Annotated in this window: 205 protein-coding genes, 1 tRNA gene, 4 pseudogenes and 3 riboswitches; of the genes and pseudogenes, 170 read left to right on the forward strand and 40 right to left on the reverse strand. The window is 30.2% G+C overall.

Annotated features, from left to right (window positions below):
* The first annotated feature begins 123 nt into the window (after window positions 1-123).
* Complete coding sequence (locus ACX6CF_RS00005; RefSeq protein WP_458783234.1) at window positions 124-837, forward strand: nuclease-related domain-containing protein; 714 nt, start codon at window positions 124-126, stop codon at window positions 835-837.
* A gap of 83 nt (window positions 838-920) precedes the next feature.
* Here the strand turns inward: ACX6CF_RS00005 and ACX6CF_RS00010 are convergent, their stop codons facing one another.
* Window positions 921-2,198, reverse strand: coding sequence for a zinc dependent phospholipase C family protein (locus tag ACX6CF_RS00010; protein WP_458783235.1), 1,278 nt, complete (start codon window positions 2,196-2,198; stop codon window positions 921-923).
* A gap of 284 nt (window positions 2,199-2,482) precedes the next feature.
* On the opposite strand from ACX6CF_RS00010, the gene ACX6CF_RS00015 reads away from it, so the two are divergent.
* The 18 genes from ACX6CF_RS00015 (at window position 2,483) to radA (ending at window position 20,877) form a co-directional block, all read left to right on the forward strand.
* Window positions 2,483-2,941, forward strand: coding sequence for a GyrI-like domain-containing protein (locus tag ACX6CF_RS00015; protein WP_458783236.1), 459 nt, complete (start codon window positions 2,483-2,485; stop codon window positions 2,939-2,941).
* Between the two features lie 266 nt (window positions 2,942-3,207).
* Entirely contained in the window at window positions 3,208-4,224 is a 1,017-nt protein-coding gene (locus tag ACX6CF_RS00020; protein WP_458783237.1) for a LacI family DNA-binding transcriptional regulator, read from the forward strand.
* A gap of 120 nt (window positions 4,225-4,344) precedes the next feature.
* A complete protein-coding gene (rbsD, locus tag ACX6CF_RS00025) occupies window positions 4,345-4,797 on the forward strand; it encodes a D-ribose pyranase (protein ID WP_458783238.1) in 453 nt (150 codons plus the stop codon).
* Between the two features lie 109 nt (window positions 4,798-4,906).
* On the forward strand, window positions 4,907-5,734 hold the full coding sequence (locus ACX6CF_RS00030; protein ID WP_458783239.1) for a BtpA/SgcQ family protein: 828 nt from the start codon (window positions 4,907-4,909) through the stop codon (window positions 5,732-5,734).
* 34 nt (window positions 5,735-5,768) lie between these two features.
* Window positions 5,769-6,698, forward strand: coding sequence for a ribokinase (rbsK, locus tag ACX6CF_RS00035; RefSeq protein ID WP_458783240.1), 930 nt, complete (start codon window positions 5,769-5,771; stop codon window positions 6,696-6,698).
* A 38-nt stretch (window positions 6,699-6,736) separates the two neighbouring features.
* Window positions 6,737-8,236 carry a sugar ABC transporter ATP-binding protein gene (locus ACX6CF_RS00040; RefSeq protein WP_458783241.1) on the forward strand — a complete coding sequence of 500 codons (1,500 nt, stop codon included), beginning with the start codon at window positions 6,737-6,739 and terminating at the stop codon, window positions 8,234-8,236.
* A 4-nt stretch (window positions 8,237-8,240) separates the two neighbouring features.
* Window positions 8,241-9,212 carry an ABC transporter permease gene (locus ACX6CF_RS00045; protein WP_458783242.1) on the forward strand — a complete coding sequence of 324 codons (972 nt, stop codon included), beginning with the start codon at window positions 8,241-8,243 and terminating at the stop codon, window positions 9,210-9,212.
* 129 nt (window positions 9,213-9,341) lie between these two features.
* Window positions 9,342-10,313, forward strand: a complete 972-nt coding sequence (locus ACX6CF_RS00050; RefSeq protein ID WP_458783243.1) for a substrate-binding domain-containing protein — start codon at window positions 9,342-9,344, stop codon at window positions 10,311-10,313.
* A 113-nt stretch (window positions 10,314-10,426) separates the two neighbouring features.
* A riboswitch (TPP riboswitch) is annotated at window positions 10,427-10,540 on the forward strand.
* A 49-nt stretch (window positions 10,541-10,589) separates the two neighbouring features.
* The gene (gene thiT, locus ACX6CF_RS00055; protein ID WP_458783244.1) at window positions 10,590-11,261 is read left to right on the forward strand and encodes an energy-coupled thiamine transporter ThiT; all 672 of its coding nucleotides are present in this window, start codon (window positions 10,590-10,592) and stop codon (window positions 11,259-11,261) included.
* A 138-nt stretch (window positions 11,262-11,399) separates the two neighbouring features.
* Window positions 11,400-11,648: a hypothetical protein gene (locus ACX6CF_RS00060; RefSeq protein WP_458783245.1), complete on the forward strand. Its 249-nt coding sequence runs from the start codon at window positions 11,400-11,402 to the stop codon at window positions 11,646-11,648.
* A 213-nt stretch (window positions 11,649-11,861) separates the two neighbouring features.
* Entirely contained in the window at window positions 11,862-12,554 is a 693-nt protein-coding gene (locus ACX6CF_RS00065; RefSeq protein ID WP_458783246.1) for a cytochrome c biogenesis CcdA family protein, read from the forward strand.
* Between the two features lie 79 nt (window positions 12,555-12,633).
* Window positions 12,634-13,398, forward strand: a complete 765-nt coding sequence (locus tag ACX6CF_RS00070) for a TlpA disulfide reductase family protein (protein ID WP_458783247.1) — start codon at window positions 12,634-12,636, stop codon at window positions 13,396-13,398.
* Between the two features lie 146 nt (window positions 13,399-13,544).
* Window positions 13,545-14,057 carry a UvrB/UvrC motif-containing protein gene (locus ACX6CF_RS00075; RefSeq protein WP_458783248.1) on the forward strand — a complete coding sequence of 171 codons (513 nt, stop codon included), beginning with the start codon at window positions 13,545-13,547 and terminating at the stop codon, window positions 14,055-14,057.
* Window positions 14,051-15,091: a protein arginine kinase gene (locus ACX6CF_RS00080; RefSeq protein WP_458783249.1), complete on the forward strand. Its 1,041-nt coding sequence runs from the start codon at window positions 14,051-14,053 to the stop codon at window positions 15,089-15,091. Before ACX6CF_RS00075 ends, ACX6CF_RS00080 begins: the two co-directional genes overlap by 7 nt.
* Before the next feature lie 30 nt (window positions 15,092-15,121).
* On the forward strand, window positions 15,122-17,551 hold the full coding sequence (locus tag ACX6CF_RS00085) for an ATP-dependent Clp protease ATP-binding subunit (protein WP_458783250.1): 2,430 nt from the start codon (window positions 15,122-15,124) through the stop codon (window positions 17,549-17,551).
* Between the two features lie 188 nt (window positions 17,552-17,739).
* Window positions 17,740-18,153 (forward strand): endosialidase, encoded by a 414-nt coding sequence (locus tag ACX6CF_RS00090; protein ID WP_458783251.1) that lies wholly within the window; start codon window positions 17,740-17,742, stop codon window positions 18,151-18,153.
* A 185-nt stretch (window positions 18,154-18,338) separates the two neighbouring features.
* Window positions 18,339-19,289, forward strand: a complete 951-nt coding sequence (locus ACX6CF_RS00095) for an MraY family glycosyltransferase (protein ID WP_458783252.1) — start codon at window positions 18,339-18,341, stop codon at window positions 19,287-19,289.
* Window positions 19,290-19,518: 229 nt separating this feature from the next.
* The gene (gene radA / locus ACX6CF_RS00100; protein WP_458783253.1) at window positions 19,519-20,877 is read left to right on the forward strand and encodes a DNA repair protein RadA; all 1,359 of its coding nucleotides are present in this window, start codon (window positions 19,519-19,521) and stop codon (window positions 20,875-20,877) included.
* A 265-nt stretch (window positions 20,878-21,142) separates the two neighbouring features.
* Here the strand turns inward: radA and ACX6CF_RS00105 are convergent, their stop codons facing one another.
* Window positions 21,143-21,553 carry a DUF1573 domain-containing protein gene (locus ACX6CF_RS00105; protein WP_113674269.1) on the reverse strand — a complete coding sequence of 137 codons (411 nt, stop codon included), beginning with the start codon at window positions 21,551-21,553 and terminating at the stop codon, window positions 21,143-21,145.
* 225 nt (window positions 21,554-21,778) lie between these two features.
* A complete protein-coding gene (locus ACX6CF_RS00110) occupies window positions 21,779-23,533 on the reverse strand; it encodes a M3 family oligoendopeptidase (RefSeq protein ID WP_458783254.1) in 1,755 nt (584 codons plus the stop codon).
* 232 nt (window positions 23,534-23,765) lie between these two features.
* On the opposite strand from ACX6CF_RS00110, the gene ACX6CF_RS00115 reads away from it, so the two are divergent.
* The 8 genes from ACX6CF_RS00115 (at window position 23,766) to ACX6CF_RS00150 (ending at window position 33,925) form a co-directional block, all read left to right on the forward strand.
* Window positions 23,766-24,605, forward strand: a complete 840-nt coding sequence (locus ACX6CF_RS00115) for a hypothetical protein (protein ID WP_458783255.1) — start codon at window positions 23,766-23,768, stop codon at window positions 24,603-24,605.
* Window positions 24,606-24,875: 270 nt separating this feature from the next.
* The gene (locus ACX6CF_RS00120) at window positions 24,876-26,195 is read left to right on the forward strand and encodes an ABC transporter substrate-binding protein (protein WP_458783256.1); all 1,320 of its coding nucleotides are present in this window, start codon (window positions 24,876-24,878) and stop codon (window positions 26,193-26,195) included.
* A 60-nt stretch (window positions 26,196-26,255) separates the two neighbouring features.
* Window positions 26,256-27,137 carry a carbohydrate ABC transporter permease gene (locus tag ACX6CF_RS00125; protein WP_458783257.1) on the forward strand — a complete coding sequence of 294 codons (882 nt, stop codon included), beginning with the start codon at window positions 26,256-26,258 and terminating at the stop codon, window positions 27,135-27,137.
* Between the two features lies 1 nt (window position 27,138).
* On the forward strand, window positions 27,139-27,984 hold the full coding sequence (locus tag ACX6CF_RS00130; protein ID WP_458783258.1) for a carbohydrate ABC transporter permease: 846 nt from the start codon (window positions 27,139-27,141) through the stop codon (window positions 27,982-27,984).
* Between the two features lie 13 nt (window positions 27,985-27,997).
* Window positions 27,998-29,146, forward strand: a complete 1,149-nt coding sequence (locus tag ACX6CF_RS00135) for an amidohydrolase (RefSeq protein WP_458783259.1) — start codon at window positions 27,998-28,000, stop codon at window positions 29,144-29,146.
* 118 nt (window positions 29,147-29,264) lie between these two features.
* Window positions 29,265-31,037 carry a sensor histidine kinase gene (locus ACX6CF_RS00140; protein WP_458783260.1) on the forward strand — a complete coding sequence of 591 codons (1,773 nt, stop codon included), beginning with the start codon at window positions 29,265-29,267 and terminating at the stop codon, window positions 31,035-31,037.
* Between the two features lie 17 nt (window positions 31,038-31,054).
* Complete coding sequence (locus tag ACX6CF_RS00145; protein ID WP_458783261.1) at window positions 31,055-32,656, forward strand: response regulator transcription factor; 1,602 nt, start codon at window positions 31,055-31,057, stop codon at window positions 32,654-32,656.
* An 87-nt stretch (window positions 32,657-32,743) separates the two neighbouring features.
* A complete protein-coding gene (locus ACX6CF_RS00150) occupies window positions 32,744-33,925 on the forward strand; it encodes a MalY/PatB family protein (protein WP_458783262.1) in 1,182 nt (393 codons plus the stop codon).
* A 220-nt stretch (window positions 33,926-34,145) separates the two neighbouring features.
* Here the strand turns inward: ACX6CF_RS00150 and ACX6CF_RS00155 are convergent, their stop codons facing one another.
* A complete protein-coding gene (locus tag ACX6CF_RS00155; protein ID WP_458783263.1) occupies window positions 34,146-35,027 on the reverse strand; it encodes a LysR family transcriptional regulator in 882 nt (293 codons plus the stop codon).
* Window positions 35,028-35,128: 101 nt separating this feature from the next.
* On the opposite strand from ACX6CF_RS00155, the gene ACX6CF_RS00160 reads away from it, so the two are divergent.
* The 6 genes from ACX6CF_RS00160 to ACX6CF_RS00185 all read left to right on the forward strand — a co-directional run bounded on the left by ACX6CF_RS00160 (window position 35,129) and on the right by ACX6CF_RS00185 (window position 47,058).
* Window positions 35,129-38,899, forward strand: coding sequence for a phosphoribosylformylglycinamidine synthase (locus ACX6CF_RS00160; protein ID WP_458783264.1), 3,771 nt, complete (start codon window positions 35,129-35,131; stop codon window positions 38,897-38,899).
* A 286-nt stretch (window positions 38,900-39,185) separates the two neighbouring features.
* Entirely contained in the window at window positions 39,186-40,790 is a 1,605-nt protein-coding gene (locus ACX6CF_RS00165; protein WP_458783265.1) for a PLAT/LH2 domain-containing protein, read from the forward strand.
* Between the two features lie 649 nt (window positions 40,791-41,439).
* Window positions 41,440-41,565 carry a hypothetical protein gene (locus tag ACX6CF_RS00170; RefSeq protein ID WP_458783266.1) on the forward strand — a complete coding sequence of 42 codons (126 nt, stop codon included), beginning with the start codon at window positions 41,440-41,442 and terminating at the stop codon, window positions 41,563-41,565.
* Complete coding sequence (locus ACX6CF_RS00175; RefSeq protein ID WP_458783267.1) at window positions 41,562-43,544, forward strand: TerB N-terminal domain-containing protein; 1,983 nt, start codon at window positions 41,562-41,564, stop codon at window positions 43,542-43,544. Before ACX6CF_RS00170 ends, ACX6CF_RS00175 begins: the two co-directional genes overlap by 4 nt.
* A gap of 11 nt (window positions 43,545-43,555) precedes the next feature.
* On the forward strand, window positions 43,556-44,890 hold the full coding sequence (locus ACX6CF_RS00180; protein ID WP_458783268.1) for an ATP-binding protein: 1,335 nt from the start codon (window positions 43,556-43,558) through the stop codon (window positions 44,888-44,890).
* A complete protein-coding gene (locus tag ACX6CF_RS00185; RefSeq protein ID WP_458783269.1) occupies window positions 44,887-47,058 on the forward strand; it encodes a DEAD/DEAH box helicase in 2,172 nt (723 codons plus the stop codon). Before ACX6CF_RS00180 ends, ACX6CF_RS00185 begins: the two co-directional genes overlap by 4 nt.
* Before the next feature lie 205 nt (window positions 47,059-47,263).
* Here the strand turns inward: ACX6CF_RS00185 and ACX6CF_RS00190 are convergent, their stop codons facing one another.
* On the reverse strand, window positions 47,264-47,875 hold the full coding sequence (locus ACX6CF_RS00190) for a sugar O-acetyltransferase (RefSeq protein ID WP_458783270.1): 612 nt from the start codon (window positions 47,873-47,875) through the stop codon (window positions 47,264-47,266).
* 102 nt (window positions 47,876-47,977) lie between these two features.
* Here ACX6CF_RS00190 and ACX6CF_RS00195 point away from each other — a divergent pair, with 102 nt between their 5' ends.
* The 6 genes and pseudogenes from ACX6CF_RS00195 to ACX6CF_RS00220 all read left to right on the forward strand — a co-directional run.
* A complete protein-coding gene (locus ACX6CF_RS00195; protein WP_458783271.1) occupies window positions 47,978-48,667 on the forward strand; it encodes a response regulator transcription factor in 690 nt (229 codons plus the stop codon).
* Complete coding sequence (locus tag ACX6CF_RS00200; RefSeq protein WP_458783272.1) at window positions 48,664-49,734, forward strand: sensor histidine kinase; 1,071 nt, start codon at window positions 48,664-48,666, stop codon at window positions 49,732-49,734. Before ACX6CF_RS00195 ends, ACX6CF_RS00200 begins: the two co-directional genes overlap by 4 nt.
* A 119-nt stretch (window positions 49,735-49,853) precedes the next feature.
* A complete protein-coding gene (locus ACX6CF_RS00205; RefSeq protein ID WP_458783273.1) occupies window positions 49,854-50,522 on the forward strand; it encodes an ABC transporter ATP-binding protein in 669 nt (222 codons plus the stop codon).
* 4 nt (window positions 50,523-50,526) lie between these two features.
* Window positions 50,527-52,899: an ABC transporter permease gene (locus ACX6CF_RS00210; RefSeq protein WP_458783274.1), complete on the forward strand. Its 2,373-nt coding sequence runs from the start codon at window positions 50,527-50,529 to the stop codon at window positions 52,897-52,899.
* Window positions 52,900-53,312: 413 nt separating this feature from the next.
* Window positions 53,313-53,654, forward strand: a pseudogene (locus ACX6CF_RS00215) (P-II family nitrogen regulator); the annotation flags it as partial.
* Window positions 53,655-53,686: 32 nt separating this feature from the next.
* A pseudogene (locus tag ACX6CF_RS00220) lies at window positions 53,687-54,904 on the forward strand (ammonium transporter); the annotation flags it as partial.
* Between the two features lie 119 nt (window positions 54,905-55,023).
* Here the strand turns inward: ACX6CF_RS00220 and ACX6CF_RS00225 are convergent.
* Genes ACX6CF_RS00225 through ACX6CF_RS00235 form a run of 3 tightly spaced genes read right to left on the reverse strand, consistent with a single transcriptional unit; the run spans window position 55,024 to window position 57,936 of the window.
* Window positions 55,024-55,839, reverse strand: a complete 816-nt coding sequence (locus ACX6CF_RS00225; protein ID WP_458783275.1) for an ABC transporter ATP-binding protein — start codon at window positions 55,837-55,839, stop codon at window positions 55,024-55,026.
* The gene (locus tag ACX6CF_RS00230; protein WP_458783276.1) at window positions 55,826-56,836 is read right to left on the reverse strand and encodes a FecCD family ABC transporter permease; all 1,011 of its coding nucleotides are present in this window, start codon (window positions 56,834-56,836) and stop codon (window positions 55,826-55,828) included. Before ACX6CF_RS00230 ends, ACX6CF_RS00225 begins: the two co-directional genes overlap by 14 nt.
* Window positions 56,836-57,936: an ABC transporter substrate-binding protein gene (locus tag ACX6CF_RS00235; RefSeq protein WP_458783277.1), complete on the reverse strand. Its 1,101-nt coding sequence runs from the start codon at window positions 57,934-57,936 to the stop codon at window positions 56,836-56,838. Before ACX6CF_RS00235 ends, ACX6CF_RS00230 begins: the two co-directional genes overlap by 1 nt.
* Before the next feature lie 190 nt (window positions 57,937-58,126).
* A riboswitch (cobalamin riboswitch) is annotated at window positions 58,127-58,333 on the reverse strand.
* Between the two features lie 129 nt (window positions 58,334-58,462).
* Window positions 58,463-58,610, forward strand: a riboswitch (cobalamin riboswitch).
* 135 nt (window positions 58,611-58,745) lie between these two features.
* Between ACX6CF_RS00235 and ACX6CF_RS00240 the strand changes: the two genes are divergently transcribed.
* From ACX6CF_RS00240 to ACX6CF_RS00305, 14 genes are all read left to right on the forward strand, one after another.
* Complete coding sequence (locus tag ACX6CF_RS00240; RefSeq protein ID WP_458783278.1) at window positions 58,746-59,525, forward strand: sirohydrochlorin cobaltochelatase; 780 nt, start codon at window positions 58,746-58,748, stop codon at window positions 59,523-59,525.
* Window positions 59,522-60,895, forward strand: a complete 1,374-nt coding sequence (locus ACX6CF_RS00245) for a cobyrinate a,c-diamide synthase (protein ID WP_458783279.1) — start codon at window positions 59,522-59,524, stop codon at window positions 60,893-60,895. Before ACX6CF_RS00240 ends, ACX6CF_RS00245 begins: the two co-directional genes overlap by 4 nt.
* 3 nt (window positions 60,896-60,898) lie before the next feature.
* Window positions 60,899-61,543: a precorrin-8X methylmutase gene (locus ACX6CF_RS00250; protein ID WP_458783280.1), complete on the forward strand. Its 645-nt coding sequence runs from the start codon at window positions 60,899-60,901 to the stop codon at window positions 61,541-61,543.
* Window positions 61,530-62,651: a cobalt-precorrin-5B (C(1))-methyltransferase CbiD gene (gene cbiD, locus ACX6CF_RS00255; RefSeq protein ID WP_458783281.1), complete on the forward strand. Its 1,122-nt coding sequence runs from the start codon at window positions 61,530-61,532 to the stop codon at window positions 62,649-62,651. The genes ACX6CF_RS00250 and cbiD overlap by 14 nt, the downstream gene beginning before the upstream one ends.
* Window positions 62,644-63,267 (forward strand): precorrin-6y C5,15-methyltransferase (decarboxylating) subunit CbiE, encoded by a 624-nt coding sequence (cbiE, locus tag ACX6CF_RS00260; protein WP_458783282.1) that lies wholly within the window; start codon window positions 62,644-62,646, stop codon window positions 63,265-63,267. The genes cbiD and cbiE overlap by 8 nt, the downstream gene beginning before the upstream one ends.
* Entirely contained in the window at window positions 63,257-63,838 is a 582-nt protein-coding gene (cbiT, locus tag ACX6CF_RS00265; protein WP_458783283.1) for a precorrin-6Y C5,15-methyltransferase (decarboxylating) subunit CbiT, read from the forward strand. The genes cbiE and cbiT overlap by 11 nt, the downstream gene beginning before the upstream one ends.
* A gap of 97 nt (window positions 63,839-63,935) precedes the next feature.
* Window positions 63,936-64,703 carry a precorrin-4 C(11)-methyltransferase gene (gene cobM, locus ACX6CF_RS00270; RefSeq protein WP_458783284.1) on the forward strand — a complete coding sequence of 256 codons (768 nt, stop codon included), beginning with the start codon at window positions 63,936-63,938 and terminating at the stop codon, window positions 64,701-64,703.
* A gap of 1 nt (window position 64,704) precedes the next feature.
* Window positions 64,705-65,445: a precorrin-3B C(17)-methyltransferase gene (gene cobJ, locus ACX6CF_RS00275; RefSeq protein WP_458783285.1), complete on the forward strand. Its 741-nt coding sequence runs from the start codon at window positions 64,705-64,707 to the stop codon at window positions 65,443-65,445.
* Window positions 65,442-66,212 carry a precorrin-6A reductase gene (gene cobK, locus ACX6CF_RS00280; protein WP_458783286.1) on the forward strand — a complete coding sequence of 257 codons (771 nt, stop codon included), beginning with the start codon at window positions 65,442-65,444 and terminating at the stop codon, window positions 66,210-66,212. The genes cobJ and cobK overlap by 4 nt, the downstream gene beginning before the upstream one ends.
* Before the next feature lie 74 nt (window positions 66,213-66,286).
* Window positions 66,287-67,333, forward strand: coding sequence for a cobalt-precorrin 5A hydrolase (cbiG, locus tag ACX6CF_RS00285; RefSeq protein WP_458783287.1), 1,047 nt, complete (start codon window positions 66,287-66,289; stop codon window positions 67,331-67,333).
* A complete protein-coding gene (locus ACX6CF_RS00290; protein ID WP_458783288.1) occupies window positions 67,333-67,875 on the forward strand; it encodes a cob(I)yrinic acid a,c-diamide adenosyltransferase in 543 nt (180 codons plus the stop codon). The genes cbiG and ACX6CF_RS00290 overlap by 1 nt, the downstream gene beginning before the upstream one ends.
* A gap of 162 nt (window positions 67,876-68,037) precedes the next feature.
* Window positions 68,038-68,649 (forward strand): class I SAM-dependent methyltransferase, encoded by a 612-nt coding sequence (locus ACX6CF_RS00295; protein ID WP_458783289.1) that lies wholly within the window; start codon window positions 68,038-68,040, stop codon window positions 68,647-68,649.
* 331 nt (window positions 68,650-68,980) lie between these two features.
* The gene (locus ACX6CF_RS00300) at window positions 68,981-71,470 is read left to right on the forward strand and encodes an outer membrane protein assembly factor BamB family protein (protein ID WP_458783290.1); all 2,490 of its coding nucleotides are present in this window, start codon (window positions 68,981-68,983) and stop codon (window positions 71,468-71,470) included.
* A 14-nt stretch (window positions 71,471-71,484) separates the two neighbouring features.
* Entirely contained in the window at window positions 71,485-72,690 is a 1,206-nt protein-coding gene (locus tag ACX6CF_RS00305; protein WP_458783291.1) for a vWA domain-containing protein, read from the forward strand.
* Between the two features lie 70 nt (window positions 72,691-72,760).
* Here the strand turns inward: ACX6CF_RS00305 and ACX6CF_RS00310 are convergent, their stop codons facing one another.
* The 4 genes from ACX6CF_RS00310 to ACX6CF_RS00325 all read right to left on the reverse strand — a co-directional run bounded on the left by ACX6CF_RS00310 (window position 72,761) and on the right by ACX6CF_RS00325 (window position 76,841).
* On the reverse strand, window positions 72,761-73,888 hold the full coding sequence (locus ACX6CF_RS00310; protein ID WP_458783292.1) for a DHHW family protein: 1,128 nt from the start codon (window positions 73,886-73,888) through the stop codon (window positions 72,761-72,763).
* A 12-nt stretch (window positions 73,889-73,900) separates the two neighbouring features.
* Window positions 73,901-75,307 (reverse strand): MBOAT family O-acyltransferase, encoded by a 1,407-nt coding sequence (locus ACX6CF_RS00315; protein ID WP_458783293.1) that lies wholly within the window; start codon window positions 75,305-75,307, stop codon window positions 73,901-73,903.
* A gap of 66 nt (window positions 75,308-75,373) precedes the next feature.
* Window positions 75,374-75,835 (reverse strand): DUF4358 domain-containing protein, encoded by a 462-nt coding sequence (locus ACX6CF_RS00320; RefSeq protein WP_458783294.1) that lies wholly within the window; start codon window positions 75,833-75,835, stop codon window positions 75,374-75,376.
* A gap of 22 nt (window positions 75,836-75,857) precedes the next feature.
* Window positions 75,858-76,841, reverse strand: a complete 984-nt coding sequence (locus tag ACX6CF_RS00325) for a GDSL-type esterase/lipase family protein (RefSeq protein ID WP_458783295.1) — start codon at window positions 76,839-76,841, stop codon at window positions 75,858-75,860.
* A gap of 685 nt (window positions 76,842-77,526) precedes the next feature.
* On the opposite strand from ACX6CF_RS00325, the gene ACX6CF_RS00330 reads away from it, so the two are divergent.
* Window positions 77,527-78,588, forward strand: a complete 1,062-nt coding sequence (locus ACX6CF_RS00330; RefSeq protein ID WP_458783296.1) for a copper amine oxidase N-terminal domain-containing protein — start codon at window positions 77,527-77,529, stop codon at window positions 78,586-78,588.
* 53 nt (window positions 78,589-78,641) lie between these two features.
* Window positions 78,642-79,256 (forward strand): hypothetical protein, encoded by a 615-nt coding sequence (locus tag ACX6CF_RS00335; RefSeq protein WP_458783297.1) that lies wholly within the window; start codon window positions 78,642-78,644, stop codon window positions 79,254-79,256.
* 78 nt (window positions 79,257-79,334) lie between these two features.
* Here ACX6CF_RS00335 and ACX6CF_RS00340 read toward each other — a convergent pair whose 3' ends face one another.
* The gene (locus tag ACX6CF_RS00340; protein WP_458783298.1) at window positions 79,335-79,505 is read right to left on the reverse strand and encodes a hypothetical protein; all 171 of its coding nucleotides are present in this window, start codon (window positions 79,503-79,505) and stop codon (window positions 79,335-79,337) included.
* A 233-nt stretch (window positions 79,506-79,738) separates the two neighbouring features.
* Window positions 79,739-80,528, reverse strand: a pseudogene (locus ACX6CF_RS00345) (DUF4846 domain-containing protein).
* Between the two features lie 246 nt (window positions 80,529-80,774).
* On the opposite strand from ACX6CF_RS00345, the gene ACX6CF_RS00350 reads away from it, so the two are divergent.
* From ACX6CF_RS00350 to ACX6CF_RS00365, 4 genes are all read left to right on the forward strand, one after another.
* On the forward strand, window positions 80,775-81,044 hold the full coding sequence (locus ACX6CF_RS00350; protein ID WP_458783299.1) for a hypothetical protein: 270 nt from the start codon (window positions 80,775-80,777) through the stop codon (window positions 81,042-81,044).
* Window positions 81,045-81,075: 31 nt separating this feature from the next.
* On the forward strand, window positions 81,076-81,795 hold the full coding sequence (locus tag ACX6CF_RS00355) for a nucleotidyltransferase domain-containing protein (RefSeq protein ID WP_458783300.1): 720 nt from the start codon (window positions 81,076-81,078) through the stop codon (window positions 81,793-81,795).
* Between the two features lie 188 nt (window positions 81,796-81,983).
* Complete coding sequence (locus ACX6CF_RS00360; RefSeq protein ID WP_458783301.1) at window positions 81,984-83,555, forward strand: hypothetical protein; 1,572 nt, start codon at window positions 81,984-81,986, stop codon at window positions 83,553-83,555.
* A gap of 70 nt (window positions 83,556-83,625) precedes the next feature.
* The gene (locus tag ACX6CF_RS00365) at window positions 83,626-83,976 is read left to right on the forward strand and encodes a hypothetical protein (protein ID WP_458783302.1); all 351 of its coding nucleotides are present in this window, start codon (window positions 83,626-83,628) and stop codon (window positions 83,974-83,976) included.
* A 162-nt stretch (window positions 83,977-84,138) separates the two neighbouring features.
* Here the strand turns inward: ACX6CF_RS00365 and ACX6CF_RS00370 are convergent, their stop codons facing one another.
* Window positions 84,139-84,591 (reverse strand): helix-turn-helix domain-containing protein, encoded by a 453-nt coding sequence (locus ACX6CF_RS00370; protein WP_458783303.1) that lies wholly within the window; start codon window positions 84,589-84,591, stop codon window positions 84,139-84,141.
* Between the two features lie 14 nt (window positions 84,592-84,605).
* Here ACX6CF_RS00370 and ACX6CF_RS00375 point away from each other — a divergent pair, with 14 nt between their 5' ends.
* From ACX6CF_RS00375 to ACX6CF_RS00480, 22 genes and pseudogenes are all read left to right on the forward strand, one after another.
* Window positions 84,606-84,794, forward strand: a complete 189-nt coding sequence (locus tag ACX6CF_RS00375; RefSeq protein WP_458783304.1) for a hypothetical protein — start codon at window positions 84,606-84,608, stop codon at window positions 84,792-84,794.
* Entirely contained in the window at window positions 84,785-85,138 is a 354-nt protein-coding gene (locus ACX6CF_RS00380) for a DUF6075 family protein (protein ID WP_458783305.1), read from the forward strand. Before ACX6CF_RS00375 ends, ACX6CF_RS00380 begins: the two co-directional genes overlap by 10 nt.
* A 149-nt stretch (window positions 85,139-85,287) precedes the next feature.
* The gene (locus ACX6CF_RS00385) at window positions 85,288-85,935 is read left to right on the forward strand and encodes a TetR/AcrR family transcriptional regulator (protein WP_458783306.1); all 648 of its coding nucleotides are present in this window, start codon (window positions 85,288-85,290) and stop codon (window positions 85,933-85,935) included.
* The gene (locus tag ACX6CF_RS00390; RefSeq protein ID WP_458783307.1) at window positions 85,925-86,803 is read left to right on the forward strand and encodes an EFR1 family ferrodoxin; all 879 of its coding nucleotides are present in this window, start codon (window positions 85,925-85,927) and stop codon (window positions 86,801-86,803) included. Before ACX6CF_RS00385 ends, ACX6CF_RS00390 begins: the two co-directional genes overlap by 11 nt.
* Before the next feature lie 10 nt (window positions 86,804-86,813).
* Window positions 86,814-87,197, forward strand: coding sequence for a hypothetical protein (locus ACX6CF_RS00395; protein WP_458783308.1), 384 nt, complete (start codon window positions 86,814-86,816; stop codon window positions 87,195-87,197).
* A 384-nt stretch (window positions 87,198-87,581) separates the two neighbouring features.
* Entirely contained in the window at window positions 87,582-88,625 is a 1,044-nt protein-coding gene (locus ACX6CF_RS00400) for a GNAT family N-acetyltransferase (protein WP_458783309.1), read from the forward strand.
* A 323-nt stretch (window positions 88,626-88,948) separates the two neighbouring features.
* The gene (locus tag ACX6CF_RS00405; RefSeq protein ID WP_458783310.1) at window positions 88,949-89,701 is read left to right on the forward strand and encodes a hypothetical protein; all 753 of its coding nucleotides are present in this window, start codon (window positions 88,949-88,951) and stop codon (window positions 89,699-89,701) included.
* Window positions 89,702-90,037: 336 nt separating this feature from the next.
* Entirely contained in the window at window positions 90,038-90,724 is a 687-nt protein-coding gene (locus ACX6CF_RS00410; RefSeq protein WP_458783311.1) for a response regulator transcription factor, read from the forward strand.
* A gap of 18 nt (window positions 90,725-90,742) precedes the next feature.
* Window positions 90,743-92,107 carry a sensor histidine kinase gene (locus ACX6CF_RS00415; RefSeq protein ID WP_458783312.1) on the forward strand — a complete coding sequence of 455 codons (1,365 nt, stop codon included), beginning with the start codon at window positions 90,743-90,745 and terminating at the stop codon, window positions 92,105-92,107.
* Between the two features lie 23 nt (window positions 92,108-92,130).
* Window positions 92,131-92,616 carry a peptide-methionine (S)-S-oxide reductase gene (locus tag ACX6CF_RS00420; protein ID WP_458783313.1) on the forward strand — a complete coding sequence of 162 codons (486 nt, stop codon included), beginning with the start codon at window positions 92,131-92,133 and terminating at the stop codon, window positions 92,614-92,616.
* Window positions 92,617-92,971: 355 nt separating this feature from the next.
* Window positions 92,972-94,990 carry a hypothetical protein gene (locus tag ACX6CF_RS00425; RefSeq protein WP_458783314.1) on the forward strand — a complete coding sequence of 673 codons (2,019 nt, stop codon included), beginning with the start codon at window positions 92,972-92,974 and terminating at the stop codon, window positions 94,988-94,990.
* Window positions 94,980-95,321: a hypothetical protein gene (locus ACX6CF_RS00430; RefSeq protein WP_458783315.1), complete on the forward strand. Its 342-nt coding sequence runs from the start codon at window positions 94,980-94,982 to the stop codon at window positions 95,319-95,321. Before ACX6CF_RS00425 ends, ACX6CF_RS00430 begins: the two co-directional genes overlap by 11 nt.
* A 357-nt stretch (window positions 95,322-95,678) precedes the next feature.
* Entirely contained in the window at window positions 95,679-95,948 is a 270-nt protein-coding gene (locus ACX6CF_RS00435) for a hypothetical protein (RefSeq protein WP_458783316.1), read from the forward strand.
* Window positions 95,949-95,958: 10 nt separating this feature from the next.
* Window positions 95,959-96,222 carry a hypothetical protein gene (locus tag ACX6CF_RS00440; RefSeq protein ID WP_458783317.1) on the forward strand — a complete coding sequence of 88 codons (264 nt, stop codon included), beginning with the start codon at window positions 95,959-95,961 and terminating at the stop codon, window positions 96,220-96,222.
* A gap of 380 nt (window positions 96,223-96,602) precedes the next feature.
* Window positions 96,603-96,923, forward strand: a pseudogene (locus tag ACX6CF_RS00445) (DUF6075 family protein); the annotation flags it as partial.
* A 392-nt stretch (window positions 96,924-97,315) separates the two neighbouring features.
* Window positions 97,316-98,680 (forward strand): ABC-three component system protein, encoded by a 1,365-nt coding sequence (locus ACX6CF_RS00450; RefSeq protein ID WP_458783318.1) that lies wholly within the window; start codon window positions 97,316-97,318, stop codon window positions 98,678-98,680.
* Between the two features lie 5 nt (window positions 98,681-98,685).
* A complete protein-coding gene (locus ACX6CF_RS00455) occupies window positions 98,686-99,411 on the forward strand; it encodes an ABC-three component system middle component 1 (RefSeq protein ID WP_458783319.1) in 726 nt (241 codons plus the stop codon).
* A complete protein-coding gene (locus ACX6CF_RS00460) occupies window positions 99,412-102,042 on the forward strand; it encodes an AAA family ATPase (RefSeq protein ID WP_458783320.1) in 2,631 nt (876 codons plus the stop codon).
* A 513-nt stretch (window positions 102,043-102,555) separates the two neighbouring features.
* On the forward strand, window positions 102,556-102,879 hold the full coding sequence (locus ACX6CF_RS00465) for a hypothetical protein (protein WP_458783321.1): 324 nt from the start codon (window positions 102,556-102,558) through the stop codon (window positions 102,877-102,879).
* A gap of 104 nt (window positions 102,880-102,983) precedes the next feature.
* Window positions 102,984-103,391 carry a hypothetical protein gene (locus tag ACX6CF_RS00470; protein ID WP_458783322.1) on the forward strand — a complete coding sequence of 136 codons (408 nt, stop codon included), beginning with the start codon at window positions 102,984-102,986 and terminating at the stop codon, window positions 103,389-103,391.
* 380 nt (window positions 103,392-103,771) lie between these two features.
* Window positions 103,772-104,473 carry a hypothetical protein gene (locus ACX6CF_RS00475; RefSeq protein ID WP_458783323.1) on the forward strand — a complete coding sequence of 234 codons (702 nt, stop codon included), beginning with the start codon at window positions 103,772-103,774 and terminating at the stop codon, window positions 104,471-104,473.
* Between the two features lie 193 nt (window positions 104,474-104,666).
* Window positions 104,667-105,104 (forward strand): DUF3788 domain-containing protein, encoded by a 438-nt coding sequence (locus ACX6CF_RS00480; protein ID WP_458783324.1) that lies wholly within the window; start codon window positions 104,667-104,669, stop codon window positions 105,102-105,104.
* A gap of 50 nt (window positions 105,105-105,154) precedes the next feature.
* Here the strand turns inward: ACX6CF_RS00480 and ACX6CF_RS00485 are convergent, their stop codons facing one another.
* On the reverse strand, window positions 105,155-105,370 hold the full coding sequence (locus ACX6CF_RS00485) for a helix-turn-helix transcriptional regulator (RefSeq protein ID WP_458783325.1): 216 nt from the start codon (window positions 105,368-105,370) through the stop codon (window positions 105,155-105,157).
* 245 nt (window positions 105,371-105,615) lie between these two features.
* Between ACX6CF_RS00485 and ACX6CF_RS00490 the strand changes: the two genes are divergently transcribed.
* The gene (locus tag ACX6CF_RS00490) at window positions 105,616-105,783 is read left to right on the forward strand and encodes a hypothetical protein (protein WP_458783326.1); all 168 of its coding nucleotides are present in this window, start codon (window positions 105,616-105,618) and stop codon (window positions 105,781-105,783) included.
* 121 nt (window positions 105,784-105,904) lie between these two features.
* Window positions 105,905-106,192: a hypothetical protein gene (locus ACX6CF_RS00495; RefSeq protein ID WP_458783327.1), complete on the forward strand. Its 288-nt coding sequence runs from the start codon at window positions 105,905-105,907 to the stop codon at window positions 106,190-106,192.
* A gap of 77 nt (window positions 106,193-106,269) precedes the next feature.
* Here ACX6CF_RS00495 and ACX6CF_RS00500 read toward each other — a convergent pair whose 3' ends face one another.
* Complete coding sequence (locus ACX6CF_RS00500; protein WP_458783328.1) at window positions 106,270-106,920, reverse strand: hypothetical protein; 651 nt, start codon at window positions 106,918-106,920, stop codon at window positions 106,270-106,272.
* Between the two features lie 373 nt (window positions 106,921-107,293).
* Between ACX6CF_RS00500 and ACX6CF_RS00505 the strand changes: the two genes are divergently transcribed.
* The 6 genes from ACX6CF_RS00505 to ACX6CF_RS00530 all read left to right on the forward strand — a co-directional run bounded on the left by ACX6CF_RS00505 (window position 107,294) and on the right by ACX6CF_RS00530 (window position 113,852).
* A complete protein-coding gene (locus ACX6CF_RS00505) occupies window positions 107,294-108,895 on the forward strand; it encodes an extracellular solute-binding protein (protein ID WP_458783329.1) in 1,602 nt (533 codons plus the stop codon).
* A gap of 69 nt (window positions 108,896-108,964) precedes the next feature.
* A complete protein-coding gene (locus ACX6CF_RS00510; protein WP_458783330.1) occupies window positions 108,965-109,921 on the forward strand; it encodes an ABC transporter permease in 957 nt (318 codons plus the stop codon).
* A 10-nt stretch (window positions 109,922-109,931) separates the two neighbouring features.
* Complete coding sequence (locus ACX6CF_RS00515; RefSeq protein WP_458783331.1) at window positions 109,932-110,801, forward strand: carbohydrate ABC transporter permease; 870 nt, start codon at window positions 109,932-109,934, stop codon at window positions 110,799-110,801.
* Between the two features lie 13 nt (window positions 110,802-110,814).
* Window positions 110,815-111,729 (forward strand): N-acetylmuramic acid 6-phosphate etherase, encoded by a 915-nt coding sequence (murQ, locus tag ACX6CF_RS00520; RefSeq protein WP_458783332.1) that lies wholly within the window; start codon window positions 110,815-110,817, stop codon window positions 111,727-111,729.
* 31 nt (window positions 111,730-111,760) lie between these two features.
* Window positions 111,761-113,305: a beta-N-acetylhexosaminidase gene (nagZ, locus tag ACX6CF_RS00525; protein WP_458783333.1), complete on the forward strand. Its 1,545-nt coding sequence runs from the start codon at window positions 111,761-111,763 to the stop codon at window positions 113,303-113,305.
* A 52-nt stretch (window positions 113,306-113,357) separates the two neighbouring features.
* Window positions 113,358-113,852 (forward strand): GNAT family N-acetyltransferase, encoded by a 495-nt coding sequence (locus ACX6CF_RS00530; RefSeq protein WP_458783334.1) that lies wholly within the window; start codon window positions 113,358-113,360, stop codon window positions 113,850-113,852.
* A gap of 288 nt (window positions 113,853-114,140) precedes the next feature.
* Here ACX6CF_RS00530 and ACX6CF_RS00535 read toward each other — a convergent pair whose 3' ends face one another.
* Window positions 114,141-114,797, reverse strand: coding sequence for a transglycosylase domain-containing protein (locus tag ACX6CF_RS00535; RefSeq protein ID WP_458783335.1), 657 nt, complete (start codon window positions 114,795-114,797; stop codon window positions 114,141-114,143).
* A 147-nt stretch (window positions 114,798-114,944) separates the two neighbouring features.
* A complete protein-coding gene (gene pepT, locus ACX6CF_RS00540) occupies window positions 114,945-116,168 on the reverse strand; it encodes a peptidase T (protein WP_458783336.1) in 1,224 nt (407 codons plus the stop codon).
* A 488-nt stretch (window positions 116,169-116,656) separates the two neighbouring features.
* Between pepT and ACX6CF_RS00545 the strand changes: the two genes are divergently transcribed.
* Window positions 116,657-119,539 carry an endo-beta-N-acetylglucosaminidase gene (locus ACX6CF_RS00545; RefSeq protein WP_458783337.1) on the forward strand — a complete coding sequence of 961 codons (2,883 nt, stop codon included), beginning with the start codon at window positions 116,657-116,659 and terminating at the stop codon, window positions 119,537-119,539.
* 403 nt (window positions 119,540-119,942) lie between these two features.
* Window positions 119,943-120,605, forward strand: a complete 663-nt coding sequence (locus tag ACX6CF_RS00550; RefSeq protein WP_458783338.1) for a TraX family protein — start codon at window positions 119,943-119,945, stop codon at window positions 120,603-120,605.
* On the opposite strand, the gene ACX6CF_RS00555 is transcribed toward ACX6CF_RS00550, so the two are convergent.
* Entirely contained in the window at window positions 120,606-120,785 is a 180-nt protein-coding gene (locus ACX6CF_RS00555; RefSeq protein ID WP_458783339.1) for a hypothetical protein, read from the reverse strand. It abuts the gene before it with no gap.
* A 278-nt stretch (window positions 120,786-121,063) separates the two neighbouring features.
* Here ACX6CF_RS00555 and ACX6CF_RS00560 point away from each other — a divergent pair, with 278 nt between their 5' ends.
* The 15 genes from ACX6CF_RS00560 to ACX6CF_RS00630 all read left to right on the forward strand — a co-directional run bounded on the left by ACX6CF_RS00560 (window position 121,064) and on the right by ACX6CF_RS00630 (window position 139,780).
* Window positions 121,064-122,410: an N-acetylneuraminate synthase family protein gene (locus ACX6CF_RS00560; RefSeq protein ID WP_458783340.1), complete on the forward strand. Its 1,347-nt coding sequence runs from the start codon at window positions 121,064-121,066 to the stop codon at window positions 122,408-122,410.
* An 11-nt stretch (window positions 122,411-122,421) separates the two neighbouring features.
* Window positions 122,422-123,981 carry a cytidylyltransferase domain-containing protein gene (locus ACX6CF_RS00565; protein WP_458783341.1) on the forward strand — a complete coding sequence of 520 codons (1,560 nt, stop codon included), beginning with the start codon at window positions 122,422-122,424 and terminating at the stop codon, window positions 123,979-123,981.
* A 31-nt stretch (window positions 123,982-124,012) separates the two neighbouring features.
* Complete coding sequence (locus ACX6CF_RS00570; protein ID WP_458783342.1) at window positions 124,013-125,659, forward strand: thiamine pyrophosphate-binding protein; 1,647 nt, start codon at window positions 124,013-124,015, stop codon at window positions 125,657-125,659.
* 19 nt (window positions 125,660-125,678) lie between these two features.
* Window positions 125,679-126,485: a beta-keto acid cleavage family enzyme gene (locus tag ACX6CF_RS00575; RefSeq protein WP_458783343.1), complete on the forward strand. Its 807-nt coding sequence runs from the start codon at window positions 125,679-125,681 to the stop codon at window positions 126,483-126,485.
* Window positions 126,482-127,654, forward strand: a complete 1,173-nt coding sequence (locus ACX6CF_RS00580) for an MFS transporter (protein WP_458783344.1) — start codon at window positions 126,482-126,484, stop codon at window positions 127,652-127,654. Before ACX6CF_RS00575 ends, ACX6CF_RS00580 begins: the two co-directional genes overlap by 4 nt.
* Window positions 127,655-127,672: 18 nt before the next feature.
* Window positions 127,673-130,726, forward strand: coding sequence for a non-ribosomal peptide synthetase (locus ACX6CF_RS00585; protein WP_458783345.1), 3,054 nt, complete (start codon window positions 127,673-127,675; stop codon window positions 130,724-130,726).
* Between the two features lie 43 nt (window positions 130,727-130,769).
* Window positions 130,770-132,554 carry a Gfo/Idh/MocA family protein gene (locus ACX6CF_RS00590; RefSeq protein ID WP_458783346.1) on the forward strand — a complete coding sequence of 595 codons (1,785 nt, stop codon included), beginning with the start codon at window positions 130,770-130,772 and terminating at the stop codon, window positions 132,552-132,554.
* Window positions 132,547-133,596, forward strand: coding sequence for a pyridoxal phosphate-dependent aminotransferase (locus tag ACX6CF_RS00595; RefSeq protein WP_458783347.1), 1,050 nt, complete (start codon window positions 132,547-132,549; stop codon window positions 133,594-133,596). The genes ACX6CF_RS00590 and ACX6CF_RS00595 overlap by 8 nt, the downstream gene beginning before the upstream one ends.
* Window position 133,597: 1 nt before the next feature.
* The gene (locus ACX6CF_RS00600; protein WP_458783348.1) at window positions 133,598-134,290 is read left to right on the forward strand and encodes a D-sedoheptulose-7-phosphate isomerase; all 693 of its coding nucleotides are present in this window, start codon (window positions 133,598-133,600) and stop codon (window positions 134,288-134,290) included.
* Window positions 134,291-134,295: 5 nt separating this feature from the next.
* Complete coding sequence (locus ACX6CF_RS00605; RefSeq protein WP_458783349.1) at window positions 134,296-135,432, forward strand: radical SAM/SPASM domain-containing protein; 1,137 nt, start codon at window positions 134,296-134,298, stop codon at window positions 135,430-135,432.
* Between the two features lie 3 nt (window positions 135,433-135,435).
* A complete protein-coding gene (locus tag ACX6CF_RS00610; protein ID WP_458783350.1) occupies window positions 135,436-136,668 on the forward strand; it encodes a hypothetical protein in 1,233 nt (410 codons plus the stop codon).
* A gap of 4 nt (window positions 136,669-136,672) precedes the next feature.
* Complete coding sequence (locus ACX6CF_RS00615) at window positions 136,673-137,317, forward strand: hypothetical protein (protein ID WP_458783351.1); 645 nt, start codon at window positions 136,673-136,675, stop codon at window positions 137,315-137,317.
* A 19-nt stretch (window positions 137,318-137,336) separates the two neighbouring features.
* A complete protein-coding gene (locus ACX6CF_RS00620) occupies window positions 137,337-138,170 on the forward strand; it encodes an SDR family oxidoreductase (RefSeq protein ID WP_458783352.1) in 834 nt (277 codons plus the stop codon).
* 117 nt (window positions 138,171-138,287) lie between these two features.
* A complete protein-coding gene (locus tag ACX6CF_RS00625; protein ID WP_458783353.1) occupies window positions 138,288-138,944 on the forward strand; it encodes a TraX family protein in 657 nt (218 codons plus the stop codon).
* Window positions 138,945-139,033: 89 nt separating this feature from the next.
* On the forward strand, window positions 139,034-139,780 hold the full coding sequence (locus tag ACX6CF_RS00630) for a TspO/MBR family protein (protein WP_458783354.1): 747 nt from the start codon (window positions 139,034-139,036) through the stop codon (window positions 139,778-139,780).
* 178 nt (window positions 139,781-139,958) lie between these two features.
* Here the strand turns inward: ACX6CF_RS00630 and queC are convergent, their stop codons facing one another.
* The 8 genes from queC to ACX6CF_RS00670 form a co-directional block, all read right to left on the reverse strand.
* A complete protein-coding gene (gene queC, locus ACX6CF_RS00635) occupies window positions 139,959-140,621 on the reverse strand; it encodes a 7-cyano-7-deazaguanine synthase QueC (RefSeq protein WP_458783441.1) in 663 nt (220 codons plus the stop codon).
* 24 nt (window positions 140,622-140,645) lie between these two features.
* The gene (gene folE, locus ACX6CF_RS00640) at window positions 140,646-141,233 is read right to left on the reverse strand and encodes a GTP cyclohydrolase I FolE (protein ID WP_458783355.1); all 588 of its coding nucleotides are present in this window, start codon (window positions 141,231-141,233) and stop codon (window positions 140,646-140,648) included.
* Between the two features lie 6 nt (window positions 141,234-141,239).
* Window positions 141,240-141,908 (reverse strand): putative 7-carboxy-7-deazaguanine synthase QueE, encoded by a 669-nt coding sequence (gene queE / locus ACX6CF_RS00645; RefSeq protein WP_458783356.1) that lies wholly within the window; start codon window positions 141,906-141,908, stop codon window positions 141,240-141,242.
* A gap of 3 nt (window positions 141,909-141,911) precedes the next feature.
* A complete protein-coding gene (gene queD, locus ACX6CF_RS00650) occupies window positions 141,912-142,343 on the reverse strand; it encodes a 6-carboxytetrahydropterin synthase QueD (protein ID WP_458783357.1) in 432 nt (143 codons plus the stop codon).
* Between the two features lie 25 nt (window positions 142,344-142,368).
* Entirely contained in the window at window positions 142,369-143,127 is a 759-nt protein-coding gene (locus ACX6CF_RS00655) for an acyl-CoA dehydratase activase (protein WP_458783358.1), read from the reverse strand.
* Window positions 143,124-144,128, reverse strand: coding sequence for a 2-hydroxyacyl-CoA dehydratase family protein (locus ACX6CF_RS00660; protein ID WP_458783359.1), 1,005 nt, complete (start codon window positions 144,126-144,128; stop codon window positions 143,124-143,126). Before ACX6CF_RS00660 ends, ACX6CF_RS00655 begins: the two co-directional genes overlap by 4 nt.
* 248 nt (window positions 144,129-144,376) lie before the next feature.
* Entirely contained in the window at window positions 144,377-145,102 is a 726-nt protein-coding gene (locus tag ACX6CF_RS00665) for an ion channel (protein WP_458783360.1), read from the reverse strand.
* Window positions 145,103-145,315: 213 nt separating this feature from the next.
* Entirely contained in the window at window positions 145,316-145,495 is a 180-nt protein-coding gene (locus ACX6CF_RS00670; protein ID WP_458783361.1) for a hypothetical protein, read from the reverse strand.
* 442 nt (window positions 145,496-145,937) lie between these two features.
* Between ACX6CF_RS00670 and trpS the strand changes: the two genes are divergently transcribed.
* The 5 genes from trpS to ACX6CF_RS00695 all read left to right on the forward strand — a co-directional run bounded on the left by trpS (window position 145,938) and on the right by ACX6CF_RS00695 (window position 150,824).
* The gene (gene trpS, locus ACX6CF_RS00675; protein WP_458783362.1) at window positions 145,938-146,951 is read left to right on the forward strand and encodes a tryptophan--tRNA ligase; all 1,014 of its coding nucleotides are present in this window, start codon (window positions 145,938-145,940) and stop codon (window positions 146,949-146,951) included.
* A gap of 192 nt (window positions 146,952-147,143) precedes the next feature.
* Window positions 147,144-147,485, forward strand: coding sequence for a hypothetical protein (locus ACX6CF_RS00680; RefSeq protein ID WP_458783363.1), 342 nt, complete (start codon window positions 147,144-147,146; stop codon window positions 147,483-147,485).
* A gap of 72 nt (window positions 147,486-147,557) precedes the next feature.
* Window positions 147,558-148,583 (forward strand): CotS family spore coat protein, encoded by a 1,026-nt coding sequence (locus ACX6CF_RS00685; protein ID WP_458783364.1) that lies wholly within the window; start codon window positions 147,558-147,560, stop codon window positions 148,581-148,583.
* A 27-nt stretch (window positions 148,584-148,610) separates the two neighbouring features.
* Window positions 148,611-149,624, forward strand: a complete 1,014-nt coding sequence (locus tag ACX6CF_RS00690) for a CotS family spore coat protein (RefSeq protein ID WP_458783365.1) — start codon at window positions 148,611-148,613, stop codon at window positions 149,622-149,624.
* 30 nt (window positions 149,625-149,654) lie between these two features.
* Entirely contained in the window at window positions 149,655-150,824 is a 1,170-nt protein-coding gene (locus tag ACX6CF_RS00695; RefSeq protein WP_458783366.1) for a glycosyltransferase family 4 protein, read from the forward strand.
* Window positions 150,825-151,070: 246 nt separating this feature from the next.
* On the opposite strand, the gene ACX6CF_RS00700 is transcribed toward ACX6CF_RS00695, so the two are convergent.
* The 3 genes from ACX6CF_RS00700 to ACX6CF_RS00710 form a co-directional block, all read right to left on the reverse strand.
* Entirely contained in the window at window positions 151,071-152,384 is a 1,314-nt protein-coding gene (locus ACX6CF_RS00700) for a UDP-glucose dehydrogenase family protein (RefSeq protein ID WP_458783367.1), read from the reverse strand.
* A 192-nt stretch (window positions 152,385-152,576) separates the two neighbouring features.
* Entirely contained in the window at window positions 152,577-153,287 is a 711-nt protein-coding gene (locus tag ACX6CF_RS00705; RefSeq protein WP_458783368.1) for a hypothetical protein, read from the reverse strand.
* A gap of 159 nt (window positions 153,288-153,446) precedes the next feature.
* The gene (locus tag ACX6CF_RS00710; protein WP_458783369.1) at window positions 153,447-154,550 is read right to left on the reverse strand and encodes an AI-2E family transporter; all 1,104 of its coding nucleotides are present in this window, start codon (window positions 154,548-154,550) and stop codon (window positions 153,447-153,449) included.
* Window positions 154,551-154,847: 297 nt separating this feature from the next.
* Between ACX6CF_RS00710 and ACX6CF_RS00715 the strand changes: the two genes are divergently transcribed.
* Window positions 154,848-157,343, forward strand: a complete 2,496-nt coding sequence (locus ACX6CF_RS00715) for a DsrE/DsrF/DrsH-like family protein (protein ID WP_458783370.1) — start codon at window positions 154,848-154,850, stop codon at window positions 157,341-157,343.
* A gap of 189 nt (window positions 157,344-157,532) precedes the next feature.
* Window positions 157,533-158,249 carry a methyltransferase domain-containing protein gene (locus ACX6CF_RS00720; protein WP_458783371.1) on the forward strand — a complete coding sequence of 239 codons (717 nt, stop codon included), beginning with the start codon at window positions 157,533-157,535 and terminating at the stop codon, window positions 158,247-158,249.
* A gap of 73 nt (window positions 158,250-158,322) precedes the next feature.
* Here the strand turns inward: ACX6CF_RS00720 and ACX6CF_RS00725 are convergent, their stop codons facing one another.
* Entirely contained in the window at window positions 158,323-159,183 is an 861-nt protein-coding gene (locus ACX6CF_RS00725) for a nitroreductase family protein (protein WP_458783372.1), read from the reverse strand.
* A 106-nt stretch (window positions 159,184-159,289) separates the two neighbouring features.
* Here ACX6CF_RS00725 and ACX6CF_RS00730 point away from each other — a divergent pair, with 106 nt between their 5' ends.
* The 4 genes from ACX6CF_RS00730 (at window position 159,290) to selA (ending at window position 162,663) form a co-directional block, all read left to right on the forward strand.
* Window positions 159,290-159,607: a thioredoxin family protein gene (locus tag ACX6CF_RS00730; protein ID WP_458783373.1), complete on the forward strand. Its 318-nt coding sequence runs from the start codon at window positions 159,290-159,292 to the stop codon at window positions 159,605-159,607.
* 322 nt (window positions 159,608-159,929) lie between these two features.
* Window positions 159,930-160,026: transfer RNA gene (locus tag ACX6CF_RS00735), tRNA-Sec, on the forward strand.
* 66 nt (window positions 160,027-160,092) lie between these two features.
* On the forward strand, window positions 160,093-161,154 hold the full coding sequence (gene selD / locus ACX6CF_RS00740; protein ID WP_458783374.1) for a selenide, water dikinase SelD: 1,062 nt from the start codon (window positions 160,093-160,095) through the stop codon (window positions 161,152-161,154).
* Between the two features lie 108 nt (window positions 161,155-161,262).
* Window positions 161,263-162,663, forward strand: coding sequence for an L-seryl-tRNA(Sec) selenium transferase (selA, locus tag ACX6CF_RS00745; protein WP_458783442.1), 1,401 nt, complete (start codon window positions 161,263-161,265; stop codon window positions 162,661-162,663).
* Window positions 162,664-162,794: 131 nt separating this feature from the next.
* Here selA and ACX6CF_RS00750 read toward each other — a convergent pair whose 3' ends face one another.
* Window positions 162,795-163,535: an L-2-amino-thiazoline-4-carboxylic acid hydrolase gene (locus tag ACX6CF_RS00750; protein ID WP_458783375.1), complete on the reverse strand. Its 741-nt coding sequence runs from the start codon at window positions 163,533-163,535 to the stop codon at window positions 162,795-162,797.
* A gap of 321 nt (window positions 163,536-163,856) precedes the next feature.
* Here ACX6CF_RS00750 and selB point away from each other — a divergent pair, with 321 nt between their 5' ends.
* The 5 genes from selB (at window position 163,857) to ACX6CF_RS00775 (ending at window position 169,782) form a co-directional block, all read left to right on the forward strand.
* The gene (gene selB / locus ACX6CF_RS00755; RefSeq protein ID WP_458783376.1) at window positions 163,857-165,743 is read left to right on the forward strand and encodes a selenocysteine-specific translation elongation factor; all 1,887 of its coding nucleotides are present in this window, start codon (window positions 163,857-163,859) and stop codon (window positions 165,741-165,743) included.
* Window positions 165,744-166,299: 556 nt separating this feature from the next.
* On the forward strand, window positions 166,300-166,716 hold the full coding sequence (locus tag ACX6CF_RS00760) for a MaoC family dehydratase (protein WP_458783377.1): 417 nt from the start codon (window positions 166,300-166,302) through the stop codon (window positions 166,714-166,716).
* A 92-nt stretch (window positions 166,717-166,808) separates the two neighbouring features.
* Window positions 166,809-167,948 (forward strand): acyl-CoA dehydrogenase, encoded by a 1,140-nt coding sequence (locus ACX6CF_RS00765; protein WP_458783378.1) that lies wholly within the window; start codon window positions 166,809-166,811, stop codon window positions 167,946-167,948.
* Window positions 167,949-167,961: 13 nt separating this feature from the next.
* Window positions 167,962-168,747, forward strand: coding sequence for an electron transfer flavoprotein subunit beta (locus tag ACX6CF_RS00770; protein WP_458783379.1), 786 nt, complete (start codon window positions 167,962-167,964; stop codon window positions 168,745-168,747).
* A gap of 24 nt (window positions 168,748-168,771) precedes the next feature.
* Complete coding sequence (locus ACX6CF_RS00775; protein WP_458783380.1) at window positions 168,772-169,782, forward strand: electron transfer flavoprotein subunit alpha/FixB family protein; 1,011 nt, start codon at window positions 168,772-168,774, stop codon at window positions 169,780-169,782.
* Between the two features lie 121 nt (window positions 169,783-169,903).
* Here the strand turns inward: ACX6CF_RS00775 and ACX6CF_RS00780 are convergent, their stop codons facing one another.
* On the reverse strand, window positions 169,904-171,652 hold the full coding sequence (locus ACX6CF_RS00780) for a histidine kinase (RefSeq protein ID WP_458783381.1): 1,749 nt from the start codon (window positions 171,650-171,652) through the stop codon (window positions 169,904-169,906).
* Between the two features lie 207 nt (window positions 171,653-171,859).
* On the opposite strand from ACX6CF_RS00780, the gene ACX6CF_RS00785 reads away from it, so the two are divergent.
* From ACX6CF_RS00785 to ACX6CF_RS00870, 18 genes are all read left to right on the forward strand, one after another.
* On the forward strand, window positions 171,860-173,452 hold the full coding sequence (locus ACX6CF_RS00785) for a response regulator transcription factor (RefSeq protein WP_458783382.1): 1,593 nt from the start codon (window positions 171,860-171,862) through the stop codon (window positions 173,450-173,452).
* Between the two features lie 436 nt (window positions 173,453-173,888).
* Window positions 173,889-175,331: an ABC transporter substrate-binding protein gene (locus tag ACX6CF_RS00790; RefSeq protein ID WP_458783383.1), complete on the forward strand. Its 1,443-nt coding sequence runs from the start codon at window positions 173,889-173,891 to the stop codon at window positions 175,329-175,331.
* Between the two features lie 61 nt (window positions 175,332-175,392).
* Entirely contained in the window at window positions 175,393-176,319 is a 927-nt protein-coding gene (locus ACX6CF_RS00795) for a carbohydrate ABC transporter permease (RefSeq protein ID WP_458783384.1), read from the forward strand.
* Between the two features lie 12 nt (window positions 176,320-176,331).
* Complete coding sequence (locus tag ACX6CF_RS00800; protein WP_458783385.1) at window positions 176,332-177,159, forward strand: carbohydrate ABC transporter permease; 828 nt, start codon at window positions 176,332-176,334, stop codon at window positions 177,157-177,159.
* 12 nt (window positions 177,160-177,171) lie between these two features.
* A complete protein-coding gene (locus ACX6CF_RS00805; protein ID WP_458783386.1) occupies window positions 177,172-178,311 on the forward strand; it encodes an ABC transporter ATP-binding protein in 1,140 nt (379 codons plus the stop codon).
* Window positions 178,311-179,420 carry an ABC transporter ATP-binding protein gene (locus tag ACX6CF_RS00810; RefSeq protein WP_458783387.1) on the forward strand — a complete coding sequence of 370 codons (1,110 nt, stop codon included), beginning with the start codon at window positions 178,311-178,313 and terminating at the stop codon, window positions 179,418-179,420. The genes ACX6CF_RS00805 and ACX6CF_RS00810 overlap by 1 nt, the downstream gene beginning before the upstream one ends.
* A 21-nt stretch (window positions 179,421-179,441) precedes the next feature.
* On the forward strand, window positions 179,442-180,518 hold the full coding sequence (locus ACX6CF_RS00815; RefSeq protein WP_458783388.1) for an alcohol dehydrogenase catalytic domain-containing protein: 1,077 nt from the start codon (window positions 179,442-179,444) through the stop codon (window positions 180,516-180,518).
* A 52-nt stretch (window positions 180,519-180,570) separates the two neighbouring features.
* A complete protein-coding gene (rpiB, locus tag ACX6CF_RS00820; protein WP_458783389.1) occupies window positions 180,571-181,029 on the forward strand; it encodes a ribose 5-phosphate isomerase B in 459 nt (152 codons plus the stop codon).
* A gap of 57 nt (window positions 181,030-181,086) precedes the next feature.
* Window positions 181,087-182,094, forward strand: a complete 1,008-nt coding sequence (locus ACX6CF_RS00825; protein WP_458783390.1) for a dihydroxyacetone kinase subunit DhaK — start codon at window positions 181,087-181,089, stop codon at window positions 182,092-182,094.
* Window positions 182,095-182,124: 30 nt separating this feature from the next.
* Entirely contained in the window at window positions 182,125-182,772 is a 648-nt protein-coding gene (gene dhaL / locus ACX6CF_RS00830; RefSeq protein WP_458783391.1) for a dihydroxyacetone kinase subunit DhaL, read from the forward strand.
* A gap of 30 nt (window positions 182,773-182,802) precedes the next feature.
* Complete coding sequence (locus ACX6CF_RS00835; protein ID WP_458783392.1) at window positions 182,803-184,023, forward strand: 6-phosphofructokinase; 1,221 nt, start codon at window positions 182,803-182,805, stop codon at window positions 184,021-184,023.
* 470 nt (window positions 184,024-184,493) lie between these two features.
* Window positions 184,494-184,829 (forward strand): sulfurtransferase-like selenium metabolism protein YedF, encoded by a 336-nt coding sequence (gene yedF, locus ACX6CF_RS00840; RefSeq protein WP_458783393.1) that lies wholly within the window; start codon window positions 184,494-184,496, stop codon window positions 184,827-184,829.
* Between the two features lie 21 nt (window positions 184,830-184,850).
* Entirely contained in the window at window positions 184,851-185,801 is a 951-nt protein-coding gene (arcC, locus tag ACX6CF_RS00845; RefSeq protein WP_458783394.1) for a carbamate kinase, read from the forward strand.
* Window positions 185,802-185,945: 144 nt separating this feature from the next.
* Window positions 185,946-186,470 (forward strand): peptidylprolyl isomerase, encoded by a 525-nt coding sequence (locus ACX6CF_RS00850; RefSeq protein ID WP_458783395.1) that lies wholly within the window; start codon window positions 185,946-185,948, stop codon window positions 186,468-186,470.
* A 185-nt stretch (window positions 186,471-186,655) separates the two neighbouring features.
* The gene (locus ACX6CF_RS00855) at window positions 186,656-187,393 is read left to right on the forward strand and encodes a hypothetical protein (RefSeq protein ID WP_458783396.1); all 738 of its coding nucleotides are present in this window, start codon (window positions 186,656-186,658) and stop codon (window positions 187,391-187,393) included.
* 149 nt (window positions 187,394-187,542) lie between these two features.
* Window positions 187,543-187,896 carry a PadR family transcriptional regulator gene (locus ACX6CF_RS00860; RefSeq protein ID WP_458783397.1) on the forward strand — a complete coding sequence of 118 codons (354 nt, stop codon included), beginning with the start codon at window positions 187,543-187,545 and terminating at the stop codon, window positions 187,894-187,896.
* The gene (locus ACX6CF_RS00865) at window positions 187,889-188,716 is read left to right on the forward strand and encodes a hypothetical protein (RefSeq protein WP_458783398.1); all 828 of its coding nucleotides are present in this window, start codon (window positions 187,889-187,891) and stop codon (window positions 188,714-188,716) included. The genes ACX6CF_RS00860 and ACX6CF_RS00865 overlap by 8 nt, the downstream gene beginning before the upstream one ends.
* Before the next feature lie 142 nt (window positions 188,717-188,858).
* Complete coding sequence (locus tag ACX6CF_RS00870; RefSeq protein ID WP_458783399.1) at window positions 188,859-190,379, forward strand: extracellular solute-binding protein; 1,521 nt, start codon at window positions 188,859-188,861, stop codon at window positions 190,377-190,379.
* A 121-nt stretch (window positions 190,380-190,500) separates the two neighbouring features.
* On the opposite strand, the gene ACX6CF_RS00875 is transcribed toward ACX6CF_RS00870, so the two are convergent.
* Both ACX6CF_RS00875 and ACX6CF_RS00880 read right to left on the reverse strand, forming a co-directional pair.
* Window positions 190,501-191,454: a hypothetical protein gene (locus tag ACX6CF_RS00875; RefSeq protein ID WP_458783400.1), complete on the reverse strand. Its 954-nt coding sequence runs from the start codon at window positions 191,452-191,454 to the stop codon at window positions 190,501-190,503.
* Between the two features lie 493 nt (window positions 191,455-191,947).
* On the reverse strand, window positions 191,948-193,240 hold the full coding sequence (locus ACX6CF_RS00880; RefSeq protein ID WP_458783401.1) for an MFS transporter: 1,293 nt from the start codon (window positions 193,238-193,240) through the stop codon (window positions 191,948-191,950).
* Window positions 193,241-193,433: 193 nt separating this feature from the next.
* On the opposite strand from ACX6CF_RS00880, the gene ACX6CF_RS00885 reads away from it, so the two are divergent.
* From ACX6CF_RS00885 to ACX6CF_RS00900, 4 genes are all read left to right on the forward strand, one after another.
* The gene (locus ACX6CF_RS00885; RefSeq protein WP_458783402.1) at window positions 193,434-194,189 is read left to right on the forward strand and encodes a PIG-L deacetylase family protein; all 756 of its coding nucleotides are present in this window, start codon (window positions 193,434-193,436) and stop codon (window positions 194,187-194,189) included.
* Between the two features lie 183 nt (window positions 194,190-194,372).
* A complete protein-coding gene (locus ACX6CF_RS00890) occupies window positions 194,373-195,329 on the forward strand; it encodes an AAA family ATPase (protein WP_458783403.1) in 957 nt (318 codons plus the stop codon).
* Entirely contained in the window at window positions 195,316-196,515 is a 1,200-nt protein-coding gene (locus ACX6CF_RS00895) for a DUF58 domain-containing protein (protein ID WP_458783404.1), read from the forward strand. The genes ACX6CF_RS00890 and ACX6CF_RS00895 overlap by 14 nt, the downstream gene beginning before the upstream one ends.
* 17 nt (window positions 196,516-196,532) lie before the next feature.
* Complete coding sequence (locus ACX6CF_RS00900) at window positions 196,533-198,902, forward strand: transglutaminase-like domain-containing protein (RefSeq protein ID WP_458783405.1); 2,370 nt, start codon at window positions 196,533-196,535, stop codon at window positions 198,900-198,902.
* A gap of 284 nt (window positions 198,903-199,186) precedes the next feature.
* Here ACX6CF_RS00900 and ACX6CF_RS00905 read toward each other — a convergent pair whose 3' ends face one another.
* On the reverse strand, window positions 199,187-199,822 hold the full coding sequence (locus ACX6CF_RS00905) for a hypothetical protein (protein WP_458783406.1): 636 nt from the start codon (window positions 199,820-199,822) through the stop codon (window positions 199,187-199,189).
* Window positions 199,823-200,003: 181 nt separating this feature from the next.
* Here ACX6CF_RS00905 and ACX6CF_RS00910 point away from each other — a divergent pair, with 181 nt between their 5' ends.
* From ACX6CF_RS00910 to ACX6CF_RS00925, 4 genes are all read left to right on the forward strand, one after another.
* Window positions 200,004-200,345 carry a hypothetical protein gene (locus tag ACX6CF_RS00910; RefSeq protein ID WP_458783407.1) on the forward strand — a complete coding sequence of 114 codons (342 nt, stop codon included), beginning with the start codon at window positions 200,004-200,006 and terminating at the stop codon, window positions 200,343-200,345.
* 388 nt (window positions 200,346-200,733) lie between these two features.
* Window positions 200,734-201,270 carry an RNA polymerase sigma factor gene (locus ACX6CF_RS00915; protein WP_458783408.1) on the forward strand — a complete coding sequence of 179 codons (537 nt, stop codon included), beginning with the start codon at window positions 200,734-200,736 and terminating at the stop codon, window positions 201,268-201,270.
* The gene (locus ACX6CF_RS00920; RefSeq protein WP_458783409.1) at window positions 201,263-201,562 is read left to right on the forward strand and encodes a hypothetical protein; all 300 of its coding nucleotides are present in this window, start codon (window positions 201,263-201,265) and stop codon (window positions 201,560-201,562) included. The genes ACX6CF_RS00915 and ACX6CF_RS00920 overlap by 8 nt, the downstream gene beginning before the upstream one ends.
* Before the next feature lie 33 nt (window positions 201,563-201,595).
* Window positions 201,596-203,878: a hypothetical protein gene (locus ACX6CF_RS00925; RefSeq protein ID WP_458783410.1), complete on the forward strand. Its 2,283-nt coding sequence runs from the start codon at window positions 201,596-201,598 to the stop codon at window positions 203,876-203,878.
* Between the two features lie 13 nt (window positions 203,879-203,891).
* Here ACX6CF_RS00925 and ACX6CF_RS00930 read toward each other — a convergent pair whose 3' ends face one another.
* A complete protein-coding gene (locus ACX6CF_RS00930) occupies window positions 203,892-204,563 on the reverse strand; it encodes a Crp/Fnr family transcriptional regulator (RefSeq protein ID WP_458783411.1) in 672 nt (223 codons plus the stop codon).
* Between the two features lie 161 nt (window positions 204,564-204,724).
* The gene (locus tag ACX6CF_RS00935; protein WP_458783412.1) at window positions 204,725-205,471 is read right to left on the reverse strand and encodes a DUF2087 domain-containing protein; all 747 of its coding nucleotides are present in this window, start codon (window positions 205,469-205,471) and stop codon (window positions 204,725-204,727) included.
* Between the two features lie 242 nt (window positions 205,472-205,713).
* Here ACX6CF_RS00935 and sigI point away from each other — a divergent pair, with 242 nt between their 5' ends.
* The 9 genes from sigI (at window position 205,714) to ACX6CF_RS00980 (ending at window position 213,911) form a co-directional block, all read left to right on the forward strand.
* On the forward strand, window positions 205,714-206,403 hold the full coding sequence (gene sigI, locus ACX6CF_RS00940; RefSeq protein ID WP_458783413.1) for an RNA polymerase sigma-I factor: 690 nt from the start codon (window positions 205,714-205,716) through the stop codon (window positions 206,401-206,403).
* Window positions 206,404-206,414: 11 nt separating this feature from the next.
* Window positions 206,415-207,488, forward strand: a complete 1,074-nt coding sequence (locus ACX6CF_RS00945) for an anti-sigma factor domain-containing protein (RefSeq protein WP_458783414.1) — start codon at window positions 206,415-206,417, stop codon at window positions 207,486-207,488.
* A gap of 86 nt (window positions 207,489-207,574) precedes the next feature.
* Window positions 207,575-209,281: an S-layer homology domain-containing protein gene (locus tag ACX6CF_RS00950; protein WP_458783415.1), complete on the forward strand. Its 1,707-nt coding sequence runs from the start codon at window positions 207,575-207,577 to the stop codon at window positions 209,279-209,281.
* 310 nt (window positions 209,282-209,591) lie between these two features.
* On the forward strand, window positions 209,592-210,476 hold the full coding sequence (locus ACX6CF_RS00955; protein ID WP_458783416.1) for an ABC transporter ATP-binding protein: 885 nt from the start codon (window positions 209,592-209,594) through the stop codon (window positions 210,474-210,476).
* A 3-nt stretch (window positions 210,477-210,479) separates the two neighbouring features.
* Entirely contained in the window at window positions 210,480-211,277 is a 798-nt protein-coding gene (locus tag ACX6CF_RS00960) for an ABC transporter permease subunit (RefSeq protein ID WP_458783417.1), read from the forward strand.
* Window positions 211,278-211,311: 34 nt separating this feature from the next.
* Window positions 211,312-212,106, forward strand: coding sequence for an ABC transporter permease subunit (locus tag ACX6CF_RS00965; protein ID WP_458783418.1), 795 nt, complete (start codon window positions 211,312-211,314; stop codon window positions 212,104-212,106).
* 13 nt (window positions 212,107-212,119) lie between these two features.
* Window positions 212,120-212,494: a CoA-binding protein gene (locus tag ACX6CF_RS00970; protein WP_458783419.1), complete on the forward strand. Its 375-nt coding sequence runs from the start codon at window positions 212,120-212,122 to the stop codon at window positions 212,492-212,494.
* A gap of 199 nt (window positions 212,495-212,693) precedes the next feature.
* On the forward strand, window positions 212,694-213,176 hold the full coding sequence (locus ACX6CF_RS00975; RefSeq protein WP_458783420.1) for an LURP-one-related/scramblase family protein: 483 nt from the start codon (window positions 212,694-212,696) through the stop codon (window positions 213,174-213,176).
* 99 nt (window positions 213,177-213,275) lie between these two features.
* Entirely contained in the window at window positions 213,276-213,911 is a 636-nt protein-coding gene (locus tag ACX6CF_RS00980) for a CatA-like O-acetyltransferase (protein WP_458783421.1), read from the forward strand.
* 109 nt (window positions 213,912-214,020) lie between these two features.
* Here ACX6CF_RS00980 and ACX6CF_RS00985 read toward each other — a convergent pair whose 3' ends face one another.
* Window positions 214,021-214,161: a hypothetical protein gene (locus ACX6CF_RS00985; protein WP_458783422.1), complete on the reverse strand. Its 141-nt coding sequence runs from the start codon at window positions 214,159-214,161 to the stop codon at window positions 214,021-214,023.
* A 272-nt stretch (window positions 214,162-214,433) separates the two neighbouring features.
* On the opposite strand from ACX6CF_RS00985, the gene ACX6CF_RS00990 reads away from it, so the two are divergent.
* The 13 genes from ACX6CF_RS00990 to ACX6CF_RS01050 all read left to right on the forward strand — a co-directional run bounded on the left by ACX6CF_RS00990 (window position 214,434) and on the right by ACX6CF_RS01050 (window position 230,624).
* Window positions 214,434-215,174: a flavodoxin family protein gene (locus ACX6CF_RS00990; protein ID WP_458783423.1), complete on the forward strand. Its 741-nt coding sequence runs from the start codon at window positions 214,434-214,436 to the stop codon at window positions 215,172-215,174.
* Window positions 215,175-215,287: 113 nt separating this feature from the next.
* Window positions 215,288-215,917, forward strand: a complete 630-nt coding sequence (locus tag ACX6CF_RS00995; protein WP_458783424.1) for a TetR/AcrR family transcriptional regulator — start codon at window positions 215,288-215,290, stop codon at window positions 215,915-215,917.
* 127 nt (window positions 215,918-216,044) lie between these two features.
* Window positions 216,045-216,908, forward strand: a complete 864-nt coding sequence (locus tag ACX6CF_RS01000; RefSeq protein ID WP_458783425.1) for an efflux RND transporter periplasmic adaptor subunit — start codon at window positions 216,045-216,047, stop codon at window positions 216,906-216,908.
* 3 nt (window positions 216,909-216,911) lie between these two features.
* Entirely contained in the window at window positions 216,912-219,974 is a 3,063-nt protein-coding gene (locus ACX6CF_RS01005) for an efflux RND transporter permease subunit (protein ID WP_458783426.1), read from the forward strand.
* Window positions 219,955-220,761 (forward strand): sugar phosphate isomerase/epimerase family protein, encoded by an 807-nt coding sequence (locus ACX6CF_RS01010; protein WP_458783427.1) that lies wholly within the window; start codon window positions 219,955-219,957, stop codon window positions 220,759-220,761. The genes ACX6CF_RS01005 and ACX6CF_RS01010 overlap by 20 nt, the downstream gene beginning before the upstream one ends.
* A gap of 200 nt (window positions 220,762-220,961) precedes the next feature.
* Window positions 220,962-221,537 carry a hypothetical protein gene (locus ACX6CF_RS01015; RefSeq protein ID WP_458783428.1) on the forward strand — a complete coding sequence of 192 codons (576 nt, stop codon included), beginning with the start codon at window positions 220,962-220,964 and terminating at the stop codon, window positions 221,535-221,537.
* A 382-nt stretch (window positions 221,538-221,919) separates the two neighbouring features.
* Window positions 221,920-222,771 carry a YitT family protein gene (locus tag ACX6CF_RS01020; protein ID WP_458783429.1) on the forward strand — a complete coding sequence of 284 codons (852 nt, stop codon included), beginning with the start codon at window positions 221,920-221,922 and terminating at the stop codon, window positions 222,769-222,771.
* A gap of 212 nt (window positions 222,772-222,983) precedes the next feature.
* Complete coding sequence (locus ACX6CF_RS01025; RefSeq protein ID WP_458783430.1) at window positions 222,984-223,979, forward strand: LacI family DNA-binding transcriptional regulator; 996 nt, start codon at window positions 222,984-222,986, stop codon at window positions 223,977-223,979.
* 47 nt (window positions 223,980-224,026) lie between these two features.
* Entirely contained in the window at window positions 224,027-224,824 is a 798-nt protein-coding gene (locus tag ACX6CF_RS01030) for a sugar phosphate isomerase/epimerase family protein (RefSeq protein WP_458783431.1), read from the forward strand.
* 76 nt (window positions 224,825-224,900) lie between these two features.
* Window positions 224,901-226,286 carry an ABC transporter substrate-binding protein gene (locus ACX6CF_RS01035; RefSeq protein WP_458783432.1) on the forward strand — a complete coding sequence of 462 codons (1,386 nt, stop codon included), beginning with the start codon at window positions 224,901-224,903 and terminating at the stop codon, window positions 226,284-226,286.
* 26 nt (window positions 226,287-226,312) lie between these two features.
* Complete coding sequence (locus tag ACX6CF_RS01040; protein WP_458783433.1) at window positions 226,313-227,179, forward strand: carbohydrate ABC transporter permease; 867 nt, start codon at window positions 226,313-226,315, stop codon at window positions 227,177-227,179.
* The gene (locus ACX6CF_RS01045) at window positions 227,179-228,021 is read left to right on the forward strand and encodes a carbohydrate ABC transporter permease (protein ID WP_458783434.1); all 843 of its coding nucleotides are present in this window, start codon (window positions 227,179-227,181) and stop codon (window positions 228,019-228,021) included. The genes ACX6CF_RS01040 and ACX6CF_RS01045 overlap by 1 nt, the downstream gene beginning before the upstream one ends.
* A gap of 203 nt (window positions 228,022-228,224) precedes the next feature.
* Entirely contained in the window at window positions 228,225-230,624 is a 2,400-nt protein-coding gene (locus ACX6CF_RS01050) for a hypothetical protein (RefSeq protein WP_458783435.1), read from the forward strand.
* The last annotated feature ends 62 nt before the right edge of the window (window positions 230,625-230,686 follow it).

The following is a 230,686-nucleotide window of genomic DNA, read 5'->3' on the forward strand; positions in this document are numbered from 1 at the left end:
TGGCGAAAGCCAAGTTTTTTAAAATCCTTCTATTAATTGTGATAAAATGATATAATATAAACTGGTAAAAATAAATATTTATTCATTTACGTGTTTTATTCAATTGAGAAAGGATTGGAAATAGTGGCACAGATTGTAAACAAATCAAATCACCTTAGAAAAGAAATACTATTAGAATATCTCAAAATAATTATTTGTAGTATAGCAGCAATTATTTGTGTAATATTAGCTTTTTATACATATGGATTTGCATTGATAGCTACACTTATATTATTCATATACGTTAAAAAAATGAAAACTAACATTGATATTATAAAATCAGGTCTCGAGGGAGAAAAAGAAGTATTGAAATTATTATCTGATCTACCAAAAAGGTATAAGGTGATTTCAGATATATTGATAAAAGGTAAGAACACATCAAGTCAAATTGATTATGTAATTGTTGGTTCTAATGGAATATTTATTGTAGAAGCTAAGAATATAAAAGGAACCATAAGTGGTAATGGAAACTCTAAATACCTTACACAGGTAAAAATCGGAAAAGGTGGTAAAGAATATAGAAGAGAATTATACAACCCGACTCTACAGGTAAAAGGGCATGTATTAGGACTGACTAAATTTCTTAAAAGGAATAATATTAATAGTAATGTTCATGGAATAGTTTACTTTTCCAATGAAGAATCTAAAATTAATTTTAAATCAAATAATATTGTAGTATTATCTAAGAGTAAGAATGACTTATTGAAGTATATTAAAAATTATAAAAAAGATGGGGTCAAAATAACTCCAAATGAACAAATAAGAATTACTAAATTAATAAAAAAAGAAGTTATGTGATATATTCTAATTAGTCATAAGCTAAGCCGGTAGGCTTAGCTTATGCTATATTAAAACTTATTTTAGAACATGATTAGTTGATTCTAATTAGGTTCAGCATCTAGATCCATTTTGCTCCAATCAATGCTGGCTTTCCAAGTAGAATTATCTTCATCAATCCATGTCTTTATATCATTATTATAGGCTGTATGACCATTAATGTTAATATCTAAATTTTCTACATACCAGTCACCGCCTATACTACCATACTTTTCTTCTTTTCTAAGATAAATATTACTTATGTTATTAGGATGGATATCAGTACCATTATAAAGGTAATATTCATCCTTATCATCAGCTTCAAAATCATTGTAACCTTCTTTAGCTAATAACCATTCTTTTGTTTTTCCATCATTAGTCTCTATACCAAAGTATATATCATCATCAGTACCAGCCCATTCGTTGTGAAGGAAACCTCTTTTTTCTGTACCTGTATGTACTGTAACAGTTAATGCGCTGATAGGGTTATTATCAATACCCACATCAAGATTCCAGCGATCACTAAAGCCACTATAATCACCTTGTTCTGCATTGGTTAAAAGATTAACAGCATGATCACGAGCACTCGAAAATGATTTATCTAATCTTTCCTTTCTATTATTTACTGAAAGAAAATCTATAGCTTCATCATAGTCTTTATAAGTATAACCTACACCTGTTTTAAAACCTGTAAGAAGTGTATAACACCAAGTCTTTTCTTCAGTAATTGTAGGTGATGAACCATAAATATCTTGTGCAACTTCATTAAATGAAGTAAAAGGGATATCTGATACATCACTGAAACAATCAGAGATACCATCAGAGTAATTTGATATATCTAAACCACCTTTATTTACCCATAAATATGATTCAGCTGCTGATTCTAAATTAATATGTAATTCACGACCAGCAGGATTATCCAAATAAATTCCAGCTTCTGGGTCTATGAATATTCCATGGCATGCATAATCGCCAGTTACGTGAGTAATCCATCCGGCTACAAATGCTATTCTTTTCATATCCTTAGATTCAAGAGCGTCTTGTAATTGTTTCTTAGCGAAACTTCCAACTTTAAAATAATGAAAACGATCAGACCAAGGTGAATATCCAAGAGCTTGTCTTGGTTGGATTAATGGGAGATCAGGTCCATTTGATCCCCAAGTTGCTATTAATGGGTATTCCTCCAAAGCATTTCTGATTAAGCTGTTTTCAGGTAGTTTTTTTGTAGTCTCTTTCATTAAAATATAATGTGAAGCAGGTTGATAAGCTAACACATTTTTGGGGAAAAGCATAAGTACTAGTACTAATGCTAAACAACTAGTAAAAATTTTTCTTATTTTCATAATAATCCTCCTTTATTTATTAAATGCAGAATATAGTATACAATAATTGCAGTGAAAAAAATGTAGAAATAAGGACTGTAATATATAGAAATATTTGACAGAGTTATATAATAATATGCATTTTTCGATATTTTATATTAAAATAAGATGAAATACCAAATAAAATGCATAATATTTAAAAATATTATTTTGTAGAAATTCTATATATAAGACATACTGATGTCATATTATACCTGTTATACTGAACATAGTTCTATAAAAAATATTAATATGAGGTGAAAGATATGAAATATGAATTAGTTACTCTAGAAAAGAAAGTAGTTGTAGGAAAGTCTATTAGAACTACAAATGAAGATGGAAAATCAATGAAAGATATAGGAACAATGTGGCAAAAATTTATTGGTGAAGGAATATTTGAATCTATTAAACATAAAGTTGATGGAAAAGGTATTGGATTATATACAGATTATGAAGGAGACTGTACAGCACCTTATACATTTATGTGTTGCTGTGAAGTAAAATCAACTGATGATACTGGTAATCTTGATGTGAAGACAATCAGTGCAGGAAAGTACGCTAAGTTTACTGTTAAAGGTGATATGATTCAAGCTGTAGGAGAAGCTTGGAGTAAAATATGGAATATGGATTTGGATAGAAAGTATGATGCTGATTTTGAATTATATCATAATGATTCGGAAGATATGAATAACCAGACTATAGATATATTCATATCATTGAACTAAACATCTATACACGCATTACAATAAGTTTCATATACAGACAAACTTCAAGTTAAATATTGCCTCTAATATCACATTATTGTATTAGAGGCATGATAAATACTTACTGATGTGAGTTCAATAAATAGATGAAGGAGTCTCCTTTAGCATAATTATACAAAAAATGTTGACAAACGTTATTTTATTTGTTAAAATAAACGTAGTTAAACGAATAACTGAGTTTTTATCAGATTCTAAAGAAGTTATTTTTTCAGAAAGAGGTTCATGAAATGTCTATTAAAGTTCCTAGTGTAAAAGATGTAGCAAAATTAGCAGGAGTTTCAGTTGCAACTGTTTCAAATGTAATTTCTGAACAAAAATATGTTAGCCCAGAATTAACTGTTAGAGTTAATAATGCTATAAAACAATTAAATTATAGACCTAGTAAAATTGCAAGAAGTTTAAAAGGTATGAAAACATATCAGATAGGACTTATGATACCAGATATTACCAACCCATATTTTGCAGAGCTTGCTAGAGGAGCTGAAAGCGTTGCCTTGAAGAAAGGATATCAAGTATTATTGTGTAATACTGATGGAGATTCAGCAAGAGAAGAAAAAGCACGAATTGCTTTTGAGGAAAATAGGGTTGATGGTATTATTAATGTGGCACCAAGAATGAAAACAGAGGAATTATTAGCTTTTGAGCATATTCCCACAGTAATAGTTGATAGACCATTGTCTGTAGAACAATCAAAATTCGGTGTAGTATTTGCCGATAACAGTGAAGGAGCTTGTCAATTAGCTAAACACCTATTTGAAAAAGGTCATAGAAGATTTGCGTGTTTAACAGCTCCATATGATGATATTCCAAGTGTTAAACATAGAATTAATGGATTTAAGAAATACTTAATTGAAAATGGAATAAATGATGAAGATATCTTGTTTTTAAATGGTAAGTTAAGATACAAAAGTGGGTATGAATTAATGAATGAACTAATAAAAATTAAAAATAGACCAACAGCGGTATTTGCTTGTAGTGATATAATGGCTTGGGGCGCACTAGAAGCTGCGAAAAAAGCACATTTAAATATTCCTAAGGATATTGCAATTGCTGGATTTGATAATATATATTACTCAGAGATATTAGATCCAACACTTACAACAGTAAATCAGCCCAAAAGTGAAACTGGAGAGATTGCTATGCAAATGCTCTTGGATAGACTAAACAAATCAAATATTAAGAAAATTATTAGAACACACAGTGTTATCTTAGATACAGAATTAATTATTAGAGAATCAACTTGATATTCTTATAAAATTTAATGCCGAGTTAAACGATTAAATGAAGTGATTAAGTATTTGATGTTCTTGAAGTTTTGAAACCTTCAAGAACTGCTAAATAAATATTATAAGGAGGTAATTTATATGAAAACACATGGTATTTTGCAAAATGATTTGGCAAGAATGGTAGCAAGAATGGGGCACGCTGATTTATTAGTAATTACTGATAGGGGATTTCCATTCCCAAGTCATGAAAGAACTGAATGTATTGATATATCAATAGGAAGGGATATACCTAAAGTTACAGATGTATTAAAAACTATTTTAGAAGAACTAGAAATTGAAAAAGTAATAATTGCCAACGAAACAAAAACTATTTGCCCAGAAGAATATAAAAAAATTCAAGAAATATTAGGGGAAAAGAAAAATAAAGGTAATGATATAATTGAAGAAAACATACCACATATGGAATTTAAAGATTTGGTATTAAATGGTGCTTTAGAAGGTAAGGAAGGTAAAAAAGTAGCTGTATTTGTAAAGACAGGCGAATTTACTCCTTATTGTAATATTATTCTTCAATCCGGAGTGGATTTTTAGAAAAACACAGTTAAACGATTAAATGAAATCGATACATAATATAAATATGTAAGAAAGGTGGTGAAAGCACACGAATGTAGAATTGACTAAATACATTCATGTGTATAATATGAGAGATTTAAAAGTATTAGAAGAGCTATTTCCAAAGAAAAATCCGATTATAGGAATGGTACATTTAAGATCTTTACCAGGGGCGCCTTTATATGACCCTGTAAACATGAATATGAATAGAATTATTAGTATAGCAGTCGAAGAAGCAAAGAAATTAGAAAATGCTGGAGTTGATGGATTACAAATAGAAAATATATGGGACTATCCTTATCTGAAAGGTAGTGAAATTGGTCATGAAACAATCGCCACAATGTCAGTAATAGCCGCTAAGATAAAAGATTCAGTATCTATACCAATAGGAATTAATTGTCACCTGAATGGTGGTATGGAAGCAATGGCTATAGCTTGTGCATGTAATGCAAAATGGATTAGAGTATTCGAATATGTAAATGCGTATGTGTCTCGTGGAGGATTCTTAGAAGCAATAGGAGCCAAATTAAGTAGGTATCGTAGTAATCTTTCAGCAGAAAATGTTAAATTATTTTGTGATGTAAATGTTAAACATGGTAGCCACTTCATTATTTCCGATAGATCAATTACAGAACAAGCTCTTGATGCTCAGATAGATGGAGCAGAAGCACTTATTGTAACAGGTTTTGAAACAGGTCAAGCACCTACACCAAACAAAGTTAAAGAATTTGCAGAGAGTATAAATGTTCCTGTACTTATTGGTAGTGGAGTTACTAAAGAAAATGTAGGAGAGTTAATGAAATATTCTGATGGAATGATTGTTGGTAGCTATTTTAAGAATAATAATAATTGGAAAAATGATATTGATGTAAATCAAGTAAAAGAATTTGTAAAAGAAGTAGAAAAAAATAGGTAGTGTACTTGTGCACAGGGGGAAGGAGAAGTGCAAAATGAATAGTTATCAGTTTAATGGCGAAATACTATGCATGGGTAGTATTAACATGGACTTGGTTATGTATATGAATCAAATGCCTATTCCAGGAGAAACAATAGTGACTGATAATTTTGAAATGTTTCCAGGAGGAAAAGGTGGTAATCAATCTGTCGCAGCATCTTTATTAGGAGGAAATGTTAAATTTTTTGGTATGCTTGGTGATGATGAATTCAGCAAACAATTAAAGATTTCAATGAAAAAAAATAAGGTTACAACTTCTAGTATATTAACAAGAGAAAACATGACTGCTGGGATTGCTATGATTCGTGTTGATGAAAAAGGAGAGAATTCTATTTCATTTACACCTGGTGCCAATACAAAACTAACTAAGCAAGACATTTATATGCATGAAGAATTATTCACAGAAGGTTCAATACTACTAATTACAATGGAAATTAATCCTGAAATAGTATATGAAGCAATACGTGTTGCTAAAAAAAATAATATGTATATAATACTTGATCCAGCTCCTGCACCTAGAGAAAAAATTCCTGAAGATATACCGTTCTTGATTGATATTATTAAACCTAATGAAACAGAAGCTTCTTGGATTACAGGAATACAAGTAACTGATGATGATTCTGCTAAGAAAGCTATTGAAAAAATGGTTGGCATGGGGTTTGAAAATCCTATAATTACTCAAGGTTCAAAAGGGGCATTTGCCTACATAGATAATAACATTATTAAAATAGTACCTATTAAAGTAAATATGATAGATTCTACTGCCGCAGGAGATGTGTTTTCAGGTGCTTTAGCTGCTTCTTTAGCCAATGGAGGTGACTATAAGAAGTCTCTAGAATTTGCTAAAAAAGCTGCTGCAATAAGTACTACAATCAAGGGAGCTCAATCATCTATACCAACAATAGAGCAGGTGAGTAATAACTAGTGTATCAAATAAATTAAGTTTACTTAGAGGTGTGGCATATGGCACAAAAAATATTGGAACTTAAAAATATCAAAAAAAGTTTTGGGGGAGTAAAAGCTTTAAAAGGAGTTGATTTAACAATACAACAAGGAGAGGTACATGCTCTATTAGGAGAAAATGGAGCAGGTAAATCTACACTTATTAAAATTCTTACTGGGGTATTACAAAGAGATGAAGGAGATATCATACTTCTAGACAAAAAAACAGAGATTAATAGTCCTATACATGCAAGAACAAAAGGGATTGCAGCTATATATCAAGAACTAAGTTTAGTAGATAGTTTAAGTGTTGCAGAAAATATATTTTTAGGACATGAACCTACAATGAATTTTTTGGGTTGGAATGATAAAAAAACTTTATTAAAAGATACTACCTCTTATCTTGAATCTTTTAACATTAAGATAGATCCAAAAACGAAGGTTAAAGATCTGGGTATGGGGCAGAAAAGGATAATTGAAATAGTAAAAGCACTTTGTATTGACGCTAAATTACTTCTTCTTGATGAACCAACAACAGGTATGACTAGAATAGAGATTGAAACATTATTCAAGATAATGGAAGATATGAAAAGAAGAAATATTACAATGATATACATATCTCACATTATGGAAGAAATAGAAAGAGTTTGTGATCGAGTATCTGTACTTAGAGATGGTATCAATGCAGCTACATATAAAATGGGCGAAGTAGATATGAATACATTAATTAAAACAATGATTGGAAGAGAAGTTAAGGATGAATTTCCTCTAAGGATAGGTAGAGCTAAAGATGAAGTCGTATTAGAAGTTGAAGACTATATGTCAACTAGAATGAATAAGCCAATCAGTTTTAGATTAAACAAAGGTGAAATACTTGGAATAACTGGAATCATTGGGGCTGGAAAGAGTGAATTAGGTCATGCGTTATTTGGAGCTGATAAATGTATTTCAGGTAAAATTAGATTACAAGGTAAAAACACAACCTTTAAATCACCAAAAGATGTTAAAAACAAAGGAATAGTTTTGATACCAGAGGATAGAAAAACGCAAGGATTATTCTTAGAACATTCTGTTTTGAATAATGCGATTGTTGGGTATGTAGAAAAAATGAATTCTAATAAGTTCTTATTATCTAGAAAAAAATTGAAAAACACAGCTGTCGATATTCTAAAGAAAATGGATGTAAAACCTCTGAAATTAAGATTAAGAATAAAAAATTTGTCAGGAGGGAATCAACAAAAAGTTGTAATCAGCAAATGGCTGTTAGGTAATCCGAAAATCATAATAATGGATGAACCTACTAGAGGAATTGATATTGGTACAAAAGTTGAAATCTATAAATTAATACATCAATTAGCTGATGATGGAATGAGTATTATTCTTTTGTCGTCTGAATTTAATGAGATACGTGGATTGTGTGATAGGGTTATTGTACTCCACGATGGAGAAATAATGGATGAAATGTTAGCAAAAGAGGCTACTATTGAAAGAATACTTATGAAAGCATTAGGAGGAAAATAAAGTCATGAAAGAAAATTTGTCTAATGGGAAAAAAGGTATAAATATAGCTGCTATTGCTAAAAAATTATTGAAAGATGAGTTAGGATTAGTAGTTATATTAGTTTTACTTATTACAATTTTTCAGATGCAATCTAATCATTTCTTGGTAACAAAGAATTTACTTAATATAACTCGTCAAATTTCAATTAACTTAATTGTAGCGGTTGGAATGACTTGCGTAATACTTATAGGTGAAATAGATTTATCAGTTGGTTCCATGGCAGCATTGGTAGGAGTAATTTCCGCTTATGTAATTAATGCTACAGGCTCTATCTTTCTTGGGGTGATTGCTGGGTTATTGATGGGAGCTACTATGGGTCTGATAAATGGTTTGTTGACTGTGTATGGGAAAATACAATCATTTATTGTAACACTTGCCATGATGCAAATAACCCGAGGATTAGCCTTGCTTATCACTAATGGTAAACCGATTTCTAATCTAAAAGAAAAATTTGATTATTTTGGTGCAGGATATGTAGGGGTCATTCCAGTTTCAAGTTTAATAGCAATAGGAATATTTTTAATAGCTTTTATGTTTTTAAATAAAACAAAACACGGTATTTATATTAAATCTATAGGTGCAAGCAGGGAAGCAGCCAAGTTATCAGCTATTAATGTTAAATTATACAGAGTTCTCACTTTTGTAGTTTCTGGTTTGATGGCCGCTGTTGGAGGCATAATTGTAACATCAAGACTTTTATCTGCTCAGCCTACTGCAAGTGATGGATTAGAAATGAATGTTATAGCAGCTGTTATTTTAGGTGGTTCATCACTTAATGGAGGTATTGGTACAATAGTTGGAACTTTACTTGGTGCTGTGATAATCGGCGTTATCAATAATGGAATGAATTTAATGGGTGTTTCAGCATTTTTCCAACAAATAATAAGAGGTTTAATTATTTTAATAGCGGTTTTAGTAAAAAGCAAAGAGAAATAAAAAAGTTTAATAACAATATTACATATGAAGAAACTAAAAAACAGGAACTTGTGAAACAAGTAATAATTTAATATAAATCAAAGCGAGTATTGTAAATCAGTACTTAGCTAAAAGAGGAGGATTTAAATTATGAAAAAAGTATTAGTTTTTATGATGTGTATTTTATTATCCATGAGTTTTGGAGGTTGTGCAAAAAAAGAAACAAAAGAACCAGAGACAAAAGCCCCAGCAGTTAAAGATGCGGAGACAAAAGATCCAGTAGTTAAGGAAGAAAGTTACACAATAGGTTTTGCAGTATCTACTTTGGCAAACCCGTTCTTTGTTACTATGAAAGAAGGAGGAGAATCTAAAGCGAAAGAATTAGGTATGGATATTATAACTCTAGATGCACAAGATTCTTCAGAAACACAAGTATCACAAGTAGAAGATTTAATTGCTAGAGATGTAGACGTAATAATTATTAATCCAGTGGATTCGGATGCAATAGGTGTGGCTGTAAAAGAAGCAAATAAAGCAAATATTCCTGTAATTACTGTTACAAGACCTTCCAATAGTGGTGAAGTAATACAACATCTTGATATTGATAATGCAGAAGCAGGTAAATTAGCAGCAGAAGAAGTTGTTAAAGTACTGGATGGTAAAGGTCAAATAGCTATTTTAGAGGGAATTGCAGGTGCTCCATCAGCAATAGATAGGCAAAAAGGTTTTGAAGATGTAATTAATGAAAATCCAGATATTAAAATAGTCACTAGTCTAACAGCTAATTATTCAAGAGAAGAAGGAGCGGCTGTAATGGAAGATATTCTTCAAGCTAATCCAGAATTAGATGCTGTTTATGCACATAATGATGAAATGGCACTTGGAGCAGTTAGAACTATAAAAGCTGCTAATAGATTAGATGAAATAAAAGTATTTGGTATTGACGCAACTGATGATGCTCTTGTAGCAATTGAAAAAGATGAAATGTCAGCAACAGTAAAACAACAACCTGATTTACAAATGGCAAAAGCAGTTGAAGCGGCAATGAAGGTAGCTAATGGAGAAGAAGTAGAAGAAAAAGTTATCATACCATTATTGTTGGTGAATAAAGATAATCTATAATATTAATTAATTAACTCTATATCGTGATGAGAAAGTAAAGTTCATCACGGTATAGGGTTTTTTAGGTTACCCTTGACAAATATATGAAACAGTAGTACATTATGTGTGAAATAAATATTAGCTAGGGGAGCCAATGGCTGAGAAAGTACATTAGTACATGACAATTATACTGACCCTTATAACCTGATACGGACAATGCCGTCGAAGGGAAGCAGCAAGTGCAGTTTTCATTTGCTTTCAGTCAATTATCTTCCTAACTATAAGGAGGATTTTATTATGTTTCAAGATTTTTTAGATGCAATTTCAAGTGGAAAATTGCAGGATATTGTTACTACCACTTTGGGACAAATTATAATTGTAGTAGTTGCACTACTTCTATTAACAATTGTCGTTTCTGTGGGTAGTAAATCCAAAACTATGAAAACAAAAGAATTAGTCTATTCAGCTATCGCAATAGCTATTGCTGTTGTATTATCACAGCTAAAAATACTTAGACTTCCACAAGGTGGTTCAATTACACCATTTAGTATGCTGTTCATAGTACTTATCGGATATTGGTTTGGTACAACTCAAGGTGTAATCTGTGGTATTACATATGGATTATTACAACTGATAATTAATCCGTGGGTAGTTCACCCTGTTCAATTATTATTAGATTATCCAATTGCATTTGGGGCACTTGGTCTATCAGGACTATTTAGAAAATCACAAAATGGACTGATAAAAGGATTATTCATTGGAGCTTTCGGCAGATTCATATGCCACTTCTTGACAGGAGTCATATTCTTTGCTAGTTATGCGGCTGAAGTTAATATGGATCCAACATTATATTCCATGGCATATAATATTTCTTATATAGCTGTTGAAGTATTTTTGACAGTGATATTACTATTCTTACCGCCAGTTGATGATGCTATCAAGCAATTAAAGAAATCAGCAATTTCTTAGGATAAGTTTAGGATAATAATATAATAATAACATACACTAAACGGAGATAGGTAAAGCTATCTCTATTTTTTATACTTATATAGATTTTCCACCATATAGTAGTTTTACTAAAAATAAATAATAGAAAGGAATAACAATATGAAAAAGATAGGTTCTACTGATAATGAAGGTAATACTGATTTTAACGATCTTGATGGTGTACCAGAAGGAATAATCGAAAAAAAACCAGAACACCAAAATACTAGCAAAGCACATCCTTATATGGGTAATTTGACTTCTCACGAGATTGGTATGATGGCTAAGTCGGGAGCACTGGATGGTGATATGTTCAAAAGAATGATATCAAATGTTGAGCAAGATACAGAAGATGGTCCAACATTGCCTTGATTAGTAGGGGTGTTATGAAGCAATCCTTATAAGTTGAATAGAACTAAATAATTGCTGGCTCTATAGCAATTATTTAGTTTGGATTATATATTAATTAATAATATTAAAAAAGTATGAATTTATTTATTTTAATATAGTAATATAATGATATTGATGATAATATATATATCAAAAGAAGTATAATAAGTATACTTGAGGTTTGGAGGAAAGAATATGGGAAATGAATTAACTTTTTGGGTAGCAATATTTAATGGATTTCTATCTTTTTTTACACCTTGTGTATTACCATTATTACCATTGTATTTTAGTTATCTTGCAGGAACTACAATCACAGACTTAGAAAAGAATAAGAATATCAGAAAGATAATGATAATTAATTCAATAGCTTTTGTATTAGGACTTTCTATACTTAATATAACTCTTGGATTTGGAGCCAAAGTTATTAATAATACCCTTGTGACATATCAAGAATATATAAGAAAAACAGGAGGGGTATTGATAATAATATTTGGACTTTACTTTATAGGAGTATTTAAAATAAAGCTATTCAATAAGGAAAAGAAATATCAATATAAAAATTATAGTCCTAATTTTATAAAATCCCTATTACTTGGAATTACATTCAGTTTTGGCTGGACACCATGTAATGGACCTATTATTGGAACAATACTCTTTTTAGCTAGTTTTGAGAAAAATTATCTGAAAGCAGGAGGAATGATGCTTGTATACTCCATTGGATTCGCAATTCCATTTTTAATATCTGCTATTCTATTAGGTAAGTTCATTAATAACTACAAAAAAATATACAAATACTTTGATAAGATAAAATTGGTTGCAGGAGTATTGATGATTATAATGGGAATAATGTTATTCACTAATACACTGTCATTACTGGTTGTGAAATAAAAATGTATAAGTGTTTTATAAAAGTGAAGAATTATAAAGTAATATAAACTAGAAATTATTATAAAATGAGGTGATTCTATTGAAATTCAATAATAAAAGAAATATTATATTTATCTTAGTCATATTACTTATTCTAATGACTGGTTGTAGTAAAGAAAGAGATAATATTGACGGTAATGATACTAATAATATAGAGTCTGAACTAGATAAAGGAAATGATTTGAAAGATAATACAGTAGACGATAAAGATACAGATGGAGAAATAGCTGTTGGCGATAAAGAAACAGGCGAAGACAATAATATTATAGATGAAGATACTGATACAGATGAAGAGCAGGATACTGAGGAAAATGATAAAGACATGGTTGAGGAGCAGGTACCAGAGGGTGATAAAGAAACTGGAGAGGATAATGAAGATGAGAAAACAATCACAGCGCCTGATTTTACTTTAAGTGATGGAAAAGGGAACAATTATACTTTATCAGATTATAAAGGTGAATTAGTGTTTGTTAATTTCTTTACTACTTGGTGCGGTTACTGTAAAGACGAAATGCCTGATTTTCAAAAGATACATGAAAAATATAAAGATGATGATGTAGCGATAATAGCAGTAGATGTGCAACACGATGCAAGTGAAAAGCCAATAGATGAAGTAATTAAGTGGGCAGATAATCTAGGTGTAACATTCCCAGTAGTATTTGATGAAGATGGTACTGCTACAGATAATTATTATATTAATGGTTACCCAACCACATATGTCATCAGTAAAGAAGGAGATGTCATTGGGTACGTTAATGCTATGGACGAACAAGATATGGAAAAATTGATTAATATGTACAAATAATATATAAAACAAATTGATGTAAAAATATGTCCTATTCTATAATGATTATGATATAATATTATATGTATTTAGTATTGGTAAATAATGTATTTCATTAGAGGATATGCTTAGTATATAATATTATTTTAATAAAGAGGGAATGAACAATGTTATGTGAAAGATGTCATAAAGAGCCTGCAACTGTATATTTGAATAAAATAATCAACGGAAAAAAACAAGAGATACATTTGTGCAGTAAATGTGCCATGGAGGTAAAAGAACTTTATCCTCAGAATGATATATCTTTTGAGAGTTTCCTTAGTAGTCTTTTAGATATCAATAAAAATATCAATGCTAAAAATTATAACAAAGAAGACGTTATAAGATGTGAAAAATGTGGTATGACTTACAATGAATTCAGGAAAAAAGGAAAATTCGGTTGTAGTCAATGTTATAAAACATTTTCTGGTTTGCTTAGCCCTGTAATTAAAAGAGTTCATGGAAGTAATGTTCATGTTGGTAAAGTACCAAAAAGAACAGGTGGAAAAATAATTTTAGGGAAACAAATAAAATCTTTAGAAAATAAGTTGAAAGAAGCTGTTGTCAAGGAAGAATATGAAGATGCCGCTAAGTTTCGAGATGCTATAAGAGCATTGAAGAAGGAGGGTGGCATATGTTAAAATGGTTTGAAAAGAGTTCTGGTGGTACTGATGATGTAGTAATATCCAGTAGAGTAAGGTTGGCTAGGAACATTGAAAAGTATAACTTCCCTAGTAAGATATCAGAAGAAGATGCAGGAAAAATTATTGATGAAGTAAAAGAAGCAGTATTGAATGTTCATGACGACAATAATTATTTCCATGCTATCAATATGAAGGAATTATCTTCTCTAGAAAAGATAGCGATGGTTGAACGTCATGTCATCAGCCCTAATTTTGTGCGGACATCTATACCTACTGGTCTTATATTATCACAAGATGAAAGTATAAGTATCATGGTTAATGAAGAAGACCACCTTCGTATTCAATCTATAACCAATGGACTTGATTTAGAAAAAGCATTAGAGAATGCTTATATAATTGATGACTTATTAGAAGAAAAGATAACTTATGCATACGATGAAAATATAGGCTATCTAACATCTTGTCCTACTAATGTCGGAACAGGACTTAGGGCATCATATATGATACATGTACCAGCCCTTGAAACTACTGGAAAGTTACAATTCATTCTAGATGCTATAGGAAAATTCGGTATAACTGTGAGAGGCATATATGGTGAAGGGTCCAAAGCTAGAGGAAGCGTGTTTCAGATATCCAATCAGATTACACTAGGTCACTCCGAACATGAAATCATTGATAATCTTACGAGTTTGACAAAACAGATTGTAGAACAAGAACGAGCTCTCAGAAATAAATTATTAAATGAAAAAAGATTACAATTTGAAGATGCAGTATTTCGTTCATATGGGACTTTAGCACATGCAAGGATAATTACGTCCAAAGAAGCTATGACATTATTATCCGATATAAAACTAGGATATGAACTAGGAATATTGAAGTCTGATCTTAAGAATCCTATAAATATATATGGACTTATGACTTGTATTCAACCAGCCAATCTTCAAAAAAAGATAAATAAGGAATTAAAAATAGATGAAAGAGATATAGAAAGAGCAACTTATATAAGAAATAATTTGCCAAAGATAATATAAATTATTACAAGAAAGGATTTGAGTTAACTTATGATGGGTAGATTTACTGGACGTGCTCAAGAGGCTATAAGTTTGTCAAGACAAATAGCTAAAGAATTAGGTCACGGTTATGTTGGAACAGAGCACATCCTCTTGGGTCTAATAAAAGAAGGTAAGGGAGTTGCCGGTACGATATTAAACAGTCAAGGTATAACAGAAGATGTTATATTAGAAAAAATAAGGAAAATAGGAATAATCGGTAATATTTCAACTGCAGACGTAGAGGATTTTACACCTAGAGCCAAAAGAGTTCTCGAGACAAGTCTTCGTGAAGCTGTTAATATGAAAACGACAATGATAGGAACTGAACATATTCTATTAGCATTATTAAAAGAATCTGATTGTATTGCTGTGAAATTAATCAGTAGTTCAGGTGTGACAGTTCAGAAATTATATCAACTTATATTAAAAAATCTTGGAGAGTCACCAATTAATAAAGAAGCTAATTCTTCTCAGGCTGATAAAAAATCTACTACACCAGTATTAGATCAATTCAGTAGAGATTTGACTAATATGTCTAGAGATGGCGAATTTGATCCAATAATAGGTCGAGATAGAGAAATCGAGAGAGTAATTCAGATACTCAGTAGAAGAACTAAAAATAACCCATGTCTTATTGGGGAGCCTGGTGTCGGTAAAACAGCTATAGCAGAAGGACTAGCCCAGAAAATATCAAATGGTAATATACCAGAAACCTTGAAAGATAAAAGAGTTGTTGCTCTAGATTTATCATCAATGGTTGCTGGTTCAAAATACAGAGGAGAATTTGAAGAAAGAATCAAAAAAGCTTTGAAAGAGATAAAAGAAGCAGGAAATGTTTTATTATTCATTGATGAAATTCATACAATAGTGGGAGCAGGAGCAGCTGAAGGAGCTATTGATGCATCAAATATTTTAAAACCTTCTCTAGCTAGAGGAGAAATACAGCTTATAGGGGCTACTACCCTTGACGAATATAGAAAGTATATTGAGAAAGATTCTGCCTTGGAGAGAAGGTTTCAGCCAGTAAAAGTTGAAGAACCTTCTGAAGATGAATCCATTGATATACTTAGAGGTCTAAAAGATATGTATGAGGCTCATCATAAAGTTCATATAAAAGATGAAGCGGTTATAGCTGCGGTTAAATTATCCAATCGTTATATCACAGACCGATACTTACCAGATAAAGCTATAGACTTAATAGATGAGGCCGCTTCAAAAGTAAGATTAAGTACTTTTACAGCACCTCCTGACATTAAAGAACTAGAAAGAGAATTAGAAGAACTTGAGAAAGATAAAGAAATAGCTATTAAGACAGAAGAATATGAAAAAGCAGGAGTAATCAAAAGAAAGCAAAATGAGATAAAAGAAAAACTGAATGCTTCCAAACTAGAATGGGAATCCAAGAATTCCAGGGCTAATCAAATCGTGGATGAAGAAGAGATTGCTGATATAGTTTCAAGTTGGACAGGTATACCTGTCAAGAAACTCACAGAAGAAGAAGGTGAAAGACTTAAAAATCTTGAAGACTACCTTCATAAAAGAGTTGTTGGACAAGATGAAGCAGTTACAGCTATCTCAAAAGCTATCAGGCGTGGAAGAGTAGGTCTGAAAGATCCAAAAAGACCTATAGGATCATTCTTGTTCTTAGGTCCAACAGGTGTAGGTAAAACTGAGCTTACAAAAGCTTTAGCGGAAGCACTATTCGGAGATGAAAGTGCTCTAATAAGAGTTGATATGTCTGAATATATGGAAAAACACAGTGTTTCCAAGTTGATAGGTTCACCTCCAGGATATGTAGGTTATGATGAAGGTGGTCAAGTAAGTGAAAAGATTAGAAGAAAACCATATTCAGTAATATTATTTGATGAAGTTGAAAAAGCTCATCCAGAAGTATTTAATATATTATTACAAGTTCTAGATGATGGACATATAACAGATTCACAGGGAAGAAAAGTTGATTTTAAGAATACAGTTATCATAATGACATCCAACGTTGGAGCAAGAAACATAGTTTCACCTGTTAAATTAGGTTTCATTTCAGAAGTAGATGAAAAGAAAAATTATGAAAACATGCGTAAAAATGTTATGGACGAAGTAAAAAGACTATTTAGACCAGAATTTCTTAATAGAATAGATGAACTTATAGTTTTCCATTCATTGACAAAAGAAAATATTCGTGAGATAGTAGGTATTATGATTAATCAAGTTGCAATAAGACTTAATAATAATGTTGGTATTGAACTTGAAGTAACAGAAAGTGCAAAAGACTACTTAGCAAAAGAAGGATTTGACGAAGCCTATGGTGCAAGGCCTTTAAGAAGGGCTATACAGTCAAAAGTGGAAGACAAGTTAGCAGAAGAATTATTAGATAATAAAATTAAATATGGGGATAAAGTAATTGTAGATATAAAAGATGGAGAATTACATTTTACTGTATAAAATAATTTCCATGTTAATTTTGATGTTGCTATGTTATAATATATGAAAGCAAATTAGCTTGAATATTATTAGTAATATATGTTAATTTAGGGATAAATAGGGAAAAATTAATTTTTCTCTAGTATTTAAGGATAAAATAATATATAATGTATGTATTCAACTTTTTACGACAATATAGGAGGGTAAATATGGCTGGTATTCAAGAAATAATCAGGGTAGAAGATGATAACACACTAAGTTTTGGAAATCATCTAATGGATGAAAAGAAAAAGGTAATTAATTTCGAAGTTGATGGACATATATATAAAGTTAAAACTTATGATGAAATAACAAGATTAGAAAAAAATGGAAGACTTCTTTTTGAATCTGTACCAGGAACTACGGTTCATAATTTTTCTGTTAGTGATAAAATAATTGATTTCAAAGTTGAAGGAACAGAAGATGCACAGATTACTTTAGAATTAGAAGCAGACCAAGAATATAGAATTTATATTAACCAAATACAAGTTGGTAAGATGAAATCCAACTTAGCTGGAAAAGTAAGTTTTAGTGTTGATTTTTCTAGTTGTGAAATGCAAAGTGTAACAATAAAAAAAGCATAAAATGTGGGACAGCTTAACGGCTGTCCTTTTTTATATTGTAGGAATATACTACTTTTTAAACATATGAAATAGAAGGCGTAGCCTCTTTTGTTTTAAAGGGAATAATAAGATGGATAAATTGGTATATTCTTGTAATAATAATTATTTTATGATATCATTTTGTTATTCAAATGAGGAGGATAACCATGAATTACTTAATAGCTTTTTTAATAGCTTTTATAATTGTGTATCTATTAATTCCACAACTAAAGAAATTTGCAATAAGAATTGATTTTGTTGATAAACCAACATCTAGAAAAATCCACAAAGAACCTGTTCCTGGTTTAGCAGGAGTAGGAATCTTTTTAGGTTTTATGGTAACTTATTTATTCTTATTCGGAGGAATAAATCGCAAATCAATAGCTTTACTTATTGGTTCATTAATGATCTTATCCATTGGTATCATTGATGATTGGTTTAAAACCAAGAGAAAAGAATTTCCTGCGTTACCGAAACTAATTATTCAAATGGGTGCAGCTATTGTTGCTTATCAATCGGGTATGATTTTTTATGGTTTCACTAATCCAATAACACATGAATATGTTTTATTACCTGTGATACTACAGTTTATATTAACGGTTACATGGATTTTTGGGGTTACAACAGTAATTAATTTCATTGATGGATTAGACGGTTTAGCTGGTGGTATTTCAGCTATATCTGCCGTAACATTATTTATTGTTGCATTAGCTAAAGGTCAGGTGAATTCAGCCATGATGGCCATTATATTAACTGGTGTACTCATAGGATATTTGAGATATAATAAGCAGCCTGCACAAATATATATGGGTGATGCAGGTGCGACTTTCATAGGATATATATTAGGAGTCATTGCACTGGATGGGGCATTCAAGCAAGCAACTGTTTTATCCTTATTAATACCAATTCTTGCTTTGGGTGTACCCATATTTGATAATATCTTTGTTGTGATAAAACGCTTTTTAGAAGGAAAAGCTGTATATAAAGCTGATAGAAGTCAAGTTCATTATAGACTATTGTCAGCAGGATTAAATCAAAAACAAGTAGTCACATTTCTATGTTTAGTTAATTTTTGCATGGGTTTGGTTTCAATCATTATTTTGTTGTTACAGGTTTAATAATATCAGTAGCAAATAATTTAATTAGGTATTAGAGAAACTTAAGGGGTTATGATAGCCCCTATTTCTATTGCCAAAAATTCCTAATTCCACATTATTCTATTGAAAAGAAACATATGTTCTCTTGGATTGAGTTGTGCTATAATATGGTTATGTGAATATTATCTATCTTGAAAGATAGCATTAAAATATATAATTATAAGTAAAAGATAAGACTAGGGAGGATATTATGGCAAAGCAGAAAAATGTATTTGTATGTCAAGAATGTGGTAATGAATCAGCAAAATGGATGGGACAATGTCCGGCATGTAAACAGTGGAATACACTTATTGAAGAAGTGAAAATAAAAACAAAGAATGTACATACCAATAACGATATTGACATCAAAAATAAGCCTAAGAAACTTTCATGTATAGAAATGAATGAAGAAAGAAGATTATCAACTAAGATTGGTGAATTAGACCGTGTACTGGGCGGAGGAATAGTTAGAGGTTCACTGACGCTTGTAGGTGGAGACCCTGGTATCGGTAAATCTACATTGTTGTTACAAATGTGTCAGTATCTATGTGGACAAGATATAGATGTATTATATATATCAGGAGAAGAATCCTTACAACAGATTAAAATGAGGGGCGATAGGTTAGAAGTTAATGGAGAAAGATTAACTCTATATACAGAAACCAATCTCTCATATTGCGTAAAAGCTATCAAGGAATTACAACCAAGAGTAGTTATTGTTGATTCCATTCAAACCATTTATAGTGATGACATAACCTCAGCTGCTGGAAGTGTCAGTCAAGTTAGAGAGGTTACTTCTGCTTTGATGAAAATTGCTAAAGGACTTGGAATATCCATGTTTATTGTTGGACATGTTACCAAAGATGGTGCAATCGCTGGACCACGTGTACTAGAACATATGGTTGATACAGTATTATATTTTGAAGGAGTCAGAAGTGCTTCTTACAGAGTGCTTAGAGCTGTCAAGAATAGATTCGGTTCTACTAACGAAATAGGCGTATTTGAGATGAGAGACAAAGGATTAAGAGAAGTGACAAATCCTTCTGAATATATGTTAACTGGTAGACCACTTAATAGCCCAGGTTCTATAGTAACTTGTTGTATGGAGGGAACTAGACCTATGTTAGTTGAAGTACAGGCATTAATGAGTCCCACTAATTTCGGAATGCCTAGAAGAACTGCAACTGGAACAGACTATAACAGAGTAGTACTCCTTATGGCAGTTTTGGAAAAAAAGATTGGTATGCAATTAGCTAGTTATGATAGCTATGTTAATATTGCTGGTGGACTGAAAATAACAGAACCCAGTCTTGATCTAGGTATTGTATGTGCCATAGCATCAAGTTTCAAAAATATCCCTGTAGACTCTAAGACAGTTATTATAGGAGAAGTTGGTCTTACTGGAGAAGTAAGAGGTATTACGATGGCAGAAAAAAGAATAATAGAATCCAAGAAACTAGGATTCAAAAAATGTATTATCTCAAAGGCAAATGCTGATAACTTAAAGATTGATGGCATAGAGATATTAGGTGTTGATAACGTAGCTCAGGCATTAAATTATATATTTTAGATATATGTGTAGATAAAAAAATATGTAATAGCCAAAAGTTTGGCTAATCAGAAGAAAAAGTGTTTTGTGAATACGACCAACAACTTAAAAGCAAAATAGTATATGTATATGTGGAGTAGTGAGGCACGGACGCCGAACCCAGTAGTTTGCTCAGGACGAGCAATCTGCTGGCGAAACATATACATATACTATTTTGCAAAACAACGGTCAGAACAAAACATTTTTTCTGACTCACCTGCAAAATATTTAAATCACTTATATAGTTCTATTCAATATTAAATTTCCCAAGTAGATTTACTTTGTTCATTTCTTGTAAAAGTATATCATTAAGATTAAGGTCAAAAGAGTTGCTTATACAAGCAAGATGGTAAAGACAGCTTCCAATATCATTCTCAATTCTATCTCTACAGTCTTCGCATAGTGTGCCAGTGATATGATGAGGATCAAGAATTTTAATCATATCTAAGTTAATATCATCATTATAAGAATAGAGCTTATTATTGGCATTTATTTCAATACAACCACAATAAGTACAAGCTCTGATAATATTTTTATTAAGCTTAGCAGCAACTTCTTGTAATTTAGCTAATTGGTCAAGTATGTTTTTATTAAAATAGTCATTTTCTTTTACTGTACATTGAAATTTTTCTGTTATTGTATGATTTAGATTAGACACAAGATCACCCCGTTTAACATTATAATAATATATTACCATATATTTACATTATATAAAAGAGCTTATTTATAAAATTTTGAGAAAATTAAAAAAGAATTCCGTCAATACGCGATAATTGTCTGAAATTGACGATTTAACTGCATTGATAATAGGATTTCATAATAATAAAAAAGAATCATTGAATTATTTATACATTCAATGATTCTCCATATGATATATATTTTTTTATAATGCTAAGAATTTATCAATATCTTTTTTTACTATTTCTAAAGAACTTCTCCAGAAATCTACATCATGAGAATCGATATCCATTATAGCTAATACGTCTTTAACATCATTCTTACCTGTTGCTTCAAGAAGTTTGTCGTATTTAGGTAAGAAATCATTACCCATTTCAAGATATTTAGCATATAATCCTTTTGCAAATAGTAAACCAAAAGCATAAGGGAAGTTATAGAAGTTAGCATCAAAATAATAATAGTGAGGCTTACAATTCCACATATATGGATGTAATACATCATGGTCAAGTCCATCACCATACGCTTCTTTTTGAGCCTTTAACATTATTTCTTTTAGTTCATCAACTGATAATGATGCATCTTTTCTATTTTCGAATAATGCTGATTCAAATAAATAACGACTATAAATATCAACTATTGTTTGATTAGAACCCATAATGTCAGTTTCCAAGATAACAAGTGCTTCTTCATCTGTTGCATTCTTAAGAGCTGCATTCATAACTATTGTTTCGCAGAAGATAGAAGCAGTCTCAGCTATTGGCATTGGATAATCACTATTCAAGCCTGATTCATCTTTCAAGCAATCACCATGATAACCATGTCCAAGTTCATGAGCTAATGTAGTAACATCATTAAGACTTCCAGAGAAGTTAGCCATGATTCTACTTTCTTTTATGCAATGAAGGTTACTGCAATAAGCTCCACCTATTTTACCTTCTCTAGGTTCTGCATCAATCCATCTATTTTCAAATGCATTGTCAGCGAAATTTCCTAGTTTGTTGCTGAAGGAACTGAAGTTTTTAACAATAAAATCTCTTGCTTCTTCAAATGTATATGACATATCAACTTCTCCTACTGGAGCGAATAAGTCATAGAATGGAAGAGAACCTTCATGTCCAAGCATCGTAGCTTTTTTTCTAAGATATTTATGGAAATGAGGTAAGTACTCCTTGATAGCAGTCATCATAGCATCTAGAGTTTCTTTATCCATTCTTGCACCAACAAGTGTCATATCAAGAGGTGAGTCGTAACCTCTTTTTTTAGCTATAGTGACAACTTCTCCTTTGATAGCATTAAGGCAAGCTGCTGAAGATTGATCAATTTTCTCATAAGCTTTTAACTCAGCTTCATAAGCTTTTTTCCTTTTTTCAGCTGATGAATCATAAGCATAATTCCTGATAACTGTCAAAGGTAATTTTTCACCATCATAATCAACTAATAATGATGATGTAACAGTATCTTGTAATTTAGCCCAAGCATTGGAACCTGTATTTTGCATCTCAGCTATTAATTGCTCTTCTGCATCACTTAATAAATATTTGGATAATCTCTTATTGCTTTTGATAATGAATTCATGTTCGATTAACATATCAGATGAAGCAATTATCTCATCAAGATTATCTAATTCACTAATCCATTTTTGAAACTTAACATCAATAATAGTAATTTTAGGTAGATAACTCTCTACTCTTTCCATTTGTTTTAGAGCTGTTACATTTTTAGTATCAACGCTATAAATTAAATAACCATAATCATATAATCTGCTTATATAATTTTCTATTAGATTTTTATTCTCTAGAAATTTTTCAAGCTTATCTTTAGCATTAGTAGTAGCTGTAAAATTAGTATTTACAAAATCAGTAGTATCTTTTATAAGTTTATCTACAAGCTGAAAGTCATTTTTTAGTTCATCACACTCGAATGAAGTATAAAGTTTGTCCAGATTCCATTTCATATTCATTTTTGTTACCTCCTAGATATTAAAATTCGCGTTAGAAATACTATGTATTGGTTTAGTGACAATCATACTCATCTAACAATCTTAATTCTAACATATATTTTCTTTTTTGTTATAAGAATTTGGAAAATTATACAATTATTTTTATGTTATATAATTTTTTTATTGATAGGTAAACAAGCCTCTAGTATAATAACAATAGAACGATTAATAATAAGAGTAGGAGGAACAATATATGCCATGGTGTCCAAAATGTAAATGTGAATATGAAGAAGGTGTCAAACTATGTGCTGATTGTAAAATTGAATTAGTTGATAGCTTAGAAGATATTATTGAATGGAAACCATTAATAAAGACAACTGAGGAAGACCAAGCTAACCAAGTAAAAGAATATCTAGAATATAGCGGCATCAAAAATGTGAAATACGAAAAAGTTGAAGACGAAGAGGTAGAGGAAGAAAATCAATATTACTATGCTATTTTCGTCACTGAAAAAGAACTAGATGAATCAATCAAATTCCTAAAAGGTTATATGATTTCAAAATCACAAGAGGAAAGAGAACAAGAAGACGAAGATGAAGAAGAAGAAGAAATAACTAATGAGTACGAAACAGAGAACTATAACGACGATACGGCATTAAAGGACTTAAAATCAAGTGTTTATACATTTGGAGTAATCGGTATGGCTCTCGTAGTAGTAAGTATACTTTCTTTTTTAGAAATACTAGTTATCAACTTTAGCAACAAATACTTATTTTCTGGATTATTATTAGCAATAGGAATTGCATTTATCATAGTTGCGATAAGCAGTGCTAAAAGAATCAACAATGAATCCAGTAAAATAACTAATAGAGATAGTGATATCAATAAAATATTAGAATGGTTCGGAAACAACTACAATATCAACGATTTTGCAGACAAATATCAACTGAATCTTGAGGACTTGGATGAAGGAGCTATCTATTATATGGTAATGGATAAACTAAAATCAATTATCGGTAATCGATTTGTAGAAATGGATAAAAAGATTGTTAACACTGCATCTGAAATTATATATGAAAAAATGAATGCTTAATTTTAATAGAATATGGACCTGATTTTTGGAATATTATAGATTTGAATATTTTTTCTAAATACTACTTATGCTTTTAGGATATTTTATTATCATAGAAATAAGGTAATAATATTACTATAAAATGTAATTATATTACAGAACTAAAGTATGAAATTTTTATTACTTCTATTTCAGTAATGATTTTACTAGTAAATAATACACAAAATACATTTCTTTTAGAGCGAATTTTATATAAAATATATGTATACTAAATCTAGGAGGTAATGTTTTATGTTGAAAATCATTAAGAAAAGCATAACTATTCTATGCATAATGACCATGCTAATAAGTTTGGTGGGATGTGGTGGAAAAGAAGTTAAAGAAGAAAAAAAATCTCAATCAAATGGAGAAAATGTTGCGAAAAAAGAAGAGGTCAAGGTAATAAAGATTTGGCATATTTTTGGTGGGGATAATGATCCTAATAAACCTGCTGTAGAAAAAGTTATTAAAAAGGCAGAAGAAAAATTTAATGTTAAAATTGAAGTTGATACAGCAGAAAATCAATCATATAAAACTAAAATCAAGGCTGCAATAGCTGCTGAACAAATGCCAGATATTTTCTATACGTGGGGACATGGTTTTATTAAACCTTTTGTATCTTCTGATAAACTTTTACAACTAGATGAATATTTAACTGATGAGTATAAATCCCATCTGAATTCAGAGTCATTAACAGGATTTCAGTTTGATGGACAAACATATGCACTTACAACTGATCAATCAGTAGCATGTATGTTTTATAATAAAGAATTGTTTGACAAATATTCTATTGAAATTCCAGAAACTTATGAGGAGTTAATAGCGGCAATTAAGAAGTTCAAAGAAAATGGTGTCACTCCATTAACTGTAGGAGGTAAGGAATCTTGGACAATTGCTATGTATCAAGATTTATTAGCTTTACGTGCAGTAGGTGGTAAAGCAATTAAGAAAACAATGAATAAAGAAACTAATTTTGATGATCCAGGGTATTTAAGAGCTGCTGAAGCTATTAAAGAACTTGTTGATTTAGGTGCTTTCACAGAAGGGTCAGTAGGAATTTCTCGTGAAGAAGCTGAAGTTCCATTTTTTGAGGGTAAAACTCCAATGTATTTAAATGGAAGTTGGACTGCAGCACGTGTTTATAAGGATACATCTAAGGTAAAAGATAAAATTGTAGTAGCACCTTTTCCAGTGTTTGCAGATGGTAAAGCAAGTGCAAATGATTATACTGGAGGACCAGATACAGGTTTTGCTGTAAGTAAAAATACTAAGGATCCACAATTGACAGCAGAGATAGCTCAATATATTGCATACGAAGTTGCAATTGCGAAATATTTGATTGGAAGTTCAATTTTGCCATATACAAATGTTGAAGTAGATGATTCAGGTGTGAATTCTTTATTGACAGATATATATAATATGACAAAAAATGCAAGTAGTTATACTATCTGGTGGGATAACCTTATGGAAGGAAAAGATGCAACAGTATACTTAAACAAGCTTCAAGAACTCTTTGTTGGTCAAATTACGCCAGAACAATATATTAAAGAACTCAATAAGTTAAACGAGTGAAATTTTCCACTTCATTAAATTGAAGTGGAAAATTCAATTAATATAAAGGAGGAATTAATTTTGGACCGAGTTCTTTCAAATAAAAAGGCAATTTGTTTTTTTATACTACCTGCATTGTTGTTTTTTATATTTATTATAATTATACCAATATTTATGTCAGCATCTTACAGTATCAATGAATGGGATGGAATCGGAGATAAAATATTTATTGGATTTGAAAACTATAAAGAATTATTTTTAGAAAATAGTGATGGATTTTGGAAAGCAGTTAAAAACTCTCTTATTTTTGCAGCGGGTTCTGTTTTTATTCAATTACCAATTGCTATGATCTTAGCACTAATCCTTGCTTCAGGAGTTAAACACGAACGTTTTTATGTGAGTGTGTATTTTATGCCTGTCTTAATTTCAACTGTTGTAATTGGACAACTTTGGATGAAAATATATAATCCGGAATATGGATTATTGAATAGTACACTCCGTTTACTGAATCTTGATGGATTAACAAGGAATTGGTTAGGGGACATGGGTATAGTTATGATCTCAGTCATTGTACCAGTACTATGGCAGTATATTGGCTATCATATGTTGTTGATGTATGCGGCAATAAAATCTATCCCTACTGAGATATTTGAAGCTGCCAAGATAGATGGGGCAAATGCAGTACAACAAGCAATAAGAATTACTATCCCATTAATGAAACCAATTATCAAGGTATGTGTTACTTTTGCGGTGGTAGGTTCATTAAAGAATTTTGACTTAGTATATGTTATGACTGGTGGTGGACCAGCTGGAGCTAGTCAATTACCCAGTACTTTGATGGTAGAGACTATTTTTTCTAGGAACATGTATGGCTATGGTAGTTCAATGGCTATTTTTATCATTATTGAGTGTTTTGTGTTTGCTTTTATCATTCGTAAATCATTTAAAGAAGGGAGTTATTAATATGTATATACAAACGCTTCCTAGGAAAAAAAATTATTCGATCATTATAAAAATAATATTAGCTATTTGGGCAGTAGTGCAGATTTTTCCTATTTATTGGCTAATAACATTTTCTTTAAAGAATAATGTGGAGATATTTGAAGGTAATATGATTGGACTACCTAACATATGGAGATTTGAAAATTATAAATATGCATTTATGGGAGGTAATCTTTCTAGATATTTATTGAATAGTATTATAGTTACAGGTGTAACAATTCTTTTTGTTTCAATGTTTTCTTTAATGGCATCATATGCATTGGTAAGAATGAAGTGGAAATTAAGAAAGTTTATGATAACATTTTTCTTGATGGGGCTTACGATTCCGATACATGCTGCATTATTACCTGTTTTTATCATACTACGTAATGCTCATTTGTTGAATTCTTATTGGGCATTGATTATTCCTTATACGGCATTTGCTATTCCAATGGCAATATTGATTAATTCGGGATTTGTTTCGGCGCTCCCAGTTGAATTAGAAGAGGCTGCATGTATAGATGGTTGTACTATCTATGGAACATTTTTCAAAATCATTTTACCACTTATGCGTCCTTCTATTGCTACTATTGCTATTTTCACATTTTTACAATCATGGAACGAATTGATGTATGCGGTAGTATTCATTAGCGATGCAAAATATAAGACATTAACTGTTGGGATACAATCTCTTGTAGGGCAATACACTACGGATTGGGGGCCTATCGGTGCAGGTCTAGTTGTTGCAACTCTACCAGTGATTATTATATATTTAATACTGAATAAACAAGTCCAGTCCAGTTTGATTGCAGGATCAGTAAAAGGTTAAAGGAGATGTAATAATGAGTGATTTATCTTTTGAACTTGGAAGATATGTAACAGAACTTAGACGTTATTTTCATCAACATCCAGAATTGAGTTTAAATGAATTTAATACTAGTAGAAGGATTATTCAAGAATTAGAATCCATGGGAGTACCTTACTATACTGTTTGTAAGACAGGAGTTATTGCAACTATAAAAGGCAAACAGGGAAAAACTGTAGCTTTGCGAGCAGATATGGATGCACTTCCAATAGAAGAAAAAAATGATGTTGATTATAGGTCTGAAACACATGGTATAATGCATGCATGTGGACATGATGCTCATACAGCTATGTTACTTGGCGCAGTAAAAATTCTTAATGAAAAAAAAGTAGATATAAATGGTTGTATAAAAGTGATTTTTCAGCCTGCTGAAGAAACAGGTGAAGCCACTGAAGAAATAATTGCAAGTGGTATTTTAGACAAAGTGGATTCTATATTTGCTATGCATGTAGTCACTGATCTTCCAACAGGAAAAATATCAATCGAAAGTGGTCCACGTATGGCAGGTGTTGATGATTTTACTATAACCATAACTGGAAGTGGAGGACATGGAGCATTACCTCATTTGGGGACTGATGCACTTTTGGTAGGGGCTAATCTTGTAGTCAATATCCAGGAAATTGTATCTCGTGAAATCAATCCTTTAGACTCAGTAGTCATAACTATAGGGACATTCAATTCTGGAGTCAAAGCAAATATTTTAGCTTCGGAGGCTATTTTATCTGGTAACCTGAGATATTTTAATTCTGAAATCAAAGACTATTTTAAGGAAGCATTATTTAGGATTTCTACACATACGACACAGATGTATAATACAACAGTAAATATTAACTATGCAAAATCTCTATTACCTGTAATAAATGATATATATTGTAGTAAAATAGCTGAGAAAGCAGTTTTGAAGATTGCAGGAGAACAAGGGCTAAGTATAAAACCCAAAATGACAGCATCAGAAGATTTTTCACGTTACTTAGAAAAAGTTCCAGGAGTCTTTGCCTTTTTGGGTGTTTGTGATGGAACTTCAAAAACATCTTACCCACTTCATCATGAAAGTTTTCAAATTGATGAAAAAGCATTAGAACTTGGTAGTAAGTTATATGCACAATATGCATTAGAATTCTTATAGAAAGATATCAATTGAAATAGCTAATTATGTATTTTTTGATTTTCGAATACACATAATATAATTTTAGAATTCATTAGAAAAATAATACTATAGATTATCTTGAATTGGAGTTGATTATATGCATAATAAAAATCTAACAGATGAACTATGCATAAAATTCAAAATAATAAAAAGATTTATTTTTGATAAAAAAATATCTCAAAAAATAGCTATAGTATATATATTATTTGTAATGTCTAGTGTTATTTTTACTTATTTATTATATGATTATGTATTGCGAACATATTCAGAAACAAGTCAAAGCAATTCATCCAAACAAACATTGATATCTGTAAAAACTAATCTTACTGATATGATTGATACTGCTAATAATAATTATGATCTGTTACTCAAGTTTGGAATAATTGATATTATCAAAAAACCTATAACATTTGATAAACTAAAAATATATGATAATTTTCTATTTACTTTGGTGGATACCTATAATAACTTAGATGCAATTTATATAACTGATTTTGATGAGTTTTTTTATGGAATAGATAAAAAAGGTAAAAAAAAATTAACTATCAATTCTATAAAACAAGCACCATGGTATGAAGAAATGATTAATACAAAAGGTAAATACAATCTATATTATAATGCAGGTAACATATTTGAACAAACATATCAATCTAATTTTATTTCATCCATTAGAATAATAAATGATTTAGAAACCCAAGAACCTATTGGTCTTGCTATATTAAATATTCCAATTGACTCTATAAATAAATTATTTGATACTGTTTTCAGATCTAATGATACTTATGTAGAATTATATGATCAGTACAATAGTCTAATGATTCAGTCTGAAAATGTAGATACTAGATCGTATACAAATTCAATCTTAGAAAATATTAATGAGAATCAATTATATTATAGTGAAATACAAGATAATAAATTAATAGTAGGTTTCTATATATCTGACTATAACTGGAAAATAGTTGCAGAATTTCCTGTTAAAAGAATAGAATATTTATCAGATTCTTTAATAACTATATCATTATTGGTTTTATTGGTTAATGCACTATTGATGTTATTGAGTTTTTTCTTTATTTCTAAGTCGATTTCAAATCCTATTTATCAATTAATTCATGTAATGAAAGAGATGAAAAATGGTGATTTTAAAACTATTCAAGTAGACTATTATAATAGTGAAGTTGGGGTATTACAAAAAAACTATAATTTAATGATTAATGAAATCCAAATGTTAATTATTAAATTGGTTAAGGAACAGAAGATTAAACGTAAAGCAGAGCTAAGTGTATTGCAGGAACAAATTAAACCTCATTTTTTATATAATACTCTTGATGCAATCGGATATATGGCTCTAACTGAAAAACCACAACAGGTTTATGATGCTATAGAAACTTTAGGCAGTTTTTATAGAGGGAGTTTAAGCAGCGGTGGTCAAGTGATTACTGTAGAGCAAGAAATCCAGATTGTAAAAGATTATATTAGCCTTCTTCATTTGAGATATGAATCTCTGTTTGAGGTATGTTATGAAATTGCTGAAGAAGTTCTTTCATATAAAGTTTTAAAACTAATTATTCAGCCGCTGATTGAAAATGCAATATATCATGGTATTAAACCTATGGGAAAACTTGGTAAAATCAGATTCTCTGTTATAAAACAAAAAAATCATATTTGTTTTATGGTTGAGGATAATGGTGTAGGAATAGAGAGTGATACACTTATTAAGTTAAAGAATGCTAAATTAAATGATAGATTAGGCTTTGGTTTAATAGGAACAATTGAAAGAATTAATATTTTTTATGGAAATAAGGCAATAATTGATATCAATAGTGAAAAGAATAACGGAACGGTTATAAAGATTAGTGTGCCATTAGTTTGAATAATGTAGGTGAGAATATGAATAGTGAACTACTTAGAGTCATGTTTGTAGATGATGAAAAAAAAACCAGAAAATTATTAGCGATATGTATTGATTGGACTTCCTTAGGATATGAAGTTACACAAGATGCCGCCAGTGCTAATGAAGCATTGGAATTAATTAGTACAGAAAAGCCAGATGTTATTATTACTGATATCGAAATGCCATTTATAAATGGACTCGATTTTGCACAAATAGTAAGGGTTGAATATCCAAATATTAAAGTATTGGTATTAACGGCCCATAATGCATTCGATTATGCACAGAAAGGTGTAGATATTGGAATTTCTGGTTTTTTATTAAAACCCATAAAAAGGGATAAAATAATTCAGGTGATGAGTAATATAAGATATACTATACTCGAAGAAAAAAAACAGATTAATGAATATATAAATCTTAAAAATAAATTAAAAGATAATTGGGACTATATTGTCCAAAGTTTTTTGAATGATATGATGATAAATTCTTATTCAAAAGACGAGTTATGTAACAAATTTAACTATTATAAGTTACCTCTAGATATTGATGGAGGATATTTTAATATTATCTTATTAGCGTTTGATTTAATATCTGATGTTGAGGATAATGTTTTAATGACGATTAAAATTCATGATTCAATAAAAACAATTACAGATGATATACCTGGAGTCATAACTTTTTTAGATATTCATCAAAATATTGTTGTTTTGAGTGGCAACAGAAAGATAAATCTGTATTCATATGATTCATATTTTACAACAATGATTTATCAAAAATTTAATATTACTATAAATACTGGAATAGGAAAGCCTGTAGAAGAATTATTCGATATTAGAATGTCTTATAAATATGCTTATAAAATGTTACAAATTGAGAAATTCAGTCAAGATAAAGTTTTGAATATAAACTATAATTCTGAGAGTGAATATACTCATTTTAGTGATATCATACATGATATTGAAGATAATCTTTCATTATATCTTAAAATACCAATAAAGGAAAAAGTGATAGATCAAATTAACACTATATTTAATATTATACAAGATAATTTCACGATTTCGTTTTCTAACATCATCGTAATTGCAGTATCTATTATAAATGTGATGTTAAATACAATTTCAGAAATGGGAATCAGCTTTAATGAAATATATGCAACAGATAGTTTACCATATAAACATATCTTAAAATTAAAAGATATAGAAAGTGTAAAAAACTATATATTGAATTTTGCAGAATATACTACACAGAAGATAGAAAAGTTCAATCAGAGTGCAAGTAATAAATTGATTAATAATATTCTAGAGTATATTAATGATAATATTTCGGATTGTACTTTATCATGTAAAAGAATTTCGGAAATATTCTATGTTAATTCATCTTATTTAAGTAGGATGTTCAAAACCATAGTGGGAAATACATTTAGTGATTATTTGAAAGATATAAGAATAGAAAAGGCAAAAAAATTCTTAACAGGAACTAATCTTAAGATTTATGAGATCGCTGAACAGATCGGTATTAATGACCCTAATTATTTTTCCAAGTATTTTAAAAAACATACTAACTATACACCTGCACAGTATAAAAAAGAATTTACTAATTAGGTAGATTAACTTAATCGAAATAGGAATTACTTCGTGAAAATTGCGAAGTTCTAGTAAAGAGAACAAGACAAGAAAGGAGCAAATAAAATGTCTGTATTTTCATATGATTTTGATAAAATTATTGATAGAAGTAATACTAATTGTGCAAAATGGGATACTATGGCTAAAAAATATGATAGAAAAGATTTAATTCATTTAGGGGTAGCCGATATGGATTTTATGTCCCCTAAGCCAATAATTGACGCATTTACACAAGTGATAAAACACGGGATATTTGGATATACAGATTTGAATGACTCTTATTATACTAGTATTCAAAGTTGGATTGAAAAATATAATAGTGTAAATATATCAAAAGAATGGATTGTTTTTTGTTCCAGAATTAATATTGCCGCTGGAATTTGTGTCAATAGTCTTACTAAGCCTAATGATAAAATAATAATTAATACACCTGCGTATTCACCTTTATATAATGCTGTTATTGATAATGAACGTAGTATTGTTGAAAGTCCGTTGATTTATGAGGATAATCACTTTTGTATTGATTTTATGCAATTGGAAACCATTATAGATGAAAGAACAAAAATGTTTATTTTATGTAGCCCTCACAATCCTACGGGAAGAGTTTGGTCAAAAGAAGAACTTGAACAATTATCTGCATTTTGTATAAAACACAATATTTATTTATTTGTAGATGAAATACATTCTAATTTGTTAGCTGAGAATATGACCCATACGAGTATGTTGCAGATAAAAGGTGATATTCAAGATTATTTGATATGTGCTAATTCTATAACAAAAACATTTAATGTACCAGGAATAATTATTTCTCATATGATTATTCCAAATGCAAAACTTCGTACAAGAATAAGTGATGATATTAATCGAATTGGTATACATAATCCTAATATTTTTTCTGTTGCAGCTGTAGAAGCTGGATATAATTATTGTGATGATTGGTTAAAAGAAGTTTGTTCCTATATTGATAATAATGACAGAATGGTACGTTCATATATATCTAAACATATGCCCGAATTTAAAGTAATGCCAAGGGAAGGCACCTACCTTCTATGGATTAATTATAAAAATCTTAATATATCTGAAAATCAACTTGAAAAATGGTTTATTGAAGAAGCAAAAGTAGAAGTTTATATGGGTTCTCTTTTTGGTAAAGATGGCAAAGGTTTTTTCAGAATTAATATAGCCACTTCACGCCTATTATTAGAAAAAGCACTTAAGAGAATGGAAAATGTATATTCTAATTTTTAGACAAACTTATATTCAAACTATTACACAATATCCTATAAATATCATCACAATGTAAGTCTGATTCAACTGAAAATTATTATATACATAATAAAATCTTCCATAAGGTCCGAAGGGTATAAGGTAATAGAATAACGCAGACCGATCGCTTCTCAGAGTAAGGCAAGTTATTCTATTACCTTATACCCTGACCCTTTAGCACGATAATACCCCCCCCTCTACTCTAAACAATAAAATCAATAAACTTCTTAGCCGCAATGGACAACGGAATATTTTTCTTACTGACTATTCCAAGACTTCTCTCACTCAAGATTTCCTTAGTCTTTATAGCAAAAACATCCTTCAAAAGTTTCTCATCTATACAATAATCAGGTACCAAAGAAATCCCAAGATTGATCTTAGCCAACTCCACAAGCAAATCAATACTAGTAAGCTCTATCTCAGGAGATAAAACAAGTCCCTTAGACTCAAAAACCCCATAGATATACTGACTAGTTGTAGTATTTTTCTCTAACATCAATAAAGGATGTTTCAGCAATTCTTTCAATGAGATAATTTTATTGGTAAGCTCTATAAAATCATTTCCTGCAATAAAAACATCATTGAATTTATAAAATTCCCTAACCACCAAAGAACTACCAAGATTTTTATTAGGAAGATTAGTAACAATAAAATCCACACTTCCTTGTTTTAACAAATCCACACATTTGATTGATGTTCTATTAGTAACCTGTAGATGTATATTAGGATAGGCGGAATGAAATTTCTTGAAATAAGGTAGAAGTATATATTTACAAATAGTATCACTAGCACCTATATGAATTTTTCCTTGATTAAGACTCCTTGTTTCCAGTATGTTATTTTCCCCATTATGAATTAAGTTAATTGCTGGCTCAATATGTTGTAATAGAAGACTGCCTTCATGAGTAAGAGTCACTCTCTTGGTATTACGATTAAATAAGGTTGTGTTAAGATTCTTTTCTAGAGTTTTAATAGACTGACTAACTGCTGATTGAGAAATAAAGAGCTTAGTAGATGCCTCTGAAAAACTTAAGGTAGTAGCTACATGATAAAAAACTTTGTAAAGCTCCAGATTAATATTCATTTATTAGATCTCCTTATAAGTGGTATTAGTATTATTAATTTTACTTAATAATCATAGCATGGTATTATTATAATGTAAATAGAAAACCTTAGGAGGTTATTATGAATACAATTAGAAGAGTTTTTGTTGAGAAAAAAGTTGGTTGTAATACAGAAGCAAAACATTTACTTAATGATCTTAGAAACAATTTGTCTTTAGATAGTTTAAATAATGTAAGAATAGTAAATCGCTATGATGTAGCACATATAACAGATGAAGCTTATAAGAGTGCCCTCAATACTATATTTTCTGAGCCACAAGTAGATATTTTATCCGAAGAGGTAATGACTATTAATGACGAAGAAACAGCGTTTGCAGTAGAATATTTACCTGGACAATATGACCAAAGGGCAGATCAAGCTGATAGCTGTATCAAAATATTGAATGCAGATGTTAGTCCTATTGTCAGAGTAGCTAAAATTATTGTTTTGAAAGGTAAACTAAGCGAAAAAGATCTAACAAGGATTAAAAAATATTGTATTAATCCAGTTGATTCTAGAGAAGCTATGCTGGATAAACCAGAAACCCTAGATCTAGAATTTGATATTCCTAGCACAGTTCCTTATATAGATGGTTTTATCTCAAAGAATCAGGATCAGATTAAAGAGTTGTGGAAAGAATTAGGACTTGCTATGAGTACCCATGACTTATTATTTACTAGGGAGTATTTTTCTAACGTAGAAAGAAGAGACCCGACCATTACGGAAATTAGAGTGTTAGACACTTATTGGTCAGATCATTGTAGACATACAACATTTTCAACAGCTATCCAAGAGGTTACTTTTGAGGATGGAAAATATAATAAACCTGTAGAGTTGACATATAAAAAATATTTAGAAGATAGAAAAGCAGTGTTAGGGGATAAAGCAGATAAAAAAGATATATGCCTTATGGACATCGCATTGCTAGCAATGAAAAAGTTAAGAGCAGATGGCCTCTTAGATGATCTAGAAGTATCAGAGGAAATTAATGCTTGTAGTATTGTGGTAGATGTAGATGTAGACGGTAAAGATGAAGAATGGTTGGTTATGTTCAAAAATGAAACTCATAACCATCCAACAGAGATTGAACCATTTGGTGGAGCGGCAACTTGTCTTGGTGGAGCAATCAGAGACCCATTGTCAGGACGTTCATATGTTTACCAAGCTATGCGGGTTACTGGTTCAGCAGATCCAAGAACTTCACTTGATAAAACATTACCCGGGAAATTATCACAGAAAAAAATAGCAACTGAAAGTTCTCATGGTTATAGTTCTTACGGTAATCAAATAGGACTTGCAACAGGTAAGGTTCATGAAATATATCATCCTAATTATGTTGCGAAACACATGGAAATAGGTGCTGTCATTGCGGCAACTCCAAGAGAAAATGTAATAAGAGAAACTTCTGATGAAGGTGATATAATAATATTATTAGGTGGAAGAACTGGTAGAGATGGATGCGGTGGAGCAACAGGTTCATCAAAAGAACATACAGAAGATTCTATTCATACATGTGGTGCTGAAGTTCAAAAAGGAAATCCACCAACTGAAAGAAAGATTCAACGTTTGTTTAGAGATAAAAAAGTAAGTAATATGATAAAAAAATGTAATGATTTTGGGGCAGGTGGAGTATCAGTAGCCATAGGCGAACTAGCAGATGGTCTTATCATTGATCTTGATAAAGTTCCTAAAAAATATGCAGGACTTGATGGAACAGAACTTTCCATATCCGAGTCACAAGAAAGAATGGCAGTTGTTGTAGATAAGAATGACGTTGATAAATTCATTGCTTGTGCTAACAAAGAAAACTTGGAGGCAGTTGTTGTAGCTCATGTAACAAAAGAAAAGAAATTAGTAATGAAATGGAATGGAAATAATATTGTTGATATAAGCAGAAAATTTTTGGATACCAATGGAGCAACGGCAACTACAGATATACATGTTTTATCACCAATGGAAGAAAAAAATTATTTTAACGAAGCACAAGATACTGATGTCAGTATTAAAGAAAAATGGTTGGGTATAATGGGAGACATCAATATTGCATCTCAAAAGGGATTAGCAGAGAAATTTGACGGTTCTATTGGAGCTTGTAGTGTATTTATGCCTTATGGTGGTAAATACCAATTAACTCCAACTGAAACAATGGTGGCTAAGATACCACTATTAGAAGGAGATACTTCTACAGGAACTGCAATGAGTTATGGTTATAATCCATACCTTATGTCATGGAGTCCATATCATGGAGCTGTATATTCTATAGTAGAATCAATAGCTAAGATTGTTGCTACAGGTGGAGATTACAAGAAAATCAGATTCACTTTTCAAGAATATTTCAAACGTCTTGGTAAAGATTCCAGTAGATGGGGAGAGCCTTTTAGTGCATTACTTGGAGCTTACCATGTTCAAGAGATATTGAGTCTACCTTCAATAGGAGGTAAGGACAGTATGTCAGGAACTTTTAATGATATAGATGTTCCGCCTACTCTAGTATCTTTTGCTGTAGATGTGGTTGATGTCAATAAAGTAATATCACCAGAACTTAAAAAAACAGATAGTAACCTGATATATATACCATTATCAAGAGATTCATATGATCTACCTGATTTTGAAGAGCTTAAGAAAAATTATTCCAAGATACATGAACTTATTACAGATGGTCAAATATTATCAGCTCATACAGTTGGGTATGGTGGATTAGTAGAAGCGATATCCAAGATGGCTATGGGTAATAAAATCGGAGCTCATATTAAAGATTCTATTATCACACAAAAGCTATATTCAAGAGAGTATGGTAGTATCTTAATAGAAATTGATGGTAACATACAATATAACGACATACTAGATGAACTTAATTATATTCATATAGGTAATACTACAGCAGAGACAGCTATTAGATATAAAAATGAAGTAATTGATATTGATGAGGTAATTGATACTTGGACAAATACATTAGAAGGTGTATATCCAACTAAAACAAAAGAAACTAATGATGTAATAGATAAGTTATATAAAGAAGATAAAATATATATATGCAAAAATAAAGTGGCTAGGCCAAAAGTATTTATACCTGTATTTCCTGGAACCAATTGTGAATATGATTCAGCAAAAGCATTTGAACAAGCAGGTGCAGATGTAGATATGTTCGTATTCAAGAATCTAACTTCAAAAGATATAAAGGATTCTATCAAGGTAATGGCGGACAAGATTAATAACAGTCAAATGGTTATGATTCCTGGTGGTTTTAGTGCCGGAGATGAACCAGAGGGTTCAGGAAAATTCATTGCAACTGTATTTAGAAATGAATATATCAAGAGTGCTGTACTTGAATTATTACAAAATAGAGATGGACTTATGCTTGGTATATGTAACGGCTTCCAATCACTTATCAAGCTTGGACTTGTACCATATGGAGATATAAGGGAATTAACTAATGATGACCCAACTCTTACTTATAATACAATTGGTAGACATATATCTTGTATGGTCAATACTAAGATTATATCTAATAAATCACCTTGGTTAAGCAATGTAAATGTTGGTGATGTACATGCTATACCTGTATCACATGGTGAAGGTAGATTCATAGTAAACGAGACAATAGCTAACAAACTATTTGATAACGGTCAAGTAGCTACGCAATATGTAGATTTTGATGGTAATCCATCTATGGATATTAGATTTAATCCTAATGGTTCATTATATGCTATTGAAGGTATAACCAGTCCAGATGGTAGAGTGCTTGGAAAAATGGGACATTCGGAACGTATTGGAACCAATGTTTCTAACAATATCATTGGTAAAAAAGATCAATTGATATTTAAATCTGGGGTAGAGTATTTTACTAAGTAAAGTGTAGAGATTTTATTATATAGATAGATGTGTAAAACATCAAATAAGCCTTCTTGTTAATAATTAGAATATATTAACAAGAAGGCTTTATTTTTGGCAAGGATTATAAAAAATAGTGCTTTGACTAACAAATGCAAATATATAAATAATATCTCTGTGCGTATAAAATTAATTCATTACATATATTTAACATAAATTTATCATTTAATAAATTGATATATACCTCTAATTAATGTATAATTATAGAAAATATACAAAATAATGTAAAATTAATGGAGGTTAGATTATGAAAAATATTTTGAAAAAAGTAAGTATTTTCACAATTACAGTTGCCTTGATGCTAGAATTAATATCAACATCAGTTTTTGGATGGGCTGGTGAACTTGATCAAGATCCAAACACACATACTTTGTTAGTAACTCAAGCTTTACAAATATTAGAAAATGACTTATGTGCAGATGACAGAAATAATAGTGAATTCATGGATGTAATTAATAAATTAAAAGCATCTATAGAAGAGTTTAAACGTGGTGCTATTATGCCAGATTTTGATGACAAAAATTTCTCATTATATCAAGATCATTTCTATAATCCTTATACTAAAACAAACTTTACTGATTCTAATGAAGGAGAGCTTGCTTTTCTCGATTTTGTATATCAAACAGCTGAATATCGTTCTAAAGAGTACATAGGATGGGCATTACAATATTGGAAAAGTGGAGATTATAATAGGGCAATATATACTCTAGGAAATGCAACACATTATTTTGCAGATCTATGCAATCCTCATCATGCGTCAAATGCTATTGGTGGTACTCAAGAGCATATTACCAAACATAGTACATTTGAAACATATGTAGAAAATACTAAAAATCAATATACTATAACTACATTAGGTGGTAATACTAGTACATTTAAATATTCAGATACACTACAAGATGAATATTTACCAGATTTTATAACCAAGGAATGTGATGTTAGAGCAAAAATTGGATATGAACAATACCATAATTATTTCGTAGCTGATGATGAATCTACTTGGAATGGTGTGGCGGATATAACAATGAAAAGTACTCAAAGAGGAATAGCTAGAGTTTTATATCGATTTGCAAAAGAGATTGCAAACCCTTCTTCTGTATGTAGTAATACTTATGATAGCAATATTACCCTTGATGTTCGTGTTAAAACAAAAGATGGTTCAATATCTGATGCTTATGGAACTGATAATGATGTATACTTTGGCGTAGAATTAAAAAATGGTAGAATGCATGAATGGAAATTAGATAAATCAGGATACAATGATCATGAAAAAGGTGATAATGATACATATGTTGTTACGTTAGAGAAATCCGCTGGCTCTGAAATAAGAAAAGCATGGATAAGAAAACAAAGAGGTTGGGAAGCAGGAACTGCTGAAGATAATTGGTATCCTGTAGAAGTTGAGATAACAAGCAGCGATAGTCAATGTCATTTCTTGAAACCTCTGAATAGTTGGTTTATAGGTAATACAGCTGTTGATATAGTTGTTTCTGATTGCAATTATATTTCGGACAAGGTTGATGTTCGTATAAAAACCAAAGATGGTAGTCTATTTGATTCTTATGGGACAGATAGTGATGTATATTTTGGGGTGCAGTTAAGTGATGGTACAACCCATGAAAGTATGTTAGACAAATCAGGTTACAATGATTTTGAAAAAGGTGATGACGATTGGTATAGGGTAGAATATTCCAGATTACCTAATGCTGTAATTACAAAAGTATGGTTAAAAAAAGTTGGCAGTGATGATTGGTATCCAGAGAATATCACAATAACCAAGGATGATTTTAGCTTCAACGCTGATATAAATCAGTGGTTTTATGATAATACCTTAAAAGAATGGGAATTATAGGTTATGGAAAAAAATTATATTAACAGCATCCACATAGGGATATTTTATACCTGAGGTTAAATATGCGTTATATTGGCAAACAGTGAAAATCACTGTTTGCCTTTTGTCGTTTTAGGCTTTATACTCTAAGATCTCAAATCTTAAATACATACGATTGTAAGTTATATGGAATTCTTTTAAGAACTTATATTCTTCAACAGATTTATTGAATTTTAATTTTGTTACAAGCCACCGATTGTTTTTCTTCTTTTTGCCATTCTTTGTTTACATTATGATTAAAAAATGTAGTGATATTGAATTTCATTATTATCAAATCTAATTCCACCCATCTTGTAATCTTGCATTGCCTTTGATACAGCAGCAACGAAAGTCTTAAATTATTTTTAGATAGGTTGTTTTGTGTTTTGTTATATTATATGTTAATAAGAAGTAAAGTAATTTTATACATAATAACAATTTTATCACCAAATTATTTGTAATAAGTCAAATATTATATTGAAAAAAAAATTATTTAGAGTATAATGATGGTAATGATTCATAGAGGTGCTTAAATGTCTATAAGTTATAAAAAACTTTGGAAGCTTCTCATTGATTGTGAAATGAAGAAAAAAATCTTTGTTCATTAGCAGGTATTAGTACTTCTTCTCTTATGAAACTTAGAAAAGGAGATAACGTTAAAACTGATATTATTGTGAAGATATGTACAACGTTTCAGTGCGTTATCTATAATATTTTGGAAATTGTGCTTGCTAAAAAGAAGGAGGAAATACAATGAATAAGATTACGAATAAATTGCCCGGTAAAGGAATACGAATTCTATCTTTTATCCCGGTTTTTAACTGTTTTGCACTTATATATATTGGAGCTGTTAATTCCAATACAGTAAATATGCTATGCGGGGCAGGCTATTTTGTCATTTCTATAGCTATCCCTAATGCATCTGTTTTTTTTTGGATAGCGTGTATAATTCACTATTCAATAGCCTACAGAGGAGTGAAAAAGCAGATGATGAATTCCACAACGATACCTATTCCTTTCACAAACACAGTTACATATAGTAAGCCCGTCAAAAGTGAGCAACAGTTTTCTGACATAACGCTGTCAGGCGTAGAAGAGTGCACACAATCAATACCTACTCGTTTATCAGGTGATTCTCCATCAGTATCGATTTCTTTTTCATATGAATTATCCCGAGATAAATTCTTTACAAACATGAAAAATTATGAAAATAAGTCTGGTACAGTAGTTCCTTTTGAGCCATTTATGACATATTGGCCAACTTATGGAAGCATGACTAAAGGTCAGAAAAATTGGTACTTCTACTGGCGAACAGAAGCAAGAAGCAGAAATTATGTTGATACAGACCTCTCTTATATATTCATATATATTTATGAGCTTTTAAGTGGAGTAGGGTGGAAGACGCCACAAGAGGGATATGACAAACTAATAGAACTTTGGAAAGCTTATCAGCAACGTTTTCCAAAATTAGATGGATATCTACATAGCTGGACTTTCGATTTTGCAAACTTACATAACTTAGAATATACAAAAACATTAAAATGCAATTCTTTGCGATTGACTGCATCACCTAAAACAGATTTACTGATTGATCAATTTAGTTCTGATGTACCACTTAAATTACCCTTTGATTTAATAGATGCATTGTGTGATTATTCGTTGGTGGGTAGTAAATTTTACAAGGATGGAAACCAACCCCTCATACAAGAAGCAATTCCTCGTGTTGTCGCATTGGCGGATGCTGTAATGAGAAAACAAAAGAACAAAGGTATTTTAGATACTTATGTTTCCAGTCATACTAAAAAACAGGAATACTACACATTTACTAGTGCACTTTGTCCACAAGCAAATAAGAAGATTACTATTTCGGTTAAAGCATATTCATCTAGCCAAAGGTTGCGTTGTTACATAAACGAGTTAGTGAGATATGGGGAAAATACTTTGCGTGCACTCAAAGGGTATAGAGGGCGTTTGCGTGGTGTAACGTTAGATGAAGAAATTGCAAAAATTGTAGAATCATTTTTAAAAAATCAATATAGAAGATCTAACCCAGCTCAAAAAGAAACCCCTAAAGAGACTTCGGTAGAGCTGGATTTCGCAAGCATTGATATTTTGCGTCAGCAGTCTGACGCAGTACGCTCTGCTTTGAAGGTAGAACAAGTGGAGCAAACAGCTAAAAAAGAGCTGCTTACAGATGTAGCGGAGGTGACGGCAATTTATGTTGCACTTTCATCAGTAAGCAGAACATTTCTTAATCGTTTACAAAAAACATCTTGGAAAAGTGAAAAAGACATTAATTATAAAACAGCAATTGTAGAAATTAACAGATTGGCTGAATTTTATTTAGGTTGCAATTTATTGGTGGTTGAAGATGATAATATAATTGCTGAAGATGACTATCAAGATGAACTTGATTATATTTATAAAAACCCTCCACAAATTGCAAGTGTTGAGGGAAGTAAAACTGATTTTAATGTAGTCGTTTTGTCTGAAAGTTTGCAAGAATTAATTAAACTACTTGTACCTGAGCAACGTAAGGTGTTGTATGCAATTGTTGTTCAAGAAAATCCTGAGCAAGAGTTGGAACGTATAGCCGAAGAAATGATGACAATGCCGCAAATCTTACTTGATGATATCAATAATACCGCTATGCAGATATTGGGTGACATTATCATTAATCCACAGTTACAAGTAATAGATGAGTACATAACAGAATTAAAAAATTCTACAATATAGGAGGACGTATAATGGCAGCAACAATTAGTCGCCGTGAATCTGGCGCATTGATTAATTCCTTAACAGCTGGCGTTGTTCCAAGAATCGGGCTTCGTCATATTGCAGTAGGAAGACAGAATGAAGTAAACGCATTTTTACATGATTTAAGTACAATTGAAGACGGTGGTGCATCTTTTCGTCTGATATCAGGTCAATATGGTAGCGGTAAAAGTTTTTTATTGCAGATGATTCGCAACAATGCTATGGAACGAAGTTTTGTAGTGGCAGATGCAGACTTATCTCCTGAGCGTAGGCTTACTGGAACAAAGGGACAAGGTCTTGCCACTTATCGTGAACTAATGCAACATTTGTCCACTCTTACACGTCCTGAGGGAGGGGCTTTAGAATCCATTTTACAAAAATGGATTAGCACTTTACAAACATCTGTAGCAAAAGAATATGGATATAGTCCTGGTGATCCAGCAATTATTGATGCTGTGAGTGAACGTATCGCAGACGTTATGGCAGAACTATCAGAAATGGCTTTCGGCTTTGCATTTGGAACAGTAATTGATGCCTATTGGCGGGGGATGAAAACAAGGGATGATATTTTAAAACAGTCTGCTTTGCGTTGGTTACGAGGAGAGTTTTCTACCAAAACAGAAGCAAGAAAAAATCTCTCTGTAGACTGCATTATTGACGACCAAAGTTGGTATGAGTTCTTGAAGCTGTTTGCCTTATTTGTAAATAAAGCAAGCTTTAAGGGTCTGCTAATTTTCTTAGACGAAGGAGTAAATCTTTATAAAATTTCCCACAAACAAGCTAGAAATAGTAATTACGAAAAAATACTTACCATATTTAATGATACAATGCAAGGTAAGGCACAATATATTGGCGTATTTTTGAGTGGTACTCCTCAGTTTATATATGATGAACGTCGAGGTTTGTTTAACTATGAAGCTTTGCAATCCCGTCTTGCAGATAACCGCTTTGGTGTGCAAGGTTTCGTAGATTATACAAGTCCGGTAATAAAGCTAAAACAGCTTTCGCCTGAAGAAATCTATTTGCTTATGGAAAGACTTTGTGAACTACACAGCAATCATTACAACTACACTTGTACTCTTGGTACAGGCGAATTAACTGCATTTCTCAATAAAGTGGCGTCAAGGTTGGGTGCAGACCAGTTACTTACTCCTCGAGAGATTACCCGAGACTTCTTAGGACTGTTGAATATTCTACATCAAAATATGGATATAACTTTTGATTATTTGATAAATGAGCAAGATTTTACAGTCAAAAGTGCTGAAACAGATCCCGAACAGGTTAATGATGAGCCAAATGACCTGTTTGCTGAGTTTGACATATGAGTAGGTCGGCTTTTGAGCGCTATGCACCATTTATACAAAAGTACATATATCGGAAAAATTGGACTGATTTGCGTGAGGTACAGGTAGAGGCCTGTGAAGCTATTTTGGATACGGATTATCATATAATTGTTGCCTCTGGAACAGCTTCAGGGAAAACGGAAGCTACTTTCTTCCCAATCCTTACTGCATTGAAACATAACCCGTCTGATACCATAGGAGTTATGTATATAGGGCCACTAAAAGCGTTAATTAATGACCAGTTTGAACGTCTGAATGGATTGCTGGAGGATAGCCATATTCCGGTTTGGCCATGGCACGGCGATATTTCTCAGTCCATTAAAAAACGTGCTATCAAAGAAGCACAAGGTGTGTTGCAAATTACACCAGAATCTTTGGAGGCATTACTAATGCGACATCCAGGGGATGCAGTTCGCCTGTTTTCAGATCTTCAATTCATTGTAATTGATGAAATTCATGCTCTGATGGGTACAGATCGAGGACTACAAGTAATGTGCCTGATTTCTCGATTAGAGAAGATGACTAGATGCAATCCAAGAAGAATTGGCCTTTCAGCAACGCTAAACGACTATACTCTTGCATTGGAGTTTATATCGGCTGGTAGTAAAAGAAAAGCAATTCCTGTAGGAATACAAGTACATAAAAGAACAATTTCTTTATGTTCAGAGAGCTTTGTGCTACCAGAGGATGAGGTAAAGGCGCAGGAAATATTGGCAGATTACAACAAATTTATTTACGAGAATTGCCACAACAAAAAATGTTTGATATTCACCAATAGCAGAGCTGGAGCTGAAAAAGTAATTGCTGACATGAAAGATATTGCAAGCAAGAGACAAGAGCGAGATGTGTTTTATGTTCATCACGGGAGTGTTTCAGCAGCACTTCGTCATGAAGCGGAAACAGCGCTCAGAGATAACAAAGGACCTACGGTAGCTGCAGCTACCCTAACCCTTGAGCTTGGTATTGACATCGGCGATTTGGATTTTACCATACAGATGGGGGCACCCTATTCATGTGCCAGCTTTGTACAGCGTTTAGGACGTTCTGGTAGGCGTACTGGAACGTCACAGATGATGTTTGTAGACTTGTTTGAGGAGTCGTATAAAACCCCTTTTGACAGCATCCCTTGGAACTTGTTACGTTCAATAGCAATTATTCAGCTATATCTTGAAGAACGATGGGTAGAGCCGTTTTTGTTTAAGCCAAAACCTTTTAGTTTACTTGCCCATCAAACCCTAAGCACACTTATGACCTATGGTGAACTTTCTCCAGTAGATTTGGCTAGAAATATCTTGACCTTACAGGCTTTTTCTAAAGTAACTCAAGAGGAATATCGCCTGCTGTTGCAAAATATGCTGGCTAAGGATTATTTACAGAGAATGGAATCAGGTGGAATTATTTTAGGAATGAAGGGAGAAAGAATTGCCAATTATTATTCATTTTATGCAGTTTTCCAAGACGAGCAAGCTTACCATGTACATAGTCAGAATGGAGAGGTAGGAACACTGGACAGTTGTCCCGTTGTTGAAGAAGTTTTTGTATTGGCTGGACGTAGCTGGAAGGTGCAATCGGTTGACGATGAACGCAAGATTATTTATGTTCAATTGGTAAAAAACAATCGTATTCCTACTTGGAGTGGTACTGGTGGTCACATTCATGAAAAAGTTATTAAACGAATGAAAGATGCTTTGATGGAAGAAGCAATCTATCCTTATCTTCAATCTGGCGCTATACAATTATTGTCCAAGGCACGTCAATTTGTTAGGGAGACAGGGATGCTAAATGTGGATATTATTCCCTGTGGAGAGCGGTCTTTTTATTTTTGTCCATGGACAGGAACTAAAGAACTTTCAACTATTAAAAATATGCTTCAATATGGATTAAAAGATAAACTAAAAATTTATTCAGTTTTTGGGAGCAAGCATTATCTTCAAATTACAAGCGATTTAACTAAAAGCGACTTCGTGAAGATTTTGCAGAGCATCAAATTGGATATACATAATCCTGATTTGGTATTACCTGAGGAACAGATTCCAAAGATAGACAAATATGATGTAATGGTACCTGATTTGCTTTTGAGAAAAGCAACTTTATATAATCAGTTTGATGTGCCAAGTGCAGAAAACGTTATCAAAGGTTTGTCATTTTAATTAGATAAACAATTCTAACGAAAATTATACTTTTAATTTCGCTGTAAGCGAAAATACTACAGCCTCTATATAGAAAATCCCTGAGATTGTTTTAGCTCAGGGATTTTTGACCATATTCAATTTGCTTTTCTTAATTTGTCCTTATAGGATTTTCCTTTGTGTTACTTTTTTTGTTTTGCCTTAATAAACGTACATCATAATTTTTCTATTTGTAATCATCAACGTCAAAAACTCTATCTTTATAATAGTATTTACGGTCAGATTCTGTTATTTCACGAATTACTTTACAAGGGTTTCCTACTGCAATCATGTTATCTGGAATATCTTTTGTAACAACACTGCCAGAACCGATTACTACGTTGTTGCCGATATTTACACCAGGATTTATAACTACGTTGCCACCAATCCAGACGTTATCTCCAATAGTTACCCCTATACCATATTCATAGCCAGAATTACGAGAATCTGGGTGAATGGGATGTCCTGCGGTATAGACAGCTACATTAGGAGCGAACATTACATTCTTACCAATTTTTATTTTACCAACATCCAGCATTATACAATTATAATTGGCAAAAAAGTTTTCGCCTACTTCAATATTTTTACCATAATCACAACGAAAGGGTTGTTCAATAAAAACGTTTTCTCCTGATTTTCCAAGTATGCTTTTAATAATATCTTTCATCTCTTCTGTTTTATCTGGAGATAAATTATTATATGAGTAGATTTTTTTCTTGTTTTCCATTCTTTCTTCTTCTAAACCATCTAACCATGCTTTATATGGTAGTTCAGCCAGCATTCTTTCTTTTTGAGTCATTCAATTCACCTCTATTAATATAATTATTCTATTTAAACTTTTTTCAGTATATCATATTAAGGTCCTTAATTCTATGTTAAAATGTTGTGGGAGGAGATTGAATTGAAAAAAATAATGTTAGTGGAAGATGATAATTCTTTAGCTTATGGAATACATATTGCCTTAAAATCCAATAACTATAACGTTATAATAAGTAAAACTATATCTGATGGAAAGAAAATGGTTTCAAATGAATTATTTGATTTAGTTATATTGGATATAGATTTACCAGATGGTTCAGGATATGAGCTATGTAAGTTTATACGAAATAGAAGTGATGTGCCGATAATATTTCTTACTGGTTTAAACGAAGAAATTAATGTAGTCACAGGTCTTGATATGGGAGCAGATGATTATATTACAAAACCTTTCAAATTAAGTGTTTTAATCTCCAGAATGAATGCTATTTTTAGAAGGATTGATAAGAAATCTTATACTAGATTCATATCTGGTGATATTCAATTTTATCTGAATGAAGCTAGATTAACTAAGAATAATGAAGATATCTCTATATCCATCACAGAATACAAATTATTAAAGCTGCTTATGGAAAATGCTCTAACTATTATTACAAAAGAACAGATTCTAAGTAACGTATGGGATGTCAATGAAAACTATGTAGATGAAAATACTATTGCAGTCAATATAAAACGTATACGATCCAAGATTGAAGAAGATAGAACTAAACCAAAATACATTAAGACCATAAGAGGTTTGGGTTATACATGGGATTTAAGGTGTGATAAGCGATGAAAAGTTTTTTGAGTGATAATAATATAAAAAAATATATATTGGATTTAATAGGAGTCTATACAGTTATTATTTTATTAATTGCTGGGATAGATATCCTTAATGTCTATAAGGAATTTGAAGTCCTGAATACATACAAATATGTAATAGTTAAATTCTTAGTTCTTTTATTAATCATAATGAGTTCCCTGATTGGATACAAAATTATTAAGTACATATATGATAGATTAAACAGTATTGACAAGAATATAACTCTAGCCATGAATGGTAATTACAATAGTGACAAGGATAAATATAATGTACCAAAATATAGTGAGGGAACATTATATAGAATTGATTATCAGCTAGATAAGTTAATAAGTAAATCATACAATAATAATGAAAATCTGATAGATGAAAAAAAGAAATTAAATATGTTGGTAACAGAGATTACCCATCAATTGAAAACTCCTGTTGCTGCCATAAAATTATTTAATTCACTTCTAGATAAGGATAACATTGAAGATACAGAAAAATACAATATAATATCTAAAATGAATGACGAGATAAATAGAGTTCAATGGTTCGTTAGTTCTCTAACGGAAATATCCAAATTAGAAACAGGTCTAATCCAATTGGACATAAAAGAAAACGATATTAACAAAACAATTACACATGCTGTCAATTCAATATATATATCAGCAAGACAGAAAAATATTGAAATCAGTATGAGAAAAAATAGTAATAAATATTTTTATTATGATTCAAAATGGACAAAAGAAGCCATAGTTAATATTCTGGACAATGCTGTGAAATATACTGATATGAATGGAACTATTACTATTGAATGTGTGAATACGGTAATGAGTAATAAAATAAGAATAACAGATACAGGCAGAGGGATTAATGAAGAAGATATACCTTTTATATTTGACCGATTCTATAAATGTAATAAAACTGGGTTGGATGAAGGTATTGGCGTGGGATTATATCTAGCAAAAGAAATAATGAAGAGCCAAGATGGTAGCATAAAAGTTTATTCCAAGATAGGTAGTGGAACTACATTTGAGTTAATATTCTACAATGATTAATATGACAGTTTTGTCATAATACTTGTAAGTGAACTGACAGAATACCACTGTATAATAAAATCTAAGTAAAAATACTTTTAACAGTAAAACTAAAAAGAAAATAGGAGGTATTTTTTTAAATGCTTAAAACAAAACAACTGAAAAAATATTTTACCGGAAAAGAATATACAGTAAAAGCTGTTGATGACATCAATCTAGTTGTTGATAAAGGGGAATTTGTTGCAATAGTTGGTGCGTCTGGTTCAGGTAAAACAACGCTTCTTAATCTTATAGGAGGTCTTGAACAGCCTACAGAAGGTAAAGTTCTAATTGATAACACAGATATATTTAATTTGAATGAAACCAAGAGGACTATTTTTCGAAGAAGAAAAATAGGATTCGTTTTTCAGAGTTATAATCTTATACCTATTATTAACGCATGGGACAATATTATATTACCAATCGAATTAGATGGTAGAGAAGTTGATGAAAAATACATAACCGATTTAATGAAAACACTGAAAATATATGACCGTAGGGAACATCTGCCCAATGCTTTGTCAGGAGGTCAAAAGCAGAGGGTAGCAATAGCAAGAGCACTAGCATCCAATCCGTCTATCATCTTGGCTGATGAACCTACAGGGAATCTTGATTCAGAAAATAGTGAAGAAGTGTTGCATTTACTCAAAAAAACAGTAAAGTTATATAATCAGACATTACTATTAATAACACATGATGAAAAAATAGATCAAGAAGCTGATAGAATAGTCAAACTAAAGGATGGAAAAATCGTAGAGGAGAGAAGGTGATAATATGAGATGCATTAAAAAATTATCAAAAGCATATTTATCATCATCAAAACTACGGAGAAGATTAGTTATATGGTCTATAGTATTATCGACTATTCTAGTATTATCAATCGGTAATTTATATGTTGGACGTATTATAAGGAATACCATGCATTATGAAGAGAAGATGGCTACATATGACGGATATTTTACTAATGTGACCCAGAGACAAATAGACGAAGTCAAGGATAATGAAAATGTAATTAATTATTCGTTGAAAACAGTATTGACTAAAATAGCTGATTTCAATAATAGAAGATTTTATTTGGAAAATGCTGATGCAGAGTATATGGATAGGTTTGATTATAAGATCGAAGAAGGGGCATATCCTAACAGAGAAAATGAAATAGCACTAACAAGAAGTGTTATAGAAGGGCAAGACTTTATCATAGGAGACCACATTACTCTTAATCTAATAAATAATGATAAATCAGTAGAATCAAAAGAATTCATTTTAACGGGAATAGTGAATGACAGAGTCTATGACAAAAATAAAAATACAGGTTTTATAAGTAAAGAATATATAGATAATGTAAATCAGGATGAAGTAGCTAGTGTTATATTTGCTTCTGTAAAGAAAACATTTGATAAAACTACTCTATTTAATGAAATCGCTAAAACATCAGGTATAGATAAAGAAAATGTAAGGTATAGATATGGTATGCAAAATTCAATTGAATATATCTTAGTTGTTTTATTGGTTGTTATACTAAGCATTATTACCATAAGTAATATTTTTTCTTATGCATTAATTGAAAGGGTCAATACAATAGGGTTATTAAAAGCTGTTGGTATGACTAACAAACAATTACGAAAGTTATTCACAAAAGAGGGGATTTATTATTATATAAATGGTGCATTCATTGGTATTGTCATAGGTACCTTATTTAATAGTTTTAGTCTTAACAGTCAATATAAAAGCTCTTATGAAGACAAACTTACTTTTATTGAATATATTAAAACATATGTTTCAATAGCTTTTAGGGATAATCTATACTTAAGTCTATTAGTAATTACATTACTGCTAGAAGCAGTGGGGGTTTGGTTAGCATTGAAACTACCTAGTAGGAAAGTTAAAAAGATGTCAATAGTTGATTCGATTCATTTTATTGATAAGATAAAGATAAAAAGAATCAAAATGAAAAAAAGAAAATTTAAGGAACCTGCTTTAAAACTAGCTTATGTCAATCTTAATAACAATCGTTTTAAAACAGTCTTGTCAGTTCTAACTATCAGTATTAATGTTGTTCTGTTTTTATATTTTACTCATTTCTTTTCTTATGCTTATTCAGACCTTATGGTAACAAGAGGTTTGGTAGGAGATATACAAATATCAGGCATAGATTATGATGATATGTTATATATTGATGGAATTGAAGGTATAGAAAGTAAGAATATAGAAGTTAAAGGAATTGCTAAGACGCCTGTTGAAGAAATAGAAATTGATAAGAATTATACAGAAAAAATTGAGGAATTACAGAAATATAAAAATAATAATGAGGATGCGGATATTAATCTATATAGTTACAATGATAATATGTTGGAATGTAGATATAAGTTTATGAAGACACCATATACTCTTGAAGAATTGAAGACTATGAAAAATTGGTGTATTGTTTTTGATGTATTCGATGAATATGATTATGGTATAGGAGATACTTTTATTATCAATAATCAAGAGATTAAAGTAGTAGGAGAAATAAGTTTATATCATTACACTAAATACATTACTCCACCATTGTTAGTTAGTAAACAGTTTGTTGATAGTAACTTTACTGAAGAAGAATTGGATTATTCTCGAGTTGGCTTGAATATTGAAGAGAATAGATATGATAAGGTTAAGCATAAAATAGTAGAAAAATTTCAATATGACGAAGAGGTTTACATAACTTATGTTGATAAGGAATTAAGAAAATTATATCAAAATAAAGCAAATGCTTTTGTAATGATTAACGCATTTATTGGTATGATAGCTATGATAAGTTTATGTATGTTAGTTAATATCATGTATACATCTATCGTAAATAGGAAAAGGGAATTCGGTATGTTAAGAGCTATTGGAATGACTAAGAAACAATTTAATAAATATCTTGTTTTTGAAGGTAATATATTAATATCTTTTATTACTATAATAAGTATTCCAGCAGGATATTTTATAACAAAATTGTCTTTTGATAATTTTGTAAGCATTCCTGAAAATAGTGAATTTATATTTGAATTTCCTTATTGGTGTTTAATAATAATCCCTGTATACTATATTATTATTAGGCTGATAATTAAAATGAGTTTGAAACGCATGGATAAAGAAAGTGTAGTTGATTTAATAAGATGTATTTAACTAACTATCAAAGAATACATAACGGGACAAGAATTTAACATAATATTATGTTAAATGAATGAGCGGCAGTGATGAAAACCATAAAAACTATAAAAATATATTTATGGGAACTATAATAACGATAAATACATACATATAAATAAATTAAATGAAGGACACTAAATAAAAAGTTGCATAAATCCATAAAAATGTGTTGACATATTTTCAAATTCGTATATAATGAATATATAAATATTGAACAGAAGTTACATGATAATCTTTTATTAATAAACACCTATTAAATACAATGATGTATTTTATTTTGTAGACAATGTGGTCTATATACTCTATCAAGAGTATGTAGGCTTTTTTCGTGTTTTAAAAAAGATTAGCGTAACCTATGTTCTACTAAAAGAAGGAGGTTAATAATGAGTAAAATAACCAAAATCGATATTATTACTCGCCCGAGTAAAGTAGAGGAATTAAAAGAAGCATTCAATGAAATAGGTATTACGGGTATGACATTTTCACATGTATTAGGATGTGGGCAGCAAAAAGGTAAAACAAAATATTATAGAGGAAATGAATATAGCATTGATTTACTACCAAAATCAAAAATAGAAGTAGTGGTTTGCGAAGTTCCAGTAGAAGTAGTTGTTGAAACAGCGCAAGAGGTACTTAGAACAGGTGAAATAGGAGACGGTAAGATCTTTATATATCCAGTAGAAAATGTAATCAAGGTTCGTACTGGAGAAGAAGGTGTAGAAGCTTTATAAAGTTAATATAAAAAAATAGGAGTGAAATTATTATGGAAGAAATCAAGTTTATATTAGATAACATGTGGATTTTAATAGCTACAACATTAGTATTTTTTATGCAAGCAGGATTTGCAATGGTTGAAACAGGTTTTACAAGAGCTAAAAATGCGGGAAACATAATAATGAAGAATTTAATGGACTTTGCAATTGGTTCAATAATGTTTTGGGTAATTGGATATGGATTGATGTACGGAAAATCGATAGGAGGATTAATTGGAACTCCTGATTTACTATTTCTTAATAATACTGATTATACAGCGCTTATATTTCAAACAGTTTTTTGTGCTACTGCGGCTACCATAGTATCAGGCGCAATGGCAGAAAGAACCAAGTTTATATCCTACTTGATATATAGTTTCTTCATATCAGTAATAATATATCCAGTAGCTGGACATTGGATATGGGGTGGAGGATGGTTGAGTCAACTTGGCTTCCACGATTTTGCAGGTTCAACTGTTGTTCACTCAGTTGGAGGATGGTGTGCCTTAGTAGGAGCTTCTATTCTTGGACCACGTATAGGGAAGTATACAAAAGATGGAAAATCAAAAGCTATACCAGGACATAGTTTGACACTAGGGGCATTAGGGGTATTCATACTTTGGTTTGGATGGTTTGGTTTTAACCCAGGTTCTCAGTTGGCAGCTTCGTCTGGAGCAGATATAGCATCAATATCAAAAATATTCGTTACAACAAACTTAGCAGCGGCAATTTCTGCTATTGTTACAATGATAGTTACATGGGTTAGATACAAAAAGCCAGATGTTTCAATGACCTTAAATGGTGCATTAGCAGGACTTGTTGCAATTACTGCTGGATGTGCAGTGGTTACTCCTGTGGGAGCTGTCATGATAGGTATTATTTCAGGTGTGACCATAATATTTGGTATAGAATTTATTGATAAAATATTGAAAATAGATGATCCAGTTGGAGCTATTGGTGTACATGGAATATCTGGAGCATTGGGAACTATCTGTGTTGGTTTATTCTCAGCAGATGCAGAAGTAGGATTAGGTCTATTCTATGGTGGAGGTTTTAGACAATTAGGTGTTCAGGCATTAGGAGTAATCACCGTAGCAGCTTGGGTAATAGCAATAGCATTTATCATCTTCAAAGCAGTTGATTTGACTATAGGATTAAGAGTAAATAAAAGAGAAGAGAACATAGGATTAGATATAGAAGAACATGGTATTGAGAGTTATGCTGATTTTGAGATAAAAGTGATGTAATATGTTAATATATCTATTAAGCAAGAAGGGACTGCCGTATAAAAATATTATAGGCTTTAGGAAGAGTGATTTTGTATGGCTAGAGTACAGCCCCTTCTGCTTTAACCAGATATATTTTTAAGAGGATTTTTCTTATATTTATTAGTATTCATCATAGGAATGAAGAATGGGCAATCATTATAATCATCCATTAATATTCTAACATCAAGGTTAAAAACATCATGTAAGATTTCCTTAGTAATTATACTCTTAGGATCACCTTGCTTATATATGTCTCCATCCTTGATGACAATTATTTTATCAGAATATCTAGCAGCTTGATTCAGGTCATGTAGAACCATGACAATAGTTAACTTCATTGTATGATTAAGCTTTCTAACCAATTCCAATACTTCAAATTGATGACTGATATCAAGATATGTTGTGGGTTCATCCAATAGAAGAATATTGGGTTTTTGACATAGTGCCATAGCAATCCATGCCCTTTGACGTTCTCCACCAGATAGAGTGGTAACTTGTCTATCTTTTAGATGTTCCATTTTAGTCAGCTCTATTGCCCAGTTAATAATATCAATGTCTTCTTTATGAAGTTTGGCAGTCCAATCAAGATGTGGATATCTTCCATAACTAACTAGGTCAAAGACTGTAAAATCATCAGGTGCAGTAGGAGATTGAGGTAATATGGACATTTCTTTTGCTAATAACTTAGTATCCATCTGAAAAATTGAATTCCCATTAAGGTATACATCACCATATTTAGGTTTTAGATTTCTTGATAATGCTTTTAATAGGGTTGATTTGCCGCAACCATTTGTACCTATCAAGGTATTTATGGAACCTTTTTTTATGTTCAAGGAAAGGTTATCGATTATATTGTTTTTGCCATAATTAATTGTCACTGAATTAGTTCTTAACACGATTTTTCAAGCCGCCTCTCAATAGGAATATAAAAAATGGTGCGCCAAGCATTGACATAACAATACCTACAGGTATTTCTACAGGGTCCATAACTATTCTTGCGATTGTATCACAAAACATCATCAAAGATGCTCCCAGTAAAGCACTTGCAGGAAATAGATATCTATAGTCAGAACCGATTATAAGTCTTGTTATATGAGGTACAATCAATCCAACAAATCCTAACAATCCAACATTACTTGCTGAGCTGGCTGCTAGTAGTGAAGCTAAAGCAATAAAAATTTTTCTTACTCTCTCAATTTTCAGTCCTAGTCCTGTGGCTATTTCGTCACCAAGCATTAATATATTCAATTTCTTAGATAATAAGAAAGCTACAATTAATCCAAATAGTGCATAAGGCCATAATGCATAGAAATCTTTCCAAGTCTTAGCGGCTAAACTACCTACCATAAAACCTAATGCATTTTGCACTCTGTCAGGATAGAAGATTAGGATTGTATTAATCCAAGCTCCTAAAAATGATGATACAGCAATACCTGCTAATATCATTCTAAGTGGCTTAATACCATTCTTCCAAGAAAGTATGTATATTAACATAGTAGTAAATAATGCAAAAGCAAAAGCAATTGGTGTAACAAGATAATCATAATCAGGAAAGACAACTAGGATGAAAACAGCACCTAATCCCGCTCCAGAAGAAACACCAATAGTATTAGGTGAAGCTAGGGGGTTTCTCATTACCCCCTGTAACATGCCTCCAGCCAAAGACAAACATATACCAACAGTTCCAGCTACAAGTGACCTTGGAACTCTTACTTTCCATATAATATTTCTATTGACTCCTGTTTCATCAATAAATATAGCTTTTAATATTTCTGGAACTGATATCTTAAAAGCACCTAAACTAATACTAAAAAGAAATGATATGAAAGTAACAATTAGCAAAATGATTAGTATGGTAATCTTATAAGAATGTCTGTTTTTTAATTCGTTCATTATTTAAATACCTGAGGATATAATATTTTAGCTAAATATTCAAATGCTTCAGGATATTTTGCATTTGGTTTGTAATGGAATAATTCTGGTGGAAGATAATGTACATTACCTTCTTTTATTGCTGTAAGTGTAGCCCATGCTTCATTTGATTCTAAGTCATCTTTTATACGAGTCTTAACTTTTTCAAGATCCCCCATAGGAACAACTAATATTACATCAGGGTCTTTTTCAAGGATTTTTTCCAAACTAAAATCTACTTTTGAACTATTTTCAACTGGTGAATCAGTAATAATATTGTTAGCTCCAAGCATTTCTAACATATTTCCTACTAGACCTGTAGAAAGTTCTGCTTTTACATATTTTGAAGAACCAAATAAAATAAATACATTAGGCTGTTCTTCTTTTTTTGCTTTTTCACAGATTTTATTTACATTTTCCTGTAGAGCTTTTACTTCTGAATCATAAATATCATCTCTACCAGTAATCTTTGTAAATAATCTTAATGTATCATTAAATCTACTGTAAGGATTATTACTAACATCAACATATGCATATTCTATGTTATTGCTTTTTAGTATATCTTCCATTTCTACGTGTTGGCTTCTAGTTGAGCTTAAGATAACTAAGTCAGGTTCTAGAGATAATATTTTTTCAACACTAGGTGCGTTTACTTTTCCCACTTGTTCAATATCCTTAGCAGCTTCTGGAACATTAGTTTTACCACTTACTCTAGCAATGGCTTCTCCACCTGCTAGATACCAGATATCTAGAATAGAATTCATAAGAACAACAACTTTTTTTGGATTCTTAGTAATTGTTTGTTCATCACCTAATGGGTTCAAATATGTAATAGTTGTATCAGTATCTTCGACTATGAATTCGGGTAATGCCTGTGAATCTTCAGTTGCAGAATCTTTTTCTGAATCATCACTAGATGTAGCTGTATCTTTTTCAACATCTTTATCTTCATCAGTAGTTTTCTCAGTGTTATCTGGAGTAACAGTAGTTTTTGATGAATCCTGCTGTTTAGAACATCCACTAAATGAAGTAACGGTCAAAATAAAGATTAATAAAATGGCGATACGTTTCATGTTTTTCATTATTAAAGTCCTCCTAGAAATTCTTTTATTAAGGTATCATTGAATTTTAATCTAATAGTCTTTTAAGGAGTGATATAAATAAAAAAACCTACAACTAATCGTTGTAAGTTATATTAACAAATTAAATAAGTTTATCATATGTAAAATTATTAATTAATTAATGTAATCGTATCTTCTCACCCGAAGTTAGTTACATGGATTATTAAAGGCAGGTTTCCTGACTCGTAGTTCAATTTACTCTCTTAATCTTCCCAGTTTCCCAGTGATATATCTAAGATTTCATCCCTACTTACAGTAGCGGGGGCTGTAGAGGATTCACACCTCATTCCCTATTATCTTATAATGGTAAATTTTGTTGGTTTAACATTATAAAAGCACCTTCAAAGAACTATTAAATTTTAAAGAAATAGTATCATAGTTTTATGGTAATGTCAATGTGATATGGATAGCATTACATTATTAATGTTTCATTGACATAGGGCTTTATATGATTTATTATAAGATTAAATTAATTAACGATTAAATAGAAATATATATGTTTGAGGATAATTCTTATTAATTCTCAAAGGGAATCAGGTTAGAATCCTGAACGGTCACGCCACTGTGTAAATAATTTCCTTTTATATTAAGGAAGTTATTATAGTCAGAGTACCTATTTTAATCCTAATACACTTACGTATTATTTTGCGTAAAAACTTTGCGAGGGACAGAGGGTGTAACTATTTATTATTCATTAATAAATAATGTATATCATACTCTTATCTCGTTGTAGGTAAGAGTTTTTTATTATATATAAGGAGGCAGTTATTATGGAAAAGAAAAAAGCGATATTAGTTGTAAGTTTTGGAAGTAGTTATGAAAGTGCAAGAAGAGAACAGATAGAACCTATAGAAAAATTGATAGAGACTACATACACTGATTATAAGGTAGTACGTGCATTTACATCTAACATAATAATAAGAAAGTTAAAAGAAAAAAATATATTAATAGATACACCAAAGGAAGCATTAAAACGATTGATTGAAGAAGGTTTTGAACACATCATTGTACAACCAACCCATATAATACCAGGTTTTGAGTATGATAAGATAAAAACAATAGTTAATATAATGAATCATAATAAAAATGTACATATTACTCTTTCATGCCCTTTGCTATATCATAAAAATGATTATAAAGAAGTTATAGAAGCATTGAAAACTTATATCCCTAGTGTAGATACTAATGAAGCTGTTGTATTGCTAGGGCATGGTACTGAACATTATGCTAATACAAGCTATTATTATTTACAATATCTTCTAGAAAATGAACAGTTACCAATATTGATAGGAACTATAGAAGATGGAATTGAATCAATTATCAAGAGATTGAAAAAAGGAAAATACAGTAAAGCAGTTCTTATGCCATTTTTGGTAGTTGCAGGAGATCATGCCCACAATGATATGGCAGGAGACGAAGAAGATTCATGGAAAAATGTACTAATTGCTAATGATATAGAAGTTAGAACAATAACTAAAGGATTAGGTGGTAACCAAGCAATTAGAAAAATTTATCTTAATCACCTAAAGGAAGCAGTGAATAATCAATGATGACGGAAAAACCTAGATTAATTATATCAGCTCCAAATAGCGGAACGGGTAAAACGACTCTTACAATAGCGTTAATGGCCGCATTATGTAAAAGAGGATTAAAAGTACAACCATATAAAGTAGGACCTGATTACATAGACACGGGATTCCATGAAAGTGTAACTGGTAGACCCAGTATTAACATAGATGGATGGCTTTTGAAAGACCAGATGAACAGATATCTATTTGATAAATATAATCAAGATGCAGACATAAGTATCATTGAAGGTGTCATGGGATTATATGATGGTTATGGCAGTGAGCCTATGATTGGTAGTACAGCGCATATATCCAAGATACTGAAATCCCCTGTTATATTGGTGATGAATGTAAAGGGAATGTCAACCAGTGCTGCGGCAATAGTTCATGGAATGAAAACTTTTAGAGATATCTCGATAAAAGGCGTAATAATTAATCTTCCCATGTCAGAAAGACATTATGAAATATTAAAAGAAACTATTGAAATCAATACGGATGTTCCAGTAATAGGATATCTACCAAAACTAGATGAAGTGAAACTGGAAAGCAGACATCTAGGACTTATTCAAAGTAGTGAAATAAGGGATATGAATGCAAAGATTCATAAACTCGCAGATACTATCACTGATACTGTAGATATTGATAAGTTGATTGAGATAGCTGGGAATGCAGAACCATTAGAAGAGCCTGATAGAGTTAAAACCAATAATCAATTTGATGTACATATTGCTGTAGCAAAAGATAAAGCATTCTCATTTCATTACAATGAAAATATAGAAATATTAATAGAATTAGGAGCTCATATTCATTACTTTAGTCCTCTACGAGATAAATCATTACCTGATAAATGTGATGGGATATATCTAGCAGGTGGTTACCCTGAAGTATTTGCCAAGGAACTGTCAAATAATACTAGTCTGATGGAAGATATTAGGAAAAAAGCCGATGAAGATATTCCTATATATGCAGAGTGCGGAGGGTATATGTATCTTCATGAGACTATTACCAATCTGGAAAATGAAACATATGAAATGGTTGGAATATATAAGGGTGGAGCATATATGAAAAAAAGACTCCAGAATTTTGGGTATGTTTCGGTAAAAGCAGATAAGGATACTCCTATATTCAATGAGAATACAGTATTCAGAGCACATGAATTTCACAGGTCAATAGTAGATAGAACTAAGGAACCTACATATATAACAGGATCAAAAAGAGATAAAACATGGCAGTGTGGGAAGTTATATAAAAACGTATATGGGATGTATCCACATATCTATTTCCCAGCTGAACTTAATATACCAGAAAAATTTCTTAAGACAGCGTTAACAATAAAAGACAAAAGGAGATAAGTAATGCATGATTTCATAGCTAATCCAAGAAAAATAGAAGAAGAAAGTTTTAGGATCATATATGAGAGTATGAAAAATACAGATCTTGCACCATTAAGATTGAGTATTATGCAAAGAGTTATTCATACTACTACAGATTTCATTTATGAAGATATATTATTATTCAAAGAACAAGTAGAAAATATTATATTAGACGCTTTTGAAAAAGGGTGTACAATCATTACTGATACACAGATGATAAAAGCGGGTATCAGCAAAAAGCTTACAGAGCAATTAGGTATAAAAATAGAATGTCTAGTAGGTTCAGAAGAAGCTTATAAGATTTCAAAAGAACAAGGTATCACACGGTCAATGGCAGCAGTTGACTTAGCGCTTAAGATACCAGGAGATAAAGTATTTGCTGTAGGTAATGCTCCAACTGCATTATTTCGTCTTATAGATCAAAATAATAAAAATAAAGTTGATACGGTAAAAGCAGTAATTGGTGTGCCGGTAGGATTTGTTGGAGCAGCCGAATCTAAAGATGCTCTATGGGATGAAGATATTCCATCTATAATAACAAAAGGAAGAAAAGGTGGAAGTACTATTGTAGTAGCAATAATTAACGCTGTATTAAGAGAAGCGGTGAAAAAAGTTGTCAAACAGTAGATATGTTTACAAAGGGTGCAAAAAATTAAGGACAGGCTATACAACAGGTTCTTGTGCTGCAGCTGCAACGAAAGCGGCTGCTTATATGCTTAAAAATCAAACTTTCGTAAAATCAGTTAAGATTGATACACCAAAAGGATGGGAATTAAATCTTGATGTACATAGATGCGAATATGATGATAAAAAAGCATCATGCTGTATAATAAAAGATTCTGGTGATGATCCAGACATCACTAATGGTGTTGAAGTATTCGCAGAAGTAATTTTAAGGGAAGATGATAAGATCAATATAACTGGAGGTAAGGGAGTCGGCAGAGTTACCAAAGAAGGTTTACAGATACCAGTTAATCACTATGCAATTAATCCTACACCTCTTAGAATGATAAGAGAATCAATAGGTTCTATTTTTGAAGAAAATATTGGAGTTGATGTTATTATCAGTATTCCTAAGGGAGAAGAATTAGCTAAGAAAACATTCAATCCCAAATTAGGAATTATTGGAGGCTTATCTGTACTTGGAACAACAGGTATAGTAGAACCTATGTCAGAAGATGCTTTAAAAGAGACCATAGCCCTTGAATTGAAGATAGCTCACAAGAAAAACAATAAATATGTAATATTAGTTCCAGGTAATATTGGAGAGAAACTATTTATCAAGTACTCAGGTATAAAAAACATCTCTATCGTCAAGATGAGTAATTATCTAGGTTTTGCACTAGAGAAATGTGCACAGCTAGGTTTTGGAAAAATATTAATTGCAGGTCATATTGGAAAATTAATTAAACCAGCTGGGGGTATATATTATACTCACAATAGAGTCAGTTCTACAAGATTGGAAATATTGGCTGCCTACTTAGGTATTATGGGGATGAAGCAAGAAGGTCTAATAAGTATAATGAATTGTACAACTACTGATGAAGCGGCTAAGATTATTAAGAAGACAGGTATGGAAGAAGTTTTTACAGTATTAGCTAACAAAGCAGCTACTAATTGTGAAGGGTATATTTATGATAATTTAGATATAGGTATACTATATTTTAACATGACGGAGCTATTAGCGATAAGTGATAAAGTTCAATCTATTATAGGAGAGATTAAGCATGAATAAAATAGATGTGGTTGGTATTGGTCCTGGGAATAGAGATTATATTCTTCCCATAGCTTATAGAAGCATTGAACAATGTGATGTAATAGTTGGAGGAAAGAGAAATCTAGAGATTTTTGCTTCCTATAATAAAGAAGTATATACATATAATTCTAATCTTCAAGGTATGTGTGATTATATAATAGATAACAAGAATAAGAAAAAGATAGCTGTCATTGTTTCAGGTGATACAGGATTCTACAGTTTGTTAGATTATCTACAGAATAAGATAGGTAAGGAATATATTAATGTAATACCAGGAATAAGTTCTTATCAATATCTATTTAGCAGAATAGGAAAGAGTTATAAGGACTATGGATTATATAGTTTGCATGGAAGAGAAATCAAATGGATGAATATTCTAAAAGATAGGAAAGGTATATTTTTGTTAACTGACAAGAAAAATTCTCCAAGTTGTATTGCTGGACAATTAATAGATGCAGGAGTTAGAAATGTTACAATGATTGTGGGAGAGAATCTTTCATATGATGATGAAAAGATTACTATTGATATTCCAGAGAATATTATGAAACAGGAATTTTCAGTGTTGAGTGTGGTGGTGATTGAAAATGAAGAATAATAAAAAGTATATGTTTGGTATTCCAGATGAAGAATTCATTAGAGATAAAGTACCAATGACAAAATCAGAGGTAAGAGCCATAACTGTATCAAAGCTCAGACTTAATTCTACATCTCATGTTCTGGATATTGGTTGTGGTACAGGCAGTATAACTGTTGAGTGTGGTTTGATATGTAGTGAAGGTGAAGTTACTGCTATTGATCAAAAAACAGAAGCTGTCAAGTTGACAGAGAAGAATGTTAAGAAATTTGGACTTGAGAATGCCCAGATAGTTGAAGGATCAGCACCAAAGGATATACCTAGGAAATATTATGACAGTATTTTTCTAGGAGGTGGGAGCAGGAAGATTGATGATATTATTGATTTTGTTCTGGACCATCTTAAGTCAGGTGGAACTTTTGTTGCTAATACTATATTGTTAGATAGTACATATAAGATTCTTAGAGCTTTAGAGGATAGATTTATAGATATTGATGTTGCATTGGTTCAGGTGGCAAAAGGGCATCGATTAGGTGGATGGATGATGAAAGCTAATAATCCGATTTATGTTATTTCGGCTAAGTTGCCGTAGGTGAGTATATATATACTCACCTACTCGGATACTGCAAATATTAGTAATATAAATAAGAAGAATAAATTAAATAAATAAAAATAAAGGAGTATGCATTATGATTTTATTCGTAGGAGCAGGACCAGGAGATGTTGAGTTAATTACGGTTAAGGGGATGAAGGCTTTACAAGAGGCTGATTGTGTTATATATGCAGGCTCTTTGGTGAATCCTAAGTTGATTGATACTTATTGTAAGGAAGACGTTATTATTCATAATAGTGCCAAGATGGATTTGGATGAGGTTATCCAAGTAATGGTAGAGATGGAAAAGGACAATAAGAAGGTTGTTAGACTGCATACAGGTGACCCATCCATATATGGAGCTATTAGAGAGCAGATGGATAGATTGATTGAACATAAGATTGAGTTTGATGTGATACCAGGGGTTAGTTCTTTTGTGGCTGCGGCTTCTAGATTAAAAGAGGAATTCACATTGCCAGATGTTTCCCAGACGATTATTATCACTAGATTACCAGGCAGAACGGGTCATGGTGAAGGTGGACAGTTGGAAGAGTTGGCTAAGCATAGGGCTTCAATGGCTATATTTTTATCAGTTCAATCAATTGGTGAAGTAATAGGGAAATTAAGAAAGAGTTATGATGCAAAAACTCCTGTTGCAGTAGTCTATAAAGCTACTTGGGATGATGAAAAAATAGTTAGAGGAACTCTTGAAGATATTGAGAAGAAGGTTGAAGAAGCATCTATTACTAGATTTGCTCAGATTCTAATTGGTGATTTTATGTCAGATAAATATTCACTATCAAAGCTATACGATAAAGGTTTTAGTCATATGTATAGATCAGCAACCAGTAGTGAGGAGAGATAAGATGAAAGGGCAGATTTTTGTTATTGGTATTGGACCGGGACAATTAGAGAATATGACAGTAAAGGCAGTAGAAGTTATTAAGTCCTGTGATGTTATTGCAGGATATAAAGTATATGTAGAACAAGTAAAAGATCTGTTAGATGATAAAAAAGTCATAAGCAAAGGTATGGGTAAAGAAATTGACCGTTGTGAAATGGCTATAGAAGAGGCGGTGCAAGGTAAGACCGTAGGTATAGTTTGTAGTGGTGATGGTGGATTATACGGTATGGCTGGATTATTAATAGAGCTTGTACATATTAAAAGACTGGAAAATGATATAGATGTGGAAGTAGTATCTGGTGTGACAGCGGCTATATCTTGTGGAGCATTACTGGGAGCGCCTATTGTAGAAGATTTTTGTACAATAAGTCTTAGTGATTACATGACACCTTATGAAAAAATATTAAAAAGGGTTGAGCTAGCATCAAAAGCAGATTTTGTCATAGCACTATATAATCCTAGAAGTTCCAAGAGACAAGAGTATCTAGATGAAGCATTAAGTATTATAAGAAAAGAGAGAGACGATAATACCCCAGTTGGTATTGTAAGAATGGCTTATAGAGAAGAACAAGAGATTACTAGAACTGATTTAGCCCATATTAATACAAAAGAAGTAGATATGTTCTGTACTATTATCATCGGTAATAAGCAGACAAAATGGATAAACGAATTTATGGTTACATCAAGAGGGTATAATATATGATTCTGATCTTAGGTGGAACAAGTGATAGTATTATGATTGCAAATATGATTATGAGATTTTCAGATAATCTAATTTTAAGTACGGCTACTGAATACGGAAAAGAAGTTGCAAGTAAAAGATTTGATGGTACTATTATCCATGGTAAAATGGATGATGTTAAATTAAGTAAATACTGTATGGATAGAGGTATAAGGATGGTTATTGATGCAACTCACCCATATGCTAAACAAGTATCAGAGAATGCAATAAAAACATGTAAAGATATAAATATTGAATATATTCGCTATGAGCGACCTTTAATAGAAAAAGATGAAGAAAAATATATTTATTGCTATTCTTACGAAGAAGCAGGAAAGATTATTGATGGATTACAAGGCAATGCATTGATAACTACTGGAAGTAAAGATATTGAACATATCTTACACGAGATTAAAGATAAATACAGAGCATATATAAGAGTGTTACCACAATCTGGTAATTTAGAAAGATTAGAAAGACTTTATGTATTGCCTGACCAGATTATTGCTATGAAAGGACCTTTTTCAAAAGAACTGAATGTAGCAATAATGAATAGTATTGATTGCAAAATAATGGTGACAAAAGAAAGCGGCAGTAGGGGCATGATACAAGAAAAACTCCAAGCGGCAGATGAATGCAATGTAAAAGTAATTGTCATAGGTAGACCTAAAATAGATTATCCAAAAGTATTTTCTGTTACGGATGACATGATTGAATATATTAAAGAAAAAGCCTATGGAAATAAATAAACTGAAGTAATTATAATAATTCCTGATAATAGATATAGTAACTGATGATTCTTTATAAGAAAGGTGGTAATATATTGAAGGTTGCATTAATAACACTTACTCATGGTGGTTTACAACTTGCAGAGAAGTTAAGGAAATATAATTCACAGATAGATGTTTTTACCCATAGAAAAAGCCAGTATGACTATGTGAAACTCATTGAATTACCACTAAGAAATAATATCAAACAATTGATGGATGACTATGATATGTTAGTATTCATCATGGCAACAGGTATAGTAGTTAGACTAATAGCACCGTACATAAAACACAAATCCATAGACCCAGGGGTTATTGTTATAGATGAACAAGGGGATTATGTTATCAGCCTTCTATCAGGGCATCTTGGAGGTGCTAATGAATATACTAGAAAACTTGCGGAGTTTTTACAAGCTCATCCTGTAATAACAACAGCTTCTGACGTCAATAATACCATGGCTGTTGATATATTAGCTATGAAATTAAATTGTTATATTGACGATTTTGAAGATGCCAAGATTGTAACATCTCATATTGTTAATGGAGATAATATCGGTATAATCAGTAACAGAGATATTAATATGGATTTACCAAATCAATTTATAACAATACACAATGATAAGATCATTCAAAGTATAGACAAGTATAATATAAAAGGTCTGATAGTTATAGATTCCAATAAGATTCTGGTAAACATTCCAATAGCGTATCTTCATAAAAAAGACATTATACTTGGCATAGGGTGTAAAAGAGGTAAAACAAGAGATGAGATTACTAAGGAATTGATGCCACTACTTCATAAAAAAGATATTAATATTAACCGTATATCTAGAATATCAACTGTAGAAGTTAAGAAAGATGAAATTGGTATAATTGAATTAGCAAGAACCCTAAAAATCCCTATGGACATTATATCCCTTGACAGTATAAGAGAAATTCAGAATCTATTTGACGGATCAGATTTTGTAGAGAAAACAATTGGAGTTACATGTGTTAGTGAACCTTGTGGATATCTATCTTCTAATCAAGGTGAATGTATTTTAAATAAAGTGAAAGCTAATGGTATAACTATATCATTATGGAAGGATAAGGAGGAAATATAATGAGCATTAATCAAAAGGGTGTTGTACTGTGTTATACAGGTAATGGAAAAGGTAAAAGTACTGCTTCGTTCGGCTTGGCAATCCGTTCAGTAGGTCATGGTAAGAAAGTATGCATTATTCAATTTATAAAATCACCAGATATAATGATAGGTGAACGAGAAGTATTTAATAAACTAGGCGTTGAAATGTACCAAATGGGTAAAGGGTTCACTAATATCAAAGACATTGATGAACATAAAAAAGGTATTGAAGAAGCATGGATATTAGCAAAAGAAAAAATCAACAGTGGAGAATATGACCTTGTTGTCTTGGATGAAATAAATAATGTATTTGCTATTACTAGATTCCCTATAGAAGATGTTTTATCGGTAGAAGATTGTATTGATGTATTAGGAAATCGACCTGATAGAACTAATGTTGTAATAACAGGAAGAAATGCACCACAAAAACTAATGGATGCTGTAGATTTAGTTACAGTTTGTGAGGAAAGAAAACATTATTATAATGAAGGCAGAAAAGCTGCAAAAGGAATAGAATTTTAGTCATTATTTAACTTATAAGATTCATATAGAGTAAAACTTTCCATATATATTATACCATAAAATCAAATTTATTTATAGTCTACCAATTTATGGTTTAATGATATATCATTATATAGCAAGGGAATAATAATATAATTATATCAGAAAAATGGAGGATTCTATATGTTTATATGTAAACAAACACAGTTATACAGATTTTTGAACCATTGTAATGACTTGGATATGGAAAAAAGTGTTTTGGATTGTGGAGCTGGAGGAAATTATCCGCCCTTAGCCATATTTTTAGAGTGTGGTTACAAGACATATGGAATTGAATATAGTGATTCCCAGATTAAGAAGGCAGAAAGTTTTTCAAGAGAACATGATATCAATCTTAATATTACTAAAGGGGATATTAGAGAACTTCCTTTTGGTGATAATTCCATCAGCTATATTTATTCCTATAATACTATTTTTCATTTGAATAAAAAGGATATCGCAAAAGGTATATCAGAAATAAAAAGAGTACTAAAACCAGGTGGTATCTGTTTTGTCAACTTCCTTTCAATAAATGATGGTGAGTATGGAAAAGGAATTGAAATTGGAGAGGGAGAATTTTTACAAGGTGAAGGCAATGGAGAAGTAATACATACATACTATGAAATTGATGAAGGGGATATACACTTCAAAGACATGAACATTCTGGTTAAAGAAAACAGGATCTTAGAGAGAATATACCAAGGTGAAAAAATAAAGCAAGGATTCATAGATTATATAGTTCAAAAGAACATATAGATAGTTCTAGAATGAAGCTGTTTTGTAATACATTTTTTATGGCATATAAAAGATTATTATAAAACAGTCTTTTTATTAGTTGAGTACCTTTTTGAAATATAGACAAATTAAAGTTAAAAAAATCTTAAAATTTAGTTCGAAAGTTAAAAAATATGGATTATTATGATATAATTAATTATTAATATTATTCAATATTTTTATCGCAATTCCAATGATTCCAATATTCTACCTAATCTACACTTAAAAAAGACCCTTTTATTGACAGTATGAAGATATTATTTATATCTGTAAAGTTAGTGATAATACAATAAAAATTATAAGGAGGAATATGATGAAAGAACGTCATGAAATACGCAAGAATGAACAAGTTACTGTTGGACGTTTCTTTAGTTTTAAAACTTTACTAAAAGATGATAAAAGGATTGATTTGTCAAGATCGTATGGAGCTGAGAGGTCAAGTGAAAAGTTTCTTTCAGCAGGTTATAGTTGTAAACTAACCTCAGGTAGCATAGTAGCATCGGGAAGACTAAACACCATTGAATTTGATATACCTAAGTCCTATTGTAATAATGTGCTAGTATTCTTTAGTTTATATGCCAATGAAATACCAAATAGTAATAATTTTGTAGTAGGTATTGAATTTGATGGACAACCAGCACTGATTCAGTTAGTTGATTTAACTGAATGTGATAAATGGCTAAATCAAAAATCAGCTAGTTTTCCTATTCCAACAGGAGCAGAGAAAGCTAGGATTTTCCTAGAATTACCTCCAGTATATCGGGCAAGTAACAGTGCTTATATTGATAATCTAGGTATTTATTTTGACGAACCTTATGTAGACAAACCCAAGCAATATGCCATATTCTCAGATACTGATGGAGCGATAACTGCTCATAACATAGAAAATGGAGAAGAGGATTGGACCTTCAAAACAGATAATGGATTTTTAACATCAAAACCAGTTGTAGTAGATAAGGTTGTTTATTTTGGTGATGGAAATACTACATGCTGTTTATATGCACTCTATGCAGATTCGGGAAAAGTCAAATGGAAATATACAATGGAAGGTAGTATAGATGCAACGCCTGAAGTATTTGATTCAAAAGTATATATCTCAACATCAAAAGGATTTCTATTTGCAATAGATAAGGAAACAGGCAAAAAAATTGAATCTTATGATATATTACATTTACAATCTACTAAGGCTATGAAAATATATTCTAATGTTCTATCAGATAATATTATCTATCTAACAAGTGATAAAGGTTTTTATGCTTTTGATATTGTAACAAAAAAAGTAATCTCAAGTTTTGACTTGAATTATCCAGTAAAAGGAGTTCCGGCTGTACTTAATTATGTTGCTTACTATGGCGATGTTGAAGGTTCAATCTATGCTATGGATATTATAAATAACCAATGCCGATGGAGAAAAACTTTTGATATGCCAATCCATTCATCACCACAGATATATGGGAACTATCTTTTAGTAGGATGTGACAATGGTTCTCTATACGTATTAAGATTAGAAGATGGAGAAGTAGAAAGTGAATGCTCTATCAAGGGGCATCCCGTAAGAAGTTATACAATTGCCAGTGACCAATTATATGTAGCATTCAACAATATTGATGCAGATATTTATGCATTCAATATAAGAAAAGATATGCCTTCGTCTATGCTGGATAAAGATATGACTAATCATACAGGGATTGAATTCAAATCAAAAGATGGAACTAACCCATTTGAATTTTCTTGGAAATATAATGTTACTAATGGTGTAGAAAGAGATCCTATGATCATAGGAAATCGAGTATGTTTTGCCGCTAGTGATGGATTCTGTTACTGTCTTGATAAAGATGATGGAAGTATCATATGGAAGGATATTGTTACCACACCAAATTTTACAAGTCCAGTACTCGCTCCATTAAATAAGCACCTATGTGTGTCACGACGATATGACCAGTATTGTTATCTTATGTCTCATAATTCCTTTGCCTACTTTTTAGATGGTTGGTGGCTTGGAAATCAAGAACTTACATTGACAGAGCAGCTTGATTATGGAGTTAGGGGTTTGATGCTTGATATATACAAAGAAAAGATAAATGGTGTAGATCAGATTGTAATGTATCATGGAACTAAATGGTCTAGTTACAGCTGGTTGTTTCTTGAAGATGCAATGCGTGAAATTGGCATTTGGTTAAAAAATAATCCTTCAGAAGTTGTAACAATCCAATTTGAGAATAGAGTATTTGATCCTAAGTTAGTTGATAAGGCTTTTAATGATTCAGGAGTATGTAAAATGATATTCTATGCAGATAAAGTCAACACAGGACCATCAGGTCATTCATGGGAACCGGTACTCAAAAAAGGTTGGCCAAGTATAGGATGGATGGTTGAAAACAACAAACGTCTTGTAGTTTTTGCAGAGAAAAAAGGTGATGGGCTACCATATGTATGGGATTATACTGTAGAGACAAAATATGGTGAAGATAGTCTTAAGGGTAATTATGATGAAAGAGATGAATCTGCTGGTATTCCATTAAGTAAGAATCGTTCTCTATATACAGTAAATAGTTTTCCAACACTCTGGTACTTGAATATTCCTAAGTTACGTACATATAAATCTATTAACAGCTTTAACACTCTTATAGCAAGATGTAATACATGTAAATTCAATCCTAGATTTTTTAAAGATGAGAAATTAGGATGGGAACATCACTTACCCAACTTTTTAGCTGTGGATTTTGTAACACGAGGTGCAGATGGAGGACCACTTAGAGCAGTAGAGGAAATAAATAAATATTGGGAAGAAAAGATTAAATAATTAGGAGGAATTTTATGTCTAGTGTAAGTATAGCGTCACTTATTGATCAATCATATACTATGAAAAGTTATAATTATCTTGAACCTGCTAAGACAGATGCAGCAACTTTTATTACAATTATGAAAGAAGCAGATCAAATTGGGGTTGTAGCTTTTTCTACAAGGAGTAGAGTATTATATCCACTGTCAACTATACAATCAGACCATAAAACCATATACGATGCCATAAATGAAATAAAGAAGATACAACCACTTAATATGACTAATATAAAAGAAGCTATATCTCAAGGTCATGACATGCTTAATAATGCAGGAAACCCTAATAGAGCTATGATACTTTTATCAGATGGGTTGTGGAATGAAGGAGGAAATCCCCTTATAGGATTACCTGCAGATATTCCTATCTATACAATTGCTCTAGGAGATAGGGGGCAATGTGACTTTTTACAGGAAGTAGCAAGAAAAACTAATGGACAGTACCATTTTAGCCCGGATGCATTTGAACTTGCTGAGATTTATAATCAGATAGCGGACGATGCAAATGTAGCTACGACAGCGATAAATCAAAAACAACAAATAGATTCATATAGATTCACAACATTGCCTTTATATGTTCCAAGTGGTTCTGATCATGTAAGTCTTGCTGTAAATTGGCTTGATGAATCAGTTACTTATACAACAGGTTCACCAGGAGAAAATCAAATCAATATATTATTAAGAGACCCGGATGGACAAAAAATAGTAATGCCTCCTACTTTTATAGGAAATGGTTTCGTTACATTTCATCTCCATGATCCAAAACCAGGTCAATGGACTACAGGATGTTGGTGTGGAAATATGAAGCAAAATGTTTTTAAAGGAACTGTGGGTGCTTTTGAACCTAATAGTAGTATTACACTTAACTGTAAAGTGGCAAATACAGATATGAATTGTGGAGATTACCTAGATATAAATACCGCTTTGGAAAGTAGTAAAGATGAAATTGGTAATGTGATAATAAAAACAACTTTGGAATCACCAGTTAATTCAAAAGATGTTAATGTATTTGCTCGTAAACAAGATCCTGTACATGCTCAATATTCAAAAAAAGGTATAGAGCATGAACCAATGAAACTTGATATATCAGGTAACCATACTATCAGAGTTGATGTAGAAGGAACTATTTTAAGCAGTAATACAAAATTCACAAGAACAAGGAGATTAAGTGTTAATGTGAAGTAAGACCTAATAAAATAAAGTACCTATAGGATATGAAATTACATAATGTCTGCCTATAGGTACTTTTGTATTACTATTGTAGTTTCCTGAATACAGTATCATCAGAAAAACTCATTATACCGTATAGAAATAAAACGTCTGTGATGTCATTTTCTTCTATGTACTCATCTATATCACCATTGAAATATCTCAAATCAATCATACATATTTTCTCAAATTGATCCATGATTAATGGAACGAAACAATTAGCATAGGAATCTTTGATTACAAGTAAGTTCTTGTTACTCGCTTTTTCGTGGATAATCTTTAATTCTGCGTGATTTCCTCCAAAAAAAACTTGATATTGGTCTTTTTCATCTAGCTTATCATAGTTGAAAACACTGTCACCAGTTGTTTTTGAGAAATTATAATAAACTGTGTATGGATTTTGCTGCTTACTTTTTAATATATTTATATTGTCATAAATACCATCCAAAAGGATTTTTGAATAAAGGGTTCCTCTAAATGATGTAGTGACATCCTCATTATTCCAGGATTCATAAGGTTCATATTCTTTCCCATTACTATTACAATAATCAACATATGCATAATATGCGCCAAGACTTGTCCAGTGATGGTCTGTTTTATAATATATATATTCATTACTATGATTGCTAAGGGTTTTGGTAATATTAATATATTTGCATGATGTTATCGTATCATTGATATCATCAAAAACTTTCTGCTGGTCAAATTGAGGTGCATTTAATGGTAGTTTACCTTTCATAATCAATCCAGAAGTTGGGACTACCATTAAGTTGATATTTAAGTCATTGTATTTTTCGGAGAAAGAATTAATGATTTCAATATTCTTATTTAATTGAGTGTAGTTAAAATCTTTGTCCAAGTGTTTTTCTATAAGGTAGTTATCTTTTCCTAGATAAACACCATTGATGTCTTTTCTAGGAAGTAATTGTTCTATGTTTGATTTTGCAACAATCCATTTTTCTCGCATAATGAATTGATCATCTATGTATTTTTCAATATCCTTGGTATATTTTCCAGACAACAATTTTTCAACTGAAAACTTTGGGCTGGTACTAAGATACCTATTTTCGTTCTCAGAAAATTTCTTGTCAGGTGTGATTACATTAGCAATCATTATGCCAAAGATTATAATTATAAAAATTATTCCAAGTATAGCATTATGTATTGATTTCACTAAAATCCCTCCCTAAAATCTAAAATATAAGAATGGATTATATGATGTACCTATTAAAAAGGAGATAGATACTATGAATACAGTTATATAGCATATATTTTTAACGGTATATATTAATCCTTCATGTCCGAAACTCATTAACTTGGTATTTATTATGGTTTGCAATCTAGTTGATGCTCCAATACATATGATTATCAAGAATATATTTGTACCAAACAAGTAAAGGGTCTGGTTATCTATTACAGGTACATTACACAGTCCAAACATGGTCTGCAAATATATCTTCAACGTTGAAGTGTCATCAATAGCAAAAATGACCCAACTTATAACTACTAAAAAGAGAGTGTAGAAATGTTGTATAAAATTAGGTAATCTCTTAAGCCATTTCATAAAGAACAACTTTTCTAGAATTAGTAGAATACCAAAATACATTCCCCAAAAAACAAAATTCCAATTAGCGCCATGCCATAGTCCAGTCAATGCCCAGACAATCAACATATTCGTAATTAGTTTTTTCTTTCCTTCTTTACTTCCACCAAGGGGAATATACACATACTCTTTGAACCAAGTTCCAAGAGAGATATGCCATCTTCTCCAAAATTCAGTTATGCTTTTAGAGATATATGGTAGATTGAAATTCTCTAATAAATCAAAACCAAACATTTTACCAAGCCCGATAGCCATATCCGAATATCCAGAGAAATCAAAATAAATCTGCATACTGAAGCAGATTGCTCCCAACCATGCTGAAGCAATAGTTAAATCAGAACTTGATATCTGTTCCCATATCATACCGATATTGTTGGCTAGTATAACTTTTTTAGCTAGACCTATTATAAAACGTTGTACTCCTTCAGAGAACTTATTCATATTGCTGACTCGGTGTTTCAATTGTTCTGCTATAGTTTTGTATCTTACAATTGGTCCTGCTACTAATTGTGGAAACAATGAAACAAAAGTTCCAAAATCAATGATATTTCTCTGAGCCTTGACTTCGCCTCTGTAAACATCTATTGTATATGACATTGTTTGAAATGTATAGAATGATATACCGATAGGAAGCTTAAGGTCTAATGGTGTCAAGTTTAATGATGATAGTTGATTGATGTTGCTTATTAAAAAATTACTGTATTTAAAGAAAAAAAGTATAGCTAGATTCCCAACTATTGAAATAATTAAAACAAGTTTTGCCTTATTATATTTTTTTTGGTATTTAAATTTTTCAATGGATAGACCATTTATGTAATCAAAAACAGTTGAAAAAAGCATAATACTGACATATACTGGTTCGCCCCAGGCATAAAAAACCAAGCTTGCAAGAAACAAGCTTGTATTTTTTAACTTACGAGGACTAATATAATATATTGCTAAAATACATGGCAAAAACAAAAATATAAAAATTGGTGTACTAAAAATCATCAGAAAATACCTCCGTTATTTTCGGTCGCAAGATAGGAAGTTATAGGTAATATGTTTAAGATACTATTACTTAGTATATGTCTCTATTATTTCTTCAGCCGTGTTATCATTAGCAACACAAACGATGACATATTTATCGATTTTTTTAATTACAGCATTATCGAGTTTTTCCATTTCTTCTGGTACATAACTTTCAAAAGCTTGTTTTTGGGCACTGATTCTTTCTTCAGCTGCTTTGTAAGCATTATCTGCTTCTGATTTATCTTTTAATTCAAAGACAGCAACTTCTTCCGCTGTTGCTCCACTGCTTACATATACTTCAGAGGATACTGCATAATCAATCTGATATATTGACTCAACGCTACTGCCTTCAATCTTAGTTAATTCATCTTGGTATTCAATCTTACTTGTCAAATCTCCTGCTAAAGCACTTATATCAATTGTGATATCTTTATCTTTGCTTGCGCATCCAACGAGTGTTAATAATCCAACAGTCATAGTTAGTATAATGCAAATAAATTTCTTCATAATCTTTTTCTCCTTAGTTATTCTATTTAATAGTATGTGTTTTCAGGTATTCAAGCCATTTTTGACAATATGGCTTCTTCAAATGAATTCCATCAGCTGCTGCTTCGTTTGGTAAACACCCATTTTCATTGGTCACTGCTTCTGCAACATCTATAAAATATACTCCATTATCTCTAGCCATTCCAAGAAGACGAGAGTTATATTCATTGATCTTAGAGTTTTTGATGTAGCTATGTCTAGATGATACTTTGTGGCTTACAGGTAAAATTGATTGTATGTATATGTCTGCATCAGGATGAGATTCTCTTATTGAATCTATAATTTTTTCATATTTCTCTATGAAAGTATCAGTAGATACCCATCCAGTTTCATTAATACCTAACATAATGTATATTTTATTAAAGTGGGCATCTTCAATAGCTTCCATAACAGGAATTTTATTACCATCTTTTTTAATTACTTCACTTGTAAAAACAGTATCCACCATAAGTCCTTTATATGTATAAGATAAAGCCTTAGAAGGAGGGGAGTATAGCATGAATCCTTCTGTACGAGAATCACCTATAAAAACAGCGTCATCAAAATAGCTTTCTTCAACGGTTTCACTTAACGGAACTGGTTTGGTATAATCATATTCATCTGTAGTAGTTTCTTCAATTTTTTGACTGGAATCAGAATTATTATTATTAGCATCTGAATTCGGGGTAGTATTATTCTCTTTTTCTTCTGGTACAATAGGTTTTTCTTTTTGTGGTATTTGGTCTTCGTCTTTAAACAAATATTCAATTGATGCTTTGCTCTCTTCTAATTTTTTTTCATTACGATCAGTACTTGTTTTTGTATTTGCTGAGGCATCTAATTCATGAGAGTTTTTGTAATGACTTTCTTGACATTTGACGCTTAATGTCAGACTAATCAATATTACAAGAAGTAGCATTCTACGAATTCTTTTTCGTCTTTTTCTTCTAATGTAGTTCATACGAGTGGCTTTTGAATAATTGTTCATGTTTTCCCCTTTCTCTGGAATTATTATTGGATACTTGTTCCTCGCTAACATAGAATAGTTTTTTTACCATAATACTTTTATACTATTTTAGCTTTCATATATAAGACTATTAAACAAAGCAAAAAGTTTTAATAATTTATCTTTTTTTACAATAAACGATACTAGTAATTGATGGAAATACCATTTAAGAATGTAGATGCATAAAATTGAGATATAGTCATATTTGAGTGAAAGATGTAATTATATAAAAACGATATTTACACAAACATAATAGAACTTTTTTCTGCATTTTATTACATAAAATCATTAAAAACTATAATACTTCATAAAAATCAAAAAATACATTAAAAATGTAGTAATTGTCAATATGAGACGATTTCTTATTATGATACACTATAGTATTATATAGCATAAATAAGGTTAATATGTTAAATTATAATTATAATTGTATTAAATAATAATTACTAAGAATGTAACAATATCTTAATGATTTATTTAGATGAAATATCAACTGTAGACAAGATTCTGTTTGCTAGTTTATGTCATTGTTTTATAGCAAATGTATAATATTGTATATACAATAATTACTAATATATGGTAAAATACTTAGGCTAGAATTATTATATGAATAGGTATATAAAGTTTGCTTTTTTAGAAAAAATAAGTAATAACGAGGAGTATATTAATGAAAAGAATTACAATGTTAATAATGGTAGTAATCATCTTAACATCAATGATGATGATAGGGGTAACGGCAGAAACTTATGTGAGTGTAACAGTAGAGGGAGAAATAATAGAGTTCCCAGATGCACGACCATTCATAGATGCAAATAATAGAACTCTTGTACCTGTGAGATTCATAAGTGAAGCATTAGGGGGAAAAGTTGATTGGGATAGCGATCTTCAACAAGTGACCATTACTTATGATGCTAAAGTCATAAAATTAATCATTAATAAAAAAGAGATATTGATTAATGAAGAATCACAAGATATGGATACACAAGCAATATTAAAAGACTCAAGGACATTTGTTCCTGTAAGATTCGTAAGTGAAGCAATGGGAGCTAATGTGGAGTGGGATAACGATAATAATACAGTAGTTATAACACTTGTAAGTAATGATGCTATAGACTTGGAAGGAATGACTGATGAGGAAATAATACAGCAATTGAAAGAGTATCCATATATAGAAGACGATTTTGGAAGAGGTTTTTTGAAAGACAATGTATGGTTAGTGGAACATGATGGAGAAGATAAGATTAAGGAATATGTAGAGATAGGGAAAGACTATATGGAATCATTCTATAATGTAGACTATAGAACGTATGATATGACTGAATATAGTGAGAAACTTAAATGGTTTTTCTTAGAAAGTGGCAGCTGGATAGCTGATGATGTCATAGAAAGAGATAATGAAGAACATATCAATTACTGGGCTAATATGATATCAGAAAAAGAGATAATTATTCATACTGAATTTATAACTGATGAAACTTGCATATATACCAATGGTTCAACGTTGATTAGAGGGAGGATGAATTATACAGTTAAGAGTTGTAATGATATGGAATGGTTAAGAGAATATACAAGATATGGAAATGTTGTACTTGGTAAGAAGTACACATGTATTGTGGATGTTGAGCTAGCTAATTTAGCAAGGAATGCACAGGAGAAATGGGAAACAGCGGAGTTGCTTATTTCTGATGAATATTTTGTGACACAAATTAGTGAAGTGAAGGTGCACTAATAAGGGGAAAACTTATGAATAATGGCGAATCAATGTGAAGGGGTGATTTCTTCATGAAAAAATCACAACGATTTTTATTAATTTTATCAATAATAGTAATAATTAGTATTTCATTTATTCTTGGAATAAAATACGAACATAACAATTCCAATAAAGAAACTAATAAATTTTATAATAACTTTTTCATAGACAAAGAAATAGAAATGATTGCTGCTAATGAGTATTTAATATATGAACTTAAGAATATAGAAAAAAAGGTAGCAATTGACCTGAAAGATTATATTGCCATTTACAAACAATCAGAAATAATAAATTATATCTCTTTGGAATATACTATCAAACTCCAAGAATATTTAAATATGATTAATTACTGGAGTAATCACGAATTGAGAAGAAACAAAGAGGTAATGACGATTTATTTTAATTTTTCTCAAAATCTATCTGATAGTTTTAATGATATTAATAAATCTAATGGAACTATAGATTTAACTATTGAAAAGATAAATAGTAATAAACAAGTTATTCAGCATTTAGTAGATATGAATAATCAAATTCAATCAATTTTAGACCTATATGATGTTGAGAAAGAATTAAAAGATAATGTTATATCTGAAAGGGTAGCATTGCTGGATTATATATTTAATAGTGTTACAAATTTAAGCGATTAAACGCAAATGATAAAGGAGTAGGGGTAACCACTGCTCCTTTAATTAGGTTGATGTTACGTATAATTTTTTTCACTCATTTCAATTTTTTAATCTTTCATAAATCACATTATAATCCGTTAAGATTTCCTCAATTTCTGCTTGAGTTGGATTTATAATAATCAAGTCTATAATTTCTTGTAAACACTGTGGGTCAATATTGGATTGATTAGGGTCTATGTAAAGTTTGATTTTATTCACTTTTTCTTGCATTATGTTCTCTCCTCAATAGTTGTTATATTAACTATCGGTTTCTTGCTATTAGTGAATTATAGGATAATAGACTTAATAACAATAGCTTATAGAAGTCAAAAGATCATGAATAAGAAAAGCTTACTACTTTTATCAGGTAGTAAGCTTTTTGAAAGCTATAGATTTTTAATTATTCCAATTTCGGATGTGGTAAAATAATTGCTCATTGCTAATAAAACTATCTTTTGATCAGTTCATTCATTGATTGCCATATCAGCTACCATTACACATCTTCCAATACAATCTTTTTTTACAAATATATCACCAATCTGAATATCTTTTATATCAACAGGGTCTAAGTAATGATTAAGCGCATCCGTATTAGAATATGAATAGATGATATCTAGATATTTGTTTAAGTCTTCATTAGTATTGGATGGATTTGTTTTTTGAGCCCATTCTAATTGATTATCTTTTGTAACTAGCCTATTACCTTCCATCCATTTACTATATTCAGCCGTAAAACCGTTGGCAAAGGGATAAGAGATATCAGTAACGTTCTGCCTTAAATAAATATTCAGCATTCAATCGTATGGCAGAGTCACTCGATTGTTCTAAATCTTTATTGTCAAGTGGCATATCAACTACAGTTACATATTGAGGTTCTTCATAATATAATCGGTCGCCAGTATATAATTTTGGCTGTACAGCATGTTCCTTTAGAGGAAGATTTTGAATATACTCTCCAAAACTACCTTCTTCTCTAATATGTTCTTCTGTTTTAGTAGATTCATCTAATAGCCATGCATTCTGATCTTTTAGTATTTCATATTCTTCTTCTAATTCAGTTAATTGAGATTCTAACTCTGATATTTTGTCTTTGTATTCTTGTACAGTAGATTCATGTGAATCATTTTCATTGTTGTTTGAATTAGGTTCATCAGTCATGTTATCTGGAGTATTGGAAGTTGATTGATTGGAATTACAACTAGTCAATAATATGATAATTAAGATTAATATAAATAGGTTTTTACTTTTCTTCATTGATACTCTCCTTCTTATACTTGCATAATCAATATGTATGATGTAAAATCAAAACATATTATATACATATGTGTAGAATATTATATCATAGGTGGAATTAAAAACCAATATAACGTATAAGATATAGATAGCTAAGAATATGTGAAAATTAGTATATAAGTATATGAAATACTTGCGAACAATACCCTAAATACTCTTGGAATTAGGGAATATAAAATTAGAATAGGTAAGCAAGAGGTGTAATAAATGAATGATATGCAAATTACTATATTTATATTAGGAAATCCTATATTTGCGATAATGTTTTATAGTATAGGAAAAAAAATAATAAATAGTAGGTATTCTATAAAATTACCATTTTTACCTAAATCACGTTACTATTATCATAAAAACAACCTAATTGATAATTATCATTATCAAAAACTTATTTTTATACCTTCAATGATATTAGCGGTTTTTTGTTCAGCTATATTATCCGGAGTATTTGGAGGAGAACTTTATCTACCAAATAGATAGTAACAAATATACGATAGAAGAGGGGGATTATATGATATCAAATAAGATGATGAAAAAACATGAAAAGGCATTAAACGAACTTGCTATTGAGCTGAAATCAATTAAAGAAGTAGAGGGTATTCTTTTATTTGGTTCTGTTCAAAGAGGTGAAGCCAGAGAGAATTCTGATATTGATTTGAATGTAATTGTAAACTGCAATGAAAGTTGGAATTACAAGAAAAGAGTATGTGGTGTTTTAGCAGAAGTATATTTTTCTCCATATTTCCAATGGGAAAAATTAATTAAGGAAGATAGAAATATTGCAGTATTAAGAGCTTTCAGTACAGGAACATTTATATATAAAAAAGAATCAACGATAGAACAACTGAAAGAATTAGCTACAATGGTAATTGAAGAAGGACCAAAACCATTGAAATCAGTACAGGTGGCGAACTGGAGGATAAAGTTATCGGAGTTACTGGAGGATTTGATGTTTTTACCTGAAGATAGTCCTCAATCATATATATTAGCTAATAATATAATAAATATTACAATGGAAGCTTTTTGCCAGTTAAATAATTTGTGGAGTGTCAAGCTTGAAAAAATGTTAGATTATATAAGTAAATACAATTCGGAATTATATAAGATGATTGTTAATTTTTATAAAAGTAATATTTTCAGTATATCGCAAGTTGAAGAAATAGTTGATATTGTCTTAAAACCTTTTGGAGGTAGATTATTAGAGTATGAGGGTCCTAGATTAACATGTTAAAATATTGTACCGTATGTGATGGAGAAGAGATTATATAGTAGTTATGTGAATAGAAATATTGAATTTATAAGTTCGCAAACTTTTTTTATTGAATGTATTGGGTCAAATTGATAACATATATACACATTAAAAATGAGTGTCCAAGACCAAGACACAAAACCAATTTATTTTTAAAGGGAGTGTATAAAATGATAAAAGGATTTGATTCATATACAGTAGATTTTACTTATTATATACAATTAATTAATAAGCAGTTTAGAAATGTTATTGAGAAAGGCAGGCCACTATTTAGAACAAATGCGGATAATTTATTTGAAGCTTTTTTATTAGAGATACCTAAAGAGTATAGACAACTATATACATGTAGTGCATGCAAAAAGTTTGTAGAAAAGTATGGTAACATTGTGGCATTGTCTGAAGACGGTAAAGTTGAAGCTGCTTTATGGGGAGAATTTGATGGATTAATGACACCAGTATTTAGAAGATTAAAAGAGTTAGTTGAAAAAGCAGACATTGTAGATGTCTTTATAACTTCAAAAGAAATATTGGGAGTTCCATATGCCGGCGGGTTTAATCATATGCATGTAAACGTGCCAGAAAAAATAAGATATATGGGTAAAATACTTACAGATGCACAAATGATGCTTGAAAAAAGAGAAGATTTTAGAATGTTACAGCAGTACATAGAGGAATATCCATATGACGTTGCAGTTGATGCTAACAATATTCTTAGCTCAGAGCATTTATATAGATTTGAAAAATGTCTTGGTATTTCCAACTGGTTTATGGATTTACATAAAAAATTACGAACAAATAGAGAAGATAGTAATAATGTATTGTGGTACGCTGTTGCTACTGCACCACCAGGTTACTGTCATATTAAAAATACTATGATAGGTACTTTGCTTGATGATATAAAGTTTGGTTTTGATTTTGATACCATTGCAAATAAATTTTCAAGAAAAATGAATCCCTTACAATATCAGAGACCACAAACTAATCCTACAAGAGGAAATATCGAACAAGGAGAAAAAATAGTTGAAAAATTAGGTGTTAAAAAATCTTTTAGTCGTAGATATGCAAGACTAGGTGAACTTAATACTATATGGAAATATAATGATGCTACTGAGACTACTGGAAAAGGGTTCTTTGGTCATATAAAAGTAAAAACTATAAATAAGGATAAGAAAAAATCATTTGATATGCCAGCTACTAAAATTACTTGGAAAAAATTTGAAGATACAATATTAACTAATGCAAGTAAAATTGAATTATTAGTTCCTAAGCACGGTAATTTTGCGGCATTATTAACAGCTACTCATGAAGATGCTCCACCTATCTTTCAATGGGATAATTTAGAAAAAAGAAATCCTTTTTCATGGTATGTATATACTAATGGATCTCCATGTACAAGATGGAATTTAAAGCATGATTATTGTAATGTTACAGGTATATGTTATCAACCTTCAATGTGGTATGGAGAATATCCACATCAGGGTAAGAGCATATTTTTAATACTTGATAGTTCAAGAGATGTTAATGGAACTCAAAGTAATTGTTTGTTTCCAGAAATGCTAATAAATGATTTGAGAGAAATAAGAAAAACTATAGAAGCATATTCTAAAGAAGCAACTCTTGGAGGAGAAAAAGAAGCAAGTGCTTGTGGTTACAGACTTGAATATGGTAGTGAATGGAATGTAAGTTTTAGAGTTACTACTTCTACAGGTGTCTGCAATTATATATTAGACAGATGGGATTAAAATAATGAATGATTCAGCGTATTCAAAGGTATGAACATGATTTTAGGAATAGAAAATTAAGGTGGGAATTATGGATTTAGAAAGAGAAAAAGAACAAACTAAATGGTTTAGAAAAGATGGTTTAAGAATCAAACAAACAAGAGAAGGAAAACAAACGTTAGTTTCAGTTATTATTGAAGGTTATAATATTTGCTTTAAATTGATGATGTTTGACTTCCTAGATCATATAAAAGAAGATTTAACATTAGATGTCAAAATAGAAAAAATATGGAACAAGCAGCGTGTTTTTGTGGTTGATACGAAGTATGTGTCAGATTTAATTAATTATATCGAATTATTTATTGATGAATGGAATATAAAAATAAGTGAAAGTACAGTTTCTGCTTCTGATGTTATTTCTGATGAATTATGGTATAGCTAAAATATTTAAAAAGGCGAGAACTCATGTTGATGAGAATAAAATAGTGAAATTAATAGTAAAGAGACTTTAGAATCATTTATAGTATCTAAATCTATCAATTAATAAATAAACATCCCATTCTAAGTGCAAATTTAGATGGGATGTTTATTTAATTCTATATATTTATAGATTAATATTTTTTTCTTCCAACAAACGATGAATATATCCTAAAACTTGTTTTCTGCCTGTATCATCAAGTTTTATAAAATAGGTTAACGTTTGTTTATCAATTTCATCAAGTGAATTTTCTTTAATTAGCTGGCTGATTAAGTTAGAAGTAATATTGTTGAACACCTCACCTTTTCCAGAAACAAACCAATCTTTGTTAACATTAAATTCAGTTATTATATTATTTTTTACCCTATCGGTCAGAGAAACATTACCATTTTCTATATTGGCTAAATTAGAGCGACTCATACTAATTCTCTGAGCAAAAAGCTCTTGATTAATATCTAATATTTTTCTTAATTCCTTTATACGTGAACGGATAATAAACACCTCCATAAAAAGAGTATAAAAGAGAAAAAAGTGTTTGTCAAGAACTATAAAAGCAATTTTTGTGATTGACAAGAACATATAGAAGGAATATAATGTTTTTAACAAACATTATAGGAGGCGTTTTAAGAAATATGGGATATGAACAAGATTCACAGGAATTAATCAAGTTAACATCACAACTATCAACAGAACAGAGGGTGTTGGTTCTCAACTTAGCTAAGTATTTATTATATAAAAAAGAAAGAGATGAGAATGATAAAGGTGATGCGAAATGTTTATAAGAAACAAATTGCACATGAGAAGATTTATTCAATTGGTTGAGAGGGATGGTACTGAGTTATTAGATACTAAAAGAAAGTCGTTGTTTTACATAGTTGCTGGTAATGAGGATTTGTATAATAAATTGTATCAAATATATGACTTTGATCAAAGGGCAATGAGAAAAGCGTGTGTTAATAATAATCAATTATATGATGAAACATCTATAAAATTATTAAGATTAGCGTATGTTTTAATTAAGGAAGATGATGATTCATTAATTAATCTGTTCCATGGGTTAGATGATTTTAATTTTGAATTGGCACTTAGTGCTATTAAGATTAGATATATGGGGGATTTTGAATAGTGGTTGAGACTTTCCAGTGGGGAGGTCTTTTTTTATTTAGAGTACATACTAATTATCTATATGGTAAAATATTTAATAATTCAATCAGTTGACAAATATAATCATATGCCGTAAAATACTAACTAACGACCGTTAGTAAAGGAGAGCTTATGGAATCAATTGATATGTTAATTAAACAAAGTACGAACACAAAAGAGCGTTTATTATACAGTGGTATACAATTATTTTCTGCAAAAGGGTATAGTAATGTTGGAATAAGAAAGTTATGCATCAGTGTTGGGATAAAAGAAAGTTCCTTTTATAATCACTTTAAGTCAAAAGAAAGTTTGTTTAGAGAAATTATGGGTTTAATGATAAGTAAAGGTGATGAAGTATTATTCACAGATGAAGAAGTTGATATGGTCGTGGAAAAGATGTCGGTAGATAACTTTATGAAAGAAAATCTTAAAAGAATACAAAGTGCATTCACTAACCCACTTTTCATAGCAATTATGAGATTGGTTGTGATGGAAAGTTATATTAACCCTGTGGCTTATGAGTTGTCTGAGAATAATAATTATGACAATGTAAGGAATGCAACTATAAAGATATTAAAAGGATACCAAGAGAAAGGTGAGGTAAAAGCGTGTGATATAGCTACTGTAGTAGATACATATTATCACGGCTTAAAAACTTACAATGACACATATATCCTTAATGATGCATGGGGAAAAGATCAGAATGATGTGGTCGAAGCTATGAAAGTATTTAATCAGCTTTATATTGATATACTAAAAGGAGAGCTTTATGAAGAATGATGTAATCTATTGTTTTACTGGAACAGGAAATTCTTTGTTCGTAGCTAAGCAGATAGCAAAGACAACAGGTGCAGAGGTTGAAATAATAAGGAAGTCGTTATTTAGAAAAGAAATGTATAGAAATTATAATAGTCTAGGTATAGTGTTTCCAGTATATCATCAAGGACTACCTGTGATGGTGGAACAATTTGTAAAGAGGCTTAGAGATGTGGATATTAATTATATATATGGTGTTTCAACATATGGTGATAAACCTACATTAGCATTAAAGTATTTGAAAGACATGCTAAAAGATCAAAATAACAAATTAGATATTGGTTTTGCTGTCAGAATGCCATATAATTATTTGCGACCTAGTAAAATTGGAAAAGGTATGTATGCATCGTTTTCGGTGAAGGTTCCAAATGAGAAAAAATGCCGTCTTCAGTACAAAGAGGCTGAGAATAAAATTCAAGTGATTACTGATTCGATTAAAAGAAAGATTTCAGGAAATGTTGAGTTGAGCGATCAATTCATTGAAAATTTAGTTGATAAACTCAATTTAAGAGATACACTGCAAAAAAGACAATGGTTAAAAGTTGCTGGATATAAAGGTGAACAGCCAGATACTTTTTTTGAAGCTATCCCTTTAATGGATACGAAATTTTTAGTATCAGAGAAGTGTACTTCATGTGGTTTGTGTGCTCGTGTATGCCCTGCAGAAAATATAACTTATAAAGATAATAAGCCCGTCTGGAATCATCATTGTGAGCAATGTATGGCATGTATTCATTGGTGTAGACAAGGGGCAATCAATTATGGTGAGAATTCAGCTCATGTCATGCAATATCACCATCCACAGATAATGCTTAAAGACATTATTAATTGAGGAGATGAAAATGAAAATGAATATGATATTTAAAGGGATTATAACAATATTTGCCTTGAGTATAGTAGTGATTTTTGGATTCTTATTAAGTAAAAATGGAAAGCCATATAATGATGTTTTATTTACAATCCATAAAGTCGTAGCATTAGCGATGATAATATATAGTTATCTATATATTAAGCAATATACATCTATTATTAGGAATGATTTTTGGTTAGTTCTTTTTTTGATTATCATAGTAATATGTATCTTAGCTCTATTTGTAACAGGTGCATTACTAAGTATTGGGAAAGTAGATTATGTCTTGTTAAAACGTCTACACCTACCAATAGCGTTGTTAATGTCAGTTTCAGCTATTAGCTTTGTTGTTGTGTTTTTGAAAAAAATTGCCTGACTTTGAGTACTTTGAAGGTAATAAAGAAAGAGGGGTTCAATCTGCAATTGGAGGAATATTTACGAAATCAGAATATGAAAAAATGCATATATAATTAGTGTGGTGATTATGATTAGGTATATGGGGGAAATTGAATAGGATTTAAGACTTTCTGGTGGGGAGGTCTTTTTTCTGAGTTTTTAGTTGTTTTGATTAAGATAGAATAATGTAGGATTTTTGTATACATATTAATATTATGAAATTATAAGATTAATAGCATTACATACAAAACAATAGTTGTATATGTTATAATTAATTCATGTATATAAATAGATATTGTAATAAAATAGCTTTGATTACATAATATTATATTCGGGTAACTATTATAAATAATGGGGGAAATAAATGGAAAAAGTGTATAAACTTACTAAGGATGATTTTTATAAAATTATACCTTTAATAAAATCAAATCATGAATTATCGGTTTATTCAACAATAAATGGAATTATGAATGGAGAGGTATATGTAAATAGTATTGCTCATCCAACTGCTGCATTAATTAAAACTTGTGAATGTAATTATATTGCAGGGGATGCTAAGGATTTAGAATTTAACAAAGCAGTATTTGAAAACATGGACTTTTGGGATACGGTCACACCTGATACAAGTGAATGGAGAGATGTCATATGTTCTAATCACAAAGATAAATTTATAAGAGCATATACTAGGAGACATTACATACTTGAAAATAGATTGGAGAAAGAAATAAATGTAGAATTGCCAGAAGGCTATTATCTTGAAGAAGTAAATCTTAATTTGTTAAGACAAATGAAATATAATAATGTAGAGGATTTGATTGACTGGATAGATAACTGGAAGGATGATGAGACATTTCATAAATATGGGGTTGGCTATTACATACGAAATGATAGAGATATCGTAAGTTGGTCATTGAGTGATTGTAGTTACAATAAGAAAATTGCAATCGGGATTCATACAGACAAGAAATATCGTAAATGTGGATTTGCAAAATTAGTAGTATCAAAAGTTGTACAGAAATGCTTTGCAAAAGGATATGAAAGTATAGACTGGTTATGTGTAGATTGTAATAAAGGCTCCATAGGAACCGCTAAAAGCGTTGGGTTTAAACTAGCTGATAAATATACTAGCTTCACACCTTACCCTCTAATTGAAAATCTGAAGGACTTGACAGAGGATGAATGGAAGGAATGGGGCGACTATTTATTTCATGCATCAAAGAGCGAACCTAAATTAGTAATTGATTGTATGCTTTCTTATATAAAAGGAAATATATTAGAGGATGCAAAAAAGGTATTAAAAACGATTTGTAGCATGGAAATTCCAATGAATTTTGAAATGGAATCATTTATTAATTATTTACATTCATGTGATATGGCTTCTGAATTTAGTGTGAAGTGGATGGACTAATGTGGTGAAATATAGCATATGTATCAGACAAAACCAATTCAGCACAAGCTATTAGAGATTGGGACTTAATTAAAGAATGGTCACATACTAACTATTATTATAAGGAAAGAGAAACAAATAATGAATTGAATGGTTAACCGTTATAGCGATGATAAGTTAATTCTTACTCATTGCTTTTTTTGAATAGAATCGATTACATAATTTTACATATTTATTAGATAATTATTCTAAAATTAATAGGTATAATATGCTTAACGAAAGGAATTACAGAACAAAGTAATCAAATCAACCTTTCGAAAAAAAATGATGAAGGAGTGGTTAACATGTTAAAATTTAAAAAAGTTATTTTATCTTCAGTATTAGCTTTATCAGTAGTATTACCAAGTACAGCATTAGCGTCAGAGGTGAATGTAGAAAATAATATCCCAAAAATTAATTCAACATCTTATGAAAGAATTAAATTAACAGATGAACAAAAACAATTAATGAATGAAGCAAAGGAAAAGGTGAAAAAAGGTGAAATGACAATAGAGGAATATTACCAATTTTTAAAAGAAAATAAAATTCCAACGAAATCAATAGGTAAAAATATTACATCAAAGGTTATAACATCAAAAGTTGAATTAACAGATGAACAAAAACAATTAATTAATGAAGCAAAGGAAAAAGTTAAAAAAAGTGAAATGACAATAGAGCAATATCAACAGTACTTAAAAGAAATTAAAATTCCAATAAAATCAATAAATAAAAACACATCATCTAAAGATAAAACTAAAATCGTTGAATTAACAGAAAAACAAAAACAATTAATGAATGAAGCAAAGGAAAAAGTTGAAAAAGGTGAAATGACAATGGAAGAATATCAGCAGTATTTGAAAGAAAATAAAATTCCAATAAAAACAATAAATGAAAATATATCATCTAAAAAGGAAACTATAATAGTTAAATTAACAGAAGAACAAAAACAATTGATGAAAGAAGCAAAAGAAAAAGTTAAAAAGGGTGAAATGACAATAGAGAAATATCAAAAACTTTTAAAGGATATTTATAGTTCAAGTAAATCAATTAATCAATAAATATATCATCATTAAAATACAATAAAATCCCAACAATGTTTCAATAGACAAAAGAATAGTAAAAGATTTTTTGAATTAATAATTATAAAAGTATAAATAGTAAATAAAAATAATAAATGAAGATAAAACAAACGTGATTATATCCACGTTTGTTTTATTATAATATCGTTGAAAAACAAATCTATTATTTCCTTGTATTAAAATAAAATTATAATAAAGCAATAGGAACTATTATTTTGTAGGAAGTAACTGTATAATAATTTACATAGGATATAAAAATTAGAAGGTGTTTGGGAAACTCTTTATTTATGACAATATTATGCAAGGAGAGATTAAATGTCATATAAAATTTATTTAGTTGAAGACGAAGAAAATTTAAATAGTATTTTAACTTCTTATTTACAAAAAGAAGGATGGGATATTACTTCATTTTTAAATGGATATGATGCTGAAAAAGCTATAAATGATTATCCTGATTTATGGGTTTTAGATATAATGCTTCCAGGGGTTGATGGATATGAATTAATAAAGGAAATAAAAGAAACCAATTCAGATATACCTGTTATTTTTATTTCTGCAAGAGATGCAGATTTGGATAGAGTAATAGGACTTGAAATGGGAAGTGATGATTATTTAGCTAAACCATTTTTACCAAGAGAATTAGTATTAAGAATAAAAAAACTCTTATTAAGAGTTTATAAAGGAAAGACTACAAGGGATAGATCTAATAAATTATATATATTTTCGTATTATATTGATGAAGCAAAACGAATGGTTTATTTAAATGATAATCTAATAAATTTAACATCTAAAGAATTTGAATTATTATTATTATTTGTAAAAAATAAAAATTACGCATTTTCAAGAGAAGATATATTGAATTCTGTATGGGGAGAAGACTATTTTGGTAACGATAGAGCTGTAGATGATTTATTAAGGAGACTTAGGAAAAAAATGCCAGAACTAAATATTGAAACAATATATGGTTTTGGATATAGAATGAATATTGATGAAAATATATAGAGGGCAGGTGATTATAATTTGAAGAATAAATCCTTAGCTTTTCAAATATGGATTTTCACATGTGGCATTCTATTGGGTGTATTATTAATATTAGCAGTTTTATTTATGTTTTTTTTAAGGGACTTTTTTACTGATGAAGTTTATAACACTATTGAAGCTACACAAATGAAATATACTAATAAAAATTTTAACAAACAAAATTATGTCAAATTATTAGAAGAAACTGATTTGATGAATAATATAAGAAATGTCACTCATATTAAATATCCATCTAATATAATGATGCAACAATTAAAATTGCTTAATCTGGATAGTAATAGTTCAGACGATTTTTTAACTGAAATACTAGATGAATTTAAAAATCAAGAATCACAAACAAGAAGATATGAAAAAAATATAAACGGAAAAAAACTATTTTATGTGATTTATAAGTTTGATAATGCTGATGAAGAACTATTCTTGCTTTCATTTATGTGGGATACTTATAGAAATAACTTGGTAAAAACTTTATTTTCTAGATTCATAATAATTATTATTATAGGAATTATTATTTCATTAGTAGCATCATTAAGAATAGCTAAATATCTAACTTGTCCAATAGAAAAATTGGAAATAGATGTTAGAAAAATAGCTAAAAGAGATTGGTATAATCCTATAATATCTAAACGTAAAGATGAAATTGGAAGATTGGCATATTCTATAGAAGATATGAGAAAAGAGCTAGTAAAAAGAGATGATGCTCAGCAATGGATGCTTCAAAATATTTCACATGAGCTCAAAACTCCAGTTATGGTTATTAGAAGCTATGCTCAATCAGTGGAAGACGGTATATATCCAAAAGGTGATCTGAACAGTACTATGCACGTTATCGATATTGAAGCAGAAAGACTTCAAAAACGTATAAAGGATTTATTATATTTAACAAAGCTAGAGTATATGGCTAAACATGAAAAAGCCAATGAAAAGATTAATATTAAAAGTTTAATTAAAAGTGTAGTTGAAAGATTTGAGTATGCAAATCCTAAGTTAACTTGGGATATAGACTTAGATGATGATGCAATAATCTTAGGAAAGAAAAATCAGATGACGGTTGTAATTGAAAATTTGCTTGATAATAGCATGAGATATGCGAAAGAAAAAGTGTCAATAATCTTAGAAAAAAATGAAACCAATATATTAATCCATCTTCAGAATGATGGTGAACTTATGGATGATAAAGTGGTATCTACCTTATTTAATCAATTTCAAAAAGGTAATAAAGGTAAATTTGGTTTGGGGTTGACTATTGTGAAGCAAATAGTGGAGTTTCATAAAGGTAAGGTCTGGGCGGTAAATGACGAAGATGGAGTATCATTTTATTTGGAATTTCCGAAGGATATATAAATAAAATAAAGAGGAGATACAACATGGAAACAGTATACTTTGCGGGTGGATGTCTATGGGGAGTACAGGCTTTCATAAATACTTTACCTGGTGTTACGTTTACAGAAGCGGGAAGAGCGAATGGTACAAATAATACACTTGAGGGTGATTATGATGGCTATGCTGAATGTGTAAAAACAGAATTTGATCCATTTGTTGTAACTATTGAGCAATTAATGGAATATTTCTTTGAAATAATTAATCCATATAGCTTGAATAAACAAGGACAGGATGTTGGCGAGAAATACAGAACAGGAGTATATAGTGAAGAATCTAAACATTTGGAAGAGGCAAAGACGTTTATTAGTAAGATAAATGATAGTGACCTTATGGTTGTTGAAATTTTACCTCTTACAAACTATGTGAGAAGTGCACAAGAACATCAAAATAGGTTGGCTAAATGTCCAAATGATTATTGTCATATTCCAGAAGAAATATTAAATAAATATATTAATTTATCTTCAGAATGATGGAGTAACATCTTAATTTCCTAAGGATATATAGTAATCATACAGCAAGGAGCAGAGAATTATTTTCTGCTCTTTTTGCTGTATATTTAAGTTTTTTGAAGATAAAAATGAACAAAAATCATACTTGATTTTTGTTCATTTTTACTTTTGATTGCATTCTATCCGATTAAACATACCGTTCGTCAGGATTTGTTGAAAAATCATAGCGAATTGTTTATTATAATGTCTAAGCTTAATTAAATTGCTGATAGCTATCAATTATGCTGTATTGTTAAATTATTAATAAATTAATTGATAATAAACATTAATAAATGGCGAAATATTAGACATTATAACTCGAAAATGGAGGGTAAAGTTGGATACTTTTAAAATACAAACTGATGGTTTAAAAAGTAAAACCTATTCTATATCATATGTTTGTAGTAAAATACAAGATATAAAAGATGACTTCATGAATATTACATCTAATATTGATTATGATGTGAAATGTAGACAAGCTATTAATGGAATGATTAATACATGTTTAAAACAACTTAATGATAGTGTTTATAACATGGATTCATATATTAAGTTAATGAATGATTCTGCTGATTCATATAACAATGTAGAAAACGAACTTCTTTCATTGGCTAATCTATTAGATGATGATTCCCATATACCAATGAGAGAACCACAATCGGAATCTGATAATAGAAATTTCCACAAAAAACAGGTATGTGAAAGTTCTGGAGGGTCTTCTAGCAAGGTATTTAAATATGACGACAAAGATATTATTGCTTTAAAAAAGGCTATGCAAGATATATTTAAAGACAATGACTATGTAAATGATATTAATTTTGAAAACATCTTTGGGGAAATAGATAGCGATATAGACTATGATTTTGAAGATGATGTTGAATATTTTTTGCGTAATTGCGAGGCTTATAAATATTCTAATAGAATAAATCTTGAAACAACGTATAAATCATTACCTGATGAATGCAAGCTCATGGTGTTAATGCATTGGGTGGAATTAATGAAAGATGATACTGATATTGATATCTCTAATGCTTTACCAGATGAATATTTTGAGAATATACCAGCATTACCTTTTAAGGATAGAAAACTTGGCAATATAACATCAGAGAATAAATATGAAAGCGAAGATGCATACAATTATTTTAAAAAATATTATTATCCTATAGAAGCATTATATCAATTTCAAAAAGGTGATTTTGAGCAGTTAAAAAGAACAGCTTTTATGGAATGGGCAAGATTAGTCTATGGTTCCAGTAAAAAAGAACAAGATCAAGAATTTAGAGCAGGATTATTTTTTGGTGGTGTCACTTCACCTATCAAAGGTATATATGATACAATAGAAGGTATATACTCCGTGTTTACTAATCCAGAACAATTAGGGTTTTTTATAAAATTTGTAGTAAGCCTTCCTTTTTCATCAAAAAATAGAGAACTTATGAAACTCATGATAAAGCAGACTATTGATGAATGGAAAGATGAATATGATAATGCTGACCCTGGTGATAAAGGTTTTATGATTGGTCAACTTATTGGTGAAGCCATTAGTATCGCTGTAGAAGCAGGTGCCTTAGTAAAAGGAATTAAGGGTTTAACTCAATTTGTTAAAAACGGTGGATTTAGAAAAGCAGTAAAAAATGTTGTTGACATGGGTAGTAATATTAAGAAGCTATTGAAAATGAAAATTACTGAGTTAGTTAAATCAGTCAAGAAGATATTTAAAAAGAAAGATCATTATGAAATTATATTGAATAATGATGAATTAGTTAAAATATCTTATGATGAATTAACTGCTATTCAAAAGAGTAGATTTGATAGTTTGGTTGATTCACATAAAGATGATGTAATGCCTGATAGGGTTTATGGTGAAGATGGTATTGGGGGAACGAGTAAACTTGTTGATGGTCTAGATGTAATTGATGGGAAAGTCCTTGGAAAGATTTCAGTCGACGACTTTAATTCTATAAGAACTAAATCTCTTCATAATGCTGACAAACCGTCGATAGTGTTTGGGAGGTATGAAGGTACAACATTGCCAGATGGAACTATTGACTGGTCAATACCAGGACCAAATTCATATATTACCAAAGCTGGTGATGATTCTATGTTCTTTAGTTTAGGTTCAGAATGGGATTCAATAAAGGAAGCTCAAAAACTAACTGATGATGATATGTTTGACTTATTCAATGTTCCTGCGATAGATGATGCAGTTAACAGTAATAAAGTGATTAAGTTCTCACATGATCCAAGAGCTGCAACAAATGCTACAACAGCGCTAAGAAAAGAATGGAATTATCTAAAAGAAAAATATGGGTATACTACACTAGAAAAGATAGGAGATTTTTGGATTGGAGAATAATAAATCAGAAGAAATTAAAAAAATATTATTGAGTAGTCTAAAGTGTGAATTTCAAGGTAAGATTGATGATATATGTGTATGTGAAAATCGCGATGAACCTCATGTAACTGTTTCTATAGAGTTTGAGGTATATAGATATTTTATCTTAAGACTCACATATGATAGAGGGAGTTTAATGTGTGCCATTGTTAATGGCAAATATGGAATTGTCCTAAATTCTACCGAAAAATGGTTTGACAATGCAAACATGAGTAAATTTTTCAATGATATTAGAGATGAGGTAGAAATGAGGATACCTGACAAATATCTAGTTAGAAATAATTGGAAGTAACTAAAAGATTTAAAGTTAATAGCAACAATAATAATCAGTTAAGTGATGGATTGACAAAATTAGTCGTTCCATCACTTTTAAAAATATTATTATTCTATAGTACCTATTACCAATGCCAATAGTATGTTTAACTGGACTAGGTATTTTAAAAAGTTAATTGAATAAATATGATGCTTATAGAAAAACGAGTTATGCAGATGAGTTTGCACAAACGGGTAAATAGTCAGATGAAAGTCAAATTCCAAAAGATTCAAATGTTCTTGTAGATGGAATAGAAAAGACCTTTAGATGGAAGGTTTACTTCTCCTGTAATTGATGATCAACCATACTCATATGATCAAAGATTAATATCATATATTGAAGATTCTTCAAAATATCATCAATATAAATTTTTTAGATGATTTTCAAGATATAGAAAAAATTATTAAGAATCATCCAGATGCAACTCTAAAGGCTGATATTGAAGGCTATATGAAATATAAAAATCTGACTTATGATGACTTGGTAATATATAAAGGTCAAATAGCAAAAGGATTTGGTTGCAATACTGGTGGTAGTATACAATATCAATTACCACTTCCTATAGATATTTTAGTCGATTTAAAACTATTAGAAGTAATAAAATAGGAGGTAGATTATGACCCAAGATGAAGCATTAAACATTATTAAATTAGAGAAACTAGGTAAACATTGTTTTGAGGGTAGTGATTTATCAGAGAATATAATTGGTATTAGAAGTGTGAAGTGTAATTGGGAGATTTATGATACAAGTGAACGTGGTAATCTTGATATAATTGCGGTTTATAGTAATAAAGAGGATGCGATAGATCATATGTTACAAGGGTTACGCATACGGAAAAGATTTAGGGATAGATATTCAAAAAGAATTATAAGCAGATAAAAAAGTATATAATAAAGGAAAATTGTTAGCTGGGTCAATAGTAATGTGAATGGAATGGGAGATAATGATTTCAGCTCTTAAAGAACAATTTACAGGTAAATGAATAGTGTTACTATAAGTAGAGTGTACAAGTTATTAATTACAAATAATATCCCTTCTGAGGGCAACCTTAGGTGGGATATTATTATGGGTTTTATTAGTTAATATTTTTTTCTTCCAACAAACGATGAATATATCCTAAAACTTGTTTTCTGCCTGCATCATCAAGTTAGAAGTACTATTGGTGAACACTTCACCTTTTCCAGAAACAAACCAATCTTTGTTAACATTAAACTCAGTTAGTATATTATTTTTCACCCTATCGGTCAGACAAACATTACTATTTTCAATTGGTTGAAAGGGATGGTATAGAGTTATTAGGTACTAAAAGAAAGTCGTTGTTTTACATAGTTGCTGGTAATGATGATTTATATAATAAATTGTATCAAATATATGATTTTGATAAAAGGGTAATGAGAAAACAGTGTGTTAATAGTAATCAATTATATGATGAAACATCTATAAAATTATTAACATTAGCGTATGTATTAATTAAAGAAAATGATGATTCATTAATTAATCTGTTTCATGGGTTAGATGATTTTAATTTTGAATTGGCACTTAGTGCTATTAAGATTAGATATATGGGGGAATTTGAATAGGGGTTGAGACTTTCAGGTGGGGAGGTCTTTTTTTATTTAGTAGTTTAATAGATTATTTAAGGTATGAAAAAAGATGTGAATATAGTTTCTTGTACACATATTGTTGTTATTGAGTAAAAAAAACAGATAATTATAAAATTTGTAGATTTATATACATATTAATATTAATATATGTTATAATCAATTGTTGTATATAATTAAATATTGATGTAAAATAACTTTAAATACATAATATTGTTAAAACGTTAGATATAATGTCGCTTTTAAAAAATGAATAAACTTAAATATTACATATAAATTGTATATATTAATAATAAAAAATGAATAAGAAGTAAGTTGGTTTTTTGATATTAAATTTAAATTAAATAAAACATAATGTATGGAGGTAAATTATGGATGAAAGAAATGCCACTGCTAGTTGGAGTGGGTATTTGCATCAAGGAAAAGTTGGAATATTTCTAGGGCTTCAAAAAATAAATGAATTAGTAAATGAAGAAGACCATGATTTAAATAATTGGAAAATTGAATATGAATCAGCTGAGGATATTGATATAAAGAATATAGATATAGTTGACTCAAGACATCAAGTGAAAGCCTATAAAGATGCAAAATATCCCAATGATTATAAAGATGTTTTAGGGGTTTTGGAATATGAATTAGATGCGAAAGGAAAAAGAAAGATAAAGAATAAAGGCTTTAGAATTTGTGATTTTGATGATAATCTTAATCAATTATCAATAGAGGTTGATGAAGATTCTAGATTTTTGCACACAATAAAAGAAACTTTTGGATTTGAGTTAACAGAAGAAGAATTCAATGATACTTATAAACCAGCTAAATATGTTAAAAATCCAAATAAAATAAAATTGTTTGAATATCCAAATGGGAAAAAATATTGTAATCTTTCCAACTTCGATGATGAATTAAAAAAATATTGTATTGATGAAATAAAGAAAGTATTAATTTTAAAGAAACATATATTTAAAAATGATTATAAACAACAAGAAAATATATTAAATCATCTTATTAGTTATTTGGATAATGAAATAAGAAATAAACATATTAAAGGTGGAGATACATATCCAGAATTAAATTTTAAAAAAATATATGAAAAGATAATAAGTACAGATGTTTTTGAAACGATAAACATAGAATCTATCAGGGAGATATTTGTTAAATCGTGGGTTAGTTTCATTCAAGAATTAAATGATAATGATATTGAATATAATATAATACATTTAGAAAAAATAGAAAGAATAGTAAAAGAGATATATACATGGGAAGATAAAAAATTTATTCAATTTTTAAAAAATATAAATCCAGATGAAATTGAAATAGGCAATATAGATAGCATTGAAGATGTTACAAAGGTCTTTAAAATTAACAATTTAAAAGATGTATTCTTTCAATGTCTGTTAGAAGTAAGAGATGAAGAATTTATATTGGATAATATAGGGTATGATAAAGATGGTGGATACTTACTTACTGCTATAAATAGACCTAAAATTAAAGTTAAATCAGTAATAAAATCAATCATTAGTAATTCGCAAATAACTAATGAGATATTTGATAAAAATTATTTGATTAATGGATCAATAGATAATGAATCATTTAACAATATACTAGAGAGTACAATCAGTAAAGAAGGCTCAAAAAATAATTGGGGTAACCGAGCTACTGAGAATGATAAATTTATTAATCCTAAAATGCAATTTATTTCAGTAGAAAAGGTAAAAGAAAAATTAAATAAGGAGTGAAAATTATGCTAGATTTATTCAAGAATCTTTATGAACAAAATGACTTTAAAGTAACGGTATATGAAAATAATATATTATTTTCTGTAAAAGAAAATAAGCAATATTATTTTACTATTCAATATAATAAAAATGAATTTGAAGGATTTTATGATGGTGAAAAAAGCAAAAATCTTATTAATATATTTGATACATTAAAAAAAAATAAATCTGATATACAAAAAAATACATCATTAATAATATGTTTGAAATTAACTAGTATGCATGAAATTACACAAACTTTGAAAAATATAATATTTAGTATAGAAGAAGATGAATATTTTTTTAGAAAATATGTAGTCGTTTTTACAAAAAAAAGCATTAAAAATATAGACATCAAAAACAATATTTATAAACAACTGCATGAAATAATTAAAAAAGAGGATATGATGGAAAAATATCAAGATAACGGTTATTTTTGTGATGAATTTTTTTTAGCCATGCAACTTTTTGTTAAATTGCCATTTATAGTTTATGACGTAAATAGTACACAATTTATACCAGTAGAAGATAAACTCAAAGAAGTAATAAAAGCAAATAATGCAAATGATATATATGAAAAGGTTATTAATTTCAAGGAAAAGTTAAAAGATCATAGAAATGCATATTTCACAGAATTAAAAGATGCTTTTTTGGCTGAAGACGATAAAAATATTTTAAATGATTTTTTTAAACATTTTGAGGAGATAGAATAAATGATAATCAATAAGGTATATATAAAAAATTTCAAGGGAATAAAAGACAAAAAAATAATTGATTTTTCTAATTATACATCATTAATAATTGGTCCTAATGGATTTGGTAAAACTACTATTTTTGATATAATAGAATTATGTCTAACAGGTATTATTAATAGAACTTATGATAAAGCAAACGTTACTAAAGATATAAGCGACTATAAAAAGCCATTTTATCAAAATACTGTTGGAAAAGATGTAATCGTAAAATTATGGCTTATAAATGAACAGAAAAATAAAAAAGAAAATTTAATTATAGTAAAGTATTTATCAAGAAATAATGATGGAAAATGTGAGGGTAAAGGTAGAAGAAATAAACCATGTGATTTTAATTTACTATCAACGTATAAAGAGTTACCAGAGGACTTTGAAAATGATGAATTTACTCCTATTGAAGAAAATAAAATTGACAATGATTACATTGATAAATTTTTTGATTTTAGTATCAATTTCAAGATTGAAAATATTTATAAGCTTTTTAATTATCTACAGCAAGAAGATACAACTTATTTTCTAAAGAAGTCTGAAAAAGATAGGAAAAATTCTTTAGGATTCCTATTTCAAACCGATCAACAAGAAGTAGAGTTAGAAATTATTAATAAAGCTTATAATAATTTAAATATAATAAAAGACTCACTAAAGAAAAAATTAGATGTAGTTAAAAAAAATGAGCAAAAAAGTGAAGTAAAATATAAAAAAATATTTACTTATAAAAATTTTGAATTTGATAAAATCAATATTTTTGATAAAACTGATTTAGATTTATGCATAGAAGGCAAAAGGCAATATGTTAAAGAACTTAATGAAATATCGGAATTTATTAATAGGTTTTCACCTGATGAATATATGAAAAAAATAAAAATTGAACAAATAGATAATATGATAAATAATAATAATTTTATATATGCATATATACTTAAAAAATTTATAGATAAAAGAAATTATGAGCTATTGGAAAAAGAGAGAAAAATATTAAATAATAAATCATTGCTAGAAGCTTACATTTTACAAAAATGTATTTCAAAATATGAAGACTACGAATTGATTAATAGAAATCATAAGAAATATAATGAATTTTTAAACATCAAAGAATATAGTTATCAACTTGAAGAAATGGTAAAACATGTAGAACAAATTATTCCACATAGAATTGAAGAATTTTTAGATTTGTTAGAGACTAGAAATAATATTATTGTAACAGCCAATGAAATTGAAATTACAATAAGTGAGATTATTCGTTTGAGAAATAGTCTAAAAACAGAATTTGAAAAAAATCAACATAATATTATTAATGATACTATATGCCCATATTGTGGTAAACATTGGGAAACATATGATGCCTTATTGTTAGCTTTTAGTAAAAGAGAAGAAGTATTTAAGAAACTCGAAACTAATCAGGTAACTAGACTTGAACAGTGTAATAAAATTATAAAAGTTAATTTTATTGAGCCAATAATAAACTACATGAATAACTACATTAAAAACAACAATAAGTTAGATTCAAAAATTTTAGAACTTCTTAAATTATATAAAGATAATGAGTATAATTTCGACGATATCAAAAAAATTAATATGAAAGAAGAATTCACATGGTCAAAACCGTATACGTATGAAGAATTAGTGAAACGTGTAAAATTACTTGAAAAAAATATTGAAAGTAATTTATATGTATCAAAAGAAGTATTTGATAAAATAAAAATGTTATATAATATATCTTTTGAAAATGAAATAGGAATACTAGAAAAAATTTGTTCGCAAAATGAATTAAATAATTTCTTAATACCAAATAACAAAGAAAAGATAATAACCATTAATGACGTAGAGCGAAAATCTAAATTACTTAAAGATTTTTTAGATGAAAATAAAAAGAAGTATCAATATGATTATAATAGAACTTATGATAATGAAAATATGTATGAGAGATATTTTGATTCACAGAAAGAAAAATTCTTACTATTGAACGAAACGTGTGTAAAACTTAAAAAAGATTATATAGAATTTAAATTTACCCAAAAGCAAAACTTATTAGCTGCTACGTATGAAAAAAGATATGATAAGATTGATAACATAGTTAATAGGATTGGTAAATTAAAAACTTTTTATAATAGGACTATAATAGATTATAAAAAAGATATGGTTAACAAAATTAAAATACCGTTTTATATATATACTGCTAAGATATTGCAAAATTATCAGCAAGGTATGGGTGTTTTTCTATCAACGAAAGAAAATAGTGATTCTATTCGTTTTTTGACAGATTCCAGTTCAGACCATGATGCTATGCATCATCTGAGCTCTGGACAATTATCAGTAGTTTCGTTAGCTTTTTGCCTTGCAATTAATAAAACTTATAATATATCAAAAAACTTAAAGTTTTTAATTATTGATGATCCTATACAAGAGATGGACGCTTTAAACATTCATTCATTTATTGAACTTATGAGACATGAATTTCTAAAAGATTATCAGCTTATTTTTTCAACTCACAATGATTCAAATGCTTTGTATATAAAATATAAGTTTGAAAAAATAGAAGAAAATTCGGTAAAAATGATTAATGTTCAAGATGAATTTTTCAACCTAAATTAAGATGCTGCATTATTATCTTTAAGTTAATGATGTTTAGAATAATACAATAAATTGTGCATTTTAATTTTACATTATAACAGGTATATATTGTATAAAATTTATCGTATCAGGAACGGTATCAAAAAAGAATGAGTGTTAAATAAATTTAGTATAACTTAATCTAGATGGTATTTTTAAACTCGGATAAAATAGTCTAGTCCAACAAAATATTAATTATATTAAATAAGATATTATTAGAAGAAGTATGTATGTTAAAACCAAAAGCAAATTCTTTGTTATGTGAGAAATCAAAAAGTTGAAAATATGCAAATGAATAATTATAGAATAATAGTAGAAATATTTTTTGTGTAACAGAATTAAATGAAGTAATGGAGGTAATTACTATCAATAAAAACTAACGAAACCGGAAAAAAATATTTACTAAGAATATTTTTCTGTGTTGTTCCACTATTACTATTTTCCAATATCATGTTTTTAATAGATTGTGGTTGGGATGATTATTTAATTACGTTTATGATAACAGCAATAAATATTATTCTATTTATCTTGACATTCAAAAAAACGATTATAGCGAAAATTATCTTAGGAATAACAATTTTATTATTAGGTGGTTATGGATTTTTAGAACAAGGAGTTCAATTAATTGATTTAATAAGTTTGATTCAACTAGTTATTAATGGAACTTGTCTAATATGTGGAATACTTCTTTTAGTATCAGAAGAGATTGATTCATATGTTAGAGGAAAAAGTATAACAGACATTTCTAACAAATCAACATATGAAAAAGTAAATGAAGCTGACAATAATAAAGAAATTAAAAATAACAAACTAAACTAAATACATACAATCCTAATAAAACAACTAATAATACCCTACCCAATAACTTAAGAGGACGAAGTATTCACAACAATTTAATACCCACAGTATGCAACTTAAAAAACATGCTACACAAACTAGTAAAATACCATGGAGACTTCTCTAAACTAAAACCATGGGAAAAAAGAAGTTACAAAGCATACAACATCGAAGATATTAAATCACAGATAATTTACTCACCAGAAACAGATTGGGTAAAAATAATTAGAAAACATATCCTAGATGGACTCCCATCTGATTTTGGAGCTAGCTGTATTGACATATACTTAGTAGCATACGTCTCAGAGACATATGGAAAAGGTAAAGACAAATTCTTTAAGTACGTAAAAACAAATAATATATCAGAAAAACCTAATTCCGCCCAAGCCATCTGGCAAGTAGGTAAAGGGGATGGAGTTTATTTAGATATATTAAATAACGATGGAACTATTAGAGATTGGGACTTCATTAAGAAATGGTCACATACTAACTAATATTATAAGGAAAGAGAAAAAAATAATGAGTTGAATGGTTAAACCTTATAGCGATGATAAGTTAATTCTTACTCATTGTTTTTTTTGAATAGAATCGATTACATAATTATTAGATAATTATTCTGAAATGTATAATATGCTTAACGAAAGGAATTATAGAACAAAGTAAGAAAAAGTATTTAAAATAATAAATAAAGGTTAGGATAATTAATGGTGAGTCGTACCATAAATAACTGAGGTTTTAGTTGGGGTATTTCGCAGGATTAAGAGGACAAGTAGAATGTAAGATAAAATAATAGACTGTGGTATAGAATTTTTTTGTGAATTAATGTATACTCATCATATTGTGGAAAACATATAACGAGGAGATGAGAAGTTAGGTGAAAATAAAATTAAGAAAATTCACTATGATATTTGGGATATTATCTGGGATAATGGGAGCATTAGTGCCACTTGTTGGCATTTTTATTTCAGGTAGTATTGGTATAATATTATTAAAAAGTGTTGTGGTGTTTTTTGTACTTACGATGGTATTTATGATGGGCTCTATGCTTGTAGATTCAAATATTATTATTAAATTAACAGTACTGCCAATTACTTATTTAATTATAATGGTTGGCTACATTATTTATCAATTAAAAGTGCATGTGTTTTTAATTGGTGCTCTTGGTGGCGATATTGGGAATGCGACAATGGAGATTGGTGAAGGTGTATCAGTTGCAAAGCTGTCTATCATGTTACATGGAGGTACACTTATCTTGTGTATTCCACTAATTATTGCTGCAATTGTTAAATCAATGAAATTGAATAAACGTAAGAATATTGATTTTTCTACATATGATGCAACTGAAGGGACCATTTCAAATGTAGTGGATACCCATACGAAAATCAATAGAGTTAAGTCTTATAAGATTACGATTGATATTCCATATTATCAAGGTGAAGCTTATCAAGTGACAAAAGATTTCTTAGTACCAATGCATATGATTCATACTATTGTACTAGGCAAAAAAGTTACTGTAAAAGTGAATCCTAAAAAAAGAGAAGAAGTATATATTCAAAATGAATATGGCATTTTATAAAGAAGCAGTTAATGAAATTAAAGTAATAAAGGTAGTAGAATTTGTTATTGTTCGCAGTCTTAGACTAGCAGATAATAAATGAATATGTATATTTATACTAAATTCCGATGGAACTATCAAAGATTGGGACTTCATAAAAGAATGGACCAAAACTAAATAAAAAACTATTATTACAGTAATAGGGGGATTAGACATGTATGAACGTCTACTAGATAAAAACAACCAACCAACAATCAACGAAATATACGACACCATAGGTAGAAATGGAATTAAACTACTCCAAGAATTAGAACAATTTATATCCGACTACTATGATATTATATCTGAACTCAAATTTCCTTTTGGAAATAATTACGGTTGGGGAACAAAATACAGTCATAAAAGCAAGCATCTGTGCTACGTATTTTATGAAAAAGAAGCTTTTATAGTAACTATTCAAATAGGTAAGAATGAAGTATCAAAACTATGTGAAAAACTTCCTGATATGTTACCAAAAACTAATGAGTTATGGGAAAATAGATATCCCTGCGGCAGTGGAGGATGGATTCATTACAGGGTATTGAATGAAACAGAATTAAATGATATAAAAGAATTAATCAAAATCAAAAAAAGACCTGTAGAGAAAAAGTAAAAGATAGATATATATTAAAAAGATGATGTGAATATATAAGTTAATAACACCTATACATATTCATCACCATCAAAAATAAAATATCCTTCATACCTACAATCAAGAGCTTTTGCAATTTGATGAAGTTCTTTTTCAGAGAAATTGTCTCTAGTTAATTTATTTGTTAAATTTTGTCTTGATGTACCAATGGCAGTTGCTAAATCAGTAATTGTCATTTTTTTGTCTTTAAGAATAATACGTATTTTTTCTCCCATAGATAAAGCCATAAAAATCACACCTTCTAATTTTTTATACTAATACTATACACTAATTTAAGTCTAACAACAATATATTTTACAATATAGAAACTCTATAGTTTACAAAAAACGATATCTAAGATATAATATTAGATGTAGACACTAAATAATGTACAAAATATCTATGTCATAATAATGTATAATATAAAAATTACCTTGACTTATGTCGGTAAAAAGTATTATAATAGTTTTGTCGGTAGAAAGGAGGGATACATTTGCCGAAAAAGAAAATGGGACGACCAACAGACGAACCTAAGCCTTACAGATTGGATGTTAGAGTCAGCAAAGAACATCTAGAAGTACTAGACGAATACTGCAAGAATAATAATATTAAACGTCCACAAGGTATCAGAGAAGGTATCATGTCCCTAAAAAACAAATAAAAGAAGCGGTGCATGCCAGGCAAGCAAAAAACACCACTTCTTACATAACCACTATCAAAATAGCGGTAAATACATTATACCCTGTTTCTGATAGTAATTCAATGCTAGGAGGTATAATAACATGGCAGACGTTAACGAATGCTTTAGCAATTTTGCAGCAGAAATGCGTAGAACAACATATCAAGAATTAATTAAAACTGATCAGGAATTTCAAGAATTAGATTGTTACATAGATAGATACAAAGACAAATTCAATGAAATCATCAACACTCTAGACGAAAAGGATAAAGTATTCATGGAAAACTATATCACAACAAAATTAGAAAGAGACTCTTGTATCAATGAGAGTCTATACATAGCAGGATATACAGATTGTATCAAACTATTAAAAGAACTTACTATACTATGATATTTTATATGCACAGTAAGAAAGACTTTCCTATAATAGTAAAAAGCAGAGGAACCACTCCCCTGCTTTTTACTATCTCATTCCTTGGTTTCTATCTTCAATAAATAATATCCATTATCATGAAATTCAATTTCATAAGTTTTGGTTTCAAACAACTCTTTATAATTTTCATCATAGAATTCAACAGTAACACTAACAACATTTCCATCAATACTTCTATCTATAATCTTAGTGAATCGAGCACCACCAAAACCATCAATCATACTAATTATAATAGCTTTCTTGGATTCATCATAATACTTAGCGGCCATTTTATCAACTTTAGATATATTAAAATCATAATCTTTGAAATATCTATCCAACTGTGAAGTTATATCCTCCTCAGGAATTACAAACATACTCAGTTCTTTATCAAACCACTTATTCTCATACTCTTCATAACTAGCTTCATCTATAAAAAGTGAGTATAGGAAAAAGGTGAATAAATCATCTGATGAAATCTCTGATGCATCTCCAAAATTCAAATCACAACATACATCTAGACCATCAATATAATTATACAAGAAATCTTCATCTGACATATTTTCGATTTCTTTCATATATTCTGGAGTATTCACATCTAAATCAGGTTCTAGTAAATCACTATCAGAAGTGTCAGTTTTACTACTACAAGAACATAATAATACTGCAATCAACATTGTTACAAATAAAATACTTAATTTTTTCATTATTTTTCTCTCCTCTTATATTATTCCTTTGGATAATAGTACAAATTAAATATAATGTCAATTAAATGTCATAATTTAAAATCTTATAGACTCTATATATTGAGCCCTATCCAATATACCAGAAGTAGCATAATAAGCCAATTATCATAGGTTTGATAATTTAGTGTTGTGCAGTATAAACAAAAAAGATATTTTATCCCAAATGAAATTAACGAAAATGTGTAAAAAAGATATTGACTTAATTAGAAAATAGTGCTAGTATACTAGTATGAAAAAAAGATACAAGATTTTATTAAAAAGTATGAAATAATTTTTCAGAGACTTATATCTTTTTCAAATGAAATTAAAAAAGTAATATTAGGAGGATGTTATTATGAAAAAATTTCTATCACTCATATTGGTGGTAACAATGGTAATGGCTTTATTTACTGCTTGTGGAAAAAAAGACGCAGAAGATAAAAAGGTAGTTGATTCATCTAAGAATCAAACAGAAAATCAAGATAATCAAGAAAAAGAAAAACCAGTAAAAATTAGAATCTACTATTCAGATAATGCAACACTTCCTTTCCAAGATGATTGGATGACTGTAAAAGCAGCAGAGGAAATGTTCAACGTAGAATTTGATTGGGAAGTAATTCCAATCGCTGACTATGCTACAAAAGTTTCATTAGCATTAAACACAGGAACTAATACACCTGACGTTGTTTTATATCAATCAACAAAAGGTGAGAATGCTTCACTTGCACTAAACGGTGCTATAGTTCCAATCAGTGATTACTCAGAATTCACACCTAATTTCAATGAACGTGTTGAATCATTTGGATTACAAGATACAGTTGATAAATTAAAATTAGCTGATGGAAAACGTTATTATTTACCAAGTCTATATGATGTGCCATTCTATGATGGTGGTCTTATCTTAAGAGAAGACTTCTTAGAATCAGAAGGATTAGAAGCACCTAAGACATTTGATGACTTATATAAGATTTTAAAAGCATACAAAGCTAAAAATCCTGACTCTTATCCACTTACTATATTAGCTGGACCTCGTGTTCTTTATCGTATGACAATGCCTTCATATGGTGTAAGTCTTGGTAAGAACGGTGCATCAGGATCTAATACATTAAGCTTCGATTATGACAAAAAAGAATACTTCCCAGGAGCAATTAGTGACGGATACAAAGAATATGTAGGATATCTTGCAAAATTATATGCAGAAGGTTTACTTGACCCAGAGATGGCAGATCCAATCAATGGAGATATTTGGTCACAAAAAATGGCTACAGGAAAATCAATGGCTACATATGCATACTACGATCAAATCGGTGGACTTGAAGGTTCAACTGAAATAGATGGTTATAAATTACAGATGTACCCTTCATTAGAAGGAACAGCAGGTGCTCATCACCAACCTAAGAGTAGTACAGGCTCAGGAATCATATTCCCAGCTAAGACTGCAAAACGTGACGATTTTGAAAGAATTGTAAGAACAATTGATAAAGTTTTCTTCTCGGAAGAAGGTGCAAAACTTTGGTGCTTAGGTGTTGAAGGTAAAACTTACACAGAAGAAAATGGAACAATCAAATATGCAGATGAACTTGTTAACTCAGAAGAAGGAATCTACAAAAGTCTTCAAGTTAAATATGGTTGTGGATCAGATGTAACTCAAATGGTTTGGGTCAATGAACGTGAAATGACAAAATATGATGAAAACTATGCTCGTATCAATAAAGAAGTAGCAGCTATGGGCGATGTAATACAGGCAATTCCTCCATCACCTTTATTTGATGATATGATGGCAGAAGATGCGGGTGTATACCAAACTCCATTATTTGATACATTCGAAGTTTGGGCTGATGCATTCATCACAGGTAAAAAGGATGTTGAAGAAGATTGGGATAAATACGTAAAAGAAATGAAAGCATTAAATATTGAAAAGTTCTGCAAGCTATATAACGATAACTTAGGAAAATAATCATTATAATAATAAGGGCTTCCCTCATATGATTAGAGGGTGGCCTTTATAAAGCAAGGAGGTCAACAGATGGCTATACGCAAAAAACAAAACTCTAACAATAGTGCATCCTTACAAAAAAGTGATTTAAAGAGACATTTAAGACGTTATTGGCAGTTATATGCAATGATGGTATTACCAATATTATATTTCATAGTATTCAAATACGTTCCGATGTTTGGAAATGTATTAGCCTTCAGGCGGTATAGACCAGGTATGGGATCCTATGGTGTCAAATGGGTAGGCTTCAAGTATTTTAAGATGTTTATGCAGGATCCAGCTTTTTGGAGAGCCTTCCGTAACACATTAACCATTTCTATTGGAAATTTAATCGTTAATTTCCCTATACCAATTATATTTGCAATCCTATTGAATGAAGTAAGAAATGTACACTTTAAAAAAGCGGTACAGACAGTTTCATATATGCCAAGATTTATTTCAACTGTAGTAGTTATAGCGATATTAGGAGAATTATTATCACCTAGTTCAGGACTAATCAATAACTTCTTACAGAGCACATTTGGAATTAAACCAATATATTTTATGAATGAAGCGAAATACTTTAGATGGTTGTACATATTGACAGATACATGGCAGTTTACAGGTTGGACAGCAATTATCTATCTAGCGGCAATAACAGGTATCAGTGCAGATTTATTTGAGGCAGCGAAGATTGATGGAGCGAATAGATTACAGCAGATTATCTACGTTACGATTCCTTCGATTCTGCCAACAATCATGGTTTTATTAATCCTAAACGTTGGACGTATGTTGAGTCTAGGATTCGAGAAAGTACTATTGATGTATACACCGTCAAACTCACAGGTAAGTGACATCATTGACACATTAGTTTATAGAACTGGTCTTGCTAATCAGAATTATTCATATGCTACTGCCATTGGATTATTCAGCGGGATTATCGGCGTAATATTAGTATCATCATCTAATTCTATCAGTAAGAAAATTACAGGTGATGGAATCTACTAGGAGGGTCCATATGAAAACGTATCGTACAAAAGGTAATATCATATTTGATGTAGTAGTTTATGTAGTAATGGTTTTTGTGCTTCTTATATGTTTAGTACCTTTCCTATACATGCTGGCGGTATCTCTTTCGGCACCAAAAGCAATCATTAATAATGAAGTATCATTTATTCCAGTTGGAATGAATTTTGAAGCATATAAGCAGATTTTTGCTTACCCTAACTTTTTCAAAGCTTATGGAAATACGATTTTCTATACTGTTGTAGGAACATTTATATCATTATGTATGACAACTCTATTTGCATATCCTTTATCAAAAAAACATCTAAAGGGTCAAAAGCTTGCTATGAAATTGGTTGTGTTCTCTATGTTTTTCTCAGGTGGTTTAATTCCTAACTATCTACTTATATCAAGCCTTAGATTGACAGGAACACGTTTTGCAATGTTACTTCCATTTGCAATCAATCAATTTAATTTAATTATACTTATAAACTTTTTCAAATCAATACCAAATGAAATTGAAGAAGCTGCATTAATTGATGGATTAAGCTATTTTGGTATTCTAAGAAGGATTGTTGTACCTTTATCCAAACCGGCTCTAGCAACCATTGGATTATATACAGCGGTATTCTTCTGGAATGATTGGTTTAATGGATTAATTTACTTGAATACAGATCAGTTTCCAGTAATGCTATTTTTGAGGAATATAGTTAATGGAACTTCAATGCTTGGTGATGCAGCAGGTTCAGCTGATAAGGCAACCATTGCAATTTCAATTAAATCAGCAGTTATTATTACATCAACGTTACCGATAATAATTCTATATCCATTCTTACAAAAATATTTTGTTAAAGGGCTTACAGTGGGCTCTGTAAAAGGTTAAAGAGGTGAAGACAATGGTAAAACTAAGCGATATAGAAACAGAAAAGAAAAATGAACGCACAAAAAACATAGATTTGTTGACAACTATAGAAGTATTACAGTTGATGAATGATGAAGATAAAAAAATTGCTGGTGCAGTGGAAAAGGTATTACCTAATATTGCTGAAGCGGTGGATACCATATATAAGAAGATTGCAGATGGAGGAAGATTGATTTACTGTGGTTGTGGAACTTCAGGACGTCTAGGAATCTTGGATGCTGTAGAATGTCCTCCTACATTTGGAGTTGAACCAGAATTAATACAAGGAATAATAGCAGGAGGTATGGGTGCTATTATAAAAGCGGTAGAAGGAGCAGAAGATAATTTCCAGCTAGGAGCAGATGATTTACGTTCTTTGGATTTTACCGACAAAGATGTATTAGTGGGTATTGCGGCAAGCGGAAGAACACCATATGTATTAGGTGCTGTAGATTATGCAAATAGTATTGGTGCTAAGACAATAAGTCTGACTTGTTCCAATGGATCAAGATTGAACGAACTGAGTGATGTTGCTATTGTTCCATTACCAGGAGCTGAGGTAATAACAGGCTCAACACGTTTGAAAAGTGGAACAGCTCAAAAGATGGTTTTAAATATGTTAAGTACATCTGTTATGATAAAACTAGGAAAAGTGTATGGCAATTTGATGGTAGATGTAAAAGCAAGTAATGAAAAGTTGTTTGAACGTACTGTCTCCATAGTGAAAAGTGCAACAGGAGTAGAAGATTGTCAGGCTAGAGAAGTTCTAGAAAGATGTGAATACTCAGCCAAAACAGCTATTGTAATGATTAAATGTGATATGATTGTGGACGAAGCAGAAGAAGCTTTAGTGGAGGCTGATGGACATATATCACGTGTCATAGAGGAATATACAAGTATTAATCATTAGATATATAGGTATTTGAAAAGGAGACTAAAATATGAATTTAACATTACGTGAAAAGATAGGACAACGGTTTGTCGTAGGCTTTTTGGGTACTAAAATAAATGATGAAATTGTTGAATTGATTGAAGATTATAAAGTTTCTAACATTATACTGTTTAAGAATAATATAGAAAGTGGTCCTCAGTTAAAGAAGCTATGCGAAGATTTACAGAATCTAATTAGAAAAAACACTGGCAGAGGAGCATTCATTACAATAGATCAAGAAGGTGGTATGGTAACAAGGCTACAAGATGATAATGTCAATATACCAGGAGCAATGGCAATAGCGGCTACAGGTAAGGTTGAATATGCATATCAAGCAGGTAAGATAACTGGAAAACAATTAAAGAAGCTAGGTATTAACTTTAACCTAGCACCTGTAGTGGACATCAATTCCAATATGGATAATCCTGTAATTGGAGTTAGAAGTTATGGTGATAACCCTGACAAAGTGGCAGAATATGCATCAGCCATGACGAAAGGTTTGTTGGATGGTGGAGTAATGACATCAGCTAAACACTTTCCAGGACACGGTGATACCAACGTTGACTCTCATCTTGGATTACCACAGATCAATAAAACATTGGAAGAGATTGAAAAGTGTGAGTTGATTCCTTTTAAAGAGGTAATAAAAGAAGGGATTCCAGCAATTATGACAGCTCATATTTTATTCCCTAAGATTGAGACTGATAATCTACCGGCTACAATGTCTAGGAAAATTGTTAAAGGATTATTAAAAGATAAAATAGGATTCAAGGGATTAGTTATTAGTGATTGTATGGAAATGAAAGCTATCCAGAAGAACTATGGTACAGTAGAAGGTATCAAGCAAGCTATGAAGGCAGGTGTTGACTTGATTTGTATTTCACACACAGCTAGATTTGCACGAGAAGCCTCAGATGCTCTTGTTGATGCTTTTGAAAACGGAGAACTTTCTATAGAGGAAATGGATGAATCTCTTGATAAGATATTCTATTGGAAAGAAAAATTTGCTGATAAGGTGGAAGAGATTGCTTTTGATGAAGACTATGGTAAAGAATACGTATATAAGATGTTAAAAGAGACCATAACTCCAGTACAAATGCCAACAGAAAGTCTACCAAAACTTGGAGATAAACCACTGTTTATTGGAAGTTTGCCATTTAGAGCTACGAATGTATCCAACAAGAATGATTATACTCTAAGTTTTTCAGATTATATGGTAGAACGATTCTTAGGAGAAGGGATAATCTTGTCTGCTGATCCAGATGAAGAAGAGATTAATAACATACTAATAGAAGCCAAATCTCATAGTTCTATTGTGATAGGAACATACAATGGTCATCTATATAAAGGACAACTAGAACTAATTAAAAAAGTAGCTAAAAATAATACTAATGTTATTGTGACAGCGTTAAGGAATCCTTATGATTTGAAGAATCTACCTAAAAATGTTTATGGTATTGCTGCTTATGAATATACACTTAACAGCTTAAGAGCATTAGCTGAACTATTTGAAGGAACATATGAATTACATGGAGTTCTACCTGTTAGGATGTAATGAAAAAATGTAGGCTGAATAAAAGCAAAATTATAGAAATGAGGTTTTTATTATGGCAGATATGTTAGTGAATTTATTACATATTGAAGATTATCATGATGAACTAGAACGTTTAGATAAAGAGGAAATCAAGATTTTTAGAGCTTTGGCTCCAGATAAATTTCGTATTATTCAGTGGGTGAAAGAAAACTCAAGCGTTAATGCAGCAGGAGAATGTGATGTGTGTTTTTCTAATCATCCAATATCATGTTTTATTGCAGCAAAAGGTAGCGAAATAATTGGATATGCATGTTATAATGCTACAGCTCCTGATTTTTTTGGACCGACTAGAGTATCAGAAGAACATCGTGGTAAAGGAATAGGAAAAGCATTATTATTACGTTCGTTGAATGCAATGAAAGATGAAGGTTATATATATGCAATAATCGGAGGTATTGGACCTGCCAAGTTCTACGAGAAATGTGTCAATGCAGTTCTTATAGATAGTTCAAAAGAGTATAGTGTATATGAACACTTCTTAGCGGGGATTGAAAAACAAGATGAATAATTAGTTATATCAAAAGGGGCTGTAAGCCCCTTTTAAACAAACCTATTATTTCAAAAACTATATAGTATAATGCAATAACTATGTAAACAGCAGTATAGATTTTATAGGCTAAAGTCACATGTTTACCTGGCTTAAGAGTGGTAAATATAAAGAAAATCATATATAGTGATAAGAACGATTTTTACAGCTTGTTGTCATTCCTTTAAAACAGATAGGACAACAAATGTAACGAGAGTGATTATCACTATATATGATTTCAATATACGACCGTTGTCTGTTTTTAATACTTTATCTTATATATCCATTTTTCATCATAACACTCATAACTATTTTTTGCCTTTTCTTAGCTTTTTCTAGATTATCTATAGGGTTATATCTACTAGGGGCTTGGGGTAAACCAGCCATCATAGCACATTCCTCTAGATCAAGGTTGCTCACGTTTTTAGAGAAAAAAACTTGTGATGCATCTTTAACTCCATGAGCGCCAGCACCATAGTATATGATATTCAGGTACATTTCTAAGATATCTTTTTTAGTAAACATCCGTTCTAGTTTAGTTGCTATAATTATTTCATTAAATTTTCTGGTTATTGATTTCTGTCTACTCAGAAAAAGATTTTTAGCTAACTGTTGTGTTATAGTACTGCCACCTTGTACAAATCTACCTTCTTGTATATCTATTATTGCAGCTCGCATTATTGCTAGAATATCAAAACCACCATGCCTATAAAATCTTTTGTCTTCCATAGCAATAGTTGCATTAATAAGATTTTTAGGCAATTCATCAAGTTCTACATAATTAGATGTCCTACTAGAAATTTGAGCTTTCAAGCTATAATCCAAAGTATAATTCTCGTTGCTTGGATTATAGAATTGACTATATGTTAATACCATTAGGAATAATATCCCAAATATCGCAAATAATTTTTTTAATAAATTCTTCATATCTATTACCTCCTGTTAGTAATTAGCTCTTTATCAGCTTATACTAACATTGTATTCTACTTGGACTAATTATTCCATTCACATAGATTACAAAATAAAGAGGTAACTTACATTTTTGTAAGGATGAGTATTAAACTAGGCTAATTATTATTTTTGTTCGTACAATTCTACGATTTTTACTATGGTTTCTACAGCTTTATACATTGATTGTATACAGATGTATTCGTATTTACCATGGAAATTGTGACCACCTGTAAATAGGTTAGGGCAAGGTATTCCCATGTAGGATAATCTTGAACCGTCAGTGCCGCCACGAATAGGTACAATTATTGGTTCAACACCTACAGCTTTCATAGCTTCAGTAGCAGTTTCAATAATGTGCATTACAGGTTCTAGTTTTTCTTTCATGTTGAAATACATATCTTTCAATTTGCATTCAACAGTATTATCTCCATATTTCAAGTTGAGATAATTAACAACATTAGTAAAATATTCTTTTTTGTTATAATATAATTCTTTGTCATGATCTCTTATAATGTACATCATTTTAACTTGTTCAACATTACCAGCCATTCTTACAAGATGATAGAATCCTTCATAACCCTCTGTAAACTGTGGTCTTTCATTAGGAGGTAACATTCCGTCCAATTCATAAGCTATTTCCATAGCACTAAGCATCTTGTTTTTAGCAGAACCTGGGTGAATATTGTTACCATTGATAGTTAACCAAGCATTAGCAGCATTGAAATTCTCATATTCAAGTTCGCCTATTTCTCCACCATCAACAGTATAAGCAAAATCAGTAGCAAATTTTTCTACATCAAATTTATCAGTTCCCCTGCCTATTTCTTCATCAGGAGTGAAAGCTACTTTTATAGTACCATGTTTAATTTCTGGATGATTGATAAGGTATTCCATTGCTGACATTATTTCGGCAACACCTGCTTTATCATCTGCACCAAGAAGTGTTGTACCATCTGTAACGATTAAATCTTTACCTTCATAATTAAGAAGTGATGGATATTCTTTTGTAGATAAAACTACATTAAAAGATTCATTGAGTACTATATTTTTACCATCATAGTTCTTAATGATACGTGGCTTAATATCTTTACCACTAATATCTGGTGATGTATCCATATGGGAAATAAATCCAATAGATGGAATATCTTTATCTGTGTTTGCTTTTAGAGTAGCCATGATGTAACCATTTTCATCAAGTGATATATCTTCAAGTCCTAGAATGTTTAATTCTTCAACTAATATTTTAGCAAGATCAAGTTGAACAGCAGTGCTTGGGCAAGTTTCAGATTCTTCATTTGAAGTAGTTTCTACCTTTACATACTTTAAAAATTTTTCACATACATTCATTTTGGTTCTCCTTCCATTTACATAATAAAACTTATATTATTATAAGTTATTTACTATTAATAATTATAAGTTTACGTTACTTTCAAGTATTAATCAAGTACAAAATTTACGATTTGTACTAGTATTTTGGTTCTAATATTAACATAATTTTATTAACTAATTTTAACAAATGTTAAAAAGTTAAATTTGTATTTTAACAATGTGTGGCTAAGAGAGGGGTGATAAATCTTTCGATTCAAGATTTGTTAATATTTTCTATGCTTATCTATAAAAAGACAAAAGTAATTGGTAATATGCTAAATATTCATATTTCATAAAAAATATAATAATTTAATATATAAAACTTTTGACATAATAACTTTTATTTTGTTATAATATATTAGAAGATAATGTTAAAATTTGATTAATATGTTAAAAATGTTTGTTAACAAATTTAAGTTTTCTAAAACATGAAAATTTAAAAATATATTAAACAAAGGAGAATGGGTATGAAGAAACAAAAGATTTTGTCAGTTTTGGTGGTTGTATCAATGTTGACAGTAACTATGTTAACAGATGTATTTGCAGGTGGTGATACAATGCCGCCTAGAGAGGGTGAACAAGGGTACAAAGGTGATAATCAACCATCCATACATGGATATTGTAAACAGGATATCTTGGATTGGTCACCTGAACAAGATGAATATTATGATTTTATGCGTGCAAAAGTACCACTTAGTCAACGTAATGAATCTTTCCAAGCTACGCAGGCTAATCCAATGTTGAATCAGAACGTTAAGAGTTTAACTCTAGCAGGTGATTATGGTAATGGTTTCTTTAACTCTTATCAGTATAATGATAAGTTTGCTCAGAATGTATTGAATTACTGGCAGTACTTAGATTATCATGCAGCGTGGCATGGAATGGTAACAGAACCGGCACCTGACAGTTTATTTATTCCCGATGCACCATGGTGGGAGCGTAAATATGAATTTGGTGTATTGAATCTTCCTAATCCTGCATACACCAATGCAGCTCATAAAAATGGTGTTATGACATTAGGATGTATATTCTTCCCAAGAGCAGAGCATACCGAAGATTTTGTTTATAAGGATGAAAATGGAAGATTTCCTTTAGCTGATAAGTTAGTTGAGATTTGTAAGTATTATGGGTTTGATGGGTATTTTGTTAATGCTGAAGAGAGATTACCTTCTTCTTATATGCCTTTATATGAGGAATTTATTGCAGCTATGACTTCTCAAGGTATATATGTTCAAGTATATGCTTCTAATTTATATGGACAATTTAATGAAAGATCATGGGGTGGTATTAATTATTATAACAAAGATGCAACTGAATTCAGTAATTGGGTTAAACATCCTGACAGAGATCAAGCAGCTAGTTCATTATATATGAATCCTGATCCAAGTAAATCAATGGTTGATGGTTCAGTGTCAATAATGGAATCTCTAGGTCTTGACCCAAGAGAAACTGTTTTCAATACTTTGGAAGCAGGACAAACAGGTTTTTCAGGTAGAAGAGGTTCAATATATAATACTCTAGATGAAAACCTTGTTCCAAGAACAGCTATAGCTCACTTAGGTACAGAAATGGTATGGAGTGGACTTGATGAGCAAGCTTTTGGACATACAGGAAATAACTCGTACAATGAAAACAGGCGAAGTGATTCAGAGTATCAAAAATACATATTTGCTCGTGAGAGAACTTGGTGGTCAGGTTCAATGGATCAGCCTTATTATAGTAATAATAGTGGTTATGCAAGTCATCCAACAACAGATTATACACAGGAAGAACGAGAAGAATTATTAAGAAATATAGTAGATGCAACAACTAATCCATACTTAACAGCTAATAACCCTGATAGAGCAACACCTAACGCTGGAAGTGACCTAGAAGGTAAAAACTATCAATCATGGCCAGGGTTAGCGGCATTTATATCAGAGCGTTCTGTAATTAATGGTGGTAATTTCTATACTAACTTTAATACTGGACATGGATTACAATATTTTGTTGATGGTGAAGTTTCTAATGATAATGAATGGGCTAACATTAATATCCAAGATATTCTACCAACATGGCAATGGTGGATTAGTTCAAGTGATGAAAATGGAAAAACATTAAGAGTTGATTTTGACTATGGAAATAAATACAACCCAGCTTTTGAATTAGACCAAATAGGTGGATATAATGGGGGAAGTTCTCTTGTTGTAAAAGGTAATCTGGATTCAAATAATTTCTTGCGTTTATATAAATCAGATCTTGATGTATCAAAAGATTCAAAAGCATATGTTACATTTTATAAGTCTTCTGCAACTGATGGATCAAAGATGAGCTTAGGACTAATATTTGAAGATGCGCCAGAAACAGTAGAATATATTGAGATTCCTTCATCAGGAACTCAAACTAATCAATGGAAGACCAAAACATTGAATCTACAGAATTACAGAGGAAGACAAATAGCAGCTTTTGGTTTATCATTTGAACCTGCTAATGGACAAGTACAAGAGTATCAAATGAATATTGGAGAGATTAAAATTACAGATTCAACATGTGAAAAACTTGATGCTCCAACAGGATTAAAGATAGATAGAGCTTTTGATTCATCTGAGACTTATATTTCTTGGGATTTAGATGATTATAGTAAGGTACAAAAATATAATGTATATGCAAAATACAGTGATGGGAAAGAAGTATACTTAGGAGGAACCTATGATGACAAGTATTACATAAAATCCTTATATAATCCTACTGGTATAGTGACAATTGAATTAACGGCTGTAGGTGCAGATGGTATTGAAAGTCCTAGGGCAGTAATAGAAAGAGATTTTTCTAAAGCTATAAGTAATATTGAAGTAGTTGAAAATGACGGTTATCTTGATGTTTCTTGGAATAATCCTAATACAAGTAATGTGGTCAAAGCAGAGGTTACTTTGAATTACAGTAGTGATGCCAGCAGTTATAATGAAACTTTTAGTGAAACAACAAGTCAAGGGACAATGACTGTACCTGTAACAGATGGTAGTAGATATACGTTAAGGTTATCAGTACTAGATGATAATGGAAATATCATAAGTTATACAGATTATTCAGGACAGTTAATAGATACATATTCTGATGTTTATGAAGGCAATGCTATATATAATTATGGAAGTGTGGAGATTACTGGACCTACATCAAAAGATTGGTGGCATTTATATGCTAAACAAAATGGTAGAACTATTACATTTAAAAACGGAGCACAATATGCTATAAGAGGTGTAGACGATTTAACGAGTCTAAGGGTTCAAGGAAGTTCTGGCGAGATTGAAATAATTCTAAAAGATTATGCTGGAAACTTTTCAGAACCTGTTATAGTTCCATTTGGTAATTAATTTCAATAGTATTAATCCTAAGATTCAATCATATTAAATTTTATGTGAAGCATTTACTTGTGGTAAATTCAACGAGTAAATGCTTTGTTATTATACTTATTCCTATATGGTTTTTTATCAAGTAATAAAAATACATTTGATACTGGTATAACTTTAAAAACTAGTGTAGATAATTATGAAGAAGCAACGTAAATTTTAAAAAAATAAATAGGTTATTTTAGAAAATTATATATTGTTTAGTTGGTTAAGCATATAAAAAGCAGAGTAATAACTGCTTTTTTTATTTTATAGAAATAAATCTTAATTATTATAAAATATTTAGCCATTTGTTGCAAAAGGTCTAAAAAACAGATATATTATAAAGTATTAAAAATTTTAAATTATACAAAGGAGATGTGTCACAGTGAACACTACAAATCTTAAGATTATTGCTTGTTTAGCAATGTTGGTAGACCATTTGGGGGCAGTATTTTTCCCCGAATATATGTATCTAGCAATTATAGGGAGAATTGCATTTCCTATATTCGCTTTTCTAATAGCAGAAGGGTATTTTTATACTCATAATGTTAAGAAATATTTAATAAGATTATTCGCATTTGCACTAATATCTGAAATACCATATAATTTTGCATTTCATGGAGAAATGATAGCTAGTCCTGGACTAAATATATTTTTCACCCTTTTCTTGGGGTTATTGGCTATATACCTATATGATCGTTTTAAAAAACAAAATATTGTACTTGGGGTTGTACCGGTGGTGATTATAGGATTGATAGCATATTTCATTAATACTGATTATGGAATGATAGGTGTATTTATGATATTCGCATTCTATATCTTTAGAAATAGTTTTTATAAGAAAGCATTAAGTTACATAATTCTGACAGGTGCAATTTTGGTAATGTATTCTAGTTACGACGGTATCACTATACAGTTATATTCGATTCTAGCACTTGCATTAATTTATTTTTATAACAATAAAAAAGGGTTTAACATCAAATACTTATTCTATGTTTTTTATCCCGGGCATCTATTGATTCTTGGTTTATTGAGATATATCCTGTAATTATTCATACTTACCATAGTAATTTTCCATCTGTAAATAAGTTAGAGCATGGTTATACACATATAGATTCATAGCTTCTGTAGCAGTTTCGATAGTGTGTATTACTGGTTCTAACTTTTCTTTTATGCTAAAATGCATATTTTTCAATTTGTATTCAATAGTTATATCTATGTATTTCAAGTATTATCAAATTAATTTATTTTTTGTTTTAATTATAAAAATATAGTTTGTTATATATAATGTATGTGTTGTATACAAATGTGTATATTGTTAATATTTATGTAATATAAATAGATATTTAAGATTAAACAGCAATATATTGGCATTATATTGTTTGTATTAGCAGTGTAGATATAAAATACGAAATAAAGTATAAAATTAAAAATATAAAGAATATTTGACGTAAAAACAAATAAATGGTATATTAATAGTGAAAAAAATGTGAAAGGAGAATAAAAATGAAAATTATAACGACAAATAGAAAAATAAGTAGAAGTGAAAAATGTTACATAATTGCTGAGGTAGGGATTAATCATAATGGAAACTTGGAACTTGCAAAAAAAATAATAAAAGCAGCTCATGAAGCAGGTGCAGATGCAGTTAAATTTCAAAAAAGAGATATTGAGTTAGTTTATGGTAAAGAATACTTACAAGAATATAGAGAATCCCCTTTTGGAAATACTCAGAGAGACTTAAAAGAAAACCTTGAATTCAACAAGAATCAGTATATAGAATTAAAGGATTTTTCACATAAACTTAATTTAGATTTTATTGTATCTCCTTGGGATGAAAAATCAGTAGATTTTGTGTGTGAAATAGGAGTAGATTGTTTGAAAATTGCATCACCATGTTTACATGACATAAAACTATTAAAATATATAAGAACTAAACAAGTGCCATTAATTGTATCTACAGGTATGTCAGATAAAGAGCAAGTGGAAAGAGCATTAGAAATATTGAAAGGCGCGCCAATTGTATTGCTTCATTGTGTTTCAACTTATCCTACTCGGGAAGAAGATATAAATATGAATAGATTGAATACATTGAAGCAAGATTTTGATTTTATAGATTTGATAGGTTATTCAGGTCATGAAATGGATAAATTACCTGCCCTAGTTGCTGTTAGTATGGGGGCAAAAGTAATTGAAAAGCATGTTACTATGAGTAGAGAGCTCTGGGGATCTGATCATAAGGTATCATTACAGCCTCTTGAATTGAAGGAATTGGTAAGTGGAATAAGAGAAGTTGAAAAAATATTAGGGAATAATCAGATTAAAGTACTTCCAAATGAAGTAGCAGCAATGAGAAAACTTCAAAGAAAGAGGAAAATTGATTCCATTGTATTAGATATCGATGGTGTTTTGACAGATGGGAAAATATATAGTAATGATATGGAAAATAATAATGAAATGAAAATATTGAATTATAAAGATTTAGATGCAATTACTGCATTTACAAGAAAAGGATATTCAGTTTACATTATTACTAAAGAAAATACAGATATAAACAAAAGTATAATCAAAAGAATAAACCCTACTGAGTATGCAGTAGGTGTTGAAAATAAATATGATGCAATAAAAGATTTGGCGAAAACTAATAAGGAAAACCTAAGTAGAATGAGTTATATTGGAGATTCATACTCTGATAAAGGTGTTTTCAATAATATTAAATATACATTTGCTCCAAGTGATGCAATAAAAGTTGTTAAAGATAATGCTTATAGCATATTGAATACAAAAGCAGGAGAAGGTTGTATTGCTGAAATGATAGAGAAGATTGAAAGTATTAATAGTGGAATAGCATAAGGAGTACTTATATGGATGAATTAATTAAAGTTAATAATGAGATTGTTGCATTGATTCCTGCAAGGGGAGGATCTAAAAGGATAAAGAATAAAAATCTTAGAAGTATTAATGGTAAACCGTTGATAGGATATGCAATAGAACATGCGTTATCATCAACTAGAATAGATGAAGTATATGTATCTACTGACAGTGAAGTAATTGCTGATGTAGGGAAAAACTATGGTGCTAAGATTCCATTTCTAAGACCAGAAGAATTAGCAAAGGACTCATCAACAGATTATGATGTTTTCAAACATTTTCTTGAATGGTATAAAAATGAGAACGGAGTATATCCAAAGTTAATAGTTCAAATAAGAGCTACTTCACCGCTTAGAGAGCCAATGATGATAGATAAAGCAATAGAAATTATTGAAAACGATTCAAAGGCAGATTCGTTGAGATCTGTTTCAAAACCACATCAAACACCTTACAAAATGTGGCGAATTGAAAATAATTTTTTGAAATCAATTATTGAGTATGACAATGAAGGGTTCTATGATATGCCAACACAAAGTCTTCCTACAGTATATGGACAAGATGGTTTTGTGGATATTATTAAACCAAGAACTATCATTGAACTAAAATCAATGGCTGGGGAAAATATTATTGGTTTTACTGAGCATAAGATGGCAATTGATATAGATAATATAAAAGATTTACATCTAGCAGAATTAATAATGAAAGATTATAATAATTCTTACTCAATAATTAATAAAGGGAATATCGGGATAATTCAAGGAAGATTATCAGAGTCTTACAATAATAAACTTCAGAATTTTCCGGATGATTGGTTGAAAGAGTTTGGAATTGCAAGAAAATGTGGATATTCACATATTGAACTATTTAGAGATAAAGAATATAATCCTAAGAATCCTCTTTGGAATAAAGAAGATGCTGAGATAAAAAAAATAGTTGAAGAACAGATTAATTCAGGAGTAGTTGTTAGAAGCATATGTGACGACTATATTTTGAATTGTGATTTTCTTGAAATAAATATGAGGGAATTACAGAAGCTTATAGACTTATTGATTCTTGCTAAAAAATTAGAGGTAAACCAAGTAATATATCCTCTAATGGAAAAAGCACAGATAAATGAGTTATCTAAAAGGAAAAAGGCTGCAGATATAATGAAAATATTGGCAGACATAGCCAAAGAATTTGGAATTACAATAAATATTGAAACAAATCTGGAAGGAAAAATGTTAACTAGCTTTTTGAAAGACATAGGAAGAGATAATGTGAAAATATGTTTAGATACAGGAAATCTTCTATATGAAAACATAGACCCTGTAAAACAGATACTTGAATTAGAGAATAGTATTGGACATATACATATAAAAGATAAAGATGAAAATGGGAATAACGTTATACTTACAACTGGTCAGCTTAACCTTTATCAAGTCATAATAGCTCTAATAAAAATAAAATATGATAGGTATATAACATTTGAAACAACAAGAGGAAATAATTGTATTGATACGGCAATAAATCATGTGAATCTATTTAACAGGTTATTAAAAGAAATCATATAAAAAGAAGCTAAATAAAAAGGAGTTTGGTAATATGAAAATTATTGATTACTTAATAGATAAAAAAGTTAATATTCATTCAGTACCCGGATCACATAACTTACCACTATATGAAGTTGGTGAGAAAGAATCAGATCTGAAATTATTATCATGGAGAACAGAATATGGTGCATTTAATGGAGCTCTAGGTTCTGCTAAGGCTATGGGAAAAACTGAGATTATTACAACTATTGCAGGACCGGGTATAACAAGTTTAACTACTGTCGTAGGACAAGCTTATGCTGAATCAGTTCCATTGATATGTATAGGTGTTAATAACTATAAGAAGGATATGGACGCTGAAAAAGGATTAATTCATGAAATAGCAGACAGTAGAGGTTTGTTTGAGCCAATAACTGCAGTAAGTGTTAGAGCAGAGACTGGGAAAGAATTAGCAAATATGATATATCATTTTATGGAAAACAGCAAAGAAATAGCTAAACCTATATATATTGAAGTACCCAGTGAAATATTTTCTGAGGCATTTGAAAACAATGCAGAAATAACAAAGGAATGTAACATATTAGAAGAATTTTTATATGAGAATGATGATGAGATTGAAAAGATAGTAGATGAATGTGCAAAAAAACTCATTAATGCAACTTTACCAGTTATACATATAGGCTGGGGCGGACAATTAAGTGATGTATCCAAGGAACTTATAGAAATATGTAATACATGTGGTGTAATGGTAATTCCCACTGTTAGAGCAAGAGGATTACTTGAAGAAAATTATCCATATAATGCTGGTGCTATATGGGATAGAGGAAGACAAGTTACTGAAATAGCTCAAAAGAGTGATTTGGTTATTGCTATTGGAACAAGATTATCAATGCTAAATACTAAGAATGGAACACTTCCTATAGAAGGTGATCTGTATCATATAGTTAATGATTCAAAATTTTTTGGAGTATTTTATCCTGATTCAACTAATTTAAAATGTGATAGTAAGAGATTTTTGAAGATGTTATTAGAGAAAATTAAAGGGCAAAAGAATGAAGAAAGATGCAATAGAATAAAAGAAACAGTAGCAAGAATAAGAGAGCAATGGGATTCAAAATTGGAAGAAAAAGTACCAGCGGTATCAAAACTGATGAGCGATATTAGAGAAGCATATGATGAAGATACACATTTTGTTGTAGATATGTGCCAAGAAGGGTATTGGTTAGCAAGATATATTCATATGAATAGAAGATTAGTTCACCAATCACCATTTTATTTTGGAACATTAGGAGCATCTATCCCTAATGCTATAGGAGTAAGTTACAATAAGAAAAGTGATGTAGTTACAGTATGTGGTGATGGAGGATTTGCATATGGGTTCAATGAGTTGTCAACAGCTAAGAAATATGAGATACCTATAAAAATCTTACTGTTCAATAATAAAAGATTCGATGCAATAGTAAGAGCTCATAGGTTTAGATATAACAATGAATCAGATCATTATCAATTATATAATCCTGATTTTAAATGTATAAGTGATGCATATGATATAAATTATTACAAAACAGATTATAGAGGAGTTAAAGATACCATTTGTAAAGCAAACAAAGAATCCAAGTCATACATAATTGAAGTAATTAGTGACGACATTCCTATGTTTAATAGTATAAAATGGGAAGATTTGAATCTTAATATATAGCCTATAAGGATGTGATAAAATGAATAATACAATTATTGAAGTTGCTCCAGTAAGTTTTTTAAATCATAAAAATAATCCATTGACACCAGAAGAGATAGCTGATGAAGTTTATAGATGTTATAAAGAAGGTGCTACAATTTTTCATCTTCATGTACGAGATGAAATGGGAAAGGAATGCAAGGAAGCTGAAGGGTTTTTGAAAACAATTAGATTGATAAGAGAAAAATGTGACATTTTAATTAATATCAATGCAACTAATTTCCAGATGCTATCCTCATATTTTGATGAATATCCAGAAATGAAGATTTGTCCATTGCATTTGGGTTCATTAACACTTTTTAATTTCGCACTGCCTTTTACATGGGATCAAATAGTACATAATGCCAATAAAAACTCTGAATATGATCTAGTCCAAGAAATGTGCATATTTGATTTAGCAAATATACATAATGCAAAAAAAATTATTAAAGAGGGTAATGTAAAAAATTCATATCTCTATACATTTTATTTGAACTATCCAGGACAATTACCAGCTAGTGAAAAAAACATAACTATTTTATCGGAAGAGATGGATGTTGATGATATATGGTTTTATGCAGAATGTAATCGTAATAACTATGATAACATAAAAACAGCTCTTAGATTAGGAGGAAATATAAGAGTTGGATTCGAAGATAGCTTTTATGATGATGAGACACAGTATCCAACTAATCATCTATTAGTTAGAAAAGTTGCTGAGTTATCTAAACAGTATAATAGAGGAATAGCTGATATAGAAGAGACAAAGAAAAGACTTGGAATAAAACTACATGGAGAAGAGATATGAAATACAAAAATTCAATATTGATAATTTCAGGGAATACAGTATCTCAATTTGGTAGCGTAATGTTTTCGTTAGCATTGAACTGGTGGATTATTGATACAACAAATAATGTGAGATTATTAGGGTATGTTACAGCAGCGGCAACTATTCCTCTTATAGTGCTTAATTTATTTGGTGGAGTAATAGCGGATAAAGGAAATAAGCAAAAGGTTCTTGTTGGATGTGATATGCTAAGTGGATTATTATGCATAGTTCTAGGTATATTCATGAGAGAAACTTATATTAATATCCCGTTGGTCATAATGATTAATGTTCTACTTAGTTGTTCAATGGCAATATTTTCACCAACACTGAGATCAATTGTACCAGAAGTTATAAATAAAAAAATTATAACAAAGACAAATTCGATTCTAACGAATTTAACAGAAGCAGTAAAAATTATAGCTCCATTGGTAGCTTCTATGCTTTTTGCTAATAGTTATATTGGATTCAAGGGTATATTTATAATAAACGGAATATCATTTATTGTTTCAGCAATATCTGAATCATTTATAAATTATACTAAGAGAGAAATAGAGCAGAAGGGTGTTTTATTAGAGATAAAAAGGGGATTTAATCATATAATTGAGAATAAAGTTCTGTTTAGATTATTATTAATATGTGCGGGAGTCAATTTTTTCATTGCCGGTTATAATCTGGTATTACCGTATTATATAAAAAATGTAATCAAGATAGATAATTATTATAGCTTAGCTTTAACAATCCAAGCGGCAGGAGGGATTGTTGGATCAATATTAGTATTCAAAAAAAATAAAGAAGCAAGTCTTCACGAAATATCAATGAATTTGATTCTATGCGGAGGGGCACTAATCATTACAATAATAGCTCATCCAATTGCACTACTGGTATCTGTGTTTATATATGGATTATTTTTAACAAAATTCAATATAGCATTTTTCTCATATCTACAGCTTAATGTTGATAAGGAATTTTTGGGAAGAGTTTTTTCGGTAGTTTTCTTTGTCGCGATAATATTGATGCCTCTAGGAAATTTGGTGTTTGGTTTTGCAGCTGAATACTTAAAAAATTATATATTTGTAATTATTGGAGCTTTTATAATATGTTGTGTATTTATGATGTTTGGTGCTAAAGATGACAAATTGAATTATTGAAAGGGGCAGAAGAATTAGATGAAAACTATAATGGATATATTCAAGAAAAAAGCTGAAATAGTTGGAGAAAAAGCTGCTATATATTTTAATGATACAAGTGTATCCTACAAAGAATTAGATATCTTAAGTGATAAACTTGCAAAATATCTTATTCAATCAGGAGTGAAAGAAAACAATATAATACCTATATTCTGTGAACCAAGTATTGAAAGAATCGTAGGATTGTTTGCTATATTAAAAGCAGGAGCAGCATACTTACCAATTCCAGTAGATAGCACTAGAGAGAGAATAGATTATTTAATAAAGGATAGTGGTACAGATATTATTGTCAGTGATAGGACAAACAAGTCTTTTCAAGGAGTAAGGTCAATAGATATTAAATCACTAGATTATAGTAATCTAGATAATTCAGATATAGAAAAAAGAAATGGAGAAATTGCTTACGTTATATATACATCTGGAAGTACAGGTAAACCTAAAGGTGTTAAAGTATCTCATAGTAATTTAATGTATGTTTTAAATAATATGCAAAAATATTATTCTGTTACACCAGAAGATAAATATTTACTGAATACTCCATATTCTTTTGATGTATCAGTCGTAGAAATATTTGGATGGATTTTAGGAGAAGGATCATTAGTGGTAAGTGAACTAGAAACAAAGAAAAAATATGATGATCTAATTAATATGATTGGTAGATATAATATTACCCATCTATCATTTTCTCCATCCATAATAAGATTGGTATACCAATTATTTAGTGAAAAAGATATTCAGGTAATTAATGAAAATGTAAAATATTTAATGTTTGCGGGAGAAGAATTCCAATATGAATATGCAAAAAAATCTTTGGAAACATTTAACAATGTAAAAATATTTAATCTGTATGGACCTACTGAAGCAACAGTTTATGCAACAAGATATGAAGTAGATAAAAGAATATTAGAGAAAAAATATGTACCTATCGGAATACCACTTGATGGAGCAAATATCAAAATAATGGATAAGAATGGACAAGAAGTAAAAGAGGGTGAAAAAGGAGAAATCTATATCTATGGAGATGGAGTAGCGATAGGTTATCATAATGTAACCCTTAATAATGATAGATTCTCAACTGATTGTCATGGTGATAGGTTCTATAGAACTGGAGATATTGGAAAAATTGATGAAGATGGGAATATTAAATTTCTTGGAAGAAACGATAATCAAGTTCAGATTCATGGTATTAGAGTAGAACTGGGAGAAATTGAAAATGTACTATTAAGGTTAGAGGGCGTTATGGGAATATGTGTCGTTTATGAAAAAAATCAATTGATTGCTTTTATAGAAGGAAATGAAAAACTGAGTATAGATAGCATTAAAGATAAATTATCTAACGTGCTTCCTAAGTACATGATCCCCACCAGAATGCTAGTTGTAAGGGAATTCCCTATGAATACTAATAGAAAAGTGGATAGAAAAAAATTATTGCATATGATAAACAATAATGACAATGCAATTGAAAAAGAAGTATTAGAAGGTAATAGTCTAATAATCAGCAAACTATTTAACAAAGTATTGGGCGTTGAAGTTAATAATAGTAAAGAAGATTTCTTTGACCTAGGAGGAGATTCATTAAATGGAATACATCTTCTAAGTTTACTTGAAAAGGAATTCAATATTGAATTTAGAAATGATTTTTTATATAGCTATTCAACAATCAATGCCATAAGTGATTATGTTACAAAAATTAAAAATGAAATAAAAGAAAGTGAAATTCTAAAGGGTACAGAAAATAGTTGTGTAATTGATAGAGAAATGCTGAAAAAAGAGTTAGCGGATTCATATGAGAGAAATTCTCAGAATATGAGAAAAGGAAAGCTAAAAGAATATAATTCGTTTTTCTTTCAAAGAGTATACAGGAATATTAAGTTTGATAGTAAAATCAATGTGGAAATTTTCATAGATAAGAAAGTTACTATTATAGAAATAAAGAAGGCAGTAGAAGCGATAATAAGGGATAACTCAGTTTTTAGAGTATTTTTGAAAGAAAAAGTTGATAATATTGTATTCCTTGAAAATCAGGACTTTGATGCATATACTCTGGCTAAATATAATATGAACTGTGGAGTAGGAAAACATAGTGAATATCAAAAGATTATAAATGAGGAACTAAATAATTCTTTGAAGATTTATAATGAAAAGTATCTTTTATATAACATGATACTAGTTGAATATATGGATGGATATGTAATGAACATAGCACTTGATCATAACATAGCTGATTTGAGTTGCGTTCATATCTTGAAGAAAAAATTTAATAGTATTTTAAAAGGTAAGGACTTGGATAGAGGTATTGACTATCATGAATTCATCAACATAACTGAACAAAATAATCAAGAAGATCTTTTATCACAGGAATATACCATAAAAGTTGACGAAGCAAATAAAGGTGTAGATAAAAGTAAACTCAAAGAAATTGAAAATGGAATACTAGTATTGAAAAAACCAATAGAAAATGTAAGTAATAATGAATGGTATATTAATGAAGCGTCCTACATAGTAGGACAAATCGGTTGTTATATCTTTAACGCACCAGCTGTAAGCATCAATGTAATATTGAATCTAAGGAAAATAAAAGGAATGGATATAAGTGAGCTTGTGGGCGATGTGCACACTATTGGAACAATGATTGTAAATAAAGAAGATAGCAGAGATGAATACGAAAAATATATTAAAAATGAGTTTGATAAATTCTACATTGATGATGGAAAAAATCCTATGCATGTAATATATAAAAATCTGCCAATCAAAGAGGAATATCAAAAACAGATAGAAAAAATATATGTATCAGATATACCTATAAATCTTAATTATGTTGGACAAATTAAAGAAAAAGAAATTGGGGATTTCTATAATAATCTAGTAGAAACAAAGAAGAAACTAGATAAATTTGAAGTTAAGATGTTAAAAACTACTGTTGTTACCACTGATAAGAATATGTATATATTCTTGTTAAAGAAGCCTGTTATAAGTATTGAGATATTAAATGAAATTGGTTTGGAAAACATTGAAATGGAGACAGAATCATAAGGGTGACCTATGATTCTGTTTATAAGGGGAGTGCTGTGATTTAATGAAAAAAAATGTGTTGATAATAGGACTTGGCGGAATAGGAAAAAGACATTTAGAGAATCTCATATATCTTGATGAGAATATAAATATAACGGTATATGGTAGAAAATATTTAGAAGAGTACATAAGAAAGATAAATAAAAAATATAATAAGAGAATCCAATTAATAACTGAAGATAAACATTTAATAGAAATTAAGTTTGTTGATATGGTCTATATCACATTACCTACATCTGAGCATATATTCTACGGAGAAATGTTTTTGGATAGATGTGATGTAATGTTTATAGAAAAACCTCTTGGAACTAATATTGAAGAAGTAGAGGATTTCAAAATTAAACTAGAGGCATCAAAAACAAAATGTTATGTAGGATTTCAGAGAAGATATCTAAGTTGTTGGAATAATGTCAGAGAAATTATGAAGAATCCTAGTACTGATATCGGGAAGTTAAAATATATATCAGGTCGAATTACATCTTATGTTCCTGAATGGAGAAAAAATATTGATTATAAGGAACTATACGCGGTTAAAAAGAATCTCGGTGGGGGTGTAATACTAACAGAATGCCACGAGATTGATTTAATGCAATGGATAGTGGGTAATATTAAAACAATTTCAGTTGAAGGTGGAAATCTGACAGACGAAGATTTAGAAGTTGAAGATGCTGTTCTTATGCAAGGCGAAATTGAGTATGGTGATGAAGATGTTCCTTATAATATGATTGTAGATTTTATGAATCCTATTAAAGAACGTAAAATTAATTTTGAATTTCAAAAAGGAAGAATTACAGTTGATGAGATAGAGAATTCAATTAAAATGTCTATTGCTGGAAAAGAAACTATACATAATGAGTATGGACAAGAGAATCCTTTTGAGAGTGAAAACAATGAGCTTCTAAAGGTAATGAACAATAAAAATTATACAAGTAAATATCTAACAGAATTCAATGAAGGTTATGAAGTACAAAATACATTAGAATATGCTAAAAAATCTTTAATCAAAAAAGAAAAATTGCAAAGTGAGACAAGTAGATTTCCAACAGAAACAAGGGAATTAATACAAAAAGTTATTAAAAAAGCTGTTGAAACATTCAAGGAAGACTTAATAGCCATATATGCTATGGGAAGCCTTGGATATGGTGGATATGTTAATGGCTGGAGTGATTTAGACATTGATATAATAGTTGAATGTTCATCAAAGAAAGATTCACAAGATAAATATAAGATCGGTAAAATAATGCAAAATGAATTGATTTCAGAGGAATATGATAGATTAGATGTAAGAACGTATAATCATAAGATGTTGAATGATTGTAATACACCATCAGAATTTGGTGAAAGGTCAAGAGCCAGTATGCTAGTTGATTCTTCTAAGTTAATATATGGAAAAGATATTAGAAATGAAGTGAATAGACCCACAAATATTCAATTGGGTAAAGAAAGTTTGGATCTTATAAAATGGATGTTGGGGCAAGATGATGAGTGGTGGGATAATAGAGATATTGATGACGTAGCTGCTTTTTTAGCTTTACCAGCTAGATTCATATATAGTATTGATACAGGAAAAGTTGCAGGAAAGAAATTAGCTTTCGAATATATATTTGAAAATCATCAAGATAAGATACCCAAAGATACATATCTATGGCTGATGTGGGCATATTGTAAACGTGTGTCTGAGAAAATTCCTCAAATAAGAATGAGTGCAAAAGATGCCAGTTCCAGCATTAAATTATTTTTAGAAGAAGCAAGGAAATATATAGAAAAGGAAGTTGAAAAGTATGATTAAACCTAGAAAACATATTGAGGAGTTTGAGAGAGATGGACAACCATATGACACCAGATTAAATAGAATGAGATTAGCATTCAATGAATATGTAGACAAGATTGATGATGATTTCGTTAATGAAATATTGGCTGAACTTAATGGGGAAAGGCTTAGTGCGTATCCTGAGGTTAATGAAGCATATGAAATAATATCAAAATATCTTGATATGGATATAGATAATTTATTATTAGGGCATGGATCAGATTCTGTACTATTCAATATTATTTCTGCATTTTGTGGAGAAGGAGATACTATTGCATCAATAATTCCTACATATGGAATGTACAGGGTTTATGCAAACATGTTGAACTGTAAGTTTGTTACAGTTGAATATAACAAAGAAAGAGAGATAAGTTCAAAGAATCTTAATGAACTGCTTCAATGTGCTCCAAAAGTCGTTATAATTGCAAATCCTAACGGTGTCATTGGTACTAGAATAGAAGATATGGAAATGATGAATTTTATTAAAGAAGCAAAGAAGAGAGAAATTCTAGTCATAATTGATGAAGCTTATGCAGAATATTCTAAAAAAACGATGATGGATTACGTTAAAGAATATGATAATTTAGTTGTAGTAAGAAGTTTTTCCAAGAGTTTAGGAATGGCTGGGGCAAGGATTGGCTATGGGGTAATGGATAAGGAAATCAGAAAACACGCATATAAAATGAAGCCCGTTGTTGAAGTGAATGTGTTAGCTGTCAGTGCTATAAAAGTACTTTTTAGAAATAAAGGAATTAGAGATAGTCAAATAGATAATATAGTCAAATCAAAGATATATACAACTTGTGAATTGAGAAAACAAGGATATGATGTATTAGAAACAGAAACCAATTTCATTCTTATCAATTTTGGAGATAGAGAAACCAAAGTAATAGAGAAGTTGAAAAAAGAAAAAGTAGAATTGAAAAGATTAGACGAAAAATATAAAGGTTATTATAGAGTAACTGTAGGAACGATAGATATTATGGAAAAATTTGTTGGTTATATAAAGGAAGTGAAATAATATGGAACAGATTATTAGTATTAAAGATAGAATTAATACGGATTATTATTTTATTAATGAAACTATTGAAGAGTATTGCGAAAGCTTCCAGGTGCTTAATTCATGTAGAGAAGAAATCGAAAAAGCGGTTATGATAATGATAGAATGTTATGAAAGAAAAGGAAAAGTGCTAGTATGTGGAAATGGTGGGAGTGCTGCAGATTCTCAACATATTGTCTGTGAACTTATGAAGAGTTTCAAAGTGAATAGAAAATTATCGAGAATAAATAATAAACTAACAAAAGTTTCTAAGAAAGAAGAATATATCCTTAATAATCTTGAACAAGGACTTCCTGCTATTAACCTAACAAGTGATATGGGACTAATAACTGCAATTTGCAATGATATTAATTCAGATCTTATATTTGCTCAACAAATATATTCTTTAGCTGGGGATAATGATGTTGTTATATTGATATCTACATCAGGTAATTCAAAAAATATATGTGAAGCAGCAATTACTTCAAAACTAAAAAAACTAAAAATCATAGGGTTAACAGGTATTGATGGTGGTTATCTAAACAATAAATGCGATGCTTTAATAAAATCACCATATGATGATACACCTAGGATACAAGAGGTACATGTATTGATTTATCATATTATATGTGAATTAGTTGAAAAATATTTTTTTGATAATAATTGGGAGGGTTAGTTAATATGAAATTTGAAAACTGTATTTTGGAAAAAACAAGTGAAGTAGAAGAGATTAAAAATATATTACTTGATAGAATAAAAAAGTCAGAGATATATTTTGAAAGTGATTATCTAAGAAAAAAAATAATTGAAGCTATAAAAATATCTGGATATCATAATTATGAGAGCAGATATGGAAATATTGATGGAACTTTTACGTTGAACGAGTTAGAAAAAGCTAATGAGAAAGATTCTGAATTAATGGTAAGATATATAGAATATAGATATAAGTTTAAAAATTATCCTAATAAGCATATTGTTAATCAATTTCCACTTGTACTTGCTATAGAACCATCCAAAGCATGTAATTTAAAATGTATTATGTGTTTTCAGTCAAATCCTGATTTTAAAATAGAAGATGGTTCAAATGGGATAATGACCATGGATACATATGAGAAGATTATGGATGAAGCAAGTAAATATAAACTTCCTGCAATAGTTTTAGCCAGCAGAGGAGAACCATTACTTAATCCAAACATTGATAAAATGATAAGTAGAGCAAGTGAAGCAGGGGTAATAGATATAAAAATGAACACTAATGCATTATTGCTTGATGAAGACATGAGTAGACGGTTACTAAAAACTTCTCTCCATTCTTTAGTTTTTTCAGTAGATGCTATAAATGAACAGGACTATAAGAAAATAAGAGGAGGAGACTTCAATAAGGTAATTAATAATATTAATAGATTCAATGAGATTAGAAAAAAGGAGTTTCCTGACTCAAAGCTAAGAACGAGAACAGCTGTTGTATTAGTAAATAGTGTTGAAAGAAAAGAGAGCATAGAAGAGATAAAGAGTTATTGGAAAGGGAAAGTAGATGAAATATCTATAAAAACGGAAAATGACTTTAAAGGAGTGTATGATGATAATTCAATAGAAGAGAAAAAACCTTGTAGTTTACTTTGGGAACGTTTTTATATTTGGCATGATGGCGTTATCAATCCATGTGATATAGATTATAAAAGCAAATTAAATTGTGGCAACATAAATGAAACAACAATAAAGGAAGCTTGGAATGGAGAGTATATGACAAGATTAAGAGAGAAACATAAGAGAAAGAACAAAAGTATGTATCCTTGTAACAACTGTATTGGGTATTAGATTTTGAAAAAACTATTAGTTACAATAAGGCATCCAGGACCAGCGGATGCAATATTAACAATAATACCTAAGCTTAATGAAGTGTTTTCTATAACAATGATAGTTACAGATTGTGCAATAGATATACTAAAACAAAGGTTTCCCAGATATCTGAAAGAATATACTATATATTTTCCAGGCAAATCAATTGAAGGAAAATTTTCAAAAGAGATAGAGACAAGCCATTTCAAGACCGAATTTGATTCATCTGAAAAAAATGAATATGAAAATTTTTATAAGATGGTATTAGAATTAGTTGATTATATAAATCCAGATGTAGCATTAAGAACTACACCAGCATATAAATGGGGAATAGATGAAATAATCCCAAGAGCTATGAAAGAAATTGGCAAATACGATAATAGTTTCTGTTTCCAGGAATACTATGGCGTAGGTAAAGGAATGAATAATTATGAAAATGAAGTTGCAATATACAAGGCTAAGAATCTTTTTACAGTTGATAGATCATCAGCAAAATTTCTTCATAAGAGAGGGATAGAGGCTATCAGTGTAGGGTGGATAAGTCATATCAAATTCCAAAAGATGGAACTATTCCAGAGCCTAAGAAAAAAATCAAGAGAGAAGATAGGTATAAAAGATGAAAAATTTATAATGTACTGTGTGGTTAACTGTGGTGAAATAATTCAAGAAGTTAACCACTTTGAAAAATTATTAATATGCTTAGAAGAAATAAGCCAAAATGAAGATAATATCAAAATATTAATTAAGTTTCATCCTAGAAATTCGAAAGAGGAAATCAAGTTATATAAAAAAAGAGCTCAAAAATATAATGTTCAAGTAGTAGACGTGGGTATTTCACTTGATTATTATGAGATACTAACACTCCCAGACATAATATATTCAGCTGCATCAAATATGAATATTGATTTATTAGCATATCAATATGCTCATGAAAAATATGAGGATATAGCAAAACACGTAATGAGTGTCTACTCTAATGACAATTTCACAAAACATATAATACATAAAGCAACTGGTAATCATATTATTCCTTCTCATACAGATAAAGGAGGACATGTTTTAGTAAATGACGAGAACATGAAAAGTGTTTTTAAGAAACTTATATTAGATGAAGATAAGTATGAAGCGGTATCAAGAACAGCATATGATAATTTCAATGGTGCCCATTGTAGTGATGAAAATATAATATCTTCTATACTGAAATTAATGAGGTGATAAAATGAAAGAACACAGTATAAAACATGTTTTGAAACTTATATCTAAAGAAAAAATTAATTTTGATCAAGTAGAGAATTACTTTAATAATTCTAAAAATAAAGAAATTCATTATTATAGTATAAAGGAAGATGCAAGTGGTAATTTTCCTTGGAAGACTATAATTAATATAGTGATTGAGGATAGTTGTGAAGTATTAGAGACAGAAAAACTAAGAGAGAAATATCGTAGTGTAAGAGATGATTTCTTAAATAATATGAATATTAAAGAAAAAAATACTGTATGTGAGTTGTACAAACAATACTACTTTGGTGAGGAATTGGATAGATATTATTTGATTATCTCTTTTTATTCTATGAATGACAAAGTAAATAAGATACAAAGAGAAAAGAATATGATGGAACATTTTAATATGGAAAAGAAACAGAATCTATATAAATTAGTACATTTCAATGAAATCATGGATCAAGAAGAATCTAATAAAGATTTTCAGTTTGTTTTTGAATCGTATATGGAACAAGAGAATCATATTGATGATTTATATGATTTGGAATTTATTAAAATAATGAGAGAACATTCAAAAGGATTCCTAGATGTTGATACACGTAAGCTTGCATTTGGTGAAGTTAGAGTACTGAAGAAAAGTTAATAAATAGAGGTGAATATAGATGGAAAATTCTTTGGAGTTATTTACATTAAAAGGAGAAATTGCCGTAATAACAGGTGCGGCAGGACTTCTAGGGAAAAAACATGCAGAAGCAATATTAGATGCTGATGGAAGCGTTGTATTAATTGATATAAATGAAAAAAAATTAGATGAGTTGAAAGAGGATTTATGTAAGAAATACAATTGTGAAAATATATTAACACTAGTAATAGATATCACTAATGAAAATATGTTATCAAAAGCAAAAGATGAGATAATAAGACGATATGAAAAAGTGGATATATTAATTAATAATGCTGCTAATAATCCGTCAATGAAAGATAATAATGGAAACAATGAAACAAGGCTAGAAAACTTTGATTTGAATATGTGGAACGCAGATGTAAGCGTAGGACTCACAGGTGCATTTTTATGTGTTAAGGTTTTTGGTAGTCTAATGGCTCATAATAAAAAAGGAGTAATTATAAACATATCATCTGATCTAGGAATTATGGCTCCAGACCAAAGATTATATGAAAAGGATGGAGTTGAAAATGCAAAACAATCAGTAAAGCCTGTAACATATTCTGTTGTAAAGAGTGGCATTATCGGGTTGACAAAATACATATCTACCTATTGGGCAGAGAACAATGTAAGATGTAATGCCGTAGCATTTGGTGGTGTTCTTAACAATCAAGATGAAAATTTCATAGAGAAAGTTAACTATAGAATACCTCTAGGAAGACTAGCTGATGTTGATGAATATAAAGGAACTATTCTATATCTATGTAGTAATGCTTCATCATATATGAATGGAACTGTATTAGTTATTGATGGGGGAAGAACTGCATGGTAATAACTATATTATTCTCTTCTGGTAAAATATTACTATAAGTAATTGCAATAAACCTGGACAACATATATTATAATAGTAATAAAGATTATTATAATATATGGAGGAGATGGGAAAACGATGAATTCAACGAATCTGAAGATAATTGCTTGTTTGACAATGTTAGTAGACCACTTAGGGGCAATATTCTTTCCACAATATATTTATTTGAGAATAATAGGAAGAATTGCATTTCCTATCTTTGCTTTTTTAATAGCAGAAGGATACTTTCATACACATGACGTCAAGAAATACTTAATCAGATTATTTACATTCGCCTTAATATCTGAAATACCTTATAATCTAGCATTTGAGGGTAATATAATAGAGTTTGGTAGCGGGTTGAATGTGTTTTTCACACTTTTCTTTGGGTTACTTGCTGTATTTGTATATGACCACTATAAAAAATTGGGTTATCTACTAGTATTATTGATAGGAATAGTTGCGTATTTCCTTGATACTGATTACGGTATATTAGGTGTATTGGTTATATTTGCATTCTATGTTTTCAGAAGTGATTTTTATAAGCAGGCATTAAGTTATATTCTTTTGACATCTTTATTCTTAGGTATTATGTATTTTAGATATCATGGTATTAATTTGCAGGTATTTTCACCAATAGCGTTGATATTTATATATTATTATAATGGAAAGAAAGGTCCGAAAATCAAATATTTGTTTTATGTTTTTTACCCTGGACATTTATTGATACTTGGTCTGTTAGAATATATTTTATAAGGATTATCTTAAATTAAAATAGATTTATTGCATTAAAATCAAATAATAGACATATATAGTAATAAATAATAAATGAAGGACGAGGATATATGGGAAAGAAGATTAGGATACTTAATGTTATTGGATATGTAATCATGGTGGTGGTTAATATTCTTGCTGCGGCGTTACCTCTTAACGGTAAAACAACAGGAGAAATATCTAGTGACATCAATTCCTTATTCACTCCAGCACCCTATACATTCATGATATGGGGGCTCATCTACATATTATTACTAGGATTTGTCATCTATGGATTAATGCCAAAACAAAAACAAAATGCCTGTATTGATTCAATAGGTATCACTTTTTTTATCTCAAGCATATTAAATGCATTGTGGTTAATTGCTTGGCACTATGAAAAATTATGGTTATCGCTGATCATCATGGTATTACTTCTATTTACACTGATTAAAATCTATAATAGAGTAAATAGTAACTGTGTAACTAAAAGCAGTGATAAGAAGTTCGTTAAATTACCTTTCAGTGTCTACCTAGCGTGGATATCCATAGCTACAATAGCTAATGTTTCTGCTGTTCTAAAAGCTACTGGATGGAATGGTTTAGGGTTATCAGAAACTGTATGGACAGTGATTGTATTGATCTTTGCATTAATTCTTTCATTATATGTTTCAATCAATAACAAGGACTTAGCATATTTATTAACTACTGCTTGGGCATTGATTGGAATATTAGTTAGACATTGTGGAAGTAATACTCCTATAAGTATAACAGTAATTGCTGCTGTAATATTGATAATCATTCAGATATTATTCAATTTAAGAAAACAGGGGAAATAGTCTTTGCTATTTTGAGATGGATATTTTTTCTAAGTTAATCATATGCTTGAATCATACTATATAAGTTGAATTAAATAATGGCTATAGAACAAGTAATTATTTAGTTCTATTCAACTTATAAAATCAAGAAAAATATATCTAATTCAAGCATATGAAATTTATACTTTATAAATAGTCTCTATTCGTAATAGTCCTTTTTGAATTCCAAGTATCCACTTTTTCTCAATTTACAAGCAGGACAGTCTCCGCATCCATTGCCTATGATTCCATTATAACATGTTAGAGTTTCTTCTTTTACTACATCAAGTACGCCTAGGTCGTAAGCCATTTTCCATGTTTGTGCTTTATTTATCCACATTAGTGGAGTATAGATTTCAAATTGATAATCCATAGCAAGATTTAGAGTTACATTTATGGATTTTATGAATACATCTCTACAATCTGGGTAGCCACTGAAATCACTTTCTGATACTCCAGTAATAATGTTATTTATTCCTCTTTGTTTCGCAAATACTGCTACAAATGTTAGAAACAGCATGTTCCTACCATCTACAAATGAATTAGGAACACCTTTGTCTGGGGAATCTTTGTCTACCTTTATATCTGTTCTGGTTAATGAATTCGGAGCTAGTTGATTCAATAGCCCAAGGTCTAGAGTATGATGTTCTATCTCGTATTTCTTACAAATGTCTTTTGCGCACTCTAATTCTAATATATGTTTTTGATTATAATCAAAAGATACAGCTATAACTTCTTTGAATTTCTTTTTTGCCCAGAATAAACAAGTTGTACTGTCTTGTCCACCGCTAAATACTACTACTGCTTTTTCTTTATTCATAATTTTTATACCATCCATTCTATATTTTTATTTATACATCATCATTAATCTATTGTTCAAAAGGATATCAGTCTTGAATTTCCCTCTTAATGTTGTTGTCACTGTTTTGGCATTAGTCTTTTTTATTCCTCTTGTAGTCATACATCCATGTTCACCTTTAATGATAACTGCTACATCTTCGGATTCTGTTATCTTTTGCATTATCTCTGCAATATCAGTACCTATTCTTTCCTGTAGTTGTAGTCTTCTTCCAACCATATCTGCTATTCTTGCAATTTTACTAAGCCCTATGATTTTCTTATTAGGTAGATATGCTACAGCTACCTTCATGTTGTACATTAACGCCAAGTGATGCTCACAATGGCTGAAAATATCAATATCCTTCATAAGAACCATGTCTTTACTTCCTTCTTCTACATATAAATCATCTTCAAAAGTCTTATTGAACATATCAGCGATATCATCATTGGTATAACACATTCCTTGAAACACTTCTTCATACATATTGGCTACACGGGAAGGGGTGTCCTTAAGACCTTCACGGTCAGGATTTTCTCCTAAAGCTATTAAAATACCTCTTATATGTTTTGCTATTTCTGTTTTATTGATTTCCATACTAAGCTAGACACCTCTTTTCTCAGGTTCCCATATAATTTTATGTAATTGAACCTGAAGAGTAACACCGTTCATATGATTGTCTATCATAAATTGTACTATATCACGCATATCTATTTGACCAAATACTGGACTTATATATACGTTGGTATTCTCTATTAAATCATATTTGTAGATGATAGATTTTGCTTTTTCCAAATCTTCAATACTTCCAGATACAAATTTAACTGTATCAGCCTTAGTCAAATAGTTGAAGTTATCAAGTTTCATCTTGGATTCCATATTACTTGAAGGTAGTTTGTAATCCATTGTAAACCTGATTTTATTTTCTTCTGATTCTGAGAACCTCTTTAAATCCATACTACCATTTGTCTCTATTTCTATTATAAATTCATCTTCTTTTGTTAAAAGTTCCAATAACTCCGAGATTCCATCTTCAAGTAATGGTTCTCCTCCAGTTAATGTTACATTCCTGATTCCTGTTGATTTTATGTATTCGTATATACTAGCCGCATTCATTGATTCGTATGGAACATCGGCCTTATTTGCCCACAGGGTGTCACAATAGCTACAACTTAGATTACAGCCTGCAAATCTAATGAAAACTGCTAATTGTCCTGCTAAACGACCTTCTCCGTTTATGCTGACAAATTTTTCAACTACTTTTAATTTCAAAATCTATTTCGCCTCACTTTTTTCATATATTGCACTATTGGTTGGAGTTTCATATACAACAGCTCTTTTTACGTTATAGCCCTTATCTTCCATTTTATTAAACATGAATTTTGCAAAATTTTCTGCTGTAGGTCGAAAATCAACTTGTATAATACTGAAACCGTCTTCTAACAAACACTCTAGAGTTTGTTTCCTCATGGTCTCTTTTTGTATAATCAGAGCGTGATCAAAGAAGTCAACCATTTCTTTAACATCTTTCTTGAAATCACCAAAATCTATGATCATACCATCAAGTTGTCCGCCTATTTTTAATATTTCTGATTGTATCTCAATTTCTACTTTCCATCTATGTCCATGAATATTACTGCACTTTCCCTCATAGTTTGCAAGAAAGTGAGCACTGTCAAAACTATGCTCTGTTTTTAAAATATACATTTCTATTCCTCCATATCTTGCTTATCTACAAAAAGCTATTTCCATAATAGCAGCATCCTATAGCTCCGTTGAATTGGGGTTCATCAACGGTAATTATATTTTCATAATCTTTTTTTAGATAATGGTTTACAGCCTTATTGGTTGCAACGCCACCAGTGATAATTAGATTTTTTCCTTTGAAATTGCTTATAAGTGGTCTTAGCCTTTTATATAGAGAATAATTAACCCCAGCGCAAAGGCTTTTTATATCAATCCCTTCAGCTATTTTTCCAATCAACTCAGATTCAGAAAACACTGCACATGTTGAGTTTAATTCAACAGGATTTTCATAATGATTACTCATTGAATCAAGTGATATTTCTAGAACATTTGCCATATTTTCTAGATACCGTCCACAGGAAGCGGCACATTTTTCATTCAGGTCCAAATCTGTGATTATGCCTTTTTCAACTCTGACGATTTTAACATCTTGACCGCCTATATCTAAGAGTATAAAATCTTTTAATCCTGTTTGATAGATTCCTCCATAGACATGGGCTTTTATTTCATTTATTGCTTTGAACATTCTAAGATCAGTATTATTTTTTCCATATCCCGTTGATACAGCTTTATCTATATTATCAATTTCAAGCTTACTTAAATCCACTAAGATTTTACCATCGAAACGGCAGTATTCTCTATAAAATGACATTGTACTTATCTTAGATTTTTTTACTATCTCATCATTCTCCATTACTGCAATCTTGACTTCTCTGCTGCCTAGATCGATTCCCAAGGTTTTCATACACATGATACCTCCTTAAGATCCCTTAACATATCAAGAAAAGCTTCTAACCTAAGTTTAGTTCTGGCATCTAAGCTATTTAGTTTATCCCCTTCAATATTTATGATAGGAACATTTATCTTGTCTTTCAAAATAATGTTTTCTATTGCTCTGTAACAAAATGCTTGAGTATAATGAATTATCCCATCAATCTGCCTATCTTCAATCTGTTTTTTTATTTCCTTGATTCTAAAATTCACATCATATGGATATGTATAATCATAATATTGGTCATATATATTGGAAGCATCCTCACATCTAGGAAAAGCAAATTCTCTTTGAACCTCATTATAAACAAAAGAAGCATCGAATTTCTCTACAAAATCATATATGTCAATGGTCATAGGTGGAACTCCTATATATCCCAATCTAACTTTTTTACAGCTACAATTTCTTTCTTTCGCCTTTTCAATAAAAGTCTTCAATTCTTCTTCATATATGTCAGCATCTCCGTTAAAATCACTTAAACTAACTTGATATAAGTGGTTTTCGAATCCACTAACATTGTTATGTACATATGTTAATCTGTCCATTTCCACAGCAAGTTTTCTTATCTTATTCAATCTTAACCGTACTTTTTCTACCTCTTCAAAACTTACATTAAAAATATCCATGAATTTTTTAATTTCCAACTCATCATCTTTTTTATTATGACTCTGTGGAAATGAAAACGGATATACAGTGATTCCTTTTAATTCCAATACTTCAGCTAACGCTTTTGTATTAGAACAATCTCCTTCAATAACTCCAACAATCTCTTTTATGTCATTTTCTATACAAGCACCATATATACCTTTTATCCAAGCACACAGGCTTTTGGGAAATCCATCTCTTTCAGCTATTTCTATATACTTTGAATATTCATCAGAAGTTATAAAAAGATTATTCAAGTCTATAGGTGTATATCCAGCGGCTATAAGAACTTCCACAGGTACCGTAGTAGTTAAACCAATTTTCTTCACTATGTTATCCTCCTTCTTAAAAAAGGACATTAAAAAAAGGGTGAAAACCACCCTAAAACAAAAAAACTATCTATATATATTAAGACGATAGCCTTTTATAAGTCCTAGTTTTATTTATAGACAGGATGGTTACGAACTGTCTTATTTAATTGCGTTAAGTATATCATAGCTTTTTATAATATACAATAGTAAAACTCTGTTATCTATACCTGGGAATATTAAAAATTGAAATTTTATAATAAGAATAGTTAGTTTATATCCTTGTTTTTACTGAATATTTTCTTGGAACTTTTACCAAATACAAAAATTATTGCAACTGGCCATAAAACAGTAGTGATTATATGACTTATAATAGCTTGTATTATAACTAACCTCTTAGTTATCTCCGAGTACTCCGACGGTCTTATATCACCAAACCCAATAGTGAAGAAGGTAGTGGTACTAAAATAAAGAGCATCAAGATGACTAAATATCTCATCCTCACCAATTATACCCTCGTTGAATATATTACTCAAATGAGTATATAAAAGCGCAAATGAATCAATAACCGAAAAAAGCAAAGACAAATATAAAAAGAATATACACAATATCTTTAAAAAAGGTCTATTAAAAAACGAAGTAATATAAAAATTACAATTCTTATCACTATTATTGATATGATAAGCAAGTATCAAAAAATCAAAGATAGATGTCAAGTATATAGCACATAAAATAAAAATAAGGGTAAAGGTTTCATTTCTATTAAGCAGAATATGATTATTCTGTATAAGCATAAAAGGCAGATATATAAGCAGTACAATATTAACAAAACATCCTATATAAAAACACTTCGTACTTATGAAAAGCATAAATAGGGATAGAAAAATTATTATGACCGCCTTACTATCAAGACTCTCCAAAATCACAAACATAAATAACAAGAAAAAAGCAACAACCATAAAAACAACACTGCTTCTTGTAAAATTCAACTTCATAAAAACTACCTTTCCTACTATCAAATAAAATTATGTATCTTCAGATATGAGGCTGTCAAATGAGACAGCCCCATTAATATCACTATATTTCTACTCTCAACAAAATAAAAACAAACTTATGATTTGAATATCGAGTGTAAATAGTATAGGGGGATTATTCCCCTATACTATTGGAACGACTGTTAATCACATTTATAAGTTTACTGAAATATATTATTCCGTATGATTTATTTGATCATATAAATCTAATTTACAATGACTATTTTCCCAGTTATTACAATTAAGGCAAGATGTACTTTCTACAGTTGAATTTGACAAGGATTGTACATTTTGTTTTGGACAATAAGAACTACATTGCTTAGCAGTTTCACAAAAATTCATCATGCTATCCATAATTATTTCTCCTTTCAATATAAATGTTGAATTAACCATTTAGGCTAAGTTTTTCAATTCAACATTTTACCTACCTAACTTTTCTTCTTTTTTTGGAATAAGATTTAGTTAAATCCCGGCTATCAAAAAAATCATTTGTGTAACCCAAAGGACTATAAAGGTTAAAGATATATTCACTAACTGGCAGATGGATTATAGACGATTTTGGGTATCTACATATTTGCCTATTGTTAGAAAAACTTATCATAATATCCCTCCAGATACTAAATATTATAAAATTTATTAGCAGAACTAATATAATCTATTATGTGTAATTTTTGATAAATTATACTCAGTTAATACCTTGAATAAAAATTTATAATATGCTAAACTAACATTTAATACAATAATTTAAATGTTTAAAAAAACATAAAAAATAAATAGATAAAGAAAGGTGACATGTATGAGTGCACAGGCTGAAAAGAAAAAAGTGATTTTTAGTGGTATTCAACCTACTGGAGTTATAACATTAGGTAATTATTTAGGAGCCATTAAGAATTGGACGAGATTGCAAGATGATTATAATTGCCTATTTTGTGTTGTTGATATGCATTCAATTACAGTTAGACAAGATCCCGCTTTACTAAGAAAGCGTGCTAGAGATTTATTAACAATATATATTGCAGCAGGACTTGATCCAGAAAAGAATATTATGTATTATCAATCACATGTTTCTGGACATGCTGAACTTTCATGGATTCTTAGCTGTTTTACATATATGGGTGAGTTGAACAGAATGACACAGTTCAAAGAAAAATCAGCAAAACACGGTAATAACATTAATGCAGGTCTTTTTACTTATCCAGTATTGATGGCAGCTGATATTTTATTGTTCCAATCAGATTTAGTTCCTGTTGGACATGATCAAAAACAACATCTTGAGATTACTAGAGAAATAGCAACTAGATTCAATAATATTTATGGAGATGTATTGACTATTCCAGAACCTTATATTGGTAAAGTAGGCGCTAAGATAATGAGTTTACAAGAACCAACTAAGAAAATGTCCAAGTCAGATGAAAATCCTAATGGTTACATTTCATTATTAGATGATTTAGGCGCTGTCAGAAATAAAATCAAAAGAGCTGTAACTGATTCAGATAGAGAAATAACTTATTCAGAAGATAAACCAGGAGTTAAGAATCTTATTGATATTTATTCAAGTATAACTGGTGAAACCATTGAATCTTGTATGAATGAATTCCAAGGTAAAGGCTATGGCGATTTGAAAGCAATAGTCGGTGAAGTTGTAGTTGATGAATTAAGACCAATACAAGAAAGATTCAAAGATCTACAAAAGAACAAAGATTATCTAGATAGTATAATCAAGAAAAATGGAGAAACAGCTAATTACCTAGCAACAAAAACTCTTAGAAAAGTTCAAAAGAAAGTTGGATTTCCAGTAAGAATTAGATAAATTATTTATGAGTCTGTCCCTGACAGGCTCATTTTTTATGCTCAACTTTTCTAACTTTTATCTTTTCTATTTAATCCAAATTAGAACACTTTTTTTTCAATAACATATAATGTATTAATAGTTTATAAAAGAAAATTAGAATAATTATTTCTATGTGTATTTAATTATTCTACGTAAGGAGGAATAATACTTTTGAAATGTAAAGAAGCCTATATAGGTAATAAAAAAGAGTGTATCCAATATCTTAACACTAATCTACCAAAACTTTTTAGAGGAGAACTTCAGCTAGAAGGACAGGATGTTTTTATTCCTAGTAGAGAAGAGTTAGAATTCAAAATGAAATTTGAATATGACGAAGATTATGAGTATGGAACTGTTGGAATTAAGATTTCTTGGGGTGAAGAGCCAGATCTACCTGATGATGACGACGACGATGACGACGATGATGACGACGATGATGACGACGATGATGACGATGACGACGACGATCATGATTTTATACCAAACAAAAACACTAAAGACTATTATCTCTAAGATTTAAAATAGCTAAAACCCTCAAAACCTGAGGGTTTTGTTTTTAAAATTGATATAAAAAGGGGAAGTAACATGCCATCTGAAGATTTATTAAAAGTATTAGGTAACTATAAGATAGAAGTACTAAATATTAAAAATGAAAATTACAAAGTTAAAAAAGGAGTATGGTGGATTCAGACTTCAACAGGACAGAAGATTCTAAAAAAGAATTCTATTTCTAAAGACAGAATGAATTTCATTATTGCTGCTATAGAGTATCTATGTAGCCGAGGAATCAATATGCCGGGGATAATTGAATCCCGAAAGGGCGAAAAATATGTTGAAGTTGACGGAGCGAATTATTTATTGAATGAAGCTATCAAAGGTAGGGCACCTAGCTCTAAAACAAAAGAAGGACTAGAAAAAATAATAAAAGAATTAGCTAAATTCCATGCTGCTTCAAGAGGATTTCAACCACCGGCTGACTGTAAACCTAACATTCTTTTAGGCACTTGGTATGATAAATCAAGTAAAAAGATGAAAAAATTAGAAGAGTATTATGAACAAGAAAAAAATAAAAGTAGTCATAATGAATTTGAAAATATGATACTAAAAGAATTTCCTGGTTTCCGTAGAAAAATGGAATCTGCATTAAGTAATGATAATCATTTGTTATATGACAGATGGGTAGATGAAATACAAAAAACAACATGTTTAGTTCATCAGGATTTCATTGACGGGAATTTAATAATGACAGATAGAGGGAAAATATATGTTCTAGACCCAGATTCACTTGCTATAGAGATACCAACAAAAGATATAAGAAAATTTCTTAATAAGATTATGAAAAAACGTGGTGAGTGGGATTTGAAGCTTACTGTAGATATTTTGAAATGGTACCAAGAAGTCAATCCACTGGAAACTTGGCAATGGCAGGTTTTGAAATCGACGATGATGTATCCCCATCTATTTGCAGGTATAATGAGTAAATATTATCAGAAGAGAGAAGAGACTTGGACAGAAAGTAAATATGTAAATAAGCTAAAAAATATTATCGTCATAGAAAACTCAAAAGATTATATCATAGAAAATTTTGAACAAATAATTGCTTCACTATAATATTTGAAAGGGTTGGTGTTAAGTAGAGTGAAAATAAATAACACTACTATTGAACTTAAGGATATATCTGCTAATGTACTAAATCAATACAATATTAGACCTAACGATATATCCATTATTCAGAATGAAGGATTAAAAACCCTGTGGAAATTTACTCATAAAAATCAGATAATGTGTCTAAAGAGATTTCGTCATACCAAGGAAAAAATGACCTTTTCCGTTAATGCTCAAAGGTATATCCATAAGAAAGGCGGAAAAGTTCCCAGTGTCTACCCCAATAGTCTTGGAGAATATATAACTGAGTACATGGGACAACTATTTGTACTATATGAATGGATAGATGGAAGAGATCTTAATTTTACAAGAGCTAAGGATTTTACTAATGGGATAGAAGGATTAGGATATTTTCACTTAATATCTAAGGGCTATAGAGCTCCTGAAGGTGCAAAAATATCATCTAAGCTAGGTAGATGGCCAGAGCAGTATAATTCCATGAAAAAAAGAATGTTAAAATGGAAAGATGTAGCTAAAACAAGCACAACTAGTAGCTCATATAGAGTATACCTTGAATGTATTGATGATATTATTGATTTATGTGATAAAGCTATTATTGCATTAGAGCAATCTTCCTATGGTAGATTAACCAACATTGATTTGCACGAATCTTCATTATGTCATCAAGACTATGGTTCAGGAAATGCTGTTTTATCTGAAAAGGGTATATTTGTGATTGATCTTGACGGTGTGACATACGATCTGCCTGCTAGAGATTTAAGGAAAATCATTGGTAAGCGTGCTGAAAAAAGAGGAAAATGGGATATAGATGATATTAATTTTATACTTAGCTATTATGATAAAAACAATAAATTGACTAAAGAAGAGAAAGAAGTACTAAAAATAGACTTAATGTTTCCTCACTGGTTTTTTGGAACAATAAAGAATATATTCTCAAAAAATAAGCAAGTCAACCCAGGTAAAATAGCAAAGATAGCAAAGTTAGAAAAAGAAAAAATAGCAGTTCTGAGTCATTGGAAGATATAAGTAGAATTAATCCAGAAGGAGGATTATTTAATGAATATTGCATTTATATGCACAGAAAAACTTCCTGTTCCACCGGTATTAGGGGGAGCTATACAGATTTATATAGATAATATACTACCGATAATATCAAAAGAGCATCATATTACTGTTTTTACAGTATTGAAGGGTGGTTTGCCAGAACAGGAAAAAGTAGGCAACGTTACCTTTATTCGTGTCAAAGGTAGAACTAAATCTGAGTATATCAAAGAAGTTGAAAATAAGATAAGTACTATTCATGATAAATTGGATTTGATACATGTATTTAATAGACCACGTTGGGTTAGGCAATTGAGTAGAGTAGCGCCTAATACTTATTTTAGTTTAAGTCTGCATAATGAGATGATGATACCTAAAAAGATTAACCCACCTCAGGCGAAAGAGTGTATTGATAAAGTAGAATTCATAACAACAGTAAGTAAATTCATCGGAAATGAAGTTATCAATATGTATCCATCTGCTAAGGGAAAAGTATTTCCTGTCTATTCAGCAGCCGATACTAAGATCTATCATCCAGTAGGTTCTAAAAAAGCTATGGAAAACAAGAAGGAACTTCAGAAGAAATATAAATTGAAAGATCATAGAGTAGTAATATGTGTCAGTAGGCTAAGCCCCAAAAAAGGTCAGCAAATTGTTATGGAAGCCATGAAGATTGTTATGAAAACTCATCCAAAGACAGCATTGGTTTTAATTGGTAGTAAATGGTATGGAAACGATGAAATAGATGAATTCACTTCAATGCTACATGGAAAAGCAAGTGAATTAAGAGGACCAGTTGTATTTACTGGATTTTTAACACCTGATGAAATACCAAAAATCTATAATATTGCTGATATATTCGTATGTGCATCTCAATGGAGAGAACCACTAGCAAGAATTCACTACGAAGGTATGGCAGCAGGATTACCTATAATAACAACTAATCGTGGAGGTAACTCCGAACTATTCGAACAAAATGTCAATGGTATCGTACTAGACGATTACGATAATCCGATTGCTATGGCTGAAAAAATCAACTATCTACTAGATAATGAAGATAAGGCACGAGCAATGGGTAAAAAAGCACGTAAAGACGCTGAAGAAAATTACACATTCCAAAGAGTATCAAAACAACTACTAGCCCTATTTGACAAAGTCAAGAAGGAGCGCAAAATTAAACGTTAATATCAAATACTCAATAAGCATAAATGTTGAATTAAACCTTTCCTATAGTTAAGATTTAATTCAACAATTATATAATTTGAAAAAGATCCTATGAATTTGAAAAAGACCTTAACAAATTTATAGGCTAAAATTCCAGTTTTTACTAACTTATGAGTGGTAGCATACAAAATAAACCATATACAGTGATTATCACTGTATATGGTTTGAAAATACAACCGTTGTCTATCAATTTCTAAGCATCACACTTTATTTTTTCTTCGCAAAACTCCCATTCCCAATAGAATAATAATGACTAAAACCGCTTTTTTCAGCTTCATTTATATCAATCATATTTCTACCATCTATAAGTACAGGCTTCTTCATATTCTTAGCAATAACCTCTAAATCCATTTTATAAAATTCATAAAGTTCAGTGCAGATAATAGTACAATAGGAATCTTTTACTGTATCTTCAATACAACTGCAATATGTTATATTAGGAAATAAGCTTTTGATTTCTTCTGAAACCATTGGGTCATAGCATTTTATATAAGCACCCAGCTGAAGCAATTCATCAATGATGAATAAAGATGGTGCATCTCTAATATCGTCTGTTCCAGGTTTGAAAGTAAGACCTAAAAGAGATATTGTTTTGCCCTCAATTCGATTATAATGATCCAATAATATTTCCACAGGTTTTAGCCTTTGGTCTTCATTAACTTTTATTGTACTTCTTACAATATTAAACTCGCAACCATATTTTTCACCTATAGTTACTAAAGCTTTTGTATCCTTGGGGAAACATGAGCCGCCATATCCAATTCCTGCTTTTAGGAACTCAGGGGATATTCTTTTATCTAGACCCAACCCGTAAGATAAAGTATCTATGTTAGCATCCACTTTACTGCATAGATTAGCAATCTCGTTGATAAAAGAGATTTTTGTGGCTAATAATGCATTTGAAGCATATTTTATTAATTCTGCTGTAGGTGGATTGGTATATATTATTTTAGTGTTGAATGAATTGTATAACTCATTCATTATCTTCTGAGCTTTCTTTGATTTACAGCCCACTACCATCCTATCTCCATGAAGAAAATCATTAAGGGCTCTACCTTCTCTTAGGAATTCAGGATTAGATACTACGTCAAAGTATTTCTTATTTACACCATTTTTGATAAGAAGATTTTCTACAATCTCGTGGGTTCCAACAGGTACAGTACTCTTAATTATAATAACTTTATATTTATTGATTTTTTTGGATATTTGAATAGATGCGTCTATAACTTGTGAAATGTCTACACTCCAATCAGGATTTGTTGGTGTGCCTACTGCAATCATAATGACATCTGACAATTCTATAGCAGTATTTATATTATTAGTAAATAGGATATATTTTTTCTTCAAACATTTCTTTAATAGTGGATCAAGACCTTCCTCATATATTGTAGGAATGCCTTTGTTTAACTGTTTAACTTTTTGAATATCTTTATCTACACAGATAACATCATTTTTATATTTCGCAAAGGACAATGCGGCTACAAGTCCAACATATCCTGCTCCAACAACACATATCTTCAAAAGCAATCACCCTTCTATCTATATTGTAACATTCCTCTTAGATGCTGTTCTACAATATTATATGCTTGTATTAAGATGCCTGTGAGGAAAGTTTCAATATAGTTAAAAGTTTAACTATATAAATTGAATCAAATGAATTACTAACTTTATTTAACTAGTTATTCATTTAAGAATAGATAAAAGGGTTATATTTTATATCTCATGGATACTGATTTTGATATTATCGAGAAATAGTGAGCCATTACCTTTATAATCTGAGTCAACTCCTATTATTACCCACATATCTCCATTACTATCAGTTGTAGCATTAAATGATTGTTGAAAGGTTTTGATGCCATTAGCATCTTTATTTGGTATATCCGCATTACCGAGAGTGGTTAAACTAATTTTTCTACTTGCGTCTTCAGTATTTGGATTTATGAAAAAATTGTTGTTGTAGCCTTTTTCAATTACTTCAATGGAGGGTTGAATATTGGCAACTGCTGCTTTAATGAATAATCTATCCATTGGTATAGAATTATTTGCATTTTCGTTAGATGAAATTTCAAAGTTCAAGTCAACTTCGTAGTTGGTAAGTGGTGATAAGCCATCTCTAGAACTTAATTTTTTAGTAGTATACATAAACATATTATCATTTTTAGTACTACATGTCAGGTAGATACCATTATTGAAACTATCATTTTGTGAATAATCAGCATGGGCATAATTGATATCGAATCCATCTGTAAGAGTGTTACCATCAATACCTGCTAATCCTCCCATCCATCCATTTGTTCCATTCTGGAAATCATAATTGAATTCTAATGTATCTGATTTTGATGTATTATTATCACTATATTTGTTTTGACAACCAAATAAGAATAATGAAACTATTAATATTGGTAATATAACTTTTTTGCTCATTAAAAAACCTCCTAAATGACTATAGTAAAAAATGTTATATTACTATTTTGGGTATATATAGCTTTTTTATTCAGATTGAAACAATAAAAGGGGTAATTCCGAAACATTTTTAATGTTCCAAATTACCCTTTTTATTGTTATTGATTTATATTGATATATCTATTTTTTCACATCAACACTATTGATTTTCTCCATCACTAATGTAAGTATTACAGAAGCAATGGGAACTGATAAAATCATTCCTGCTGCACCGAAGAAACTTCCCCCGATAGTAACAGATGCAACAACCCAAAATGGTTTTAATCCTACTGAATTTCCAAGTATCTTAGGACTTACTATTATATTATCAATCTGTTGCATGATAAGTATGATAACCAATAAAGCAACAGCTTCCCAGAACCCTGAGAATAGAGCAAATATTAGACAAGGTATTGTGCCTATAAATGGTCCGATATAAGGAATTATGTTAGTTATACCTATTATGAATCCCATAAGTGGGGCATAAGGTATTTTTAATGGTGAAACTAAGTTTACAACATATATCCCTATACTTACGAGCAAGCCTAATATGACACAAGTATATAATTTACCTATAAGAAATTGCTTAAGTGCTTTATCTGTTAATCTAGTTACTCTTATAGTCCAGTCAGCATATCTTTTCGGTAGCATTGCTCTGACAAGCTTAGTTAACTTTGGTCTGATTTCATCCCAATCTCTGAGTGCGTAGAATGCCATAAATAATGATAAAAATAAAATTGCGATATTGCTAATAAAACTACCGATTGAAGAAATAACCTGTGTTGATAAACTAAGCAAATCACTGGAAAAGCTTACAATGGAATCTTCAAGCATTTTAATGAGTTCGGCTATTTTTTCAGGGCTGAATAGATTAGTTACAAAAAGTCCATTTATAAATTCGCTTAACTCTCCAGTAGTAGGAAAATTATTAACAAGTGAATTAACACTATCAGTAATCGTTGGAACAATTAAAATTATAAAAAGTATTATAAATGCAAAAACAAGTACATACGTGAGTAAAACACTTAATGTATGTCGGAATTTCAATTTAGCCTTTATTATTCTTACAACTGGACTTAATAAATAAATAATTATAGATGTAATAATCAATGATTTGAATGACGAGAAAAACCAAGTAAGATTACCAGGTTTAAATATAAATTTTGCAATGAGAAAAACAATTATTATAAAAGGTATATATTTGTATGGATCAAACTTGTTGTTACTATTATTATTCGTACTCATGGTTTCACCTCTAAGCTTGTAGTATGGATTTCGTATATCACTATAGTAATGTATATTCTAGAATTATGCAATAAAATGAATGTATTTCAAAATTTCTTTAGAACAATTTCTAGATATTATAAAAAACTAAGGTATAAAATTAATGATTATTGTAATCATAATCTATATGGTAAAAAATGTCTAGTATTTATTAGGTTTTTTCTTGACACATATATCCTAATATTGTAATATATAAATATAAAGATAGAACGATATGGTTTGTTAAAATAAAGACAAGTTGAAAGAGAGGATATTAGTATGATTAATAAAGTTCTTATAGTTGGAGGGGTTGCAGGTGGTGCTAGTACTGCCGCACGACTTAGAAGAGTTAATGAAAATGTAGAAATAATAATGTTTGAAAGAGGGAAATATATCTCTTTTGCCAATTGTGGTTTACCCTATTATATAGGAGGAACGATTGAACAAAGAGAAGATCTTCTTCTTCAGACTCCTGAAGCAATGAAGGCTAGATTTAACATTGATGTAAGAGTACAAAATGAAGTTTTGTCAATTAACAAAGAAGAAAAATATGTAGAAGTGAAAAATCTAGCAAATGGAGAAATATACAAAGAGACATATGATAATTTGGTTCTTTCACCAGGTTCTACACCAATTAAGCCACCTATACCTGGCATAGATAAAGATAATATTTTTTCACTATGGAATATTCCGGACACTGATGCAATCAAGTCATATCTTGATAGGAATCCTGTAAAGAAAGTGACTGTAATCGGTGGTGGTTTCATAGGAATTGAAATGGCTGAGAATATGTACGATCAGGGGTTAGAGGTTAACTTAGTAGAGATGGCTGACCAAGTAATGGCACCAGTCGACTACGATATGGCTCAGCTGATTCATGGACACATGGCACAAAAAGGTATAAAACTATTTCTTAACAATGGAGTAAGCTCTTTTGTAGATGAAGATGGAAAGACTTATGTAAAACTTCAAGATGGAACTATGCTTGAATCGGATATGGTTATATTATCTATTGGTATTAGACCAAATGGAGAATTAGCTAAAAACGTAGGTCTTGAAACTAATAAAAGAGGCGGAATCATAGTTGATGAATATCTAAAAACCAGTGATGACAGTATCTATGCTGTAGGTGATGCTATAGAAGTCGTAGATTATGTTAATGGTAATAAAACAATGATTCCACTTGCTGGACCAGCTAATAAACAAGGTAGAATTGTAGCTAACAACATTGTGGGAAGAAATGAAAAGTATAAAGGAACTATGGGTACATCTGTAGTTAAGGTATTTGATCTTACAGTAGCAGCAACAGGTAATAATGAAAAAACACTAAATCGAATTGGCAAAAAATATCAAGAAGATTACAAAATATCATTAGTTCAACCTAAGTCACATGCGGGATATTATCCAGGTGCTATACCTATGACGATAAAGTTGATGTTTGACTTGAAAGGTAAAGTACTTGGTGCTGAGATTATAGGATATGAAGGTGTCGATAAGAGAATTGATGTTATAGCAACATTAATCAAAATGGGTGGTACAATATATGACCTGAAAGAATTGGAACTTGCTTATGCACCACCATATTCATCAGCAAAAGACCCTGTGAATATGGCAGGATTTTCAGCAGAAAATATATTGAATGGTGATATGGAAGTAATTTTATGGGACGAAATAGATAAAGAAGATAAACAAAGTTCAATAATCCTTGATGTAAGAGACGATATAGAATTAGATCTTGGTTATATAGAGGGAGCTAAGAATATTCCAGTAAATTCATTAAGGGATAGAATTGGTGAACTAGACAAAAATAAAGAGATTCTAGTATATTGTGCTATTGGTATCAGGGGATATATTGCTTCAAGAATTCTTACACAATATGGTTATAAAGCTAAAAATCTAATTGGTGGATATAATTTCTATAAATGTGTTGTAAAAGATTATACTAAGATGACAGGTGCAGATATAGATTGTGACTGTTGTGAAGATAATTCAGATGAAAATGATAAAAGAAAAGTTGAAAAAGTTGAATCATTAGAGAATAAAGGAATTACAATCAAACTTAATGCTTGTGGATTACAATGTCCAGGACCAATAATGCAAGTAAACAATAAAATGAAAGAAATTAATCAAGGTGATATTCTTGAGATTTCAGCAACTGACCCAGGCTTCCCTATTGATGTAAAAGCATGGTGTAAAAAGACTGGAAATAGTTTTATAAAATCAGAAAAAAGAGAAAAAGAATTTGCAGTCTGGATTGGTAAAGGTAATGATAATGTTGAAATAAAAAAAACATCATCAATAGCTGCTGATAAAAGTACTATGGTAGTTTTCAGTGGAGACCTAGATAAAGCCCTAGCATCATTTATAATAGCTAATGGAGCTGCATCTATGGGAAAACAGGTATCTATGTTTTTTACCTTCTGGGGATTGAATATCTTAAGGAAAGAGCAAAAGGTTAAAGTCAAAAAGTCAGTAATAGAAAAGATGTTTGGTTTTATGATGCCAAAAGGTACTAAAAAATTGAAACTCTCCAAAATGCATATGGCTGGAATGGGTTCAGCGATGATGAAAAGAGTAATGAGAGATAAAAATGTTAATTCATTAGAGGATCTTATAAAATCTGCGCTAGATAGTGGTGTTAAGATTGTTGCTTGTACAATGTCAATGGATGTAATGGGAATTAAGGCAGAAGAACTAATTGATGGTATTGAATTAGGAGGGGTAGCTTCTTATCTAGGAGATACAGATGATGCAAATCATAACTTGTTTATCTAATTAAATATTTTATAAAGTAAAAGCTCAGTTAAGGGGATGGAAATTAACTTAACTGGGCTTTATTGTTGTATGTAAGTCAGAAAAACATAAAAAAATATAATTTAAATATTTAAAAAGTATTGGAAATTTAATTATTTTGTATTAAAATGATATATAGTTAAATTAATTAGCTAGGGAGGAGGATAAAGCATGAAAATTTTACAAGATGAAATTAGGAATTTTGAAGTTGATAATGTACTGGATATTGCTTCGGGTGCAGGTGGGTTTATTAAAATACTTAAGGAAGGTTTTAAGAACTTTAATCATATTATTGGAGTAGATACTAGCAAGAAAGCTTTAGAGATGGGTAGAAAGAATATACAAGATGATAGAATTGAATTTAAGTATATGAGTGCAGATAGATTAGAGTTTGATGATTCTACATTTGATATAGTAAGCGTATCCAATTCAATTCATCACTTCAAGGACTATTTAGATGTTTTTAAGGAAATTAAAAGAGTATTAAAACCAGATGGTATGGTTATTATAAATGAAATGTTTTGTGATAATCAATCTAATTCTCAGTTATCACATGTTTATTTGCATCATTATATAGCTGAGATAGACACTATTAAAGGGAATATACATAATTCAACATATAAAAAACAAGAATTAATTGACATAGTTAAAAATGAAGATTTTAATATTATAAAAATATTAGAATTCAAAGAGGCTAGTATTGGAAATAAGGAAGAAGGAAAAAAAGAAATACAATCTATTAAGAGTTTATTGGATAAGAGTTTAGAAGCTATGGAAGAACATGAAAAATATAATGAATTCAATGATAGAGCAATAGATATTAAAGAACATATAGACAAATATGGGTTAGCTGGTGCGACTCAATTAATATTAATAGCTTCTATATAATTTAATAGATATATTAATATTATAAAAAAAAGATAGAAAAATGATTAATAATACATTTTTCTATCTTATAAAATTAATCACCTTTTATCCAGTCGAAGCCATAATTAATAAGGGTATCAATAAATTCTTGATTACCAGTACAAGACCAATTAGCCATATAATGTAATCCAAAATATCTCTGAGCCATATTGATATTACCTTGTTCTTTTATAGTATTGATGATATCTTCAGCCTTAGATTTGCCTGATACATCAGCAGTAACTTCATAGATTGTTTGTAATTTCTCTTCTGTAACAGGAAGAGTTTTATGTTCATATTTTTCATCATGAAGTTTTATAAGTTCTTCGATGTCTAGATCTTGGTATTGTTCATTATGTACTAGAGCTTCAACTCCAAGTTTATTTCTTGGAGCAGGATATTTAGTAGGGTATCCTAGACTAAGGAGTACAACAGGGAATACACCTTCTGGAATATTACATATGGATTTTAGTTCCATGAAACAACTTTCTACAGTGCCAATGTATACAGAACCTAAACCAACTGAATCTGCTGCTGTACAAATATTTTGTGCACAAATGACTGTATCCTGTAATGCAATCCAGAAATGGCGATAGCTTTTGGTTGCTGTAAATGGAGCATTGCAAGCCTCTGCCCAACGTCCTAGACGACGCCAATCAATGCAAAACAGCAAATTAACAGGAGCATTAGCAACAATTTTCTGCATCTCACATTCATCAACTAAACGCTTCTTAGTCTCTTCGTTAGTAATCTTAATTATAGAATATGGTTGTAAATTACCGCCAGTAGCCCCATGCAAACCAGCATCTATCACATCATTCAGTAAATCTTCTTCAATGTCTTTGTCCTGAAAAGAACGACAACTAGCTCTCTCATACAATAATTTCATAGTTTCATTTTGATATTCATTTTTCATGTTTGAACCTCCCCAAAAAATATTATAATATAATTATATACTACAGTATAAGTAAGTCAAATTTCTATTAAGAATCGTTTTATTATTTTAAAAGAGGTGATTTTAAATGAACGAAATTAAAAGTATAATTGAAATTGATAATCTTATAGCTAATAACGAAATCTGCACACTATTAATTTCCTCATCTCAATGTGGAGTTTGTATATCAGTAGAGTCAAAACTAGACGAACTGGCAGAGGAAATTAAAAATATTAACGTCTCTAAAGTTAAAATAGATACAGTACCAGAGACATCAGGCAAATTCCTTGTATTCACAGTACCAACAATCTTAGTATTCTACAAAGGTAAAGAAGTCATCAGACAATCTAGATTCATACAATTCAATAAGCTAAGAGTAGAAATTGACAAATTTATAACGCAATGATTAAGAGTGTCTTAATAACTATTTAGTAATACTTAGATAGCCAATAGTTAGCTGAATTTAGAAGAAAAAATGTTTTGGAATTATATTGAAGGGGGACTAGGGGCAAAAGAGTTTATGTATATGTGAAGTAGTGAGGCAGGACGCCGAACCCAGCTTTTTGCTCAGGACGAGCAAGTAGCTGGCGAAACATATACATAAACTGTTTTGCAAAAGCCACGTCAGAGCAAAACCTTTTTTCTGACTTACTTGCACATGAGAAAACTCTAATCAATTTATATCTATACAAAAGCTATAAAATCTAGTATAATTATACAAGAATTATGGGAATGAATGAATTCTGGTGGATTCAGGAGACTTCAAATCTTTTTTCGGGTGGTAAGACCGGTCGAGGTAGGTTCGATTCCTACTCACTCCCGCCAATAATGACTAAGACTAATTGACGTTGACTTAGATTTACGTCAATATTTTTTGGAGGCGGACACGTTATGGCAGATAAAGATAAAATACGTTTAACACAAATGTCATCAAAAGCTGGCTGAGCAAGTAAATTAAGTCCACAGGACTTGGCGCAAGTTTTGTGCCAATTGAAAACTAAAGAGAACAAACTAGATCCCAATTTAATAGTAGGATTAGGTACATCAGACGATGCTGGTGTTTACAAGATAAAAGATGATTATGCGTTAATTCAAACACTTGATTTCTTCACACCTATAGTAGATGATCCATATACATTTGGACAGATAGCGGCTACTAACTCCTTGAGTGATGTATATGCAATGGGTGGAAGACCTCTCACAGCTATGAATATAGCATGTTTTGCCACATGTCTAGAACCAGTTGTTCTAGCGGAGATACTAAGAGGTGGAGCAGATAAGATTGTAGAAGCAGAAGCAATCCTGGTAGGTGGACATACGGTAACGGATAAAGAAGTGAAATATGGACTATCAGTAACAGGCTATGTTCATCCTGATAAAGTACTAACTAATTCAGGAGCTCAAGTAGGAGATGTCTTAGTACTTACAAAACCAATAGGAACAGGTATTTTGACTACTGCTCTCAAGAAAGATTTGATTACCGAAAAAGAATTAGAAGAAGTAGTCAAAAGTATGAGTACACTAAACAAAGGAGCAGCAGCTGCTATGGAAAGAGTTGGTGTACATGCTTGTACAGACATTACTGGTTTTGGCATATTAGGTCATACTTATGAATTAGCAAGTGGAAGTAATGTTAATATAAAGATAGATTCTTCCAAAGTTCCCCTATTTGATAAAACAATACAGTTGATAGATGAAAATGCTGTACCAGGTGGTGCTAGATCTAATCAATCATATTTTGGCAAATGGGTAAATATTAATGAAAATATATCAGATAGTCTAGAAACAGCTTTATACGATCCGCAAACATCGGGTGGATTACTTATATCAGTTGCAGCAGATAAGACAGAACAGCTTGTTAAGGAACTTAATAAAGAAGAATGTCTATGCGCAAGTGTTATTGGTGAATTACATGAAAAAGATGCAAGTGAAACATTTATAAACGTTTATTAAAAGAGGGATAATACCCTCTTTGTTTTTTTATAATGAATTATTGTGTAGTTATTTAGTTTTTTATTAACTTTTTATAAGTTGAATAATAGAAAGGAGGATTGAAAATTGGTGAATGATATACTTAGAAAAATCCCATCTACAAATGATATTCTAGAGAACACTAAAATAAAAGAATTGGTTGGACTAAAAGGTAGAAATACTATAAAAGATATAATCAACAAGGTTACAAATGATTATAGAAATAAAATAATCTCAGAGACTATTGAACAGGATAATATCACAGAAGTAGATATTTCCAAAGTTATTATTGAGGATGTAATGAATTGGGTTATTAAGACAGATAGAAAAAGATTGGGCAGAGTGATTAATGGAACAGGCATAATACTTCATACTAATATGGGAAGAGCTCCTTTGCCTCAAATAGCAGTAGATAAAATTAATGATGTGGCTAGTAGTTACTGTAATCTGGAATATGATTTGATTAATGGAACACGAGGTTCTAGATACGATAGTGTAGAAGAATTACTAACCAAGTTGACTGGTGCAGAAAGTGCACTTGTAGTTAATAATAATGCCGCAGCAGTTTTTTTGTGCATCAACACTATAGCTCTTAAAAAAGAAGTTATAGTAGCTAGGTCAGAACAAGTTGAGATTGGCGGCAGTTTTCGAATCCCCGAGATAGTAGAGCGAAGCGGGGCTAAGATGGTAGAGATAGGTACTACCAACAAAACTTATATAAGAGACTATGAAAATGCTATAACTGAAGATGCTAGAATATTATTAAAAGTTCATAAAAGCAATTACAGAATAGAAGGATTTACCCAAGAGGTTTCAGGTGAAGAATTAGTGAAACTAGCTAATGAAAAAGAAATTATATCTATGGAAGATCTAGGAAGTGGAGTATTGCTTGACTTACAAGATTTTAAATTGCCTTATGAACCAACAGTTATGGACCAAGTAAAAAAAGGTTTGGATATAGTAACTTTTAGCGGAGATAAATTATTGGGAGGTCCACAAGCAGGAATAATTGTTGGGAAAAAAGAATTAATTGAAAAAATAAAAGACAATCCTCTAACTCGAATGGTTAGAATTGATAAGATGTCTCTAATAGCCTTACAGGAAGTATTGAAAATATATATTGAAAATAGAGATGTCAAAGAAAATATTCCAATTATCAATATGTTAACTAAGCCTTACGAAACATTATTAGAAGAAGCAAATATATTGAAAAAAATGATAAAAGATAAACTTGGTGATAAACTAGATATTGATATTATAGAAGAATATAATCCTATTGGTGGTGGTTCTTTGCCTGGTGTTACAATAAAAGGTGCGGCTCTAGATATCAGAAATAGTAAAATAAGCACTAATGTATTACAAGATAAATTAAGAGAAAATAAAGTTCCTATTATATGCAAGATCAAGAACAATGATATAATTATGAGTATGAGAACCATAAATAAAAAGGATTATGAAATTATCGCAAACGCATTTTTAGAGCTATTATAGAAAGTTGAACGATTATTAATAGATGGGAATGACTATAATTAAATATGATAAATGAGACTCTGTCTAGTAGTAGAAATATCTAAACAGAGTCATTTTAATGCTTATAACAAGACAAGTTAATATTATAAATTCTAGTTTGCTGGTTTATTAATTTTATTATTTGTATCAAGGTCAGAATTAACAAAAAATGGCGGCCATGGTTCTTTAGGAGTACCATTTTTAATAAATCTGAAATTACAGCAATCACAGCCGCAGCCTAATGTCTTAGTACGATGAAGCTCAATTCCAAGAGCCTTGAAAATAACATAATCCAAATTGCATAGATAAGGTACTAATTCGTCAGCATCTTGATCATGAAAAAATTTAACTATACCGCATTCAGTATAATCTATTGCAAGGTCATAATTAATACTATCACCATCATTAACTTCCCATACCCAATCATAAGGATATTTCTTCTCTCTGGATATAAACGCTCTTCTCTTCATTTTTCTTACTTTTGATTTGGAAAACATTCTTTTACCCTTGATTTTTCTTATAAACCTAGGCATTTTGTTAAAATGTCTAGTCATTGATAAATAGATTAATTTTCCAATATCATATAATTCAATATTATATTGGGTCAATACTTTATACAAGGCTAGACCCCAGCTGGATAGTATAAGAGTAGATGTCAAGTTGTTATCATCACCGCCAATATAAGGAAATTGAGGAATTAGTTTATCATACTCGTTTCTGACTTTTTGCTTAATTACACTAGCTTCTTTATTACCAAACATGTCAATTAATTCAGGTGTAATTGGTTTCAAGAATTTCTCTATTGATTTAGAAAGTTTATCCTTCTGCCTTATGTAATAATCATTCTCCAACATAACACTACAACTCCTTTGTATTTTAATTGTATAATAATAACTTAACAAATTACAACCTAAATGTCAATGAATTGCAATTGAATATTATAATCATTATCAATAAAACTTGGGTTTCTATATTTTACTACAATGCTGTACTACTGTATATAACATTTAATTTATAGGTGATAGGTGAATTATAGAGTGTTCTGTGGTATCATAAAATAAGTTGATCAAAAACTTGTAAATACATAGATTAATAAACAAATATATTACATCAATTGATACGTCATTTATCAGATACAATACAAAACATAAATAATATTATATAAGGTGAAAATTATGGAACATTTAATTATAGGAACAGCAGGACACGTAGACCACGGTAAAACAGAATTAGTAAAAGCACTGACAGGCTACGATACAGACAGATTAAAAGAAGAAAAACAAAGAGGGATGACCATTGAACTTGGATTTGCCCCCTTTTATTTAGATGGAAAAATATTTTCAATCGTAGATGTACCAGGTCACGAAAAATTAATAAAAACAATGGTATCAGGTGCTACTGGAATGGATATGGCACTACTAATCATTGCAGCAGACGAAGGTATCATGCCACAGACTATTGAACACATCAACATACTCGCTATGCTAGACATAACCAATATAATCATAGTCATAACAAAAATAGACTTAATAAGTAATGAAAACCTTGACAATACAATAACAAAAATAAAAACTGACATAAAAGAAACACCATTAAAAGACTCACCTATCTGTCAAGTATCATCCAAACTAAATATAGGTATAGACAATCTTAAAAATATAATACTTAACCAATCCAAAACAATAAATAAAACGAGAAATGCCGAACTATTCAGAATGCCCATAGACAGAGTATTCACCATAAAAGGTCATGGAACAGTAGTAACAGGAACCATAACAGGTGGCAAAATAACCAAAGATGATTTAATCGAAATACTTCCAAACAAAATAAACTCAAAAGTTAGAGGAATCCAAGTACATGGCTCCGAAATGAATAAAGCCTATGCTGGTCAAAGATGCGCAATAAATCTATCCAAAGTAGAAAAATCATCAATAAACCGTGGTGATGTAATAGGAAAACCACAAGAATTATCCCCTACACTCTCCATAGATACCGTAATCTATAATCTACTAGACGACTACACCATAAAGCACAATCAAAAAGTTAGAATACACATAGGAACAACAGAAGTTATAGGAAAATTAAAATTAATTCAACAAGACCACATAGAAAAAAATCAAAAAGCCTACGCCAGAATAAGACTAGACAAACCAATAATAACTGTATTCGGAGACAAATTCATAATACGCTCACTAACCCCAGTAATAACTATCGGAGGAGGCAAAATACTATCTCACAAATCACCAAAATTACAAAACCAAACTATAAATTACTTCTCCCTACTTGAAGAAGCCAATCCAACCCAAATAGTAATGAACCTACTACAAAAAAAACATCAACTATTTACCATAGACAAAATATTCAAAGCTCTATACATTAACCGACAAACTATCTACCAATCACTATCCAACCTACAAAATCAACAAAAAATAATCAAACCAACAAACAAATACTATATCAGTAACGAAACCTATATTTATTTCAAAGAACTAATAATAACATCAATAAAAGAATACTACAAAACCAATGAATACAGTATCTCAATAAACAAAGAAACACTAAGAACAAAAACCTTCCCCAAATGGAATAAAGACGAATTTGACACACTTATTACCCTATACTCCCAAAATAATATAATCAACATCTCAGATGACCAAATAATAATAAATAAACAAACAAGAGTTGAAGAAATATATCAAGACAATCAAATAAACAAACTAGAACACATAATACTAAAAACCTACTTACAAGGACTAAACATAACAAAACTCCTAGAAATCAATATTGATACTAACCAACTACACCACCAATTAAAGTTTCTTCAACAAATAAACAAGATAATAAAACTAAACCAAACCACCTACATCCATAAAACTAACTACGATAACTTATTACAACTTATTAACGCCCTCTTCACCAAATACGACAAAATAACAGTCCAACAAGTAAGAGATACCCTCAAAATAGGAAGAAAACAAACCATAATCCTCCTAGAATACCTAGACCAAATAGGTCTAACCAAACGACTAGACAACTACCGAATCCAACAAAAAACTAAATAAATTAAAAAATCATTACACTCAACAAAAAGTGGTATAGTATTCGTTTTACGCAGACCGGTCCTTCAGGAGAAAGGCAAGTAAAACGAATACTATACCACTTGCACCACACTAATCATTCCCCCTATTAAACCACTTATATTTATATATTAATACTTCTAATCATTCCACTATTAAACCACCTATATTTATATATTTTAATATTCAATAATATTCTATATCCCATCATTTTAATAATAAATTAACAATCTACCCCACCCCAACACTTATCAAACAAAAAGTATTAATAAGTAATTACCCACCCATCCTATAAATTAAGATAATTTCCCCCTACCCATTACAAATAAATAGTCTCCCAACAAATTCAATTCAATTAATAAAGCTATAACAAAAAAACCTTAACTATCCATAAAATAACATCTAACTAGATGCTTTTTTCATCTATTGGATTTATCATATATATATATTGAACTTAAACATCTATACACCCATACCAATAAGTTCAAATAATATATAAAACATAATAACTTTGTTAAAAAATACCACAAGGAGGTAAATAATGAAAGGGAAAACGATATCTATGCTAAACATTGGTGATAAAGCTTTATTCCAAAAAACAATTGCCGAATCAGATGTATATCTATATGCCGGTATAACAGGTGATCAAAATCCTGCACATATTAATCAAGTTGAAGCAGAAAAATCTATATTCAAAGGCAGAATAGTCCATGGTATGCTAACAGCCGGATTCATCTCAGCAGTACTTGGAATGCAATTACCAGGTCCAGGTACAATATATTTAGGTCAAGAACTCAAATTTACCGCTCCTGTCAGATTTGGAGACACTATAAAAGCAGAAGTAGAAGTAATAGAAAAAAAAGAAGAAAAAAACATTATAAAATTAAATACCATATGCACTAATCAAGAAGGTACAATCGTATTAAAAGGGATAGCAACAGTTATGCCCCCAAAATAAAAAATAGATTATATAGAATCAATGAATTCAAAGGACGAGTAAGGTGACTAGTTTATTTTTTCTCGTGCCTTAACAAAAAGGAGGAATCAGACATGGATTTTTCTATTTCCAACGAATATGAAATGCTTCAAAAAATGTATCGAGAATTTACAGAAAACGAAGTTAAACCTATAGCCGGTGAAGTAGATGAGGAAGAAAGATTTCCAGTGGAAACAGTAGAAAAACTTGCAAGATATGGTATGCTCGGTATTCCATTCCCAAAAGAAGTAGGCGGTAGTGGCGGAGATAACCTAGCTTATACTATGGCAGTAGAAGAATTATCAAAAGCTTGCGCAACAACAGGAGTAATTGTATCAGCTCATACATCATTATGTGCATGGCCTATATATGAATATGGTACAAAAGAACAAAAAGAAAAATATCTTAGACCATTAGCTGAAGGTAAATTATTAGGTGCCTTTGGACTAACAGAAGCTAATGCAGGAACAGATGCATCAGCACAGCAGACTACAGCCAAATTAGAAAATGACTATTATATATTAAATGGATCGAAAATTTTTATCACCAACTCAGGATTTGCTGATATTTATATAATTATGGCTATGACAGACAAAAGTCAAGGTACAAGAGGTATTTCTGCTTTTATAGTAGAAAAAGATTATGAAGGATTCAGTGTAGGAAAAAAAGAATCAAAAATGGGTATTAAAGGTTCAGCAACTTGTGAATTAATTTTTAGAGACTGTAAAGTTCCAAAACAAAATTTATTAGGCAGATTTAATAAAGGTTTTGGCATTGCAATGAAAACTCTTGATGGAGGACGTATCGGTATTGCTGCACAGGCTCTTGGAATAGCACAAGGTGCTCTCAATGAAACTATTAAATACGTAAAAGAAAGAAAACAATTCAAAAGAGCTTTATCAAAATTCCAAAATACACAATTTACTATTGCAGATATGCAAACAAAAATAGATGCTGCTAGACTACTTGTTTATAGAGCTGCAAAAGCGAAAGATAATAATGAACCCTATAGTTTCCATGCAGCCATGGCGAAGTTATTTGCTGCTGAAACAGCAATGGAAGTTACTACAAAAGCAGTACAGCTTCACGGTGGGTATGGTTATACAAGGGAATACCCAGTTGAAAGAATGATGAGAGATGCTAAAATCACTGAAATATACGAGGGAACTTCCGAAGTTCAGAAAATGGTAATAGCAACTGGTTTGCTAAGATAAGGGAGGTCAGATAATGAATATAGTTGTTTGTATAAAACAAGTTCCTGATACAACAGAAGTTAAGATAAATCCAGAAACAGGAACTCTGATACGAGATGGTATACCAAGTATTATTAACCCCGATGACAAAAGAGGGCTTGAAGCAGCTCTAACCTTAAAAGATGAATATGGAGGAGTTGTCACTGTAATAACAATGGGACCTCCACAAGCTAAGAATGCGCTTAGAGAATCTTTAGCCATGGGAGCAGATGAAGCAATATTATTAAGTGATCGAGCTTTTGCTGGTGCTGATACATGGGCAACATCTACTACACTATCCAAAGCATTAGAAAAAATTGAATATGATTTAATAATAGCGGGACGTCAAGCCATTGATGGGGATACAGCACAAGTCGGACCTCAGATTGCTGAACATTTAAAGATACCTCATGTGAGTTATGTAGAGAATCTTATGAAGAAGGATGACAAATTAATACTGAAGAGGGCTTTTGAAGATGGATATCATATTATAGAAGTCAAAATGCCATGTTTAATCACTACCCTAAGTGAAATGAATAAGCCAAGATATATGTCAGTAAAAGGAATAATTGATGCATATAGAGAAAAAGAGATAAAAGTATGGAAATTAGATGATTTAGATATAGATGACCCTTCAACCATTGGGCTTAAGGGTTCACCTACAAAAGTTAAGAAATCCTTCACAAAAGGTGCTAAAACAGCAGGAAAAGTATTTGAAGTTGATAACCAAGAATCTGCTAGCATAATTGTTGATAAATTACAAGAAAAATATATTATATAGTAAGCTTGGAAAGGAGGTACAAGATTGAATATTAGTGAGTATAAAGGTGTAATAGTATTTGTAGAACAGAGAGAAGGTATGGTAAGTAAAGTTTCCTTAGAACTTCTTGGAAAAGGAAGAGAATTAGCTGATAATCTTGGTGAAAAATTGACAGCTGTATTGATTGGATATGATATGATAGATAAAACAAAACAACTAATCTATTATGGAGCTGATAAAGTTATCTACGCCGATAATAAAGCTTTTGAAATATATATGACTGAACCTTATGCAAAAGCTATGAGTACAATTATTAATGATAAAAAACCGGAGATTGTCTTATTTGGTGCAACAGCTATAGGAAGAGATCTTGCTCCAAGAATTTCTGCTAGAATACATACAGGACTTACAGCTGATTGTACATCTCTAGAGATTGATGAAGAAAATAATAATCTGCTTATGACAAGACCTGCTTTTGGTGGTAATATATTAGCTACAATCATATGTCCTAATTATAGACCACAGATGTCAACCGTAAGACCAGGAGTTATGCAAAAGCTAGAGAAGGATACTTCAAAAGAAGGAGAAGTAGAACAATACCCAATAGAGATTAATGAATCTGATATGACTTATAAAATCCTAGAAGTAGTAAAAGAAGAAAAAGAAAAAATAAATATTGAAGAAGCTAACGTACTTATATCTGGTGGTAGAGGGATTGGTAAAGCTGAAAACTTCACTATATTAAAAGAATTAGCTAAAAAACTAAAAGGGCAAGTATCAGCATCTAGAGCAGTTGTTGACGCTGGCTGGATTAATAAAGACCATCAAGTCGGTCAAACAGGTAAAACGGTTAGACCTAGTCTATACTTTGCATGTGGTATATCAGGAGCTATTCAACATCTAGCAGGCATGGAAGAATCAGACTACATCATTGCAATCAACAAAGACTCAGAAGCTCCAATATTTGAAGTAGCAGATTTAGGTATAGTTGGTGATGTTCATAAAATTATTCCAGAATTGATTAACCAACTAGAAGCAGTTAAGGAAAAGAGTTAAGAAAATTAAGAAATATATTCAATAAATATAAACCTTGTAGGTATGACCAGTACATCATATATAGGAGAATGGACCAATATTCTAATGTGCTTAGATACTACAAGGTTTATTTTATGATTATTTAATTATCGGATGATTGATACGGGAGGATTAAAGTTACTTTGGTACCTTTACCGACCTGGCTGCTATAAGATAATCCATATTGATTACCAAAATATAGATGTATTCTTTCTTGGATATTCTGTATGCCGATACCACTAAATTTTTTTGTGAGATGTTTATCATTCTTTATATTATTTAAGGTCTGTTCATCCATTCCTGTACCATTATCAATAACTTCTATAATGAGATTATTATCAATGATTGAAGCTTTAATTTCAATAATACCATTATCATCTAGATTTTCAAAACCATGAAAGATAGCATTTTCAACAATTGGTTGTAGAATGAAACGAAGAACCATACAATCCAAAGTGTTTTCTTCAAAAGAATAATTGACCTTGAAAATATTACCATATCTATAGTTTTGTATAGTTATATAATTTTTGATGCTATCAATTTCTTCAGATAATTTTACTGATAAATCTTCTTTTGAAATATTATATTTCAAGAGATTGATGATAGCGGTGACCATATCACTTATATTATCTACATTTTGTAAGATAGCAAGCCATTTAATGGAATCTAGTGTGTTATAAAGAAAATGAGGGTTTATCTGAGCTTGTAAAATCTTAAATTCCATATCAGCTTTTTTCTTTTGCTGATCTACAATCTTATTAATCAATTCGTTAAGTTTAATGATCATATTATTAAAGGAAGTACTTAATTGTCCTAATTCATCATTGCTTTTTACTCTGATCCTAACGTTAAGATTGCCTTGCTCAACTAATTTTATCTTTGTTGTGAGTTTTTTAATAGGCTTAGTTAGTGCTGAAGATACTAGAAAAGAAGCAATTAATGAAATAATGATTACAACAAGAAATATAGTAATAGCTATAGAGCCAAGATAATTAGTGTTTTTATGAATTTTATCTGTTGCTCTGATGGTAATTATTTTCCAGTCACTATTATCAATTACTTGAGAAACTATGATACTATCTTTTCCAAAAACTTTAGTATTTAATTCTGCTTTTTCAAGGGTTAATAGTTCAGGATTCTCTTCAATTACATTATCTAATCTCACATTATAAGGAAAGGTGAAAATGGTTTCTCCTTTGCTATTTATTACAATTACTTTTTCACTATTTTCAATTGAAGATATGGTAAATATTTCTTCAAGATAATTATAGTTGATATCAATAATTATAGTTCCCAGATTTTCTCCTGAAGGAAATTGAAATACTGGTTTTACATATGAAATAACATATAATTCTGAGAATAGATGGTAAGTATTTGGATGAATACTTGTATAGAATTCTTCCAGGGACATGTCCTTATTCAGCATGGAATCATATTTTTCTCTTAACTGATTTTCACGAATAGCCCAATCGCTTGTAAAAAACTGACTATCATGTCCTATTATATATATGCCCTTTATGAATTCATTCACACTGATAATACTTTTAAGCATAGTATTGATTTCATTTTCTATCATAGCTTTTTCGGTGTCATTAGGTGATATATTTCTCTTTAATTCATTTAATATATCTTCATTAGATGATAAAAGCGTAGAAGTATTTGTTACCAATTTCAGGAATAATTCAATGTTATGTTTTGTTTCATTTGATGATTGAATGGAATATTGTATTTCATTTGTTTTAAGGGCTTGGAAAAAAAGTACATATACTACATAGCTGATACATATCAATGATAGGGTCGTTAGTGAACATATTGATAAAAATAATTTGCTCCTAATAGTTATTTTTTTCATTGAGATACCTCTTTCATAATCAGTTCATTATTTAATTCAACTTATGGAGTTATAATATAAAACTTACATATGAAAAACGAATTAAGACGATTAATTGGATAATTTTTTGGTGTGGAAACATTTTTGGATTGCAGTTTATGTCAAATATGCTATAATTATATCATATTATAGCATATAATTTCATTAAAATTTTGTTTGGGGTGAGATATGAAAAAAATACTAATTGCAGATGACGAATTTTTAGTTAGAGTTGGACTTAGGACAACCATTAATTGGGAAGAAAATGGTTATATTATCGTAGGGGAAGCTAAAAACGGCAAAGAAGCTATAGAGCTTTTTGATAAATTTAATCCTGATATTCTATTAACAGATATTCAAATGCCAATAATTAATGGACTAGAACTTATACAAATTCTAAAAGATAAAAAACCATCATTAAAAGCTGTTATACTCACTCATTATGATGATTTTAGTTATGCAAAAGAAGCTATTTCTCTAGGCGCCTCTGAATATATTTTGAAATCTAATTTATCACCTACTAATTTATTAAATATTTTAAATAAATTTCACGATGAAATAAAAAAAGATGGAAAAAAAAGTATAGTTAATAAGAATAAGACTGGTAATAGTACATATAGTGAAAGAAATATAGAGAAGATCTTAACTGGAAAAATTGACTCAGAAGTAGAATTCAAGTCTATACTAAAAAATAGTCGTATAACCCTAGAGTTAGAATCATTTGTTGTAGTAACTTCTGAAATTTACATTGATGATGTTATAGCTTCTAGATATATGGATATAAAAGAATTACTGAAAACAGTAATTACTGTTTCAAACAATACTATTTCAGAAAGCCAAATAAAATTCTTTTATTTTGTGAAGAACAACAGTATGACCTATCTATTCAATCTAGATTGTAGTAAAGGAAATGTTGATGCAAAAGAAAAGATTATTTACTTAGTTAAAAAAATGAGAAAATCAGTTCAGCAATTTTTAGAGGTATGTTTAGATATAGGTATCAGTAAAATTGATGATAATGTGAATAACCTTCCTAGATTATATGATCAGACAACTGTTGCATTACAATATTCGTTTTTTGATGATTCCCAAGATATTGTATTGTATGATGAAAATATGATTATTGAAGATGAAAAATGTCCTGTCATAGATTCAGCAATCTTGAAAAAATGCATTAAAACTCTAAGTGTAGATGAATTAGATAAATACATCCATAATGTTTTCCAGGAACTATATCGTTATAAGAATATTCATTTTGTCAAAGATATATTTATTGACTTTTTAAGCCAAGCAAAATTTATTTCAAAAGAATTGCATCTTAATAGCGGAAACGCTCTTAATGAAAACAAATTCAATTATGATAATTTTGAGCATCTTTATCGTTTTGGAATGGTAAAAAAATATGTAATCGATATTTACCATGAGATAACTAAATTCAATAAGAACAATAGATCCAATAAATATTCTTATATCATTTCAAAAGTAATTGAATATATAAAAAATAATTATAATAAAGATATAGCATTATCAGAAGTAGCCAATCATGTTCAAATAAGTAAAAGTTATTTAAGTCTGCTATTCAAACAAGAGACCGGAATTAATTACAGTAGTTTTCTGACCAACATGCGTATAGAAAAATCAAAGAAATTTTTAATGGATTCCAATTATAAAATTTATGAAGTAGCAGAAAAAGTTGGATTTGACAATCCTTATTATTATAGTAAAGTATTCAAAGATATCACAGGAATGACCTGTAAAGATTATAGGAAATCGAATATGTAAAAAGAATATTATTATAAACTACTAAATTATTTTGTCATTTATTAAAAATAATTTAGTAGTTTTTTTTATTATATAAAAAAATATAATTTGTTTTGATAATGTTAATTTTTTATCAAAAGATATTATAAAAAATAAAAGGATTATTTATTTTAATTTAGAAAATTAACCTGTATAATGTGAAATATAAACAAAAAACAGTCGAAAATAGCAACAAAAACCATAAAAATTACCATGAAATATTAGACGATTATGATGGATATAACTAAATTAATGAGGAATGATAATTGTAATAAGATTTCTAGCTAGGTTGATACTTCTAACTATTGAATAGAAAAATTAAAGGAAGGGGGCAGTTAGTTTCTACTGCTAAGGTGATTCTGTTACAGAAGAAGTATTATATTTTAGCTGAAATATATATTATTAAGGAGGAAAAGGTATGATTAAAAGTATTTGGAAAAGATTACTTAGTTTTGGATTAATCTTAGTTCTTTTATTTTCTTTAACGGGTTGCGGTGGTAAAAATACGAATGGAACATCAAATCAATCCGATAATTCTACTAAGAAAGCTATAGAAGATGCAAAGAAAACTGGATTTAGCTGGGACATGGCTAAGGGAGAAGAAATAAAAATCCTTTTTAATCAACATCCTTACGCAGAAGCAGTTATTAAAAAAATTCCTGATTTTGAGGAGAAGACAGGAATTAAAGTAGACTACTCTATAACTCCAGAAGAAAATTATTTCGATAAGGTAACAACTTCTTTAAATAGTCGTTCAGGTGATCCTGATATATTTATGACTGGAGCATATCAGATATGGGAATATGCACCGCCAGGATATATACAAGATCTAAGTGAATTCATTGATGATCCTAATATGACAGCAAGTGATTATAATGTTGATGATTTCTATTCAGGAATATTAGGAGCGTTAAGATGGGATTTAGTACCAGGACATAAGACAGGGACAGGTCCTCAATGGGCACTTCCTATGGGATTTGAAGCTTATACTTTGGCGTATAACAAAAGAGTATTTGAAGAACAGGGATTAAAACCACCTAAAACTATGGAAGAATTATTGGAAGTAACAACTAAGTTAAATGAATTTGATGGTAAAGGAACATATGGACTAGCTCTTAGAGGTTCAAGAAACTGGGCAACCATTCATCCGGGATACATGTCTACTTTTATTAACTATGGAGCAAAAGATTTTGAGATAGAAGACGGAAAATTAGTTTCCAAAGTCAATTCCAAAGAAGCTGTTGAAATGACAGATATGTGGGCTAATCTAATTAGATCTGGTGGATCTCCTTCATGGTCAAGTTATACATGGTATCAAGCATCAGCAGACCTAGGAGCAGGAAAAGCTGCTATGTTATTTGATGCAGATGTTGTTAGTTATTTCCAAAATCCAGAAGGAGCATCAAAAGAAGCTGGAAATATTTCATGGGTCAGTGCACCATTACCTGAAGGAAAAACAGAAATTAATTCTAACCTATGGACTTGGGCATTAGCTATGAACAAGGAATCAAAACATAAACAAGCATCATGGTTATTCTTACAATATTTTACAGGAAAAGAATATTCTTTATGGGCATCAGTGAATGCAAAAGTAGTTAATCCAGCACGTCAATCAGTATTTGAACACCCTGATTTCGTTGAAGTACTAGATAAAGCTGATGGGTATGCAGAAGTATTTAAAGAGACTATAGATGGTACAACCATTCAATTTACACCACAACCTCATTTCTTTGAGACTACAACTGAATGGGCAGCTACATTACAAGAGATTGTGGCAGGTAAATATGGTTCAACTCAAGAAGGTTTGGACGCATTACAAAAGAAAATCAATAAAACCGTAGAAGACATCGAGGTAAAATAGTCTAACATTACTAATCAAGGAGGATAGCAATCCTCCTTGTATTAAACAGGGGGACTTAACAATGAGTACACAGAATGAAAAAATTATCAATAATAGTCGTTATACGAAAATTCCATTTCTAGTTAAAGCTAGACCTTATCTAATCATGCTACCAGCACTATTGATTACTATAGGAATACTCTATCCATTTGGTATTGCCATATATTATTCCTTAACTAATTTTTCTTTTAGAAGCCCTACATACGATTTTGTTGGACTGAAAAACTGGACAGAGATGTTTCTTAATAGAGATTTTTGGCATGCGGTATTAGTTACTGGAAAATATGCATTGTTTACTACGGGTTCAGAAATGTTATTGGGTTTAGGAATAGCATTATTGCTAAGTAGATCAAGCCGTTTTACTAAAATACTAAAAGTTGTTCTAATATTCCCTTTGATGATTGCTCCTGTAATTGCTACATTAATATGGCAATTAATGACAAACACATCTGTCGGTATTTTAGAAAAATTCTTAAATATATTTGGGATATACAATTTTCCTTGGGCTTCATCAGCAGAGACCGCAATGTTTACAGCCACAGTTATAGATATATGGGTGTACGCACCTTTTGTTATCATATTAATTCTGGCAGGTATTCAATCATTACCAAAATCACCCTTTGAATCAGCCAAAATTGATGGTGGTTCAGCGTGGTTTACCTTTAAAACATTGACATTACCTATGTTGAAACCATTTATGTACATTGCTCTTATCTTTAGATTAATGGCTTCATTACAAGAATTTTCCATTATATTTGCTCTTACAAAAGGAGGACCGGGGGATACACTTATGAATCTCTCCATAACTGGATATAACACAGGATTTGCATTTTTGAAACTTGGAAAGTCTTTACCGTATGTGTTGTTCTTATGGGTTCTTATATATATCATCAGCAAAAAATTGGTCGGTAAATGGCTAAGTGTTCAAAAAAATGCATCTGGTAACTAGAGGAGGATTAAGATGGATAGACGTAGAATGCGTATTTTAGGCAAAATTGGAAGAAATACTTTATTAGCACTATATGCAATATTTGCATTGTTTCCATTATTATGGATGTTAATTATTACTTTTAAAAGTGATACAGAAATGTATACTACTACTTTTTTATTTAAACCTACCCTTGACAACTATGTGGAAGTACTTTTGAAAACAAATTATTTTAAGGCATTCTTGGATAATATTATTGTAAGTAGTGGTGCGGTAATTATATCGGTCATAGTAGGTGTTCCGGCGGCATACGCCCTTGCACGTTATAACTTCAAGAAAAAAGAAGATTTAGCTTTTACAATATTATCATTTAGATTTGCTCCCGAAATTCTAGTTATTCTACCATTATTTATGATATATCAAAAATTAGGTATTTATGATACTTACTTCGGGTTGATTTGGGTTTATCAATTGATCACACTGCCTTTATTGATCTGGGTGCTTAGAGGTTATTTTGAAGATATATCAGTAGAAGTTGAACAAGCTGCACAGCTTGATGGTTATTCATGGTACCATGTTTTCTGGAAAATACTATTACCATTGATTAAACCTGGGTTAGTGGCATCGGCACTTCTTTCATTTATATTTGCGTGGAATAGTTTTACATTCCCGTTATTATTGAATGGGTTTAAGATTGAAACAGTTACAGTAGCTTCATTAAAATATATTGCTTCAGATACAGTACATTATGGACAAATGGCAGTAGCATCAACAATAGCAGCATTGCCTGAGGTGATATTAGCCTTAATCATTCAAAAGCATCTAGTAAGAGGTTTAAGTTTTGGAGCGGTAAAAGGATAAGGAGATGAATTCATGGCTCATATTGAATTAAATAATATAACAAAAAAATTTAACAAAGTTACTGCACTAGATAATATAAGTTTAGAAGTTAAAGATAAAGAGTTCTTTGTTTTATTTGGTCCAGCAGGTGCAGGAAAAACAACCATATTAAAGACAATAGCAGGAATAGAATTTCCTAATGATGGATTAGTGAAAATAGATGATGATATTGTTAATCTAGTAGAACCAGCAAAAAGAAATGTTTCTATGGTATTCGAGAATTATGCTCTGTATCCTCATATATCTGTTTATGATAATATAGCGTCTCCTATGCGAAGTCCTCTGTATAAAAAGGATGAAGAGTTCATAAAAAAAGAAGTCTACAGAGTAGCTTCCATGATGAAGATTGATCATTTGATGGACAGATTACCAAGTCAGTTGAGTAATGGGCAGAGACAGCGTGTGGCACTTGGGAGATGTTTAGTCAGAGAGCCAAATGTATTCTTGATGGATGAGCCATTGGCACACCTTGATGCTAAGCTGAGACATTTCATGAGAGCTGAACTTAAAGAAATGCAGTCAAGTTTTAATACTACAACCATCTACGTGACCCACGATTATCTCGAAGCACTTAGCCTGGGGGATAGGATAGGTATCATAAATAATGGTGCTATTGAACAAATAGGGACAGCGGATGAAGTGTATTATACACCAGCGAATGAATTCGTTGCAAGACTGATTGGAGAACCAGAGATAAATATATTCAATGCTAAGTTAGTGAATGATAATGGAATATTAAAGGTCAATATGCTAGGACAAGAAAAATTATTTGATTTAGCAGATGAAGTAATAGAAATACTTGCTGAACAAAATAATGAAGTAATAGATTTGGGGATTAGAGGAACTAACATCAGTTATAGTTTCAGTAAGGAAGATGATGATTATATCAAGGGGCTGGTCTATACTCTAGAACCTATTGGTAATAAATCTGTCTTGATAGTTAATGTTAATGATGAACTCATCAGATTAATTGCTCCCAATAATCTTAATGCATCATTGGATTCTGAAATTTATATAAAGATAGATATGAAGAATGCTCTGTTTTTTAATAATGAAGATAAAACATTTATTATTAGAAATAATCAAGAGAGGCTGATAAAGGGGATGGCATAATGGCAAAGTTGATACTGAAGAATGTTTATAAAAGATATGATAATAACAAGAAAAAGAAGCAAAACGATTATGCAGTTAATGATTATAGTCTAGAATGTAAAGATGGGGAATTTATTGGGATACTTGGTCCTTCAGGTTGTGGAAAGACAACAACTTTACGTATGATAGCAGGACTTGAGGATATTACTAGTGGTGAGATTTTTATTGGAGAGACTAAAGTCAATGATTTACACCCTAAGGAAAGACATATTGGTTTAGCTTTTGAAGATTATGCCTTGTATCCACCACTTAATGTATATGACAATATCGCTTTTAATCTAAGAGCTAAAAAAGTTGATGAAGAAGAAATACATAAAGAAATTATGAGAATAGCTCCTATATTAAAAGTAGATGACTTGTTGGAGAGCAGACCAGTTGGTCTTAGCGGAGGACAAAAACAGCGTGTCAATATTGCAAGAGCCATTGTAAGGAAACCCAAATTACTATTACTGGACGAACCATTATCCCACTTGGATGGAAAAATGAGACAGGTTCTTAGGACAGAGATAAAAAGGTTACATAAAGAAATTAAATGTACAACCATAATTGTTACTCATGACCAGCTGGAGGCTATGTCTCTTGCAGATAGAATTGCGATTATGAAAGACGGAAAATTACAACAATTTGGATCACCCTTAGAAGTATATGATAATCCTGTCAATGAATTTGTAGCTGGTTTCATTGGGGAACCTCCCATGAATCTTATGACGGTAGATATAACAAAACATGATAAGGAGCTGTTTTTTGATTTCAAAGGAAGCGATGTGAGGATTGGAGTTCCAAAAAGGTATCAATCCATTGTTAAGGAAGGTATGACAGTAAAATTGGGTGTAAGACCTACAGACCTACTTATTGGAAATGAGGATAGCAAAGGTTCAAAAGTTAAGGTATCGGTATTTGAGAATCTAGGGGAAGAAAGACGTATAAGTATAAGAGTCGGGCAAGAATTCCTTACGCTTATAACAACTGAAGAAATAAGATATAAGCAAGGAGATATCATAAAATTAGAAGTCAATGCAGAAAAAACACATTTGTTTGATATGGAAACAGGAGAAAGAATAAATCCATAAATAATTTAAAGGAGGATCATTATGTCAAATTTACCTGAAAAGATGAAAGCATTAGTAGCTTATGCCCCTATGGACTATCGCTTGGAAGAGGTTGATGTTCCGAGAGCAGGAGAAGGAGAAATCATTATAAAAGTGGAAGCTTGTGGTGTTTGTGCAGGAGATATAAAAGCATATCATGGAGCACCTAGTTTCTGGGGTGGAGAAGGAAATCCAGCCTACATAAAAGCACCTATGATTCCAGGACATGAATTCATTGGGACCATTGTAGAAATGGGATCTAATGTAAAAGGTGATTTCAAAATGGGTGATAGGGTTATATCTGAACAGATTGTTCCTTGTTGGGAATGTAAATTCTGTAAGACAGGAAGACATTGGATGTGCCAAAAGCATGATGTATATGGATTCCAAAATAACGTTAATGGTGGCATGGCAGAATATATGAAGTTTCCAAAAGAGTCATTGAATTACCATGTTCCAAAAGATCTTCCAATAGAAAAGGCTATATTGATTGAACCATATGCTTGTTCAAAACATTGTGTGGATAGAGGAAACATAGGAAATGAAGATATCGTTGTATTATCAGGTTGTGGAACACTTGGACTTGGAATGGTTGGAGCAATCAAACAAAAAAATCCTGAATTGTTGATTGTATTAGACCTAAAAGATGACCGTTTAGATTTAGCTAAAGAATTTGGTGCTGATATGGTGATGAATCCAGCCAAAGAGAATGTGATAGAAAAAATAATGGAATTGACAGAAGGCTATGGATGTGATGTCTATATAGAAGCAACTGGACATCCAAAGAGTGTACAACAAGGATTAGAAGCTATTAGAAAAATGGGTACATTCGTTGAATTCAGTGTGTTCAAAGACTTAGCAACTGCGGATTGGAGTATCATAAGTGATAGAAAAGAGTTGAATCTATATGGTGCTCACCTTAGTCCATATTGTTATGAACCAGTCATTGAATGGATTGGTAATGGTAAGTTACCTACAGAAGGTGTAGTAACTCATAAATTACCATTAGAAGAATGGAAAAAGGCTTTTGAAATAGCAGAAAAGGGAGATAATTCTCTAAAAGTAGTTCTAATGACATAGCAGAAGATAGAAATCAATATAATCAATACCAATTTCCATAGGGAGGGATATTATGTCAATTGTAATAGGATGCGACGAAGCTGCATATGAACTAAAGGAAAAGATAAAGGAATATTTAATACAGATTGGTCAAGAAGTAGAAGATTATGGAGTATATGATGAACAACCAGTATTATATCCTGACATAGCTGTAAAAGTAGCAAAAGCAATTAAAGATGATAAATTTGAAAGAGGAATACTCATTTGTGGTACTGGCATCGGTATGGCTATAACGGCTAATAAAGTACCAGGAATCAGAGCAGCTGTATGCCATGACCCTTATTCTGCTGAAAGAGCTAGAAAAAGTAACAATGCTCAGATTATGACAATGGGAGCAAGAGTCATCGGTACAGAATTAGCTAAACAGCTTGTAACAATATGGTTAGACTCAGAATTTCAATATGGTGGTTCTTTGTCAAAAGTTGAAAGAATAAGCGATTACGAAAAAGAATTCCAAAAGAGTTGTAACTAAAATCACATAAAAATGAATGTATTGAAATGAATTATATATATAGAAAGGAAAATGTATATGCAAAGAATTATTAATAATCCAAATGAAGTTGTTGAAGATATGTTGAAAGGTTTTGTTAAGACACACGCTGATATAGTAGAGAAAACTGATAATTTAAGAGTATTAAAGTATAAGGATGCTCCAGTAGAAGGAAAAGTAGGGGTTGTAACAGGTGGTGGTTCAGGTCATAAGCCCGCTTTTATAGGATACATTGGTAAGAATATGATAGATGCAGTAGCTATTGGTGAAATCTTTTCTTCACCTACAGCAAAATCATTTTATGATTCATTTAAAATAGCTGATGCAGGTAAAGGCGTAGCATGTTTGTACGGTAATTATGCTGGAGATAATATGAATGTAAAAATGGCATTGGAAATGGCAAAAATGGAAGGTATTGATGTGAAAACTGTTGTAGCAAATGATGATGTTGCTTCAGCACCTAAGTCAGAAAGAGAAAAAAGACGAGGTGTTGCCGGAGAAATCATCATGTGGAAAGTTGGAGGAGCAAAAGCAGCTCTAGGTGGAAGTCTAGATGAGGTCATTGAAGTATCACAAAAAGCAATAGATAATACGAGAAGTGTAGGTATTGGGCTCTCACCTTGTACCATACCTGCTGTAGGTAAACCTAATTTCATGATAAAAGAAGGTACAATGGAAGTTGGTATAGGTCATCATGGTGAGCCTGGTATAAAGGTAAGCGAGTTAAAGACAGCAGACGAAATGGCTGAGTCAATGCTTGATATTATATTACCAGATTATCCTTTTGTAGAAAATGATGAAGTAGTTGCCTTGGTATCTGGTCTTGGGGCAACTTCAGTGATGGAGTTATATATTTTTTATAACAAAGTAGAAGAAATATTAAATGGAAAAGGAATCAAAGTCTATAAATCTTATGTAGGTAATTATTTTACTTCTCTGGATATGATGGGAGTTACACTTACATTAACAAAATTAGATGATGAATTAAAAGAACTTATAGATGTAGAAGTAGATACAATGGGACTTACACAATTTAATTCAAAATAATTATCATGAACTTTATAAGGAGTGGAAAAAATGACTTATATATTAAATAAAAATAGTTCAATCATTGTAGACAATTTGATTGAAACAATAATTGATAATACAGAATATTTAAGTGAAATTGATGGAGCTATTGGTGATGGTGATCATGGAATCAATATGAATAAAGGTTTTTCATTATGCAAAGCCAGATTGGCAGATAAAGAAGTTGATCTAGCAGAAGCTCTCAAGACATTGGGACTAGTTCTTATGATGGAGATTGGAGGATCCATGGGACCTCTATATGGTACATTTTTTGTGGAAATGTCAAAAGTTATCAATGATAAGAAAGAAATTGATAAATACCTTTTCAGCAAAATGATAAACGCAGCTAAAAAAGGGATACAATCATTAGGTAATGCAAAAGTAGGAGATAAAACCATGATGGATACCCTAGTTCCTGCTGTAGAAACATTTGATCAAGAAATTTCTCGCGGTAAGAGTTTTGTAGAAGCCATGGAAGCTATGAAGTCTGCTGCAGAAAAAGGAAAAGATTCAACTATAGATCTTGTAGCCAAAATTGGTAGAGCCAGTAGATTAGGTGAGAGATCAAGAGGTGTATTAGATGCAGGAGCGGTATCTTGCTATCTAATATTAGCATGTATCATTGACTCAAGCATAGAATTAATAAAAGATATGTAATGTGAATTCACATACGAATGGAGAGATTGTATGAAAAATGCTATAGTTGCTCAGTCAGGAGGACCTACAGCAGTAATAAATGCCAGTGCCATTGGAGTAATCAGCAGTATTCTAGAAAGCAAGTGTTATGATAAAATATATGGTGGAATCAATGGTATTCAAGGAATTCTACAAAAGAAAATTGTAGATCTTTCTCATTTAGACAATAAGCAATTAGAACGTATTAAGTATACACCTTCTTCATTTCTTGGATCATGTAGATATAAATTAAAAGATCATAATGAACAAGATGAAGAGTACTTACAATTATTTAAAATATTAGATGAGTTAGAAGTCCAGACGTTATTTTATATTGGTGGCAATGATTCAATGGATACTGTTAGCAAGTTGAGTGATTATGTTCAGTTAAAAGGTTTGGATAAACAAATAATAGGTATACCTAAAACTATTGATAATGATTTATGTCACACAGACCATACACCTGGATATGGAAGTACGGTAAAATATATTGTAACCACCATACTAGAAACATATTTGGATTTTAATGCTTATGATAATAAAGGTATTTTTATTTTAGAAACAATGGGAAGAGATACAGGTTGGTTAGCCGCAAGTGGCGTCATTGCAAAAATAAATGGGAAAGCCATTGTAGACTTTATATACTTGCCAGAAATAGAGTTTTCACAAAAAAAATTTTTAGAAGAGATAGCAGAAAAATATATAGAAAAAAAGATAGTTTATATAGTCGTGTCCGAAGGAATCAAAGACAAACAGGGAAGATATTTTTTTGGTTCAACTTCAACTGAACATGATGCATTTTCACATTCACAGCTGGGTGGAGTAAGCAAATATCTAAAAAAATTGATTGTTGAAAAAGGTATCACTACAAGAGTTAAAACATTTGAACTTAATATTGCTCAGCGGTGTAGTATGCATTGTGTATCTCATAGAGATATTGAAGAGTCCTATTTGTTAGGAAAAGAAGCAGTTATATACTCTAATGATGGATATACAGGTTTCATGGTTGGTATTAAGCGAAAACAAACAGAACATTATGAAATTGAAACATTTAGGGTTGAAGCGTCAACTGTTGCTAATAATATAAAATATTTTCCTGCTGAATGGATTAATACATCAAAAAATAATATTAAGAAAGATGCTATAGAGTATATTTCTCCATTAATAGCAACGTCCCAAGAGCTATTAATCAATAATGGGCTTCCAAATTATTTTTGTTTTGAGGAAAAGTAAAAATTGATATTATAATAATCAAAGAAGTAATACTACCTAAGTGAATTCAGGGTATTACTTCTTTCGTGATTTATAGAAATAGTTGAACTTGAAAATAGTGGTGTGGAGGCCTTCCTAATTTTAAATAATAATAATGTGTTTTGGGTTATTCTAATTAAGTTTTACGGGTTAATAATTACTATAGTACATCATAATTATCGAATTATTAAATTAAACAAAGTATTTAGACTTTTATTAAAAAAATATTATGGGCAATTATACACATTGTGGTATAATTGATTTACATATTAATAATCTATAAAAAGTCTTATTTCAAAAATTGAAATAAGGCTTCTTCATTCAGAAATACATTAGATATGGATAGTGAATATAACTATTTTCAAGATTACTCCTATGAATACAAAAATATTATTCATGGATCTATGAACTATATGGTATAATATGGTGATAAAAATTATAGGAGTGATAAAATGGAAAAAGTTATAGTTATCAATAATGATGTATTTGGTCAAGGAGATAGAATTTTAGGAGAGAAGCTAATGGGCGCTTTTCTTAAGAAAATTTGGGCTAGAAATGAAAAGCCTGAAACAATATTGTTCTATAATGCAGGTGTGAAACTTACAGTAAAAGGTTCTACAGTCCTTGATGTGCTTACTGGACTAAGTGAATCAGGAGTAGAGTTATTAGCATGTGGAACATGTATTGATTTCTATGAATTGAAAGAAAAGATGATGGTTGGTAGGATAAGTAATATGGAGGAGATTTCATCAATAATGATGGAAGCCAAGAGTGTTATAACAATTTAACTTGATTGGAGGAAAGGTGTTATGGGTAAGTTAGCTATAATAGCTATTGGGGGTAATTCTTTAATCAAAGATAAAAAGCATCAGTCAGTAGACGATCAATACATAGCAGTTTGTGAAACAGTAAAACATATTGTTGATGTTATTGAAGAAGGTTATGAGGTAATTGTAACACATGGGAATGGTCCACAAGTGGGATTCATGATGAGGCGTTCAGAAATCGCTCATGAAACTAATGATATGCATTTAGTGCCATTGGTTAATTGTGATGCGGATACACAAGGGGCTATAGGCTATCAGATACAACAAGCATTACAAAATGAATTTCATAAAAGGGGAATCAAGAAAAAAGCTACTACAGTTGTAAGTCAAGTTGAAGTTGATAAAAAAGATAAAGCTTTTTCTAACCCTGCAAAACCTATTGGTTCTTTTTATGGTGAAGATCAAGTAGATAAAATAAAAAAAGAACATCCTAATTGGATAATGGTAAACGATTCAGGAAGAGGATATAGAAGGGTTGTGCCTTCACCTATGCCAATAAACATTATTGAACAAGATTCAATAGAATTATTAATTGAAAAAGGTGTTACAGTTATAGCTGTAGGTGGTGGCGGAATACCTGTAATAAGAGATGAAGAAGATAATTTGATAGGGGTTAATGCTGTAATAGATAAAGATAATGCATCAAGCTTATTAGCTAGTGAACTGAATGCTGATTTGTTTGTTATATCAACTGCTATACCTAATGTATGTATTAATTTCGGAAAAGAAAATGAAGAAAAACTTCATAATGTTGATGTTGATAAAATTAAAAATCTACGAGATGAAGGACATTTTGCTCCAGGAAGTATGCTTCCCAAAATTAATGCGTGTATCAATTTCCTGGAAAATGGAGGAAAGAAAGCTATTATCACATGTCCAGAGGAATTAAAACAAGCAGTAATAGGTGAAAAAGGAACTATAATATCTATATAAGTTGAATTAAATAATAGCTATAGAACCCAATAATTAGTTAGTTCTATTCAACTTATAAAATCAAAGAAAATATATTGAAGTATTCTTCATTATAGATTACAATATAATGGAAACAATAATAAATATAATGAAAGGTGATAAATAATGGAGAATAAAAAACCTATAGTTACAATGGAAATTGATAATGGTAATAAGATTGAGATAGAATTATATCCTAATATAGCTCCTAACACAGTAAATAACTTTATTTCTTTAGTTAAGAAAGGATTCTATGATGGACTTACTTTTCATAGAGTAATTCCTGGTTTTATGATACAAGGAGGATGCCCTGACGGTACTGGAATGAGTGGCCCAGGATATTCAATAAAAGGTGAATTCAACGGGAATAAATTCACTAATGAGTTAAAGCATTCAAAGGGTGTAATATCTATGGCAAGAGCAGGAGATCCTAATTCAGCTGGTTCACAATTTTTTCTTATGGTTGCAGATGCACCTCATCTAGATGGTCAATATGCAGGATTTGGAAAAGTTGTTTCAGGAATCGAAGAAGCTGATAGAATTGTAAGTGTTGATAGAGATTATTCAGATAAACCACATGAACCACAAGTAATTAAAAAAGTTACTGTAGATACATTTGGAATAGAATATGATCCAGTAGTGACATTATAACAATGTGATTATTTAAACTAAACCATATATTGTTTGCTGAGCATTATTGAGTGCTAAGCAATAATATATGGTTTTATATTTGAGTTAATTTAATTATTATTAATTATATAGTAATAGTTTCTAAACATTTTCATGGTATACTCATTTAGACAATTATTAATAGGCAAAAGTTAGGAGAAACATTAATGAGAAAGTTAAGTATTTATTTAGTAATATTCGTAGTATTAATTGCAGGATGCAGTTCATCCAGCAAAAAAGAAAAATTAGATGTAGACGTATACAGCTCAGATGGATCAAGCAATAATATTGTTGTTAATGAAGATAATGATGAAATAGCTGAAGATGATATAGAAGAAAATATAATTACTATAGATACAATATTTCCAGATGAGATAGGTTTTGGATGGATATATAATGGAACTCTAGATTATGGCAGAAAAGAAGAAATAATCAAGTGTTATACAGAAGATACTGTCAAGCACATTATTATTGAAGGTGAAGAAGACGATCTTAGTGACGGAGAGAGTGGTCATGATTCTACATTCAAAAAGGATTTTCAAATAACTGCGGATGGAATTATGTTAAGTCACAAAGGTTCACCTGTATATCTGGATAACCAAGATTTCTATTTATTGAAAAATCCTATTGAGGTAGGTAATTCATGGGAACTTGAATGGTATTATGGGGCAAAAGCCAAAACTGAAATTATTGATGTGACAGATACTACTATTGTAACAGAAACAGTAATAACAGATGATAATGACGATTATTATTTCAAGAAAGCTAGAACAACATTTGAACAAGGTAAAGGAATATTAACTCTAGAAAAAACCGCAGAAGAAGATTTTACAATAACTGAAAAAATATATACTTTTGGAAAAGATTATCTAAAAGAAGTAGTAGATACAGAAAATAATCAGTAATAATAAAAAGTTGAATTGAGCTAAGAGTATATCAGCTGAAACCGGTATACTCTTATTTTTTATATCAGATAATATTATTGACATACTAATTAATTTGTATTATCATATACTTAGTAATACTAAATACTTAGTTACAAAGGGATGAAGACTTGGATAGAATTAAGAAACAACTTAAAAAAGGAACATTGGAAATTATTATTCTAAGTTTGATAAGTAAAAAGGAGATGTATGGATATGAAATTATTCAACGGTTGGATAAAACCAGTAATGGATTCTATGCATTGAAAGAGGGTTCTCTTTATCCAGTGTTATATAGGCTTGAGGATAGTGATTTCATAGAGAGTTATATGTTTCATGAAGAAGGAAAAAGAAAGATTACAAGAAAATACTATAAAATAACTGATAAGGGAATCAAGCAGATTCATGATTATCTAGATGAATGGTGCAACTTTGTTTTTATAACTAATAAAATTCTTGATATAGAAGGTGATAATAATGAATAAAGAACATAAAAAATATGTTAACAAAGTTTTAAGAAGGATAGATTGTAGTAATAGTTATAAGAGAAGAATAAGAAATGATCTACACATAATGTTAGAGGAAAAGTCAGTCCAACTAAATGAAACTGATCCATACAAGTTGTTGGGAGAGCCTGAAAAAGTAGCAGAAGAATTTGCAGAGAATATGGGAGTCAACCTTTTTACTAAATATCAATATGTATCGGAAAAAACTATTTTAGGTATGCCGTTAATACAGATTAATAATCATAGTCATAGAGGTTATGAATACAAATCCCAAAAAACTATTATGGGAATTCCACTGATTCATATCAATAATAAACCGCTAGGAGTTGCCAAGGGTATTATCGCTTGTGGTTCAATATCAATTGGTATTATTAGTTTTGGAGGTATATCCATAGGGATTATTTCTTTGGGAGGCATTAGTTTCGCTTTATTACTTGGTATTGGAGGAGCCGCAGTGTCAGGGATAGCGAGTATTGGAGGATTAGCTATAGCTGGATTGTTTGCTATTGGGGGTGCTGCTATTTCTAATTACATATCAGTAGGAGGCGCAGCTATAGCAAGAGAATTTGCATATGGTGGATATGCAAAAGCTAGAGTAGCTATAGGAAAGGAAATAAATGCTGAAGTAGGCTTTTATTATGAAAGTGGAAAAGGAGAATTTGTCAGAAAGATAGTTGAAGATTCGCAGTTCATGAAGGACTATATATTTAGCAAAGCACCTGATTTAGATGGTTTAGTCAAAGGTGTTATCAATAAATGTATTTATATGGTTAATAATCATTGGATGAATTTTAAATAGTAGGAACGGATAAACCAATAAAGGATTTCATAAATGGTATAGATCCACTGCTGTAATTATTGTACTTGTGATTTATAGGTATGAAAGATAGGACATAAGGTTAATCTATAAATATATACAATAACTGCAGAGGAGGATATTTATGAAAAAGAGAAAAACTACAGAGCTAGTAGTATGTTTTTGTCTGATAATAGGTTGGTTGTGTGGATGCAATAGTAATAGCGAACCAACATCTAAAGATGAAAGTACCCATATAACCATAGAGTCTAATAACAATGATAATGAGTCAGAGGATATGAAAAAATCTCAAGATGATGATAGAGTAACATTAACTCTAGTTGAAAAAGATTTTATGCCTTCTAATCCTGACGATTTAGAGTATATCGAAGAAATAAATTCTACATTATCAGAAAATGGAATAAAGGCAAAATTAGAATTATTACAACTTCCCCAAGGAAGTTATTCTGAGAAATTAGATTCCAGGATTACTGATGGTAATGTTCCTGATATCATATGGTTCAGAGATGAAATTGATAAAAAATATGCTGAACAGGGTATGTTAGTTGATTTAACAGATTATATTAAGGATTCAAAAATATTTAGTGTAGCTATGGAGGCATGCAATAAATCACGTATAGCTTCATATCCGTACTTATTAAGAATAAGATATAACACTCCTAAAATAGCGGTGGTTAGAAAAGATTGGTTAGATGAATTAGAGTTATCTGTTCCCGAGACTGTTCAAGATTATTACAATGTATTAAAAGCATTTGCAAATAGTGATTTTGACCATAATGGTAAAAAAGATGCTTATGGCATAACAGTTACAGGGGATACAGATAGACTTGATGATATTTTCAATGCTGCTTTTTCAATGCCTACTACTTGGATAAAAGATGAAAATGGCAAATATATTTATTCAAAGGTAAGTTGGTGTGAAAAAGAGAAATTAGCTTTTTATCGTAAATTGGTAGAAGAAAAAATACTTGACCCAGAGTATGCTATAACTAAATGGGATTCTATGGAAGAAAAATTATATACAGGAAAAGTTGGTATGGTTATAGGTTCAGCAGGAAAAGTCATTGAAATCTATAATACCAAACTAAAAAATGTAGGAGTTGAAACTGACTTGATTCCCCTTGACCCCCCTATAGGAAATAGCGGTAATGGATTAGCTCCAGTAGATGTTACAAGAGAAGATAGAGGGTTTGGGATATCTGCTCAGTGTGAGCAGATAGATTTGGCCTTCAGAGTATTGGAATTCATGGCTTCTGATGAGGGACAATTATTAGATAGACTTGGAATTGAAGGAAGAGAATATACAACAGATGATAATGGTAATATTACACGTACTAGAAAAGGTGAGGAATGGTATGCAAGATTTTTTGATGTACCTTCATGGGAATCACCAGTTCCATTACTGTCTGACATAGCTCAAGAATCTCTGGATATAACGGATAAATATTATACTGAAGATATTAACTTTGAAATTCCTAAGGAATATGGTACCAAGTGGGATGAAATGGATAATCTATACAAAGAATATTCCTATAAAATTATAAATGGTGAAATAGGGATTGAGAAATTTGATGAATTTGTTGAAAAGTGGTATAAGGCTGGTGGAGAAGAAATTACAGAGTTAGCACAGGAAAAATTAGAATAAATATACTTTGTTGAAGGGGCTTATGGAATGAACTAAGGATAAGCCCCTTCTGATTAAAAAAACTATAAATTATTCTCTTAATGAGTTCATAAACAGACTGCCATAATTGGATAGCGAATCATTAGTAATTTACAATATTTCCTTCATCATCTAAAATATTACCATCTTTATCAAAATAAGTTGTTACTAAAACATTTGAAGGTATTTTAACTTCTCCTTCAACAACCTCTCTCTTCCATTCTTTTACATTTTTTCTGAACTGCATAGTTTCTGTGTTTATTATTCCCATTCTGATCATATCATCTAGAAAATAATCTTCGACTCTTTCTTCTGTTCCATCGGCCAATGTATAAACATTACCAACAAAACCATCATGAAAATGCCCTGGAATTGGTCTTCCTGAATTATTATTGCAGATACTGCATTCATTGATATGTCTTACTCTTACGATATCAATGTATTTCTTAACGTTAACTAATTTTTTGACATCAATAAGTGAACGATAGGTTGAAAATTGGAATCCAACTCCTCTTTCAGCTTTTGTACAATTAGCAGGAGCATTTCCTATTGGAAAACCATAATTAAAACCTTTACTATAGCTTTTTGTAACAGTATTTCCTACTGTTTTAGTAACGGTATGTGAATGACTTGAGCTAACATTTGATGAGAAAATTTTGGATATTTTTATACCCAAGGATACAGATACAGATGTTGTATTTGACTCGGAAGTAGAAACTGAATGGGATATAGAAACTGTTTCATTTAATGATCCTGAGAAATTATCTGTTCTGTAGATAGTTCCAAATCTCTTATAATCTATGACAGGGTCATCATCGGAAGGCCCTTTAATTAATTTTGTCTCTCTAACTCTAGTGTAATAGTCTCCATTGGCATCAGTATGTTTAATATAACCTATATCTGAATTTTCATCATAAGGTCCTACTATGTAGATAGGTGACGTTTTTGCTAATGGTTCTATAATACTTGATTGAGTTATTGAAGTAGCTCCATGTACAGAAGACATAGGTAAAGTGACTAATAAAAGTACAATTAAAATATTAAAAAACTTTTTCATAATAACACTCCTTAACTAAATAATCTAGCAGCCTGTAATTATATTATACACATAAATGGATTAATAATTTGCCGAAATAACTGAAAAAAAATAAATATTATTTGAAATAGCTTAATGTTTAGGAAACTACTGAGTGAAGAGGTTAGAGGAGGATAGACACTATTTTTAAAAATAAATAGCCCCTGTTTTTACGACCTAATTATCCTGAAAAAGCAATAAAAGTAACGCAAATCAAAGAAAATTATCTTTTGCTAAAGGTATTTGTTACTTATTCCAAGTAAAAAGTATATTGCTAAATTTATATAGTAAAATATAAACAAAAAGAATTGTAAATTAAATGGATGTTTGTGTAGCATTATTTTAAAAATCCTGTATAATAATAAGAGTAAGAAAACCCCATAAAAACCTATAAACCCCCAAAAATTTATTTTTTTAAATACCTTCTCCTTAAAGAAGACAGCGATCGGTAGCTGTCTTCTTTTTACTATAATATTTAATATTTTTTCTGTTCTTTTCTATATAAAATTCCAATGAAAAATGCTATTACTAAAGATACAAATGGAATGACTGACATTAAGAATCTAAATGCACCTGCTGGATTAGGACCTGGATTATCTCCATTAACATAACCATAAAACACACCAATAAGTGCAAAAGCAATACTTTGAAAAACACCGCTGATTCTTATTATGAACCCATATACACTGAGATAGATTGCTTCTCTTCTTGATCCCGTTTTCTCAGCATCTTTATCAATAATCTCAGAAGTAATTACTTCACCACTTATTAGAACGCTACAATAGCCAATACCTAATAGCATTCCCGAAATAATCCCAGTTGTAAAATTATACGAAAAACCTAATGGTATTACTGTTATTCCAATAACGGCTACACCTATCAACCAGGTTTTAGAAGCACCTATTTTTTTTACAAGCTTAGTCCATATGATTACTGCAGGTATAGCTATAATAAATATAGATGCCATCAATAGGGAAGTCTCATTGGAGTCTAACCCTAATGAATATTCTGCATAGAATGGTAAAGCGGCTATAAGCAGACCAAATACAAATTGTATGAAGGTATAGGCAATAGAGTATATCCAAAATAATTTATTGCTAAGAGTTTCTTTGAAAGCTTTGACAAAAGGAATTTTGGGAGTATTAATCAAAGTTTTATCTTCATGACTTCCAAGTATTGAGTATAGCAATATCAAAGCGCCTATAATACCATATATAACAGCCATCATTGTAAAACCAATGCTTTTATATATTATTGGAGTTACAGCCATACCGATAATTGTACCAATGATGGCAAAGACCTGTTTGAATCCACTAGCTTTTGCTCTTAAGGAGCTTTTTCTAAAGAGTTCAGGAAAAAGGGCTCCATAATTACCCCATAGGATAGTTGCAAAAGTTTCATACAGAAAAATTATTATTGTAAAATACCAAAATAGTTTATTACCCTCTGTAAAACCTGCCGGGGTAGAAAAAACCATTATAAAAAATATTATGTAAAATGGTAATGCTCCAATTATCCAGGGTTTTCTTCTTCCCCATTTAGTACGGGTATTATCTGATAAATAACCAAATAAAATATTATCTACTGCATCCCATACAGAGAATATACCTCGTCCTAGTGCTGCCAAACCTACTGCTAAGTTAAGAGTATCCACATAATAGTACAGAAGAAAAACTGTGAAAGCCTGACTAGGGATTTGCAGACCAAGTATACCTAATGAATACCTTAAGGTCGATACGCTTTTTTTGTTGTCCATTGATTCATTCAAATTAAAATCATCTCCTTTAATAAGTAATTGATTATGAATATTGCAATATAATATTTTGTAGACTTAATTATACATCAATAATTATAAAAATATCAATGATATATTTAAAACGCATAAACTTTCTGTTGATTCAATTTTTTTTGTATGATAATATATTGTTTAGGTGGTTTTATAGTTAAAGGAGGAGTTATATTTGGTAGCAAGTACAATATTTAAGATACCTAGCATTGAAGATGCAGGTAGAATCTTGTTTATACAGCCTCATCCCGATGATAATGATATAGGGGCAGGAGGTACGATTGCAAAATTAGCAAAGAATGGTTGTGAGATATATTATTTAACCGTGACAAATGGTAGTATGGGAACTGTAGACCCATTTATGAAGAGGGATAAACTGGTTTATATAAGAAAAGAAGAACAAGAAAAAGCAGCAGATATCCTAGGAGTAAAACAAGTAATTTCACTTAACTTTGATGAATTGACAAATATTTCTGTTTCAGATATGGCTGGTAAGATTGTGAAGGTCATAAGGGAAGTTAGACCAGAGATTGTTATAACAGTTGATCCTTGGCTAATGTATGAAGGTCATCCAGACCATATAAAAGTAGGAAAAGCTACGGTTGAAGCTTGTTTGTTTGCATTATTTCCTCATTATCCAAGTAATGAGGAAGGTATCACTTATGAGAGTTTCGGGATACAAGGCATAGGCTTTTATCATACTACATATCCTAACACAATCATTGACATTGGTGGTTATTTTGAAACTAAAATAAAAAGTATAGCTACTCATATAAGTCAGTTCGATAAAGATGATTTAAAGATGATGAAAGATTATCTGCGTTTAAAAAGTAAAGAAATAGGCGAATCTAATGGTTACAAACTAGCAGAAGGATTCAAGATATTTACGCCCAAGCATATGCACTGTTTTGTAGATGCAATAAAGATATGAGTAAGTTCAATAATATTTTATATAACACAGCATAGATATTATGTATTTTCATTTAATAGACTATGCTATTATTTTACACAGATTCAATATTAATATTTTTTATGATATAATTTTTAGTATAAGACATTTTTTGAGTACCATAATAATATAGCAAGATATACAAAAGGTATGAGGGAGGTTTTTATGGAGAAATCAAGACAAATATTACTGGATATAGTTGAAAATATTGAAAGAGTAATTGTAGGGAAAAAAGATGTCATAAAGCTGATGGTTATTTCATTGGCATGTGATTCTCATGTTCTGATTGAAGATGTTCCAGGGGTAGGGAAGACAACGTTAGTATCTGCTCTAGCAAAATCGATAAATGGCTCTTTCAATAGAATTCAATTTACACCTGATGTCATGCCGTCAGATATAACAGGTTTTTCAATGTATAATCAGAAAATTAATGAGTTTGAATTTCATAAAGGTATCGTAATGGGGAATATACTTTTGGCAGATGAGATTAATAGAACACCGCCTAAAACTCAGTCAAGTCTATTAGAAGCAATGGAAGAGAAACAGGTAACTGTTGATGGTAAGACCCATGAACTACCAAAACCTTTTATGGTACTAGCAACCCAAAACCCTATTGAATATTTAGGAACTTATCCTTTGCCAGAAGCCCAGATCGATAGATTTATCATGAAAATATCTATTGGGTATCCAAAAGAAAATGAAGAAAAGAAAATACTAGAATTATATGAACACAAAAATCCATTTGAATCTTTACAACCAGTGGCTAATTGTGAGGATATCATTTATCTGCAAAGTAAAGTCCGTGATATTTATTGCAGTGATAAAATCATGAAATATATTGTTAAGCTTGTTGCCATGACAAGAGAATCAGATGACTTGGTTTTGGGAGCGAGTCCAAGAGGTTCGTTGAATGTACTACTAGCTGCAAAGGCATTTGCACTATATGAAGGTAGAGATTTTATTATTCCAGACGATGTGAAGGAAATATTTTTACCAGTTTTATCTCATCGGCTAATCCTTAGAAACGAAGCTAAGTTCAACAAAACAACTCCAGAACATATTCTGAATGATATCATGAAACAAGTAGAAGTACCAACTGGTGATCACCATGAAAAAAAATAGGTTGTATCTAATAATATTACTGATTATGGGCATATTGACTTATTATATTGAAGGGTACATATTAACAACCATTTTCTATATTCTATTATTAATACCTATTTTATCGTTTGCTTCAATATTACTAACTTATAATAGATTTCAAGTCAGCCATAAGGTAAGTAAAAAGAATATTGTCAAAGGAGATAAAATAAATTATACGGTTACACTATTTAATACTGACAACTTAGTTTACTGTCCTATCAAACTAAAACTTGAATCTGACAAAATACTCTTTAAAAATCAATTTGAATCTCCAACCATTGTATTATATCCCAAAACTAAGGAAGAGATAGTAATACCTCTTAGGTGTAATTATAGAGGATATTATAAATTAGGTGTTAAATCTATTATCATAAACGATTATTTAGGATTGTTTTCCAAAGAATTCAAGAGCCTTGATACTATCAAAATGATAGTTTATCCATCCATCAAGGAATTAATCTATTTACCTACCAGTGATGTAGATGTTGATGAAGTAACTAATCTAAGTGAGAAAACAATGGAGGAGCAGAATAATATTTCTTATATTAGAGAATATGAAAAAGGTGATACATTAAATAAAATCCATTGGAAATTGTCATCCAAGTATAATGAACTTATGGTTAAGCAGTATAGCGGGGAGATCAGTAATGCAGTTAATATAATATTAGATTCCAACAAACATTATTATGATTATGAATTGAACATAGCTGTTGAAGATAAAATGATTGAAACCTGTGTAATGATTATTAATTATCTTCTTATACATAACAAGGTTGTTACTTTTATTTTTAATGATGTGAGAAATGTATCCATTGAAGGTAAGGATTATAATGATTTCCAAATGATTTATGAAGAATGTGCTGTACTTGAATTTACCCGTAAGTTTGATTTTGGTAGATCGGTTTTAGATTATTTTTATAAAGATAGTTGTGAGAATTTTATTAATAGTAATCAATATATTATTACATCAAATATATGTGATGGTTTTATTGGGAGTTTAAAACAGCTTAACGTTCAAAAAACGAAAATAACAATCCTATATATATATATCAGTAATAATAAAAATATTAGGTGCTTGGAAAAACTTAACGCAGAAGGATATAATTTAATAAGTATTTCTTATGATAGTGATTTAGATACTTTAGTAGAGGGAACTTCTTTATAAGTGAGGGAAAAGAAATTATGGGGAGAAATCTGAAAAACATAATTGATGGTAGTTTGTTTGAGCTTACCAAGATACTAATGGTCTTTAGCATAACGATAACTATTACAGGTTTGATGTGGTATGAGATTTCTTATGTTAAGTTATTTGCAATAATAATTGTTACATATACAGCATTATCGATAATTACACTTAACATAAAGTTTTTCTTGGTTAGTGTTGTAAGTGTGACATCACTATCAATAGTAGGTTATGTTATATTAGTAGTATCTGAAAATATAGTAAACGTTGTTTCGAAAGTTAATGGATACATAGAGATATATAATGATGCAATAGTAAATGATGCATTGTTAAAAATGCAGGATCAGATTTTCCCTATATTGATAATTACTTTTCTTACTTGTTTAATTGTAATATCAATATCAAAATGCAAATATTATTTTATAGGGTTAGCAATGATAGGGTTAGCAACATTTTTAATTGCTTCATTTGTTAGAGGATACTATAATGTAATTGGTTTCTATATATTTGTAGTTGCTATTATTACCAACTATTTTTATTTTTATTACAACAAGAACATAAAAAATAAAAACAAACATGGGTTTTATCTTCTAGCAGTAAATTCAATCATATTCTCTTTGATTCTAGTATTCTTAGCAGGAAATCTGTATAGATTGAAGCCTAGGCCGTTATTATTTATGTATGATATTGGAACGGCAATTGAAGAATACATTAATAATATAAGAGAAAAAAATGCTGGACAAGAAGGTTCAGATAAATCGGGTGGAGATGACGATTCTTCTATAGACGACAAAGATGAAAGTGCGGTTCCATATGAATCTACCGAACTATTGAAACCAAAAGTTGAAACTACTAGTAAACCACTATTATATGTTTATACAGATTATCCAATATATCTAAGAGGTAGTGTATGTAATGTTTTTGATGGAAAACAATGGGATTATTATGTGAATTATGACTACGAGATTAATGATAGAGATGAACATCTTTTTGGATTACAAGAGGTAGCAAAAAAATATATTAAAGATGATTCAATTTATAGAGAGTACAAAGATATAACAGATAGTTTCTTTGAAGAAGAAAAGGTTGGTATAATATATAAGAATATAGCAACAAACATACTTTTTACACCAACCAATTATATTTCTATATATGATAATGATGGTAATAATTCTAATGCTTTCTTTAAATATGATGCAAGTGAAGTGGTTAGATATAATAAGATTCTTGAAAAAGATTTTACATGTTCTATAAATTATCTAAAACCTATATATAACATGGAAATGTTTCAAAATATGATGAAGAGAAGTAGAAAAGACATTTATAAAAGTTTTAGCGGTTCAAGTTATAAAGAAAACCTAATCTATAAGTCTAAGAAAATAAGACAAGAATATATGCAGATGCCAGATTCAATAACTGATAGAACAAAAAAATTGGCGGATGATATAACGAAAGATTATCACAATGATTATGACAAAGCCAAAGCAATAGAGATATATTTGAAATCTAAGATAGATTATTCGTTTATAACTGATTTACCTGATGATGGTGAAGATATAATAGATAATTTTTTGTTTGAAACAAAAGAAGGTTTCTGTACATATAGCGCAACAGCTATGATTATGATGCTTAGAAGTGTTGAAATACCTGCTAGATATGTTAAGGGATTCGTAATCAAAGAGCAAGATAAAGAAGATGCAGACAATATCCGTAATAAAAATAAAGATATAGAAAAACAAAAAAATAATAAGAGAATAGTAACTGGATATGATGCTCATGCTTGGGTGGAGGTTTATTTGGAAGGTTACGGCTGGTTACCTTTTGAGCCTACAAGTGGTTTTGATTTTGTCCAGGAGACAATAAGGACTGATTATTTTAAGTCACCACAAACAGATATTAGTGACACGCAAATAGATGATCTGAAAAATAATAATACAAAAGAGAAAAAAATACCAATCTGCTATATAATTATTTTCTTGATAACAATAGTGTTAGTAATAAGTATCTTAATGATTATATCTAGACTTAGAAAACGTAAACAGTATTATGAAACTAGTACTACATCTAACAAGATTATCAAATTATTTACAAAAACACTAATATTGATGGAAATTGCAGGATACAAGAAATATCCTAATCAAACTATTAGAGAATACGCTAAAGGGATTAATGGTCAACTTGACTTAGATAGATACAATTTGATGGAGTTAATAAAAGTGTATGAGATAGCTTGTTATAGCAAAGAAGTAATCGAGAATGATAAATTAGAATTATTTGAAGGTTATTATGAAGTTATGAAAAAAATTGCCAAGAAAAATTCTAATGTAATTGTAGTGGGATTAAAATTATTCTTTTATAATATGAAATAGAGAAATATTTATCAAATATGTATATTTTAATAATTTAAGGATTTTGAGGTATTAATTAAATCACCACCACCCGTAAAACGTGTTTTGTTTTCCATTTGGACTTCCTCCTTTGTCTATTATAGATGCGGTCGGCAAACCTGCTTCTATCTTAGCATTGGAGGTTGTTTTTTCTACTCATATCTATAAGCTTTTTAGAACCACAGACATAGCCGGTGGTATTCATTTATACAAATTAATAAAACTATAGCTTAATGGCTATTAAGCTATAGTTTTTAATAAATATACTATTTATCAGTCATTGAATGCCATGTATGTTCAATGTATTTATCCATTGAGGTATATATCTTTGTACCAGTTGTTACTCCAAAACTAAAACCTAGTGCTTCAAATCCAGCTTTGGCTTGGACATCTATTTCTCCACACAATGATCCATTACCTTGAATTTTAACAGAATATTTATTATCAGCTATTGTTACTATAGGGTCAAAATCATTTATCCATTTTAATCCTGAAACTCCATTAACTTTTATGTTAGCAGTGCCCTCAACATAAGATGTAATTGCTTGGATTGGTAATTGGGTATGTTCATGAATTTCTACAGCAAATACAGTAATAATATTAAAAATTTCACCTTGTGGATCTGAAAATTTTATAACTTTAATGTAATCAACCCAACTAGGACAGGATCTTTTGGTTATATATCTTGTAATTGGATGCGTTTTTCTAAAATTATTAGCTTGTTCATATTCCTTTTGTTCTATTAAATATTCATAATATTCACTATAGGTATATTTTGTTTCTTCTATTTTTTGTGTACCATTAGTTTTTGTTACAGTAGTTGCTGCATTAACATTATAATTTGAAGTTAATAATAATATAAATAACAAAGCTAATGTTGTAAATGTTCTGGTTCTTTTCATTTTAGTGGCTCCCTTTTTTAAAATTATATTATGTAATATAATGCATTATATTGTATACAGTATATAGTATAATGTATTAATATGTCAATATTTATTTTATTTATTTACATAATGCAAAAAATATATTATAATTATGCTAAATATTTAATTATAAAAGATAAATAGAAAGGAGAATATAATTATGATTAACAAATGCAAAAAAATTCAATTATTTGGTCTATTCTTAATTATAAGTAGTTTAATAATAGATATACAGATATTTATAATCAACAATTCTGTGATAATATTTATAGTATTATTAATTATTATCTTAAATGTAATATTAAAAAATAATAAATTTGACATGTGCTATATTAATAACTTAACATTATTAATCGTTATATCTGATTTGTTATTTACTAAATTGAATTATTGGAGTGGATCATGGATGTCTAATTATTATCCTGATTTATTTTTAATAGTTGTAGGTATATTAATTGTATTAATAGCCAATATCTTTAACAAAAATGATAATAAAAAATAATAATAAAAAATGTCTTTCTCTTATTTTGTTAGGAGTGAGACTTTTTTTGATGGGGGAAAATACATTAGATGAATACATTATAAGGGTAATTAAAAATATAATTTTACTACCTTAAAATGATAACAAGATTAATTACCGAAATTGAAAACATAATTCCATAAAAATGGCTGTATATTATGTATTAAGAAATTTTAACGATGCGTATTAATTGTTATATATAGATATAGGATAAATAATTATGTTAAAATATTAATTGTATCAATAATAATATAATTAAATTTTGCAACCAAACATGATTTTGATGCATCTATATATTGTAAAGTAATAATAGAATCTATATTTTCCTATAAATAATGTGTGTTAAATAATAGGTGTTAAGGGAGAAAAAATGGTAACCACTAGTGATGAAACACAAATGTTTGAATTAAATAATGAAGAATACTTGAAAAATGTAATGTGCAGGTATGGAACTCAGCTGAAAAGATATGCTTACATGATGGTTAAGGATGAACATTTGGCGGAAGATACGGTACAAAAGACATTCATCAACTTTTACTATAGTATTAATGATTATCGACATGAAAGTAATGAGAAAAATTATTTGTATACTATATTAACTAATGAGTGTAGACAGATTATGAGAAAAAATTGGTTCCGTAGAGAAAATAGAAATAATTATGAGGATGTAATGAATAATTATCAGTGCAGTGAAGATGAAAGTCTTGATAAAATAGCTGTTACAGAGTGTCTAGCTAAGATTAAACCAAAATATAGAGAAATAATTATACTTTACTATTATCAAAAATTCTCTGTTGCTGATATATCAGATATACTGAATTTAACCAATAGTGCAGTTAAAAGTAGATTGAAATATGCAAGGGATAATATTAAAAAGCATCTAGAGGAGGTGTTTATTGATGAATGATGATAAGATGAGTAGATTAGTTGGAAAAACATTGGATAGTGAGTTGAAGGATATAGTTTTCAATGATGAATCTCAAGACTCCGTTCTAAGAGAATTGAAGAACCGCAGAAATAAAAGCATACTCAATAGATTTTTTAATTACAAGCTTAGAATTCCAGTTAACAAATTGATAGTAGGGGTTAGTGTTACAGCTGTCGCAGTAGTATTTTTATCTTATCAGGCATTTAGATTAACACCTGATAACATTAAAGATAGTGAAATTCAATATATAGAGATATCAAGCCTCAGATGAAATATTTTATTAATTGATGGGAGTAAATAGCTTATGAAGTATATAACAATAAAGGTAAAACATATTATTATATTCGTTTGTGCATTGATAATAGGATATATTGGAATTAATTTCAATTCTCCAGATATGTATTATCTATTAGGAAATATGAACAAGGGAAATAGTAGTAATGCTTATTATAATAGGTTGGTAAAGGAGCATCCTGAAGATGATAAGAGCGTTTGGGGGCAAATTAAGATTCTAGAAAATATTTTGTTCAGTAATGAAAATAATAAAGTATTTAATAAAATAATAGTTACTGTACAAGATGGATTCAGTACTGTTAATGGTGATACTAGAGTAGTGAGCGAGGAGAGTATTAACAATATAAATGATACTTATAATACATTATTAGAATATCATAGAGATAATGATTATTTTGATAACTATACATTATACACTGCTCTAGTCAATTGGTATGCTGGATACAATGAAAATGCTATGAATTTGCTTAAGGAAAGTATATTTGAAGATAAAGAGTATGAGACTTTAAAGAATATGTATCTATCATTGATGAATATTGAATTAGGCAATATTGATGAAGCTTCAAGTTTGATAGAAAAATATTATAATGAGGAATATGAATTTTATTGGGATACAGTAGCTAATTATTACAGTATGTTAAGCGGTAAAAAGGATTTTAGTAATAAGGAATTCAGCGATCATATATTTGCCGAAGACAAGAAATTTAGAATTATCGACTATCTTAATGAAGGTATTTCATCTATGAAAATGAAAAATAACAAGAGAGCAGATAATACTATACAAGGAGCAATACTCAGTGATGGTAAGCCAGTAGAAAATATGTTAGTGTTTTTAACATCAATGGATGGAGTAAGTAGTCAGATGGGATTTGTATATAGAGATAACTTAGTTGCTGTAACAGATGAAAATGGGCAATATGTTATTGAAAATACACCTAATGGAAACTATGCATTAGGTCTATGCGTTCCTTGGAATAGAATAAAAGGTCAAAATATAGAGTTTGACAAAGGCTATAGAGATATTGAGATGAAAGGAAACAATTCATATACAAGAAATATTAATCTATACTCACCAATAAAAGTAGGAATCAAAAAGATAGATAATAATAGATTTCAATTCGAGGTAAGTCATGACTATCTGGATTTTGATTATTATAAAGTAGGATTATCACTTATAAATGGAGATGAAGACGATTGTTATAATATTAATTATTATTCCAATACAAAATTTAGAGGAAATACTATATGCTTTGACGTAGATAAAGAAAGAGAAGATTATTTTAGTATGGGCTATAGCTCTTCTAATGGCATTATTCATGTAGAATCATTACTAGATACTCTATATCATTCGGGGAAATACTATCTCAAGATTACAGGAGGATATGATGAGAGGGATTGTTGGATTGACAATTATGGTTCTTATTCTAATGTACCTATTCAAACTATTGAGATTGAGGGTGAAGAGTGGACAGAAGGAGATAAATTATTAATTGACAAGAAATTTGGTAAAGCTGTTGCACAATATGAAAAAGAACTATTAGAAAATCCTGATGATCTACATATTCGTAAAACTTTAGCTAAGATGTACATGAGAGAATGGGATGATAACGATGATGAGTCAAATATCGATTATAAGAAGGCATTAGAACATTTACTTATGATTAATGAAGCTATGTCTATACCAGAAATAAAAGAAGCTATTGGATATTGTTACTATGATTTAAATGATTATAAAACAGCCATAGGTTACTATGATGAAGATGTCGATATTCAACAATACTATATAGCTAAGAGTTATTACTATCTCAATGACTATAATAATGCTTTGGAAAATTATAATGGATTAATTGGTAGCTATTTAAATGATACTGTCATAGAGAAAATGATAGGAATATATTTGCTGCAAGATGATATGGAAGGATTAGGGAAAGTTATTACTAAGTATACTAATAAATATCATAATGCTGATTATGAACTCTTGACTAACAAATTTATCAATATGGACAGGTCGGGTTTTAAAGAGTTCCATAAATTAATAAATGAGGGTAATATTGATGAAGCTATAAGATGGTTAGATGACAAAGATAGTGATCTAGCTAGATTCTATAAATTACAATTTGTTCTACTTGAAGATACTAATGGTGGCGGTAGAGCTAATAAATTCATGCATATCTACAAAGATATTAAAAATGGTATATTAAAAGAATATGCAAAGAATCTAGGATATGACGAAATCAAAAACTATGATATATATTATAACGATAATGATAATGATGAAGCAGTACAGGATTAGATTATACAGATAATTAGAATAAGCAATCTTCAAGCATTTGGAGGTTGTTTATTTTTATAGTATTTTTATGGTAATCAATTATACCTTTACTTTTCATAAGAGCAAGTTCTCTAGATAGAGAAGGTCTAGTGACACCTAATGTCTCGGACATTTCCTTCCTTGAGATATTTAGTTCTATATATAGGTTCTTTTGTTTTTTGTATTCAGATAGTAGAAAATCAGCAATCTTTTGACGCATATTTTCATATGAAAGATTTCTAAGTTTTTTATTAAGTGTCAGTATTTTACTTGATAGTATATTAAGTAGATTATTCATTATTACAGGTCGATGTTCCATAAGATCGATAATCTGCTTTTTAGTAATATAAAGTACTTTTAGTGAGGTACAAGCAAATAAAGTAGAAGGGTAATTTTTCATATTAGAAAAAAGGATTACTTCACCAAAGATATCACTGGGATTCAATCTTGTTACAGTAATTGATTTTCCAAGAGGATATATTTTTCGTATTTCAATATCACCTTCTATGACTATACCTATTTTATTGCATTCTTCCCCTTCAGTGCTTATTATTTGATCTTTTGCATAACTAATGACATCATAATCTATAGAAGATAGAATGGATTCAATATCATCTGTGTTTAGAGATTGAAATAGGGAGCAGTGTTGTAATATATTAATTAGCATAACGAATACCTCTTTTTTATAAATTATTTATGTCATAGCATCAAAAAATTAACTTCTTTTATATAGTTTAATTTAAAGACGCAAGAATTTCAAGTATATAAATAAAGTATTCATTATACTAATAGTATAGTCTTATGAAATTTGGTATTTTAGCATATGACTCATTTAACCCAATAAGAGCTACAATCATTGGCTCTATCAAGAAAACCATATTCAATAAGATATCGCCTGATTATTGCATGGTCATCATATATTCTTTTTAATATCCTATTTATCTCAGTTTCCTTATATCTATAATTAGGTTTGAAATTCTCAGCGATATGTCTTAATATAATTATTTTCCTTTTTTCTTTGGAAGGTAGGTCTTTTAATCTTCCTTCTTCAGTAAAATATCTTTTTGTGATTTTTTTGCTCTCTTCTTCTGTAATTACATATCTATCATCAATCATTGTAGCAGTTTTATGGGGTTCTATTATTTTGTTATCATCAGAATTGTTACTGGCTAATTTCATCAAAACTGAAAAAATCTTTGCTTGTTTTTCTTTTTCTCGTAATTTGAATCTATAATTCCTGATTGTAGATTCAGATATATGCAATTCTTTTGATGTTTCTTTATCATTCATGTTCTTGTAAAAACAGTCTAAGACTTCTTTTTGATTATCAGTTAATCCAGTGTACTTTTTATTTAGATTAAGCAAAAAGTTGAATGTACCACCATGAATTTCATCAATGTGATGCTGCATTCTCTTTTCAGAAGTTATTAGTTTATCATTGTAATTATGGATTATGCCATTTTCTAATTTATCACCGCATATAAGGCAAATATAGCTATCATTGACCTCATCATATGAATAACCTTTTTTTAAATCATTAATACTTGCATTCCAAAATAAATCATTATTTATCATTTTGACACCTCTTATATTATTTGAATTGATAATAACATATCATTGGATACAATGCAAACAATATTATTTGATGTTTATAAAAATGCAAACAAAATTTAATAAAATTTGATAAAAAATCAACAAGAGTAATGGTTGCTGTCAAAGGGTTTAATCTTGAATCACCGATATAATAGGGTATAGGTAAAAATTACCATTTGTTTGAAACTATATAATCTTATACTATTAGTAGGGAGGTGAAAAAATTGGAAAAGGACAAGTCGCTAGATGAAATTGTATTAATAGCGCAAGATAATATACATATGAGAAATACGCTTATTGAGCAGTACAAGCCATTTATTGCATCAATAATTCAAAATAAAGTAGGTAGATATATTGAATATGGTATTGATGAAGAGTTGTCAATCGGTTTAATTGCATTCAATGAAGCTATTGATAAATATGAAAAAGATAAAGGCAGTTTTCTAACCTTCTCGAAGATAGTTATAAGTAGAAGGCTTATTGATTATCAAAGAAAAAATTCAAAGCCTGGTAACAATCTAATACTCTATAATGATGATATGAGTAAGAATATAGATTTAATTGATAAAAAGAGTATAGATTTATATAAAATAAAGAGTGAGAATGAATTAAGGCAGATGGAGATAATTGAATTTAAAAAAGAATTATTGACTTGGGGACTTGACTTTGCCAAACTTATTGACCATTCTCCAAAACATAAGAGAACTAGGAAATTATATAATAAAATTGCCATTTTAATCGTCTCAGACGATGAATTGATGGATTATATACATAGTAATAAAAGATTACCTATTCAAAAAATAGAAGAAAAAATGAAAATACACCGAAAAAAGATAGAACGTGGACGAATATATATTATAGCTCTAATAATTATTAAAATGGGAGATTATGGGTATTTAAAAGAATATTTATAGGAGGTGAAAATATGCGAGCAGTAGTTATGGAAATAGATAACGATGATGTAACTGTATTAACAAAAGACGGTAGATTTAGAAAGATAAATAAACCAAATAATCATATAGAAGTTGGAATGGAAATAAATATTGGTGAATCAAACATTAATTTCAGAAGAATAGCTGCCATAATAGTGATTGTATTCCTTATTAGTGGATTTGGAGTTAGTGCTTATGCATATTACACACCTTATGGATATATTAATGTCGATATTAACCCTAGCATTGAAATTATTTACAATAGATTTAATAGGATATTAGAAATTAATGGCATGAATGAAGATGGTATAAGTGTAGTTGATAATATATCTAACTATAAAAATAAAAAGGTAGAAACAATATTAGGAGATATAATAGCTGTAAGTACATTAGATAATAATGATGAAGTAAATGTACTACTTACTTTTGATAAATTAGAAGAAGAGACAATAGACAATGTGAAACAATCCATAGATGAAGATAAAAATGTAAATGTGTATACTGTAGAAATTCATCAGGATGCTTATCAACAAGCGAAGAGTAATAATGAATCACCAGGAAAAGCTGCTTTAATAGATGAAGTTAAAAAAGTGGATCCTTCATATAATAAAGAAAAACTTCAAGAAAGAACAATTAACGAACTTATTGAGATAATAGAAGATAAAACAAAAATAGAAAATAAACCAAATAATAAGAGTAAAGTTAAAAAATTAAACTCAAAAGCTAAAAATAAGAGAAAAGATAAAAAGAGAAAAACTGAAACTGATAAGGTTAACAAAAGAACTGACAAAATTCACAAGGAAAAAATAAAAAAAGATATTAATGAACGAGTTAATGATAAAAATAAAAACAACTCAAGGGATGATGGGAAAAGCAATAATGATGACAGAAAAAATCGTGTAGATATCAAGGAGGAAAATAGAAAGAAAAAAAATGATGAAGAAAATGATACTAAAGAAAAAGATATTAAAGAAAGAGAGAAAAAAGATAAGACCATTACTAATAAAGACAAACGAGATAATCATAATGGTAATATAAAGAATAAAAATATAAAAAACTATAAATAAAAATAATAATACCCCTAAAATGGTAAAAAAGTGTACGAATAGATATTATACCCAAATGAATAAACAAAAAATAGGAGGTTATTATTTTGAAAAAGAAAAAATTAGTAAAGTTGGTTACAATGATATTAGCATTTTCACTGTTATTTTCAAATGTAGCTATGGCAAAAAATCACAAAAGTAATAAAGGTAAGAACAAGATTAATTGGAATGAAATATATAAAAAATATGTAGACCAATATAAAACTTGGGAATATAAATATACAAAAAAATTCCAAGATGTTGAAAGAGAGCATTGGGCTAACAAAGACATTGAACGCATGAGCGTCAAAAATTATATTTTAGGTGATGGAAATGGTAAGTTCTTACCTAATAAATCTGCTAAAAATATTGAAGTTATTGTTATGACTCTTAGAATTATGGGATGGGAAGATGATGCAAAAGAATTAGATGAAATTCCAGAATTGATAGAAGAGCTTGACATACCTGAATGGTCAGTTCCTTATTTGGCGTATGCTTACAAAAAAGGTATTATCACTAAAGATGAGCTGAAAAAGTTTGATGCGGATAAGCCAGCTAAAAGATATGCTGTAGCTAAATATATCATAAGGGCTATAGGGATGGAAGATAAAGCTATTGATAACGAAGATGAAGATCTAGAATTTGAAGATTATTTTTTGATTCCAGAAGGGAATTGTGGTTATATATATCTAATAAACGAGTTAGGATTGATGTCAGGTTATAGAAAGATTTTTAATCCCAATGGTAATTTAACTAGAGCCGAAATGGCAATTCTATTTTCAAGATTAGATGATAAAATAGATTGTGATAAAGATGAGGTAGAAATGGGAGAATTTGTTCAAGTTGTTAATGGTATTATTACTATAAAAGATGAGTTTGAATCAGAAAGATATCTACTTAGCGAGAACGTAGTCATCTATGATTTAAATGATAAAGAGATTAAGTTAACAGATTTAAAGGTTGGAGATAAATTACAACTTGAATTCTTTGATCATAAGGTAGTTTATATTGAGGTATCAAAAGAAAAGGTGGACAAAATATTACAGACTTATAAGGGTAAAGTTACTAAGGTTGTAGAGTCAGCGGAAGATAGCAAAATAAGTATTTTGGTTGACAGTAAAGAAAAGACTTTTGTTTTAGATAAAGACACTGTGATTAAAGAAGAAGGCAAAGATATTTCATTGAAGATTGATGATATCAACATAGGGGATACAGTTAAGATTATAAAAATTATCGAAGGAGATAATTCTTATATTTCTTTAATAGAGATTAAGGTTGATCAGATTGTTACTAAGGTTTATGAAGGCATAGTAATGGCTCTTACAGAGACAACTACTAATAAATTGGTAACAATACGTAAAGATGATGATAAAGAAAAAACATTTATAATTGATGAAAATACTGTAATCAAAAAAGAAGGACAAGACGATAAATTAGAAGTAAAAGACATAAAAATAGGAGACATAGTTAAGATTACTGAAATCACAGAAGGTGATAGTATAAATGTAAAAGAGATTGAGATTCAAGTAGAAGAACCAGTAGTCAAAGTCTATGAAGGAAAAGTTGTATCTATAGCTGAAACAATAAGCCAAAAATTAATAACAGTTGATGTGGGGGATATTCATAAGACTTTTAGTATTGGAGAAGAAACAGTAATAAAAGACCATGGAGAAGATGCAGAAGTTAAAGATATATCACTTGGGAACAAAGTAAGAGTAACTGAGATTACTGAAGGAGATAAAGTTAATATAGCAATAATAGAAATGATAGACTAATGATTGATATAATTTAATAGCGTATTTTTTGACTGACTTTTTGACTGTAGCATAATATAGCTTATGGATACCATGAGATTATATTGTGCTACAGTCTTTTTTTATCGTATTAGGAAGGTTCTTCTTTTTATTGAAAACATTAACTATGACAAAACATCTCTATACGATTAATAATATATTGAATTTATAAAAAAAATATGCTACAATATTATTGACCAAGGTAGTCAATAATAAAAACGTTGGTTTTAGAATATAATAATTCTTAATAAGTTAAACCTAACTATTTGCTATCAATAAAGGAGGTTATCATATGCATATCATTGAAACAGAAAAACTTACCAAATACTATGGTAAATCAAGAGGAATAATTGATGTCTCACTTCAGGTTGAAGAAGGAGAAATCTTTGGTTTTATCGGACCAAATGGAGCTGGTAAATCAACAACTATAAGAACATTATTGTCATTGATCTATCCAACCAGTGGAAGTGCAAAGATATTTGGAAAAGATTGCATTAAAGATGGGGCTGAAATAAGAAAGAATATTGGTTATCTGCCATCAGAGGTTTTTTATTATGATAATATGAAAGTTATTGATTTACTAAAATACTCTGCAAGTTTTTATGGAAAAGATTGTACTAAACGAATTCATGAATTAGCAGAAATAATGAATCTTGATCTTAAGAAAAAGATTGATGATTTATCCTTTGGGAATAAGAAAAAAGTGGGTATTGTTCAAGGATTACTTCATGAACCCAAATTAATAATACTTGATGAACCAACAGGCGGTCTTGATCCATTGATGCAACAGAAATTTTTTGATCTTATCAGAGAGGAAAATGAGAAGGGAGCTACAATATTCTTTTCATCTCATATACTAGATGAGGTACAAAGAATGTGTGATAGAGTTGCTATTATCAAGGATGGTAAGATTATTAAAACGGAAAGTATAGAATCTTTACGTCAAAGCAAATATAAAAGATTCAGCATTGAAGCCCATAATAATCTTCAAAAAGCAGTTTTTGATGTTAAAGGTATTACAGAACTTAAATTAAATGAAAATAAAGCAACATTTATATATAAAGGCGATATCAATATTATGATTAACAAATTAGGTGGAATAGAATTAGCTAACCTTCTAGTTGAAGAACCAACTCTTGAGGAGATTTTCATGTACTACTATCAAAAGGAGGTTTAAATTATGAATATATATAAGTTCGAATTTAGGAAATATCTTAAAAGTAATATTATATGGACTGTTTCAATCATAGCAGTTTTGTTTTTATTTATATCATTATTTCCCACTTATTCAAAAGAAGCAGAACAGTTTGAGAAGCTTATAAGTCAGTTTCCAGAAGCATTTATAAAAGCAATGGGACTAAGTAATATGAGCGTTTCACATATTATCGGGTACTATGGATTTGCCTTTTCGTATATTCTTCTCATAGGAGGTATATTCGCTATGAAATTAGGATTGGATATAACTTCAAAAGAATCAAGAGACAAGACTTCTGATTTTTTACTAGTGAAACCTCTTAGAAGAGCTAATATACTAACCCCTAAGATTATGGCGGCGGTGACACATATTATAATAATGAATGTGGTGTTTTTTGTTTTTGCGGTAATTGCTGTTGAGTCATTTAAAAAAGCAGATTACAACTTTACTAATTTCTTTCTATTAACACTTAGTTTTTTATTTGTACAGTTATTCTTATTTGCATTAGGTATCTTGATAGGAACTATTGTCAATAAGTTAAAAAGTGTTTTACCAGTTACGTTAGGTGTTGTTTTCGGATTTTATATAATATATCTTTTTAATCAAACAGTAGAAGATGAAAAATACAGCTATCTATCACCTTTTGGTTTTTTTGACAGCGGATATATAACTGAGAATTCTTCTTATTCTTTATCACATTTAATAACGTCAATAGTATTAACAGTTATATTTATAGTAGCATCATATGTCATATATCAAAAAAAGGATATTCCTTCTGTATAAGTATACGAAGGAACATTAGATAGGAGGAAATTCTATGAATATTGTTCTGCGAGAATTACGTGCGTATAGGAAAGCTCTTATTATATGGAGTGTTTGTATAATTATATTTACTGCTATGGCTTTCGCAAAATATGCTGGATTTGCAGCTATGGGTAGTGAAGCCAATGAATTGCTGGAAAGTCTACCAGATTTTATGAAAAATGCCTTTGGTCTAGCTTCATTGAATCTTACGGAAATAAAGGGTTATTATAGTGTGTTATTCATGTATTACGCTTTAATAACTGGTATACATGCAGTAATGTTAGGTGCGACAATAATATCAAAAGAAGCTAGAGATAAAACAGCAGATTTTCTCATGGTAAAACCAATAACAAGAAGTAGTATGATAACAAGTAAAATAATAGTTGGTTTCATAGATGTTCTAATCATTAATATTGTAACAGGGTTAACAATTATGATTTTTGTTGATATAAATAATAAAGGAGAATCCATAACAAGTAGTTTGATTTATAGTATGATTGTATTATTGATTATTCAATGTATATTCTTTAGCCTAGGATTGGTAGTTTCGGCATTTGCAGGAAAAGCTAAGAAAGCGACTACAATATCTACAGGTATAATACTGGTCATGTATTTTTTAGATATTTTTAGAAATATTTCTGATAAGTTGGATTTTGTAAAATATATAACTCCATTCTCATATTTTGACGTTCACAAAGTGTTGAATGGTAATGGTTTCGAAGCATTATATATAGTGTTGTCAATAATTATCATAGTAGTAAGTATCGTTCTTACGTATACTAATTATCAGAAGAAAGATATTTTATAAAAGGAGTGATCATATGAGCGAAACCATAATGTTAGAATCGAAAAAATGGGCTGTTATCGGGGCTACTGATGACCAGGATAAATTTGGCTATAAAATATATAAGAAGTTAAAAGAAAACAACTATACAGTATATCCCATTAGTGTCAAATGTAAAGAGATTGATGGAGATAAGGCTTATCAAGAACTAGCTGATCTACCTGAAAAAGTTGATGTAGTAGATTTTGTAGTTAATCCAAGAATAGGAATGTCAATTATAAAACAATGTAAAGAACTTGGAATAAATAACGTTTGGCTTCAGCCAGGTACTGTCAGCGAAGAAATATTACAGTACGCAAAAAATAATGATATTGAAGCTGTACAAGCGTGTGTACTTGTTGCCCTAGCTTAGAGCAATGAATATAATCATAAAAAATGAGGAAAACTCAAGCTACTTATATTGATAAAAACATATAAAAATGTTAAAATATAATTGATTATAAATAATCTAATAATATAAGATTTAGAGTTTATGTCATTAAGAAACGCCTTAATATTTATTTTAAGTATTATGGCGTTTCTAAAATAATTTAATAAGGGTGATTAATTATATGAGATTCCAAATACGGGAAAAAATTTTTAGTTTTGGAGACGACTTTACTATTAAAGATGAAATGGGGAATGATTTTTTTATAGTGAAGGGTAAAGTTTTCAGCTTAGGTGACAAACTTCAATTATTTGATATGTCTGGAGAAGAACAATTCTATATAGAGCAAAAACTTCTGAGAATGCTGCCAGAGTACACCATTTTCAAAAAAGGCAATCCAGTTGCTTTAGTTAAGAAAAAAATAGCTTTTTTTGGTTCTAAGTTCAATATTGAAAGCGAAAATGGGTATTACGATATAGATGGTAGACCTTTTAATTATAATTTTTCTATAATGAAAAATGGTAATGTTATAGCTACAGTATCCAAGGAGTTTTTTAGTTTTTCTGATACATATGGTGTTGATGTTAATGATGATGAAGATTATGGATTTATAATTGCACTAGTAATAGTAATTGATCAGATAATTCATGATAATAATAATCATTAACAACTATTTGTTTGGAGTATTTCAACGAAATTTTATGCTAATAGAAGGCACCTTACAGGTGTCTTTTAAATAGAAATTTTATTCAAGGAGTATGATATTATGAAAATTATTGACATTGATAATTGGAAAAGGAAAGAACACTATAATTTCTATAAACGACTAGATTACCCACATTATAATATTTGCGCTAATATAGATATAACTAAGTTCTATAAATACATAAAGGAAAATGATCAAAATTTTTTTATATCTACAATATATGCAGTTTCCAAAACTGCTAATGAAATTAAGGAATTCAGGTATAGAATAAGAGGAGATAAGGTTATAGAGCATGATAAAGTTAGAGCTGCTTTTACTATAATGGGAGATGAAGAATTATTTGGTTTTTGTACAGTAGACTACTTTGATGATTTTAATATTTTCAAAGAAAATATTATAATAGAAATGGAAAAAGCCAAAGAAAATATATCATTGAAGGATGATTCTAGCAAAGATGATGTTCTATATCTAACAAGTCTTCCTTGGATTTCATTTACAACAGCTTCACATCCAATTAACATTAATCCGGTAGATAGTATACCAAGAATAGGTTGGGGAAAATTCTTTGAAGAAAATGGTGTGATTAAATTACCTCTATCTGTACAAGTACATCATGCGTTAGCTGATGGGTTTCATGTAGGAAAATATTTTCAACGATTACAAGAAATCATGAATAACCCTGAAGAGTATTTTTGATATGATACTATATAAAGTATAGAAATCGTATATTATGCTATTAATTGAATAGACTCTGTTTAGAGGTAAGGAACTAAACAAAGTCTATTTTACAGAATGTTAGATGTTTTTAATTTTGACTTTCATCTTTCTCAAATGCAATCAAATAATATTTTTCTTTGAATTCCTGTTCTAGTTGAGCAATTTTATCTAGTTCATTATTGGATAAATTAGCTATAGGTACTTGATTTAGATTATTAAAATTATTCACATGTATCATCCCTTTTATTTAATTTACACATTAGTAGTATTTGCAATCGAGGCTTTGATTATACCTTATTCCCTAATACAAATAGATATTTATTATCATGTATTTTACATAGAATAAAGGATATCATAATTAATATAGTTATAAATGATTTGTTGCGAAAATACAATAATGTGGAATAATTTTACATATTATAATACGGAAATAAAAATGATTTTTTGAAATATTTATGATAATATAAATATGTATATAAATAATTAGAAAGTGATGATAATATGAATAAAAAAGTTCTGGCAATTAATAGTAGTAAAAGAAAAAGAAATACTTATGGACTGTTAATTAATATTAAAGAACAATTTAAAAAAAATAATATTGATGTAGATATAATTAATCTACATGACTATAACATAGAATTATGCACAGGATGTGAGTCATGTATCCTAAAAGATAAATGTTTTTTGGACGATGACATGGATATATTAATGGAAAAATTACAAGAATATGATGGAATAATATTAAGTACACCAATCTATCTTAATAATATTAGTGGAAGACTTAAAATGTTTATTGATAGAACATGCAGATGGGTACATAGGCCAGCTCTTGCAGGAATACCAATGATGAATGTAGTAACAACATCTTCTTCAGGCATATCCAACACAGTTAAATATATGGATAATGTAGCTATTCAATGGGGAGCTTTTCCAACGGATAATATAAGCAGGAAAATAACAACCATGAATGAAGAAATAGAACCAAAGGAATATAAAAAATTTGTTGAACATCTTATGATGAAAAAAGAATCTTACAAACCTAGCATACAACAATTAATATATTTTTCTGTATCCAAAGTATTAGCACTTAAAGTTATTAAAAGAGATGCAAAATATTGGGATGAAAAAGGTTGGTTGTCAAGAAACTATTTTTATGATGCTAAGATTAATATATTTAAAAAAGTAATAGCTAATAGATTTTATAATATGCTATATAAAAAAGTCAATAGAGTGGAAGAATAATCAGAATTAATGCAATGAACTTAAGAATTGATTAAAACATTAAAAAATACTGGCTTTATTAAAATGGATACTGTATAATAATAGATAATACAATAATGAAGGGGTGTTCACTAATGCCACAAGTATTGAAAGACGACATTAAGAACAGAATTCTTGATGTAGCTGTAGATATGTTTAAAATATATGGTTATTCTAAAACTTCTATGAAAAGCATTGCAAATGAAGCAAAAGTAGCTGTGGGAAATTTATATAGATATTTTAACAGTAAAGAAGATTTGTATAATGAAATCATAAAAGAATTCGTAGACACTGTTAACAACATCATCAAAGATAATACTCATAATATGGTCAATCTGGAAGATATGGAGGAAGATGTCTATGATATCGTGGGTAAGCTTGAAGACTATCCTAATTATCTAGGTGTATACCCCATGGTCAGCAAGATTTGTTATGAACTAAGTGAGTACATAAATGAAAATAGAGATAAAGCTACTATATTTTTTCAAAGCAGTAAAGAGGTTCCTAGTTCAAGACTTGATCTAATAGAGATAATACAAAAAGTGCTTTATGGAAAGATCAAGAAAGATATGAATAAAACCTATTTAGAGGATGAAGATAAATTATATGCACGCAGCTTGGCAAAAGGTTTTTATGAAACTTTGAGTTATATGGTTATTAACATGGAAGAATCCTTTGATATGGCTGATTTGATGAATAAAGTTGTTAAATTATATTTCTTATAAAATCGTTTAATGAAACAGTTGTGAAAAAAAATAAAATTATTTTTTTTATCATAAAATGAACCATGATTCTCTTTTTAGATGGCAATACTTTAAATAAATATATTTATAGTAGATTGGAGGGAAGGAAATGAAGTTGAAATTAATAATAGTCTGTTTAATTATTATTGTAAGCTTAAGTGGCTGTAGTCTGATTCCAGATAAAATTGCAAAAAGTGAAGAAATAGTAAGAACAGTAGAGGTAAAAGAAGTAAAAAAAGAAATGAATAACATTGTTTTAGATTATTTAGGTACTGTTATAGTTAATGATGAACGAATACTATTTACAGATGTATCAGGAACGATTACCAGGGTAAATGTAGCAATAGGACAAAAAGTAGATAAAGATGAAGAATTATTCATGGTAAAAGAGAATGAAGATAATACACTAACCGTTAAATCTGATGTAGATGGATATGTGAAAGAAATATTTGCAAAATCAAGAACTACGGTACAGGAAGGTGATTCATTAATAAGCCTTAATGTGTATAATCATCGAGCATCTATTGGAATAATCTCAAAAGATATTAAAAAAATTGATATTGGAACAAAAGCAACTATCCTGATTAATGGTGAGGAAACAACGGGTAGAGTCTGTCAAATTAGTCCTTATCCAGATGAATCAAGTAAGACCTTCCCTGCTCAAATAGAGTTGGTAGGTACATACGAAAAAGAGGATTATATAGTAGGAGCGGTAGCAGAGATTGATTTGATAATCGGTCAAGAAGAAGGATTTTATCTTGATATCAATAATGTATTGAATGAAGGAGAGCCGTTTGTTTATCTCATGGGTGATGACAATCGTGCAGTTAAAAAAAATATAACTATAAAAGGATATAGTAAGAATAAGATATTGGTAGACGGTCTTAATGAGGGAGATAAGCTTATCGTATCAGGAACATCCAATCTGAAAGAAGGTCAATTAGTAAAAACTGCTGAAGAAGAGGTGAAATAGTATATGGGTAGAATTATTAGGTATGCCATAAAAGAAAGAAAAACAACTATACTTTTAGCTATTATTTTAATTATTTATGGATTATACAACTATTATTTACTTCCTAAGCAGGAAAACCCGGATACTACTTCTCCCGCAGCGGTTGTTACAGTTACATTTCCCGGTGCATCAGCGAAAGAAGTGGAAGAACAAGTAACTAAGCTTATTGAAGAAGAAGCTATGACTTTAGATGGAATAGACAGTATTGAATCCATTTCTAATAATAATGTATCCATAGTAATCGTTAAACTTAATACTGAAATCGATAGTAGTGAGCAATGGGATAATCTAAGAGAAACCATGTATGGTATGGAAAGCAAGTTACCAATGGGCGCAGATAAACCCGTTGTGGAAACAGATTTAATTGACTCTGCTGGTTTCATAATCAGTTTGTCATCAAAGGAACTTAGTTATGACAAATTATCTGATTATGCTGATGATATTAGAAAAGAACTTATTAAAGTTAGTGGCGTGAAAAAAGTCGTCATAGACGGATTGAAGGAAAAACAAGTTGTCATCGAGGTAGATTACAAATCATTAAACACTTATAATCTATCAATCGAAGATATAAATAATCTCCTTATTTCACAAAATCTAAATATTCCTTCTGGATATGTAGAAACCGATAAAGGAAAAATAACAGTAAGTACCCCAGGGAAATATGAATCACTAAAAGATATAGAAGATTTAATTATTACCATATCTCCTGAAACAGGAGGTATTGTCAGATTAAAAAATATTGCAGAAGTAGGTATAGAAAGAAGAGAAAATGTAAGGCAGTATACTCATGAAGGTGAAGAAGCAATACTTCTCACAGGTTATTTTGAAAAAAATAAAAATATTGTCCATATAGGTAAAGATGTTAAAAACATTATTGATAACTATAAAAATTCATCTGATGAATCTTTAGATATAGATGAAGTCTTGTTCCAACCGGAAGAAGTGGAAAATTCAGTCAATAACTTTATTATTAGTTTGTTAGAAGGTATGTTATTCGTTTTATTAGTTGTGCTTATCGGTGTTGGGATAAGAAATGCTCTTATTGTAGCTACATCTATACCATTGTCGATTTGTATTACTTTCATTGTCATGAAATTGTTGGGGATAGATATTCAGCAGATGTCAATCTCAGGATTAATTGTGGCTTTGGGTATATTGGTGGATAACTCAATTGTCATAAGTGATGCCATACAAGTTAAGTTAAATGAAGGAAATAACAAAAAAGAAGCTGCTTATCTAGGTGCGAGAGAACAATTAGTTCCTGTTCTTACATCTACGCTGACAACCCTTGCAGCATTTGCAGCCATTACTGTACTTCCTGGAGCAGCGGGTGAATTCGTACAAAGTCTTCCACAAGTGGTATTCATATCCCTTACAGCATCTTTCATTGTTGCAATGCTTGTGACACCTGCACTAGCTAGTTTGTTTTTCAAGGAACATAGCCAAGATAAGAAGAATAGGAGAAATATAATAAGAAGATTCTTCAAAGGGTTCCTAAAAGTTGGGTTGAAACATAAAATCACAACTATTGCAATTAGTCTAGGGGTTTTGGGTTTGTCTGTACTAGCTATCTTTACCTTGGAGATAGATCTGTTCCCATATGCGGATAAGGACATCATGTATATAAATATAAAAGGTGAAGTAAAAGGAGATATCAGTAAAACAAAAGAATTAGTTAAAGAAGTGGAAAAAATATTAGCACAAGAAAAGGATATTACTACCTATACCTCTGCAATAGGTGGTTCTATGCCAAAATTCTATATTACCATTAACTCTCTAGCGTCAACCGAGGATACAGGTCAAATCCTTTTCAGGGTTAATCTGAAAGAAACTAAATCACATAAGAATCTAAATGATTTTTCTCAGTATCTACAGAAAAAGCTTGATTCTGTATTGCAAAATGGTATGGCTACAGTAGGAAGATTGGAGTTGACAGAAAGCGGTCCTGATTTCAAGGTAATCATTGCAGGAGAAGATACTGAAAGAATGACAAATATAGCACAAGAAATAGAAAAAGAATTATTGAGCAAAGAGGGAACCATGAACGTAAGAACTAATATACTAAGTAAAGAATATGAATATAAAGTTGATATAGATACCAATATAGCAGCTTCCTATGGATTGACTAAATATGATATTCAAAAACAATTGAATCTGTCATTATATGGTTCTACACCTACCACAGCTAATCTTGGCAACAGGAATTATGAGGTATATCTTAAGAGCAATGCAAAAGATATAAGAGACATCAAAAATCTAGCAATAAAATCTAATATAACAGGTAACAAAGTATTATTGAAACAAGTTGCTAACATACAGTTACAAGAGAACCTTCCAGCTATCAATAGATTGGATGGTGAAGAAGCGATTATAGTACAGTGTGATGTCATATCTGGTTATAGCATTGTTGATATTGGGAATACAGTTGAATCAATGGTTAATAATAAGCTGAACACAGCTGATTTGAATATAAAATATTATGGACAAAAACAGACTATGGATACTTATCTAAATGGACTTGATATAGCTGCTATCTTTTCAATTGCAATAATTTATATTATACTATTATTACAATTCAATTCATTCAAGCAGCCGTTAATAATATTATTGACTGTACCTCTATCACTTATTGGTTCTATCTTGATACTTGTTTTATTAGACATAAAAGTAACATTTACAGTATTATTAGGTATAATCAGTTTGATTGGTATTGTGGTGAATAATGCTATATTATTGATAGAATATATCAATAGAGCTAGGGAAAAAGGAGCATCTTTGATAGAAGCATGTATAGATTCAGTTGATAAGAGATTTAGACCTATCATGTTAAGTACTGTTACAACAGTTATTGGGTTAGTACCACTAGCATTATCCGGTAGTTCTTTCTTTAGTCCTATGGCAATAGCTTTAATGGGTGGACTGATGATATCTACTATATTGACATTAGTGATTATACCAGTTGTATATACTCTAGTAGAGAAAACCAAGAATGATGAGGTCGGTACAAATGAAAAACAGCAAAATTAAATTAGGAATATTTAATTGGTTTGGATATATTATGCCTCCTACTGAACGCGTCAACAAGATAATAGAAGCTGGTTTTGACAGTATTATGTTATGGTGGGATGAAGAATTATTTTCAAAAGAAGGTAAAAAAGATTTGCTGAAAATCTTAGAAATGGATATTAGTATTGAAAATATACACGCACCATACTATGAATGCAATAAGATATGGAGTAATAATGAGGTGGAGCGTAACTATATAATTAATGAATTTATTAAATGTATTCATGATTGCTATACGTATAATATACCTGTAATCGTCATGCATTTGACTCAAGGTGACTATCCACATAAACCTAATATAAATGGACTTAATTCCATAAAAACCATCTTAGATGAAGCTAGAAGGTATGGTATCAGGATTGCTATTGAAAATACAAGGCAAGAAGAATTTTTTGAGTATATCCTAAAGAATATTAAGTCGGATTGGCTAGGAGTGTGTTACGATTCTTCTCATGCTAATTTGTATAGCACCTCTATTTGTGAGGTTTTAAATAAATACGGTAATAGACTTATGGCACTACATTTATCTGATAATGACGGATGTACAGATAGACATTGGCTACCTTATGAGGGCGTTATTGATTGGAATGAGATAATTATTAAGTTGGAAGAAATAGAATATACAGGGAATTTATCGTTTGAAGTTTTTTATGACAAAACAAAAAATCAATATGATCCTGAAAAATTTCTAAAAATGGTACATGATAAGGCTGTTATATTAAGAACTGAACTCGAATATATATTATAGTTGGTTAAAATTAAAGAGGTGATTAATTAACTTTATGACAAATTAATAATAATATGACTTAAGAATATTAATTTTTCATATCAAAACTTAAGATTTTTCTAATTCATTTTTAATTGTTATCGGTACAAAAATATGGTAATATGACATAAGACTAAAAAAATAATCATTATTACCTAGACTATTATGAATGAGGGTTGACCATGAAGAAAGATACAATAGACACTTATATTATGCTTTCTGATACTGGTTCTGTATTGAATAGATTAATCAAGATCTATACCAAAATACCATATAACCATGTATCGGTTGCACTGGACGAAGATTTGAACGAGATGTACAGTTTTGGTAGAAAATTCCCTAGAAACCCTTTAATTGGAGGATTTGTCAGAGAATATATTGACAAAGGAACTTATGCTCGTTTTAAAAATACTACTTGTTTAGTATGCAAAATGGAAATTACAAAAGAGCAATATGATAAATTAATTAAGAATATTAATCACTTTAAAAAACGAAAAAGAAGATATTATTACAATATCTTTGGGATTTTTACAGTGATGTTACATATACCAGTAAAAATTCCATATGGATATGTATGTACACATTTTGTATCACACGTATACGAGAGAAGCGGTGTAAAACTATTTAATAAGAGAAGTACATTAGTCTCTACAGTTGATTTCTATTATTTGAATAAATTTAAATTAAATAAAGTGTATGAAGGAAAATTGTCAGAATTCTGTCACGAAAAAGAATTCCCGCAAGTTATGGTAGGATAAAAAAATATAATTAGATTTGGAAAAAAGTATCTGAAAAATGATTTAGTATAGATATAGAGCTGACCCATAATACATTACATATCTTATTTAGATAGGCTAAAATAGGCTATCTTATAGGTGGATATGGACAAAATAATTTGTTATGAGTCAGCTGATTTTATGTTAAAGGGTAGAAAATTAAATTATTAATCAAATCATAAATCATTTTTGGAATAAAAAAATGTTCTTGACCTATTCTGGGTTTTATGTTTAAATTCAATATAAAGAATTAAGAAGTAAACTACAAGTTATAATATATTGGAAGTTAAGTATGATATCTTTTTTTATTGAAGTGATGTAATCGTTTTCAGGGATTTATCAATAAGTAGAGGAGATATTATAAATGGAAAAAAAATTAATATTAAAGGACATATTCAATAATACAATAGGATTATTTTTATTTGCTACTGGGATATATGTTTTTACTTCTAAGAATCAAATAGCTCCTGGTGGTGTATCCGGGATAGCTACTCTAGTTAATTATCTTACAGGTGTGCCAATAGGATTGACCTCTTTAGTAATCAATGTTCCTTTATTAATTTTAGCATTTGTTTTTTTAGGCAGAAATTTTGTTTTCAAAACACTAATATCAGTAGTCATACTTTCATTTATGTTAGATGTTGGAGTAGTCTGGTTACCGGTTTATCAAGAAAATGCATTGTTAGCTGCTATATTTGGCGGAGTATGTCTTGGGGTAGGATTATCTATAGTTTTCATGACCGAATCTTCAACAGGTGGAGGAGATATACTAGGTAAGCTGATACAGAGAAGACATCCGTACTTATCAATTGGTAAAATACTATTATCAATAGATTTTATAGTGATATCAATGTCAGCCATTGTTTATAAGAATATAGAATCAGCTATGTATGGATTGATTACTATGTTCATTACAACAAAAATAGTAGATGCTTTTTTAGAAGCTTGCGATAAAGGTAAGTTGCTGTTCATTATGAGTAATCAGAGTGATGAGGTTGCTAAGGGTATTACACAGGAGCTAAAGAGAGGGGCAACATTTCTAGATGGCAGAGGAGCATATTCAGGTGAAAATAAAGATGTGTTAATAGTAGCAGTCAAAAAAAGAGAAGTATACAATGCTAAAACACTTATCAAGTATATTGATCCTTCAGCATTCATTGTAGCTACAGAAGCAGGAGAAATAGATGGAGAAGGATTCAAAAGCAGAGCCATATAGATTTTTATACAAAAATATGAAAAAAAAGCTATTGACTTTTAAACTATTGTATATTATTATATGTTTAACAAATGAAAACCATTACATTAAAAACAAATTGTTAGATATTATACTTATAAAACTTCTTAATCTAATAACCATCATAGTTGATTATGACTATATTTTTTTATAACCGATGTAATGGATTACATTACCTTAAAAGAGGTGAAATGATGAACAATATTCAAGATGTAGCTCGTGAAGCAGGTGTTTCAGTAGCAACAGTATCCCGAGTTATCAACCATAACGATAAAGTTTCTACTAATACCAAGAACAAGGTATTAAAAGCTATAGATAAGCTTCAATATACTCCTAATTTATTGGGACGTAATCTTAGGAAAAAAAGGACTTATAAAGTATTAGTGTTAGTACCTACTTTATCAAATGAATTTTATTCTGAGATAGTAAGAGGTGTAGAAGATGTAGCAAACGAAGAAGATTATTATGTTATGGTATGTAGTACCCATTCTAACAAAGAAAAAGAAAAAGCATATTTGAATATGTTTTATAATCACTTAATCGATGGAATTATTTTTACAGCTCCTGAAATGAATGGAGATGCCATGATTGACATAGCTAATAGTTATCCAGTTATTCAATGTAGTGAATACATTAGAAATACAGATGTTTCATGGGTAAGTATTGATAACCATCAAGCATCTATTGATGCAATACAATATCTTATTGATATTGGTCATAAGGAAATTGCCATAATTGGTAGTGAAAACGGCTTTGTGTCGTCTGTAAAAAGGAAACAAGGGTATCTAGATGCGTTGGAACATAATAATATACAGATTAATGAGGATTATATAATCCAATCTGATTATGAATTTCAAGATGGTATAGATGGGTGTAAAAAATTAATGAATCTAACTAAACCACCTACAGCAATATTTTGTGGATCAGATGCAATAGCGGTTGGTGTAATAAGACAACTTACAAAACAGGGCATTGTAGTTGGAAAAGACATGAGTGTCATAGGGTTCGATGATACTAATTTAGCAGCTTATTACAATCCACCGATTACTACAGTTTCTCAGCCAAGATATGAAATGGGTAAAGTTGCAATGGAATTATTACTGAGAAAGATCAATAACATTAATTGCAAAAAAGAGTATATAACCCTAGGTCATAAATTGACAATAAGAGAATCCACGTTAGCAAAATAACGAATAACCTTATACTCATCCATAGGTACTAGAAAGAAGTGATTTAGATGAAATTGGGAATTATTGCAGAACCTTGTGAACAAAGCTTCATAGATGCAAAAAGAAGAAAGCTTGATGTATTGGAATTTTGCTTACATCCTACATTTGGAATTGATAAATCCCTGAAGAAATTAGAAACTATAAAAGGATTAAAATCTTATATTCAAGAATATGGAGTATGCGTGGCTGCTATAAGTGTCTGGGCTACTGATAAAATTGATGAAAAAGGTAATTTGATTGAAGATGAGATTGAATTTGGTTATAAACTAATTGATGCAGCAAGTACTATTGGATGTACTAATGTAGTAACTTCATGTAACTATGTAGAAGGGCTGTCATATTATGAAAACTGTTCAAAGGCAATAGAATACTTTGAGAAATTGATTGAATATGGAAAACCTAAGAAGGTTAAGATATCAACTTATAATTGCAGATGGAATAATTTTGTACATAGTGATATGGCTTGGACTATTATACATGGTCATCTCAAGGATTTAGGGATTAAATATGATCCATCACATGCTGTATATAATGAAGGAAATTACTTGACAGAAATGAAAAAATGGGCACATAGATTTTATCATGTTCATCTAAAGGGCGCGATGAAAATTAATGATAAAAGATTTGATGATCCGCCAATTGGTATGGATGAAATAGACTGGGGTAGATTCATGGCGATATTGTATGCCGCTAAATATGATGATGCTTTATGTCTTGAACCACATTCAGAGAATTGGGAAGGCGAATTAGGACAAAAGGGCATTGATTTTTCTATTAACTATATAAAACCATATATTTTAAATTGATATTTAGCAAAATTGATAGTACGGTCTAATCTTAGACTATAAAAACTATAAACTTATAACTATGGAGGAACTAATAATGAAAAAATTTCACGGTTTTAAAATGTTTACAGTAATTGCATTAGTAATGGCTATGTTAGTATCATTAGCGGGTTGTTCTAATTCTAAGGGTGATGATAAAAAAGAGGATGCAAAAGAAATTAGTAAAGAACAGCAAAAAGACACAAAAAAAGCTTCAAATGTAACGATTGAACTTTTCCAATTTAAATTAGAAATAGCAAAAGCTCTTGATGTAGCGGCAGCAGAGTACATGAAAGAAAATCCAAATGTAAGAATTAATGTTCAATCAATTGGAGAAGGTTACAGCACACAATTAAAAGCAAAGATGCAATCGGGTAAAGAACCTACTATATTTAATGTAGGGGGACCATCAGATGTTAATGATTGGTTATATAAGTTAGAAGAACTCACAGAACAAGAATGGGTACAACATGCAGCAACAGGAACATTGGGCGATGTTACTATAGATGATAAAGTATATGGATTACCATACTCAGTAGAAGGATATGGATTTGTATATAACAAAGCTATGTTTGAAGCAGCTGGAGTTGATCTCACTACTATAAAAGATTTCGCAACTCTTGAAACAGCAGTTAAAACATTAGATGAAAAGATTAAATCAGGCGATTTAAAAGAACAATTCCCTGATCTTGAAGCAGTATTTGAATTACCGGCTAAGGAAACTTGGTTAACTGGATTACATACAACTAATATTGCATTAAGTAAAGAATTCGGTAGTGCATTAAATGCATTCAATGCTGATACAGTTGAGTATAAGTATAGTGACCAACTTAAGAAGATAGTAGATATACAAGCTGATTATTCATCAGATGCAGATAATAAACAAAAGCTTTGTGCAGTAGATAATACTACATCAGTAGAAAATGGTATAGCTATCGGTAGAGTAGCTATGGTTCAACAAGGTAACTGGATATATCCTTCAGTAAGTAGTATTGACCAAGAAATAGCTGAACAATTAGATATTTTACCTATTCCTCTTGAAGGAGTTATAGAAGATAGTATTCCAATAGGTGTACCAATGTATTGGACAGTCAATGTTGATGCTACGGATGAACAAAAAGCAGCAGCAAAAGATTTCTTGAATTGGTTATACCAATCAGAAAGAGGAAAAGAAATTATTGTAAATGAATTCTTCTTCATCCCACCATTCACTAATTATGATGGATTAGAAGCAAAAGACAGCTTAAGTCGTGCAGTACAAAGATATACTAATGCAGGGAAAACAATGCCTTGGGTATTCATGGGTTATCCAAGTGGATGGTGTATGGATATCATGGGAACATCAATTCAAAAATATCTAGCGGGTGTTCAAGAATGGGATGACGCAATTGATTATTGTAAACAACAATGGGAAGAATTGGCTAAAAAAAGAAATGAAAATTAATTAACTAGTATGGGGGATGAAGAAAAATGAGAAATTCCAAAAAAGTATTTTGGCTTTTCCTAGCTCCAAGTGGGATATCATTTTTATTAGTTGTAATTATCCCTATGTTTTTAGGAATATATTATTCTTTCACGGACTGGAATGGTATTAGTGAAAAAATCAATTTCATAGGTTTTCATAATTATATTGAAATATTTACGAAGGATCCAGGATTTCGAGATGCGTTCTTATTCACAGTTAAATACGTTATAGTTGAAGTAATCATTGTTAATGTAGCTGGATTTTTATTAGCATTATTAGTTACTAAGAAATTGCGAGTAAGTAATTTCTTGAAAAGCACATTTTTCTTACCTAACTTAGTAGGAGGGTTATTACTTGGATTCATTTGGCAATTTATATTTACAAAAGGATTTGAAAGCATAGCTGATAACTTAGGATGGGCATTCTTTGATGGATGGTTATCAACTCCTGAGACTGGTTTTTGGGGACTGGTTATTGTATGTTCTTGGCAAAGTATAGGATATATGATGTTGATTTATGTTGCTGGTTTGCAGTCAATACCTCAAGATGTATGGGAAGCTTCGAGTATAGACGGTGCTACTGGACTTAAGAAGTTCAAACATATTACACTACCTCTAATCGTACCAGCTATCACTATAGGTATATTCATGAATATATCAGGTGCATTTAAAGTTTTTGACCAGAACTTGGCACTTACTAATGGAGGACCTCATAATTCAACTCAGATGTTGACACTTAACCTTTATAATACGGCTTATACATATAATGAATTAGGTACGGCGCAAGCGAAAGCAATTATATTCCTTGTTATTGTAGGAATCATTACTTTTACACAACTTTACTTTACTAAAAAGAAAGAGGTGGAAATGTAATGGCTAATAAAAAAATGAATAAAAAGCAGAAGAAGAATATATTAATAAGCATTTTTGGAGTTATATTAGCACTTATATACATATCACCATTTTATATGCTGTTAAGTAATTCCTTCAAAACATCGAAAGGTATATTCAAAGAAATATTCGCATTACCTTTTGGAGAATATTTTACATTGAAAAACTATGTAAATGCATTTATTGAAATGGACTTTTTAAGGAGTTTTACTAATTCATTGTTTATAACTATTGTAGGAACAACATTGATTGTTATCACTTCAGCAATGGCTGCATGGGTATTGGTTAGAAGAAAATCGAAAGTCAGTACTTTAATATTTTTTGTTTATGCTGGTGCAGTACTTATTCCGTTTCAATGTGTCATGTTACCTTTAGTAAAATTTATGGGAAAACTAAACATGCTTAATATACCAGGTTTGATAGTAATGTATATTGGATTTGGTTCTAGTATGGCAATCATGTTTTTCCATGGATTCATAAAAAATGTTCCCATAGCACTTGAAGAAGCAGCTATAATAGATGGATGTGGACCTTTCAGAGTGTTTTGGAGAATTGTATTACCATTAATGAAACCAATAGTATTCACGATAGTCATATTAGATGTCATGTGGTTATGGAATGATTTCTTATTACCTTCACTAATAATTAATCAACCTGGAATGCATACTATCCCATTAAAAACTTACTACTTCTTTGGAAAATACACGAAAAAATGGGATCTGGCAACAGCTGCATTAGTAATCAGTATCATACCTATAATGATATTCTATGCATTCGCACAAAAACGTGTAATTAATGGTATAACAGAAGGTGCTGTTAAATAAGCTAGTTACAATTTAATATTATATTATTATAAATAATTCCTCTAATAGCTCAAGGCTGGTTCAGTCTTGGGCTGTTTTAATAATTGAATCAGGTAACAATGAAACAAGTAAAAATATTGCCCCTATAATCTATTTTTTAGGGTTTTATTATGATAATGAAGTTGCTATGATTTAGTTATTATAATAAAATGAGGTGCTAGATTATGAGGATAGTTGAGATTAATGAAGCTGAGGCAATTTTTGAACCTTTTTGGGAGGGTGGTACAAGTGAACATACCAATCCACATGAAAAATATCGTGTGCTAGATGAGTATGAAATAGAGTATAGTGAAAAAACTATAGGACGAATAAGTCAAGGATGGGCTTTTGCCAGCATAAATATTGATAAAGCCCCAATAAATACAGTGGCTATGTCTATGTCAAGAGAATGTGAACTTGATATTAATACATATGATACATTTAAAATTTTTGCATCAATACCAGAAGAATTATTGTTGGATGTTTATATAACTATTGATGGTAAATACAAGAAGATAGGTGACAAGATAAAAGGTCATGGAATTACAGGAGAATATGACTTATCAATAACAGGAAATAAAATAACAACCATCAGAATTGATTTCATAGCAACCAAAGATTATATAACAGCTAATATTGCATGGTTGGGGCTTGCCAATTCTAAGAGAGTAGAATTCATGGAGAGCCGTAAAAGTCATTATGACAGCGAATGGACAGGACTTTTCAAAGAAAAAGGTCAAGTTGATTTTAATGCGGAAATAGAGATATTATTTGACAATGAAGACCTAGACACTCTAAGGGATAAGTTTAAAAAAGAACCTTTCAAATCAGCTTATGAGGGTATGGTAGAGTTAGCCAAAGAGTATATGGAAAAAGAACCAGAAAAATTAATTGGAACATATGTACCTAAACCAGATAGACGCTGGTGTCGTGATAGAAATATGGACAAGCCTGCTCTAGACACTATAATGGAAAAATTAGCTTTTGTTGGATTAATTGAAAGAGACTATGAAATGTTGAGAATGGCTTGTAGATGCGCATTATCCGTAGCTCATTGTACATATTGGTGTGAAAGTATTATGGGGGTATTCCCAGGAGCTATGTGGCATCATAGAAGTTTTACAGAAGAGATATATTGCAAAAGCTGTGGTTATGTTCTTGATTGGGCTGGTTCTCTACTTACTCCTTATGGTAAGCAGATAATAAGAGATGCTATTACAATGAAGGGATTACCTAGATTAGAAGCAGATTTCAAATGCGTGGATTATATTAGACAGATGAATCAAGGTATTGTATTCAGTGGAGGTAGAGTAACTGGATTATTAGGCTTGGTACATAGATTTCCAAGATATCATTCTAATATTCTTGAAGCAGAACAAGATATTATCGAAATGATTGATAACTATGTAAAAGAAGATGGTGGAACATTGGAAGGACCACATTATTGGCAGTATACATTTTCCAATGTAATACCATCTTTATATGCTTTGGCAAGATATAAAAAACAACCTTTCTCAATATATAAAGACATACTATCAAAGACTGGCAAGTTCATATTATCACACTTATCTCAACAAGATGATGGTACAGTACTTTTGCCTATTAATGATGCTCATCCAGGTGTTCACCTAAAAGCTAATATAGCCTATAGTTTCTATGAGTTAACTGGTAATGGAGTATGGTTACTACTCTATACCAAATTGCTAGAAAAAGGTTATGTAAGTGATGATGTATTTACATTAGTGGCATCTCCATTAGTTGAGAAAATAGAAGGAGATACTATAGTTGAACAAGGAATCTTTGAAGTCACTGGACAAGTGGATATTAATAGACAAGGAAAAGATATTAGTAAAGCTCATCTACATTATTGTAGCGGTGAACTATATGTAGGGCATTCTCACCAAGATAAAGGCAGTATAATATTAGAAGCAGAAGGTATTACTTTATGTCCAGATTGCGGTGCTGGATATTATCATGATGCTAATCTAAGTAATTTATGTTGTGCTAATAACCATAGCTTGTTCATGCCTGTATTTGATAATGGGAAGCTAGCCCGTCAACCAATGGAATGTTATGGCGGGAAGATTATCATGGCAAAAAAAGAAGGGGATTATGTAACCATAGCCAGTGATGAAACACAGGCATGGGAAATAGGATTAATGAAACAATCTACGAGAAAAATATATTCTCCATGTGCAGAGGTATATATTGTAGTTGATGATGTTGAATTATATGAAGAACATAAAATGAAATTCTTATTGAACTCTTATGCTGACTATAAAGAACAGGAAAAAGGCAGATTCACTGCTGACTTTGATAAATGCATTATGAATGTAATACCATTGAATTGGAAATACCAAGATAGTAATGTGAGACATATTCAAGACGGAGAGAAACAAGATGTTTTCCAATTGGAATTGACAACAAAAAAAGCTGACAAACACTTTAATGTAACTGCAGTCATGTTAGAAAGAAATGATGAATTCAAAGTGAAACATGTTGATAATAATATTGAGGTTACAAGTAATAATTATAATATATCTATCACCATTAATGATAATCTCATTGATGTAAAAGCACAATAATGAAAGACTGTAAAATGTAATATGAAAAAAAGACTAAAACTTGCTAAACCCTCACATCATAA

The sequence above is a fragment of the Vallitalea sediminicola genome, from assembly GCF_054408565.1.

What these genes read in the sequence shown, in the direction of transcription:
- ACX6CF_RS00145 (WP_458783261.1), top strand. Translation starts at nt 31,055, where the DNA reads ATGAATAGTGAACTACTTAGAGTCATGTTTGTAGATGATGAAAAAAAA.
- ACX6CF_RS00890 (WP_458783403.1), top strand. Translation starts at nt 194,373, where the DNA reads ATGGAGAAATCAAGACAAATATTACTGGATATAGTTGAAAATATTGAA.
- ACX6CF_RS00065 (WP_458783246.1), top strand. Translation starts at nt 11,862, where the DNA reads ATGGGAAATGAATTAACTTTTTGGGTAGCAATATTTAATGGATTTCTA.
- trpS (WP_458783362.1), top strand. Translation starts at nt 145,938, where the DNA reads ATGAGTGCACAGGCTGAAAAGAAAAAAGTGATTTTTAGTGGTATTCAA.
- ACX6CF_RS00545 (WP_458783337.1), top strand. Translation starts at nt 116,657, where the DNA reads ATGAAGAAACAAAAGATTTTGTCAGTTTTGGTGGTTGTATCAATGTTG.
- ACX6CF_RS00910 (WP_458783407.1), top strand. Translation starts at nt 200,004, where the DNA reads ATGATTAACAAATGCAAAAAAATTCAATTATTTGGTCTATTCTTAATT.
- rpiB (WP_458783389.1), top strand. Translation starts at nt 180,571, where the DNA reads ATGTCAATTGTAATAGGATGCGACGAAGCTGCATATGAACTAAAGGAA.
- ACX6CF_RS00980 (WP_458783421.1), top strand. Translation starts at nt 213,276, where the DNA reads ATGAAAATTATTGACATTGATAATTGGAAAAGGAAAGAACACTATAAT.
- thiT (WP_458783244.1), top strand. Translation starts at nt 10,590, where the DNA reads ATGTTTCAAGATTTTTTAGATGCAATTTCAAGTGGAAAATTGCAGGAT.
- ACX6CF_RS00235 (WP_458783277.1), bottom strand. Translation starts at nt 57,936, where the DNA reads ATGAAAAACATGAAACGTATCGCCATTTTATTAATCTTTATTTTGACC.
- ACX6CF_RS00835 (WP_458783392.1), top strand. Translation starts at nt 182,803, where the DNA reads ATGAAAAATGCTATAGTTGCTCAGTCAGGAGGACCTACAGCAGTAATA.
- ACX6CF_RS01050 (WP_458783435.1), top strand. Translation starts at nt 228,225, where the DNA reads ATGAGGATAGTTGAGATTAATGAAGCTGAGGCAATTTTTGAACCTTTT.
- ACX6CF_RS00210 (WP_458783274.1), top strand. Translation starts at nt 50,527, where the DNA reads ATGAGATGCATTAAAAAATTATCAAAAGCATATTTATCATCATCAAAA.
- ACX6CF_RS00420 (WP_458783313.1), top strand. Translation starts at nt 92,131, where the DNA reads ATGGAAACAGTATACTTTGCGGGTGGATGTCTATGGGGAGTACAGGCT.
- ACX6CF_RS00140 (WP_458783260.1), top strand. Translation starts at nt 29,265, where the DNA reads ATGCATAATAAAAATCTAACAGATGAACTATGCATAAAATTCAAAATA.
- ACX6CF_RS01010 (WP_458783427.1), top strand. Translation starts at nt 219,955, where the DNA reads ATGAAAAACAGCAAAATTAAATTAGGAATATTTAATTGGTTTGGATAT.
- ACX6CF_RS00575 (WP_458783343.1), top strand. Translation starts at nt 125,679, where the DNA reads ATGAATAATACAATTATTGAAGTTGCTCCAGTAAGTTTTTTAAATCAT.
- ACX6CF_RS00795 (WP_458783384.1), top strand. Translation starts at nt 175,393, where the DNA reads ATGAGTACACAGAATGAAAAAATTATCAATAATAGTCGTTATACGAAA.
- ACX6CF_RS00245 (WP_458783279.1), top strand. Translation starts at nt 59,522, where the DNA reads ATGATGACGGAAAAACCTAGATTAATTATATCAGCTCCAAATAGCGGA.
- ACX6CF_RS00250 (WP_458783280.1), top strand. Translation starts at nt 60,899, where the DNA reads ATGCATGATTTCATAGCTAATCCAAGAAAAATAGAAGAAGAAAGTTTT.
- ACX6CF_RS00750 (WP_458783375.1), bottom strand. Translation starts at nt 163,535, where the DNA reads ATGTTGGAGAATGATTATTACATAAGGCAGAAGGATAAACTTTCTAAA.
- ACX6CF_RS00530 (WP_458783334.1), top strand. Translation starts at nt 113,358, where the DNA reads ATGGCAGATATGTTAGTGAATTTATTACATATTGAAGATTATCATGAT.
- ACX6CF_RS00450 (WP_458783318.1), top strand. Translation starts at nt 97,316, where the DNA reads ATGGATGAAAGAAATGCCACTGCTAGTTGGAGTGGGTATTTGCATCAA.
- ACX6CF_RS00340 (WP_458783298.1), bottom strand. Translation starts at nt 79,505, where the DNA reads ATGCAAGAAAAAGTGAATAAAATCAAACTTTACATAGACCCTAATCAA.
- ACX6CF_RS00915 (WP_458783408.1), top strand. Translation starts at nt 200,734, where the DNA reads ATGGTAACCACTAGTGATGAAACACAAATGTTTGAATTAAATAATGAA.
- ACX6CF_RS00160 (WP_458783264.1), top strand. Translation starts at nt 35,129, where the DNA reads ATGAATACAATTAGAAGAGTTTTTGTTGAGAAAAAAGTTGGTTGTAAT.
- ACX6CF_RS00865 (WP_458783398.1), top strand. Translation starts at nt 187,889, where the DNA reads ATGAATAAAGAACATAAAAAATATGTTAACAAAGTTTTAAGAAGGATA.
- ACX6CF_RS00150 (WP_458783262.1), top strand. Translation starts at nt 32,744, where the DNA reads ATGTCTGTATTTTCATATGATTTTGATAAAATTATTGATAGAAGTAAT.
- ACX6CF_RS00170 (WP_458783266.1), top strand. Translation starts at nt 41,440, where the DNA reads ATGAAACTTAGAAAAGGAGATAACGTTAAAACTGATATTATTGTGAAG.
- ACX6CF_RS00050 (WP_458783243.1), top strand. Translation starts at nt 9,342, where the DNA reads ATGAAAAAAGTATTAGTTTTTATGATGTGTATTTTATTATCCATGAGT.
- ACX6CF_RS00295 (WP_458783289.1), top strand. Translation starts at nt 68,038, where the DNA reads ATGTTTATATGTAAACAAACACAGTTATACAGATTTTTGAACCATTGT.
- ACX6CF_RS00335 (WP_458783297.1), top strand. Translation starts at nt 78,642, where the DNA reads ATGAAAAAATCACAACGATTTTTATTAATTTTATCAATAATAGTAATA.
- ACX6CF_RS00780 (WP_458783381.1), bottom strand. Translation starts at nt 171,652, where the DNA reads ATGAAAAAAATAACTATTAGGAGCAAATTATTTTTATCAATATGTTCA.
- ACX6CF_RS00995 (WP_458783424.1), top strand. Translation starts at nt 215,288, where the DNA reads ATGCCACAAGTATTGAAAGACGACATTAAGAACAGAATTCTTGATGTA.
- murQ (WP_458783332.1), top strand. Translation starts at nt 110,815, where the DNA reads ATGGTAAAACTAAGCGATATAGAAACAGAAAAGAAAAATGAACGCACA.
- ACX6CF_RS00560 (WP_458783340.1), top strand. Translation starts at nt 121,064, where the DNA reads ATGAAAATTATAACGACAAATAGAAAAATAAGTAGAAGTGAAAAATGT.
- ACX6CF_RS00785 (WP_458783382.1), top strand. Translation starts at nt 171,860, where the DNA reads ATGAAAAAAATACTAATTGCAGATGACGAATTTTTAGTTAGAGTTGGA.
- ACX6CF_RS00320 (WP_458783294.1), bottom strand. Translation starts at nt 75,835, where the DNA reads ATGAAGAAATTTATTTGCATTATACTAACTATGACTGTTGGATTATTA.
- ACX6CF_RS00470 (WP_458783322.1), top strand. Translation starts at nt 102,984, where the DNA reads ATGCTACACAAACTAGTAAAATACCATGGAGACTTCTCTAAACTAAAA.
- ACX6CF_RS00850 (WP_458783395.1), top strand. Translation starts at nt 185,946, where the DNA reads ATGGAGAATAAAAAACCTATAGTTACAATGGAAATTGATAATGGTAAT.
- ACX6CF_RS00165 (WP_458783265.1), top strand. Translation starts at nt 39,186, where the DNA reads ATGAAAAATATTTTGAAAAAAGTAAGTATTTTCACAATTACAGTTGCC.
- ACX6CF_RS00365 (WP_458783302.1), top strand. Translation starts at nt 83,626, where the DNA reads ATGGATTTAGAAAGAGAAAAAGAACAAACTAAATGGTTTAGAAAAGAT.
- dhaL (WP_458783391.1), top strand. Translation starts at nt 182,125, where the DNA reads ATGACTTATATATTAAATAAAAATAGTTCAATCATTGTAGACAATTTG.
- ACX6CF_RS00810 (WP_458783387.1), top strand. Translation starts at nt 178,311, where the DNA reads ATGGCAAAGTTGATACTGAAGAATGTTTATAAAAGATATGATAATAAC.
- ACX6CF_RS00510 (WP_458783330.1), top strand. Translation starts at nt 108,965, where the DNA reads ATGGCTATACGCAAAAAACAAAACTCTAACAATAGTGCATCCTTACAA.
- ACX6CF_RS00500 (WP_458783328.1), bottom strand. Translation starts at nt 106,920, where the DNA reads ATGAAAAAATTAAGTATTTTATTTGTAACAATGTTGATTGCAGTATTA.
- ACX6CF_RS00870 (WP_458783399.1), top strand. Translation starts at nt 188,859, where the DNA reads ATGAAAAAGAGAAAAACTACAGAGCTAGTAGTATGTTTTTGTCTGATA.
- nagZ (WP_458783333.1), top strand. Translation starts at nt 111,761, where the DNA reads ATGAATTTAACATTACGTGAAAAGATAGGACAACGGTTTGTCGTAGGC.
- ACX6CF_RS01030 (WP_458783431.1), top strand. Translation starts at nt 224,027, where the DNA reads ATGAAATTGGGAATTATTGCAGAACCTTGTGAACAAAGCTTCATAGAT.
- ACX6CF_RS00580 (WP_458783344.1), top strand. Translation starts at nt 126,482, where the DNA reads ATGAAATACAAAAATTCAATATTGATAATTTCAGGGAATACAGTATCT.
- ACX6CF_RS00110 (WP_458783254.1), bottom strand. Translation starts at nt 23,533, where the DNA reads ATGAATATGAAATGGAATCTGGACAAACTTTATACTTCATTCGAGTGT.
- ACX6CF_RS00205 (WP_458783273.1), top strand. Translation starts at nt 49,854, where the DNA reads ATGCTTAAAACAAAACAACTGAAAAAATATTTTACCGGAAAAGAATAT.
- ACX6CF_RS00480 (WP_458783324.1), top strand. Translation starts at nt 104,667, where the DNA reads ATGTATGAACGTCTACTAGATAAAAACAACCAACCAACAATCAACGAA.
- ACX6CF_RS00655 (WP_458783358.1), bottom strand. Translation starts at nt 143,127, where the DNA reads ATGAAAACCTTGGGAATCGATCTAGGCAGCAGAGAAGTCAAGATTGCA.
- ACX6CF_RS01015 (WP_458783428.1), top strand. Translation starts at nt 220,962, where the DNA reads ATGAAGAAAGATACAATAGACACTTATATTATGCTTTCTGATACTGGT.
- ACX6CF_RS00115 (WP_458783255.1), top strand. Translation starts at nt 23,766, where the DNA reads ATGCCATGGTGTCCAAAATGTAAATGTGAATATGAAGAAGGTGTCAAA.
- ACX6CF_RS00790 (WP_458783383.1), top strand. Translation starts at nt 173,889, where the DNA reads ATGATTAAAAGTATTTGGAAAAGATTACTTAGTTTTGGATTAATCTTA.
- ACX6CF_RS00375 (WP_458783304.1), top strand. Translation starts at nt 84,606, where the DNA reads ATGTTTTTAACAAACATTATAGGAGGCGTTTTAAGAAATATGGGATAT.
- ACX6CF_RS00090 (WP_458783251.1), top strand. Translation starts at nt 17,740, where the DNA reads ATGGCTGGTATTCAAGAAATAATCAGGGTAGAAGATGATAACACACTA.
- ACX6CF_RS00955 (WP_458783416.1), top strand. Translation starts at nt 209,592, where the DNA reads ATGCATATCATTGAAACAGAAAAACTTACCAAATACTATGGTAAATCA.
- ACX6CF_RS01045 (WP_458783434.1), top strand. Translation starts at nt 227,179, where the DNA reads ATGGCTAATAAAAAAATGAATAAAAAGCAGAAGAAGAATATATTAATA.
- ACX6CF_RS00725 (WP_458783372.1), bottom strand. Translation starts at nt 159,183, where the DNA reads ATGAAAAATGAATATCAAAATGAAACTATGAAATTATTGTATGAGAGA.
- ACX6CF_RS00925 (WP_458783410.1), top strand. Translation starts at nt 201,596, where the DNA reads ATGAAGTATATAACAATAAAGGTAAAACATATTATTATATTCGTTTGT.
- ACX6CF_RS00095 (WP_458783252.1), top strand. Translation starts at nt 18,339, where the DNA reads ATGAATTACTTAATAGCTTTTTTAATAGCTTTTATAATTGTGTATCTA.
- ACX6CF_RS00355 (WP_458783300.1), top strand. Translation starts at nt 81,076, where the DNA reads ATGATATCAAATAAGATGATGAAAAAACATGAAAAGGCATTAAACGAA.
- ACX6CF_RS01020 (WP_458783429.1), top strand. Translation starts at nt 221,920, where the DNA reads ATGGAAAAAAAATTAATATTAAAGGACATATTCAATAATACAATAGGA.
- ACX6CF_RS00945 (WP_458783414.1), top strand. Translation starts at nt 206,415, where the DNA reads ATGCGAGCAGTAGTTATGGAAATAGATAACGATGATGTAACTGTATTA.
- ACX6CF_RS00020 (WP_458783237.1), top strand. Translation starts at nt 3,208, where the DNA reads ATGTCTATTAAAGTTCCTAGTGTAAAAGATGTAGCAAAATTAGCAGGA.
- ACX6CF_RS00060 (WP_458783245.1), top strand. Translation starts at nt 11,400, where the DNA reads ATGAAAAAGATAGGTTCTACTGATAATGAAGGTAATACTGATTTTAAC.
- ACX6CF_RS01035 (WP_458783432.1), top strand. Translation starts at nt 224,901, where the DNA reads ATGAAAAAATTTCACGGTTTTAAAATGTTTACAGTAATTGCATTAGTA.
- radA (WP_458783253.1), top strand. Translation starts at nt 19,519, where the DNA reads ATGGCAAAGCAGAAAAATGTATTTGTATGTCAAGAATGTGGTAATGAA.
- ACX6CF_RS00455 (WP_458783319.1), top strand. Translation starts at nt 98,686, where the DNA reads ATGCTAGATTTATTCAAGAATCTTTATGAACAAAATGACTTTAAAGTA.
- ACX6CF_RS01025 (WP_458783430.1), top strand. Translation starts at nt 222,984, where the DNA reads ATGAACAATATTCAAGATGTAGCTCGTGAAGCAGGTGTTTCAGTAGCA.
- ACX6CF_RS00930 (WP_458783411.1), bottom strand. Translation starts at nt 204,563, where the DNA reads ATGCTAATTAATATATTACAACACTGCTCCCTATTTCAATCTCTAAAC.
- ACX6CF_RS01000 (WP_458783425.1), top strand. Translation starts at nt 216,045, where the DNA reads ATGAAGTTGAAATTAATAATAGTCTGTTTAATTATTATTGTAAGCTTA.
- ACX6CF_RS00960 (WP_458783417.1), top strand. Translation starts at nt 210,480, where the DNA reads ATGAATATATATAAGTTCGAATTTAGGAAATATCTTAAAAGTAATATT.
- ACX6CF_RS00240 (WP_458783278.1), top strand. Translation starts at nt 58,746, where the DNA reads ATGGAAAAGAAAAAAGCGATATTAGTTGTAAGTTTTGGAAGTAGTTAT.
- ACX6CF_RS00155 (WP_458783263.1), bottom strand. Translation starts at nt 35,027, where the DNA reads ATGAATATTAATCTGGAGCTTTACAAAGTTTTTTATCATGTAGCTACT.
- ACX6CF_RS00180 (WP_458783268.1), top strand. Translation starts at nt 43,556, where the DNA reads ATGGCAGCAACAATTAGTCGCCGTGAATCTGGCGCATTGATTAATTCC.
- ACX6CF_RS00565 (WP_458783341.1), top strand. Translation starts at nt 122,422, where the DNA reads ATGGATGAATTAATTAAAGTTAATAATGAGATTGTTGCATTGATTCCT.
- ACX6CF_RS00360 (WP_458783301.1), top strand. Translation starts at nt 81,984, where the DNA reads ATGATAAAAGGATTTGATTCATATACAGTAGATTTTACTTATTATATA.
- ACX6CF_RS00670 (WP_458783361.1), bottom strand. Translation starts at nt 145,495, where the DNA reads ATGGATAGCATGATGAATTTTTGTGAAACTGCTAAGCAATGTAGTTCT.
- ACX6CF_RS00975 (WP_458783420.1), top strand. Translation starts at nt 212,694, where the DNA reads ATGAGATTCCAAATACGGGAAAAAATTTTTAGTTTTGGAGACGACTTT.
- cbiT (WP_458783283.1), top strand. Translation starts at nt 63,257, where the DNA reads ATGAAGAATAATAAAAAGTATATGTTTGGTATTCCAGATGAAGAATTC.
- ACX6CF_RS00405 (WP_458783310.1), top strand. Translation starts at nt 88,949, where the DNA reads ATGTTAAAATTTAAAAAAGTTATTTTATCTTCAGTATTAGCTTTATCA.
- ACX6CF_RS00705 (WP_458783368.1), bottom strand. Translation starts at nt 153,287, where the DNA reads ATGAGCAAAAAAGTTATATTACCAATATTAATAGTTTCATTATTCTTA.
- ACX6CF_RS00120 (WP_458783256.1), top strand. Translation starts at nt 24,876, where the DNA reads ATGTTGAAAATCATTAAGAAAAGCATAACTATTCTATGCATAATGACC.
- ACX6CF_RS00495 (WP_458783327.1), top strand. Translation starts at nt 105,905, where the DNA reads ATGGCAGACGTTAACGAATGCTTTAGCAATTTTGCAGCAGAAATGCGT.
- ACX6CF_RS00045 (WP_458783242.1), top strand. Translation starts at nt 8,241, where the DNA reads ATGAAAGAAAATTTGTCTAATGGGAAAAAAGGTATAAATATAGCTGCT.
- ACX6CF_RS00515 (WP_458783331.1), top strand. Translation starts at nt 109,932, where the DNA reads ATGAAAACGTATCGTACAAAAGGTAATATCATATTTGATGTAGTAGTT.
- ACX6CF_RS00535 (WP_458783335.1), bottom strand. Translation starts at nt 114,797, where the DNA reads ATGAAGAATTTATTAAAAAAATTATTTGCGATATTTGGGATATTATTC.
- ACX6CF_RS00395 (WP_458783308.1), top strand. Translation starts at nt 86,814, where the DNA reads ATGAAAATGAATATGATATTTAAAGGGATTATAACAATATTTGCCTTG.
- cobM (WP_458783284.1), top strand. Translation starts at nt 63,936, where the DNA reads ATGATTTTATTCGTAGGAGCAGGACCAGGAGATGTTGAGTTAATTACG.
- ACX6CF_RS00920 (WP_458783409.1), top strand. Translation starts at nt 201,263, where the DNA reads ATGAATGATGATAAGATGAGTAGATTAGTTGGAAAAACATTGGATAGT.
- ACX6CF_RS00075 (WP_458783248.1), top strand. Translation starts at nt 13,545, where the DNA reads ATGTTATGTGAAAGATGTCATAAAGAGCCTGCAACTGTATATTTGAAT.
- ACX6CF_RS00765 (WP_458783378.1), top strand. Translation starts at nt 166,809, where the DNA reads ATGGATTTTTCTATTTCCAACGAATATGAAATGCTTCAAAAAATGTAT.
- ACX6CF_RS01040 (WP_458783433.1), top strand. Translation starts at nt 226,313, where the DNA reads ATGAGAAATTCCAAAAAAGTATTTTGGCTTTTCCTAGCTCCAAGTGGG.
- cobJ (WP_458783285.1), top strand. Translation starts at nt 64,705, where the DNA reads ATGAAAGGGCAGATTTTTGTTATTGGTATTGGACCGGGACAATTAGAG.
- ACX6CF_RS00730 (WP_458783373.1), top strand. Translation starts at nt 159,290, where the DNA reads ATGAACGAAATTAAAAGTATAATTGAAATTGATAATCTTATAGCTAAT.
- ACX6CF_RS00825 (WP_458783390.1), top strand. Translation starts at nt 181,087, where the DNA reads ATGCAAAGAATTATTAATAATCCAAATGAAGTTGTTGAAGATATGTTG.
- selB (WP_458783376.1), top strand. Translation starts at nt 163,857, where the DNA reads ATGGAACATTTAATTATAGGAACAGCAGGACACGTAGACCACGGTAAA.
- ACX6CF_RS00590 (WP_458783346.1), top strand. Translation starts at nt 130,770, where the DNA reads ATGAAAAAAAATGTGTTGATAATAGGACTTGGCGGAATAGGAAAAAGA.
- ACX6CF_RS00080 (WP_458783249.1), top strand. Translation starts at nt 14,051, where the DNA reads ATGTTAAAATGGTTTGAAAAGAGTTCTGGTGGTACTGATGATGTAGTA.
- ACX6CF_RS00615 (WP_458783351.1), top strand. Translation starts at nt 136,673, where the DNA reads ATGAAAGAACACAGTATAAAACATGTTTTGAAACTTATATCTAAAGAA.
- ACX6CF_RS00315 (WP_458783293.1), bottom strand. Translation starts at nt 75,307, where the DNA reads ATGATTTTTAGTACACCAATTTTTATATTTTTGTTTTTGCCATGTATT.
- queD (WP_458783357.1), bottom strand. Translation starts at nt 142,343, where the DNA reads ATGTATATTTTAAAAACAGAGCATAGTTTTGACAGTGCTCACTTTCTT.
- ACX6CF_RS00600 (WP_458783348.1), top strand. Translation starts at nt 133,598, where the DNA reads ATGGAACAGATTATTAGTATTAAAGATAGAATTAATACGGATTATTAT.
- ACX6CF_RS00305 (WP_458783291.1), top strand. Translation starts at nt 71,485, where the DNA reads ATGTCTAGTGTAAGTATAGCGTCACTTATTGATCAATCATATACTATG.
- ACX6CF_RS00380 (WP_458783305.1), top strand. Translation starts at nt 84,785, where the DNA reads ATGTTTATAAGAAACAAATTGCACATGAGAAGATTTATTCAATTGGTT.
- pepT (WP_458783336.1), bottom strand. Translation starts at nt 116,168, where the DNA reads ATGAATGTATGTGAAAAATTTTTAAAGTATGTAAAGGTAGAAACTACT.
- ACX6CF_RS00040 (WP_458783241.1), top strand. Translation starts at nt 6,737, where the DNA reads ATGGCACAAAAAATATTGGAACTTAAAAATATCAAAAAAAGTTTTGGG.
- ACX6CF_RS00715 (WP_458783370.1), top strand. Translation starts at nt 154,848, where the DNA reads ATGATTAATAAAGTTCTTATAGTTGGAGGGGTTGCAGGTGGTGCTAGT.
- ACX6CF_RS00385 (WP_458783306.1), top strand. Translation starts at nt 85,288, where the DNA reads ATGGAATCAATTGATATGTTAATTAAACAAAGTACGAACACAAAAGAG.
- rbsD (WP_458783238.1), top strand. Translation starts at nt 4,345, where the DNA reads ATGAAAACACATGGTATTTTGCAAAATGATTTGGCAAGAATGGTAGCA.
- ACX6CF_RS00720 (WP_458783371.1), top strand. Translation starts at nt 157,533, where the DNA reads ATGAAAATTTTACAAGATGAAATTAGGAATTTTGAAGTTGATAATGTA.
- ACX6CF_RS00760 (WP_458783377.1), top strand. Translation starts at nt 166,300, where the DNA reads ATGAAAGGGAAAACGATATCTATGCTAAACATTGGTGATAAAGCTTTA.
- ACX6CF_RS00130 (WP_458783258.1), top strand. Translation starts at nt 27,139, where the DNA reads ATGTATATACAAACGCTTCCTAGGAAAAAAAATTATTCGATCATTATA.
- ACX6CF_RS00465 (WP_458783321.1), top strand. Translation starts at nt 102,556, where the DNA reads ATGATAACAGCAATAAATATTATTCTATTTATCTTGACATTCAAAAAA.
- ACX6CF_RS00135 (WP_458783259.1), top strand. Translation starts at nt 27,998, where the DNA reads ATGAGTGATTTATCTTTTGAACTTGGAAGATATGTAACAGAACTTAGA.
- ACX6CF_RS00185 (WP_458783269.1), top strand. Translation starts at nt 44,887, where the DNA reads ATGAGTAGGTCGGCTTTTGAGCGCTATGCACCATTTATACAAAAGTAC.
- ACX6CF_RS00630 (WP_458783354.1), top strand. Translation starts at nt 139,034, where the DNA reads ATGGGAAAGAAGATTAGGATACTTAATGTTATTGGATATGTAATCATG.
- ACX6CF_RS00190 (WP_458783270.1), bottom strand. Translation starts at nt 47,875, where the DNA reads ATGACTCAAAAAGAAAGAATGCTGGCTGAACTACCATATAAAGCATGG.
- cbiE (WP_458783282.1), top strand. Translation starts at nt 62,644, where the DNA reads ATGAATAAAATAGATGTGGTTGGTATTGGTCCTGGGAATAGAGATTAT.
- yedF (WP_458783393.1), top strand. Translation starts at nt 184,494, where the DNA reads ATGGAAAAAGTTATAGTTATCAATAATGATGTATTTGGTCAAGGAGAT.
- ACX6CF_RS00350 (WP_458783299.1), top strand. Translation starts at nt 80,775, where the DNA reads ATGAATGATATGCAAATTACTATATTTATATTAGGAAATCCTATATTT.
- ACX6CF_RS00905 (WP_458783406.1), bottom strand. Translation starts at nt 199,822, where the DNA reads ATGAAAAGAACCAGAACATTTACAACATTAGCTTTGTTATTTATATTA.
- ACX6CF_RS00030 (WP_458783239.1), top strand. Translation starts at nt 4,907, where the DNA reads ATGAGAGATTTAAAAGTATTAGAAGAGCTATTTCCAAAGAAAAATCCG.
- ACX6CF_RS00440 (WP_458783317.1), top strand. Translation starts at nt 95,959, where the DNA reads ATGACCCAAGATGAAGCATTAAACATTATTAAATTAGAGAAACTAGGT.
- ACX6CF_RS00370 (WP_458783303.1), bottom strand. Translation starts at nt 84,591, where the DNA reads ATGTTCTTGTCAATCACAAAAATTGCTTTTATAGTTCTTGACAAACAC.
- ACX6CF_RS00400 (WP_458783309.1), top strand. Translation starts at nt 87,582, where the DNA reads ATGGAAAAAGTGTATAAACTTACTAAGGATGATTTTTATAAAATTATA.
- ACX6CF_RS00625 (WP_458783353.1), top strand. Translation starts at nt 138,288, where the DNA reads ATGAATTCAACGAATCTGAAGATAATTGCTTGTTTGACAATGTTAGTA.
- ACX6CF_RS00770 (WP_458783379.1), top strand. Translation starts at nt 167,962, where the DNA reads ATGAATATAGTTGTTTGTATAAAACAAGTTCCTGATACAACAGAAGTT.
- ACX6CF_RS00965 (WP_458783418.1), top strand. Translation starts at nt 211,312, where the DNA reads ATGAATATTGTTCTGCGAGAATTACGTGCGTATAGGAAAGCTCTTATT.
- ACX6CF_RS00485 (WP_458783325.1), bottom strand. Translation starts at nt 105,370, where the DNA reads ATGGCTTTATCTATGGGAGAAAAAATACGTATTATTCTTAAAGACAAA.
- arcC (WP_458783394.1), top strand. Translation starts at nt 184,851, where the DNA reads ATGGGTAAGTTAGCTATAATAGCTATTGGGGGTAATTCTTTAATCAAA.
- ACX6CF_RS00710 (WP_458783369.1), bottom strand. Translation starts at nt 154,550, where the DNA reads ATGAGTACGAATAATAATAGTAACAACAAGTTTGATCCATACAAATAT.
- folE (WP_458783355.1), bottom strand. Translation starts at nt 141,233, where the DNA reads ATGGAAATCAATAAAACAGAAATAGCAAAACATATAAGAGGTATTTTA.
- ACX6CF_RS00085 (WP_458783250.1), top strand. Translation starts at nt 15,122, where the DNA reads ATGATGGGTAGATTTACTGGACGTGCTCAAGAGGCTATAAGTTTGTCA.
- ACX6CF_RS00970 (WP_458783419.1), top strand. Translation starts at nt 212,120, where the DNA reads ATGAGCGAAACCATAATGTTAGAATCGAAAAAATGGGCTGTTATCGGG.
- ACX6CF_RS00595 (WP_458783347.1), top strand. Translation starts at nt 132,547, where the DNA reads ATGATTAAACCTAGAAAACATATTGAGGAGTTTGAGAGAGATGGACAA.
- ACX6CF_RS00805 (WP_458783386.1), top strand. Translation starts at nt 177,172, where the DNA reads ATGGCTCATATTGAATTAAATAATATAACAAAAAAATTTAACAAAGTT.
- ACX6CF_RS00410 (WP_458783311.1), top strand. Translation starts at nt 90,038, where the DNA reads ATGTCATATAAAATTTATTTAGTTGAAGACGAAGAAAATTTAAATAGT.
- rbsK (WP_458783240.1), top strand. Translation starts at nt 5,769, where the DNA reads ATGAATAGTTATCAGTTTAATGGCGAAATACTATGCATGGGTAGTATT.
- ACX6CF_RS01005 (WP_458783426.1), top strand. Translation starts at nt 216,912, where the DNA reads ATGGGTAGAATTATTAGGTATGCCATAAAAGAAAGAAAAACAACTATA.
- ACX6CF_RS00990 (WP_458783423.1), top strand. Translation starts at nt 214,434, where the DNA reads ATGAATAAAAAAGTTCTGGCAATTAATAGTAGTAAAAGAAAAAGAAAT.
- ACX6CF_RS00290 (WP_458783288.1), top strand. Translation starts at nt 67,333, where the DNA reads ATGAGCATTAATCAAAAGGGTGTTGTACTGTGTTATACAGGTAATGGA.
- ACX6CF_RS00230 (WP_458783276.1), bottom strand. Translation starts at nt 56,836, where the DNA reads ATGAACGAATTAAAAAACAGACATTCTTATAAGATTACCATACTAATC.
- ACX6CF_RS00665 (WP_458783360.1), bottom strand. Translation starts at nt 145,102, where the DNA reads ATGAAGTTGAATTTTACAAGAAGCAGTGTTGTTTTTATGGTTGTTGCT.
- ACX6CF_RS00390 (WP_458783307.1), top strand. Translation starts at nt 85,925, where the DNA reads ATGAAGAATGATGTAATCTATTGTTTTACTGGAACAGGAAATTCTTTG.
- ACX6CF_RS00605 (WP_458783349.1), top strand. Translation starts at nt 134,296, where the DNA reads ATGAAATTTGAAAACTGTATTTTGGAAAAAACAAGTGAAGTAGAAGAG.
- ACX6CF_RS00685 (WP_458783364.1), top strand. Translation starts at nt 147,558, where the DNA reads ATGCCATCTGAAGATTTATTAAAAGTATTAGGTAACTATAAGATAGAA.
- ACX6CF_RS00900 (WP_458783405.1), top strand. Translation starts at nt 196,533, where the DNA reads ATGGGGAGAAATCTGAAAAACATAATTGATGGTAGTTTGTTTGAGCTT.
- ACX6CF_RS00175 (WP_458783267.1), top strand. Translation starts at nt 41,562, where the DNA reads ATGAATAAGATTACGAATAAATTGCCCGGTAAAGGAATACGAATTCTA.
- ACX6CF_RS00325 (WP_458783295.1), bottom strand. Translation starts at nt 76,841, where the DNA reads ATGAACAATTATTCAAAAGCCACTCGTATGAACTACATTAGAAGAAAA.
- ACX6CF_RS00300 (WP_458783290.1), top strand. Translation starts at nt 68,981, where the DNA reads ATGAAAGAACGTCATGAAATACGCAAGAATGAACAAGTTACTGTTGGA.
- ACX6CF_RS00585 (WP_458783345.1), top strand. Translation starts at nt 127,673, where the DNA reads ATGAAAACTATAATGGATATATTCAAGAAAAAAGCTGAAATAGTTGGA.
- ACX6CF_RS00935 (WP_458783412.1), bottom strand. Translation starts at nt 205,471, where the DNA reads ATGATAAATAATGATTTATTTTGGAATGCAAGTATTAATGATTTAAAA.
- ACX6CF_RS00460 (WP_458783320.1), top strand. Translation starts at nt 99,412, where the DNA reads ATGATAATCAATAAGGTATATATAAAAAATTTCAAGGGAATAAAAGAC.
- ACX6CF_RS00015 (WP_458783236.1), top strand. Translation starts at nt 2,483, where the DNA reads ATGAAATATGAATTAGTTACTCTAGAAAAGAAAGTAGTTGTAGGAAAG.
- ACX6CF_RS00200 (WP_458783272.1), top strand. Translation starts at nt 48,664, where the DNA reads ATGAAAAGTTTTTTGAGTGATAATAATATAAAAAAATATATATTGGAT.
- ACX6CF_RS00570 (WP_458783342.1), top strand. Translation starts at nt 124,013, where the DNA reads ATGAAAATTATTGATTACTTAATAGATAAAAAAGTTAATATTCATTCA.
- ACX6CF_RS00620 (WP_458783352.1), top strand. Translation starts at nt 137,337, where the DNA reads ATGGAAAATTCTTTGGAGTTATTTACATTAAAAGGAGAAATTGCCGTA.
- cobK (WP_458783286.1), top strand. Translation starts at nt 65,442, where the DNA reads ATGATTCTGATCTTAGGTGGAACAAGTGATAGTATTATGATTGCAAAT.
- ACX6CF_RS00010 (WP_458783235.1), bottom strand. Translation starts at nt 2,198, where the DNA reads ATGAAAATAAGAAAAATTTTTACTAGTTGTTTAGCATTAGTACTAGTA.
- ACX6CF_RS00855 (WP_458783396.1), top strand. Translation starts at nt 186,656, where the DNA reads ATGAGAAAGTTAAGTATTTATTTAGTAATATTCGTAGTATTAATTGCA.
- ACX6CF_RS00895 (WP_458783404.1), top strand. Translation starts at nt 195,316, where the DNA reads ATGAAAAAAAATAGGTTGTATCTAATAATATTACTGATTATGGGCATA.
- ACX6CF_RS00875 (WP_458783400.1), bottom strand. Translation starts at nt 191,454, where the DNA reads ATGAAAAAGTTTTTTAATATTTTAATTGTACTTTTATTAGTCACTTTA.
- ACX6CF_RS00330 (WP_458783296.1), top strand. Translation starts at nt 77,527, where the DNA reads ATGAAAAGAATTACAATGTTAATAATGGTAGTAATCATCTTAACATCA.
- ACX6CF_RS00695 (WP_458783366.1), top strand. Translation starts at nt 149,655, where the DNA reads ATGAATATTGCATTTATATGCACAGAAAAACTTCCTGTTCCACCGGTA.
- ACX6CF_RS00815 (WP_458783388.1), top strand. Translation starts at nt 179,442, where the DNA reads ATGTCAAATTTACCTGAAAAGATGAAAGCATTAGTAGCTTATGCCCCT.
- ACX6CF_RS00800 (WP_458783385.1), top strand. Translation starts at nt 176,332, where the DNA reads ATGGATAGACGTAGAATGCGTATTTTAGGCAAAATTGGAAGAAATACT.
- ACX6CF_RS00505 (WP_458783329.1), top strand. Translation starts at nt 107,294, where the DNA reads ATGAAAAAATTTCTATCACTCATATTGGTGGTAACAATGGTAATGGCT.